The sequence below is a fragment of the Peptoniphilus sp. BV3AC2 genome (assembly GCF_000478945.1).
Taxonomy (GTDB): Bacteria; Bacillota; Clostridia; order Tissierellales; family Peptoniphilaceae; genus Peptoniphilus_B; species Peptoniphilus_B duerdenii.
Map to the genome: position 1 here is coordinate 173,015 of NZ_AWXD01000008.1, position 206,372 is coordinate 379,386.

A 206,372-nucleotide genomic window follows, 5' to 3' on the forward strand; every position below is an offset into this window, starting at 1 on the left:
CTCTCTTTGCAGCTCTTATAACTGTTCCGATTATGGTTTCTCCGTAGCATTGGGTTAAGAGTGTTCCGCCTTCCGGAATAAGTTCTAGAAGACTATCTCCCACCTTTTGCATAGTTGTATACCTTCTGTTGAGAGAGTTAACCGTATCTTCTACGATTAATTCTATCGGATCTTCTCCTTTTTCTATTGCATCTTTTGCAATTTCTAAACATCTTGAAGTTATGATTCCATACCTAGATGCGGTGGTTATTCTCGCGTTGCGAAGTGCGTCTTCTGCTTCTTCTAAGAATTTAATTCTTTCGCTCTTTTCTAAATTTCTAGATTCATATGCTGCAAGTGCCATACCCATACCCACTGCAGTATATGGTCCTGCACTTTGAGTTACGAGATTTTGAATGGCAAGGACCACTTCTTTATAGGTCTTGCAATTTACAAATTTTACTTCTCTTGGATACACTCTTCTGTCCAAGATTCTAACCTGACCATCTTCATACCAGGCTACATTTTCATATCTAAGTAGGAATGGCATTCCCTTATCTTCTCTAATCATATTTCTCCTATTTCGCTTTCTTTCTCATTCTATTTCCAAATATTGCAAGGGCGATTATGGTTGCCGTATATGGTATTGCCATGGTTAGTTGACTTGGTACCACGTTTTGTATTGCAACTCCAAAGGCTTGACATGCTCCAAAGAAGAGGCTTGATATTATACAAAATATCGGATGATTTCTCGCCATTGATGCAGCTGCCATTGCAATGAATCCTCTACCTGCAGTCATGTTTTCTGTAAAAAGTGTAACTTGACCTAGACTTAGTGCAACTCCTCCAAGTCCACAGAGAGCTCCGGAGATTATTACAGTAATCATCTGAGTTCTAAGTGAATTGATACCGAGAGAGTTGGCTGCATTTATGTTTATTCCAACTGATAGGGTTCTAAATCCTCTAACGGTTTTGTAAAGGAAAACATATATTAAAAATGCAGTGAAGTAAGATAGATAATCCAAAATTGTTAAATTTTCAAAAACTCTTCCTACAAAAGGAATATCTTTTATAATTGGTAGATTAATCTTTGTTAGTGAAATTAATTCTGGAGAGGAGAAACTTCCCTTTACTCCCAAAATAATATATAGAAATATTGCAGTAAGTCCACCTACAAGTAGGTTAATAGAAGTACCTATTACCATGTCCGCTGCCTTGTACTTAACTTGTAAAAATGCAACGATTGTGCCGATGATACTTCCTGCAAGCATCCCTGCAAGAATTGAAAGGATGACACTATGGAAGAAGTAATTTACAACTATGGCTACAAATGATGCGATGAGCATCTGACCTTCTAAGGCGATGTTAAATACTCCAACCTTTGAGCAGATTCCAGAGCCTAGTGCTGCAAATAGTACAGGCGTTGCAGATCTTAAGGTTGAGTTGATTATACTTGCCAAATAATTCATATCCATTACTTATCATCTCCTTCCGCTATTTCTTCTACATTTGATTTTATTTTTTTTCTCTTAACGATGTGTTTGTAAGTTATCTTAACTGAAACGAATAATGTTATTGCAGATTGGATAATCGTTGATAGTTGAAGTGGAATATCTGCAGATCTTTGAATAGCTTGACCTCCAACTTGTAGTCCTGATAAAAATATTGAGGATACAAAGATTCCAACTGGATGTAAATTTGCAATAAGCGCCGCCATAAGTCCGGTCCATGCGTAGGAAGTAGAAGTAAACATTCCGCTCATGTATCTATATTTAACTCCAAATATTTCACAGATTCCTGCAAGTGCAGCTATTGCACCCGATAATCCCATGGTTATAAGCATGACCTTTTTTTCGTTTACTCCGCCGTACTTGGCAAAATTCTTGTTAAATCCTGTCATCTTTGATTCGTATCCAAAGGTGGTCTTGTTGGATATAAATATTAAAAATATCATACATAGAACAGCAATTATAAATCCTATGTTGAATGTAGAAGTTTTAAAAAATCTTAAAAATTTAAGTCCATCTCCTATGGCTTCCGTTTGAATTGAAAATCCATCTCCAGAGGTTGCCCTTAGTGGAAATGTTACAAAGTAGGATACCACATTATCAGCGATGTAGTTCATCATTAGCGTACAAATGACGATGGTCACATTAAACTTCATATTTAAAACTGCTGCAATGGTTGCGTATAGGGCTCCTGCGATTAGTCCCACAATTATTGCAAGGACTAATACAAGTTTAGGTGGTCCCGGCACAAGAAGTGCCACAACTAACGCAGAGAATCCTCCCACTATCATCTGTCCTTCCACACCGATATTTATATATCCTGCCCTCCATGCCATCGCCGTTGCAAATGCACAGATTGCGATAGGAGTTGCCCTGGTTAATGTCTGTAAAAAATAATATGAAGAGAAAAATGATTTGTTAAACATCTCTTGATAAACCTGTGCAGGATCTGCACCAGATATTAAAATTACGATGGTTCCTACTAAAAGTCCAAAGAGCACTGCAATTGCAGTCTGCCCAAGGGAAGCTATCATTGCTCTTCTTTTGTAATTAATTTTTTTCAACAATCTTTCCTCCCATCATAAGTAGACCGATCTTTTCAGAGTCTGCTTCTTCTCTCGTAAATTCTCCATTGAATCTGCCGTCATAAATTGTGTAGATTCTATCTGAAAGTTTAAGTATTTCTGTAAGTTCAGAAGAAATAAGTAAAATGGCGTCGCCCTTTTCTCTCTTCTCTAAAAGTTTGTTGTGAATCTCTTCCATGGCTCCTATGTCCACTCCTCTAGTCGGTTCGGCTGCAATTAAAAATTTTGAATTCTGTTCCAGTTCCCTTCCGACGATTAACTTTTGTATGTTTCCTCCTGAAAGTTGTCCTGCCTTTTGATCTAGAGATCCATATCTAATATCATATTTTTTTAGCACCTCTAGGGTGAATTTATCGATTTCTTTGCCCTTTAAGATTCCTTTATTAGAAAGTCTTTCCTTGTTGTGGTGGTGCATAATCGTAGTTTCTCTTAGGTCAGCTTCCTTCGCACAGCCCCAAAGATATCTGTCCTCTGGCACCACTGCAAGTCCGGCATCTCTTATCTCTTCCACAGATCTATTTTGAACTTCTTTTCCTTCGATAGAAATTTTTCCAGAATCTACATTTTGAAGTCCCGTTAAAACTTCTATGATTTCAGATTGACCATTGCCTGATACTCCTGCAATGCCTACGATTTCTCCGCCATAAATCTTCATAGAGAGATCCTTTAAAAGTTCCTCTCCATTGTTGGTTAAATTTACATTTTCTACATTTAAAACCACATGGTCCTTATCGGTATCACAGATGGTATTTTCAGTAAGTTTTTTTCCAACCATTAGGTAAGAAATTTCTTCAATGGAAGTATCTTCTTTGTTAAAGGTAGCTATGTGTTTACCCTTCTTCATGATGAATATTCTATCGGAAACAGCCATAACTTCATTTAGTTTGTGAGTTATAAGTATGATGCTCTTGCCAACTTTTGAAAGCTCTTTTATAGTTATCAAAAGTTCGTCAACTTCTTGTGGAGTTAAAACAGCAGAAGGTTCGTCGAAGATTATTATCTCTGCGTTTTGGTATAGCACCTTTAAGATTTCTATTCTCTGTTGAATCCCAACTGGGCAGTCTTCCACTTTTTGATCTGGATTTATCTTAAGTCCATACTTTTTAGATAGTTCTACTACATCTTCTCTCGCCTTTTGCCTATCAAAAAACATTCCCTTTTTAGGTTCTTCTCCAAAAACTATATTTTCAAAAACTTTAAATGGATTAAATAGCATAAAATGTTGTTGAACCATTCCAATTCCGTGTTTGATTGCATCCCTTGGGCTCTTTATATTTACTTCTTCGCCTCTAATCAAGATTTGACCGCTGTCCTTTGATTCTATTCCATAGAGGATTTTCATAATTGTGGATTTACCGGCGCCATTTTCGCCGACGATGGACAGGATCTCTCCTTCATTTAGATTAAGACTTATATCGTCATTAGCAAGCACATTGTCATATGACTTGCTGATGTTTTTCATTTCAAGTAACATATTTCTCCTTTATAAAAAAATGTTGAAGGCATAGCCTCCAACATTTAAATTTTACTTATAATCTTCTTCTTTTGGCAATGTTTTAAGGTCTAACTCTCCTGATTTAATTTTTTCTGCTGCTTCTTTTAACTTTGCAATATCTTCATCAGTAAGTCTGTCACTTCTTGGGTTTTTACTTTCGTGAGTTACATAAACTGCACCGATAGTTCCTTCTTCAAGTCCCCATTCTTCGTTGTCAGATTTCCAGTTATCACCTTGTTCCATAAATTGTTTTACTAAGTATTTAACAGTTGCGTAAGAGTCTTTGATTTGAGATGAAACGATGTACTTGTTGTCTGGATTTGTTAAGTCGATGTCTTGTCCAGAAGTGTAGAATCCTTTTTCAAGGGCTGCTTCGAATACACCTTTGTCTCCACCAGCTGCTGCTGCGTTTATGAATCTTGCGCCTTGTTCATATTGTTGGATTGCAAATTCTTTTGCCTTTGCAGGTTCATTGAATGATCCTGTGTAGTTGAATACGAATTTTGAATCAGGTTTGATTGATTTTGCACCTTCCATAAATCCGTATCTCCATTTCCAAGATCCAACTCCTTGGTTAACGTGTACTCCACCGAAGAATTGTTCATCAGGTTCTGTTACCATTGCAGCGATCATACCGATTAGGTAAGCACCTTCTTGTTCTCTAAATGAAATACATTTTACATTTTCAGCTTCAACTTCTGAGTCGATAAGAGCATATTTAGCTCCGTCAGGGAATTCTGAAGCGATTTTGTTTATAGCTTCTCCTGATGGCCAACCTCCACCGATGATAAGGTCAACTTTTTCTTCAACTAGAGCTCTTGTGTTTTCTTCAAAAGCTGCTGCGTCAGCACATTCAACTACGATTGGTTCGAATCCTAGTTCTTCAGCTGCATCTTTTAGACCAGCGATCATGTTAAGTACGAATACTTGAGTTCCTGCAGGGTCAGTTACCAAAGCTATCTTCTTCTTAGCTTCTCCTGATTCTGCCTTTCCTGCATTTGCATTTGCCTTTTCATTACCAGTCTTGTTTCCACAAGCTGTAATGGTTGTAGCTAGCATAAGTACAGCTAACAGTAGTGCGATTTTTCTCTTCATAAAATCCTCCATTTTACATTTGTTTTAATATATTTTTCAACAAAACCCTGAATTTCTTTTCAGATCTTTCAGCAGTTTCGTCTACTTCCTCAGTTGTTAGTGGAACATCTAGTATTCCGGCTGCCATATTGCTCATAAGCGAAAGCCCTAGCACCTTCATGCCACAATGGGCAGCTACTATTGCTTCCGTAACGGTGGACATGCCTACCGCATCTCCTCCCAATGCTCTTATGGCTCTTATCTCTGCAGGAGTTTCAAACTGTGGTCCCGGCATGTAGAAGTAAACTCCTTCTTTTATATCTATTTCGGAAATCTTAGCAGCTTCTTTTGCTACTTCAATATATTCTTTGTCGTAGGTATTTGACATATCGAAAAATCTCGGACCAAACTCAGGTATATTTTTTCCTCTTACAGGGCTTGCACCGTTTAATTTTATTTGGTCTTTTATAATCATAATATCTCCTGCAACGAAGCTTTCGTTTACTGCTCCCGCTGCATTGGTAAGGATCACCATCTTACATCCAAGTAGGTGCATAACCCTCATAGGTATCGTAAGTTCTTCGAAGTCATACCCTTCGTAGTAGTGAAATCTCCCGGACATGCACACGACTTTCTTGCCACTTAAATCACCTAGGATAAGTTTGCCTGCGTGGGAATCCACAGTCGCATCAAGGAAGTTAGGTATGTCCTTGTAATCTATTATGATTTTATTTTCTATTTCTTCTGATAAATTTCCAAGACAAGATCCCAAGACAATAGCTATCTCAGGTACGAAATCTATTTTAGAAAGTATGTAGTCTGCACTTTTTTTATAAAACTCAAAGTCTAGCTTGCTATTCAAATTAATCCCCCAAATTTTATTTAAATTTTTTACTAGTATTTCTTTTCAATTTTGGTTCGTAGTAAGTTTTAATACTAGTGTAAAATATGTGTAACACTAATGTAATTATATCATTTAGATTTCACTACTTCAACAGATTACACCAAATCCAATGACATTTTCTTATAGTAAAAAAATAAAAAACCGGAGATAACTCCGGCAATTTAAATAAGTTCGTCGAGGCTTGCTCTAAGTCCTCGCATCATCTTTAAATATTTTTTTATTTCAACTTGCATCTTAGCTACATACTCTTCATCTCTTATGGATTTAATATTTTGTCCCATGTTTTCTATTGAACCAAATATTGCAATCTCAACTTGCTTTAGTCCAACTAGCACATCTCCTATGGCAGTTTGATTTCCAATTTCGTAAAGTCTCATGCCTATTGGAATAAGTCTTGCGATGGTTTTAAGCGCTTGGTGTGGCGTGTCTGTAGCTAGTTTATATCCTCTTTCTATTACTTCGCTTCGGGCTCTTTTTTCTTCTTCTGTAGATTTTTTCATCTTAAATCCCTTGGCAACTTCTGTAAAAGCTTCTGCATCTTTTTGAGGTGCATCCATTAGGATTTCTTTTATCTCCAAGAGTTCGTCCCTGATCTTTATAGCTTCGTCTCTTACTTCTAAATAGTTTTTATTTTCTATAGTTAGATTTACCACCATAAGTAGAAGTGATGCCCCTAGTATGGCATTTACTCCCACCACTGCTCCTCCGCCTGGAGCAGGGCTATTTGAGGATAGATCTTCTATAAAATCTGTAAAATCTCTATTGAGCATTAGAACAGTCCCACTATATTTCCGTCGCTGTCGATGTCCATCTTAAGTGCTGCTGGTACTTTTGCAAGACCTGGCATGGTCATAATATCTCCTGTAAGTGCTACAACAAATCCTGCTCCGTTAGATAGATTTAAATCTCTTACGGTTATTTCAAAATCTTCTGGAGCATTTAGTGCCTTTGGATTGTCTGAGAAGGAGTATTGGGTCTTGGCGATACATACTGGTAGATTAGTAAATCCATGTTCCTTCATGTATTTTAGCTTTCTCTTAGCTTCCGCTGTGAAGTTAACGCCCTTTGCTCTGTAGATTTCCTTTGCAATTTTTTCTATCTTTTCTTCGATTGAAAGTTCAAGAGGGTAGATAGGTTTGAAATCAGATTTGTTATTTTCAATGGTTTCCACAACTACCTTTGCAAGGTCTTTAGTGCCTTCGCTTCCCTTTTCAAATCCTCTACATTCAGTAGCTTCTACTCCCACTTCTCTAACCATTTCTTTTAGAAGTTCGATTTCTTTTTCTGTGTCGTCTTTAAATACATTTATCGCAACTGTTACAGGTACACCGAACTTTTGCATATTTTCTATATGTCTTTTCGCATTTGCAAAGCCTTCTCTTAATGCTTCAAGATTTTCTTCTGAAAGGTGATCTTTTTCAACTCCACCGTGCATCTTAAGCGCTCTTATAGTTACGACTACCACCGTTAAATCTGGTTTAAGCCCTGAAAGTCTCATCTTGATGTCCATGAATTTTTCTGCGCCGAGGTCAGAACCGAATCCAGCTTCTGTAACTACATAGTCTCCGATAGAAAGAGCCATCTTTGTAGCAAGTACTGAGTTACATCCATGGGCGATATTTGCAAATGGTCCGCCGTGGATGATTGCAGGATTATTTTCAAGAGTTTGCACAAGGTTTGGTTTGATTGCGTCCTTTAGGACTACAGCCATGGCACCTTCTGCGCCTAAATCTCTAACGTAGAGAGGTTCTTTGTCCATATTATCTGCAAATACAATATTTCCAAGTCTTTCTTTTAAATCCATTAGAGAATTTGCTAGGCATAGTGCAGCCATAACTTCTGATGCAACTGTGATCATGAAGTGATCTTCTCTCGGATAGCCCATATTTCTTCCGCCTAAGCCCACTACAATATTTCTAAGGGCTCTGTCGTTTATGTCCATTACCCTTCTAACTTTTACTTCTCTCTCGTCAATCCTAAGTTCGTTGCCCTTTTCGATATGGTTGTCGATAAGAGCCATAAGTAAATTGTTTGCAGTGGTAATTGCGTGTAAATCTCCAGTGAAGTGAAGATTTATATCTTCCATTGGAATTACTTGTGCATATCCACCGCCGCAAGCTCCGCCTTTGATTCCAAAAACTGGTCCTAACGATGGTTCACGAAGTGCAGCCACTGTAAATTTGCCGATTCTATTTAGTCCATCTGTAAGTCCTATGGTTACAGTTGACTTTCCTTCTCCTGCTGGGGTTGGAGTAATCGCCGTTACCAATATAAGTTTGGAATTTTCTTTTTCTTTAATCGCCTTCGGGTCTATCTTCGCCTTGTACTTTCCATACGCTTCCACATAATTCATATCTACACCGAGTTTTTTCGCAATTTCTTCTATTGGTAAGATATGTGCTTCCTTCGAAATCTCAAAATCTGTTTTCATTTGCCCCTCCTTACTTAAATTATAGTAGACTTGTAGTATATCTTCAAGAAATGAAAACTTTAAAAGTGCACTATTTATTTAAAATAAATTTTTTATTATTTAATTTTTTGCAAACAAAAACCGGAGTATTGTTTCTCCGGTTATATTATAAATTTTTAATTTCTTCTGGTAATTCTATCTCTTTTAGTTCATTTACCTTTTCGTAGCTTCCGCTTTCTCTTATGGTTTTGGCCTTTCCATTTTCATCTGTGAATTTTAATTCCCATTCAAATGACTTTGGATAGTTGGTCTCTCTATCGAATATGAATTTAGCTTCTATGGATTCTAGTTCCTTGTAGAATGGAGCGTCTTTGTCTTCAAAAATAATATTTTTAATCTCGTCTATATTTTGAGGAGTGGATTTTAAATCTGCCACTATATCCTTATCCGTTTCACTCATTACATAGTACTGTTTAAGTGGTTTTAAAATTGAATCTTCATTTATATTATTTTTTGAAACAAAGGTAGCTTTTCCTTCTCCATCGAAGTTTTCTTTTGTCCATTGACCGTCTTCATTTTTTCGATACCTAAATCCATCTGTGACATACTCTTCAAACTCTAGCTTCTTATCTCCATCTACGCTAGTGCCTGTTGAGTGGTAGGTCATTGGATTTTTTATTATTTCCAAAGTTCCATTAGATGTGTATTCATCGCCATCTTTTTCTGATTTCGAAGTTATCTCTGAGTTTAAGATATAACTATTTAAATCTTTTTCTTCTACAATTTCATTAAACGCTTTTTCTTTGTCAAAATCTTTCGTCTCTTTTTTAGCATCATTTGTCTTGGAACATCCAGTAGTGATGATGGCTAAGATCAAAACTAATAAAAATGATTTTAAACCTATCTTTTTACTCTTCATATTCCACCATTCTTTCTTATATTCAACAACTACCTATTTATATTTTACCCCTTTAATGTTTTTTTCAATGAATCAAGATTTTTCTGAACGCGTTTTTTTATTTATAATTTAATGATGTCTTTCCTATGTCTACTTCTTGTAAATAGTGCCAAAATTGTGAAGAATTCAAGTCTTCCTAGTAACATAAGTCCACTGAAATATATTTTGAAAAAGTCGCTATAAAACGCAAAATTTTTCGTCGGGCCTATTTTTCCAAATCCTGGCCCTACATTTGAAAGTGTAGTTGCAACTGAAGAAAATCCCGTTATTAAATCTACTCCAGAAAGTGTTACGATTCCAGTGGATACTAACGCTATTACAAAATAAGTTCCAAGATAGGCATTTATTCCAAGCACAACTTCGTCAGATAGAACTTTCCCGTCTGTTATAACTGGGATGACCGCCTTTGGATGGGTCGCCTTTTTCATTTCTCTCTTTATTAATTTTAATAGAATAGAGATTCTTGTCACCTTGATTCCGCCGCCTGTTGAACCTGCGCATCCTCCAAATATCATAAGTATTAGCAAGATAAATTTAGAAAAACTTGGCCAAATATCATAGTCTGCATTTGCAAATCCAGATGTGGAGGATATGGATGTTACTTGAAAGGCTGAGTCTCTAAAAGCTAAAAGTAGTGACGGATAACCTTTTGAAAATAAATCTATGGTGATAAGTGTAATGGCACCTAAGGTAATTATAATCCAAAGCTTTAGTTCGTCATTTTGCAAAATTTCTTTATATTTTTTCCTCGTTATAAGTGCGTAAATTGTAAAGTTTGTTGCACTTAAAAACATAAATAGAGAAAGGATGAAGTGCACGGCATTTCCTGGATAGGACATAAAGGAATCGTTATAAGATGAGAATCCTCCTGTTCCAAGCACACCAAAGGTGTGGATCAATGAATCGAAAACTGGCATACCTGCAATCTTTAAGCAAATAAAAAGTGCTGCAGATAAAATAATATATATGATGTAGAGTCTCTTTGATGATTGAGAAATGGTGGACTCGATCTTTCCTGCAACTGGTCCAGGAGATTCCGCCTTAAAAATTTGAAATCCACCGACTCCAAGTTTTGGAAGTAGTCCAACTGTAAATACAAGTATTCCCATACCGCCAATCCAGTGGGTTATAGATCTCCAAAAGATTACAGATCTTGGATATGATTCTATTCCAGATATAACCGTCGCACCTGTGGTAGTAAATCCTGATACAATTTCAAAAAATGAATCGATGTAGGTCATATGTGCAGATATAAAAAGTGGAATTGCTCCTACAAGGGAAACGAGTATCCACGAAGCGGTTACGATTAAAATTCCATCTCTAGGTGAAAGAGACTTCTTCTTTGTATTTAGATTAATTAAAATTAATCCCAAGACCAAAGAAATTGCCATTGGGATTATAAAACCATTATAACTTCCATCTCTATCCACCAAACTAAGTAGAAGAGATGGTGCCATAAATGCCGTCTCTATTATTAAAATATAGCCAAGTATCTTTGAAATAAGTTTATAATTCATCTGCTAATCCTCTATTCATCAAAGAATTGATTGCATCCTTTATCTTTCCTTCGGAAGAAAAAATCTTTTGCATCTTATGTGCAACTTGGTGCATAGCAAATAAAACTATTCTGTCTCCTGATTCCAATACAGTCTTACCATTTGGAACTATCATCTCGTTATTTCTTATAACTGCGATGATAAGCACACCATCAGGAAGGTTCAATTCTTCAAGAGCTTTGCCACAGACCAATTGTCTTTCTTTTATGATAAGTTCAATACATTCCACCTGTCCATTTAGTAGTAGGTGAAGTGAAAGGGAGTTCTTGCCCCTTATTTCTCTCAAAATTTCCGCTGCAGTGATATAAGAAGTATTAAACACTGCATCTATATCGAGTTTATCCAAGACCTTGTCGTAGTTAGTTCTTGAAATCTTAGCAACGGATTTATAAATTCCAGTCTGTTTCGCCACAAGACTCATAAGTAAGTTTGCCTCATCAATACCGGTTGCAGCTACAAATGAATCGTAGGTGTGAACCATTTCTTCTTCTAGGATTGCAATGTCTGTACCGTCTCCGTTTATAACTTCTGCATCAGGAACCATTTCCTTTAACTCAAAACATCTCTCCCTATTTAGTTCAACTATGGTAACATCTATATTTTCATTTAAAAGAAGCATGGCAAGGTATAGACCAGTCTTTCCACCGCCAAGAATCATGGTACTTCTAAGGGATTTTGTCTTCTTAACTCCTGTGTGTTCTTTGTCAAAGATCTCTATATTTTCAGATTTTCCTGCCAAGATTATTACGTCATTTTCTTCAAGCACAGTACGACCATTCGGAATGATTGCGTCTCCACTTCTTGAAATTGCAGAAATCAAAAGATCATTTATATTTTCAATATCCATAATTCTTTTGCCGATGAAGTTTGGATCAGTACCAATATTAAATTCAACTAGGGATACTTTCCCACCTGCAAATTCGCTGGAATAAAGTTGGTATCTCTTCATGAGGTACTTAACTATGGACCTTGCAGTGGCAAAATCTGGATTGATAATTTTATCTATTTCAAGTTCTTTAGAAATAAATCCAAGATGCTTTATATATTCTGGATCTCTTACCCTTGCAATGGCATATTTTGCACCGAGTTTTTTGGAAATTGTACATAGTATTACATTTGCCTCATCATTTGTAGTAGTGGCAAGTACATAGTCAAATTTAGAAATATCAAGTTCTTCGAGCACACCAAAATCAAGCGCATTTGCACAGATGCTAAGTACGTCTAGAGAATTTTGAATATTCTTAATTACAGCTTCATCATTATCAACTACGGTTACTTCATAATTTTCATCTATAAGTGCAGCTGCAAGTCTATAACCGAGTTTTCCAGCACCTACAACTAAAGCTTTCATATTTCCTCCTAAAAGTTTGCGTAATTATTTCAAAATAAAAATTTATATCATTAAATAAAACAGGCTAATCGCCTGTCTAGTAATTTTATTTTAGTCACAATCATTATAACACTACTGTATTCTTAATAAAAGGAAAATACTACTTTCGCCTAAGAATGCTATTTTTTATACCATTTTAAAATTAAATTAAGTAAAAAAATAAAGACTCCCCTATGGAAGTCTCTATAATTTTTAAATAATTTGTTGTTCTTAATTAAATTAAATTATTTAATTTCTGAGTATACTTCGAAGAATCCTTGTGGATGTAGACATGCTGGACATACTTCTGGAGCTTCTTTGCCTTCATGAATATATCCGCAGTTTAGGCAGTGCCATAGAACTACTTCGTCTTTTTTAAATACTTTGTCTTCTTCGATGTTTTTGATAAGAGCTCTGTATCTCTTATCATGAGCTTCTTCTACTTCACCGATTTCTGTGAATGCAACAGCTATTTCGTCGAACCCTTCTTCTTTTGCAATCTTTGCAAATTCTGGATACATTTCTGTATGTTCAAATTCTTCTCCTGCTGCAGCTGCCTTTAAGTTAGAAAGTGTTCCTTTCTTTTCATCTAGATGAACTGGGAAGCTTTGTACAACTTCGATTTCTTCGTCAAAGAAATCCTTTTGTAAGAATCTGTAGAATCTCTTTGCGTGTTGTTCTTCGTTTCTTGCAGTTTCTTCAAAAATATCTCTGATTTGAATATATTTTTCTTTGTCTGCTACCTTTGCGTAATATTTATATCTCATGGTTGCTTGTGATTCACCAGCGAATGACATCATAAGATTTTTAGCTGTTTTTGTTCCTTTTAATGATTTCATAATAACCTCCTAAAAATTTATACCTTTCTCTTTTATTATACCCAAACCCGAAAAATATAACAGGCGTCTAATTGATAATCGTGTTATCTTTTTAAACGCCTGTCTATTTTTTTAATTTTCTTTTTTGAGATTTTTATTTTCTTTTGGTTTTGCAATTGCCTTTCTCATATCTGTATCAGATTCTATATTTTGCATTTTATAGTAATCCATTACACCTAAGTTGCCTTCTTTAAATGCTTCTGCAATTGCTAGTGGTACTTGAGATTCAGCTTCCACAACCTTCGCTCTCATGGCTTCAACTTCCGCTTTCATTTCTTGTTCACGGGCAAGTGCCATTGCGCGTCTTTCGGATGCTTTTGCTTCTGCGATTCTCTTGTCAGCTTCTGCTTGATCTGTTTGAAGTCTAGCACCTATGTTTCTAGCTACGTCTACATCTGCGATGTCAATTGATAATATTTCAAATGCTGTTCCTGAATCTAGACCTTTTTCTAGTACTACTCTTGAAATTGAATCTGGATTTTCAAGAACGTTTTTGTAAGACATAGATGAACCTACTGTGGTTACAATTCCTTCTCCTACCCTTGCAATTATAGTTTCTTCTCCAGCTCCTCCCACAAGTCTTTCTATATTTGCTCTTACGGTTACCTTTGCTTTAACTACCACTTCGATACCGTCTTGGGCAACTGCAGATATGTTTGGAGTTTCAATTACCTTTGGATTTACAGATACTTGTACTGCTTCAAGTACATTTCTACCTGCTAGGTCTATGGCTGCTCCTCTTTCAAATTGTAGTGGAATATTTGCTCTTTCTGATGCTATTAAAGCATCTACTAGAGTGTTTACATTTCCTCCTGCTAAGTAATGAGCTTCTAGATTTTCGATTTTTAAATCAAGTCCTGCTTTGGTTGCCTTTATCATAGGAATTACTATTCTTCTAGGGCTTACTCTTCTAAGCTTCATTCCAATTAGTGTTGAAATTCTTATCTTAACACCTGAAAAATATGCTGTAATCCATAAGCCTACTGGTACGAATGAAAAGAATAATATTAGAAATATTATTACTGCTACTACTATTCCTCCACTTAAGATATTAGAAATTATGTTTCCACCCATTTTTTATCTCCTAACTATTACTTTTGATCCGTCGACTTTTGACACGACGATTTTCTCTCCATGTTCTATCATTCCGTCTTCTGAAATTGCTTCGAGTTTTGCCCCTTCTATAAAGATAAATCCTGTAGGTTTTAAAGGTGTGAGGGTATATCCCACATCGCCCACGCTGACATCGGGTCTATCCACTGATAGGTATCCCTTGGTAGAAGTTAGAGAATCGTTTAAAGAAATCTTTTCTAAAAACTCTGACTTCATTCCTCTCTTTATCATTATATTCGTTGCAAATATTCCTACAATCATAGCTGATGCCGTTGGCACGAGTCCTCTTTCAAAACTTCCCATGGCAAGGATTACTCCCGCTACGGAAAGGATGATTCCCATTATGCCGCAGATTCCAAATCCTGGTATCACTGCTTCAATAAGTATAAGTGCAATTCCCACCATAAATAAAAGGGCAACATATACACTCGACTCTGTGATAATTATATTTCCTACAAAAAATACTATAAATAATAGTATTGAAAGGGTCCCAAAGAATCCAAACCCAGGGCTAAATACTTCTATAATCATGGCTACTAGAGCTATGGTCAAGATAGCTGTGCTTACATACCTATTTGAAATAAAATTAAGCAACTTTATCTCTTGTGGTTCTTGGTAATTTTCTACAGAAGAAATTCCTTCAAGTTCCAGTACATTTTTGAAATCATTTACCGAGCCATCAGATATTCCATAGTCAAGGGCATCGTTTGAACTTATGAGAATCTCTGGATTATGTTTAGAAATATTTTTTCCAATAGGTTTCTTAAGCATATCCAGGGCATCTTTGCTGATTCCCTTCTTTTTTTCAACTCTAGATAGAAATTCGTTTAAATTCTTGGAATTATCTTTTAAATTCTTATTTATATTTCCTATTACTGCATGTTTTTGATTTAAATAAATTTTATCACAGCTTAGAGCTATGATGGCAGATTCTGCCTCAGTGGGCTCTTCACAATAGGCAATAGTATTTGAATTTGAATTTAAAATTAAATTTGCTATATCAAATGCTGCCTTGGTGGAACCGCCTTTTGAAGATATTTTAAATACTACATCCTTTTTATTTTCGGATCCGCATTTCAGCGCGCGTTTCGTATTCATGAGTGTAGCTTCATTTATTTCTCCACTTATATCTATAACCACAGCTTCTTTTGCATGGACAGAGATAAACATCATGAGAATAATTATGATTAAATATTTTAGCTTTTTCATAAGATCTCCTTAGAAAAAAAAGCCTTAGGAAATCCTAGGCTTAATTTAAATACTTAGAAGCAATGGAATTTACTTTTTTCCCATCGGCTTTTCCCTTCACCTTTGGCATAACTTCTTTCATAAGTTCACCAATTTGTTTCTTAGATGTGATGGATAGTTTTTCGATGGCTTCTTTAATTATATCTTCTAATTCTTCATCTGTTAATTGCTTTGGTAGGTACTCGAGAATTATCTTTATTTCTTCTTCTGTTTGAGCGACTAAATCATCTCTACCGCCACGTTTAAACTCGTCAATTGAAGATACTCTTTCTTTATATTGTTTGGAAATTATGTCTATAACTTCTTCGTCGGAAAGATCAACTCTCTTGTCGACTTCAATCTGTTTGATGGCAGCGCGCACCATGGTGATGGTGTCCTTTTTTATCTTGTCATGAGATTTCATTGCAGCTTTTAAGTCCTGCATAAGCTTTTCTTTTATTGACATACTGCACCTTCTTTAGTATCTTTTAAATTTCTTTCTACGCGCTTCTTCAGATTTTTTCTTTCTTCTTACGCTTGGTTTTTCGTAATGTTCTCTCTTTCTAACTTCTTTTAGCACTCCATTAGTAGCACATTGTCTCTTAAATCTTTTAAGGGCGTTATCTAGAGATTCATTTTCTCCAACTCTTATTTCTGACATAGTTTCCCTCCTCTCGTAGAAAAGGTTGCCTTTCGGCTTTTCATCGTTTATTATACATTAAATATATAAAAAACTCAAATAATTTTTTATAGATATGCTTGAGCTGCTGTTATGATTACTAAATCTTCTACTTCTTTTTCAACGCATCCACGGGATAGATCGTTAACTGGCTTATTTAAACCTTGTAAAATAGGTCCTACTGCCTTGAATCCACCGAATCTTTGAGCCATTTTGTATCCAATGTTTCCCGCTTCAAGTGATGGGAATATAAATACATTTGCATGGCCTGCTACTTTTGAATCTGGAGCTTTTTTCTTAGCAGTAACTGGATCGAATGCTGCGTCAAATTGTAATTCTCCGTCAATAACTATGGATGGATCTTTTTCTTTTACCATTTCTGTTGCAATTCTAACCTTGTCAACTTGTTCTGCCTTAGCTGAACCTTTAGTTGAGAATGATAGCATAGCAATCTTAGCGTCGATTCCGAATTGTTTTGCAGTTTTATCAGAAAGCTCTGCAACTTCTGCAAGTCCTTCTGAGTCTATATCTATATTTATTGCGCAATCAGCGAATAGATATTTTTCGTTGTCTCTAAGCATTAAGAATGCTCCGGATACTCTCTTGAATCCTTCCTTGGTCTTTATAATTTGAAGAGCTGGTCTTACAGTATCTCCTGTGGTATGCACTGCTCCACTTACCATTCCATCTGCCTTTTCCATGTAGATCATCATAGTTCCGAAATAGTTTGGATTCTTTAGAGTTTCTCTTGCTTCTTCTTCGTTTAATTTACCTTTTCTTCTTTCAACTAAAGAAGCTACCATTTCATCTGTAATAGATTCTTCTGGGTCTATAAAATTAAAAGCGCTTAGGTCGATTCCTAATTCTTTAGCTGTCTTTTCAACTTCTGCTCTCTTACCAAGTACGATTGGTTCAACAATTCCTTCTTTTGCTAGGCTATTAGCTGATCCTAGTACTCTTTCATCTTCTCCTTCAGGTAGGACAATTTTAGCGCCCTTTCCTTTAAGTTGTGATTTTAATTCATCAATAACTGACATATATACCTCCTTGTTCCAATACTATGTTAGAACTACTGAGGGATTCCGTCAAGTTAAAGTATAAATTTTTTACAATTACAATAGATTTTTGTAAACTTCATTTATTTGATTTTGACGAAAAAAACAGTTAATATAGTACTAGGTGATAAAATGAAAAAATTTACCATTTTAATTGTTTTTTATTTAATTTTTATAAATACATATGCAAGTACATATCGTGATACAGATAGACATTGGGCAAAGGATAGCATCGACTACGTAACCAACGAGAATATAATGGTTGGCTATCCAAACAAGACTTTTGAGCCAGATAAATTCGTAAAACGAAGCGAAGCGGTAATGATTCTTACCAAGCTCACCCAGGCACAAGATGGCGAAGTTCCGATCCATTTCTTGGACGTTTCAGAAAGAGACTGGTTTTATAGAAGCATTAAATCTGCGGTAAACTTAGGATATATTACAGATAGCAATTTCTTCAAACCTCAAGAATTTATGAACAGACGCGACTTCGCAATCATGTTTTCAAAAGCATTTATGAATTCTGGTGAAGTCATCCAATATAGTGACATTGGATTTATGGATGATGAACTTAAAGAAGCATTAAAACTTCTTCCAGGATTTTTCAACGGATACAAGGACAGATCCTTCAGAGGAGAAAGATATATATCCCGTGGCGAAGTTGCAACTCTTTGCAAAAAAGTCTTAAAGGAAGGATACCTAAAGAGAAAGGTAAAACCAATCGAAACCGTTGGAATAATAACAGAAGATGAAAAAAGCAAGAGTTTCATAACAGAAGCTACAGAAAATCAAAGAAAGAAACTAAAATATTTAATAGAAAATTATAACTACCTAAGAAATGAAGACGAAAACATGAAGAGACTTCTTTCAAAGGCAGAAGATATTGCAAATAGAAATGATCTTTCAGAGATGATTGCAATCGAAAAAGAGATAGATAATTACATCCTTAGAAATACTAAGAGAGATGAATTCTATTTAAATGTGGATGTCTATTCCGAAGACGGCAAGCCTATCTACGGAGCGACTCTAACTATAAATCAAAATCCATTCGTAAATAAATCTACACTTAAAAATGGAAAGTACCTTCTAAATGTAAATTACAATGGATACAAAAGCGAAAAGACCTTTGTAGAAATAGATGGCAGAGATAAGAATGTCACCATAATCATGAAGAAAGAGTCAAACGAGATGGCTCGTATCGAAGTCATCGGCAAGTACGCAAGAGTAGAAAGAGATATGGTAAAGATTGGTGAAAGATACACTGTAAAACTTAACCCTCCTGCTGGAGTAGAACTTAAAAAATTCGTTGTAAATGGCGCAGAGAAAAATGTCGATTTTATAAACGATAGCTTCACCGGTGTCGCTACAAAAGATGTGCAGATTTTGGTGGAATGGAATGAGTAGCTACGACTACCTAGAAACAACTCTTGGACTTATGGAAATAATCTGTGAAGATGAATCTTTAATTGGTCTTAAACTCGTTTCAGAGAAAACTCATAGTGATAGTGAAAATAAAATTTCTAAAAAAGTTAAATCACAGATTCTAGAATATTTAGATGGAAGTAGAAAGACTTTTGATATCCCCATTAAATTAAATGGTACAGATTTTCAGAAAAAAGTATATGAAGAGACTTTGAAAATTCCATACGGCAGCACCAAAACCTATGGAGAGATTGCAAACTCAATTGGAAATCCCAAATCCATGAGGGCTGTTGGAATGGCACTTGGTAAGAATCCAATTTGGATCATCATCCCCTGTCACAGAGTCATCGGAAAGAATAAGAAACTCACAGGATTTGCTGGAGGAATCGACAAGAAACTTTCACTTTTAAAACTGGAAAACCCAGAAATTGAAATTAAAGAATAAAAATAAGAGATATTCATTCGCGAATATCTCTTTTTGTTTGGAATTTTAATTTTTGTGTTTCATTTTATTTAAATCTATAACTTCGTCAAACATCTCTTTTATATTCTCGTCGTTCATGTGGGAGATTATGATTATCGTTTTATCTATATCTAGAAGATACTTCATAACAGAAGTCGCTGTTTCCTGGTCTAAGGCTGCCGTTGGCTCGTCAAATATATAGACTGGAGAAGAATTGATCAGTGATCTTGCAATATTAATACGAGATTTCTGTCCTCCAGATAGTCCCAGCTCGTCGCTGATGATGTCATTGAAGTGAAGATTTTCTATAGAAAGATTGTTCTTTAAAGAAGAAATCTTACCTTCATCCACATCTCTATAAAGGGTTATATTGTTTTCGATGGTGTCTTTAAATAGATAACTGTTTTGGTCTATATATTTAATATATTTTAGAGCTTCGCTATCAGAATAATTTGAAAGATCCTTGCCATTTAAGAGTATACTTCCCGCATTTGGTTTTATCTCTCCAGTCATCAGCTTCGCAAGGGTGGACTTTCCAGAACCACTCCTACCCACTATTAAATATTTGCCTCTATCTTTAAAATTTACAGAGAAATCCTTCACCACATCTTCGTGGCCTTCTTTGTACTTGAAGGAAATATTTCTTAGCTCCATATTTCCACTATCTAAATCTTCTAGCGAATTTATATCGACTTTTTCTTTTTCCTTGGCCTTTTCAGTTAATTCATCATGGATAGGTTTAGAACCTTTTAATAAGTTCATGAGGTTTGAAATAGTTAGAATCGGATTTATTAAATAGTTAAATAACTGAATACATGCGATGATTCCTCCTACTTCAATTCTATTTTTATAAACCAGTAGCCCACCTATTGCAAATAGTATGCAGAAGGAGCCTCCTCCCACCAATTCTACTACGTATCTCGATAGATTTTGGAGATCTAAGTTATCAAAATGTGTCTCTTCGAAATTTATATTTTCGTTTCTATGTTTCTTGTCATAGATAGGTACTACATCATTCTTTAAAATTTCAAGTCTGCCCCTTAGTGTATCCGTTACAAAATTTAAATAGCTATTTGATGCGTCATTATACTTTACAGAGCGTTTTTCAAGTTTTTTTCCAAATAAAAATGGTATTCCCATAGGAATTAGTGATGAAGCTATCGCAACTAATAACATAATCCAGTCAATATATACGATTCCCGCCATTGCACATAAAGATAATAGAAAATGCTCTAAAATTTTCCATTTTGCTAAGTAGTAATCGTTGTATACTGTATTTATTTTGGTTGTAAAGTCCGCCAAGTCAACGCTAACTCCACGAGGCTCGCCCATTGCACTGTAAAATATTCTATTCTTTAGATTTATTATCTTTTCTAAGGAATAGGAAATCATCGCTCCTCTTCCTGTATAGGCTGCTATAAATGTAACTATTTGAAGTATTACTGCCCAAATTATGTACATCTTCATTTCATCCAAGTTAAGCTCCGAAATGGCAGTTATAAGTTTACCTAAAACAATTCCAAAACATGCGGTTGATGCAGCATATATAAAAAGCATTATCGCCGAAATAGGCGCAGTTAATTTTTCGGACTTCCTCCACAAAAGACTTTTCATTTTTTCTCCTTTTTTAATTTTTGTCTCTTTAATTTTATCATCTTTTAATTAATTCTTAAAATATTTTTTAAAATTTTTCTGGGTGGAAGTTTAAACTTTTGCAATTAAAAAGTCCTCGGATTTCTCCAAGGACTTAGTATTTTATCTTTCAAACTCGTCGTGATATTTTTTAAACCTTAAAACTTTTTGAATTTCTCCAAGTACTAAAGGAATCAATGACGCAACTATGATTACGATCCATTCATTCATTCCTATGCTGTCAAGCTCAAATAATTCTCTTATGTTTGGTACATACATTACCACAAGCATTAATGCAAATGAGAACACTGTTGCCCATACTAGTTTTCTATTGCTAAATGGTCCTATATGAAGTAGGGTGTACCTAATTGATCTTGATGAATATGATCTTAGAAGTTCTGCAGTTATAAGAGTTGCAAACGCCATCGTTCTTGCATATTCAAGTCCAATTCCCTCTTGTCCATGCCACTTGATACCGATTAGGTATGCTCCAAGGGTGGCAATGGTTATTGCTACAGATTGAACGATAACTGTGATTTTAATTTCTGGATCAAGTATCGGTTCTGCAGGATCTCTCGGTGGCTCTTGCATTATATTTTCTTCGCCTTTTTCAACTCCAAGTGCTAACGCTGGGAAGGCATCTGTTACGAGGTTAAGCCATAATAGTTGGATTGGAAGTAGTGGCACTGGAAGATTCATAAGAATCGCAATTAATACCACAAGCACTTCTCCTATATTACATGATAGTAGGTAGGATACGAATTTCTTAATATTTGAATAGATTACCCTTCCTTCTTCAACTGCATTTACAATGGTTGCAAAGTTGTCGTCAGTTAAGATTACTTCTGCAGTATTTTTTGCAACGTCAGTACCTGTTATTCCCATGGCGATACCGATGTCTGCACGTTTGATTGCTGGTGCGTCGTTTACACCATCTCCTGTCATGGCGGTTATATGTCCGTTTTCTTTTAGAGCGGTTACAATTTGTACTTTATTTTCTGGAGATACTCTCGTAAATACTCTCTTGGTCTTTACAATTTCTCTAATCTCTTCTGGAGTCATGTCATTTAGTTCTGCTCCGACTATTGCTTGAGATTCATCTTCAGCGATTCCAAGATTTTTTGCAATTGCAAGTCCGGTTTCAAAGTAGTCTCCTGTAATCATAACAGGGATTATTCCTGCTTCTTTACATTCTTTTATAGCTGCCTTCGCCTCTGGTCTAGCCGGGTCAATCATACCAGTTAAACCTACGAAGATCAGTTCGTTTTCAATATTTTCAGAACTTGTGTCGCTTGGCACTTCGTCAAAAGTTCTATAAGCATAAGCTAGAACTCTTAGGGCTGACCTTGCAAACTCGTTGTTCTTTTCTAAGACTTCCTTTTTCTTTTCGTCTGTGAAGTCGACGATCTTTCCATTAGATAAAATCTTAGTTGAGTGTCTTATTATTATATCTGGAGCACCTTTTGTGTAGGAATATACGTTGTCTGGATATCTATGGAAGGTAGTCATCATCTTTCTTCCAGAATCAAAAGGTATCTCTTCTATTCTCTTATAGGTTTCGTTTAATTTATCTACGCTTACATCTTGTTTTTCTGCAAAGGTTAAAAGTGCAATTTCAGTTGGATCTCCTGCAATCTCAACATTCTCTCCATTTACTACAAGTCTTGCGTCGTTGGTTAATCCTGCAATATGGGTGAGCACATTTAAGTCTTGGATTTCAGAAACTTTTTCCTTGCCAACTAGAAGTTCTCCAATAGGAGCATATCCAGTTCCAGTTACATCTATTTCAAGACCGTCCACATAGGCTTTGGTTACGGTCATTTCATTTTGTGTAAGAGTTCCAGTCTTATCAGAACAGATTACAGTGGTTGTACCTAGTGTTTCTACCGCAAGAAGTTTCTTAACTATTGCATTCTTCTCTGCCATTCTACCCATACCAAGGGATAGAACTATGGTTACTATCGCTGGAAGTCCTTCTGGCACTGCAGCAACAGCAAGAGCAATTGCAGTCATAAACATTTCTAAAGGTTCATTCTTATAAAGAAGACCTACTGCAAATACAATCGCACATATTGCAATTACTAAAATCCCCAAAGTCTTAGAAAGTCCTGCAAGCTTCTTTTGAAGTGGTGTCGCTTCGTTGTCTACTAGAGCAATAGAAGTAGCTATGTGACCTATTTCAGTATCGTGTCCAGTTGCTATTACAATTCCTCTACCACGACCATAGCTAACAATGGTGCTTGAGTGGGCAATATTTTCTCTGTCACCTATTCCCACATCAGCTTCATCCATGGTCTTGCTATTCTTGTCAACAGGAACAGATTCTCCCGTCAAACTTGATTCGTCTATCTTTAAATTAGAAGCTTCAATAATTCTTAAATCTGCAGGAACAATATCTCCCGTCTCTAAGATTACCAAATCTCCCGGAACTAAGTTAGAAGACTCAACTTCTAGATGTTGTCCGCTCCTTATGACCTTAGCCTTGGGCGAGCTCATCTTTTGAAGAGCCTCGATGGCTTGTTCCGCTCTTCCCTCTTGAAGAAGAGAAAGGATGGCATTAACCACAACGATAGCTATAATTATGACAGCCTCTACCTTGTCTCCAGTAAAAGCAGAAACAATAGATGCAATTATAAGGATAATAATCATCGGATCTAAAAATTGATCCTTCAACTTTTCTATAAAAGGTTTCTTAGCTTCCTCTTTCAGCTCGTTATTTCCGTATTTTGAAAGCGCCTGATCTATATCTTCTTTCTTAAGCCCATTTTTTAAATCGGTTTTAAAATAAGAGACAAGTTCATCTTCTTCTTTGTTATACCAGTTCATATATCCTCCCATTTTTCTTTTCTATAACTTATTTTATTGTAACATTAAGGAAATTTTACTTCAACAAAGGCGATTACAAAAGAAATTTCACAAAACTTTCACATTTGAGTTATCGTTTAGTCAATAGGTTCACTTTAGTAATTAAAACCTTTAAACCTTGCTATTTACACGTTTTTAGTGCCCTTTAGAAAATAATAATTAATATTGAAAAACTAGACTTTTTAAAAATGGCTTAATATCGCCATTTGAAAATTTTTCAATAAGTAAAGTATACTATATGGCTATATGTTACACTTTATATTTATTTATGTTATACTTGAAAATTTAGGTAAGATTAAACACTAATATAGTGCAAATTGAGTCAAATACAGCCATATACGGTTTTAGTATACTTTAATTTTAGCCATTTTCTCCATTGATTTCATTTTTTTATGATGTTATAATTCAATTGCAAACAAAAAGTTTTTTAAATGATTTTAAATAGTTGGCCAACTATTACATCAAATTTTTTAAAACAAAAATAATTTTAAATTTAAAAATTATTCAACAAATTATTTCGTAATAAAACTATTCGAAATTATTTAGGAGGCTTTTATGAAAAATATAAATATCAAAAAATTATTATTCGCAATTATACTTTCAATCTTTATCTTACCTTTAAATATCTATGCAGCAGGAAACGCAAATAAGGATATTAATAAAAAGGCTCAAGCTATTATAAAGACCGCTGATAAAAAGATGTTCTGTGGAAATTCAAAGGATTTCACCAAGAAACTTAATATTTACAGAAAATCTAAAGGAATGCCAGCTATCAAAGAAAGCAAAGAACTAAACGAAATCGCTATGGCTAGATGTGTAGAAGAATTAAATAAATACATCAAAACTGGCGACGCTGACCACAATAGTCCATCTAACATCAACGATACATACGCAGAAAATCTAAGAGTGGGTAAGTACTTCGATGAAAAACCTTATACAAATGTAGATGATTACTGCATCAAAAGATGGAGCAACTCAAAAGAACACAACGAAAATCTTTTAGACAAAGAATACAAAACCATCGGATATGCTTCAGTAAAAATGACAGTTGACGGAGCAACTTACGAAATTTCAATATATATTGCAAACTTTTAATAGGATTATGTAAATCAAATCCACTAATTTTATATAAATTATAAATAAAAAATAAACTGACCTAATAAGTTTAAATAATAAACAAGTAGGTCAGTTTTTTATTGGGTAAATTTATAGATAATATCTGTGCAAGAATACGTAGCGAGAGGCTCTGTTAAAAAATCCCTAATGAGGACGAGATGCGAAGTCTGATTTGTAGAACTCGACTGCCACGCCCCTCGTAAAAAAAAGATTTGAAGAAGAAAGAATGGAGTTAGAGAAGCGTAGGATATTTATTTAAATTTATTATAATAATTTTAATTCATCACTGTTTGACCACACCATGGTTATACCCGTTCGACTTCAGAGCCTGCGGCTCTTCCGCTCAGGGTGACTGTAGTTGGGTGGACTTCTTAGCCTTCGGCTGTGGAACCTAGAAGGTTCCGCTACAAAAACATATCATTACTTAGACTTATATAAAAATAAATTTAGAACCCTCCTTCGATTTATCCCATAGAATCCTTAATCACTATTCTGGTATAGATACAACCTGAACCACTGAAAGTGATTTTTGCTTTCGGCGTTAAGAAATTTTCCACTGTCTGAGCGGAGCGAGTTTGGAAAATTTTAGCCGAATAAAAAAATCACTTCAACAAAAAGCCCAATGCGAGGTGGGTAGAGGGAGCTCGAGGGAGAAGGGAGGAAACTGCGAGTCTCGAAGAGAAAACCGTAGGTTTTTTCGAGAGACGTTAATTCCCTCCCTCTCCCTCGTAAAAAAAGATTTGAAGAAGAAAGAATAGGTTTTAAAGAAGTGTAGGATATTTATTTACATTTATTATAATAATTTTAATTCATCACTGTTTGACCACACCATGGTTATACCCGTTCGACTTCAGAGCCTGCGGCTCTTCCGCTCAGGGTGACTGTAGTTGTGAGGTTTATTTACGTCTTCGGATATGGAAGCAGATTGCTTCCGCTACAAAATTCATCCTTGTTTAACCTCATAAAAAAAAAGGACACCTAAGTGCCCTCTCTTTAAATATTCTTATTTGTCTTTTCTTCTTATTTCCTTCATGCCGCCCATGTATGGTTGTAGTGGTTCTGGGATTCTTACTGAGCCATCTTCTTGTAGCAAGTTTTCTAAGAATGCGATTAACATTCTAGGTGGTGCTACTACTGTGTTGTTTAATGTGTGTGCTAGGTAGTTTCCGTTTTCTCCTCTTAGTCTTATGCCTAGTCTTCTTGCTTGTGCGTCTCCTAGGTTAGAGCATGAGCATACTTCGAAGTATTTTTGTTGTCTTGGTGACCATGCTTCTACGTCTAGTGATTTTACTTTTAGGTCTGCTAGGTCTCCTGAACAGCATTCTAGTGTTCTTACTGGTATTTCTAGGGATCTAAATAGATCTACTGAGTTGTTCCAAAGTCTTTCGTACCACATCATTGAATCTTCTGGTTTACAGATTACTACCATTTCTTGTTTTTCGAATTGGTGTATTCTATATACTCCTCTTTCTTCGATTCCATGTGCTCCTACTTCTTTTCTGAAGCATGGTGAGTATGATGTAAGGGTAAGTGGCATGTCTTCTTCTGGTGTGATGGTGTCTATAAATCTACCGATCATTGAGTGTTCTGATGTTCCTATGAGGTATAGGTCTTCCCCTTCGATTTTGTACATCATGTTTTCCATTTCTGCAAAGGACATTACTCCTGTTACTACTTCTGAACGGATCATAAATGGTGGTATGAAGTAGGTAAATCCTCTATCTATCATGAAGTCTCTCGCATATGCAAGGATTGCTGAGTGTAGTCTTGCTATATCGCCCTTTAGGTAGTAGAATCCTGCTCCTGAGGTCTTTCTAGCTGAGTCTAGATCTATTCCATCGAAGCTTTCCATTATATCTACGTGGTATGGTATTTCAAAGTCTGGTACTACTGGTTCGCCGAATCTTTCTAGTTCCACGTTTTCTGAGTCGTCCTTACCTATTGGAACGTCGTCTGCCATAATTTGTGGAATTACGAGCATGATTTCTCTGATCTTCTTTTCTAGTTCTTTTTCATCTTCTTCTAGATGTTCTAGTTCGTCGTTTATATGTGCAACTTCTCCCTTTACTTTTTCAGCTTCTTCGAATTCTTTCTTAGCCATGTGACCACCGATGGTCTTAGATAGAGCGTTTCTCTTACCACGTAGTTCGTCGCCGCGAGTCTTCTTTGCTCTAAATTCTACATCCATTTCTAATACTTCATCTACTAAAGCAAGTTTTTCATCTTGAAATTTCTTCTTTATATTTTCTTTTACGATTTCAGGATTTTCCCTTACAAATTTGATATCTAACATATTTTCTCCTTAAAATAAAAAAATCCGTCCCAATAAGGGACGGTTATTACCGCGTTGCCACCCTAGTTGACATAAAATGTCCACTTGTAATGCTAAACTCCAAGGTGGATTCACAAGCTTGTTTCTTCTGCTCTCACCAATACGCAGATTCTCTTTGCAAATAGTCCTTGCTACTACTCCTCTTCAACGTCTATATTCATTTTGTAATATTCTACCATGAAAAATTTTTTATTGCAATAGATTAATCTACAAGATCAGATCTTAGATATTTATCTAGTAGGTTAAATGTTGCTTCTACTGCTTTTTCATGTGTTCTTTCATAGGCATGGGAAGATTCGATGCCCGCTCCGAATAGTCCGTGTTTGATGTCGTATCCTGCAGTAAGTGCTCCTGATGCGTCTGATCCATAGTATGGATAGATGTCCACAGCGTATGGGATTTTATTTTCTTCACATAGGTCGATTAGATGGTGTCTTAGTTCGTAGTTGTATGGTCCTGATGAATCCTTCACACAGATTGAAACCACATATTCATCTGTCGTTAGATTTTCTCCGATTGCTCCCATGTCAACTGCCATATATTCCACTACATTTTCAGGAATGTTTGAGTTCATTCCGTGTCCGATTTCTTCGTAGCATGAAAATGCGAAATGGGTTGTCACTTTTGGTTCGATCTTTTCTTCTGTGTATTTTTTAAGTATGGATAGGATGATTCCTGCAGAAGCCTTGTCATCTAGGTGACGACTCTTTATAAATCCACTTTCAGTTACTATGGTCTTAGGGTCGAAGGAAATGAAATCTCCCACTTCGATTCCAAGTTTTCTAGTGTCTTCTTCAGATTTTGTAACTTCGTCTACGCGCACTTCCATATTATTTTGATTTCTTTCAAGAGTTCCTGCGTCACGATAAACGTGTACAGAGCTGTGGTTTAAAAGAATGGTTCCTGTAATCTTTTTGCCGGATCTGGTGTGGATGATGACATTATCATTTTCGATTGAGTTGTAGGTAAATCCGCCGATTAAATCAAACATGATTCTACCTGATGGCAAAATCTTCTTAACCATTGCTCCAAGAGTGTCACAGTGGGCAGTTACTAGTCTTTCCCCACCTTCTTTTTCTCCCTTAAGGGTAACCATCACATTTCCCTTTGGAGTCTTGTGTGGTTCTAAGCCCATGGATTTAAGTTCTGACATAATATAATCCATCACATCTTTTGTAAAGCCTGTTGGTGATGGAATGGATGTAAGTTTCGTAATATATTCTATTGATCTTTGCATTTGTGCCCTCCTAAGACCAGTATACCAAAAAAACTTTTATTTTTCATTCTATGAAAAGATATTTCATTTTCTATTTATAAATTATGATTGTCTCCCTTATATCTGCAATAAAAACTCTCCTTATGCTATAATTAAATTACAATATTAAATTAAATAGGAAAAGGAGGTCCTTATGACTAACGGTAATGACAAGTTCAACACAGATAATCTAGATACTCAAATTTTCAAGGATATGGATAAGGAACTGATTCAAAGTAATTATGAAGAAAGCAGTAATTCTAATACCAACGACAGTTTTGATTCCTATAATGAATTTAATCAAAACAACGATTACAACTCAAGTAACGAATTTAATCAAAACAATGATTTCAATTCCAACGGTGAAAATAATTCAAACTCATATTCCAATCCAAGGGACGATGAAATGAATTACGATTACAGAGAAAATCCTGGATACCAAAATACAGGAGGAAGTACTCCTAAAGGTCAAGGTTTTGTAAATGTGAAGGTGCTTGGAGGAATCGTCGTTGGATTTTTGGCATTGGCAATCATATTTTTTATCTATAACTCAAGACCTTTGACAATCGACTTAGATAAGTACGCAAAGGTGAACTTCTCCGGATACGATGGAGCTGGAGTGGCTGAATATGAATTAGATTTGGACGGACTAAGTAGCGACTACGGTTCAAGGATTCTTAAAAAAGCAAAAAGTTCTAAGAAACTTAAAAGTCAACTTGGCGTTAGCAGACTTGACATTGATTCCAACGAAATTACAGAAGTCTTAGTTAGATCTTGTATCGACGGTACTTTAGATAAGTACGATGGTCTAAAAACTGGCGACACAGTAAATTTAAATTGGATAGTAAAAGATGATATTGCTAAAGATTTATTCAAGGTAAATTTAAAACATTCGGACATTCCATTTAAAGTAGAAGGATTAGAAGAACTTGGAAAACTGGATCCATTTGCAGATGTTGAACTAGAATTTAGTGGAATTTCACCAAATATTGAAGTAAGGGTTAAGAATAATTCTACCAATGAATATATAAATAGACTTCGCTTCGGTTTGGATAAGGATAGAAATATCTCCAACGGAGAAGAAATAAAGGTCTATGTAATGGACGGAGACAGAGAAGCTAGTCCAGATATCTTGGCAGAATATGGTATTCTTTTAGAATCCACAAGCAAAACTTACAAAGTAGATAATCAAGCCACATACATCACAAGTCTAAAAGAAGTGACAGAAGAAGCCAGAGCGGCAATGGAAAAACAAGCAACCGACGGATTTAATGCATATATCTCCAAAAGTTGGGACGACAACTCTAAGCTCACTGAATTCAAGTACGTTGGATCCTATCTTTTAAAGAATAAATTCCCGGAAAGATCTAACAATATAAATACCTATATCATGGTGTTTGAATTTGGTTGCAGCGTAGATTCTGATGGGTATAGAGGATCAACCAAAGGATATCAAACTTTTTCATTTAAAAATTTGATAAAAGAAGACGGTAAAGTAGAAGTAGATCTACAAAGTATGAATACTTCCTACAACTCTTACTCCTTTGAAGTTAAGAATGACGAAGGAAATACTCGTAATTTCTCAACCTATGGATTTGAAACTTTAGAAGATTTATATAAAAATCAAGTTGCAGCAAACCTTGAAAACTTTGAATATGAAGCTTCAGATAGTTTAAAATAAAAAATTTATAAATTTATTTTTAGAAAATAAAAGAGACTTCGGTCTCTTTTTTTTGCATCAAAAAAGACCTTTGCATTGCAAAAGCCTTTTCTAAATTTTTTCTATTTCATTCTATCCATTACTTTTTTTGCGTCCATTGGATTTAGGATTCTATCTATCATAGGTTCACCATCTTTTAAGAATTCAAATTGATCTTCGTAGGTTGTGCTTTCTACTTTGTATAGAACTCCTGTAGGAATTTCATCTCCCCACATCATCGCCTTTTCCATTGCAAGGTCTAGGTTTGTATTGTCGTAGTCTTCCCCAAGCGGTTTAACTCTTTCCTTGTACCATTTAAATGTGTTTACCTTGTTCCAAGTTATACATGGTTGAAGCACGTCCACAAGAGCGTATCCTTTAAATTCTATGGCTTCTTTTATTATTTCTGTAAGTTGTTTTACATCGCCGGAGAATCCTCTAGCTACGAATCCTGCTCCAAGGGTAAGGGCAAGGGCAAGAGGTTTCATCATCTTGCTTCTAGCTCCATCTTGGGCAAAAGTTTGGACTTGACCATGTCCCGTTGTAGGTGATGCCTGACCTTTTGTAAGTCCGTAGACTTGGTTGTTGTGAACGATTTGGGTGATGTTTATATTTCTTCTTATGGCGTGAATCAAATGGTTTCCACCTTCTCCATATCCGTCACCGTCTCCCCCTTCAGCGATTACAACAGCCTTGTGGTTTGCAAGTTTTATAGCAGTTGCAACAGGAAGACTCCTTCCGTGTAGACCTGCAAAGGCATGAAGGTCGATGTACTGTGGCATCTTTCCTGCTTGACCGATACCAGCAGACATGATTACATCGTCCATACCTAGTCCAAGTTCGTCAAGGGCGTTCTTTAGAGCGAGCCTGATGCTTGGGTTACCACAACCAGGACACCATTGAGTTTCTTCAGTTATATTAAATTCAAAATTTTTCATAGCACTTCCTCTAATCTTTCAACTAATTCTTCAAGGTAGAACGGTCTTCCATCGTACTTGGTGATGAGATGATCTGATGCAACTAGCGCTTCTTGGCGGATAAGTCCTTCGAATTGTCCATCTCTATTCATCTCTACGACTATATAATTTTTCGCCATAGTGTGGAATTTTTTAAATTTCTTAAGTGGTAGTGGGAACACATCTCCAAATACAAGCCCCTTTATCTTGTGACCTTTTTCGTTAAGAAGATCGATAGATTCTTTTACAACTCCATAGGTTGAACCCCAACAAACAACCAAGGTGTCGAAATCATCCACTCCGATTTCCCAAGGTTCTTCCTCGTCGGCGATAATTCCTTCGAATTTTCTGTGTCTCTTGTCCACTTGAGCTATTCTATTTGCATCGTCTTCGCTAGTTCTTCCGAACTCATCGTGTTCATCGGAGTCCACCATGACCATATTTCCGTTGGCACGGGTAGGAATAAGTCTTGGACTTACACCAGATTCTGTAATTTCATATCTATTGTAAGTGCCTGGTTCGTAGTCATTGGGATTAGCAAGATATCTATTGATTTCAATCTTACTAAAATCAAAAGGAGCAGTACTTATCTTTGTATCCGCAAGTTCCTTATCAGACATTAAAATCACAGGGATTTGATACTTGTCAGCAAGATTAAAAGCTCTAGCAGTTTGATAAAAAGCATCTTCAGCAGAACGAAGAGCTATAACCTTACGAGGAAACTCTCCATGACCGTTGTGAATTAAAAATCTTAGGTCAGCCTGTTCAGTGTCAGTTGGAAGTCCAGTTGCAGGACCAGGTCTTTGCACATCGATAATAACCACTGGAGTTTCTATGATGCCCGCAAGAGAAAATGCCTCGCTCATAAGAGCCATACCCGCTCCAGATGAACCTGTCATTGCACGGACACCGGCAAATGATGCACCAAGAGCCATATTTAAAGCAGCAACCTCATCTTCACATTGATCCACCACTATTTCAAGTTCGTCAGAAACTGAAGACAAGAATCCCAACACTCCAGAAGATGGAGTCATCGGATAAGCAGCGTAGAACTTGCAACCTGCCGCAGCAGCTCCAAGACCAACCGCTTGATTTCCATTTATTAAAATACTTTCCCTTGCTTCAATCGGATTTACTTCAGTCTTAGTAATACTGTAACCGTAGTCTAGAGCTTTGATATTTCCTTCGATTAAACTTTCTTTAAAAGTTTCTCGAACCACTTCCTCTCCAACCTTAACGTCAATCTTTAGCTTGCCAAGAAGCATACCAAGACCGATGGTAGAAATCATCTTTGGATTGCCAAGTTCCTTAGCCTTCTTAACTAAATCATATTTTTTTGTACCTTCAAAACCTTCGATACCTTCGTCGCAGAAACTAACTCCGCCTTCATTTAATCTATCTAGATGTCTTTCAAGAGTCTCTTCATTTAGAGCAAAGATCACATCTAGACCGCGTCTCGGACTTGAAATTTCTCTATCAGAAAATCTGATTTGAAAGAAATTGTGCCCGCCTCTAACACGAGATCTGTAGTCAGAAGTGGTGTATACATAGTAGCCACTTCTTTGTAGAACCTTGTTAAAAAGGTTTGCCACCGTATCCATACCTTGGCCGGCAGCCCCGCCAATCAATACATTTCTGTCCATATTTTTCCTCCCATTTATTCGAATAGATATTCGTATTCATTTAATACCCGTAATTTATATAAATATACTGTAATAATATAAATTAAATTTTTGTCAAAGTTATATTAATTAATATTTGTTATCGTGCTATAGATAGAGTGTTTAATTTTTTCATGCTATCCGGATAGCATTTAAAATAATCATCCATTTTTAACCACACCAGGGTTATACCCATTCGACTTCGACGGTTACGCCTTGCTACACCGTCTCCGCTCAGGGTGACTGTGTTCCTTTGAGTTTTCCATATAGAGCCCTCCCAACTGTAGTCACCCTGAGCGAACGAAGTGAGTCGAACGGGTATAACCTCTAAAGGTCAAGTTATTGCAAATGAAACCAATAACAATTATCACGCTATACGTCTACACCTAACTTGACGAACGTAGTGAGTCTTAGTAGGTGTGATGCAACCTGTTTCCTAAGAGGCGTAGCCGATTAGTTGAAACAGTCTGCTGATAGCATCTAAATTAATAACCTACAACTAACCCCACCATGGGAGAGATCCTTCGAAGCCCTAGCCGAAATCTTTGATTTCGCAGCAGGTCTTGTGCAAAGAGTTCCAGAGAAGACGAGCACAGCGAAGTCTGATTTGTTGAACTCGACTGCCGACTACAAAGGCTACGCCTTTTCCGCTCAGGATGACAATCCATAGATACATACCTTTAGAAATTCTATAAATCAAAAGAGTTTCCTTGTGCAGAGCCTCTCGGCTGTGGAACCTGGAAGGTTCCGCTACAGGTGTGAATAGTAGGAATGGTTGTTTTACGGCTAACGCCTGAGGGAGAAGAATTTAGTGTCAAGATTTATGGAAGCAGGTTGCTTCCGCTACAAAGTACCCTCCCAACTACAGTCACCCTGAGCGAACGCAGTGAGTCGAACGGGTATAACCTCTGAAGGTCAAGTTATTGCAAATAAAACCAATAATAATTCTCACGCTATACGTCTACACCTAACTTGACGAACGTAGTGAGTCTTAGTAGGTGTGATGCAACCTGTTTCCTAAGAGGCGTAGCCGATTAGTTGAAACAGTCTGCTGATAGCATTTAAATTAATCATCCGTGTTTGTTCTCACCAGGGTTATACCCATTCGACTCCGACGGTTACGCCTTGCTACACCGTCTCCGCTCAGGGTGACTGTCTTCCTTTGGGTTTTCCCTCCAAAGTGCTATAATAAAATTAAATATAAACTTAAGGAGGAGCTATGACTGATATTAATTTAATAGAAAGTATAACCACCGCCTTTGGTCCTTCTGGATTTGAAGACGACGTGTTAGATGTTATAAAAGATAATTTAAAAGATTTTTTTATAGAAACCGATTCTATGAACAACCTCTTTGCAAGGATTAAAAATAATTCTGACAAGCCTTACACAGTTTTACTCGATGCTCACACAGACGAGGTCGGCTTTATGGTGCAAAGTATCTTAGACAACGGAACTCTTATGTTCGTTCCTCTTGGAGGTTGGGTTGCAACAAATATTCCTGCCCACCTAGTTGGAATCAAAAATATTCACGGCGAAATTGTAGAAGGCATCACCGGTTCTACTCCACCGCATTTTATGAGTGAAGAAGAAAGGAAGCGCCCTCTTTCAATCGATTCCATGTTTATCGATATTGGAGCGAAATCGCGAAGAGAAGTTATAGAAGATTTTGGAATAGATGTGGGTGCTCCTGTGGCTCCACTGGTTGATTTTAGACATGACGCCAAGAGAAACCTAATAAGGGGCAAGGCTTTTGACAACAGGCTCGGCTGCTGCTGCATCATCGAAACTCTAAAGAGAATTAAAGATTCTAAAAATTTAAATGTAAATGTAGTGGGAGGTTTTGCCGCCCAAGAAGAAGTGGGCATGCGTGGTGCAAAGATCACAAGCGCAAAGGTTAAACCGGACCTTGCAATTTTATTTGAAGGTTCTCCTGCAGACGACAGATACTTCCCAGAAGGACTTGCGCAAGGCGTTCTCGGCGGTGGCACTCAAATTCGCCACATGGATCAATCCTACATCAGCAGTTTCGAATATATTAAATTTGCAAAAGAAATCGCAAATAAAAATAATATTAAGTACCAATCTGCCGTTCGTCGCGCTGGCAGTACCAACGCTGGAGCAATTCACCTAAGCGGAGAAGGCGTACCTGTGCTAGTTCTAGGTATTCCATCTAGATTCGTACACAGCCATTACAATTTCGCAGACATCTCTGACTTCGAAGCAACAGTTGATCTTGCGGTAAATGTAATTGAAAACCTAGACGAAAAAAGCATCAAAAAGATTTTAAAGAAATAATTTTTAAAATCCAGAATAAATTTAACAAAAACGCAAAAAATCCCTAGTCATAGGGATTTTCTCTTTTTCTATTTATTTTACAAATATTGTGTCAAATTTCTTTTTTTAAAATCTTAACTAGATTCTTTACACTTGCAACATTTCCGCTCACCACGAGCTTACCATCCACCATTACAGATGGAGATGTCATCACTCCGAGTTTTACTATTTCTATTAAATCTTCAACTTTTTCTACCTTTGCATCGAGATTTAATTCATTTACCGCTTCTGTCACATTTTCATAGAGCTTATCGCAATCTTTGCAACCTTCTCCAATCACTTTTATTATCATCTTCCACCTCAATTCTTAAGTTTCATAGGTTTATTTACTATTTCTTTCCAATTTGTATCTATGGTTCTTATGACCTTTGGACCTACCTTTGAAAGAAACACGAGCTCTGAGTTTTCCCTTTCACCATGGGGTTTGTAATCGATTAGTTTTTCCACCACATCCACTTGGAACCATCCTTCTTCTAGGTGAAAAAATCCCTTTATTCTATAACAGTCCGGAAGTACTTTTTCTAAAAATTCATTTAACTCGTCTCTTGTAAGAATTTCTTCTGTTTGCAAGGAAATTGTCTTAGGCTTATTGTCAACTGTGTTTAAAGAATCTTCACTTTCTATTTTATTTAAAGATTTTAGATCTGTACTTAGAAAATCTAGTCCTATATTTCCTTCTTTTCCATATTTTATAAGACAATTTGGATTTATTTCTTTAATCTTTTCATTTATCTTATGAATTTTATCTTCATCTACAAGATCAATCTTATTTACTATTGCCATATGGCAGTGAACGAGTTGGCGATAGACAGTTTCTTCTTCTTCGATTTGATTTATAAAGTTAACAGCATCTATAAGGCATATTGCAGCCTTAAATTCATAGACATCGCCCGCTAGTACCTTCACAGCTTCCAGGATTTCTTCTATATTTGAAGGATCCGCAAGCCCTGAACTTTCAACGAATACATAGTCTAGATCCATCTTTCCCATTTCAGCAAGAGATTCTACAAAAGATAGTTTTAAACATGAACAAAATATGGAGCCTCTGCTGATTTCTGTCATCTTTATGCCATCTCTATCAATTATTTCTCCATCTACATTTATTTTTCCAAACTCATTTTGAATAATTCCTATCTTTTTACCTTTAATATTATCTAAGAGATTTAATAGAAATGTAGTCTTCCCAGATCCTAAAAATCCTGTAAGTACGTATAATTCTTTCTTCTTCATAGTTCCTCCTATTTTATTTATATGAATAGATAACTAAATATATTGAAAATATATCCAACTATTATAATTCCACTTACGCAAATCGCTACGAAAAAAGTGAGAAGTTTTGGTTTTATTGCTCTTCTTAACATAATCAAAGATGGCAAAGAAATTGTGGTCACAGACATCATAAAACTTAAAACCGTTCCAAGTAGCGCTCCCTTTGCAAAGAGGGCTTCAGCCACAGGTATAGTCCCAAAAATATCTGCATACATTGGTGCACCTACAAGGGTCGCAATTATAACGCCAAAGATATTATTCTCACCCAGTATCTTTTCTATAAAATCATTTGGAATCCAGTTGTGGATGATTGCTCCTATTCCGACACCTACTAATACATAGGGATATACCTTTTTAAAAGTGGATACCACTTGATCCTTAGAAAAATTAATTCTATCCTCTATGGTCATTTCCGATTGGGAAACTTCGCCTACATTGGCGTTTAAAATAAATTCTTCAATCTCACGTTCCATCTTAGCGCTTTCTATAATCTTTCCGCCAACTACAGCTATGACAAGCCCGAGCAAAACGTAAACGACAGCTATCTTTGCTCCAAAGATACTCATAAGAAGAATAAGACTTCCAATATCAACCATTGGAGAAGAAATTAAGAATGAAAATGTAACGCCAATAGGAAGACCTGCACTTGTAAATCCAATAAAAAGTGGAATGGATGAGCAAGAACAAAAAGGTGTCACAGTGCCCAGTAGTGCAGCCACAATATTTGCGGAAATTCCTTTGAATTTTCCCATGATCTTCTTACTTCTCTCTGGTGGAAAATAACTCTGTATATATGAAACGATAAAGATTAGCACGCTTAACAATATAAATATCTTTAAAACATCATAGATGAAAAAATGGATTGCCTCACTAAGTCTCATATTTAGATCAAATAGAATTAGTTTTAATACTTTACCTGTTAGATTGTAAAGCCAATTCATTTTAAAAATATTATTTTGTATAAATTCAAATATCATTTTAAGCCCCGGTATTAAATAAATCATCCATGTAATTTTTTAATTCTTCCATAGTTTTTCTATTTAAGGTGTAGTAGTTCCACACACCAGCTTTCTTAGTCTTAACCAGTTTAAAATTATTTAAAATCTTCATATGGTGAGAAAGAGTCGGCTGAGTTATATCAAAAGTTGCAAGAAGTTCGCAGGCACACCTCTCTTTGTCATCTGAAAGTATCTTTATAATTTTAAGACGTGTAGGATCTCCAAGCACTTTTAAAATCGCTGCTACATCTAGTAATTTCATAATATTCCTCCTTATTAAATAGATGTCCGTCAATGTAATTATATTAGATACATTGATGAGTGTCAATGTGTTGAATAAAAATTTTTACTACAGAGATTTTTAATAAAGATAAATCAAGTAGCTGAAGACTTATAAGCAATTTTAAATGCAAAAAAACCTCCTGTTAAACATAAATTTAAACAGGAGGGTTTTTGCTAATATTTAAATATTTATTTTATTTTGCTTTTATTTCATTTTTTGTTTCGCCAGTAGTCAAAACTTCATTTAAATTATCATACGAAATTTCAATCATATTTTTCAAAGCTTCATCTGTATTTGAACCTACATGAGGTGTAACTAAAACTTTAGGATATAAATCTACCAATCTTCTTACTGATTGATCTTCCATTTCATCACCAGATGCAAACTCCTTGAAGAATGTCTTAGTTTCATTTGGAAATACATCCGTGCCAAATCCTGCTAATTTACCAGATTTTATAGCATCATAAATATCCTCATTATTTTGCAATTCACCACGAGCTGTATTTATTAATATTGCTCCATCCTTCATTTTTGAAATGAAATCTTTATTTATAAATTCATCATTTTGTCCTTTAAAATATGGAACGTGCAAACTTACTATATCTGATTTTTTAAGTAATTCATCTAATTCAACATATTTTAAAATATCTTTTGCATTTTCATTTGGGTAAGGATCATTACCTAAAATTTCAGCTCCTAATCCCTTGAATAATTTAGCTTCTGTCAAGCCAATTTTACCCGTACCAATTATACCAACTTTACAATTTCTAATTTCTTTGCTAAACATTTGAGCATCAACTTTGAAATTATAATTTTTTGTTCTATTTGTTGTATACGCTGTATTTCTTAATAACATCATTGCTAATGTTAAAGATAATTCAGCTACTGAATTTGGTGAATAAGCTGGTACTCTAGCAACCATTAAATCCATTTCTTTACATGCTTCTAAATCTATATGGTTAAAACCTACCGTTCTTGTGAAAACATATTTTATGCCATAAGATTTTATTTTTTCAAGATTTTGTCTATCTGCTACACAATTTCCTCTGAGCAAAACAACATCTTGACCTTCTGCTGTTTCAATATTATCATGTGTAAGAAGTTCCTCTACTAATTTTAATTCATAATTATATTTATTTAACTTATGAAAAAAATCAACTTCATTTGGTCTTACACCATATGCTACAATTTTTAATGTCATATTATTTCCCTTTCTTAAGCAAATATTCCTATTTTACCAATCAATTCTACTATAACAATCCATATAGGAGCCATCAAAACTGCTCCCAATGTGGCCATAAGCGACGCATTTGATGCAAATAAAGCTTCTCTGTCAAAATTAATAGCATAAGCAACCGCTACAGTAGCTGGTGGTGTTGCCATCATTATAACTACAGTTCCCAAACCTACTAAATTTATTGGGAATCCTACTAGACTTAAAGCATATAAAATTGCAATATTTATCGCTGGAACTAATGCTAATTTAACGAATGTATAATACCATGTTTTTTTATCTGAAAAAGCTTCTTTAAAACTTACTGCACCTAATGTTGAACCTATTGCCAACCAAGCTAGTGGTGAGGCTAATCCTCCTAGATACTTAAATACTTGGAATAGTTGTGGAAATGTATGGTCTATTCTCAAAAATGCCACCGATTTTTTAATAGTTTCTCCATCTTGTTCTACAGCAACAGCCACTTGTGGTAAATAAGTTTGGAACATCCATACAAACAAACCTAAAAAAGTAGCCACTACTATTGGATTTAAAAACATTTGTTTAAGATTTTCTTTTTTCATGCTCAAACCACTCATTTTTATATATCCATATGAATATAGGAAAATTCTATATCCTATATTAAAAATAGATGCATATAATGTTCCTTGTGGTCCATAAATTGCTGTTACTATTGGAATACCAAAAAATGTAGTCGAGCCGAAAATTGATAAAACTCTTAATGTTGTTTTTTCATCTCCCTTGTATTTTGCGAAAATTGGTAGAGTCAAAAGCATTAAAATCGGATACATTGCTATTCCCCATACTAATAATCCCATTCCATTTCTTAATGTTTCCTCATTTATGTCACTCATAAATGAGTTATAAGCTAAAGCTGGTAATGATAGCGATAATACTATACCTGTTAATACTTTTCCTGTCTTATTGTCAAAAATGCCTCTTTTTCTACAAAAATAACCAATTAAAATAATTACTAAACTCGAAAAAATTGCTGTATTGATTTTTTGCGTTTTTAATGTTGTCATGAACACTTCAAAAAAATTCATGTATCCCTCCTAATAATTAATATTTACATTTCTAGTATACTTTAATTTAAATTTTTTTACAATGACGAATAGCCAAATCAAATGCAGCACCTATGGTAAGAAACCAAAAAGTTCTTCTTTTAATGTTACGAAACAATATCCACTTTTTCTTTTCTTCTCAAATTTTTCATATTGGTTTTTGGCAGCTTTTTTATGTGTGTGAGCTTGTTTTATGTTGCACATGTTATGATAAATTATCAATACAAAAAGACGATAGAGTTTTTAATTTCTATCGTCTAATGCCTTTACTATGATTTTTTTAAATCTTTTTTGACCAATATATTTTTAATATCTTAGAAAATATCATTTGTACAAATGCAACTATCATTAACGCTAAAAAGGCTTCATAACTTACATATGCTACAATTAAAGAAACAATTACAATAACCATTGAAAATAAAGGTATTATATTTGCCCCTGACTTCATCTTTATTAATATCACTCTTTCATCTGTTTCTTTAGTATACATCTTTTCCAATATATCTCTATTTCTATATGCTCTAGCAAGCATTGACATATAGAATACAGATACTAGTTCAAGTCCAATAAAAAATCCTATTACATAATCTGTCACATCTTCTTTTAATGGAAATTTATTTTTTAAATAAAAATTTCCAATAATAACTGCCAGTAAAGCAACTATACATAATAAGACTAAAAAACTAATTCTAAATCCTATCTCTTTTTTATAATTTTCTAATTTGTTCATATTAATCATCCTCCTCTACACTAAATATTTCTTCAATACTCATACCAAAAAACTTAGCAATTTTAAAAGCCAACGGCAGTGACGCTATATATTTTCCAGTTTCTATGGAAGTTATGGTCTGTCTTGTTACTCCAACTTCATTGGCCAAATCTTCTTGAGTTATTTTATGCTGTTTTCTTAATTGAGAAATTGTATTTTTCATTTTTCTCCTCCTATAGCAAGCTCGCTTTGCATTTATAGTATAGCTTGCTTTGCATTTTTTGTCAAGCATGCTTTGCTTTTTTTATAATTTCTTTAATAAAAAAAGACGATAGATTTTAATTTTCTACCGTCCTTAAATGTCCAAGTAATTTTCTATTTATGGTTTTCTTTTAAAAAATCATCAATAGTTTTTCTTGATTCACTTTTTTGCTTTTTCATTACCTTCAGCTGTTCCACCTGTTGCAACTCTAGTTTTTCCTAAATCTAAAATACCATTTCCTGCAAATATATGCCCTGCTCCTTTATATGAATAAATATTTGCCTTAGGGTTTTGTTCTTTTATTTTATTTGCCATGGCAAGGCTATCCCACATCATATCATCCTCGCCTACAATCAGAAATATATTTGCCTTAACATCTTTTGCTGGTATTAGTTTTTCTTGGCTTGTTGAGTCTTTTTCTATTGCGCTGTTATAAGTTTCTTTAAAACTAATAGGACTTTTAATGATGGATGGAACAATAATATTTTTTAAAAATGAGTTAAATGATGATTTTTTAATATCTATATATGGAAGTTCCTTGCCTTTATATGTCCATGATGAACCATAATCTTTAAAATCTAGACCGGCGAAATTATAAGATGAAGGCGCCATCAAAATCAGATTATCTATTTCAGGATATTTGCTAGCTAAATTAAGTGCATATTCTGCACCTTTTGACGCTGCCACAACACTTATCGGCTTATTGTCTTTTATATTTTTATTTATATAACTTATAACATCTTCAAATTGTTCTAAAGGGATTTTTCTAAGAGTTTGTTCTTGGTTTTTCATTCCAAACATAAATAGGGCAAAGGTCTCATATCCCTCTTCAGCCAATCTTTTAGCAGTCTCAAAATTTGGACCTCCATCAGAACCTCCAAAACAAATTACAAGACCCTTATGTAATTTTTCCTTAGGCACAAATCTAAAGCCTTGCATCCTACCCTCATCTACATAAGTTACATCAACTCCATCAATATCTGTAGGATATAGACTTATATTAGTTACATCCTTATAATATTCGGGAAATTTAAAAGCATTGTTATCTTTATACTTATGGTCATTATATATTCTAAGAATAAAAACTAAAACTACTAAAATAATAACTATTGAAAAAATTCTAAAAAATATTTTCTTCATTTTATTCCCTTCCTTTTAAATAGCATACAGATTCTACTAGTATTTAAAAAATCTGCTTGTAGGTATTATATCACCTTTAGTGCGCATTAATTACACTAAACTACAATAAGGCTTTAATAAGTTCCATTATTTTTGGTCTTCATTTATTTTTGCACTAAAAAAAGCACTGGATATAATCCAATGCTTTTGATATTATCTCTTTGAGAATTGTGGTGCTCTTCTTGCTTTTTTAAGACCGTATTTCTTTCTTTCCTTCATTCTTGGATCTCTTGTTAAGAATCCAGCTTTTTTAAGAACAGGTCTTAGTTCAGCATCTACTTCTAGTAGTGCTCTTGCTATTCCGTGTCTTACAGCACCTGCTTGTCCTGTAAATCCACCACCGTGTACTTTAACGATTACGTCAAAGTTGCCTGTAGTTTCTGTTAGCTCTAACGGAGATTTTGCAACTGTAATTAGCGTTTCATAATTAAAGTAGTTTTCTAAATCTCTTCCGTTTACTGTGAATGATCCATTTCCAGGAACAAGTCTTACTTGAGCTACAGAAGATTTTCTTCTTCCAGTTCCTCTATATTGCTTTTCCATGAACTACCTCCAATTAAAATTCGTGAACTTCTGGTTTTTGTGCTTCGTGAGGATGATTTTCCCCTGCATAAACCTTAAGTTTTCTGTACATAGATCTTCCAAGTCTATTTTTTGGAAGCATTCCTTTAACAGCTAGTTCGATTATTCTTTCAGGATGTTTGTTTCTAAGTTCTTTGTAAACAACTTCTTTTCTTCCACCTGGATATCCTGTGTGGTATACATGAAGTTTCTTATCCCATTTGTCTCCTGTTAGACGAACTTTTTCAGCGTTAATTATAATTACAAAGTCACCAGTATCAACGTGTGGTGTGTATGTTGGTTTGTGTTTTCCTCTTAGTATTGTTGCTACTTCTGTTGCAAGTCTACCAAGTACTTTATCTGTGGCATCGATAACATACCACTTTCTTTCAATTTCATTGGCTTTTGCCATAAAACTCTTGTTATTCATGAGTCCTCCTGTGATTTAAAATTTTCCGGGGCTTTTAAAACACTTTGATAATAATATATTAATTACTTCAATTTGTCAAGTATTTCTAAGTATTTTCTCAACTTTCTTTTGATTTTTGTATATTCATGTGAGCTACCCTTGATGCCGCTGCTGCTGCGATTGCCGCTACGATGTCATCGGCGAAGGTTGTGACTTCTCTTCCAGTCTTTTTTCTCTCGTCAAGTTCTTTTATTATTCCTATTTTTTCTTTGTCTAGATACCCAAAGTTTGTAAGTCCTATTGATCCGTATAGGTTTGTGATTCCAAGGGGTAGGATCTCATCTATTCCATACAGTCCTTCGTCTTTTTCTACTATTGATTGAAGTGGTTCGTCGAGCATTTTTTCGCTCGCAAGTTTATCTAGTTGAAATCCTGTTAGGATTACATGGACAACTTCTCTCTTTTCCAAGATTCTTTCTATGGATTCAAGACATATTTCTCTTGTTACATATTCGTTATATGGTTTTTGTAGTTCATAGACTACATCTGCGATTTTATCCAGTTCTATTCCTCTTTCTATGAGCATATTTTTTGCTATAGCTGTGAGTTCTTTCATATCGTATTTATACATCAGTTCCCCCTTGTGGTTCCTTCTGTAGATATCTTCCACATTCCTTCTTTATTTTCTCTTGCTTCTTTTTCTATTTTTCTAAATGTTTCTTCATAGTCATTATTTGGTTTAAAGAAATAGCATCTAGCTAGTCCTTCTTTTAAAAGGATGCCTTCCAAGGTGTTTTCTCTTATCATTTTTTCGTCGACATTCTTTTCTTTTTTAGGATTTACAAGGAATACATATCTCAAGTTTCTTCCGTATTTATCTTCTAATTCTTTGCCTGTTTTTAGATAAACGGTCTTATTTAAGATTAGTTCTTCTGCTCTAATCTTTGCCTCTTCTCCCAGTTCTTCCTTTTCTTCTCCAAATTCTGGTGTGTTGATGCCTATGACTCTTACCTTGTCTGGACCGACATAGAATGTATCTCCATCTACCACCTTTGTCACTTTTACCTTTTCAAATGTTGGAGCAGCTACTGTTTTGTTGTAGTAGTCGACCCCAAAGTATAGCACTAGAATTAGAAATGCTAAGAGCAATCTTCTGAGGAGAGTCTTGTTTTTTATTTTATCATTTTTCATTTATTCTCATCCTATTTCTTTCGATTCTTTTCTTTCTTTTTATAACTGCTCTAGATTTTTTGATGGATAAGAAATAGATAATTCCTGGCACAAATGCAGAAGCTATTATCGCTTCAAGATATTCATAAAATCCAATGAGTTTCAAGCTATAAAGCTCTGGATACATGAACATATCCATAAAAAATCTATAGTAACTATCCCCTGGTCCTACTTCTAAAAATTTTTCTCTAAGACCTAAATATGCTACTCCAATAGACAAAAGAGAAATAAATATTATTAAATTTCCAGTTAGTATATCTTCTATCGGTGCTCTTCTCTTCGTCATGCCTTTACCTAGAAGGAAGTACATATACAGTATCAAAATAACTATTATTATTCTAAATACCATATTTCCATAGATTAAATTTCTAACCTCTTCTGATAAATTTATAAAGTAGCTGAGTGCAAATGTAGCTATTATTACGATTATGTGGAATAATAGCCCTCTTAAGTTATTGTTCATAGTCGTCCTAATCTTTTAATATCTTTTTAAATCCTTCTGTGTAACTTACTTCGCTATTTGTATCGATGAAGTATCCGTCGGCATTTTCTTTTTTAAGCATCTCTATTGCTTCTTCTTTTGTACTTAGAAAAGATGCGGTAGATAAAAAGTCGCATAGTCCTGAGTCTTTATTATTTATAGTTACAGATTTAAATAATGTGTCTGGATATAGTGTGTCTGGGTCTATGATGTGAGAGTATCTTCTTCCATCTAGATCGAAGTATCTTTGATAGTCTCCTGATGTTACCACAGAGGTATCATTTACTGCAAGCACTGCTTGTACAGAATTTTGTTCTCCTTCTTCTGCATCTGGATTTCTAATTCCAACTAAGAATGTGTCCCTACCTTCAACAAGTGGTTTGCCGATTATTCTTACGTTTCCACCTGCAGATATAATTGCAGATTTAACTCCATTTTTCTCTGCGTATTGCGCTACCAGTTCCGTTGCGTATCCCTTTGCAACTGATCCCATTTCCACTTCCATTCCCTTTTCTTTTAGGTAGATGGATTTGTCTTTTTCATTTATAACAATATTTTCCATGTTTAGTAATGGTCTTAGACTTTCTAGTCTTTCTTTAGTTGGAAGTGGTGAGCCGAGTTTAGCTGTTACTTCTTCTTTTGTAGCTCCTCCTTCATAGAGGTCTCTATACTCAGTCCACACGTCCACCACTGGACCTATTGCTACGTTTACTTTGTGAGAAATATTGTTGTAAGAGTCGATGGAAAATTTCATCAAGTTGAATACTTCATCAGGAACTTTTACAGGTTCTATCCCTGCATTGTCATTTACAGTTTTAAAGTTAACCACACCTTCGTAGCTATTATATCTGTCAAATAGCTTGTGAAGTCTAATAAATTCATTCTTTATTAACTCAAGTTCCCTATTACCTTCTTTTTCACTTTGTGCATAGACTGCCACGTCTATAATCGTATCGAAACAATCATAGAATTCAGTTTGATACTTTTCATAAGCTTTTTCATTTGAACAGCCTACTAAACATAGGCTAAATATAATCATTAATATAATTTTCTTCATAATATCACCTTTATAATTGTATCATTATGTTGAATTTTACTCAACAAATAGATATTATGTATATAGAGGTGTTATATGTACAAAATTTACTCAGATGTAGCTGGAGATTTTTTTCGAAAGCGACCTAAGTAGAGCCGAAATTATTCCTATGGAATTTATCATAGACGAAAAAGTCTATACACATACATTAGATTATAGCGAAATGTCTAAGGAAGAATTTTTAAAAAAATTAAAAACTTCCGACATGTCTACCACGATGGTAAATCAATTTAAATTTGAAGAAACATTTAGAAAACCATTGGAAGAAGGTATGGACATTCTATATGTGGCATTTTCATCAGGACTTAGTGGACAATACCTACAGGCACTTAACGCAAAGGATGCCCTTGAAGCTGAGTTTCCAGATAGAAAGATAGAAGTTGTAGATACAAAGAATGCAACCTGGGGAATGGAAATTTTACTCCATAGAGCCATAGAAAACTTAGATAAAGGCATGGACTTAGTAGAAAATGCAAAAGATCTAGCTAAGCTTGTAGATAATGTAGCTACCATATTTATCGTTGAAGATCTTATGCATCTAAAACGTGGCGGTAGACTCTCTGCAACAGAAGCCTTCTTAGGGACTGCAATAAAAATTAAACCAATCCTTAAAATAGACGAAGAAGGAAAATTAAAACCTATCGACAAGGCAAGAGGATTAAAATCGGCTTACAAAAAATTAGTAGATATCTATTTTAATAATAGAGATGAAAAATCTAACAAAATTATTATTTTCCATTGTGCAAATCTTGAAGGTGCAAATGCCCTTAAAGAAGCTTTGGAAAAAAGAGACGAAAACCTTCAAATTGAAATTGGAGAATTAAGTCCTATCATCGCTGTCCATACAGGTATAGGAATGACTGCAATGACATTTGAGGGGGTGAAAGGTTGACAGATAAAAAGAAAACCGTAGTGCTTGGCATAAGCGGCGGTGTGGATTCATCGGTTGCAGCCTATCTATTAAAAGAACAGGGCTACAATGTCATCGGTGTCTTTATGAAAAACTGGGACGAAAATGACGAGGAATGTACTGCCACAGATGACTACCTAGATGTGGTAAAAGTAGCAAACGCACTGGATATTAAGTACTACACTGTTAACTTTGAAAAAGAATATTGGGACACTGTCTTTACATATTTCTTAAACGAATATAAGAAGGGCAGAACTCCAAATCCCGACGTAATGTGCAACCAAAATATAAAATTTAAAGCATTTTTAGATTTTGCTTTAAAACTTGGTGCAGATTATATAGCCATGGGTCATTACGCTAGAGTTAAACACGAGAATGGACATAGCTACCTGCTTCGCGGGGTTGACGAGAACAAAGATCAATCTTATTTTCTATCTCGAGTTAAAGAAGAAGCTCTTAAAAAAACTATCTTCCCTATTGGAGATATAAAAAAGGAAAAAGTTAGAGAGATCGCAGAAGAATTAAATCTTGCAACTGCAAAGAAAAAAGATTCCACCGGAGTATGTTTTATCGGCGAGAGAGATTTCAATAAATTCTTGGACAAATTCTTATTTACAAAACCAGGAAAGATTGTAGATGAGGCTGGAAACGTGCTAGGAGAGCACTCTGGACTGATGCACTACACCATTGGACAGAGAAAAGGAATCGGCATCGGCGGAGTTGGAACTGGAGAACCATTCTTCGTTGCAGATAAAAATTTAGAAAAAAATGAATTAATAGTTGCACAAGGGGTGGATAATCCTATATTATATAGAGATGAGTTCTATGTTGAAGAACCATTTTTTATAAATGGAACACCAGACTATCCACTTAACTGTACAGGAAAGATTAGGTACCGTGCTCCCGATGTGGGCATGGTTGTAACAAAAATAGACGACGAAACACTTAAAGTTAAGCTCGAAAAACCATTAAAAGGTGTAACTCCAGGACAAATAGCTGTGTTTTATTCTGGAGAAATATGCCTAGGTTCTGGTATAATTAAATAAATAGGAGGAATTTTATGATTTTAAAATTACAAAAAAGAGATCAACACGGAAAAAATAAAGTAGACAAACTTAGACAAGAAGGACTTGTTCCAGGAGTTGTTTACTCAAAGGGAGAAGAAGCAGTTTCAGTAACTGTAGTTGAAAAAGATTTAGTAAAGGCTTATGAAGTAAACGGTCTTTCAAACATTTTCAAAGCTGAATTAGACGGAGCACAAAAGGACCTTCTAATCAAAGAAATCCAAAAACATCCATTTAAGAATCAAATTCTACACTTTGACGCATACCTAATCGATATGAATCAAAAGATCAGAGTTACTATTCCAGTAGTTCTAGAAGGAAGAGACAACATCAAGGCTCAACCATCAGTTATCATGCAAATTATTGACAGCGTTGAAATTGAATGTCTACCAGGAGACCTTCCATCAGAAGCAGTTGTAAATGTAGTTGACATGCAAATTGGCGACAACATGACAGTTGCTAATCTAGATATCGCAGGAAATGACAAGATTCACATCCATGTAGATCCAGAAGAAGTTGTAGCAGTTCTATCTGAACCACAAGAAGAAAATCTTGAAGAAACTGACGAAGAAGTATCAGCAGAAGTTCCAACTGTAGCTGAAACTGAAGCAAAAGAAGAAGAATAATAAAATTTATTTAAAGATAGCTAGAATTTCTAGCTATTTTTTATTTAAATCTTTTTTAGAAAACTAAGACATTAAAAAAGCAAGGAGTTGTTTTCCTTGCTTTTATTTCTTTAAATTTAAAGTAAAAAAACTTCGATCTCTCGAAGTTTAATTTTTTATGAATCTTTAAGTGCTGGTCTTACTCTTTCGTAGAGTAGGACTGTTACCACTGCTGTTATAGATCCTTTGATGATGTTAAATGGAATTATACAGTAGACCATCATTGTAAATAAATCTGTTACCTTTGGAATTATTTTACTTCCCATTGCTACTATTGCTTCCATTGGCATAATCTTTGCGTAAAGTGGAAATATAAAGTAGTAGTTTGATATAAATGCAGATGTAGTCATAAGAACTATACCAAGTATAAGTGAAAGTATAGCTCCTTTAAAGGTTCTATATCTTCTATAGAATACAGAAGCTGTAATCGCGTATACAGATGCGATTATAAAGTTTGAAAGCTCTCCTACCATTCCTGTGTCTGTGCCTGTGATTATAATATTTAAAATATTTTTAATCGCTGCAATAATCACTCCATAGATTGGTCCCATGGTAAATGCTCCTAAAAGCACTGGTACATCAGAGATATCTAGCTTCATAAATGCAGGTGCGATAAATGCAAGTGGCATCTTTATATTCATTAGTATAAATGCCATTACAGATAAAACTGCCACCCTTGTGATGTTTCTTGTCTTAATTCCTCTTCTTGTTGTGTTATTCATAATTCCTCCCTTGCTTGGGCATAAAAAATGCCCCACTGCTTCAGGGGCCTCTTCTATCATCCAGACTCTACTGTCGGTACCTGAATCACACAGGTTCAGCTTGCGCTCGCGGACTTTACCGCCGGTCGGGACTTCCACCCTGCCCTGAAGAATAACTATACTAATTTTATATTATCTATTTTAGCTTGTCAATCTTTATTGAGATGTTCTATTATTTTGCCGCAAATCAATTATAATAGCGAAGTGACAATTTTTTTAATTATCCTATATAATATAACGATGAGGTGATACTATGAACTTAGATATTAATGTTATAAATTTTATGTCCGAGATTAAATGTGTGCCGCTGGATTATTTTTTTAAATTCTTTACCCATCTTGGCGATTTCGGATTCTTATATATTTTGATTGGAATTTTATTTTTATTCTTTAAAAAAACTAGAAAGACTGGAGCGACAATCCTTCTTTCTCTAATTTTCTGCGGAATTCTTGGAAATTTAATCTTAAAACCAACCATCGCAAGAATTAGACCCTACGATAGATTAAATCTTCCCTTGAAGATAAAACCACCGACAGATTTTTCTTTTCCATCGGGACATACCTATGGGGCTTTTGCAGTAGCTGGATCCATCCATTTTACAAAAGTTTTTAAGAGTCTTCCATTTTTTTTAGTGGCTGCGATTATCTCGGTATCTCGCATCTATTTCACAGTCCACTATCCTTCCGATGTGTTGGCAGGTGTAGTGATGGGAATGATTCTATCCTATGTTTCAAATAAAATTGTAAATAAATTTTATAAAAGTAATTGAAAATTTAATTTTAGAAATAAATTTTATAAATTTTAGATTCTTACAATTAATTTTTATAAATTTACTTTGTTTAGCGATTTTTAAAGTCGGGTAATTAAATTAAGAGGTGATTAAATGAAGTTAGAATTATTTTATAAAGAATCTTGTCCTTATTGCCAAAAGGTTCTAAGGTTTATGGAAATGAATAAAATCGACGATGTGGAACTAAAAGATATTGTAGCAAATCCAGAGTTTAGAGATACTCTCGTAGAAGTGGGAGGAAAGGGACAGGTTCCTTGTCTATTTATCGACTCTAAACCTATGTACGAATCCATGGATATCATCAAATTTTTAAAAGAAAGATTAAATTAATTAAATAAAAATTAGAGACGAATATTCGTCTCTAATTTATTTTGTAAATTTTAAATTTTACATACGGTTTTGGTTGTCAACCCATTCTTTAGCTTCTTCAACAGATTCTTCAGTAGGGATTTCAACTCCAGTTTCTGGATCTTTACCTTCGCTCTTAGCGTAGATATCAGAAGCTGCTTTGTCTCCATGTTTAATTTCGTTCATTTGTTCAAGGTTAGCTTTAGTTTTACCTACTAAATCTTGACTAAGTGTTTCTTTCTTAACTTCTTTGTTCATATTATACCTCCGTTAATATTATTCTACCCCTTCTGGATATAAATTACCAATTTTGATCTAAAATAAATTAGAAAAGGTGAAAAATGATTAAAAAAATACTTTCTTACGTCAAATCTTTTAAAATATATGCATTCTTAAGTCCAATCTTTGTAACCTTAGAAGTTATCATGGACATACTCATCCCATACACCATGAGTATCATCGTGGATCAAGGGATTATTTTAAAAGATAGGGACGTAATTATAAAAACTGGAATCCTACTAGTAATCTATGTACTTCTATCCTTTGGAGCAGGTATTACATCTGGATACCTTGCAACCAAGGCGAGTGCAGGACTTTCTAAAAATCTTAGAGAAGCACTCTATGAAAAGATACAGTCTTTTTCATTTAGGGATATAGATTCTTTTTCAAAAGGTTCTCTCGTTACAAGACTTACAACAGACGTTCAAAATATTCAAATGTCTTTTCAAATGAGTATTAGAATTGCGATTCGTTCGCCAATTATGCTTGTGTTTGCATTCATAATGGCATTTAAAATTAATAGAAATTTGGCTGGATACTTTTTATTTATCATTCCTCTAATTGGAATATTCGTCTCCTACATCATGATTTCCGTCTATCCAACATTTAGACAGATTTTTAAAGGCGTAGACAGGCTTAACACTTTCGTTTCAGAGAATCTACTTGGAATCAGAGTGGTTAAGAGCTTTGTTCGAGAAGAAGAACAGATAAAAGGATTTACAGAGATTTCAAAATTCCTATACGAAAAATATATTTACATTCAAAAGAGATTTATGTCACTTATGCCATTTATGAATTTTACGATCTACACCATCTGTATTATTATCTCCTGGGTCGGCTCGAAATTCGTGGTGGGAGGTAGCTTAACCACAGGACAACTTATGAGTCTTGTTACCTATTCATTCCAAATCCAAATCTCTCTTATGATCTTTGCAATGGTAATAAGTCAGATAATTCTATCTCGTAACTCTGCAGATAGAATCATAGAAGTGCTAGACAAAGAAGTAAGCCTAGTTTCAGGCGAATCCAAGAAAAAAGTAGAAGACTACACCATAGAATTTAAGGATGTATGTTTTTCCTACGATAACACAAATGCAGATGAAAAAAGTAATAGAGATGATGAAGAAAATAAATATGCCCTCTGCGATATTAATCTAAAGATAAATCCTGGAGAAAATCTGGGCATCATCGGCGGAACTGGATCATCTAAGTCCACCTTGGTGCAACTTATCCCAAGACTTTACGATGTCAGCTGCGGATCAGTTGAAATAGGTGGAGTTGACGTAAAGGATTACGATTTAAGAGAACTTCGCGACTCTATCTCAATGGTACTTCAAAAGAATCAACTCTTCTCCGGAACGGTAAGATCCAATCTAAACTTTGGAGACTTAAATGCAACAGACGAAGAAATGTACGAAGCACTTAATATTTCAGACGCATATACATTCATAATGGAAAAGGGCGGCCTTGACATGAAGGTTGAAAGAGGTGGAGCCAACTTCTCCGGTGGACAAAAACAAAGACTAACCATCGCAAGATCCCTTCTTAAAAAACCTAAAATATTGATCCTTGACGACTCAACCTCTGCACTAGATACAAAGACAGAAAGAAATATTACAGAGAGTCTAAAGGCACACCTTCCAGATATGACTAGAATTATAATTTCTCAAAGGGTCAACACTCTTAAATACTGCGATAGAATCGTCGTAATGAACGAAGGTAGGATCGAAAGCATAGGAACTCACGAAGAGCTTCTTAAAAACTCAAAAATTTATAATGAAATCTCTACCTCTCAAGAAAGAACAGGTGACTTCGATGAAGAAAAATAAAAAATCAATCGATAAAAGTAGCCTAAATGACGGCAAGAGAATATTAAAATACATTTTGAAACACAACGGTTCGAGATTTATCTTAGTATTCTTCTTAATCATAATATCCATAATATCAACGGTATCATTTTCCCTATTCTTAAAGACCATCATCGACAACTATATAACACCGATGATCGGAATGACAAATCCAGACTTTGGACCACTTTTAAAAGTCATAATAAAGATGGGAATAGTCTTTTATGCAGGAGTAATCGCAAACTACATCTACCAAATGATCATGGTATATGTAACAGAAGACACCTGCTACAACCTAAGACAAGAACTCTTCACCCACCTAGAAACACTGCCAATTAAGTACTTCGACAAGAAGAGTCACGGCGACGTCATGTCAGTATTTACAAACGATATACAAGCCGTTGAACAGGCAATAGCCAACATACCTTCAGTATTCTCATCGATTTTAACAGTCATTTCAATATTTATAGTAATGCTTATTGAATCACGGATACTTTCACTGATAGTAGTGCTTTGCATCGTCCTTATGTTTGTAATCATGAAATCAATAGGATCCAAAAGTTCCACATTCTTTATGAAGCAACAGAAAACTCTGGGAGAAGAAAATGGATATATCGAAGAATATATCGACGGCCAAAAAGTAGTAAAAGTATTTTCCTACGAAGACAAAACCGTAGAAGAATTTAAAGAAATAAATAATAGGTTATTCGAGAGCACCATGTACGCCAACAGATACTCACTGTTTTTAATGCCTATAACATTCTTTATCTTCAACTTCCAATATGCAATCATCGCCATCGTTGGAGGCATCTTAGCCATCTCTGAAACAGGAGGAATCACCGTGGGTATGATCGCCACATTCTTACAACTTTCAAGGACATTGGGAGGACCCATGAGAAACCTATCTCAAATGATAAACCAATTCCTATTGGCATTAGCAGGTGCAGGCAGACTCTTCGAACTCCTCGATGAAGTATCTGAAGAAAACAAAGGTCATATAAAACTTGTAAGAGTTGAAAAAGATGGAAATAAATTAAAAGAAACAAAAGAAAAGACAGGTCACTGGGCATGGAAGGACGACAGAAAAGAAGATCCATTCACAGAACTAAAAGGAGAAATCATCTTCGAAGATGTAACCTTTGGCTACGAAGAAAACAAACCAGTACTTAAAAATATATCACTATACGCAAAGCCAGAGCAAAAGATAGCCTTCGTCGGCTCAACAGGAGCAGGCAAGACCACCATCACCAACCTAGTCAATAGATTCTACGATATCTGGGATGGAAAGATAACCTTTGACGGAATCGATATAAAAGAAATCGACAAGAGAGATCTTAGACGCTCACTGGGAATGGTGCTTCAAGACACCCACCTATTTACAGGAAGTATCAAAGATAATTTGAGATTTGGAAATCCAAGCGCCACCGACGAAGAAGTAGTAAGAGGCGCAAAGAGAACCCAAGCCCATCACTTCATAACCCTTCTACCAGAAGGATACGACACAGTCATAAGCGGAACAGACACAGGACTCTCAGAAGGACAAGCCCAACTACTTTCCATAGCAAGAGCAGAAATCATGGGCCCACCAGTATTAATCCTCGACGAAGCAACCTCATCCATAGACACAAGAACAGAAATGCTTGTGCAAGAATCGATGGATAAAGTCATGACAGGACGAACCACATTTGTAATCGCCCATAGACTATCAACAGTAAGAAATAGCGACGCCATCATGGTACTAGAACATGGAGAAATCATAGAAAGAGGTCGCCACGAAGACTTGATGGAAGAAAATGGAGTCTACGCAAATCTATATAAAGGTGGATTGAGTGAAGAATAGTAGATGATAAAATTTAAAGGAAGCACACGCTTCCTTTTTTTGTGTTAAGTTTTGATGATTATTTTGTAGCGGAAGCTACCAGCTTCCATTTATATGAGTGAACGAATCGTATTACTCAGGCGTAGCCGTACGAAAAATTAAGAATAATATTTATTCCCGTAGCGGAAGCATTTTGCTTCCACAGCCGAAGGCTCTGCACGGAAATAAATGATTTATTTAATAAACTTCTGTGGGTCTACCCCTCTACCTGGTCATCCTGAGCGTAGACGGCTTTGTCGTCGAAGTCGAAGGATCTCTACCATGGTGTGGTTATGTATTGGTGATTATTATTTTAATTGCTATATGTATAGCATGATATTATTTTAAATGCTATCCGGATAGCATGAGAGATAAATAAATATTCTATACACAATCTAACCATATACTTTCTTCTTCAAATATTTTTTTACGAGGGAGAGGGAGGGAATTAACGTCTCTCGAAAAAACCTACGGTTTTCTCTTCGAGACTCGCAGTTTCCTCCCTTCTCCCTCGAGCTCCCTCTTCCCACCTCGCATTGGGGAGGTTTTGGTAGTGATTTTCTTATTCGGCTAAAATTTTCCAAACTCGCTTCGCTCAGACAGTGGAAAATTTCTTAACGCCGAAAGCAAAAATCACCTGTGGTGGCTTAGGCTGTGTCTATACCGGGATAATGATTAAGGATTATATGGGCTAAATCGAAGGAGGGTTCTAAATTTATTTTTAGAGAAAACTTATAAAAGATTTATTTTTGTAGCGGAAGCATTTTCCTTCCACAGCCGAGAGGCTATGCACGGAAATCCCTAAGGAATACAGTCACCCTGAGCGAAGACGGTGAAGCAAAGCGGAACCGTCGCAGTCGAACGGGTATAACCATGGTGTGGTTATGTATTGGTGATTATTATTTTAATTGCTCTACGTATAACATGAGATTATTTTAAATGCTATCCGGATAGCATGAGAGGTAATAATTTTTAAATAGATTTATAAAATTATTTTATTTGTTTAGATTAGGTTAAATATAGCTTATACCCATTCGACTCACTTCGTTCGCTCAGGGTGACTGTAGTTGGGAAGGTTCCGCTACAAGTGTTAATAGTAATCATTGTATATTTACGCCTGACGGCTGAGGGAAAATAGTTTAGTGTCGAGGTTGATGGAAGCTGGTAGCTTCCGTTACATTTTAATAATAATATATTTTTTCATTCTATTCCCCTTGGTCTTAATGGTATAATACTTGTGGAGATGATTATGAAATTTAACAGAACTTTTAAACTTATTTTATATTTTTTAATATATTTAGGACTTTCTTTCGCGGTTTTCTATTTCGATTTAAATAGATTTTACCTGGTTATAAATTGCGGGCTTTCCATGTTTGCTTTTGTTTTAAGCGAGGTTGGGCTATCCTTTAAGCGTTCTGCTATTTTAGTGCTATTGGTTACTCTTCCTGCTATTTTTTTCTATCCAAATTGCATCTACATGGCGACGGATTTTATCCATACTAGGACCAGCGAATTCTATTCCATTGACGCTGAGAGGAATGTAAACTATGTTATGGAATTCATTCCATGGCTTAAGATGATGGTGGATGTGCTATTTATAACTCTATCCCTTCTTCTTTCCTACGAAACTTTTGTAAATATTTTGGAAATTATAAAGGTGAAGGGTCATGTTTTCGCAGAGTTTATTATGCTCATTTTCTTCTCCGGGATTTCTGGTGTCGCAGTTTATCTTGGAAGATTCGTAAGGTTTAATTCTTGGGATGTGGTGAGTCCTTCTAATTTACGGCTCATATACTCTACCCTTTCAAATTTAAAGTACAATGACTACCTACTAATCGGTGTGTTTGCTGCTTTTCATCTGGCGATTATCATTCTACTTTCAATTTTTAAGAGACAATCGAATTAAAATTTCATAAAAATAGCCGTACTACTTGTGGTACGGCTCGTTTTTTATTATTTTAAATGCTCTGTAGATCTGTTCTAGAAGATTTATTCTTATTATTTGATGTGGAAATGTCATCTTTGAAAATGAAATCTTCCTATCACTTCTTGCCATGACTTCCTTCGAGATTCCGCAGGATCCTCCTATTACAAATGCAACGTCGGAATTGCCATGGACCATCATGTCTTCTATTTCACTTGCAAATTCTTCCGAAGTTCTCTGTTTGCCTTCTATTTCTAGAGTGAACACGAGATCTCTATCTTTTATCTTGGATAGTATCCCTGCTCCTTCTTTTTCTTTTGCAAGTTCTACTTCGCTTTCGGAGAAATTTTCTTTTATATCTTCGTCTTTTATTTCTATTACTTCTACTTTTGCATAGGGTCCGAGGCGTTTTAAATATTCATCCTGTGCCATTTTCAAATACTTTTCCTTGAGCTTTCCTACGCATATGATTTTTATGTTCAAAGGACTTTTACTCCCATATTTTTTAGTTCTTCTATATTTTTCTTGTGGTTTTCTTCGTCCACATATCCGACTAAATCTTCTAGAAGGACTACATTCTTTCCGTGGCGTTTAAGTTCTAAAACTGTTTCTCTGACACAGAATTCTGATGCGATTCCGCATACGTAGAAGGTATCTGCATCTAGTTCATGAATCTTTGTTCCCTGAGAGTTCTTGGCGTTAAATGCAGAATATTCTTCAACCACATCATCTATTCCCTTTTTAAATGTGTTTTCTTCGTTTGGAACATTTTCTCCGTCTAGTTTTTCAAAAAATACTTTGGATAACTCTGATCCATGGGTATCTCTTACGCAGTGAACTGGCCAGATTCCTCCGTTTTCTTTGAAGGATTTATTTTCTCTACTGTGCCAATCCATTGAGTAGACTGGTTTTATTTTCTTTTCTTTTATATATTTTACAATATTTTCTACGGCTTCTTTTGAATGGTAACAGCCGAGGCTTCCATCGATGAAGTCATTTTGACAATCGACAACTACTAGTACATCCATTGCTATTCCTTTCTATTAAAAAAGGGCTCTTGGCCCTTTTATTAAATAAGTTTCTTTGCTTCTTCTAGTGCTGCATCGAAGTTAACTTCGTGGGTTACTTCTGGCACGATTTCAGTGTAGGTTACTTTTCCTTCTCTGTTTACGATTATGATTCCTCTTGCAAGTAGTCCTAGTTCTTTGATTAGATAACCATATTTCTTTGCGAAGTCGTGGTCTTTGTAATCACTTACTAGTTCAACTTGTTCGATACCTTCTGCTGCACAGAATCTTTGTTGTGCAAATGGAAGGTCCATTGAAATTGTAACGATCTTTATGTCTTTTGAAAGTTCTGTTGCATCTTCGTTGAATGTTCTAGTTTGGATTGCGCAAACTCCTGTGTCGATTGATGGCACTACTGAGATGATTACTACCTTTCCCTTGTCATCGCTTAGATGGTATTCTGATAGATCTCCTTTTACTGCTACGAAATCTGGAGCTACATCTCCAACTTTTACTTGTTCTCCTACTAGGTTCATTTCATTTCCTGCAAATGTTAATTTCATTATATTCCTCCTAAAATTTATTCATATTATTTATATCCAAGTTTAAGTTTTTAAAACAGTTGTGCTATACTTAACATAGAAAATTAATTTGGAGGAAAGATGTTTACACCAGTTATTTTAGGCACAGATGCCAACGCCTATGGGGTTGCCCGCTCTTTTCACAAGGAATATGGCAAGACTTCATACTGCTTTGGCAGAAAGCCACTTTTATATACAAGGGATTCAAAAATTGTAGATGTGCATGTGGATCCAAACTTTGAAGACAACGAAGTATTTCTAAAAACTCTTATAGATTTTGCAAAAGAAAGACCTGGAGATAAACTTCTTTTGATCTCCTGCTCCGACGGTTACACTTCTCTAATCACAAAGAACAGCGAAGTTCTAAAAGAATACTATCTCTTTAACTATGTGGACTCTAGTATGCAAAAGCTTCTCGAAAATAAAGAAGACTTCTATAATATGTGCGAAAAGGAAAATCTTCCTTATCCAAAGACCTACATTATAGATAAGAATATGTATGAAACAGGAGAAATTAGCCTTCCATTTTCATTTCCAATCGCTCTAAAAGCCAACGATTCTATTGAGTTTTTCCATCTTCACTTCGAAGGAAAGAAAAAGGCTTACAAGATTCATTCTGAAGAAGAGTTTAATATTGAACTAAAAAGAATTTACGACGCTGGTTATTCTGGAGATATGATCGCCCAAGAATTTATTGAAGGCGGTCCAGAAAATATGGCGGTGCTAAATGCCTATGTGGATAAGAATGGCAAGGTGAAGATGATGTGTCTTGGAAGATGTCTTCTCGATGCGGTGCTTCCTGAAGAGATCGGTAACTACGACTTTCTATACACAGATTCAGACGAAAATCTCTACGAGACCTATGGAAAATTTTTGGAATCTATTGGATACCACGGTTTTGCAAATTTTGATTTGAAATATGACGACAGAACTAAAACCTACAAGGCTTTTGAAATAAATATTAGACAGGGTAGATCTTCCTACTACATGACTGCAGGTGGATGTAACTTTGTAAAATTCCTTGTAGAAGATTTAGTTTTAAATTTGGATAAGGATCCTTACTACCATAGTGGTTGCGACAAGGTGTGGCTCTATGTAGATCCATGGGTTGCTAAAAAATACGTGGTCGAGGATAAGAGAGTCTTCGCCAGTAGACTTCTTAGAAGAGGTTTTGAATTTACTCAATGGTATGAAAAAGACAGAAATTTAAAGAGATTTCTCGCCTATGTTAGAGCTAGACTTTCAAGTATAAAAACCTATTGGAGGTACAAAAAATGAATAGAAAACAGAAAATTGTAGTGGTGGTTTTCTTTATATTATTTTTCTTTTCAATATATCTTCTCTACCACTTTTTAAGATACATGTAATAAGTCCCCTATTGGGGATTTTTTTATAATTTTTTATCAGTAATGGAATTATCATTTTAAAATTTTGCATGTTTTTTATGCAATATTTTGAAAATGAGGCTCTTTCAAATTGACTTTTTACATATTATAGAATATATTAATATTGAAAATAAGAATTTATAAATTATTATAAGGAGGATTACATGGCTGATTATAGCGCATTTGATATATTAGGACCTATTATGATAGGACCAAGTAGTTCCCATACTGCTGGAGCTTGTAGAATCGGAAAGACCGCCCTTAACATCTGCCCAAAAGGATGGAAGAGCGTAGAATTTATCCTTCACGGTTCATTTGCTCACACATACAAAGGACACGGCACCGATGTGGCGCTTGTGGGAGGTATCCTAGGATATGAAACCTATGACGCAAGACTTAGACATAGTTTTGATGACGCTAAAGAAAAAGGCGTTGACTTCACTTTTAAGACAGCAGATCTAGGTGAAAAATACCATCCAAACACAGTTAAGATCATATTCCACTACGACGATCATGACGAATATGTAATCGGTTCTTCCATAGGCGGAGGAGCAATTGTAATAGTAGATATAAATGGTATAGAAGTTGAATTTAGAGGAGAGTTCCCTACTATTTTATTGAAATACAATGAACAAAAGGGTGTAGTTGCCAACGTTTCAAAATTCTTGGCAGATGCAAACTACAATATTGAATCTATCAACACAAATAAGGATAGAATTACTAACCTAGTTACTCTAACCGTTGAAATTGATAGACCACTTGAAGAAAAGCTAAAAGACGAAATTTTGAACCAAGATAGATTCTTAGAATCTACCTACGTGGAGGTATAAGATGTTAAATACTCAAAAAGAGATCATAGATTATTGCAATAAAAATAACTGCTCCCTTGCGGATTTAGTTCTTCATGAAGAGCTTAAAAATCCACATCAAACAGAAGAAAGTTTAAGAGCTGGTCTACTTGAAGTCTTAGAAGTAATGAAGAATTCTTCTCATGATGCTCTTGAAAAGAGCTACACAACAAGATTTAAGATGATAGACGGATTTTCAAAAACTTTCAACGACTACAGAAAAGAAAAAGAAACTATCTGTGGCGACTTCTTGGTACATGCTATGGCGATGGCATTTTCAACTTCTGAAACCAACGCTGCAATGGGCAAGATTGCCGCAGCTCCTACTGCTGGATCTGCAGGAATTATGCCTGCTGCCATGTCCAGTATGAGAATTAGATATAATCTTGATGACGATACAATGATCCGAGGCTTCCTTGCATCTATAGGTATCGGACAAATAATCGGAAACTATGCTACCTTTGCAGGAGCTGAAGGTGGATGCCAAGCCGAATGTGGTTCTGCATCTGCTATGGCAGCCGCTGCAATAGTTGAGATGTTAGGTGGCAGTGCCGAAATGGCTCTTAACGCTGCAAGCATTACAATAATCAATGTAATGGGTCTTGTTTGCGATCCAATAGCTGGACTAGTTGAATATCCATGTACTTTCAGAAATGCCTCTGGAGTTATGAATTCATTTATCTCTGCCGATATGGCCCTTGCTGGTATTAAATCCATCGTTCCTTTTGAAGAAACCGTACAAGCAATGGGTGAGGTAGGACATATGCTTCATGAATCTCTAAGAGAAACAGGACTTGGAGGTATCGCTGGTACCAAGACCGGTCAAGCAATAAGGCGTGAATTCTTAGGAGACAATGCTTAAGAGAAATTTTTATTTAGGAGAATCGATATGAAAAAGTTAGGACTAATACCTCGTTTGATAATCGCAATCGCCCTAGGTATTGTAATTGGAGCCTACTTACCAGTAGCTAGAAAAGAAATAACAACTATATTAGTTACAATCTCTGGACTATTCGGTAAATTTTTAAGCTTTATTATACCACTTATGATAATTGCATTCGTAACAAAAGGTATAGCAGATCTATCAGAAGGAGCTGGTAAACTACTTCTAGCTTCTGTAATCATCGCTTATCTTTCAACACTAATCGCTGGTACACTTTCTTATACAATGGCTAGAAACCTATTTGGAAACTTTGTAACTCCAGAATTAGCTGAAAAGATTCAAGCAGCAACATCCGAAAGCTTAACACCACTATTTGAAATTCCACTAGGACCAATCATCGACGTAACTGCAGCGCTTGTACTTGCATTTATGATGGGACTTTCAGTTTCTATCCTACGTCAAAAAGGTTCTGGAGATGGCTTCTACAAGCTAATCAACGAATTCAACGAAATTATAGTAATGATTCTTTCAAATGTAATCATTCCACTACTTCCTTTATTCATTTTAGGAAACTTTGCTAACATGGCTTATTCAGGCTCTGTATTTGCAATTTTAAATATTTTCTGGAAGATATTCATTTGTATTATTATTCTACACATTCTTTACATTTCACTTATGTTTATCTGTGCAGGAGCATACACAGGCAGAAACCCATTCTCATCTCTTAAAAAAGCAGTACCTGCTTATTTAACAGCTGTAGGAACTCAATCTTCTGCTGCTACTATCCCAGTAAACGTAGAATGTAACAGAAAAATCGGTGTTACTAAACAAATAAGAGACTTCGTAATTCCACTATGTGCAACAGTGCATCTACCAGGATCAATGATTACACTTACATCTTGTGTATATACACTTCTTACAATGTATGATATGCCACATAGCTACGGACTAATCGTTAAATTCATTGCTATACTAGGTGTTGCAATGGTAGCTGCACCAGGAGCTCCAGGTGGAGCTGTTATGAGTGCTCTTCCATTCTTACCAGTAGTTGGAATCGCTAGTGATTCACCAATGGCTACAATTCTAATTTCACTTTATTTAACTCAAGATAGTTTCGGAACTGCAGCAAACGTAACTGGTGATAACGCAGTATCAATGGCAGTAGAAAAAATCTACTACAAACACATTGTTAAAAAACCTATTCCAAACATAGCTGACGAAGAAGACGAAGCATTAATCTAAAAAATTAATAACGATGGATTGTGGGAAACCATTTAAAGAGTAGATTCAATCTACTCTTTTTATTTTTTTGTTTTTGTGCTAATAGTTATTAAATATTTTGTTATGGAGTTTAGATCTCTTTAATTTTTCAAAAAACAAAAATACATCGATTTTAATTTCTTTGTCGTAAAGAAACAATCATAACAGCTTTTATTTTAAAACTTTATCATAGAAGTATATTGATAAAGTTTATCGTCAAGAGTATAATTAAGTCAAAGAAAAATTGTTATTAATGGATAGGACTTGTACTTATATTTTAAAAAAAAAGAAGGGAGTTTTATGATTAAGGTTTCAGATTTACATAAGTGTTATGGTTCAGGACAAGGAAGGATTGAAGTTCTAAAGGGAATTGATTTAGAATTTGAAGATAAGAAAATAATTTGTGTTCTTGGCCCATCGGGGTCAGGAAAATCAACGTTTCTAAATATTTTAGGTGGCATCGAAAATATTGATGGAGGAGAAGTTGATGTATTGGGCAACAAATTGAGTAAGATGTCAAAAAGAGAATTGGAAAATTATAGAAGAGAGTACTTGGGTTTTATTTTTCAGTTTTATAACTTAATAAGTGACTTAAATGTCTTTGAAAATATAGAGGTTGGAAAATTTTTATCTAAGAATCCAGTGGATATAGAATATTTGATTAATGAACTTGGTCTTACTGATCATAAATATAAATATCCAAATGAAATTTCAGGAGGGCAAGCACAAAGAACATCAATAGCAAGGGCAATTATAAAAAGACCTAGACTTTTAATTTGTGACGAACCTACCGGCGCTCTAGACTATGACAGCGCAAAAGATGTTTTAAGGATAATAGAGAAGCTTAATAGGGATTATGAATCCACTGTAATTATAGCCACACACAACGTTCAAATTGCAAAAATGTGTGATTTGATTTTATCTTTGCATAATGGAAAGATAAAGAGCTTTGAAGTTAATACAAATAAGCTTTCGGCAAAGGAAGTGGTGTGGTAAATGAAAAATCCTATTAACAAGAGAGTTTATAGACAGATAAAATCTAAGCCTTTCAAAGTTATTCCTATTTTTATTTCGTTGGTATTTATAGTGGTGTTTGCATCTTCATTTTTCATATCTCAAGAGTCTATTAAGAATCTTTATTACAGTCAAATTGAAAATGGTAAGGTAGAAGACGGAAACTTCACTACTATTTATGAATTATCAGATGATTTAAAAGAAAAAATAGAAAATCTGTCTATAAAGCTATATGACAATTTTTATTTCGAATCCGATGCTAAAGACAATAAGAGTTTAAGAGTTTTTAAAAACAGAAAATACATAAATAAAGCTCAAATTTATGAAGGTAGGCTTGCACAATCTGAAGATGAGATTGCAATTTCTGCAAACTATGCAAGAGCAAATGATTTAAAGTTAAATGATGGTATTGAAATAGGAGGTAAAAATTTTAAAATTACAGGTCTTTTTTCAGTTCCAGACTATTCATCACTTCTTAAAAATAGAGATGATCTGGTTATGGATATTGGATATTTTGGAGTTTGCCTTTTAAGTGATTCAGGATTTAAAAAATTTTCCAATGAAAAGATAATATACAATTACTCTTATCATACTGATGACAATTTAAACGAAAGAGAAGCAAAGGAAAAACTAAAGGAGATTTCAAAGGTTATAAACAAAGAAAACTTGATGATTGATGGCGTTACAAGGTTTGATAACAAACGTATTACCTTTATCATTGATGATATGGGTGGAGATGTTCCAACTATGACCTTGACATCAATACTACTTTTTATTGCAATTGCGTTTATAAGTGCGGTGCAAATAAAGAGTTTGATAGAAGAGGAAGCTCCGATTATTGGAACTCTACTTGCATCTGGATATAGAAAAAAAGAGCTTTTACTTAATTATATGGCAATGCCACTTTTCGTTGCCCTTATATCATCACTAGTAGGAAATATAATTTCATATACTTATCTGTATAAAAAATATGCAGCCCTTTACTACGCATCCTATGACCTGCCAAAATTCGAAGTGACCTTCACCGCCCGCTCATTTCTCATTACATCTTTTTTACCAATGATAATCTACTTGGTAATAAATTATCTTGTAATTAGCAGGAGCTTACAATTTAGTCCTGTGAATTTTTTAAGAAGAAACTTAAAAAAGACAAAGAAAAATACAAGGCTAAAACTAAAAAATATTTCGTTTTTAAGAAAATTTAAAACAAGGATTATACTTTCCAACAAATTAAATTTCATAGCTCTTTTGTTCGGAGTATTTTTAGCAAACTTAATTTTAGTATTCTCACTTTCTGCAAAGCCTGTGTTTAATATTTATGCTAAAAATATGCAAAATGAGATGAAGTATAATCACATCTATTTTGTAAAGCAAAAGGAAAACAAAGATGTGAATGCGGATGTCGCAACAGTGGTTAAATCAGAATTGGTCGATAGCGATGACAAAGAGATTCAATTCTATGGGGTAGAAAAAAATAGTAAATACAAAAATCTAAAAGTAGAAGGTTTGAAAGATGATGAAGTTATAGTTTCTTCTGGATTTTCAAAAAGATTTAATTTAGAAAAATCAGATACATTTAGGATTAGAGATAGCTACAACAGCAAGATAAAAAATTTAAAAATAAAGGAAATAGACAAAGACAATAGTCTGTTTCAAATATTTACAAGTAGAGAGGCTTTAAACAAAATAATTGAAAAGGACAAAGATTATTTCAATAGTTACATGTCAGATGAAAGGTTGGAAATTTCAAAAGACAATCTAATTACTGAATTAAACAAAAATGAAATGTCAAAATTTATGGACCATTTCCTAGACTCCTTTGGAGTTGTATTTTCAATGTTGATAGTAGTCTCCTTAACATTTTATTTTATACTAACCTCAATGATTTCGTCATTAATAATAGATAAGTCAAAGGTTAATATAACATATCTTAAAATTTTCGGATTTAAAGATAGTGAAATTTCAAAAGTTTATATAAGCACCATATTTTTAATATTAATAGTGTATCAGATAATTTTAATACCTATTTTGGACAAGCTCATAAAGTATATGCTATTTATAGCCATGCAAAAATTTGATGCATATTTTGATATTCCAGTTCCAAAATCAATATTTATATTGGCCTACGTACTTAGCATAGTAACATTTGTACTTGTTCATCTAGTAGAGAAGATTAAAATATCAAGGCTTAATATGGTTAAAGAATTAAAAATAATAAACGGCTAAAAAAATGGACTGACTTCGTAAAGAAGCTCAGTCCACTTTGTTTGGAACAAAAAAACTGTTGGTGTTATGAATAAAAATATCAACCTCAACAGTTTTTAAAATTCTTTTTAATCCATTGAAAAAAGACACCGAATTCGATGTCTTTTGCTAATTTTATTTTTATTCTTTAATTTAAATTTTTTATTTCAAAATTATTTTACTAGTTTTCTTAAAATCTTAATCTCATGTTCATATCCGTCTAGCTCGTTTGGAGTTTCTAGATACATTGGGATCTTTTGAAGCACTGGATGATTTACAATTCTTTCAAAAGTTTCTATTCCTAGTGAGCCTTCACCTATCTTTTCATGGCGATCTTTTCTCGCTCCCAGTGGATTTTTTGAATCATTTAGGTGAATCGCCTGTAATTTTTCTAGACCAAGTACTTTGTCAAATTCTTCAAGCACTCCATCTAAATCATTTACAATATCGTATCCTGCTTCAAATATGTGACATGTGTCGAGACATACATAGATATTATCTCCGTACTTTGATGAAGATATAATACTTTGTAGCTCTTCGAAACTTCTGCCGATTTCTGTTCCCTTGCCTGCCATAGTTTCAAGAAGTACCTTTGTGTTCATCCCGTCCCAAAGCACGCTATCCAAGGCTTCTACTATTAGTCTTGTGCCTTCTTCGACCCCTTGACCTACGTGAGATCCCGGGTGAAGATTGTAGAGATTTCCTGGAAGTAGCTCCATCTTCTTTAGATCATCTTCCAATATTATATGGGCTATCTCCCTGGTCCTTTCCGTCTTCGATGCAAGATTCATGGTGTAAGGCGCATGGGTTAGGATCGGTCCCATATTATTTTCTTTCATGAATTTTTTAAAATCTTCTAAATCTTTTTCGTCGATTGCCTTTGCTCTAGCTCCTCTAGGATTTCTCATAAAATATTGAAAAGTGTCTGCTCCTATGGATTTGGCAGTCTCTCCCATATTTAAAAATCCCTTTGAATATGAAACATGTGGTCCTATTCTAAGCATTTAACCTCCTATACTTCTGTAAAATAGATCACCGGTTCTTCGTAAGGATGGATAAGTGTGATCAAATTTTCCACATTTTCCCTTTCTGAGCTCTCTATTCTAAATTCGATTTTTATTTCTTCAACCTTGGATATTTCTCCAATCCTTCCAATGTATGGAGCTGCACCTTCCTTCGGTCTGAAGTGACCTAAAACTTTGCAGCTTGCGTATACATAGTCGTAATTGTTGTAATTTAAATATCCGTGTTCGTTAAGCTCATTTACAAGCTTAGCTTCAAAATCTTCTGGAATATATACTTCAACTTTTAAATATTTCATAATCTCACTCCATTGCCTTGTTGGAAATCCAGCCTTCATAAGTTTTGCCATTTTCATCCTTCGCCTCTACGAAGCACCAAACTCTTATGTCTGATTCCAACTTGGTATCTTTAATATATAAATCTGTATTTGAATTTAAAACTTGTACTATTTCTGAATCCAAAGAAGGTCCCTTCCTTAGATTAGCCTTTCCAATCTTAACCTTTTGATAGGTATTTAGAAGTGATTTGGCTTCATTGGATAAATCCGCCCTGCTCTTGTCCACTTCTTCCTTTTTTTCCTTTTCATCTGCATCTTTATCCTCTGAACCTTCCAGGTTTAAGCTAATGGGTTCTATATTATCCGTAGCGTTAGCCTGTAATTTCATAAGAATAGTCGTTGCGTTTGCAGAGTCTGGTACCACAGCAAGGAAATCTTCCAAGGTCTTTATCGCTTCTTTGACCTTGCCTTCATCTTCCAAAGCTTCCGCCTTGTCTAAAAATATTCTTTCAAGATCTAGTATTTTGTCTTGAGCTTCCTTGAAATGTTCTTCGTCTTTTTCGCTTACCTTTTTAAATTTTTTCGCAGCTTCAAGATAGTCGCCCTTTAAGATGCTGTCGTTTCCTTCGTCAAAAAGATTCTTGCTCTTTATAAGTTCTTTGACATTTGAAACCTTGGTCTCAACTTCTTCTCTTTTGAACTTTTTATTTATCTTTTCATATTCCTTTAAGGCATCTTCGTACTTGCCTTCTAAGACTAATTCATTTGCCCTCTCTAGGGTCTTTGCATTTTTTTGAAAACCGTAGTACTTGCCACCGACAAATGCAATGGAAACAATTAACACAGCGAGTAGAAGTACTTTAAATGTAGTCTTAAAGATCCTTAAAAATATACTCGGTTTCTTGTAATTTATTCCAACAGGCTCTTCATTTACCCTTTCAAGTTCTACAACTTCTGGGTTCGGTGCCACCTTGGTAAGCTGAGTCTGGGTATATGTTGCGCTTATGTTTTCTCCTTCTAATCCATTTGCAATCTCATCTTCTGTGAGCATAGACATAAGTTTTAGATTTATTAGCGGCTCTGTCAAATTATTTAGGACGAAGTTTTTGTTTCTATTGCAATTTCTGCACTCCTCGTCCTCTTTTGTATTAGTAAAACCACAGACGCATCTCCAACCATTGACGGTATTTTCGCCATAGGTTGTGATTTCTTTACCCAAAATATCTCTGATTTTTTTAAGTTTTTCGCCTGTGATGACAGGAAGTATAAAGCTCTTTTTATTTTCAGATGAGAATTTAGAAATCTTGCCATCGTCAAAGGTTATGCTCTCTACTCTAATCTCCACAGATCTTGCATCATAAAATCTTTCGTCAAGTAGGAAAGGTTTTATGTAGTAGACGATGTTTGGAAGAGCCTTCATCCCTTGAGTTTGAAATAGCCATTCCAAACCGCCGAAGAGATAGTTGTCCCCTGCATCTTTGAATCTTACTTGAAAAACTACACCAACTACCGCATTTTTATATATATTTAAAACATCAATTGCAAGGTACATTTTTTCTCCGTGGAGAAGTTCTGCTCTTACAATCTGAAAATCTTCTTCTGGATCAAGATTAATAGTTGTGGGAAGTGTTTGAAAAATATCCATCAATGCCTCCTTCGTATCTTGTAAATATTATATAATAAATATCGCTATATTTAAAGGTTTGTTTATGTTTCGTAACCTTTAGATGGCATAAAATCCATAAATCCATCTCATAAGATACATATATTTGAGTACATAAATATTAATTTAGTAACAGGATAAATCTCTATAATGATAAAATTTAGATTTTAATATATAATATAATTGGTTTATAAATTAGGAGGTTATATGAAAAGAGAAATTCTGGGCGAAGAAATCGCCTACGATGACAATCAAAAAGACGCTCCTGTAATTTTTTTAATACATGGAAACATGTCCGCCAAGGAATGTTTTTACAATATAGAAAAATATTTGGGAGAAAGAAGAATAATCGCCTTTGACCTACCAGGATTTGGCGATTCAAGTTTTAACTATTTTTACTACAGCATAGATCAACTAGCCTGGGTGTGCTATAGATTTATTAAATCATTTGGAATTAAAAAATTCGACATCCTCGGATGGTCCATGGGCGGAGCAATAATTTACGAACTTTTTAAAACTAGGCTGGAAGAAAATATCGACCACGCCATATTTATATCCGCAATGGGAATAAACGGAGTCAATCGCTTGGACGACAACTACAAAAGTTTCTTAGACACTATGCACTTAACGAATATTCCGACAGAAATCATGAATGGCATCACTGTCTACCAAGAAGAGCTTAGAAAACTATACAGTCTAAAACCAAGCTACGAAAGCTCCTTCACCAGAGAAAGCATGAGACATATGCTAAAGAGGTATGTCTTTAACGAAAAGCACGATCACCACACATTGGAGAGAAGCACCAAGCTCGCCCTCAAACAGAGAGATCCGATGGATATCAACAAAGCCATCATGAGCTACACATATAAAGGCGAAACTGTACCCAAAATAAAGAAATTATTTTTACACGGATCAGAAGATAAGGTGGTAAGGCTAGAAAAGATTGAAGAAACCTATGAATTTTTCAAAGACAGCAGTACCCTTAAAATAATACCAGGCTACGACCACGGCATGGTGGTTACTCACGCGAAAGAGATATCAGAAGAAGTAAACAAATTTTTGGAGAACTAAGATGAAAGCATTAATATTTAACGACAAATTAAAAGAATTGGCAGAATATGGAAAAGATCTGGGCTACGAGACATTCCACGTGACAAACTCGGACATAAAATCTGGCAACTATCCTAATGACGTAGACATCATCTGCGGAGGAATGGAGTTCAAACTTTTAAATAGAGAAAAACTAAAAGAATTTAAAAATCTAAAATATATATTTTTATACTCAGTAGGCATCGACTACATGGATTTGGAATATATAAAGGAAAAAGGCATCATCCTCTGCAACAACCACGGCGCATATAGCGAACCGATAGCAGAATGGATTGTCTACAATATCTTGCAAATAGAAAAACAAAATAAAAAATATCTAGAACAACAAAGAAATCACATTTGGAAAAGGCTCGAAGAAACAGGCACCCTCTATGATAAACACGCATTGTTTTTAGGCACAGGAGCCATCGCAAAAGAAACACTAGTAAGGCTAAAACCATTTGTAAAGACCATCACAGGAGTAAACACCAGCGGAAGAAAAGTGGAAGGCTTCGACGAAATAGTTAAAAACGAAGATTTAGAAAAAGTGCTACCAAAGATGGACTATGTGGTATCATTTCTTCCAACAACAGAAAAAACTTATAAAACAATAGATAGTAAGTTTTTTGCCAATATGAAAAAAGGATCATCATTTATAAATATCAGCCGTGGCACAGTGGTGGATGAAGAAGCACTATTCGATGCCCTTAAATCAAACCATCTAAAAGCAGCAGCACTAGATGTAGTATTTAAAGAACCACTAGATGAAAAATCTAAACTTTGGGATTTAGAAAATATCTACATCACTCCACACACCTCTGACGCATCAGAAGATTTCCTTAGAAGAAGAGCAAGATCAGCAGCGGAAAATCTAAAGAGATTAAAAGAAAAAGAAGAACTAATAAATATAGTTGATTTCGAAAAAGGATATTAGAACTATTAAGCGGCACTCGCCGCTTTTTTTGTTGGGAATTTTGTGCTTTTAGATTTAAAACTTAGGACTTCTTGAAATATTTTCACTTGTAAGGACTTAACCATTAGGGGTTATACCCGTTCGACTACAACGGCAAAGCCGTCTTCGCTCAGGGTGACTGCCTTCATTAGTATTACTTACTCTATATATTATTTTTCAATGCAAAATTAAAAGCCTCTATACAGATAAAGCACAATACAAATTTCGTGAATATAATCTTTAAACTTTGCTATAACCTACCTAAGCAACTTACGTGATTTTCCATGAGGCGTTAAAAAATTTGGGTGTCTGAGCGTAGCGAGTTCCCAAATTTTAGCCGAAATGTGAAAATCACTTCCCTGATAATGCGAGGTGGGCAGAGGGAGCTCGAGGGGGATGGGAGGAAACTGCGAGTCTCGTTCGTAAAACCGCAGGTTTTTCGGCGAGACGTTAATTTCCTCCCGCCCCCTCGTAAAAGAAAAATGGAAGGAGAAAGTATAGGGTTAGAGAAGTGTAAGATATTTATTTTAATTTTTTAAAATTATTTCATTTGCAATGACTTGACCCTTGGAGGTTATACCCGTTCGACTTCGACGGCGATGCCGTCTTCGCTCAGGGTGACTGTAGTTGGGAGATTTTTGAAAAAATATTTGGATAGGTTAAGTTAAATATAGACCAGATTCTTCTATTTCTATTACTTTTTAATTTCATTTAAAGATGACATCTTCCCCATCCAAATAAAAAAATCCCTGGTTTCCCAAGGATTTTAAATAATCTCTAATTATTTTTCTTTTTTCATGTCTATTGAATATAGATTGTCATCCTTTTCGAATTCAACTTTGAATCCTAATCCTTCGAATGCTCCTCTTAGTGGAATATAAGTTCTGTTGTCTTTAATCATTGGTGCTACATCTAGTTCAACTTCTTTTCCATCTACTAGGATAGTTTTATTTCCAATAGTCATTTCAACTTTTTTGCCATCTAATTCTGCTGTTACTTTCTTAGATTCTTTATCCCATTCAACTTTTGCTCCTGCTTTTTCAAGGATTGCTCTAAATGGTACAAAGGTTCTGTTTTCCATAACGAATGGTTCTGCATCTTCAAATACTACAACGTCATCGTTAAGAGTTACTAAGAACATAGGTCCTACATTTGTTCCAAGTGTTCCAAAAAGTTCTTCTTGTGTAAATATCTTTGCATCTTTTGGAAGTTCTACTTTTACTTTGTCATCTTTTACAGTTTTTGAGTTAGATTCAACTGAGATTACTCCTACTTTATCAATTTTAAATTTGAATGATAGGTTTTGTTCCATTGAATCTTCGCCAAATGTAGTTTGGAATTTGAATTTTGCATCTTTTAAATCTTTTTCAGATTTTATTGATTCATTTATTGATTTTGCATCTATCTTAGCTAGTTCAGCTTTTACTTTGTCTGCAGTTACTTCTTTGAAGCCCATCTTGTTTGCCATATCTGCAAGAGTTGGAGCGATTTTATCTTTATTCTTAGCGATATTTTCCATTGCTCCTGCGATGTCTTTTACAGCATCTTCCATGTTAGCTTCATAGGTGTAGGTATTTTTTTCTACCTTCATTTCCTTTGCAGCTTTGAATCCATCTAGTCCATCTTTTACTAGCTTGATCATGTCTGCTTTAAATTCTTCAGATTGTACGTATGCTTGAATTTTTTCTGTTTGTACGTCTTCTTTTGTATTTGTAGTTTCAAGTCCTACGTATTCTTCTTTTACGTCTTTTAATGCTCCTGGTGCAAAATCTTTTGCAAGGTCAAGTATTTGTGATTTCTTAACTATGAATTTGGTTCCGTCCGTGAATACTGTTAAAGCTATTTCATCTGGAATTTCGATTCCCTTAAGAGCATCTTTTCCTTCTGTTTTAGCTAAGTTTTCTTTGAAAGATTTAAGACCGTATTTAAGGTCAACTTTTGCCTTCATGTTGTCATTTACAGATTTGATTTCAATAGGAATTTCTGCGTTTATTTTGTTGCCTTTTTCGTCTTTTCCATCAATCTTAACTGTTATTTTACCTTCTTGTGTGTACTTAGTCCATTTTGTTGTCTTTGAAACTTGGTCTAAGTATGAAAGTGATGCAGGGCTGCATGCACTTAGAATCATTAGCAGTGAAAGTACAACTGCTGTAATTATTTTTTTCATAATTCACCTCTACGTTTATGGTAACAGATATCCTTTATCTATTCAATTTACAATTTGTTTACAATTTAAGCCATTTCTTTTTGATAATTTTCTTTTTCTAATTGATAACTGTATTATCTCTTATTGGTCTTTTATTATCATTTAGAAAGGTATATTATTAAGTTAATGATAATGGGAGGTGGGTTATGGTTATTTCATTTTTTATAGATGGCGAAAATAAAATTTCTTCTGTTCTTAAAAAAGAAGACAGATCCTACATCGAAGAATACATTAATTATTCTAACTTTGTAAATGTTTCAAACAAGGACTACTCAAAGTATGTAATCTATTTTGACAACAATTACTACAAATTAAATTCAAAAGAAGATTTTGTACTTCTATCTGTTAATTATTCCGATTATAAATCTATAAAAACGGAAAGAAAAAACAGAGATTTTATAGCGCTACTAATGATTCTAACCCTATTTTTAGCTGTGCCTAACCCTATTACTTTTTTAATTTCAATTTTAATTTTTATTTTTTTCAATCTGATTTAAATTAAATATCTAAATAAAAAAATGGCCACTTCTGTGACCATTTATTTTTTTAATCCTGTGCCTTTAATGCACTTACCATATCTACTTTTTGAAGTTTTTTGTGGAATACCATCATTATTGATAATGTTACTATTATGGTTATCGCTGCTGATAGGAAGTATGATCTCACTACCAGTTTTGGATCTAGCATAGCATTATATGGCACTACTACTTGCAAAACTCCGTAGTGGAGTATCTTTCCTACCACCATTCCAACGATTATTCCCATCACTGTTAGAGATAGTGTCTCTCTATATATATACTCTGTAACTTCTTTTGGATAGAATCCCAGAACTTTGATGGTTGAGATTTCTCTCATTCTCTCTTCGATATTTATATTCGTAAGGTTGTATAGCACCACCACCGCAAGCATAGATGATGCGACGATTATGATTAGTACTACTAGCATTATTGAATACATAAAGTTATCGAGGATCTTTTCCATGGTAGATACATCCATGGTGGCCAAGGTTACTTTGTAATCCATAAGTTTTGACACTACGCTGTCATTCATCTTCTTATCCGTTAATTTTATTAGTCTTGCGTTGGATTCATATTCTTTTCCGAAGACTTTTTCATAGTAGTCTCTATTCATAAATATGAAGTGACCTATATACATTTCTGATATTTCTGCAACTTGAACCTTGTAGGTCTCACCGTGTTCATCTTTTACTTCGATTAAATCTCCCACTTTTACTTTTAAAAGTTTTGCAATCTTTTCTGAGATGACTGCACCCTTTTCTGGAAGCTCAATATTTTTTCCTGTCCACCTATTTCGTAAGTTTATATAGTCTTCTAAGTGGTCTGTGCTTTCTGGAACGAATAGGGATATGTTTTGATCTATCTCTTTAAATTTCGCTTTGAAATTCTTGATTATAAATGAATCTTCTTCTTTTATTCCTTCGATGCTGTCGATTTTTTGGCTGAAGTCTTCGTATTCTTCCTTGTCGATATTTCTGTCGTAGATTATTCCAAGGTCAAACTTCATAATTTCATTAAACTGTTTGTCCTTTATTCCACTTACAGATCCTTCGATTCCAAATCCAAGGATTAATAATGCGCTACATCCCATTATTCCAAGGATAGTCATTATCATTCTATTTTTATAACGGAATATATTTCTTGCAGTTACCTTTTGCAAGAATGTCATTCTCTTCCAAAGCGGAGTTATTCTTTCGATCAAAATCCTCGTGCCTTCTTTAGGTGGGATTCCACGAAGAAGTGTAGCAGCGTTATTTTTAAGTGATTTTTTAAGAGTTAAGGCTGCAGTAAGTCCTGTTGATAGTAGTCCTGCTACTAGTGCAAGAAGACTTCTCATCGGATAGATCTTTATTAAAAGATTATCCATAAAGATTGTGTCTGTGGAGTAGGCGTTTCCTATGACATTGGTTAAAAATAGTGATCCTAGTAATAGTCCTATGATTCCACCGATAAATGCCGATGTCTCTCCATAGAATAAATATTTCTTTGCTATGTCTATATCGCTAAAGCCCAACGCTTTGTATGTGCCAATATTTATTCTATTTTCTTCTACCATTCTCGTCATGGTTGTCCAGCACACAAGCATTGAAATCATAAAGAAAAATACTGGGAAGATCATCGAAAGCATGTCCACCCTAGCTGCGTAGTCGAGGTAGGTGTTTATTCCTTGGTTTAAATATCTCGGTTCAACTGTGTACTCTGTAGCTCCAAGTATCTTTAGAACATCCTTAGCCTTTTCTATATCTTTTTCTGCCTCTTTTATCTTGTCATCTGCGGTAAGTTTATTTTCTTCGTATTCTTTTTCGCCGGTGGAGAGATCTCTTCTAGCTTTATTTAATTTTGATTTTGCATCTTTTAATTTATTTTCGCCTTTAATCTTTTCTTTGTTGAAGGTTTCTTCTCCTTCTTTGTAGGATTTGATTCCTTCTTCATAAAGAGTTTTGGCTGATTCTATCTTTGCTTTGCCGTCGTTGTATTCTTTTAAGCCTTTTTCGTATTCCGCTTGTCCTTCTTCCAGTTTTCTCTTGGCATCTTCGAGTTTACCTCTGTTGCCTTCTAGCTCCTTCATGCCGTCTTCATACTTTTTAAGACCTTCGTTATACTTGGCTAGATTTTCTAAGTATTCTCTCTCTCCTTCTTGGAAGGTTTCGATTCCTCTCTTAAACTCTTCCATTCCAGCTTCATACTTAACTTTTCCTTCATCTAATTTCTTACGACTGTCATCGAGCTGTGTTCTTGCTTCTTGAAGTTTGGAAATCCCTTCCTTTGCTTGTGCCATCTGAGTCTTAAGTTCTTTTAACTTAGCTTCATCTATATTTCCAATGGTTGGTAAATATTCTTTTAACGTATTTGTTATTAGACCGATTTGTGCCTTATTATTTTCTAGTTTCTTTATATTTTCTTCACCGGATTTTATGACATCGTCTAGGATTTCTTTCTGTTTCTTCGCAGCATCTAGCACTTCTTGTTTCTGTTTCTTCTCTTCTTCTGTAAGGGTTCCTGATGCGATTTGTGATTCCAAGTTTGCAATATCTTTTTCAAGATCATCCCTCTTAGCCTTCGCTTCTTTCACTCCCGCATTAGCATCTGTTATTGCCTTTTCTATATCTTTTGAATCTTCTGTTGCTTTTATGGCTGCGTCCAAAAGTTTATCTATATCGTCTATTCTCTGTGCAGTTCCGTCCAAGGTTAGACCCTTTGTGCCAGTTGCGATTTGAAGATCAGTTAGTCCATCTTGGAACTTCTTTTCACCTTCTGCAAGTTTCCTTTCGTTTTCGTCCAGTTCAGCTTTTCCATCTTGAAGTTTTTTTCCATTTTCTTCTAGCTTTCTTCTGCCTTCTTCGAGTTTTATTTTCCCCTTGTCCAGTTCAACCTTCGTGGTATCAAGTAGTTCTTTAGCTGCTTTTAGCTTAGCTTCTCCTGTTACGAACTCTTCTTTTCCTTTTTCATATTCGTTTTTGCCATCGTCGAGTTCTTTCTTTCCGTCGTCAAGTTTTTCTTTTGCGTCTTTTAGCTTCTTGTCATTTTCATCTATTTCAGCCTTGCCATCGTCAAGTTTCTTCTTGGAGTCTTCGAGTTTCTCTCTACCTTTGGAGATTTCAGTTTCGTATTCCTTGTATCCCTTTTGATAGTCCCTCTCTCCTTTTTCTAGAGCATCTCTTCCTTCGTCTAATTTATTCTTTCCGTCAAGAAGTTTTATCTTTGCATCTTCAATCTTTTCTTCTCCGTCGACAATCTTGCCTTCTATGTCTGCTTTCAAAGAGTCGAGGCGTTCTTCCGGCCTGAATTTCAAATCTATTTCTAAACTGTCTGCAGCAGGTTTTATAATATTTTTATATTTTTTGCTGGCAGTCTTTAGCCCAGATGTGTCCTCTAGGATAATTCTTGCAATGGTCGGGTCGCTATTAAAATTGCTCTTGTCGATAAAACCAAATCCCTTTAGTGTTCCCAGACCTCTCCTTGAGGATCCACGCATAGCATCTTGAGCATATTCCATGTATTCTGTAAAGCCGACGATTTTGAAGCTATACCTCTTTAAAGAATCTTTTTCATCTACTCCTGTGCCAAATTTGTCGATTTCTTTTCTAAAATTGATCGTATCTCCTATTTCATATCCTTCTTTTTCAAGATTTCTATCAAGGACAATCTCATCTTCAGATTCGACATTTCTTCCCTTAGTTAAGAGATGTTTTGAAATATTTATAGGATTTGACAAAACTTTTATCCCAAAATCCGTCCCATCTATTATGAGATCCTCGTCGTAATCTATTTGAATCTTTGAAATATTCTTTTGGCCTTCTATAATGTCCAGGTCCTTCTTCTTAAGACCCATTGGAGAATATACCATGAGATCTTGTAGGTTTGAATCCTTTACAAATTTTTCAAAGGTGTCCCTCATGGTTGGTCCTGTGGTAATAAGGCCTACAAAAACGAAGACACCTAGTCCAACTATAAGTATAATTGATATGAATTTTGAAAATGTCTTTTTAATTTCCCTAAGGGTATCCTTTTTTAGGCCATCGTTTTTCATACTACCACTCTATTTCATCTATATTCTTCGGAGTTTTATTAATCGTCAAACTTCCTAATTTCCCATCTACTATCTCAAGCACCCTGTCGCCTATTGGAGCAATCATGGTATTGTGAGTAATTATAAGTACTGTTGTATCAGTGTTTCTCGCTGTTTCTTGTAATATTTTTAGAACCTGTCTTCCTGTATGATAATCAAGAGCTCCTGTCGGTTCATCGCAGAGTAGCACTTTTGGATTTTTACATATTGCCCTTGCGATTGCAACCCTTTGTTGCTCCCCACCTGAGAGTTGTTGAGGGAAGTTATTCATCCTATCTTCTAGTCCTACGGATTTTAAAACTTCTTTTGCATCAAGAGCATTGTTTACTATTTGAGATGCAAGCTCCACATTTTCAAGAGCAGTTAAATTTGAGATTAGATTGTAATTTTGAAATACAAATCCCATATCTTCCCTACGATAAGTAGTCATTTCTTTTTCATTTAACGTGGACAGATCCCTTTCACCAATCTTAACCGTGCCTTCGTCGCATCTATCCATTCCTCCTAAAATATTTAAGAGGGTGGACTTCCCTGCTCCTGAAGGTCCAATTATAAGAGCGAGCTCACCTTTATTTATGTCGAAGGAAATATCATTGTTTGCAAGGACAATGGTGTTTCCAGCGGTAAATCTCTTGGTCATGTTCCGAACTTCTATAAATGCCATTTTACACCTTCTCATATATACAGTGCCATAGACAGTGAGGTTCACTGGAAGTGTAGCTCACCCTATGTCTAGTATTTTTCTCTATCAATATATAATCTCCAGCGGACATTTCTATTTCTTTATCATTTTCAAAAGTTATTCTTGCCTTGCCTTGGATGAGGAAGACATGCTCATTCATCGGGCTTTCCATAAAGTCTGTAGTCTCGCCTGAGCTTACTATTCTTATGATTTTTATATACCCATTCTCATAAATGGTCTCTTCAAGCTCTACGCCATTTTCTTTTCTATATTCAAAAAAATTCAAATCTCTACCTTCCTCGCTCCAAGTTTTTCCACTTGGCTTTCACTATGGGTTACGAAAATAATACTTCCATCGAAATGATTTTCAAGATATGAAATCATGAGGTCCTCACTCTCTTCGTCCACTTCCCTTATGGCTTCGTCCATTAAAAGTAGATCGCAGGGCACCAAAAGAGCACGAAGAAATGCGATTCGTCTCTTCATTCCACCGGAGAGAGTCTTAACCTTTTGGTTTAGAGTACTTCCTAGTCCGAGTTCCTCAAGTAACTTTTCTAGCTCTCTAGTTTCTTTATCCGTTACGAACTTTAAATTTTCATAGACGGTTCTATTTTCGAATAGTAGATTGTCCTGGAAGATCATCGATATTCTTACGTCGTCATCTAGATTTACTTCTCCATCGTAATCAGAAATCTCTCCGGAGATAATCTTTAAAAGAGTGGTCTTGCCTGCGCCGGATCTTCCGACTATAGCTAGTCTCTCTTTAGAATTTAATTTTAAATTGAAATCTTTTAGAATTATATTTTCACCAAAGGATTTGTTTAAGTTTTTAATCTCTAGCATCAAGACACCTCAATACAATCTTTTCCACAAGGTATGAAATCAGCACTGTAAAAATACTAAAGGTCAAAAGTTCATTTAGATCTAGATATATTTTGGATTCATAGATCCTAGTACCTAGGCCATGCTCTGGATGAGATATTACCTCCGCCGCAACAGAAGCTTTAAAAGCCATGCCGATTGCAACTGAAAGAGCCGCTTTTAAATAGGTCATAAGATGATCCATATAGATATATTTAAAAATTAAATATTTCTTCGCCCTATACATCTTCGCCATGAAGAGATATTCTTCGTCGATGTTTCTAAGTCCTTCCATAATATTTGTAAACACTATTTGAAGGCTTACGATTGAGGCGGTGAAGATATTTAAATATTTGGAACTTACAAAAAAGAGGAAAAAAACAATAAAAGAAACTATTGGTACAGTTTTAAAAATCATGACCAATGTCTTTGATAACTCCATGATAAAAGTGGATTTATAGGATAGATATGTAAGTAAAATTGCGATTATTACTCCTAAAATTATTCCGCATAGAGTAAAAGTTAAAGTATAAAAAATATCTAAATAAAATTCTCTAGTTAAAACATTTACATAAATATTTTGTAAAACAGAGAGTGGAGATACTTTAAATATCTCCACGTCTACAAAATTATACAAAATTTGCCATATTAAAATGACTGTTAGTCCTGTAAATATTCTATCTTTCGTAGTAGAATCCTTCATCAGGCAAAGCTCCTCCTATAGATTTTGGATTTACAGAGAATAAGCTTTCGTAAAACTTAGAAAGATCTTCTTTCATCTTGTCAGAATCTTCGTACATGATCTTACAATTTGGAATTGCTTTAACTGCAACATCTTCAGGGAATATATTCATTTCTCCGATTATCTTAGCAGCATCAGCAGTATTTTTATTTGCAAAATCAACGCTGTCCTTGTAGTGATCAAGGAATTTTTCAAGGCTTAGTTTATCTTCATCACTTTCAAGAGTTTGTAGATATTTGTTTGAAACTACAGTAACTCCAGCGATAAGTTCTCCAGCACCTTCGATCTTTGACCATTCATCTCCAAGAGAAATTCTAGAATCAAGACCTTCAACCTTTCCCTTTGCAACGGTTAAGAATGGTTCTGGAAGTAGAGCCACATGATCAGGATTCTTTGCAAGATCAGCTACAACTTCTGTGTGTTCAGATTTAAAATCAAAAGTTACATCCTTGTCTGGATCGATTCCATTCTTTTCTAAGATAAATCTTAGAACGAATTCAGGAGTCGCACCTTTACCAGATGCTACTATAGTCTTGCCCTTTAAATCTTCGAGAGTCTTAATAGATTCATCCTTAGATGCGATATTTAAGACTGAACCAGTGTTAATAGCTAGAACCTTTAGCATTTGTCCCTTAGATTTATTGTAAAGAATAGATGCAAGGTTTGATGGAATAGCTGCAATATCAAATTCTCCCTTTGATAGACCTGCAACTACTTCTTCCGGCGAATTTAAAATCGTATATTCATATTTGTCGTAACTATTTCCTTCGTCGCTATCTTTAAAAAGTTTTACAAGACCCATTGAAGTAGGTCCTTTGAGGGCTGCCACTTTTATAGTCTTTTGTTCGTGCTTTTCATCTTTGTAAGATGCGTTATTAGAAGCACATCCTGTAAGTAAGAGAATGGCTGCCATAAAAATAAATAGATATTTTTTCATTTTCTTTCCTCCTAAATATATTATAGTTTATTCTTTTGATATTGTCTATTAAGAAGCTACCGTGTATAATACTTTAAACGGAGGAAATTATGCTTATATTAATAGTCGGAAACTCAGGTTCAGGCAAGACCACTCAGAAAAAAATACTGACAAGTGAATACGGATTTAAAAAAATAACCACCTACACCACTAGAAAAAAAAGAGTAGGCGAACTTGAAGGAGTAGACTACTATTTTCTTAGTAGAGAAGAATTTGAAAAGAAGATAAGAGATAATTTCTTCTTTGAACATACCGAGTATTGCGGGAACCTCTATGGCACATCTCTAAAATCCATAGAAGATGCAGCAAGCTCCAAGGACAAGTACGTCCTAATCGTAGAATCAAATGGAGCTTTAGCAATAAAAGAAAAGATAGAAGCAAAAGCAATCTATCTAAAAATCCCAAGAAAAGAAATAGAAAATAGACTTAAAGAGAGAAACGATGACGAAATTTCTATCAAAACTCGCCTAGAAGAAGTTGAAAATTCAGAAAAAATATGTGATTATGTAATAGACGGAACACTTCCAATAGAAGAAGTTACAAAAAAAATATTAGAAATCACGGGAGAATAAAATGAAAATAGGATTTGGATCAGACCACGCAGGCTTTTATCTAAAAGAAAACCTAAAAAAATATTTAGAAGAAAAAGGACACGTTGTAGTGGACTACGGAACACATTCCGATGAGAGGGTCGACTACCCAGACTTTGCAGAAAAAGTTGCCCTAGCAGTAGCATCAAAAGAAGTAGAAAAAGCAGTCTTAGTATGCGGATCAGGGGTGGGTATCTCCATCTCAGCAAATAAAGTACACGGCATAAGAGCATGCTGCTGTTCAGAACCATATTCAGCTAGAATGAGCGTAAGACACAACGACGCAAATATCATCTGCATGGGAGCAAGAATCGTAGGAGAAGACCTAGCTAAGATGATAGTGGATGAATTCTTCGAAGCAGAATTCGAAGGCGGCCGCCACACAGCGAGAGTAGCAAAAATGATGAATCTAGAAAAACATTTATAATATAAAGAGACCAATGGTCTCTTTTTTTTGAAGAAATTTAAAATAAAAATAGACATATAAAATATGCCTACTTTAAACTATTTAAAACTAAAAGATTTAGTCTTAATTTTATTAAATTATAATTTTCCATTCATCTTATTCACTCTAAATAAAATGAATAAGCGCCATATATATTCCTGTTCCAATAAAAATTGAAAGCAAGAAGTTTTTCAAAAATTTAAAGGATAGGATTATTCCTGCAAAGGCAAGTGCTAGTGGCAATACTTCTGCTTTATTTGTAAAGTCGACTCCCCTTATGCAAAACACTACGAGAAGTCCCATTAGTGAATACGGGAGCTTTTCTCCAAGATAGACTATGAATCCTGGAAGCTCTCTATTTCTAAAAATTATTCTAGGGAGAAATCTCGCAATTATTGTTATTATTCCCGCTATAAAAATATAGGTCATTTCAGTCATGTTTTTCCCTCCTATATGCTACATAAAGGACGATTAAGATAATAATCATCGCAGGAAGGATGAAGTTCTTTCCAAAGATTATCATGGATATTATAGATCCCAAAATTCCAAGGACTGCTGGAAAATGGTCCTTATTTTGTTTCCATTGGCTAAGAAATATTACAAGAAATAGTGCAGTTAATATAAAATCGATTCCTTTAATTTCATAATTTATAAAGTTACCGAGGATACCTCCAAGTATTGTTCCAATAAACCAATAAGCTTGCAACAAAATTAAAATAGAAAAATAGAATTCTTCCTTCTTCATGTCACTTGGCGCTTCCGCTCCCATTATGAGCGAATAGGCTTCGTCGCAAAGAGAATAATATGCGTAAGTTTTTTTATTCCCGCTTAAGTTTTTAAATTTTCCAAGGCATGTAAGTGCATAGAAAAAATGTCTTATATTCATCATTGCAACTATTAAGATAAAAGACAAAATATCCATACCTGAGTGCATAGCTTCCACAACGACAAATTGAATTGAACCAGAATATATAATAAGGGATGTCAGTGGTGGCATCCAAAAATCATATCCAAAGGAAGATGTATATATTCCAAAACTAAGTCCAATAAATATAAATGAAATTAAAATTGGAATCGTCATTGGAAAAACTTTTTTTAAATTATTTATCATATCTTCTCCTCCTTTAAGCTAATTAGTAGTTATTATAGCATTTTAAAAATTTTACATCAAACCATCTCTTAAAAAATTTTTGTTGTCAGATAACTTTTTACCATGTTATAATAAAACGACAATTTAAATTTGACATTATTTTAACACACTTAATTTAAATTGTAATTCACTTTAAAGGAGATGTTATATGAAGAAAAAAACAGTTTCGCTAATTTTAGCGTCGTCAATTGTACTTGGTACAATTAATCCAGTGGCTGGTGCTAGTTTTGTTGTTGATAAAAATGAGGTATCAAAAATAGAATTAGCAGCGGTCTCAGAAAAAGCAAAAAATGATATTTCGTCTAAAATTAAAGACTATATCAAAATAAAAGACATCAATGTTTGGAAAGGCACAAAAGATATTAATTGGAAAGATGCAGTAGAAATAACTGGAGATAACCAAGAACTAAAAAAATATTTAGAAAATGCTAAAGTTGAAGATACTTCCAATAGAAATGCAGACAATTTTGGTACTCACAAGGGGGATTTAAAATTAACTTTTGGGGATCAATCCGAACTAGTTATTCAAGGTCAAATTTTAAAAGTTTATTCCCATGCAATATCTGCCGGAGAACAAAATTCCCCAGCGGATGCAATACTTGTTAAATTTAAACTCGGTGAAGGAGTAGAGGCTGATAAAGAGCCTAATAAGGTTATTGGTAATAAAGAAAATCCAGTAGAATTTAGTGCATATAAAATAAAACCAGGATTTGATGTTTCTAAAGATCAACACGATGCTCTTCACCAAACATTATTTAAGCTTGTATCTCCAAGAGCAATAGAAGGTTATGAAAATCCAACTTGGAAATCAGCTAGTCAAAATCCAAATGATTTTGTAGTTTCAAATGAAAATAATGTTTTTATAGCCAGTGCAAAAGTAAAATCTGCTGCACCGGAAGATAAAGATCAAAAACCCGCACCTAATCCTAACCCTGATAAGAAAGATGGGGATAAAAAAGATGAAAATAAGAACCATGCAAATCAGCCGAAAGATAATGGAAGTGTAGATAATTCTAAAAATAATAAGGCTGAAAGTCCAAAAAATAATAACAAAGGATTAAATTATCATCATCTAAATAATCTTTCTAATAAAAATTCAAATCCAAAAGTAGTTAAAAAGGATGAATCTTCAAAGAAAAAGAAAGCTACCTATGTGTTTAATATCAATAAAGATGAATTTGAAATAACAATAAATGGTACTACAATGAAGTCTAAGATGTACACTTCCCCAGTGATTAGAAATGGTAGAACTATGTTACCTCTTAGAAATATCGCAGAAGCTATCGGAGTAGAGGTTAGCTGGGATAGCAAGACAAGAACCGCATCTTTTACAAAGGACGGTTTAACTGCTTCTATCCAAATTGATGGCGATGAAATTATCTATTCAAACGGCAAAAAAGTTAAGATGGATTCAAAACCTATCATAAAAGATAATAGAATTTTAGTTTCTCTTGTAAATGTTGCAAATATTTTTGGCTTAACCAATGGAAATGTAGAAGATGCTAAAGATCAAGATATCGAATGGAACAAGGACAATAACACAGTTACTATTAAACTACAAAAATAAATTAAAAAGCAGACTATTTTTTATAGTCTGCTTATTTTTATTATTTATTTGATGATGCGTCGTAGATGGATTCTACTGATTCTCCTAGAAGTCTATCGAATTCTTCTTCTGTCATATCGTTTTGGAGTCCTTCTGTTAAAGCTCTTGAGAATGATGCTACCATTCTTCTGTTTTCTTTTAATCTTCTATTTGATTCTTCCCTTGAGTATCCGCCTGATAGTGCTACAACTCTAACTACATTTGGAAAATCGTTGAAATCATCATATAGATTTGGAACTTCTGGAAGTGTCATCTTAAACATTACATAGGTTTTTTCGCCAAGTTTTTTTAGTTCTTCTATCATGATTTCATGTAGGAACTTTTCGATTTTTTCTTTTTCTTCTGCATGAATGTCTACTTCTGGTTCGATGATTGGAACGAATCCTGCATTTGCAATCTTCTTTGCGTAATCAAATTGTTGTTTAACTACTGCTTTTATTCCTTCTTCGTTGTAGGAATAAATTACTGATCTCATCTTGGTACCGAAGATATTTCTTTCTTTTGCATTTTCTAGTAGCTCGTCTATGGATTTCATTTCCTTCATTAGCTTAACTCCGTTTTCTTCTTCAGCCAAGCCTTCATCTACTTTTAGAATTGGAACTACATTTTTTTCTTCCCAAAGAAAATCCGGTGTGTACTTGCCATCTATTTTTGAATTCATGGTTATCTTAAATAGGATTGCTGCAAGTATTTTTTCTCCGCTAAATGATGGTGATTTTATAATCCTTGTTCTCATCTTATGAACTAGGTCAAACATTTCTTCTTCTGAACTGTACTTATCTTCACCTATTCCATAAAGTCTAAGTGCCTTTGGTGTTGATCCTCCTGATTGATCAAGCGCTGCTATAAATCCTTTGTTATTTCTTAGTTTATCTAATTGTTTTTGATTCATTTCGTCCTCCTTGTACCATATTCATTATCAGTATATCACATTGGAATTAAAACTACATTTCTAATTTATTCAAATCTAAGTTTATTTGTATTTTTTCATCTTATTAGGCGTTTTAATTTACATAATTTCTCGCCTATGATAGAATGTTTATGACCCCTAATGGGTATATTATTTACGGAGGTGTCTTATAGAAAAAAGTAACTAAAGATATGCTTATTGGACAAATTATTCAAGATCATCCAAATTCAGTAGCAACTTTAATGAGCTTTGGTCTTGGCTGTGTTATGTGCCCAGCTAGCCAAATGGAATCTCTTGAAGAAGCTGCAATGGTACACGGCATGGACGTTAACACTTTGGTTGAAGCTTTGAATGGTGCTATAGAAAAAGCAGAAGCTTAATTGAAAGGCGAAGACTCTATGTCTTCGTCTAATTTTTTTGAGGTGAATATGACTAAATTTGATTATAAAAATATAAGAAATATTGTTTTTAGCGCCATTTTATTAATTGGAGTCCTTTTTTATATTGAGGCGATTAAAACAATACTTTTAAATATTCTCGGAGTAATAACTCCTTTTTTAGTAAGCGGTGCAGTAGCATTCGTCCTTACTATTCCTATGAATTTTATAGAAAAACTATTAAATAAAGTTAAATCTAAAAAGTTTAAAAAATTTATAAGGCCTATTTCTATTATTTTGACTTTGATTTTAACCTTTGGAATTATAACTCTTGTTATAGCTCTTATAGTTCCACAACTTATAAATGCTGTTGTAACTATTGAAAAAAATCTGCCTGCCATTGCACAAAAGGCGATAGACTTTCTAAAATCATATAGTTTCACAGAAGCTTATGGAGAAAAGCTCGATAAATTTGTAAACAATCTAAGCTGGAACCATCTTTTCGACAGGATAAAAGGATTTTTCGACGGATCTAACTCATCTATCGCTAAGTCAGTACTAGGAACTGCATCAGGAATCTTTGGTTCCATTGCCAATGCCTTCTTCTCTTTTATATTTACGATCTATATTTTGGCAGACAAGGAACACCTTTCTTACCAAGCTAAGAAACTTGTAGATGCAATATTTTTAGAAAAGGCTCCTTATGTTAAACACGTGCTTTCAATGACTAAAAATAATTTTTATTACTTCGTAAAGGCACAACTTATAAAGGCATCCATCATGGGTATTGTGACATTTATCATGATGATGATTCTTGGTCTACCATACCCTAGCATGATTGCAGTAATAGCTGCCACCACAGATTTAGTTCCACTTATCGGACCTATTATAGGAGTATTCCTCGGAGTATTATTCATCCTTATCGAATCACCGACACAGGCACTTATTTACGCTATCCTTGGAATTGTGCTTCAACAACTCGAAGGAAATATTCTAGATCCAAAGCTCGTTGGAAATTCTCTCTCCATTCCGCCTATGTGGTCACTCTTTGCAGTGGTTGTCGGTGGATCTTTATATGGTGTGGTGGGCATGTGGTTATTCGTTCCACTTTTTGCAACCCTTTATAAAGTAGTTAGTGAGTGGTCAAACTCTAGACTTAAAACAAATTAGATGAATTATGGAAAATATTATTTTAAAACTCGGCGGATACGATACTCCCCACGAAAATCGTGAAAGAATCTCTACCTATGCTTCCCTAGTCGGAATCTTTTCAAACGTGGTTCTTTCTTTTATCAAAATTGTCATAGGAATTATTTCCGGATCCGTATCTGTTTTAGCTGACGGGGTTAACAATGTATTCGACGTTATGAGTGCAGTGGTTACCATAATCGGAGTGAAACTCTCCAAGAGACCTCCCGACAAGGAACACCCTTACGGTCACGGAAGAATAGAATATTTAGCAGCAATGGTAATTTGCATATTTGTATTTGCAGTTGGAGTTCAATTTTTAATTGCATCTTTTAAAAGACTTAAAGATGGAACCATAGATAGCTATTCAAACCTTGCGTTTATATTGATTCTTCTATCAATCGCAGTAAAGGTATATCTATTTACATTTTATAGACACTTAGGTCACAAAATAAATTCCACTCCCCTTATCGCCACAGGAACTGACGCTCTAGGGGACGTGCTAGTTACTTCAGTAGTAATGGTAAATATTATTTCAAATAAATTCTTTCACTTCCATGTCGATGGAATTGCTGGGATAATCGTATCAATATTTATAATTTACTCAGCATTTTCTCTAATAAGAGATACGGTCTCTGATATTATAGGAGCAAGTCCTGATGAAAATTTAATAAAAGAGTTAAAGAAGAGGATCAATTCATACGATCATGTGGTGGATTCCCACGACTATCGAATCGTATCCTTCGGTCCGGAAGATAAGTTTGCCATAGTGGATGTGGAACTTCCTCACGAGATGGATATCTACACCGCCCATGCAATCATAAGTGAGATCGAAAGAGAAGTCGGGGACGAAATGGGCATAAGACTTATCATACACATCGAACCACAGGGAATGACTGGAGAAAAATATATAAAAGCAGAGGAAAAGATCAGAAGTGTCATGGACAGATTAAATGGATTTGTAGATTTTCATGACCTTATAATCACATCGGAAACTTTGAGCTTCGATGCGGTTATTGATGGCAATCTCCTTAAAAGTACCAAGGAAAGAAAAGAAATGGTAGATAGAATTACCAACGAAATAAAGAAAGAAATCCCAGGATACAAAATCCTAGTTAGAGCAGGAGAAAGGTTTTAGATATGAAGATTATAATCTTTGGAACCAAGTTAATATCAGAACAAGTAGTTAAAAATTTAGAAATATATGACGATGAAGTAACAGTAGTCGGCTATCCCGACAAATTCTACAATGATTTCGACAAAAAATCTGCAGAAATTATCTCTGGAAATCTTTTGGATGACGAGTTTTTATCTTCACTTAAATTAGAAAGCTATGACTACTCTCTTATCTTAGAAGATGATGACTTTTTAAACTTTGTACTTTCAAAAATGTGCAAGAAATATGGAGCAAAAAATATCATCACCAAGGTAAATAGGTACGACGACATAAATTTCATCATAAAAAATAAAGAGTCCTTTGGAATAGATTATATTATAAATGAAGATCTAGAGGCGTCTAAGTACATCGTGAAGATGGTGGAAGAAGATATTGGATTTAAGTCAGATATATTCGCCGGTGGCAAGGTACTTCTCTCAAGCATAAAAGCTCAGTACGCAGAGGATTTTGTAAATAAAAAGCTAGAAGATATAGGATTATTATCAACCGTTAGAGTTGTTGGAATTCTAAGAAATAGCGAGCTTATCATCCCAACTGGACAGACCATAATAGAAAGAGACGACCTAATCTATGTAATGGGTCTTTCGTCAGATATAATTTCTCTAAAAAATACTTATTTTTATTTTGAAGAACATAGACAGAAAAAGGAAATGACTATCATCGGCGACTCAAACTTAACTAGAGCTCTTGTAGAAAATGTAACTGAAATGAATATAAAAATTGTGGAAGAAGACAATGAAAAATTAAGAGATCTTCGCAAGAAATATCCAGAAGCATTTGTAATTAAAAATAATTTTAAAAACGAACTTAAATCTTCACAAGAAGAGTTCAAAACTGCGGATGTACTCATAGCTTCCACAGAAGAAGATGAGCTAAACATAGCCGTAGGACTTCTCGCATCGGGAATTGGAATAAAAGATATAATCTTAAAAGTTTATTCTAGAACTTACAATAAATTTATCGACTCACTTCCTGTAGATGCGGTCATAAATCCAAAGATAATCTTGGTTGGAAAAATTCTTAACCTTATTGGTAAGAACGCAGGGCTAAACATCTACCACATGTTTGGCGACAGAGCCGAAGTTTTAGAAGTGAAATTAAAAGACGATTCACATCTAATCGGCAAGACCATGGCAGAGTTAAATCCACCTAAAAATATTGTAATAGGCGCAATAATAAGAAAAGATAATCTCGCCATCATCCCAATAGGAAAATCCGAAGTTGCAAAGGACGACACATTAGTAATCTTCTTTAAAAAAGAAAATAGAAATGAACTTCTAAGCTTCTTAGGAATATCTAAAAGAAGAATCTTTCCTAATCTATTTGGAGGCAGAAGATGAAGTTAAATAGTGTTTGGGATGAAGTCTTAAAGGATGAGTTTGACAAGCCCTACTTCAAAGAGACCATGTCACTTTTGGAAGAAGAATATAAAAATTATAAAATCTATCCAAAGAAAAGTGATGTGTTCTCAGCATTTCGTCTAACAGATTATGACAAGGTCAAAGTGTTGATACTAGGGCAGGATCCATACCACGGATACAACCAAGCCCACGGACTGGCATTTTCAGTGAAACCAGGAGTTAAAATTCCACCGAGCCTTGTAAATATTTATAAGGAACTAAATTCCGATTTAGGAATAGAAATACCAAGTACAGGATATTTAAAATCATGGGCAGACTCTGGAATCATGCTTCTAAACACAACCTTAACCGTTCGTGAAGGATCACCTATGAGCCACTCAAAAATCGGCTGGGAATTCTTCACAGATAGAGTCATAGAAGCGCTCGATGAAAAGAAAGAACCAATGGCATTTATTCTTTGGGGATCTCACGCAAGATCAAAGAAGAGACTTCTAAAAAATAGGGACCATTTAATCATAGAAGGACCACACCCAAGTCCGCTTTCTGCATACAGAGGATTTTTCGGGTCCAAACCATTTTCAAAAGTAAATGAATATTTTATAGAGCACGGGGAAAATCCCCCTGATTGGAGGATAAAATGTTAAGATCAGAATTTTTAGAATATATTGATACAAAAGTTGGCGAAATACCTACCTGGGTCATACGTCCAAAAGAAAAAAAGGATAAGTACAAAACCATAATCTTTTACCACGGCTGGGGCTCCTGTAGAAATAACCAAGTATTTAGAGCTAGTATCTTCGCATCATATGGATACCAAGTAATCCTACCAGAAGCGAGATACCACGGCGAAAGAGGAAGCCTAGATTACGAAAAAGATGAAGTAAAAAGAGACTATTTTTTAAGAGTCCTTATGCACAATATAGAAGAATCTGTGTCAATTTATAAAGCTGCAATAGAAGAATTTAACGCAGACGAAGAAAATATATATGTAAGTGGACACAGCCTCGGTGCAATCACAGCAGGTTCCATCTATACATTTAACAAAAAGATAAAGGCAGCTCTCCTCTTTAACGGAAGCATGAACTGGCAAAAAATCGTAGAAGATATAAAAAGTTTAGAAGATGAAAAAGATTGGACTCTAGATAGAAGGTACGAGTTCTCCCTTCAAATGGATCCTATGATTCATATAGAAGACATGGAAAATAGACCACTATTTATGATTCACGGAGAAGAAGACGACATAGTAAATCCAGAGTACGATAGAGAATTTTATAAAGTTGCAAAAGAAAGATTTGACGAAGGCAGAATAATTTTCGAAACATTTGAAAAGACCACCCACCAAATCACAACCCATATGCTTGAAAGAGGAATAAATCTCTTAAAAGAAATTGAATAAATTTATAAATCTCCTTATAAGGAGATTTTTTATTTAACATTTTTAAAATCTTCAAAAATAATTAAACTACTTAACAATTAAGTTTTGCTTAATTTCTTTTTAAATGATAAAATATATTAAGAGGTGTTTATGGAAAAGAAATTAAGAGAAATATACAACAAAAAAATTATAAATCAGTGGATAGAGCCTGATGCTCCAAAAGAAGAGACCGATAAAAATTATGAAGATTTAAACTTAGTTATGGATTCTATGTATCGCTTTGTCCTCTCATATTCAAACTATTTTAACCAAAGAAGAGACTATGGTTCAGGACCAGAACTAACTATGGTGGAGGTCCACATACTTACAAATATTTCTGATAACCCTGGTACTACAGTGACATCGATTGCAAAAGATTGGAATAGAACCACATCTGCTATATCCCAAACCATCAGAAAACTTCTAAAACAAAAGCTAATCATTAGAGAGAACTCAGAAGAAAATGGAAAGATATACCACCTATATACTACAGAACTCGGCGAAGAAGTAACTCTAGCCCACAAGAGATACGATAATATAGATATTTTAAAGACAAATAAAAAACTACTTAAAACTCTAACTGTTGATGATCTAATATCTTTCGATAAGGTATGTAGTCACTACAACGATCTTTTGACAAGTACAAAAGAAAAATAATTATATAATAAAATTTTATTAAAAGTTAAGATAATGTTTTCTTCTATTTGTGTTAAATTAGTGATATAATAAATTTATAGATTTTAACAGTAAAAAGGAGGAACTATGCAAAAGAAAAGTTTTTTTAATAGTTTAATATTCAAACTATTACTAGGTATTATCATAGGTATATTCGTAGGCAATATTTCAAACGAATCTTTTATTGCAATAATTGACGCAATCAAAAGAATCCTAGGCGACGTTATAGGATATGTAGTACCACTAATTGTCTTAGGGTTCATCACCCCGGCAATCGTTAGCCTTAAAGAATCTGCAGGTAAGATTCTTTCAACTTCATTACTTATATGCTATATTTCATCAGTTGGAGCAGCAACTCTAAGCTTTATAGCAGGAAGAATTATTATTCCACATCTAAATATCGCATCTCAAGTTGGTGCAGGTAACGAAATCCCTGAAGCAATCTTCAAGCTTTCAATCTCACCAATCATGCCAGTTATGACAGCACTTATCACATCTGTACTAATTGGTCTTGCAGTACTTGGAACAGGAAGCAGCACTTGGGAAAGTCTTCTAAAAGAATTCAACAATGTAATTCTTTGGATCGTTGACAAGGTTGTTATCAGAATACTTCCACTATATATCGGAGTTACATTTGCAGAATTAAGTTACCAAGGAACTATCATTAACGAACTTCCAGTATTCTTAAAAGTTATACTAATCGTAATCGTTGGTCACTTCATCTGGATGACTCTACTATACTCAATAGCAGGAATCATAAGTAAAGCAAACCCAAGAGAAGTTTATAGACACTATGCACCAGCATACGTTACAGCTCTTGGAACAATGAGCTCTGCAGCAACACTATCAGTTGCTCTTAAATGTGCAAGCAAATCAAAAGTTCTAGATCCAAAGATCAGAGACTTTGTAATTCCACTATGTTCAAACACTCACCTTTGCGGATCAGTACTAACAGAAGTATTCTTCGTTATGACAGTATCTCAAATCTTAACCGGACAACTACCTGAAACTTCAAGTATGATTACATTTATACTTCTACTTGGAATCTTTGCAATAGCAGCACCAGGAGTACCAGGAGGAACAGTAGTTGCATCTCTAGGACTTATCATTTCAGTTCTAGGATTCAACGATACAGGAACAGCACTTATGCTTTCAATCTTTGCACTTCAAGACTCATTTGGAACTGCATGTAACGTAACAGGTGACGGAGCGATCGCTCTTATGGTAACAGGAATCTTTAAAAAAGTTCCAGGCCATGGAAACAATCCAGTTTACGTACCAGAAGAAAATGCAGAAGCAAAATAAAATAATAAAAATAAAGAGGCGTAAAGCCTCTTTTTTTGTTGTAAAAACACCAGCATTTGGTTGGCTTGAATATTTAATTCAATTTATTTAAAGACTTATCTAGTCTTTTAAAAACCGCATTTATTCATAATAAATTACATAGCTTGATAATACTACTAGCTCTTACAAGAAATCATTTCTAACTTAAAACTAGTAAAGCAAAAACTTTTCTGTTAAACTATACACATGGAAAAAATTTTTAAAAATAAAAAAAACGCAATAATACTTTCATTATTTGCAATGCTTCTTTGGGGGTCTGCCATACCCCTTATAAAGACGACCTACAAGGTCATGCAAGTACCTAGTGACGATTTTGGTTTGAAAATTTTGATAGCAGGTGTAAGATTTTTCATGGCAGGAATCTTAGCCCTTTTTTATCATCAATTTTTCAAGGCTAAGGATGGAAAACATTCAAAATTTAACGTTAAATTTGTTGTAGTCCTATCCCTATTTCAAACTACTTTTCAATACTTTTTCTACTATATAGGACTCTCCAACACCAACGGAGTAAAAACTTCAATAATCCAAGCCTTTGGATCTTTTTTAATTGTCATCATGGCAGCAGCCTTTATACCTGGAGAAAGACTAAACCTAAACAAGGTGCTAGCAGTAATCATAGGAACTGCTGGAATTTTAGTCACAAACCTAAATAGCGATGCCGGTGGAGGGATAAGTCTAAAAGGAGAGGGTTTCATAATAATAGCCACCTTCTTCAATGCACTTGCAACTATACTTGTTAGACTGAAAGGAAGAGATCAAGATCCATTCCTATTGACAGGAAGCCAATTCGCCCTCGGCGGCTTAGTTCTTATTTTGGGAGGCATCTTCTTAAAAAAAACTGCCTTCTATCTAAGCCCCTTAGTCTGTATCATGATCGCCTATGGTTCTTTCATATCAGCCACAGCTTTTTCTATTTGGACCATAGTACTTCAGTATCATAGCGCTGGAGAATTTGGAATATATAAATTATTCATTCCAATATTCGGAACAATTCTTTCGATAATATTCTTGAAAGAAAAGTTTACATTTTTACTTTTCATAGGTTTGGCTTTAGTTATAATCGGAACTCTCGTTCTTAATATGAAAAATTTAAAAAAGTGTAGTAATAAGTAAATAAAAAAATAATTTTATTTAGTATTTTAAAATAAAAATCCCTGGAGACTAATCCCGGGATTTTTTACTTACGAATTGTCAAAACAAATTAAACACCTATGGAAAGAAAGCAAAAAGTTCTTCTTTAGGTGGTTTACTTCCCACCAGATATTATAGAGTCAAAAAAATAAAATATGATTTAAATCAGGAATAATTACTGGTATCATACTCCAATTTTCATGTTATAAATAATTCTTTATCTCAAAATTTAAAGAACCCTATGATTTAACCAGAGGGTTCAAATTGTTTAATATTTCTTAATTTATATGTCTCTAAATATTGACTCTTAAATTAATAAAAAACTTATCATTCAATATATAATTGTGAGGCATATATTCATGCTAGTTAAATATTAAGAAAGTAATTTTCTAATTAAAAATACTATATTTTATATTATTGTGATTTAAACTAAACTCCAAGATGTAAAAGTACGAAATAGTACAAAACACTTACAATAAGAAAAGTAAAAATCATTGGTGCTGTTTTTCTTAACATTGCTCCCAAGCCAACTCCATAATATTCTGCACACGCTGGTAAACAAACGTGTATAGGTGTCAATTGCATTGCTGCATAGCTAGTACACATTAATAATATGAAAAGAGGTGTAAAACTTTGACCTGGAGCAATGGCTTCAATAGCTATAGGAATACCAAGTATAATCATCGCTTGTGATCCACTTATCATAGTTCCAAAAAGGAATAGTAAAAACATTATAACTTCCCCTGGTATAGGTAAGTGTTCAAATAAAACTGGTAATCTTTGTATTACATTTGCCGCCGTTAGTATTTCTTTAAATATCATTATTAATAACATATTTAGCATCAAGTTCGTTTCAAATGCTTCTATTGATATGGTTTTTATAGATGATAGTTTAAATCTATTAAAAATCGTATAGGCAATTAAAATTATAAGAACGGATAACCATACTTCTACATTAAAAGCTATTATAAGTACAACAATAGCTATAACAGTCCAAAGAGAAGTAAATAGTAACTTCCAATTATTTGCTGCATTGGAATCTATTGAATGTGAAACCTCCTTAGGAATTTTGCGTAAATATATAAATCTTCCTATTAGCAATAATGATAATGCCATAGGTAACATTAATAATACAAAATTTCCTACAGATACCCTACCCTCTGTTAAATTTATTGCAACCAAAATTGATGTGTAAGTAGGGAAAAACAGCTCTGAAATGTGTCTGAAAAAACTTGTTACGGCTGCTTGCTCTGAAACTTCCAAATATCCATCAGTGTTTGGTTTTACAAAATCTGCACAAATAAATACGGTTGCAACTGAGGGCATCATTCCTAAAATCATTGGCGCAACTGAGGTGCTTATTCTTCTATTTTTAAAAATATTATCTATAGAATCTTTAGCGTTTTGCAAATCTCCTTTTTTCTGAAGCATTTTTTGCAAAAATGTTATTAAATATAAAACCAATAACAATTGAATTGTACCCCAACTTGTAGCACCTGTAAAAACAGATCTTAAAGTTAAATCAACTGGTATTTTAAAAAGCAAAACTGTAGATAGAGTCGCAACAATTATTGCTAAATGAAGAGGTTTGTTAAATCTTAAAACTACTACAATACTAGCAAAAACTACTGCTAGTTTTAGCAAATCCATCATTTTATTTATTCAATCCTTCTATAATTTCTGCAAATTCATCAGCATCTGGCATATCACATAGATTCTTAGCATAATGTGCCTTTAAAATATTTCCTTCATTATCTAAGATAAAGTATGCTGTTAGTTGAAGTTCATTTCCTTCATATTTCCCATGTTCAAGTCCAAGTTTTTTGGCTTCAAGTAGTTTTCCAGCAATTCTTGTATCTGCCAATTCTAATTTTGATTTAGCAGCTTTAATGTCAAACTCTTTGTATAATTTTTGTTCAGGATCAAGTAAAATTTCAAATGGCAAATCTTTTGCGCCCTTATCTTCTTTAAGAGTATCTCTTTCAGATTGAAGAGCAACTAGTAATTTAACATTTAAATCTTCTAGTTTTTTAATGTTTTCCTTAAAATCGACCATTTGAAGTTGACAAAGAGTACATCCAAAATATCTTAAAAATACTAATAAAGTCTTATCTTGACCTTCTTTTAAGAAATTATAAAAATCTACTTCATCTTTATTAAAAGTATCAAATTTAAAATCTAATATTTTTTCTCCTTCTATTAATTTTGGCATAATTTTCTCCTTTTATATTTATTTTAAAAAATAACTCGATTTTAGAAACCGAGTTATTTTATAATTAATTTCCAACTTTTCTAAAAAATATCTTATTTTACAAAAACATATTTTTTCATTCTATCAAAAGCTTCTTTTACTCTTGATAGTGGTAGTGCTAAGTTTAATCTTATATGGTGAGGACCGTGGAACATTCTTCCATCTTGCCATGCAACTCCAACGTCCCAACCTGCTTTTTCTATTTCTTCTATTGTTACATTATTCTTCTTGCAATAGTCTGTGCAGTCTATGAATAACATATAAGTTCCTTGAGGTTTGCTGTATTTTACTCCATCGAAGTTTTCATCAATGAATTTCGTTGCATAATCAAGGTTCCCTCTTATAGTTTCAATCATTTCTTGAGTCCATTGATCTCCTATTTCTGAATATGCTCCTATAAGTCCATACATTGATAGTACGTTCATACTGTTGTAATGGCCTAAAGATGATTCTTTTAGAATTCTATCTCTTAGCCAGTCGTTATAAATAACGTGGTAACTTCCTATTAAACCTGCTAGGTTAAAAGTTTTTGATGGTGCATAAAGAGCTATAGTTCTTTGTTTGGCATCTTCTGATACTGATTGTGTAGCTACATGAGGGTTTTCTCCTACTATAATATCTGACCAAATTTCATCTGATATTACATATACATCATGTTTTTTGTAGATTTCCATAGCTTTTTCTACTTCTTCTCTTTCCCATACTCTTCCTGTAGGATTGTGTGGTGTACAGAATATTGCAGCATGGATTTTATTATCTACAATCTTCTTTTCCATATCCTCATAGTCCATTCTGTAGATGTTGTTTTCATCTAAAACTAGTGGTGAATGGATTATATTGTATCCGTTATTTTTCAAACATCCTGTAAATCCTATATATGTTGGAGAATGCAAAAGTACATTGTCGCCCTTTGAACAAATTATGTTCATGGCACTTATAACTCCACCTAGTACTCCATTTTCATATCCTATATATTCTTCTTTAATATCGTCTACATGTTTATATTTTTTATGCCAATTAATGATTGCTTCATAGTATTCTTTTCTTGGTGCAAAATATCCATATAGAGGATGTTTTGCTCTTTCTATGATAGCTTCAGGAATACTTGGTGCAGTTTCAAAGTTCATATCTGCAACCCACATAGGGATTATGTCAAAACCTTCCTTTGGTTTATCTGGTGCAAATCCCGGTCTTGATCCTAATGCTTCTACTGCAATAGCATCTTTACCTACTCTGTCAATTATTTTTTCAAAATCAAATTTCATTTTTTCCTCCTTAATTAAAAACAACTTTTATTCTATTTCTTCAAAACTTGGTTCAACTGTTGTATGTTTATATCTTATGTTAGAATAGAGAATCGCACCTATGAAAACAAACACATTACCTATTAATAAATTCTTTGATAATTGAGATGCATTTAAAAATACGTTAAATAATGATGCTGCAGTAGCAAATATTACTAATATTATTAAAACAGGTTTTGATACTTTAAACTTAGAATTTGCCCATCCTTTTGGTGCAACTTCAGGCAATCTATACATAAAGAAGCATATTGCTGATGCTGCCAATTGTCCAGAAACTAAACATAAGTTACCTAAAATTCTAACACTCAAACCAGAAGTTATACATATAACTCCTATACCAAAGAAAATACTTAAAATGATTACTGGAGTCTTATACTTAGGGTGAAGATAAGCTAACTTCTTAGGTAACCATCCATCGTCACACGCTTGCATGATTGGTTTAGAACACCAGCCAAGTTGTGCATTTAGTGTAGATATCAATGCAAACATAGCTCCACATACCATAAAGAATATGTATAGAGGTTTGCTTAATACAACTGCCGCTACTTTAGCAAGGTTTTCTCCTGCAACTTCATCTACTGGTAGTACACCAGCTGCAACAAATGAAATAACACCATATAAAACAGCTACCAGCAATGTAGAAGCAATTATTGCTAATGGTATATCTCTTGTAGGATTCTTAGATTCTGCTGATAAGTTTGCTACAACGGAACCTCCTCCTGTTGCAAATGTAAGTAATCCACCAGCTTGTAATAATCCTGCTACTCCATTTCTCAATACTTGTCCATCAAAGTATCCTGGTTGAATTTTAGAAATACCCATAGCAGCAAAAAGTCCAAGAGCAACACACATCATTAAAACAATTAAATTTTGAAACTTTGCCATTTTATCTATTCCCATAATGTTAAGCACATAGAAAAATGTTAAGCATATTAAAGCAATAATTTTAACATGTTGCAATCCAAATAAAGTTGCGAAATAATCTGCAAAGGATAACGCATACATAGCTATGGAAACATTTGAAAATATGTACAATATCGTATATGCACCAGCAAGCTTTTTACCAGCTAACATCGCTACCATTGTATAGTTTCCACCACGAACACGTACGGCACTACAAATGATAACATAAGGTATTGAATACCCAATAACTAAAATTGCTGAAATTAAGAATGCAAAAGGAACTCCTCTTCCAGTGATTGCAATAGCAGCTCCCATAAGAGTCATAATTCCTGCGCCAATAATTTGACCTACAGCTGTACTCATCAAATCTTTAAAGCCTAATACTTGCTTTAATTGTTGTGTTGATGTACCCTGTTTTTTAACACCTTCATTACTCATATAAATTCCTCCCTCGGTATTATTGAATAAACATTCTTAATAGTACAATGTAATTTAAATTAAATTTTTAAATTATTTATACTTTTTATTGTTTATCCTCTAAACTAATTATACTATAAAGTATTTTACTGTCAATAGTTTTTTTGAAAACATTTTACTTTGATTACAAATTAGTTAATTTAATGTTAGAATTAAGGCTTTTAAAATTTATCCAACATATGATAATTGTTTTCAATTTTAGCCATATCTCTTATATCACTTAGATATAGTAATTCTTTTTTATAGTTTTCTATTTAATTTGAAATCTACTATGCTAAAATAACATTAAGGAGGATTTTATGAAAAAGTTTTTATTTTTTATTTCTGTTTTTGTTATCATCTTTGTACCTAAAAATATTTTCGCTTTTGCGGATGTTAATTCCCACTGGGCGAAACCTTTTGTGTCCTGGGCTTCTAAAAATGAACTTATCAAAGGTTATCCAAACGGAACTTTTAAGCCTGATGCAAATATAACTAACGCAGAATTCTACACAATCGTAAACCACTTTGCAAAATATAATACTTTTGACCACATTCACTTCAAAGATGTGAAGAAGTCCGATTGGTTTTATTCCGAAGTTTGTCGTGGTGTGAAGGCTGGTTACATAAAAGATTCAAACCTCATAATTTCTCCAAATAAATTTATAACTAGAGATGAGGCTTCTAGAATTATTGCTAGCATTTATTCTGGATATTCTCAAAACAAGCTGTGTTTTATTGATAGTATAAGTATTGTGAATAAATCTGAGGTTTCATTCCTCGTTGATAGAAAAATAATTTCTGGATATCCCGATGGAAGTTTCAAACCTCTAGGTCTTATTACTCGTGGAGAAGCAGCTGCAATGTTTTATAATGCGGATAAAAATCTAGGCGAAGCTACCAAGGATTTTATCTACATTACTATCATGGCGAAGCTTGATAACAGAGAAGACAGCGTTGTAAATACTATTAAAGTGCAAAAAAATAAAAAGTTTGAGGATACTACAAACTTTAATTTGAGTGATGGATATACTTTTGATGGATATTACTTGGACAAGGAAAGGACTAAAAAGGCTGATTTAAATAAAGGTTTCGATGAGGACACCACACTCTATGCGAAATTCAAAGGAAATTTTGTAAAATTATCTTTCTATACTATCGATAAGAATAAGAGAAAACTTGTGGCTAAGTTTGAGATTCCAAAGGGAAAGAGTATAGATTTAAATTCTATTCCTACTTTACCTATGGGTTATGCCGGCTGGTTCACCGATAGAAAGGGTGAGGACTACGCAAATTTTGAAGATGGTTTTGAAAAGAATCAAGATTTCTATGGGATTTCAAATTCTAATTCTAGTTCTAACTCCAATTTAGAGTTCACTGCCGCCTTTGTATTTCTGGATGAGTTTGGAAATTCTAGAAGAGTTGAAATACCTTCAAATTCAAACGGATACTTGGACCTTGTAAATATTCCTAATTTGCCAGATGGATTCAAGTGGTCACTGGCTTCCGATAGGTATATCGAGGCAAATCCTCTAGATAAGATCGATAGAAATATTGTTTTTTATGGCTTTAAGGTTGATTAGATTTATTATTGTTTAGAGATCCGTAAAGAGATCCCTCGACTCGAAACCTTCGGTTTCTCCCTCGGGATGACTGGTGAGGGGGAGGTTTTAAGGTTGAATAATTTTATTTTGAAATAGTGCAGTTGGATAGACTTGACCTTCAGAAGTTATACCCGTTCGACTTCAGAGCCTTCGGCTCTTTCGCTCAGGGTGACTGTAGTTGGGAAAGTATTCTCTATAAATGTTCCAGAGGAAGACAGTCACCCTGAGCGAGGAAATTTATTTCCGAGTCGAATGGGTCTAACCCTGGTGAGGTCAAGTTTGGATGATTATTTTAATTTAGATGCTATCCGGATAGCATGAGATATAATAATTATTAATTAGTAATTTTAAAATTATTTTATTTGCACAGACTTAATTAAATAGAGGTCAGATCCTTCGAAGCCCTAGCCGAAATCTTTGATTTCGTTGCAGGTCTTGTGCAAAGAGTTCCAAAAAAAACGAACGAAGTGAAGTTTGATTTGCAGAACTCGACTGCCTCTCAGGATAACTGTAGTTGGGAGGATTTTGTAGCCTTCGGCTGTGGAACCTAGAAGGTTCCGCTACAGAGATAAAATGGAATCTATATTTTTTCACGGCTACGCCTGAGGAAAGATAACGTAGTGTATAGGTTGATGGAAGCAAGATGCTTCCGCTACGTGGTGAATCGTAGTTGGGAGTGAGTTCGCTACATAAAGATCAGTTTTATCAAAAAATCCCCTAAATCTAGGGGATTTTTATATTTTAAATTTTATTCTGAAACTAGTATTCCTTTTTCTTCGTCTCTTTTTTGTAGAAGATAGATGGTGTTTTCGAATTCTTTTTTCTTCGCCATTTCTTTTAGGGTTTCGATCTTTCCTGAAGTATTTCTATTTATTATAAGTCCGTACTTTAATCCGTCGTTTGTCAAGGCGTAGTAGTCTCCATCTGAGTCGCCTATATAGAGCATTGCAGGGCGATTATATCTTCCTTTTAAAATTTCAAGATATTCCCCTTTGCCTTTGCCCATGGTCAACAGTTTTTCTTCGTCACCTTCCTCTTGTAGCACTCCGTTTCTTTCTACAAGTTCAAGACCCACTACTTTGTCGAATAGTCCTTTGGAGCATCTATTCATAAATTCATCCACTACGATTCTTGATGAGGCTGTGCATACATATGCTTTGGCACCCTTAGATTTGATATCTTGTACAAGTGCTTCTATTTCTTCAAACTTGCCAACCCCAACATCGATGTAGGAATGTAGTTTGTACTTACCTTCGAAGTTGAATTCCAATCTTTGAAAAGAAATTGATCTCGTGTAGTCATACATTTCTCCCACCATATCTCTTAGTTCTTCTTCTGTGAAGTTTTTAAATAGGTAGAGTATTCTAAATCCAACAGTCTTTTTTTTGTCGTAGTAGCTAAGTTCCAAGTATAGGTAGCACATGAGTTCTATAAATTCTACGTAGTGTGGGTTTTCTTCAAACTCATCATCTGCTACTAATTCTTCGAAATATGTGGCTGCTAAATCTGCTGCAAATTTAGCTTCATCCACTATTCTTTCATCATCTGGCAAATCTTTAAATAGAACTTCTCTAAATTCTTCTGGTGTCATTTTGTATTTTAAACTCACTAGTTGGTAGAAGAATAGATTTTCTTCTGTATCGTGCATGACATAGGAATTGTCGCAATCGGTAACTATGTAGTCCCCTTCTTTTATTGAATCTAAGAGTTCGTTTAAAACTTTGTAATTGTGCTTACTAAATCTATTTCTATACTTCTCTAACATCGATCCTCCAAATAAAAAAGGCTCACTGAGTGAACCTTTATTAATTTATTCCTAGTACCTTGTATCCGGCTTTTTCTACTGCTTCTTTAAGGGCTTCATCGTTTAGGTTTTCACCTTCAACGGTAGCTTGCTTTCTAAATAGGGAAATCTTAACGTCCAAGTTTGAATCCAGTGCTTCTAGAGCTTCTTTTACATGGGCGCTACAGTTTTCACATTTCATTCCTTCAATCTTTATAATCTTCTTCATTTATTTCCTCCTCATTACAATCCATATTTAAAATACTTTTTACCATCTTCGATAGATCATTTGAACTGTGAGATGTGTAAAGTTTAATTCCACTTCTCTTATTTTCAAAATCTCTATCCTGCAAGAATTCACTTACAGTCTCAGCAAGAGATTTTGCCGGGTCGACTATGGTCACTTCCTTGCCCATTTCTTCAAGGACTTTTTCTATGGCAGGTCTTGCCAATGGAAAGTGGGTGCATCCTAAAACAAGGGTATCGAATTCAAAATCTCTATACTCTTCTAAATATTCTTTCACCACTTGCACCGCAAGTTCGTCATCTATATGTCCATCTTCTACTGCTCTTACCAAGTTGCTACAACCTTTTGCCCTTACGTCTGCGCTTGGCACCAAGGACTTAATCTCCTCTTGGTAGATTCCATTTTCCACAGTGGATTCGGTTGCGATTATGAGTATTTTGTTATTTTTAGTCGCCTTTACTATTTCAGATATGCCTGATCTAATTATTCCAAAGATTGGAAATCCAAAGATTGCCTTTAGATATCTCTCAGCATTTGCCGTTGCCGTGTTGCAAGCGATGACCACCATATCCACATTCTGTCTATCTATAAAATTAAAAGATGTCTTCGTTAAATTTCTGATTTCACCAGGAGTCTTCTCTCCGTAGGGAAGATTCTTCTGGTCGCAATAGTATATGTACTCTTCATCTGGAAGAACTTTTAAAAGTTCCTTGAGCACACTCACTCCGCCGACTCCGGAGTCAAATATTCCAATTTTAGCCATTGTATCACCTAGTTAAATTATACACTTATAAGCTAAAACTTCCAACTTTTAAATTTATTCCCTTTTTTTCTTTATAAATGTGATGTTATCACAAAAGTTTCATTCGTTAAAATGATAACTATTATTATTTATGTTGTTTAAAATTTTTTCCAGGGTATAATTAAAATACAAAATAATTAACTAGGAGGGATTTTTAATGAAAAAACCTGAATTAAATTTAGATAAAGTGTACAAACTTTTTATAGGCGGAGAATGGGTAGAAGCTGAAGACAAAGAAACCCTTAATAGTTTTTCTCCTGCCGACGGATCTCTTTTAGCTGAGATTTCTGAAGCTACAAGATCCGATGTAGATAAGGCTGTCGATGCAGCATGGAAAGCTTTTGAATCTTATAGACACACAACTCCTAAAGAAAGAGCTAAAATTTTAAATGAGATTGCTGATATTATCGATGCAAATAAAGAACATCTTGCCATGGTAGAAACCATGGACAATGGTAAACCTATTAGAGAAACTTTGAACGTGGACATTCCTCTAGCTGCTGATCATTTTAGATATTTCGCTGGAGTTATCCTTGCTGACGAAGGAACTCTAAATAAATTTGACGCTCACAATATTTCTCTAGTTATAAGAGAACCTATCGGTGTAGTTGGTCAAGTTATTCCTTGGAACTTCCCATTTTTAATGGCTGCTTGGAAACTTGCTCCTGCACTTGCTGCCGGTGATGCAATAGTTATAAAACCATCTTCAACTACTTCTCTTTCACTTCTTGAACTTATGAAGCTTATTGAAAATGTAGTTCCAAAGGGAGTTATAAACCTTATCACTGGATCAGGTTCAAAATCAGGCGAATACCTACTTCAAAACGATAGACTATCCAAACTCGCATTTACAGGTTCTACCGAAATCGGATACGAAGTTGCAAAGGCTGCTGCTGATAAACTTATCCCAGCTACCCTTGAACTAGGAGGAAAATCTGCAAATATTTTCTTTGACGATTGCGATATGGACGTGGCTATGGACGGACTTCTACTAGGAATTTTGTTTAACCAAGGACAAGTTTGCTGCGCAGGATCAAGAGTCTTCGTTCAAGAAGGAATCTATGATGAATTTGTAAAACGCGCAGTTGAAAAATTCAAGAGCGTAAAGGTTGGACTTCCATGGGATCCAGAAACTCAAATGGGTGCACAAATATCTCCAGGACAACAAAATAAAGTTTTGGGATATATTGATGTTGCTGTTAGAGAAGGTGCTAAGATTGCCATCGGTGGCAAGAAACACGCAGACAAAGAGTTAAAGGACGGAGTATTTATAGAACCTACTTTAATTACAGAAGTTACCAACGAAATGACTGTCGCTAGAGAAGAAATCTTCGGACCAGTTGCAGTAGTTATCAAATTCAAAGATGAAGCAGATGTAATCAGAATGGCAAATCAATCTGAATACGGCCTTGGTGGCGGAGTGTTCACTCAAGATATAAACAAAGCTCTAAATGTTGCAAACTCACTTGAAACTGGTAGAGTTTGGATCAACACTTACAATGCCATCCCTGAAGGGGCTCCATTCGGTGGTTACAAAAAATCTGGTATCGGTAGAGAAACTCACAAGATGATACTCGATGCATATTCACAATTCAAAAATATAATAATTAAGACCGATGGAAAACCATCTGGGCTTTATTAATCTCCTATACTCCTATATGAAAAGAGCTTCACTACGAAGCTCTTTTTTTTGTAAAAATAAATCCCCGGTTAACCGGGGAAATTTATCTTATATTCATTGATCTGTAGTAGATGCTTAGCAGTTCATCCACATTTATATCTGTATGGGCGGAGTTTTCTGAGGTTAGTCCGTAGCTTCTAGCCATTTGGAAGTTCACTAAGTCTTCTCCCTTTAGTCCATCTATTTCCTTAAATACTTTTGAATCGAGTCCTTCTAGGTTAACTCCCCTTAGCTTAAAGATGATTTTAATTGCGTCGAGACGATCTAATTTCTTATCCATTTTTAAATCTTTAAATGGGTTATTACTTCTGTAACTAAATTGGTCAAGAAGTTTCACTCCGTCTTCTACTATGTCTGCAAGGTCTTTTACCATTGCAGATTCTAAGACATCTTTATCTTCCATAAATCCAATTTTGTATTCCAAAAGTCTTTCAAGGTCAGATTTATATTTTGATTTTTCAAGATTTATAAATTCTCCTAAATCTGAATATTTATTTAATGTTCTCGCACCTATTGGAGTTAAATCTTCATATCCGTAAACAGGTTTTAATTTGTTGTCCTTTACCATGTATAGAAGTTTGAAACTATTTTCATCGAAATAGATTTTCTTAGCTTCCTCCAAAGATTTTATTCCTTCTTTGTTCTCAAACTTTTCAGTGTATTCTCTGAGACTAAATGTACTTACCTTCTTATTGTCATTGTTAAGTTCTACTGTTACTCCATAGTTTACTACCGGCACTTCATCTTTAAGTTGGCTATAAATTATTCTTGTGCAGTAAGTGTCTGAATAGATGTTTGGATCTTTGTAGTTGAAATCTACAAGCTTCTTTGCATACTTATCTTTAAATTCTGTCGCAATCTTTATAGCTTCTTCTGCTTTTGGAGCTGTTTTTTCTTTTGTATCTCTAATGTCGTTGAAATTGGTCAAGGTTCCATCTTTTGCATCTAGTGAGAAGTAGGCTGATCTATCCTTTCTTCTCGCTTCGAAACTATATTCATACCTGTCCCCTTTGGTGATCCTTTCTCTGTCGATTTTAGAATCCTTAGGAATCAAATCTTGGACGAGTTTTCTAAGATCTTCCTTCTTCATAAGACCTTGGAACTCTTTTACAGATTTCTTTTCTACTTCGGTTAAACCTGCTGAGTCTTTGGCTTCTTCGGCCTTCATGTCGCCTTCTGCGTAGTAGATTCCACCGTCGTTAAAGTCAACTGCTTTTCCACTTACAGCATCTATATACTTCTCGTTTTTAGGCATGTAATTTAACTTTGCAGTATTGTCTTCTCCATATCTGTTTGACATATATGCAAGAATTATAGGATTTATCTTTTCAATCTTTTCTTTTGCTGAATCAAGTCCAATTAGTTTTGCATCTTTACTTACGGTTTTATCTTTTACCAAGTAATATAAACCAGAATCGTAGTAGGCTAGACTCATGTCGGATAAATCTATTTGAATTACAAGGTTTGTACCTATAACCGGCACATCACCTACATACCTTCTAAATGTAACCGCTGCAGTATTTTCGTAGTTATCGTAGTCAACGCTAACCACTTTGTGACTTCCTACAAGATTTTTATCTATCTTTTCTAAGTATTTAAGAGCCGCCTTTTCTATAGCTTCCCTACTGACATGGTCCTTTATCTTATTATCTCTATTGGAATAGTGATTGTAGCTTATTATATTTCCTTCCTTGTCCATTGAGACACTTATTCCGTCATCGCCATCTTCTCTGGACCAATGGAAGCGGTACTTTTCACTTCTTTTGCTATCCTTTGAGCTTTCTATATCAAGTTCAGTATAGTCGTCTGAAATTTCAAAAGTGTCCTTAGCTTTTAGTATGTATTCTTCCTCCGTCTTCGGATTTTTATTTACATTCTTGGAGGTAGTACCACCTTTTGCCATAGTAGAACAGGATGTACCTACTAGCATCGTAAATATAAGTAGCATCGATATTATAAATTTTGTTTTACTCTTCATTTTAGTTTCCTCCTTTACCATATTATACCCAACAATACTTTGCAATAAAACTATGAAGCCACCTTCCTTTGTGATACAATTATGTAGTTAGGAGTGCATATGAAAAAATTATTATCTATTTTTATTATTTCACTTCTTCTTTTTAATGTTTACGCACAGGGAGAAGACAGTGTTGAATTAGCAAAAGAATATAACGAAAGAATAAAACAGGAAGATTATAGAGAGCTCACAAGTTTAGAAAAAGATAGTTACACTGGAGTTTTAAAAGATAAAAATCTGTTGATTCTAGCTGTGGATGGTCTCTATGAAAAGAGAACAGAAGACATGGAATATATTTCATCTCTAAAAAACTCTGCCCTCTATTATGACCAAGCATATCTTACCAGTTCAACCCATATTCAAGACGACAGCGTCCTTACAAATCTATATGGAATGTATCCGAGGGTTAGGTCCTTCGGCAAGGATTATATCTCAGGCAAGGATGTAAAGGGTCTTCAAAATTATTTCAACGATATGGGCTATACCACAAGTTTTTTAAGTACTAAGGGAAAATATTATCTTGATTCAACTAAACTTGGCTTTAAAAACTCCAAGGTCGTTAAGGAAGATAATTTTAAAGATGAACTTATTAAACTTGGAAAGATTGACGGCAAGAATTTTATCTACTCTGTCTATTCAAAGAGAGGTTCCGATAGCAAGACTCTAGATGCATCACTTAAAAATTTAATTGAAAGTTTAAGAGCAAATGGATTTTCCGACTACGAGATTGTAATCGTCGGCACCAATTCCCAAGCTACAAAGGCAGAAAACTATAATTTAAAGGAATTAGATGCTACCAATGTACCGATCATATTTTTATCAAATAAATTGGAATCGAAAAATATAGAAGATACAGTTTCAACCATAGACCTTATGGCTACGATTCTAAACTACTACGGAGTTAGTTCCACCTATCCACAGTACGGCGAATATCTGTACAATAGAAAGTTTCCTATTACGATTATGGATAGTGACAAGCTAAGATATATTACCGACGGAAGTTTTGTAACAGAGGTAAGAGAGAATATTTCTGTTTCAAAGTCCAAAACCACAGACATTAAATCTGATTCACTTCTAAGTACGGATAGTTATAAGGACTTCATATACAAATCATTTATAGATACGGACATGTCTGAAGGTCTGACATCATTAAACCAAAACAAAGTTGTCTATAATAATAGAAACAATGTTCCTTCTATTCCTAAATACAAGGATGGAATGGTCATCATGCACGCAGGAGGATTTATAGCTGGAGTTAACTATTCCAACATGCTCGATGCGGTTAGATACCACTACAATCAAGGCAGAAGATATTTTGAACTAGATATAGAAAGATCCACCGATGGCAACCTAGTGTTGATTCACGACTTCGGCGGATACCAAAGCAAATTCTTCAATGTAACTGAAAATAAATCATTTACTTTAAAAGAATTCTTAGATTTTGAATCTGTCCATGGTTTTGAACAAATGGAGATGGAAAATCTTGTAAACTTCCTAAGAGATCACAAAGACGCCTACGTGGTTACAGATATCAAGGATAAAAACGTGGACACTCTAAAGAAAATAAAGGAAGTTTCACCAGAAACCTTGGATCAGATTATACCTCAAATCTATAATTTCAGCGAATATAACGAGGTAAAATCCCTAGGATATAAAAATATAATTCTAACACTGTACAAAATAAATAGTCCCGATAGAGAAATCATAGACTTTGTAAAGGCAAATAAACTCTACGCGGTTACAATGTCTCGGTCAAGACTCGATTCAAAACTATTTAACGAACTTAAAAAGACCAATGTAAAGATCTTCACCCACACTGTAAATAGTATGGATGAACTTAAAAAATATAAAGAAAAAGGCGTATTCGGATTCTATTCCGACGTGCTTTAAGGAGGAAAAATGTTAAGTGTAAATAATATTTCTGTAATTTTTCCAGATAAAAAACTATTTGACGATGTGAATCTTATCTTCAACGACGGCAATTGCTACGGAGTAATCGGAGCAAACGGCGCTGGTAAATCTACATTCCTTAAGATTTTATCTGGAGAAAAAGAACCAACCACCGGAAATGTTTCCATGGAAAAGAATAAGAGAATGTCAAAGCTTGCCCAAGACCACTATGCTTTCGACGAATACCCTGTAATGGATACGGTAATCATGGGCAATAGAAAACTCTATGACATAATGAAAGAAAAAGATGCAATCTACATGAAGCCGGACTTCTCTGATGAAGACGGCATGAAGGCAGCAGAACTTGAAGCAGAGTTTGCAGAAATGGGCGGATACGAATCAGAATCCGAAGCATCAACCATACTTCAAGGTTTAGGTATAGGCACAGAGCTTCACTACGAAACCATGTCTGATCTAAAAGAAAGTGAAAAGGTAAAAGTACTTCTAGCACAAGCCCTATTCGGAAAACCTGACGTGCTTCTACTTGACGAACCTACAAACGGTTTGGATATCAAGGCTGTCCTTTGGTTAGAAGACTTCCTTGCAGATTTCAACGGAGTAGTAATAATCGTATCCCACGATAGATATTTTCTAAATGAAGTATGTACCCACATGGTGGATATCGACTTTGGAAAGATAACTCTATTCGTTGGAAACTACGATTTCTGGTACGAAAGTTCCCAACTCGCTCTTCAAATGGCAAAGGACCAAAACAAGAAAAAAGAAGAAAAGATCAAGGAACTTCAAGACTTCATCAGAAGATTCTCTGCAAATAAATCTAAATCAAAACAAGCAACCAGTAGAAAGAAACTTCTCGACAAGATCACCCTCGATGATATCAAACCATCTTCAAGAAGGTATCCTTTCATCGGCTTCGAACTATCTCGTGAAGTTGGAAATGAAATCTTAAATATAGAAAATTTAAATATAAAACTCGGTGACAAGGATCTTTTAAAAGATTTTTCCATGAGGGTTAACAAGGACGACAAGATTGCATTTATAGGAAACGAACTCGCTATCTCAAGTCTATTTGAAATAATAGAAGGAAATAGCGATGACTACGAAGGAGAATACAAATGGGGACAAACCATCACCAATAATTATTTTCCTAAGGACAACTCATCCTACTTCGACGGAGTACATCTAAACCTTGTAGACTTTTTAAGACAGTTCTCAGAAGAACAATCTGAAATCTACCTAAGAGGATTTTTAGGAAGGATGCTATTCTCAGGAGACGAAGTTCTAAAAGAAGTAAACGTACTAAGCGGGGGCGAAAGAGTGAGAATGATGTTCTCAAAGATGATGCTAAAACCATCAAACGTACTGATCTTTGACCAACCTACAAACCACTTAGACCTAGAAAGTATAGAAGCAGTGAACAAATCACTAACCGCATTTAAATCAAATATACTATTTACTTCTCACGACCACCAATTCATCTCCACCATCGCAAATAGAATAGTGGAAATCTTTGAAGATGGAACCTATCGTGACGAAGCAATCGGATACGAAGACTATATAGAAAAATATTACAAAAACTAAGATGAGAAGATTAATTTTACCAACAATAGCAGTTATAATAATACTTCTTGGAGCCAATTTTGTAGCTGGAAAATTAGCAAAACATATGCACCAAAATCTCGGTAACCTAGAAGTAATCCAAGCTAAAGACGGAGAAAAGGATGCCTATTCCAAAATTGGAAAAGCAAACGAAAATTTCGATGTCACTGATGAAGTAGACAAGAAACACGGAAACTTAATAAACTTCTATGTTAAAAACAACGGTGAAGGCACCATTTCATTCTCCATAAAAGGATACGATGAAAAGACTCTTCTTCCAGGCAAGGAAGATTTTATCCAAGCGGAAGTAAAGGGTAAAAACTCATTTAACTTCGTAATCTCTCCGGAAGATGACTCACCAGTCTCAGCAGAATATAGAATAGTTCAAAGAAATAAATAATCGCCTAGGCGATTATTTTTGTTTTTTGTATTATTTTTATCGTAAAACTATGGCAGTTTCAATCCTTATTTTTTTAAGGATCTCTTCAAGTTTTTCTGCTCTACCCTTCCAATAGTCACGTTCTTTTTCCAGTCTTCTTCTCTCAAATTGAGAGAGAGGATCTGTATCCATTCCAAGTTCTTCCAGATCTTCAATATACCTAACCAAAAACTTGATTCCAGGTACACCTGGAATTTTTTTAAGTTTCCTAGTATTTACCATACTTCTAATAGCATTATCTGAGCATTGCCATCTTTTTGCTAAATCTGCCACTGTTAAAACTGTTTTTTCTTCCATATCGATTGAGGCTCCCTTTTAATTTTTCAACGTAATGTCTTCCGTTATTTTCTTAATTATAACCATTGTGTATATCATTCCTATACCAAGGAAAATATGTCCAATTCCTGAAACTCCATCCATTGCGGCTTGATTTACCGCTGCTGTTCCTTTTGAAACTACTTCGTAAATTCCAATAAGCATCATGTTAGCAACGGTAAATATAAGCCCAAAGTTATAGATATTAAGAGGTTTCTTTAAATTTGCAAGGCTTTCTTCGTCCAAATTTCTAACTAATAGATAGAAAAGTATAGTTACGACCATTCCAAGTACCAATGTGTGGACGTGGAGTTTGCCTAGATGTGTCCCAGCATTAAATCCGTAGTACTTTGTAAATTCCCTGTAGAACACTCCGCCACATAGTCCCATAACTCCGTAGGTAATTGCCATGTTTAGGAGATTTACACCTTTGAAATCTTTTATGAAATAATTAAATCCACCGACAACTATAAATACATAGGCAATAGTCTTTGGCATCATTAGCGCTCCTAGGGCTGGCACCTTATCTACCCAAAGAACTACCGGCACATAGAATAGAAAACTTAAAAATATTAGTAGGCTCATGTACCTAAGTCCGTCGAAATATTTTTTCTTATAGGACCAGATCATAAGAAGTATACCCATGATTAAGAATGGTATGTTTCTTACTATTCCCATGGTGTAGCTTCCACCACTTCCCCAATTATTTTGTGGAAGAAGTACAAGCACGATTCTTACTGCCGCAAGAAGTAGGATAATCCACTTCTTTTTATTGTCGCTGTCCTTTGTTATTTCTCTATAATAAAAATAATAAAGTACATAGAAGATGGTCATGGTTATTCCCGTCACCATCTTTCCGTAAGATAACGCAAGTGCGTGGGCTTCAAAACCACCAGGACTTAGATGAGAGATGACCCTTGGCAAGAGGTGAAATGCATCTCCTGCTCCCAATAGCACCGCCATAATTCCAAATAATTTTGCATTTTTATTTTTTTCAAGGAGTAACCTTACTCCCATTCCGATTACCAACATCAAGTATGTGAGATCGAATAATGATTCCATTAATCCCATTTTATACCTCCTTTTAACCAATCTATATAGTTTTCAAATTTATCCAAAAACTCTTCGCTGCTCCAGCCTTCGATGTAGTTTCTCTCAATCAAATCGTGAACCGCCGCCTTTACGAGGTGCATAATTTCATTATTTTCAAAGGTTTCTGTATCCATTGAGTTTAACTTTTCACTCTTGTACCTCTGCCATTTATTTTCCAAATTGCAAGTCCAGTATAGAAATCTATTTCTATAGATAGAATAGTTTTCTTCTTCAAATAGTATTACGCTTAAATCTCTTGCATAGATATCCAAGGATTTAAAGAGGTCATAATCATTCTCTTTTAAAATCTTTTTGAAAAGATGATGTATGTCCACAGTCTCCATATCCAAAATCATAAAGTAGGCGTCTTCCAAATCTTCAAAATATTGGTAGAAGCTTCCTCTTGCAATATTTAAATCCTCTACAACCTCCTTGACACTGGCTTCAAAAATACTCTTCTTTGCAAATGTCTTCTTTAGAGATTCTACAATTCTATCTTTTTTATCTTCACTTAAATTATAAAAAGTTTCGCTTGGCATAATTACTCCTCGTACTTCATCTTACAAATATAACTTACTCCTGCTGCAAATAACGCAGCACCTAGACCTGTGTAGAATGTAAAGAAAAATAACATCGGCAGATGAAATTCCTTTCTTATAAATATTCCACTACTCATCATAACCGCCATGATGATGTAGCTCTTTCTATCCATAAAACTTATTATCTTTCTATCTTTTTCTTCCAAACCATCTATTCTTTTAAAATTTTTATTTACTAATTTTCTAAATACTTCGAAATAAAACGATATAAATACGATTAAAATAATCGGAATGAAGTAGACTATCTCTGTTTCAATTTTAAAGTAGGACTCGATTCCAACTTTCATCACCATACTTCCAGCAAATATCCAGACTATTCCCGCGATTAAAAGAAGTTCTTTTCTACTTACATCTTTTATATATTTCATATTCTCCTCCCAAATGACACTCTGTCACTTGAATATTATTATAAGTGACATCGTGTCATTTTTCAATATAAAAAATTATTTTTTTAAAATTTTTCACAAAAAAACAGCCAAGATATTTCTTGACTGCAAAATTTAATTTAAATAATTATTTTTTATTTTTATTTTCGAGAAGAGTTACCTTTCTCTTTAGACTAGCGTTGTCCTTTGTAAATTTTTCAACGGATGCTTCCGCCTTTTTAACTGAAGTTTCCATTTCTTTTTTAGATTCCATCATTTGTTTTAGACCAGCTTTTAGTTCAGCTATTTCTTTTTCTAATTTGTCGTCGTTCTTCTTTGTAATTTCAGCTTTAAGAGTTTTATTTTCAGCCTTTAGAGATTTTAGTTCTTCTTTTAGAAGTTCGATTTCCTTCTTAAGCTTTACATTGTCCTTATTTTGTTCAACTTCTGAAAGTTTTGTAGATACTGCTTCAACCCTTGCGGTCAAACTTTCTATCTTGGAATTTGTAACTATTGGGAAATTCTTAATTTGATATTCCATAAGACTTTCCAAAGTTTCTCTATTTATGTCGAAGTAAGTTTTGATTTCTGTGGTGATGTGTTTAAATTCATCTGAGTTAATCATCTTTTGATATTCAAAATTTAGAGATTTTTTGTAAAACTCATAGAATTCTTCCATAGTCTTTGGATTTTCATCCTGATCCATGCTTTCAAGATATCTATCTGTAAGTGCTTTTGCACTGTTTGCAGCGTGTTCTAAGAAGTAGATTTGTAGCTTAGTTACACTCTTTACAAGATCATACACATGCTTGTAACTTTTTTCTGCATCCTTTAAATAGGTCTTTGTAAAGTCTGGCATCGGCATATCCATCACTTGTTTCATGAACCTTGCCTCGATTTCTTCAAAGTTTTTCATTAGAAAATCTTTGTTTGGAATTGCAAAGTTTAGATTCTTGTATAGATCCTTTTGAATCTTTACGTATGGCTTTACATATTCAAATATTCCAAGAGTGTTAAAGATGTCTCTGTAGCCCTTTGGCATAGCGTCTAAAAATATACGCTTGTAGAAATTAAAACTTACATCCAATGTGCTGTCGAAGATTTCCTTTGCCTTATCTCCGGAATCTTTAACTGATCCTCTACATAATTTTTTATAAAGAGTATACATTTGATCTGCTGCCTTGGAAGCTTCTTCCATGTAGTATTTAACATCTACATTTCCCATCTTCATGTCCTTATTCATAAGTTTCATGAAACTATCTATCTGTTTGTCATAAAAATCTTTTTGCATTTTAAAAAGTTCTTCGTAATAATTAATCATTTTCTTCCCCCTAATATTTCCATTATATTATTAGCGCTTTAGTATGTCAACTCATTTAGTATACTTTAATTATACCCATTAATAAATTTTTATATAAAAAATGAGCCTCTTACGGCTCATCATTTTATCCTTTTATAAAATACATAATTAGTACCAAGATTCCAAGAACTATTCTATATATTCCGAATACTTTGAAATCGTGTCTCTTTACATATTCTAAAAATTTCTTTATAACTATTAGTGCTACTACGAAGCTTACCACTGCTCCTACTAGGATTATAAGCCATTGGTTAAGACTTAAAACATTTCCAAGTTTTAATATTTTAAGTACCGTCGCTCCAAGCATTGTAGGTATAGCTAGGTAGAATGAAAATTCTGCCGCCACAACTCTGCTACATCCAAGTAGAATTGCTCCGATTATAGTCGCTGCACTTCGAGATGTGCCTGGTACCATTGCAAGGCATTGGAAGAGTCCTATTAAGATTAGAGTCTTTACAGGGATTTGATAGATTGATTCGTAGCTACTGTCCCTATCTTTTCCTTCTATAAGTAGTATTACTATTCCATAAAATACAAGGGCTATTGCTACTGTGACCTTGTTGAATAGATACTTGTCGATTAGATCGTCAAATAAAAATCCTAGCACCGCCGCAGGTAGAAATCCTATTATGATTCTCACCCAAAGATTTATGGTCTTAACATCGTAGTTTCTTAGTCTTTCTTTAAATGTAAAATTTCTTGCAGCTTCTCCGTGTTTATTTACAAGTTTGTCCTTATCCAGTGGATTTAGATTTTTAAAGTAGACCCATACCACTGCGAGGATTGCTCCAAGCTGTATGATTACGTTGAAGGCATTTTGAAATTCCTTTGGAGAAAGTTTTATATATTCTCCCGCTAGGACTAGGTGTCCCGTTGAGCTGATTGGCAAAAATTCCGTAAAGCCTTCGATTATTCCCAATATTATCGCGTATATAAATTCCATTAGTTTCCTCTTTCCATGTCAAAAAACTTGGTGTATTCTCCTCTGAATACGAGCTTGACCGTTCCTGTCGGTCCATTTCTATGTTTAGAGATTATTACTTCTCCAACATTTGGTTCTTCGGATTGCTCCTTGTTGTAATATTCATCCCTATATAGGAACATTACCACGTCTGCGTCCTGCTCGATGGCTCCAGATTCTCTAAGGTCTGAAAGGATCGGTCTATGGTCAGATCTCATTTCCGGCGCACGAGAAAGTTGTGAAAGTGCAACTATTGGTACTTCCAAATCCTTTGCAAGTCCCTTTAGCGCTCTTGATATCTTGGAAATTTCCTGTTGTCTCGATTCATTGCTGCCGCCTACTTCCATAAGTTGTAGGTAGTCGATTACCACTAGGTCCAGACCTCTTTCCATCTTGAGTCTTCTGCACTTCGCCTTTATTTCAACTGGAGTTATACCAGGAGTATCGTCTATCTCTATATCAAGTGCAGAGATAACCGGCATAGCTGAGATTACTCTAGTCCATTCGTCATCATTTAGTTTACCGCTTATTATCTTTGTAAGATCTATATGGGTATAGGATGAGATAATTCTCTGTGTTAGTTGGTGTTTACTCATTTCAAGAGAAAAAACCGCCACCTTTGCCTTGCCCTTATCTGCTGCATTTGTCGCCATATTTACCATTAGGGCAGTCTTACCCATGGATGGTCTCGCAGCTAGAAGTACTAGATCCGATTTTTGAAGTCCAGAAAGTTTTCTATCTAGATCTAAAAATCCAGTGGTCACTCCTGTTAGTGAGTCCGGATTGTTCGCCCTTTTTTCCATCTCTTTGAAAGATTCTACAAGGACTTCCTTTAAATGTACTAGACCTTTTTTATTTGAAGCTTCATTGATTTTGAATATGGAGTCTTCTGCACTTTCCATGACTTGTATAGCTGTAGCTTCTTTTGAATATCCCATTGCAAGGATTGCGTCTGCTGCATCTATAAGTTTTCTTAAGGTGCTTTTTTCTTTGATGATGTCGCAGTAGTACTTGGTGTTTGATACTGCAGCAACGGAGCTTGTAACATTTGCAAGGTATTCTATTCCACCTGCAGCTTCAAGATTTCCTTGTCTCTTTAGCTCTTCTGAAACTGTGATCATGTCACTCGGTTCATTTCTTGCATCTAAGGCAAGAATTGCCTCATAGATCATCCTATGAGGCTCAATATAAAAATCTTTGGTTTCTAAACTTTCTGTCACCACATTTATCGCTTCTTTTGATAGAAACATGGCACCCACTACAGAAACTTCCGCCTCTTCTGAGTAGGGAGGGATTTTTAAATCCATACTATCACCTTATACCTTCGACTACAACTTTTAAGTTTGCTGAAATTTCTTGGAATAGTTTAACTTCTACTGTGTGGATTCCTTCTGTCTTTATATTTTCTGGTAGAACTATCTTTCTCTTGTCCATATTTTCGCCAAATGATTTCTTCATTTCATCTGCAATATTTTGAGAAGTTATAGCTCCAAATAATCTTCCGTTATCTCCAGCTTTTACCTTTAGAATTAGCTTTTCAGATTCAAGTCTCTTCTTAAGCACCTTGGCGTTTTCTCTATTTTGATTTTCTTCTGCCTTTAGTCTTTTTTGTTCTTCCTTCCACATAGATAGATTTTCTTCAGTAGCTTCTATGGCTATCTTCTTTGGTAATAAAAAGTTCCTTGCATATCCGTCTTTTGCATCGGTAAGGGTTCCAGCTTTTCCTAAATTTTTATCATCTTTTAAAAGAATTATTTTCATTTTTCCACCTCATCTAAATATTTTCCAACTGCATCTACAAGTATACTTTCTGCTTCGTCTATATTATCCGTATCTATTTGTGCTCCAGCCATGTTTAGATGGCCACCTCCGCCCACTTTTTCAAGGACAAGTTGTACAGAGAAATCTCCTCTTGATCTTCCTGATATGTGGACTTTTCCATTTTTGTGGGTGAGCACAAAACTTGCTTCGATTCCATTTATTCCTAGGAGTTCGTCCGCCGCTTGGGCAGCTATTAAAACTGAGTTTTCAGAATCCCTATCCAGCCTTGATATGGCGATATTCTTGTGAATAATCCTTGTTCCATGGACAACTTCTGCCTTTGAAACCAATGTATCAAGATCATTTTTAAATAGAGATTGTACTCTGAACATATCCGCTCCCGCTCTCTTTAAGATTGAGGCTGCTTCAAATGTCCTAACTCCTGTTTGGAATGTAAAGTTTTTAGTATCTACAACTATCCCACTCATTATCGCATCCGCTTCAAAGTGTGATAGATTTAAGCTGTCACTCATATATGCTAGGATTTCTGTTACAAGCTCACAGGTTGAAGATGAATATGGTTCTATATATGTTAGAACCGGCGCTTCAACGAATTCCTTAGATCTTCTATGGTGATCTATGACTACTATTTGATCTGTCATCTCTGTAAGTTCTGGTAGTTCTGTCATAGATGGCCTGTGATTATCCACCATTATTAGAAGTGAGTGACGATTTATTTTAGCTAGAGCTGTATCGTGATTAATAATGTGTTTAGCAAGCTCTGGCGCTTCTTCTTTAAGTCTGGTTAAGAGATTTTCGATAGAAGGATTAGATTCTGATAGGACTATGAATCCATTCTTATTTCTATTGGTAACTGCACGAAGTACTCCGATTGCTGCACCGATTGCATCCATGTCCGGATTGGCATGACCCATTATAAATATGTCGTCTGTCGCATCGATAAGCTGTCTTAGAGCAATACCTATTACCCTCGCCTTTACCTTGTTTCTCTTTTCAACCGCCTTTGAACGACCTCCGAAAAATTCGTAGGAATCATCCACCTTTACTACAGCTTGATCTCCACCACGACCTAGAGAAATATCTAGAGCAGTTTCAGCTTCGTTATAGGCTTCTTTTAGATTTCTAACTGGACTTGAAACTCCTATTGAAAGAGTAACAGGGATGGAATTTCCCCTCTTGAGTTCACGAAGATCATCTAGTAGATCGAATTTTCTATCAAGAATTTGAGTAAATCCAAAGTGTGAAACTACAACCACATAGGTTTCGTCATCCACCTTTGCAATGAGTCCGTCTAGCTCATCGAAGTAGTTTCTAATAATCGAGTCTATCTCTGCAAGAAGTATAGGTCTTTCGTTTTGCAAAGTAGCATCCATAACTTCGTCATAGTTATCTATCTCAACCTTTAGAACCATAGGATTTGTATCCTTAATGATCTTTTCAAGCTCTGCAGTGGCGGAATTGTCCACCATAAAGAATACCTTGATGGATTTTCTATCGTTTTCTTGAGATTTAACTTCCGATGAATTTGTAAAGATCATGTAGTCAGTGTCTTTAAACTTCATCTCAAAGTTTACAAATTCACTCTCTGAATCCACAAAAATCTCAGGCATAAGATTTTTTATATCCTCTCCCATCACCTCTTCTTCAAAAAGATTTCTATAAAGGGAGTTATACCAAAGTATGGTTCCATTTTCATCAGTAATTACCAGTGGGAAAGGCATGTTAAAGATAGCCTTTTTGGTAATAGAGTCAAAATCTTGGGATATAGCTTCTATATATTTTTTCGATGCATCATTCTTATCCTTTATCTTTGCGTATGCTACAAAGAGAATATAGAGAAATACTAAAAATAATATTCCTCCGACAATTGGCTTAAAGTAGAAAGAAACACCGATTGCTACTAAAGAAAATAATATTACAAGTTTAAAATCATCTAGATTAAAATATTTATCATTCATTTAAAATTCGGTAGCCTCCTAACATTTACCAATGAGTCTATAAATCCTATAGCAACTGCTATAATCTGAGTCCAACCAAATAATGCCATGGATAGCACTACAAATCCTTGTATAAATCCACCCATCTTAATTTTATTCATATAGAACTTAATCACACTTATTCCTTGGATAAACATAGAAAAAATTAAAATCGCCTTTAGGTTAAAATTTAGGGTGTCCATATCTTTTAAAATATATTCCAAAATTAATATCACAACAACCATTATCTGTGTATATGACCAAGGCATTCTAAACCATATAAATGGAGGAGTAAATTGTACTGCCCTTCCATTGGTGATGATTGTCCTAGCAGACTTTGTATAGGTGATGTAGGATAGCATCATTGCGATGATAACCATTATAGAAGGCATAAGTCTTACACTACTTCTAAAATTAAGTATGAGGTTTGCCCTCATAGCATTGAACTGTGCACTATTAAGTCCAGCATTTCGAAGAATCTCTTCTGCGTTTTGTATATAATTATTTATACTCTCTTCAGATAGAAGAGTATCGCCAGTTATGCCCATCGCATACATGATTATAATTCCAGCCACAAATGTAATCGCACCTCCTGCGATGATTGCGTAGTGACTAGGGACTCTCATTGTCATCATGTAGTGAAGAACAAGTATAAGCGGTGCACAAATAGTGAGTAGAAATACTCCCATCATAGGACTTAGAAGTCCGACTCCAACACATACCATAAGGAAAAATAACATAGATTTTATGATCGAATCTTCGTAAGCGAAAGTCAAAAATCTATGAGGTATAAAAAATATTGTTGGAGGAAATATTACTGAAAGTATACCTAGACTAAGTCCTTGTAAAAAAAGTATTAAAGTTTTGTTTGTCTTATTCATAATAATCTCCAAGTATAATTTTATCATAAAACAGATAATAATTAAATTTACAAATTATACCAAGTAAGATAGCAATTAAAAAACGCCTTGGAAATCCAAAGCGTAAATGATTATTCGTAGGTAAATCCATAACCTTCTACTTCCGTTACATTGGAAACATACATAAATGCTTCTTTGTCAGTCTTTCTTATAAATTCTTTTAATTTAACGTAGTCCTTCTTATCAACCACAGTTACGATTATAGTTCTAGCATCTCCTTTGTATCCACCTTTCGCATCATAAAGAGTAGAGCCTCTGTAAAGGTCCACAAGGATGAACTGGTTGATCTCTTCAATCTTATTCGTAATAATGGTTATGTGGTACTTGGTGTCAAAACCTGCAATCATCTTGTCTATAACTGTACTATTTATAATTGCTCCAAGAAGGGCGTACATACCAAGCTTAGGTCCATATAGAAGAGTAGCAAGTAGTGTAACCACGCCATCACTCATAATAAGACCTTGACCAAAGGAAAATCTCGTATATGTCTCCACAATCTTAGCCACAATATCAGTACCACCAGTGCTTGCACCTTGGTTAACAACGATACCGATACCTATAGCCTGGATAAAAATTCCGAAAATTAAATTAATAAAAATATCTCCCTCAACCAATGATTGGTTAAGTGGAACCACAAGCTCTAATAACCATAGGAAAACCCCAAGAGATATGGAGGCGTAAACGGTATAAAAACCAAAATCCGCACCTATAAAAATAAATCCGATTACCACCAATATAGTATTAAGGGCGGTCAATATGTATGGTACTGGTATGAATGGAAATAAGTGGTTAATTTCTATTGAAAGACCAGAAGTTCCACCAACTGCCAAAGAGTTTGGAACCAAGAAAAAATGTAATCCTACCGCAACAAGAATTACACCTATGTTTACAAATAAAAATCTTTTAATATTAAAACTTGATTTCAAGTCAAATCACCTCACATCAATTATAGCAAATTAAATAATTCCCTACAATGATTAAGTTTTTAAGAGTTTTGTTTGAAAAATAGTAAGACTCGTGATAAAATATCTATGACCTTATTGAGAGGCAGAAGAGTGAATGGGCACGTTGACACTGCCAGCAACCTTTAAAAGGTGCTAAATCCTACGGGTGACCGAAAGATAAGGAGCCTTAAGCTTCCTTTTTGGGGCTTTTTTTAATTAGTAAGGTTAATATTAATATAGAGGTGAAGTATGAGTAAAAAATGGCTTTTTACATCAGAATCAGTAACAGAAGGACATCCTGACAAAGTATGCGACCAAATCTCAGATGCAATCCTAGACGCAATCCTTTCAGAAGATAAAAACGCAAGAGTTGCCTGCGAAACCATGGCATCCACAGGAATGGTCATCATAACAGGAGAAATATCTACAGAAACATATGTAGATTTTACACAAATCGTAAGAGATACCCTAAAAGAAATCGGGTACGACAGAGCAAAGTACGGATTCGATTCAGAAACTTGCGCAGTGCTATCAGCAATCAAAGAACAATCCCCAGACATCGCAATGGGAGTAGACAGATCAGAAGATCAAGATGACCTAGACAGACTAGGAGCAGGAGACCAAGGACTAATGTTTGGATTTGCCTGCGACGAAACAGAAGAGCTAATGCCACTACCAATATCACTAGCTCACAAACTATCCAAGAAACTTGCAGAAGTAAGACATGACGGAACACTAGAATACCTAAGACCAGATGGTAAGACACAAGTGAGCGTAGAGTACGAAGACAACGTACCAAAGAGAATCCACAACATAGTAATCTCTACACAACACTCACCAGAAGTAGACCTAGAAACCATAAGACTAGACATGATAGAAAAGGTAATAAAACCAGTAGTGGACGAAAAACTAATCACAGAAGACACAGAAATCTTCGTAAACCCAACAGGAAGATTCGTAATCGGTGGACCAATGGGAGACGCAGGACTAACAGGAAGAAAAATAATCGTAGATACCTATGGCGGATACGCAAGACACGGCGGCGGAGCATTCTCAGGAAAAGATCCAACAAAAGTAGATAGATCCGCATGTTACTACGCAAGATACATCGCGAAAAACGTAGTAGCCTCAGGACTAGCAAAGAAATGTGAAATTGGACTAAGCTACGCAATAGGAGTAGCAAAACCAACATCAATCATGATAGACACATTTGGCACAGGAGTCTTCGATGACAATAAACTAGAAGAAATAATACTAAAACACTTCGACCCAAGACCAGCAGCCATCATAAAAGAACTAGATCTACTCCGTCCAATCTACAAACAAACCGCAAGCTACGGTCACTTCGGAAGAGAAGAACTAGGCCTACCATGGGAAAATACAGATAAAGCCGAAGAATTGAAAAAATATTTAAAATAATTAAATTTATTGAAAAATTAAGGTTGTCCTAGGACAGCCTTTTTTTGTAGGAAAATTCACGAATAACGATATAAAATTGGAGTTTTAGCTAGAGCTTCAAAGCTCTATTTAGATAACCCTAAGGAAGACAGTCACCCTGAGAGGCAGTCGAGTTCTGCAAATCAGCATTCACAATGTTCGGCTTCTTTGGAACTCTTTGCACGAGACCTGCTACGAAATCAAAGATTTCGGCTAGGGCTTCGACGCTACAATGACCTTCCCAACTACAGTCACCCTGAGCGAAAGAGCCGCAGGCTCTGAAGTCGAACGGGTATAAGCTATATTTAACCAAGTCAATGCAAGTTAAAAATTTCAAAGATTATAATATATGTAAATAAATATCCAATATATAACCTAACCCTATTCTTTCTTCTTCAACTTTTCTTTTACGAGGGAGCGGGAGGAAATTAACGTCTCGCCGACAAAACCTACGGTTTTGCGAACGAGACTCGCAGTTTCCTCCCATCTCCCTCGAGCTCCCTCTGCCCACCTCGCATTATCAGGGAAGTGATTTTCACATTTCGGCTAAAATTTGGGAACTCGCTACGCTCAGACACCCAAATTTTTTAACGCCTCATGGAAAATCACGTAAGTTGATTAGGATTGGTTGGAGCAAAGTTTAAAGATTATACTTACTGGAATTTAAATGGTGTTAATCTATAGAGAAACTTTTAATTTTGCATGGATAAGTAAAAACAGGCAAAGCCGTAAATAACAATTATATCAATGCAATCCCAGAAGCAGAGTCTGTATCTTCCGCTACTAAGTATATATTGATTTTTAATTTACCACACCTGACGACGGTATTTGTCTCAAAAACAAAAATGAAGTCTTCTCCCTCAATGTAATATATCGCAATATAACCACCTGTCCTTTTCTCTGTTCCACAGGCATACACTCCGTTTTCATCTCGAAGTATTATCTCACCTCTTCCCATTTCAAAATTATTAATCTAAAACATAAAAAAAGGAGGCCTCCCTCCTTTTCTCATAATCATATTTAATTCGAATCTATTTATCCACTTGGACTTTATTTTTCATTCTGTTGTATTCAACATTGTAAAAATCTTTTAGTCTTTCTGCAACTTCAGGATCAGTTGTAGGTTTGAACTCTCCTTTGTACAAGGTTAAGTTTTGTTTTATAACAGTCACATCTTGGGTGAAATCTGTAAGGAATTGGTTGTACTCATCGCCTTCATATCCCAATTGCCTAAATAAATAGTTCATCAAAAATGCAGGTTCCATAGTAGGACCTTCACCGACAAAACTATTTCCAGTCAATTCCTTTGCTTTGCTGTTCGCCCAAATTACATATGGAGTTGCATATATGTTGTAAAGTCCATCTGGAGTTGCCATGTCGCAGTTGATGTTAAACATTTTAAAGATGGAGTTCGCTTCTCCCATGGAAGGACTGTGATCCCCCCAGAATACAAGGACGATAGGTCTATCAGATTTTTCAAAATTATCTACTAACATCTTTAATTTGTAATTAGTATCGTGGATTAAGTTTAGATAATTATTGAAGTAATTGTAATTTCCTACATCGTAACTGTCGTTCCACTTAAGTCCAGGATTGTCAGGACAAACCTCTCTATTATAAGGTCCATGACCTTGGTAGCTGACATTTAAAGATATATAAGGCTGACCAGCTGCATCATCATGATCCTTTATAATGTATGGAAAATAATCCCTGTCGAATAGAATTTCATCGGAAACTTCCTTGTAGGTGTTTTCCATATCGTGGAATTCATCGAATCCCAAGTGTTTGTATGCGTTAACTCTATTATAAAAAGTACCGACATTTGGATGAGTTCCAATAGCTTTGTAGCCTTGGCTCTTTAGATACCAAATATAGGAATTCTTGTTCACATTGTAAATAGGATTGTTTCTGTTTCCAGTTGCCACATTTGTTTCAGTGATAAAAGTACCACCACCAAAAGTATTAACCATAAGAGAACCAGTTATGCTCTCACTTTGCAACTTGTGGAAATAATCGTAAGGATCGTAGTTGAACTGTAAAGCGTCGTTTCTATACATGTAAAAATCCTTAAAAGATTCCAATTGAAGAAGAATTATATCCACCTTTTTGTCGTCTGGAATATTTTTGTATTCGTACTTAGACAAGAGTTCCTCAGCACGCTTTTTATCATATCCCTTGTATTTATAATTTTTGCTCGTCTTAATCGAATGTAAAAACGGATATACGATTCCCTTTGCCTCGTAACTTTCGAGATAAACCCACATATTTAGCCCAGAAGATTCCTTGCCTATATCAAAATAGAGTTTGTCATCAAAAGCCAAAGTGTTTATGAAAACCACAAGACACATGGTATAGATTGCAAAACCAATCCATCTAAAATTCCAGTGCAGATTTCTGCATAGAAAAATCAAAACAATTAGTAAAATAACCACAATTCCAATAGCAATAAGACTTAGTCTATCAGGAGCAACATTGTAAGATTTAGACATAGACATAGCTTCTCTGACAAGTTTAAGGTCCGATAACATCAGTGGCTCTGATCTGTAGATAACCTTTTTCTCATGGGTATAAGCCATTGCAACCATAAGTATAGAAGTAATCCCAAACCCGATAGGCACGGACTTAACCACAAGACTTATAATCACAAGAATTAAGTACACCGGTACAAAATTCATAGCTAACACCCTCATATCTTTAAAATATGAGAAGAAAATATTTTCTGAATAGCCATATGACGCTATAAAAAGGCAGACTAAAGTAAGAATAGCCGCCGGTATAATTTGTAGTATATATGTGTTTCGAATCATTTTTTTCATAAAATCCTCCGTAAAACCAATATATAGAATTATACTACTTTAGATTTACATTTTCAAAGATATTATGAATATTCTCACTTATATTTAAACAGTCTTTACAAATGCATCGTAGCGGAAGCAACCTGCTTCCATTAAACTTGATACTACATTATTATTAATCAGCCGTCAGGCGTATAACAACCATTCCTATTATTCATTCCCGTAGCGGAACCTTCCAGGTTTCACAGCCGAAGGTTATAATAAACTTTTCAAATAATTAACACTTATCGAGAGACAGTCCTCCCATTTGGTCATCCTGAGCGAAAAAGGCGTTAGCCTTTAAAGTCGAAGGATCTCTGTATAGATTATCCTCCCAACTACAGTCACCCTGAGCGAACGAAGTGAGTAGGAAGTCGAGTTCTGCAAATCATTTTCACACTGCTTTTACCTATTTCCAATAAAAAAGGACACATCTCTGTGTCCTTAAATACATATTAACTTCTATTTCTATCTATTAATATTTTACAAGTCTTGTTATTGTTGCAACTCTTGTGTTTGCATCCCAAAGAATATCTGTACCGTCTTTTAGTCCTAGTGCTCTTGCGATGTTAGCTACCGGTAGCATTGTTCTTCCATTTCTAAGAACAGGATTTGCATCTGAGTAGTAGGTGCTTCCGTTTACGATAATCTTGTTAGATTCAACTGGAATTTGTACCTTGAATTCTTTGTCAGTTAGAGTAACTGTTCTAGTTGCTCTGTCCCAATCAACTTTAAATCCTAGTGCTTCTGCGATATATCTTAGAGGAAGCATAGTTCTTCCGTCTCTTATAAATGGAGCTACGTCCATGTTAACGTCAGCTTCAACTCCGTTGATGTTTTTGATAAGCTTTGTAGATCCTATAACAACTGTAGATTTTACAGGAATTACGCCGTGATCAGCTTTTTCAGATTTCTTTTCAGGAGCAACTTGACCCTTTCCATATGCATAGAAAGTAAGATCAGAAGTTGATGAAACTCTTGAGTTTAGTCCGATTGAGAAGTATCCGTTTACATCTGCATTTCCACTTCCTAGATATACTCCATTTCTATATACATAGATTGGAAGGTATGAAACGCCAACTTTACCTGAAACGATGGTTCCGTTTCCTGATAGTGATAATGCTGATGGATAGATAACTCTATCGTATCCGTATGGGTATCCATATTCGTAGCAAGTTGTGTATAGCCATGAATTGTTAGTTACATTGCCAAGTGTAATAGTTCCTTTTTCATAATCTTTCATTGTAGCTACTACAACCATATTTTTTGCCCAAGCTGTATTTGGATTGTAATATCTATAGTTGTACTTGCCATAGTATGGATAGTTATATCCGTATGCATATCCAGATTCTGATCCATATACAGTGTAGCTTGTATAAGGATTTCCATTTAAATGGTATTCTGAATTTGCAACTGCATAAGTTGAGTCTACTATATTTCCTTTTGCATCTACTAAGAAGAAGTATCTTGAGAAAGTACTATTGTATCCAGTGTAAGATCCTGTAGTAGTAGTTACTTTGTAAGAATCATATGGATAGTCTTTCCAATAGTATCCGTAGTAACCACAGTAGTAGTTTTTACTTTCACTAGTCATGTTGAAAGAATAGTAACCTCTTGAGTCAGTAGTTGTAGTTCTAGAACCTACTGAAACTGTTGCACCTTCAACTGCTTTGCGATCTTGGTCAGTTACTGTACCAGCTATTGCATCATAGTATACTGTTGCTGAAACTGTAAGTTCTTTTTTTGCTGGAACTGGAGCTTCTTTTTCATAGATAGCGTATATTGTAGTAGCCTCTGTTATTTGTTTTTCCGCATTAAATGCTTTAGTACCTTGTTCGTCTTCAAAGAATCCTTTGAATTTATAGCCCTCAACTGCTGTATCATTAGGTAATGTTACAGTCTTTCCTGATTCAACTTGTTGTTTTGCAAAAGTTTTTTCTGTGCCTTCAATACCTTTTACAACATAAGTTACATCGTACTTTGTTGTTTGATCCCCAGATTTTGGTGCATTTGGATCTGTTTCATCACCACTTGCCATAACATTAAATGGCAATACTGTTAGTATCATAAAAAAGCTTAGAATAAGAGCTAAGACCTTTTTACTATTTTTAGTTTTCATAATATTCCTCCTTTTGTCTCGTTTTACCTATACCCAGTTTATCAAATAATACTTATCAATTCATCAATTAATCAAAAATTTAACTAAATTGTAATATTGTAACCAATTAATAAATTACTAAATGTCCTACATAAAATAAAAAGTGGGTATAAAATATAAAAAGGAGGTAAAGTATGATAATTACAACTACAAATTCAATAGAAGGAAGAGAAATCTCAGAATACATAGGCATCGTCTATGGTGAAGTCATCTCCGGAGTTAATTTTTTAAAAGATTTAGGAGCAGGACTTAGAGATATATTCGGTGGCAGAAGCGCCGGCTACGAAGAAGAACTTATCCATGCCCGCACAGAAGCCATAGAAGAGATGAAAGCAAGAGCACAAAACGTAGGAGCCGATGCAATAGTAGGGTGCAAGATGGACTACGAAGTACTTGGACAAGCTGGTTCAATGCTTATGGTCACCATCTCCGGAACAGCAGTAAAATTAAAATAATTAAATCCTCGAAAGAGGATTTTTTATTTTTTTGTTTTCAACAAATGATTAAACTACTGAAATCAATTAATTCTAAAGCATCCAAAATATCTAAAACAAAACATCCCTCCGAACTATCCCATAGAATCCTTAATCAATACCTTCTACAGATATAACCTCTACCACAACAAGTGATTTTTGCTTCCGGCGTTAAGAAATTTTCCACTGTCTGAGCGTAGCGAGTTTGGAAAATTTTAGCCGGATAAGAAAATCACTACCAAAACCTCCCCAATGCGAGGTGGGTAGAGGGAGCTCGAGGGAGAAGGGAGGAAACTGCGAGTCTCGAAGAGAAAACCGTAGGTTTTTTCGAGAGACGTTAATTTCCTCCCTCTCCCTCGTAAAAAAAGATTTGAAGAAGAAAGAATATGGTTAGGTAATGTATTGGATATTTATTTAAATTTATTATAATTTTTGAAATTATTTCATTTGCAAAGACTTAACCCTCGGAGGTTATACCCATTCGACTCCAGAGCCTTCGGCTCTTCCGCTCAGGGTGACTGCAGTTGAGAAGTTCATTGTAGCGTCGAAGCCCTAGCCGAAATCTTTGATTTCGTTGCAGGTCTTATGCAAAGAGTTCCAAAGAAGGAACTTCGTGGTCTGATTTGCAGAACTCGACTGCCCCTCAGGATGACCAGTTGGGCGTGATGACGCTCTATAAGGGTGACTGCAATTGTTAAGATTGTTTTAGCCTTCGGCTGTGGAACCTAGAAGGTTCCGCTACGGGGATTACATAAATGCATGGATTCTTCCACGCCTAATGGCTGAGTAAAAAGAATTTAGTACCAAGTCTGATGGAAGCAGATTGCTTCCGCTACGAAATTATTAATAAGTGGTGGTTTTTCTCACGGCTTCGCCTGAGGGAATAGAATTTAGTATAAAAATTGATGGAAACCAGTTTCTTAAACAATAAAAAAAGCACATTACTTTGTGCTTTCTATCGGTTCTACTCTTCCTTCTCTTATAGCTGATATTAACTCCATTAGCATTTCTTTTTCTTGGTATCCTGGCGCTATCCCCAGTAGCTTGCCTTCTTCGTTAAAGAATACGGATGTTGGAAATCCATCTATCTTAAACATGGCTGACAGTTCAAAATTTCTATCAAAATATGGCTTTAAATTTATTTCTTTATCTTTTAAAAATTTTTCCACCACTTCTGGATCTTCTCCCACAGATATTGGTACGAATTCAATATCGTCTTCTGATTCCATGATGCTTTCAAGATCTGGTAGCTCTCTTATGCAGTAGCTGCACTTGGTATTGAAGAAATTTAGTGCTGTGATTTTGCCTTTGAAATCTTCTATCCCGTACTCTTTTCCTTCTGAGTCTGTAAATTTTATCTTTGTTAAATCGAATGTCTTTTCGTCTTCGCTACTTTGTTCTTTATTATTCTTTTCTTCTACTTCAGCTATCTTATTTTTAGTCTCTTCGTCTTTTATTGCGTTTATATTTTCTGTTTGACATCCCACTAATAAAATAGATGCCAATAGAAACATGATTATCTTCTTCATTTCTCTCCCGTTTTAAAATTTATTTAATCTTTAAATTATAGTTTACCATACTTTTCCATTTTCTCGCCATTTTTAGAGAAATTATTGACAAAATTTTTTACTAAATATATACTAACATAGGACAGGAGGGACTATGAGCGATAAAAATGTAAAGATTGCACAGTCTACCGCCGCTATTATTATCTTTTCTCTTTTAGGAAAGATTTTGGGATTCGCTAGAGAATCCTTGCAAGCGGCTAAGTTTGGTGCCACTTATGAAGCCAGCGCTTTTGTGCTTGCCCAAGGTGCCACCGGTATGATTTCAACACTTATTACCACTGCAATTGCAACCACCTTTATCCCAGTTATTCAGCGTGCTGAAAATGAAATGGGACCAAAGTACAAGGTTAGATATACAAACAATTTAATATTTATTTCGATTTTAATTACATTTATTTTGACGATTCTATCCATATTTTTAAGTCCATACATTGCAATGCTTACCGCATCCAGAGCAAAACCTGAGACTTATCAGTTGGTAGTTAAACTTGTAGAAGTTGGGATGCCTGTCATCATTTTCTCAGCAGTAGTTGGGATTTTCACAGGTTTCTTGCAATACGGCGGCAGATTCGCTGCTGCTTCAGCTATTGCCATCCCGATGAACATCGTCTACATCGTGTACCTTTCATTCTTCTCAGAAAGTTTCGGTATAGTTGGACTTACAGTTGCATCTGTTCTTGCAGTTGTGGCGCAGATTTTTATCCTGCTACCGGATTCGTTTAGACTTGGATATAGACCGAAATTCGTGCTTGATTTTAAGGATCACTATGTAAAGGAAGCTTTGATTTTAGCGATGCCTGTACTAATCAGTGCATCTGTAAATGATATAAATGTCATCGTCAACAGAAATATCGCCTCTGGTCTAAACGACCAAGCGGCTGCAATTCTAAACGTTGCAAACAAAATGAATCTATTGATACTAGGAATATTTATAACAGCGATAACAGCGATAATATTTCCGATGATGACGAAGGCATTTTCAAAAGGGGACACTCTTCAAGGAAAAAGAGTTATGTCTACATCCATTAAGAGTGTGCTATATTTAACTGTTCCAGCTTCAATTGGACTTTTGATCTTGGCAAGACCTCTTATCGAGATTGCATTTGTACACGGCAAATTCACCTACGAAAATGGACTGGAAGCCACATCTACCCTTAGATGTTACACACTTTCACTGATTTCAATGTCACTTTCAAATGTTTTAAATAGAGTATTTTATTCACTAGAAGATACGAAGACTCCATTTGTAATCGGTGCCGTTAACGTCGCTATAAACGTGGCGCTAAACATCTTGGTTGCTCACAAATTCGGAGTACAAGGACTGGCTGCATCAGTAAGTATAGCAACTACCATCGCAGTTACAGTTTCATATATAAAGCTTCACAAAAAAATAGGATCTCTCGGAGGCCGTGGATATCTAAGAGCCATCATAAAGACATTGCTCTCATCTCTAGCAATGGGATTTGTAGCATATGTATACTTCCCACTTGAAATGATACTAATATCTAAGGTTTCAAATGGATCTGTACTACTTCTATCAAAACTATTAGTTTTAATGGTAGTCGTATGCCTAGCACTGGCAGTATACCTATCATGTATGTACCTACTTGGAGTTAGAGAAATCAAAGGACTCGCAGAGTTTGCAATAGATAAGGTGGAAAGTTTCAAAGAAAAAAGAAGAAATAAATAGATAAAATTTAAAATTTAAAATTAAGAATTTAATTTGGGTTGTCCTAGGGCAGCCCTTTTTTTTATTTGGGCTGATTGAAAAGTTATTTTAAAAATTTATTGACTCTTGTATGGTCATCCTGCGGAAGAAACAGAAGATTTCAAGTCAAGGAATCTAATCCTGGTGGTATTATTTATTGATGATTATTTAAATTTGTAGCGGAAGCAACCTGCTTCCATTTACAGAAAAAACTAACGGAAGACAGTCACCCTGAGCGAAGGGTGGAGATACCGCCACCCGTAGTCGAATGGGTATAACCATGGTGGGGCTATGTTTGGATGATTCTACTTGCAAAGGATAGGTTAAATATAGGTCAGATCCTTCGACTACAAAGGCTACGCCTTTTCCGCTCAGGATGACTTTATAGAAGGATAGAAATCACAACATTTTTTATAATCAATCCATTTTTTCTGTGCAGAGCCTTCGGCTGTGGAAGCAGATTGCTTCCGCTGCTAAGTTTTCATAGAAACAGCATTTGTTGCACGGCTTCGCCTGATTTTTGTTTTTCATATGCAAAATTAAAAGTTTCTCTACAGATTTAACACCATTTAAATTCCAGTAAATATAATCTTTAAACTTTGCTACGACCTACCCTATGCAACTTCTGTGATTTTCCATGAGGCGTTAAAAAATTTGGGTGTCTGAGCGAAGCGAGTTCCTAAATTTTAGCCGAAATGTGAAAATCACTTCCCTGATAATGCGAGGTGGGCAGAGGGAGCTCGAGGGAGATGGGAGGAAACTGCGAGTCTCGTCCGTAAAACCGTAGGTTTTTCGGTGCCTCCCGCTCCCTCGTAAAAGAAAGTTGAAGAAGAAAGAATAGGTTTAGGCTATGTATTGGATATTTATTTAAATTTATTATAATTTTTGAAATTATTTCATTTGCAAAGACTTAACCCTCGGAGGTTATACCCATTCGACTCCAGAGCCTTCGGCTCTTCCGCTCAGGGTGACTGTTTTCCTTGTTATTACTTATATACAAATAATATAATTCTTCTTTACAAAAAATAAAAAAAGAGGCTTTTGCCTCTTTCCATTTTAGTTTTCGATTAATTTTTGACCGTTTATTTTAATTCCAGGTCCCATTGTAGATGCTACTGTTACTGATTTTAGGTAACGTCCCTTTGCTGATGCTGGTTTTGCTTTGATTATAGCTTGTGTTACTGCTTGGAAGTTATCTTGTAGCTTTTCTGTTCCAAATGATACTTTTCCGATTGGTACGTTTATTATTGCTTGTTTGTCTACTCTGTACTCAATCTTACCTGCTTTGGTATCTTGTACTGCTTTTTCTACTTCGAATGTTACTGTTCCTGATTTTGGGTTAGGCATTAATCCTTTTGGTCCTAGGACACGTCCGATCTTTCCTACTACTCCCATCATGTCAGGGGTTGCTATTACTACGTCGAATTCAAACCAGTTTTCTTTTTGGATTTTTTCTACGTATTCTTCTCCACCTGCGTAGTCAGCTCCTGCGTTTAGTGCTTCTTCTACTTTTGGTCCTTTTGCTAGTACTAGTACTCTTATTGTCTTACCTGTTCCGTGTGGTAGTACTACTGTTCCTCTTACTTGTTGATCTGCTTGTCTTGGGTCTACTCCCAGTCTTACTGATAGTTCAACTGTTTCATCAAATTTTGCTTTTCCGGTTTTTTGCACTAATTCTAATGCTTCTTTTGCATCGTATAGATTGTGTTTATCGTAAAGCTTTATACTTTCTAAATAATTTTTCCTTTTTTTGCCATTTTTACCTCCTGTGGTTCTTGCGAATTTAGATTCTCCCACTAATCAATAACTTCTACACCCATGCTTCTTGCAGTTCCTGCGATCATTGACATTGCAGCTTCTACAGATGCAGCGTTTAAGTCTTCCATCTTTAGTTTTGCGATTTCTTCTACTTGTGCTTTTTTAATTTTACCAACTTTTTTCTTGTTTGGTTCTCCTGAACCTGAGTTTAGGTTGATTGCTTTTTTAATTAGCACTGCTGCTGGTGGTGTCTTAGTTATAAAGCTAAAGGTTCTATCTTGATATACTGTTAATACTACAGGAATAATCATTCCAGCTTGGTCTTGGGTTTTTGCGTTAAATTGCTTTGTAAACTCCATTATGTTTACTCCGTGAGGACCAAGTGCTGTACCAACTGGTGGTGCTGGTGTTGCCTTTCCTGCAGGGATTTGTAATTTTACTAATGCTATGACTTTCTTTGCCATTTTTTACCTCCTGTGGTTTTGCGGGGTTACCCTCCCACTTATTTTTTTAAATCTTTACTATTTGATTGAAACTTAGTTCAACTTTGGTATCTCTTCCAAACATTGAGATGACTACGTCTACTTTTCCTTTTTCGTAGCTCATGGCGTCTATTACGCCTACAAAGTCTTCGAATGGACCGTCTTTTACTTTTACGCTTTCGCCTACTTCGAATCCTCCGAAGAATTCTTTCTTATCTGCTACTCCTAGGGCTAAGACTTCTTCGTCTGATAGTGGAACTGGTTTAGATCCAGGTCCTACAAATCCTGTTACTCCTCTAGTGTTTCTCACTAGGTACCAGGTTTCGTCATTCATTATCATCTTCACTAGGACATATGATGGAAATAGCTTTCTTTCTTTTGATTTTGCTACTCCATCTTTTTCTTCTACATACTCTTCCATTGGAACTTGTATGTCAAGTATTACATCTTCCATGTGTCTGTTTTGGACCATGGCTTCCATGTTTGCTTTTACTTTGTTTTCATGTCCGGAATATGTGTGGATTACATACCATTTTGCAGTATTCTCTCTTAAAACATCATCTGACATCTTATCTACCTACAATCAGCTTTATTATGAAATATACTATTTCATCGTATGCTGATAGAACGAGAGCTGATAAAATACTTACTACTATTACTACTGTGGAGTATTTTATTACTTGTTCTTTTGTAGGCCACACAACTTTTTTGAATTCAGATTTTACTCCACGTAGATACTTGTTGGTATCTTTCGTTTCGTTTGTTTTTACAACTGGTTGTGCCATCATATCACTCCTTATTTCGTTTCTTTGTGAGCAGTATGTTTTTTACAAAACTTGCAGTATTTACTACGCTCTAGTCTTTCAGTATTTGTTTTTTTGTTCTTATAAGTTACATAGTTTCTTTGTTTACATTCAGTGCATTCAAGAACAATACGGTCAGCCATTAAAACACCTCCTAAAATGGTTTATAAAAAGGCTTAATTTACTATTAAGCCTTTAGTTTCTGGTCAAACCTTCAGTTGACCCTATTATTTTACTATAAATCTGTCTATTTTACAAGCAATTTTATAGTTTTTGTGCGTTTTTGTCGATTTTAATGTTTTTTTACTTCCATGTCATGTTCATGGCATTCGCTACAACCACATGAGCAGCCACAATCGCAGGTTCCTTTGTTCTTCTTTACATGTCTTATTGCGAAGTACACTGCTACTAGTACGATTGCTATTATTATAAAATCTATTGGTCTCATTTTCTTTCCTTCTTTTTATTTTATTTAACTGAATAGTTAGGTTCTAAGCTTCCTTTTCTATATTTGTTCGGTCTAAATAGTAGGTACATGTATACTACAAGGATTACACATGCTATAGCTGTTTCTATGTTAAATCCTGTCTTTAGTACTAGTACTGAGCCTATTTGATATACCATAAATGCTATTGAGTATGAGAAGCATAATTGATATATAAGCGCAAATCTAAACCATTTTGAAGATCCCATTTCTTCTTTTATTGCTCCTAGTGCTCCGAAGCATGGTAGAGTCAATTGGTTAAATAGTATGAATGAGAACATGGATACTGTATTGAAGTTTGTAAGAATTACATCTTTTAATGAATCTGCATCTGCATCTGCTCCTATTCCTGATACTACTCCGTAGGTACCTACTACGACTTCTTTTGCTGCTAGTCCGAAGAATGTAGCTACTGTTGCCATCCAATCTCCGAATCCTAGTGGTGCAAATAGGAATTTTATTTTGTTTCCTACGAATGATAGGATAGATTCTTGTGCGTCTTCGTTAAAGTCTATAAATTGTCCGCTAGTTGTGAAGCTTGATAGTGCCCAGATGACTAGTGAGCAAAGTAGGATTAGTGTTCCCGCTTTTATTATGAATGCTTTACATCTGTGTAGAGTTGCTTTTCCAACGTTTGATAAACTTGGTGCGTGATATTCTGGAAGTTCCATTACGAATGGTGCTGGATCTCCTTGGAATCGACTGGTCTTCTTTAGGATTACCCCAGAGATGATTACCGCTAGGATTCCTGCGAAGTACCAAAGTGGTGCATACCACCAAACTCCACCTAAAATTGCTCCGAACATTGCTATGATTTCTGTCTTGGCTCCGCAAGGCATAAATGATGCAACGGTGATGGTCATCTTTCTATCGTTTTCGTTTTCGATGGTTCTTGTACCCATGATACCTGGGATTGAGCATCCGGTACCGATAAGGATAGGTATAAAACTCTTTCCTGATAGACCGAATTTTCTAAATATTCTGTCTAGGATAAATGCAATTCTTGCCATGTATCCTACGTCTTCAAGGATGGATACAAGTAAGAATATTGTTGCGATTACTGGTAAGTAACCTAGTACAGCTCCAACACCGCCTACGATTCCGTTAGCTAGTAGAGATGATACCATTGGTGAAGCTCCGTGAGTTGATAGGAATTCATCTAAGAATCCTGGTATAGTTTCTCCTAGAACTTTATCTGCCCACCAATCGTTAACTGGTCCGCCGACAAATTTAACTGCAACTAGATAGATAAGTGTCATTACGACTACAAATATAGGAATTGCTAAAAATCTATTGGTTACTATTTTATCTATCTTGTCAGATTTAGTCATGCCAGTTCTGGTCTTTTTAACCGTATCTCTTGTAACTTGTGCTACATAGTTATATCTTTCGTCGGTAATGATACCTTCGCCGTCATCGCCCATTTCTTTTTCAGCTCTTGCGATGATTTCATCAACTTTTTTTCCTTCTTCAGCAGAAATCTTAATTTCTTTTCTGATCTTTTCGTCGTTTTCAAAAAGTTTTATAGCAATCCATCTTTTAGATTTGTGTTCTTTAATAGATGCTACAGCTTCTTCGATTTCTGTTAAATATTTTTCTACATCTTCGCCAAAAGTTTTCATTTCTTCAGTCTTTTGACCTTTAAATGATTTAGCAACTTCTACAAGATGATCTATATTTTCCCCTTTAAGGGCAGAGATTTCTACAACTTTACAGCCGAGTCTCTTTTCGATTTGTGCTACATCAATATAGTCTTTATTCTTTCTAACCACGTCCATCATGTTAAGTGCGATTACTAGTGGAATACCAAGCTCACTAAGTTGTGTTGCAAGGTACAAGTTTCTTTCTATATTGGTTCCGTCTACTACGTCAATAATTACATCTACTTTTTCATTGATTAAGTAATCTCTAGATACCACTTCTTCAAGTGTATATGGAGAAAGTGAGTAGATGCCTGGTAAGTCTGTGATAGCAACATCCTTTTCCTTTTTGTAAAGTCCTGTCTTCTTTTCAACAGTTACCCCTGGCCAGTTACCTACATATTGGTTTGAGCCTGTAAGAGCATTGAAAAGAGTGGACTTTCCACTGTTAGGATTACCTGCCAAAGCAATTGTGATATTCATATTTTTTCTCTTTCCTCTAATCTCTTTTAAATTACATTTCTTCTACTTCTATAAGGTCAGCGTCTTCCTTTCTGATACTGAGCTCATAGTTTCTAAGGTTGATCTGAACAGGATCACCTAGTGGTGCAACTTTACGAACGAATAATTCTGCACCTTTCGTAATACCCATGTCCATAATTCTTCTCTTAAGCGGTCCCTTTCCACCGATTCTTAATACTCTGTAGTGGGATCCTACCTTCGCTTCTCTAAGCGTCATAAATTACCTCCTATCTAACAATGATCTTTCTAGCAATATCTTTTCCGATACCAATTCTGGTACCCTTAACTCGAATTATAAGATTTCCTTCAGTTTCTGAAATTACAGTAATCTTGGCACCTTCAACGAAACCTAAGTTTGTTAAGTGCCTGTCTTCCTTTTCTCTTTCAGAATCTTTCTGTCTGATTCTTACAATTTCAAATTCTTCTCCAATTGGTGCTTGGATCAAATTCATTTTCATCACCCTAAAATCTAAATTTATTATCAATAATTTTATGTAATTGATAATATCAATCATTATTTAAAGCTTATCACAAAGATGTCCTATTTTCTAGTGATATTGAAAATTTTTATTGATAATTCAGATATTTATTTAAAAATATTTTTGTGTAAAATTTGTTATAATTTTAGTTTTAATTAAAGAAATTTTTTTGTATGGAAAAATTGGAAATGTTAAAAATATAAAAATATAATTGTAAAGAAATTTTTTAAGTTCATGCTATACGTTCTACACCTAACTTGACGAACGTAGTGAGTCTTAGTAGGTGTGATGCAACCTGTTTCCCAAGAGGCGTAGCCGATTGGCTGAAACAGTCTGCTGATAGCATTTGTTTTTTTATTTATTTTTGATGCTATCCGGATAGCATTAGTTTTTATTTTTATTGGGTTTATTTGCAAAGACCCTACAATCCCTCGACTTCGCTTGTAGTGACTGTAGTTGGGAGGTATACTCTTTAAATTCCAGAGGAAAACAGTCACCCTGAGCGGAGGGCGGAGGTACCGACACCCGTAGTCGAATGGGTATAACCTTGGTGGGGTTAAGTCTTGTTGACGATAGTTGGGATGATATTTTTAATATTTTTTGGAGTAGATGGGTTAAATATAGGTCAGATCCTTCGACTTCAAAGGCTTTCGCCTTTTCCGCTCAGGATGACCAAGTGGGATGGTGTCCTCTATTGCAAGTTGACGACAGTTAGAAGGTATACTCTTTAAATTCCAGAGGTAGACAGTCACCCTGAGCGGAGGGTGGAGGTACCGACACCCGTAGTCGAATGGGTATAACCTTGGTGGGGTTAAGTCTTGTTGACGATAGTTGGGATGATATTTTTAATATTTTTTGGAGTAGATGGGTTAAATATAGGTCAGATTCTTCGAAGCCCTAGCCGAAATCTTTGATTTCGTAGCAGGTCTCGTGCAAAGAGTTCCAAAGAAGCCGAATGAAATGAAGGCTGATTTGTTGAACTCGACTGCCTCTCAGGATGACCAAGCGGAGGGATAGACCTCACAAAATTTGTGTGAATAAATATATTTTCTTTTAACAGAGCCTCTCGGCTGTGGAAGCAAGATGCTTCCGCTACAAAATTTTATAACTAAATCATTTAAATTCTCCATAAAAAAATACATGCTATCCGGATAGCATGTATAATTTTTATTTATATGGGTTTTGCAAATATCATCTTGCCTGCTGAGGTTTGTAGTACTGATGTGACTTCTACTCGGATTACTTTTCCTATAAAATCCTTTCCTTGTTCTACTACTATCATGGTGCCGTCGTCTAAGTAACCCAAGCCTTGGTTCATTTCTTTGCCGGCTTTTACTATTAGTACGTCCAAGCTTTCTCCTTGGAGGTACACTGGTCTTAGTGCGTTGGCGAGATCGTTTATATTTAGCACTTGTATATTTTGTAATGCTGCAACTTTGTTTAGGTTGTAGTCATTGGTTATTAGTTTTCCCTTTACGTCTGCTGCTAGTTTTAATAGTTTCATGTCCACTTCTTTTATGTCTTCGTATTTTAAGTCTGAGATTAAGACTTCTATTTTTTTGTCGTCTTGAAGTGATTTTACTATGTCTAGTCCTCTTCTTCCTCTATTTCTCTTTAATGAGTCGGAAGAGTCTGCGATAAATTGCAATTCTTCTAGCACAAATTCTGGTATTATTAGCGGTCCTTCTAGGAATCCTGCTGCTACTATTTCTTTTATTCTTCCGTCTATGATGACAGATGTGTCTACTACTTTGGCAACTCCTTTTATCTTTGGAATCTTTATGGTTTCAAGTTTTTTTGTGCCGCCTCTTATTTCTTTAAATTTTTCTTGGAGTTCATCTAAGTTTTGTGATGATATTCTAAGTCCAAGATATCCAAACATGGCATACACGAGGATTGATATCACTACTCCTAGGTATGGTATAGGAATCAGTGATAATGGCTGGGTTACAAAAAACGCTAGGAGAAGTCCAAGTAATAGTCCTATAAATTCTGTGATTAGTTCTTGTGGGCTCTTCTCTTTTAATTTTTTTTCTAGATAGTTTTGGAATCTTTCAAAGGCGTTTAATGTAGTTTGGGATGATAATAAAAATATAAATGCAAATAAAATAACGATGGCAATCCTAGAGATTGCGCTTCCTACTCCGCCAAATGGAAGTTTTATTTCTAACGCTTTAAGTACTGTTAGGACCAATAGTCCAAACCCAGCTCCTACAAATGTCCATAGTATGGTAAAGATCTTCCTGAATATACTTTTGTCCTTTTTAATAATACTACCCCCTTATCCGAGTATGGCTCCGTCTATTATTTCTTCTGCTTCTTCTGCAGTCTTTTCGTAAATGAGTGCCATTTCGGAAACTATGATCTTCTTTGCATTGTTTAGTAGTTTTCTTTCTCCTGTTGATAGATTCTTTTCGTTATCCATCCTAACTAGGCATCTTACTACTTTTGCTATTTCAACAATGTCTCCTGTTTTTATCTTCTCTGTGCTAAATCTGAATCTTCTATTCCAATTGCTAGGCATGTCGAGTTTCTTGTCTGACTGTAATGTTTCTAAGACTTCTTTCATTTCTTCTTTGCCATAGATGGGTCTTACTCCTATTTCTTCTGCTTGTTCTACTGGAACCATGACCTTCATCTCTTGTATAGGCATCTTAAGTATGTAATAATTTCTTATTTCGCCTAAGATTTCTTTTTTTTCAATGTCTACTATTACTCCTGCTCCATGCATCGGATATACTACTTTGTCACCAATACTGTACATATTCTACCTCCCTTTTATAGTATAACATTAAAAAATTTTTTTGTAAATTTAATATATTATCATACTTTGATACTATATTCAAGTTTATTGTATAATTTCCGCCCTTGTTTTATGTTTAATTTCGATGTACTATAATTTTAGGAGGTAGACATGAATTTAGAATTAGAAAGAAAATCAATTTGGCAACAAATAGACGAAGCCGAACTTAAAGAAATTACTGAATATGGTGAAAGATATAAAAATTTCTTAGACCATTGTAAGACTGAAAGAGAATGTGTTACTTTTATTCAAAATAAAGCTATCGAGCACGGTTATGTTTCTCTTGAAGAAGCTATAAAATCTCCTATTAAAGCTGGAGACAAAATCTACATCAACTATAAAAATAAAGCCATCGCTCTTTTCTTAATTGGAAAGGATTGTATGACCAAGGGTATGAACATAGTTGGTTCTCACATCGACGTACCTAGACTTGATATTAAACCTACTCCTTTATACGAAGATTCTGAACTTGCTCTTATGAAGACTCATTACTATGGCGGAGTTAAGAAATACCAATGGCCTACTATACAACTTGCTATGCATGGATTCGTTAAGACTAAGGATGGCAAAGAAATAAATATCGTTATCGGCGAAGATGATAATGATCCTGTATTCTACATTACAGATCTTCTTCCTCACCTTGGAAAAGATCAAGCTAAGGGTACTCTTGGCGATGGAATCCCTGCTGAAACTCTAAATGTAGTTGTTGGTCATTCAAGCTACGGAATTTCTGAAAAAGAAAATCCTATTAAGAAGAATATTTTAAAATTAATTCACGATAAATATGGAATCGTTGAAGAAGATTTCATCTCTAGTGAAATCGAAATGGTTCCACAAGCTAAGGCGAGAGACATTGGTTTCGACAGAGCAATGATTGCTGCCCATGGTCATGATGACAGAGTTTGCTCTTATGCAAACCTTGAAGCTATACTTAAACTTAACGAAGTTGAAACTACTGCAGTTTCTCTATTCGTTGATAAGGAAGAAATCGGCTCTTACGGTAATGCTTCTATGTCTTCTGCTTTCTTTGAAAATGCAGTTGCAGAAATCCTAGCTTCTAGAGGAGATTACTCAGATATCTTAACTAGAAGAGCTATGCAAAATTCTAAGATTCTATCTGCAGACGTAAGTGCAGCTGTGGATCCTGATTACAAAGATGTAAATGATCCTTACAATGCTGCTCTAGTTGGATATGGTATCGGCGTTACTAAGTATACAGGCGCTAGAGGTAAAGGCGGATGTAACGATGCAAACCCAGAATTCATAGCTGAAGTTAGAAAGAAATTCGACGACAACGGAGTTATTTGGCAAACCTGCGAACTTGGCAAGGCTGATCAAGGTGGTGGAGGAACCATCGCTGCTGAACTTGCAAAACATGGTTGCGAAGTACTAGACTGTGGAACTGCTATGCTTTCAATGCATGCTCCTATCGAACTAGTTTCAAAGGCTGACTGCTACATGACTGCAAAGGCATACCACGCATTCTTTAAATAGAATAATATTTAAATAATTTACTTCAGATGAAACCCAGGAGACTGGGTTTTATTTTTTTGTATCTATGAATTTGATGTTAGTTTACAAAAATAAAAAATGGAGGTCTCCCTCCATCTTATCTATTTATTTTCTTTTGTGATCTGTTCCTATCGCCATTAGGTAGTAGGTATTTCCGTTAAAATTAAACTTTCCTATCTCTTCCATGCCCGCTTTCTTGGTGTGAGCAGCGTAGGATCTCGGATTCACCGTGTTTATAAATGTCGCCATAATAGGAAATCTATCCATACTTTCAAGGGATTTGAAAAATACTTCTTCAAACACTCCCTTTCCTCTTGCAGATTCATTGACACAAACGGGTCCATATTGGTAGGAATTTTCTACGCTTAAACTTTCCCCTTTGAATTTATAATCAGGCAATATTTCGATCATATATTCGAAAAGTGGCCACTGAGACCAATACTTCCATGGTGCTGCAAAGGCAAAGGACAAGAGTTTTTCTCCTTCCTCTGCGATTACTACTCCATTTTCTTTTTCGATTAAATCCTTTAGTTGTTCTCTAGTTATATTTGTAGTTACAAAACCATTGGTCTTATCCACCACATTGTCTGCATGATTTTCTTTTAAAAGCTTCAGTATTCTTTCTATATCACTTACTTTTGCAAATCTTACTTCCATAATCTCTCCTTAGTAATCATAGACTGTATCATTTTTATAAACTTCTGTCCAGCTAGGTTGTTTCAATGGATTCTTAGCATCAGGAGTGTATAGTGAATCATATATTTTATTTTGGAAATCTTCGTCAGTCATTCTCTCGTCGGATAGGAATTCGTAGTAGGCATACACTGGACCTGTTCCCATTATGAGCTTGTCTCCTATTTGATATACAACAAACATCTCTTGCGCCATTCCTGAGCCGACTTCCAAATATTTATTTGGTTCGATGCCCACAGTATTTTCTACAGTAACCATAAGGTCTGCTATAGTTGCCATATTTCTATCTGACTGTTCTTCTATCTCTGCAAAATATTTCGCCTTCTCATCAACGAATTTTATAAATATATTTTCCATTTCTCCGCCTATATAGAATAGTCTTTCTTGATCTTTTGCGTCCACTGTTTCGTTCTTAAGTTCAGATATGCTGACCTTTCTTAAAAAATCCACCATATCTATAAAATTATTCATATTCTTTTCGTTAGCTTCAGAAAGTAATTCTCTGGATTTTAGATTTTCCCTCATGTAGTTCATTGCCCAGATCATTCTGTCATAGAGATGTACTCGCGGTTCCACATAGGATTTAGGCATTTCCTTTTCTTCTCCGCCGCCACCCATCTCTGCTCCAGCTTGCTTGCCATAGAGAATTGTATCATGTTTTAGCTGTGCCCAAGATCCGAGTTGTGCATTTAAGTCTTTAAACGTCCATGCTTTTGACTTCATAAATTCTGGAATACTTCCTGGTATTTCTTCTTCGTAGGATTTTAGCATCCAAAGCCATGAACGGTAGATGTTCTTTCTTCCTTCAGTTTCGTCGTCGAGCACTTTCGCCATTTCCTTGGTTTCTTGGTACCTGTTTTCAAATTCATCCCATTTTTTATTCTGTTCATTAGATAGTACCATTTCTTCTGCAACTTTATTTCCCATGACACCCATGATGTCTAAACCAGAATATATCGGTCTTTTAGAAGGTCTGTTTGTATCTAGTAAGTTTTGTGCCCACACATTGTCAAGTACAGCCCTTTGTGGCATAAATCTAAATGAAGTGTCTTCGTAGTACTGAATCTTTGGTTTTGGAAGCTGATCCAAAGTCTTGTGAACCTTTTTTAAATTCTTTTCGTTTGCAAGTTCATCTACATCTGTATTTTTATCAAAATGACTGAAGTAGACTTGACCCATTAGGTATGGATCCACATCTTCAGAATTTTCTACAAGGAAGTTGACAGAGTCATTGACATCTTCCCATTTTTTGAAAGATTCTTCATCGCCTACAAGATTTTTAGCCATCATAAGTCCTTGGATAATATTTTCGTCGATTGGTTTTCCCTCATCGTCGTAGAAAATCATCGCTTCTTGTGAGAATAGCATGGCGCCGCGGAAATATTTTTTAAGTTCTTCTGAACGGGTGTAGTGTCCACGAGGTTTAAATTGTGAATAGTCCACCGCTTTTGCCACCAAGTTGGAATCCGCCTTTGACATGGCTTCAATATTTTTATATTCTTTTTCCACCAAATCTTTTACTTCTTGAGGAAGCTCTCCAGAGAACTCTTCTCCAAATAATTTTTCAGCTAACACAAAGTAAGCTGCGTTCTTCTTAGCAAGTTCCTTAACCACAGGATCCTTTGCGTTGTTGTAATCTTCAAGTGATTTTATCGCCATAGTCCTACTAACTTCAATTAGTCTTGGCATAAATTTCTCTACTTCCAATTCACGAAGCAGTGCATCGTAGGAAACATGGAATAGATGAAGCAAGCTGTCTGCAGTTACAAAGTTCGGTAAAAATCCATACTCATTGCCTTCGTAAATCTCAAAAGGTTGCTCATAGGCTCTGCTACCATCTACAAAAAACTTATTTTCAACTAGGGCTTTTGTTTGCTCGTCGTTAAATGTAAAGTAATCATTTATGTAGTCGTTAATATTAGAGATATTTGAAAGATCTTCAGCTACACTATATTCCGGCACAGCCGCCTCGACACTCGTCTCTTCAAACTTAGGGAATATTACTTCCCTCTTTAAATCTGCAATTGGATTTGTAAATGGAACTTTTTCTTTTGCATCATTTCCATCTGCGCCCTTTGGACCACATGATACCAGCATAATCGCCGCAAGTCCAATGGCAAAACATTTCTTCAAATTGTTTTTCATTTTAAAATTATCTCCTCTCCATTAATTTTTAAATCGAAACTTATATCTTTGTAAATAATCTTTCCATCATCTGAAAACTTAGGCTTTTTTTCTAAGGGTTCGCTAACATAATCCCTAGTCAGATGAAAATCCTTGTAGTGGTACGCCGCTATGAAGTAGGTGTTATCCTTTATTTCTATGGAAACTACTTCATCTCTCCCGTCCTTGTCAATGTCATATAGAATAAAATCATCCATGGGAAGTGCAAGCCGTGATGCACGAAACTTCGGCTTTAGCTTTCCATCTACAATATTGTAGAGAAAAACTCTCTTCGCCATGACCTGGTGGTGTGGAGATTTCTTATAAACTCCAAGGGCAAGCTCCTCCTCTTTATCGCCTTCCACATCTCCTGCTTCAAACTTCCAAATATTTAGAGGATTCTTGCCTTTAAAATCCTTTAGATACACTTCTCCATTACTTTCAATTTCTATGCGATTTGAATAGGAAGAAAATATCTTTCTATATAAGACTACCTTTGCCACTCCTGACTTGGTCTTTATATTTTTCTCTTCAGTTTTAATATGTATTTTAGAAATTCCAAATATAATTAGCAGAATAAATAAAGCTATAAGGATAAATCTCTTTTTCAAATCCATCTCCCCTCATTATTATTTTACTATATTATTAAATAAAAGTACCATATAATTTAAATAAACTAATAAATTGTAAACAAAAAAACACAGATTGCTCTGTGTCTTTATAAATTTTTATTTAGTTTTCTTTTGTGAAAATAACTTAGCCGTAAAAGTTTCGTTGTCAAACTCCACCTTATATCCTAGCGCCTGCGCAATATTTCTAAGTGGGATATATGTAGTAGAAGTCTCTCCATGAATCTTAGCGGCAATATTCATATCCACAATCTTTCCATTTACCCACATCGCCTTTTTATCAATAGGCACCAATATGTGGGACTTACCATATTCAATTCCAATCATTCTCGAATGTTCATACCAGGTCACCTTCGCGCCGATTCTCTCGGTGAAATCGCGAAGCGCAACCGAAGTGCTACCATCGATAGCCATAGGTTTGTGCTTTAAAACCTTGGTGACATCTACATTGTCTATAATCAAATTTAAATGTTTGGAAAATTCTTTTAAATTACCAGACTCCGCCTTCATCTTTTGAAATTTTGCATCGGCTGAATCTATTTCTTTTCTATCAATGGCACCAAAAACCGTCATCGGCAACATCAATAGCAAAAGTATCATCGATAATATTCTATTTCTTTTCATTAATACCTCCGTTTAGAATAGATTACCAATTCATCCTCCATATGTCAAATTTTTGCGATTTTTCTTTATATTTGAAGCTTTTATTGATACAATTATCATATACAGAAAGGAGCAGGCATGAACGTAAATTTAAATGAACTAAAAAATATATTTAAGGAACTAGTAAGCATTTACAGTCCCTCAAAGAATGAAAAAGATGTAGCAGAATACATTATAAATTATTTAAAAGACATGGATCTTCCAGTGTACCTGGATAATTCCTACGACGCTTACGGCGGCAACACCCCTGTAATATTTACTAAGCTTGAAGGAGCACTGGACTCATCATACACTTTAAGCGCTCACATGGATGTAGTTGAACCGAATAAGGGCGTGGTAATAATAGAAGACGATGGCAAAATCAAAACCGATGGCACCACAACTTTGGGAGGAGATGACAAAGCGGGAGTAGCAATCATCCTCTACACCCTTAAATTCCTAAAAGAATCAAATCTAAAATTCCCAACGGTCTACGCAATATTTACACCGGCAGAAGAAATCGGAATGCTCGGTGCAAAAAATATAAATTGGCAAGAAGTCTATAAAAATATCAATCCATCAAAGGATATGATCGTACTAGACAACGGAGGTCCATCTAAATTCGTAGCCCACCAAGCGCCAACATGCAATCTATTTACCTTAGAAGTTAGAGGCAAAAAGGCTCACGCAGGCATCGAACCAGAAAAGGGAATCTCATCTATCCAAATTATTTCAGAAATAATTTCAAAGATGAATATTCTTAGAATAGATGAAACCACCACAGCAAATATATCTAAACTCCACTCAGAATTTCCAACCAATGTAGTCCCAGACTACGCAGTGGCAGAAGGAGAAGTTAGAGCACACAGTTACGAAAGATTAGATGAAGTCCTAGACGATTACAGAAAAATCTGTGAAGAAATCTGTGACAAGTACGGCGCAGGATATAATTTCAAAACAAACAATGTATATCCGATGCTCACATCAAAAGACGAACTAAATTTAGCAAACAGATTTATAAAAGCATATAAAAATATAGGAATTGATGCAAAACTACAAGTAATCGGCGGAGGAAGCGACGCCAACTTCTTCTCAGAAGAAGGATTCAACTCCATCATAATTGGAGTCGGCATGGAAAAAGTCCACACCACCGAAGAATACTTGGTAGTAGGCGAGATGAAAAACTCACTAAAAGTACTGCTAGAATTCTTCTTAAATTGCAATTAAAAAACAGGGTCAACCCTGTTTTTTTGTTTACCTTTTTGAAAATAGAAATAAAGGAGCAATAATATAGGCAAGTGGCATAACAAAGTTAGGCGGTAAAATAGAATCCTTTGTCTTATTAGAGATAATATCTCCCGCTTTTGGAAAAGCAAAGATTGCAACCACAAAATAAATAGTTGGGATAAGTGCCACTCCACTGAAAGGATATATATCGAAAACCTCTGTCATAAGTAGGTAGTATCCAAAGAAAAATAAAATACCTACAACAAAATAGGTTAAAATTTCTAAAACACCCTGTCTTTTCATAGTACCTCCATTAATTTATATCGAAATAAAAAATATCTTCAAACTTTTTATCAAGGGCAATACAGAGAATAAGTGCAAGTCTAGAAGTCGGGCAAAATTCTCCCGTTTCAATAGAGCTGATAGTATTTCGTGAAACACCGACCATGTCAGCCAAATTCTTTTGAGTCAGTTTCTTCTCAGATCTAATTTCCTTTAGTCTATTTTTAAGTTCTAGCTTATCTTCCATAGATTCCTGCCCATTCAACTAAAAAAACCACATAGAGAATACCTCCGCCTATGATAAAAGAAATATAACCAAACTTCTCCAAATTATTCATACTCTTTCTATCTTTTAAAAACTTATAAAACCTATTGCCCAGTAGAATAGAAATAAACATAATCTTAGCCAAATCATAATCGAGACCCTTAAGCTTGGAAAGAATGAAGATTATAATAAAAGTCACACTGGAAAAAATAATTCCAAAAGAATTTGATTTTAAATCAATATAATTCTCTCTCTCATCTCCGAGAACATTTTCAACCTTAAATTTTTCTAAAATATCTTTTTTATCCATAACTCCTCCTGCCAAGTTTACTTGGTATAATTATTTTATCTCTGCCAAGTACACTTGTCAAGAATAGAAATAAAAAAATGGAGTCTCCCCCATTTTATTTTCCGATTAAATTTCTAATTACAAATTTATTTTCTAAAGAAATCCATGATTTTTTGAATTAGACTTCTATTTTCTATTTTTTCTTTTGGAATAGAATCTTCAATTTCTTTTTTGTTGATAGTTTTGTTTAAGCTACATCTTTCTAAACTAGACAAACTTTCTTTTTCTAAGGTACTTCTACTTATTGCATTTCTTATAAGCACTTCCTGAGCATTTATTCCCTTCACATTTGGAACTTTTGCGTAGCTTCCGTCCTTTTGAAGTTTTCTCATTTTCACATCGTCAGAAAACATGATGTCCATAAATTCTAAAATTCTATTTTTAATCTCGTCATCATAGATTGGTACTGCTACTTCCATCCTATTTCTAATATTTCTCGTCATGAAATCTGCCGAAGATATATAGATCTTTCCGGCATCTCCTCTTCCAAATTGATATACTCTGTGATGTTCTAGAGATCTTCCCACCACTTGATAAATATCTATATTTTCCGTTCGATCCTCAATTCCTGGAAGGATACATGTAATCCCTCTTACCATCATGTCGATCTTTACGCCTCTATTCGAAGCCTCAGAGAGTTTGTCGATTATTTTTCTATCGGATATGGAATTCATCTTGAGCCTTATGTATCCATCTCCAGTATCTTCTTGTTTCTCAATTTGTTCGTCAATTAAGAATTTTAATCCCTTTTGCATAGATTTTGGGCTGACAAGTAGGTGCTTGTATTCCCCATCTAAGTTTCCAATCATAATATTATCGAAGAGATCTTTGGCCTCTATTCCTATTTCTATGTTAGATGTTAAGTAAGAAAAGTCGGTGTATAGTTTTGCTGTTTTTTCATTGTAATTTCCCGTTGCAACCTGAGTTATAAAAGATGCTTTTCCATCTTCAATCCTGGTTATAAGTAGTACCTTTGAATGGCATTTATAATTTTCAAACCCATATACTATTTTACAACCAGCTTCTTCCAGCCTAGATGACCAGATGATATTGTTATCTTCATCGAATCTTGCTCTTAGTTCCATAAGAACGAAGACTTCTTTGCCATTTTCAGCAGCTTTTATAAGTGCCTGAGCTATTTTTGAGTCTTTGGCGATTCTATAGAGGGTAATCTTAATAGATATTACCGCCTCATCATCTGCAGCTTCGTTAAGTAGGTCGATGATTGGGTCCATGGATTCATAGGGATATGATAGAAGTATGTCCTTTTCTTGTACCTGGTCAATAACTTTTCTTCTTGGGTCAATCATATATGAAGCTTGTGGCGAAAACTTCTCATCCATAAATTTTTCTTTTAAATCTTCTGGCATTTCTTCTACGAGGCTGAATATAAATCCAGCTATAATAGGAGATTTTGTCACAAAGATATTATCTTCTTCTAGATGAAGTTTTTCCATTAGAATCTCTCTTAGTTTTGGAGTTAGTTCTCCATCCACTTCAAGCCTTACTGGTTTAAGTCTCTTCCTCTTATTGAGCATGGTCTTCATATGAGTTTTAAAATCTTTGTCCACATCATAATCGTCATCATTATAAGAAATATCTGCATTTCTAGTTATGCTCATTATATATTTTTCTTCACAGATATAATTTTCAAAGACCTTATCTCCAAACTCTTTGATGACATCCTCTATAAGCACCATGGTCTTGTCAGATATCTTTATATATCTATTTATCTTATCTGGTACAAATATCAGTCCCAGGTAGAATTTATCTTTTTTGCTTTCTTTTTTTTCATCAATCTTTTTTGATTTAAGTGAAAATACCACATTTAGAGAAAGATTTGGAAGCCTTGGAAAAGGTCTCGTCCCATCTACTACTTGAAAATTTAGAATTGGTTCAATGTTGTTGTCAAAATAATATTCCAAAAATTCTCTTTCCTTAGGTCCAAGCTGGGAAACTTTTTCTAGAAAGATTTCTTCGCTTTTAAGATCATTTACAATTCTTTCATAGGTGAGATCTTTCTTTATATAGAGATCTTTGCAGACTTCCATTATCTTTTTAAGTTGCTCGCTTGGACTAAGACCGGACTTGTTATCCACCGCTATCTTCTTTAAATGGCTAAGGTCAGTTAGAGTTCCCACCCTCACCATGAAAAATTCTTCCAAATTCGAATCGAAAATAGAATAGAACTTAAGCCTTTCAAAAAGTTTTACATCTTTGTCGTTCGCCTCTTCTAATACTCTTTCATTAAATTTTAACCATGATAATTCTCTATTCTGTGTAAAAGAAGTATCCATATTATTCCTCTCTTATTATTCTCTCGTAAACGTAGCCTTCTCTGACTCCAGTTCGGCTGACATTTATCCTATCTACGGAAAAATAACTTGCAATCCTATTTAAGATTATCATTCCAGGCAGCAATGTGTGAATTCTATCCGCCTTTACAGAAATTATAATATCTAGAGTGTTTCTACTGTTCATCTCCAAAATATCGTCCAGCATATCCTTTAATTTGTCCCTTTTCATAAAGGCATTTGAAGAATTTAAATTATAAAACTCATTGTATAGATCTAGGGTAGCCCTTGCAGAACCACCATCTGCACAGAGAGTGTCATAACCTTTCTTCTTAATCTTTGAATCTTCAAGTTTATCTTTCACATCTTTATCTATAGCTTTTCTTTCAGAATCTTTAACGATTAGATCACCTACGAAATCTTCAAAAGCAGAAAGTGACCCTATCTTAAGACTGGTGGACTCGATGATTTCTTTATCCTTAAATACGACTATTTCAGAAGATCCGCCTCCTATATCAGTTAGTATTCCACTTGAAACATCTATGGATTTCGAAGCGCCGACGAAGGTCAGCCTAGATTCATCATCTTCAGATAAAATTTCGATATCAAAACCAACTTCTTTTTTTACCTTCTTTAATATTTCATCCCTGTTGGAAGAATCTCTAATAGTAGCAGTCGCAAAGGGAAACACAGCGTCAATATCATCAAAATTATCTACAATGTATTTAAATTTTTCTAGAACTGAAATCAGTCTCTTAATCCCTTTTTTTCTGAGTTTCCCATTGGAAAAATAGTTGCGAAGAGATGCCTGCTCCTTCTCACTAAAAAGGCTTATTGCTTCTTTTCCGACAACCTTAAAAACTGACATTCTAATCGTGTTTGATCCGATATCTATAACTGAATAAATCATAAGTCCATCTCCTTAAAAATTATATATAAATAAAGTATAGCCTCTTTAAAGTATTTGTAAAATTTGTGTATAGAAATTACAAATATTTTTTGCTAAAAACACCAAAAGCAGACAATTTATACAATGCCTGCTTCTTTTATTATTTTATATTGTGTTTTGCCATTTTTTCACGAAATATGTCCGTGATTATCTTTTGTAGTTCATCTCTTTCTTTTTCTGGAAGTTCGCCAGGCATCTTCGCCACTTCAAAGAGCTTTGGATAGTCTCTTGCAATTCTTTCGATGGTCTTGGTGGTGGCGTGTTTTCTTACAAAGAACGGAATCTTCTTTATCCATCCTTCTGGTAGTAGTGCCAGAATCTTGTCTTTTGCTTCTTTATCTGTGATTTCTGCGGTGGAAAGTCCATTTTTTATTTGAGTTTGTTCTCTTTCTGTAAAGTCTTCTATCTTCATATTTTCTCCTTAGATTTTCATATTATCTTAGTCCTTAGATAATCGAAGGGCTAGGTTTTTTAATATCTTTAAATAAATAATAGCCCTGCTAATTATTTTTAGCAAGGCTATCTGTACTTGATTTTTATTTCTGTTATTTGTTTGATTCCATAGGGTTTATAATTATATCTTTTCCTTCAAGGATTAAATTCATATTTTTCATTGAACACATGCTTCCGCACATGGTGCAGGTGCCTTCTTCTTCTGGTGTTGATGATGCTCTGTATTCTCTGCATTTTTCTGGATCTATTGCAAGTTCAAACATACCTTCCCAGTCGAGTTTCTGTCTTCTCTTACTCATTTCAAGGTCGATTTCTCTTGCAGATTTAAGTTTTGCGATATCTCCTGCGTGCGCTGCAATCTTAGCTGCGATTATTCCTTCTTTTACGTCGTTTACATCTGGTAGTCTTAAGTGTTCTGCCGGTGTTACATAGCATAAGAAGTCTGCTCCGTAGCTTGCTGCTATTGCTCCTCCTATGGCACTGGTGATGTGGTCATATCCAGGTGCGATGTCTGTAACTAGTGGTCCTAATACATAGAATGGTGCATTGTGGCAGAGTTTCTTTTCGAGTCTCATATTCATTTCTATATCGTCTATTGGCACGTGTCCCGGTCCTTCGATGATGACTTGTACATCTTTTTCCCAAGCTCTCTTGGTAAGTTCACCTAGAGTTATAAGCTCTGCAATCTGTGAAGGGTCTGTCGCATCATGGATTCCGCCTGGTCTTAGAGAATCTCCAAGGGATAGTGTAACGTCGTATTCTCTCAAGATTTCCAAAAGTTCATCGTAGTATTCGTAGAATGGATTTTCTCTGTCGTTCATCTTCATCCAACCAAATAGAAGTGATCCACCACGGGATACTATTTCGTTAACTCTTCTATTTCTCATGAAAATTTCTGAGTTTGCTCTGTTTATTCCACAGTGAATAGTCACGAAGTCTACTCCGTTTTCTGCATGGTTTCTAACTACATCTAAGAATTCTTCTGCCTTTATAAAACTAAGTCCCTTATCCAAGAATCCAACCGCATCATACATAGGAACTGTTCCCACCATTGCAGTAGATTTTTCGATAAGTCTCTTTCTAAATTCTTGAGTCTTTCCGTAATTGGATAGGTCCATTATGGATTCCGCACCCATCTTAAGCGCCATATCCACCTTTTGCATTTCAAGGTCAAGGTCGTTTAGATCCTTAGAAATCCCAAGATTAACATTGATCTTAGTCTTAAGTCCAGTGCCTATTCCTTCTGGAGAGATAGATTTGTGATTTCTATTTCTAGGAATGACAATTTCACCTTTTGCAATCTTCTCTAAAAGAAATTCTTCGCTGACATTTTCTTTCTTCGCAACGATCTTCATCTCTTCAGTTACAAAACCATGTTTTGCAGCTTCCATCTGTGTCTTATACTTCATAAATTAAAAAAACCTCCTAAAAAATTTATAGGAGAATAACATGCCTCATCCCACGCAGGCATTATCCTGCAGGTAAAAATGGTCGAAGTCTAACTTCCTCTCAGCACATAGCTCCCATAGATTATTAATTTACAATTATTATTATAAATATAAAAAAGAGATTTGGCAAAATAATATTTCCAAACCTCTTTTAAAACTAATTAAATTTAATCATCATTATAAATAGTAAATATTTCTTCGATAGTTACACCAAAGACCTTTGCTATGTTCCACGCCAGTACTAGAGAAGGATTGTACCTACCATTTTCCAAATTTCCTATGGTCTCTCTTCTCACTCCGACCGCGTTCGCCAAATCTTCCTGGCTCATGTTATTCCTTGCTCTAAATTCTTTGATTCTATTACTTATCATTTAAGATACCTTGCGTTTCCTTCCACTCTGCTACTACAATTGATATTGTAAATACAAATACTCCTAAACTAAAAGCAATTCCAAATGCAAATTGAATATAATTTTCATTCTTCAAAAGCCCCAGAATGGTTAAAAGCAGAACCATAGAAAATATTTGGACAAAGAATGCTAGAGTGGCTGAATTTTTTACATACTCTTTAAAGGATTCATCTGGAATAATCCAAAAATATCTTAAATAATAGAGAAAACCCAAAAATCCATACCAGCCTTTTTCTTCCGTTACTGTACCGAGAAGAGCAACCATTGAAACCAATGATAAAAACCCTAGAAAATTTATTTTTCTTTTCATAAAAATACTCCTTTGTGATATATTTCTATCTTTATGTTATAAATATACCACATAAATAATTATCTTTCAATATTTTTTTAGATTTTTAAGAATTTTTATAATAGAAAAAAAGAGATTTGCAAAATAATATTTCCAAACCTCTTTTTTATTTTATCTATTCAAATAATCTTCGTTTGCTTTTATAAGCTTTCTGTAATATTCGTCGTAACTTGGGCTGAATTTTCGAATAAGTGGGATAGCAACTTCATAATAATTATTGTCCGCCATGTACTTAGTTAGTTTATCCTGAAGTTTTTTAACCTCGCTATTTTTGTATTCGTCGCTATTCTTATATTTTTCGTACTCATCTAGGAACTCTCTATTTTCTTCGATCCATTCTTTGGAATTACTTACCGCATCTATTTTAGATTTATTTATCTCTTCCAAAGTTTCCATATCAAATCCAGTGGATATTTTATCCAAGTATTCTTTTTCTTCATCTGTAAGATTAAACTCTGGCAAAGAGTCCAAGTACTCTACGAATTTTTCAAAAGCATCTCTTCCATCTTCCTCTAAAGGCTCATTTAAAAATGGTCTGTATGCGGAGAAAAACATCTGTCCATAGTAACCCGGAAACACATTTACAAGTTTTTTATAAATGGTGTCTGTCATTTCCAAATTCTTTACCTTCTCATCAATTGTGCTTTTATCTGCGCCTTTGACAATCATTTCAAGAATTTCCTTTTTCTTTTCCTCAACGCTAAGCTCATACTGCTTGGTTCTAAGCACAGAAGAAAGAGTCCCGTCACCGAAAATAATCTCCCTTATCTCTTTTAGATTTAACCCAAGCTTTGTGAAGAGAGCCACCTTTTCTAAAATCTCCACATCCTTCTCGCTGTAATCCCTATAACCATTTTCAAGACGAACTGGATCTATGATCCCTTTTTCTTCGTAGTATTCAATCGCCTTCCTAGTAAGCCCCGTCTTGTTTTGAACTTCATTTCTAAGCATAATTCCCTCCTTTATTAGAGAGTAACACCGCCCCCAAGGTGCAGGTCAAGTGATATTTTAAATAATCTTAGGATTTCCTAAGAGCCGAATTTTTCATTGATTATATAAGACTTCCACCCTTATTCGATTCTGTTCCATTCTTTTTCTTCGAGCTTTGCAAATCTTTCTTCGTTTCCCTTTGCGATTTTGCCGGTAAATGGTACTTCGTAGGAAACCTTCTTGCCTACATGGACCAAGGTTATGATTGCCTTTTTATTCTTTTTTACTACTTCAAAGGAGCTGATTTCATTCCATGGCATGATTAGAAAATTCTTTTTCATGTTGTTGCTGATTTCCACTTCATAGATTCCTCTGTGACTGAAATTTAAAATGAAGCTTCTGCTTGAATCCATTGTATAGTATAGACCTCCTATTGCAAGCCACTTAAAGAGATCCGTCTTTGTATCATTGTGTTTAAATACCACTAGGTAATTTTCTTTATCGTCAAATGTTTCAAGTACCTTGTCAGTTATTTCTTCTGATGTATTAAATAATAGTCCCATTTTAACCTCCTATTTAAATATGAAGACTTCCGTCATATCTTTTCCCAAAACTTTGCAGATTTTGTACGCAGTTTCCAGTGTCGGGCTGATGGTATTACTTTCGTATGCCATGATGGATCTCCTCTTAAGTCCCACCGCTTCCGCCAATTTGTGTTGGGAAAGTCCCTTTTCTTTTCGAAACTGTGCAATTTTATTTTCAATTACTACTTCCACTAAATCACCTTACTTCTTAAGCAATTTGTTTTGAAATTTTCATAATGTTTATCGCTTAATTTATTTCTAGAAATTATTTTGGTTACATTTTTAGTACATATGTTACATTTATAGTACCAAGTTTTTGTTTTGTCGTCAAATATTTTTTTGAACCAAAGAATTTTTGTAAATTTTCTCCAAGGATTTTTTGCCAAGAATTTTTAGATAAAACAAAAAAAGACTCCTGGGATTATCCCAAGAGTCTATGTTTTCTTTCTTAAATTTTCCGCATTTATTCTACTATTTTATCTCCCATAGGATGGTTACCGTATCGGCAACGTCAATATCATCTGGCTCTATGTCGATATCATAAGAAGATTCCATTTTGTATGATCCAATCTCAAACATATCCACTGGAGATGTCCTGATATCTATTTCTCCCCAAGAATAGTCGATGCTTTGCACTTCTCCCAATTTTACTCCTGCTGCTGTTGCTAATATCTCAGCTTTTTCTCTGGAATTTTCCACCGCGCGTTTGATGACTTCTTTCTTCACTGCTTCCTTGTCCTTTACTGTGTAGCCTATTTAAAATTCGACCTTCACTGAACATACTGATAGTTCATAGAGAACACGCCCTAGCTGTTTGTTGTCGTTTGGAAACTCGATCTGTGTTCTGTGGTGGAATTTGTATCCAACGAATCTTTGTTGGTAATCATTGTTGTGGTCTCTATAACTTTCGTATTTGGACTGAATAGAAAAATCTTTGGTCTTTAGATCTTCGCCAGGGAGCCCAGACTTTTCTATCGCCTCTCTTAGGATCTTGGTCTTTTCTGCAGACTGTTTCACAGTTTCTTCGTAGTCTTTGTAGGCTCCTTCAAATGTTATTTTTAGGCTGGTAGTGTCCGGTTTTACAGACACACTGCCCCTTCCAGTTACTCTAATTGTTCTCATAGTTCCTCCTATATTAATTCAAAAAGTTGAATGGAAATATCAAAAATTCACTAAAAGTTCGGTACGAATCATCTCTTGGCAAGCGATAAGTCGTATAGGAATATAGCACTGCTCTATATGAAGCTCTCGAGTCGAATGGATTTGGTATTAAAAGTAGCAGGGATAATAAAATTATCTTCTTTTTACTTAATTTTCCTCTCTTTATTATTATCCCTTTCCTATCGACTATTCGATTATTAATCAACCCTTGCCCATTATGGACATGATTCTTTCAAACATGGTTTGTGAGCAGGTGTCTTTGTCAATCAAACTATCCCAATCGAGAAGAAGTACCGCCACCATAAAAATAATTAAAATTTAAAATTTTTTTCATAATATCACTCACATTTCCACTTAACTATATTATAGTACAGAAATAAACTTTCTACATCTTTATTGGAAATGGTTTTGGATGGTAAGATAAAAAATGAAAAAGAGGAATTGATAAAAGTAGCTGTAAAAATGAAAAAATAATGTGTAAGATGTTGATGTTTAAGTTGTTCTCGAGGAGAAAATTTGCTTTAAATTGTTGTTCCAGGAGATATTCTTTTCCTGAGTAGCATTAAAAAACTTACTTAGCGTATTTATTTAAACTAAGTAAGTTTTTTCGTTTCAATCTCAAAACTAAAAGAGTTCGGATTTATAACCAATCCCTCGTGGATTCGAAGGCTGGTTCCTTTTGCTGACCGGTGAGCAGCTCCACCACTTTGCTTCCAACATTGACCATTTTGTCGAATTGCTCTATGTTAAAATCAGTCATTGTAGTCGAGCCCTTTGGACCATATCCGCCTGGTGAACTTGACAGTGCGAAATTGGAACGATGGAGAAAGTCATTTCCATCCAGTTGTTTTTCTCTCCAAACGTAAAATCCGGTTGCCTTTTCTAAAATTGACGGTGCCTTATAGCCGTCCGCATCATCCCCGCCATCTATGGCAAGTTGATGCAGTCTGAATTCAATCTCCTTTATATATGGATTATTAAGTCTCACAGAGAGCAGGAAATGATATTTGTATGAGTAATGTGGCGGATTGTATGACTTTTTCTCTCCATTTATCTCCTTTTTAATTTCCTTCTTGTTCTCCTCAACGGTTAGCATAGCGTCTACTACCTCATCAAGCGAAAAGACATCTGCATCTTCTTTCTTCGTTCCGCTTTCGATTAACACGAATTTTCCTTCGTCATGATTGATTAAAAGCAGGTCCTTTCCGTCTAGTTGAACGCTATCGTCCGCTTGGAATGCAGCGACTTCTTCCCTCGTCGATTCGCGCCATGCGATGTGGTCGCGTATCTCTTTTTCAGTATGAACCTTGTCTTTGTGATCAAAGAATGGGGAAAGCTTCTTTTGGCAGTTACCACAGACGAAGTCATCGTTCTCAAGCTTTAGCCTAGAGAGAAGCCCTGCCTTTTCACCGCATATTGCACATATTTTTTTACTGAAAAGTCCCATATCTGCTACCTCCTTAAAACATTTCTATTTTTGAAGATCCATCTTAGACAAAATAAAGGCGACTAAGATAATTGCCTACTGTCTATTTCGCGATTTTGTACTCTATAGAGTTCAGCATGTCGCTTACGCCATCTTTGTCGATGAGCCCGACAACAGTAATGTATACGGGAGTCCCGTCCACAACGCCGTAATATTCGTTTGCATCAGCTCCATTTCTTGTCAAATCGAATTTGACATAATCCACCTCTCCAAGTTTCACGCTCGTCTTGTTGTCAAATGTGCCTACAACACCTGCTGCCTTTTCCTCACTTGCCTTTGCGTCAAGATCGGCATTAAGTTGATCCATGGTGTAATTCGTCGTTCCTTCCTTATATCCCTTGAGAGTAAATCCCACCAAAGAATTGAGCGTTCCATCCGGAGCAACTGCGTCAATTTGTATATACTCGGTGTTGTTATCATCCTGCTTGTCCTTTGGGAAAATCATGATCTGCTCATAACCTTCCTGTGGCTTTGCCACATAGCCATCTGTAGGGGTTACGCTGATTACCTTGTTCGTGGATTGAACAGCAGTGCTCTTTTCCTTGCTTCTGCAGGCTGACATACCCATGGATAATATCAAGCACATAGCAATGGTCAATAATATCTTCTTTTTCATTTTCATTGTTTTACCTCCTTAAATTTTTATATTTGTATTAACTTTTCAGCAGGATCTATATTTTGACTTCGTTGTGGATACTGAGGCTACCCACTGAAATTCGGCTGATAGGCATCCGACTGCCTTTGTAAGCTCTTGAGCAAAGCCAAACTGATTGTCCTGTATTAATCAACCCTTGCCCATTATGGACATAATTCTATTAAACATCATATATGAACAGAATTCCTTGTTAACTAAACTATTCCAATCGAGAATCTCTTCTCCATCTTTTACTTCCTCTGGTAGAATCAAACTGCCGTCCTTTAGACTGATTGAAGGTGAGAACTCGAAAGCGTCGTCTCTGTACCTGATGGTAATCTTGCCATTTGGAGCGATGTCACTTATGTTTTGCATGACAAATGTGATGCCACTGCTAGAAATGTCGTCTAGGTATAGATTTTCAACCTCTTTTAATTTTCCATCCTCAGAAAGTTCCAGTTCTTTTAAAGAAACTGAAGCGTTTTTGTACTTAGGAATTACTAGGTAACATTCCTCTCCATTTAAGTAAGGTTTGTCGCCGACTTCGCCATCTTTCATCGAAATAAGCATGTTTGGATCTTCATAATTAGTAAAAATACTTGTCCAAACACATAGCTTTGCAAGAGGTTCTTTCAAGGTATTCTCATCGTAACAAGAGCCGAGATAGATAACAAATGCTTTGCACTTTTCGTCTTTTGGATCTACGCCGAGTCTTCTTGCCATTCTTAAATATTCATCGGAAATCTCACTTTTATCGAATCTATCTATCTTTAGTTTTAGAAGCCCTGGCAGCTGTCCCATGTCCACGTCTAAAGATTGAGTAAAGGCAAGTGTAGGTGTGCCCACTTCGTCTATAAAAATTTGACGATTTTTGTAATCGTAATTATCCCATAGATCGTTTAGAATCTTTCCGGTGTGGTTGGAAGGATTATAGACGTAGGAAGAATCAGTTACATCTCTATAGTAGAGTTTCGTATCCAAGGATTGTTCCTCACTCACACTATTTTCAATCATCCCGAGGATCTCTTCCTTCTCTACGCCCATGCTCTTCATAAGCTCTTCGTCATTTATAAACTTACCATCAGAAAGAGAGAAGTTAAACACTTTGTAAATTGGAACCTCGTCCTCCCAAATATTTGAAACTTCAACCATGACGCTTAGTAAATGCTCATCTTGATAAACGGAAAAATAGGAGTAAATTCCACTATCGTTATCTACTATATCCTTTTTATTGGTAGTATATAGATCCTTTATATATTTTACCAAGCCATCAATCTCATCGTTTGCCGCTTTGGCGTCCTTAGAATCCAAAAGAATCCTAGGCACGTGGATGCCAAAATCATCCCTCTTTGCAAAATCTATGTATTTTTTATCGACGAAGTCCTTCCAAATCTCTCTGTCCTCAACGTAGGAAGACATTGAACCGATCACCGCTCCGTCAACTGGCTTTAAATTTTCTGTCACATTTGAATCCTGCTTGCCAGAGCTCTTTTCATCGGAATCTTTGGAATTCTCCACAGAATTTGCATTTGCATCTTTATTTTCTACCTTCGACGAACTGTTACCATTTTTGCAACCAGCAAGGAGAACCATCGCAACCATAAAAATAATTAAAAATTTAAAATTTCTTTTCATAATATCCCTCACATTTCCACTTTACTGTATTATAGTATAGAATTAAAATCTATGCTTATAATTTGTTGAATCTTATGTAAATAAAAACGGTCTAGATAACTAAACCGTTTTTACTTTTCTTATCTAGTCTTAAAGGGTGAATATTTTATTTTACTACGATTGATCTGTAGATGGTTACCATCTTAGACTTGCTATTCCAGATGATGTCCTTGCCATCTTGTAGATCAAGAGCCTTATAAATATTATTTATCATATACGAATGATTTGTTGGTTACGTATTTCCATTCTTCATCTATTTTGTTACTATCTCTTACGAAATCGTGACCGTTTGTTGCTTCATATATTTTGTAGTATGCCCAGTGATTTTCTACTAAATCTTTGAAAGATTTAATTTCAAACTTGTGGTTTCTTACGAATTCACCATCAGCTACTCTATCAAACATTCTGTTTACGATAGATACAGCTTCAGCTCTAGTGATAGGAGCATCTGGTTTGAATGTTCCATCAGGATAGCCTGAGATCAATCCTTCAGCCTTAACCTTAGCGATAGCATCCTTAGCCCAATGATTCATTGGAACATCTGAGAATGTTTCATCTGCAGCTTTTGGATTCTTGATATATTTAGAAGCAATTACTGCAAATTCTGCTCTAGTTATACTCTTATTAGGTTTGAATGTTCCCTCAGGATATCCCTTGATGATGTCTTTCTTAGAAAGCTTCATAACGCTGTCGCAGAACCAATCATATGCAAGAACATCAGAGAACTTAGGTGAATAATTTGCAGGAGCACTACTTTCAGTTAATCTTGCAAATATAGCAGATACTTCCGCTCTAGTGATCTTGCCATCAGGTCTTACAGTTCCATCCGGGTATCCAGAAATATAAGCGTCATGTCTTTCTAATGGTTTTGGTTCTTCTTTCTTTGTTTCAGATGAACCGAACCAAATTGGCCACCATGGATTGTAATAAGGTGTTGGTTGAGGTTCTGGTTGAGGTTCAGGATTTGGCTCAGATGTTTCACCCTTTTCCCAAACTGCTGTAAACATTACACTATTATCGCCTGGGTCTAAGATGTCTTTGCTAAATGGTTTTGTTGGATCAAACTCTACATTTGTGCCTAGTTTTACCCATTTTACAAATTTATAGCCTTCTTTTGTTGGTATTATTACACCTGCAATTACTTCTCCATCTTTAGCAATTTTCTTTTGAGTAACTGGCTTTCCACCATTTCCATTAAATATTGCTAAATATTCTTCTGTTTGAGGTGCTTTATAGGTGTTTGTTACTGTTAGTTTGTCTTGGCTATATGTTGCCTCGTAGTTTTCTGGTAGATTTGGTTCTTCTACGAAGTACGTGTATTCATAACCATTAGCGTCATGCTTAGCTAGATTTGACCACTTGTATGTGAAGGTTGGAGCAGTGCCTGTAATTGTTGCTGTTGCATTTACTGTTTCTTCCTCGCTTCCTTCTTTTGCTGATATTCTCTTTAGAGTTAAGTCTACTGCTATGTGGTCTTCTTCAGGTCCGTTTACCCATTCCTTTGTTGCTGTTACTTCTGTTACTGAGTTTGTATCTGTTTTACTTGTATTTGTTACTGTTACTGTTATATCATTGTCAGTAGTTGTTAAAGTGACTTCTTGTTCTGGGTTGTAGGTTGGTGTGTAACCCTTGCTGTCAGTTTCTTCTACCTTGTATTTTCCAAAGTATAGATCTGTTAATTCTTCTGTTGCACCTGGGGCTAAGTCGAAAGTTTTTTCATATCCATAAGGTCCTGTTACTTTGAATGAAAACTTAAGTGGTTCAGCTGCAGATCTTAAGACCATAACGCCTTCGCCGGTTTTTAGTAGTTCTTTCTTTATTGTTAGTTTTCCAAGTCCATCGTTAGGTGTTTTTACTGTGTTGGTAATTGATTTTGATTTATCATCAAATTCGCCTAACTTCCAGTTTTGGTTTTCTACAGAGTCTTCTTTGAATGTTTCTTTTACATAGAAAGTATATTCTTGACCTGCTTGGTTTGTTTTTTCTAACTTCTCCCAAGTTGCAGTCATGTTTGTTCCATCTACTATTTTTACAGCTGTTTCTGGAACTTTTTCATCTGTTTCTCCAACTTTTCTCCAAAGTTCAAAGTTCATTGTTGGTCTGGTTACTTTTTCGTCCCCTGCCCAAACTTTTGTAGCTGTGAATGAACCGTCTTTTGGTACTTTGTAAGTGTTTGTAACTGTAAACCCTTCTTCTGCTGTTCCTTCAATTTTTCCTGCAGTGTATAGGTCTTTAAGTTCATCTTTAACTTTTTCTTCTACTGTATATTCATATGGTTTTCCATTTCCATCATATACTGCTTGACCTTTGAAGGTGTATACAAATTCATGGTCATTTGTTTTTGTTACAGTTGCTGTTGCTGTTTGAACTTCATTGTTTCTCTTAAGTGTTACAGTAATATCTTCAGCTGTTCTAGCTGGTCCATTTTCCCATGTCTTTGTTAGGGTAATGTCTCTATTTTCGTTTTCAGCTTTTACAGTGTTTGTTACTGTAACTGTTGCTTCTTTATCTTTAGCTGTTAGTGTAACTTTTCCACCTGCTGGATTATAAGTTGCCTCGTATTCGTCCCCTGCTTTTTCAGTTACTGTATACTCACCGAAGTATAGGTTTTCTAATACTACGTCTTTTGTTGTAGATAATTCTACTTCTTTACTGTATCCATAAGGTCCTGTTACTGTTGCTTTAAATGTCAAGGCTTTTGGTGCTACTTTTGACATTAAGCTTAGGCTTGCTGCAGCTGGTCTTGTATTTACAAAATTCTTCTTTATTGTTAGTTTTCCAGTTCTTTCAGCTTTTGGAAGAATCGTGTTTGTAACTTTGTTTGTTTCTTCTGTTTTCTTGAAGTTTTCAGGTGTAAAGTCGTTTCCGTCTTTGTCCACTTCTTTTACTCTATAGACATAAGTTTTTCCGTCTTTATCTGTTTTGTCTAATCCTTCCCATTTTGCTGTTAGGTCTGTTGCATCTTTTGCAATTTTCTTAAGGTCAGCACCTTCTACTGCAACTGGAGCTTGGCCTGCAATGTTTCTATACAGTTTAAACCATACATCTGTTTTTTCTGGACTTGGATAGTCTTTTCCTGCACCTGTCATATCCCAAACTTTTGTAGCTGTGAATTCGCCATCTTTTGGAGCATTATAAGTGTTGGTTACTGTTAGTTTGTCTTGGCTATATGTTGCCTTGTAGTTTGCTGGAACGTTTAGTTCTTTTGCATAGTATTCAAATTCACGACCGCTTGGATCGTATTTTGCTAATGGGGTTCCATCTTCTTTTGTTTTAAATTCTTGTGATGAATCTTGTCCTTCTGTTGTTGTGAATTTGTTTACTTTTTCATCTATTGCAGTTCCCTTAGCATCTTGACCTTTTCTCCAAAGTTCAATTTCTGTTGCTGGTTTTGTGCCACCGACCCATACTTTATTTACTGTTATTGTAACGTTTGTTGGGTCTGTAGTTGTTCCACCTTTGTTTGTGTTGGTTACGATTATTGTTTTTTCTGCTTCGCCAGCTTTTAGGGTTGCTTTTCCGTTTTTTGGATTATAACTTGGTTCGAATCCATGGGTTTCTGTTTCTGTTTCTTTTACTGTGTATTCTCCATAGTATAGGTTCTTTAGTTCTTTTTCTTCGCCAGCTGCTAATTTAAATGTTTCTTTGTAGTTGTATGGCCCTGTTACTTCAAAGCTAAACTTAATTGGTTCGCTTGCTGCTCTTAGAGCTTTCATTTGAGTAGCTTCAGCTTCGTTTTTAAGAACTTTCTTTATTGTTAGTTTTCCAACTGGATTCTTTTCTGGATCTGGATTTTCACCTGGTTTTGCAACTTCTTTTAGCTTATTGGTTATTGTGTTTTTGCCTTCTTCAGTTACCATTTTGCCAGTGATCCAGTTAGCGTTTTTAGCGTCAGTTGTGTCTTTGAATGTTTCTTCTACTGAATAGGTATATTCATTTCCGCTAGCATCAAATGCATCAAGATTTTTCCATCCTGCAGTTCGTTTTTCTTTTGTAATTTCTGCTGGCTTTACACCATTATCTTTAACTTCTGCTTCAGTTCCGCCCTTAACTTTTCTGTAAAGGGTGAAGTTCATTGTTGGGTAGTCTGCGTCTTTTAGTGTAAGACCGGTCGGAACTTCCCATTTCTTTTCAGCTGTGAAGTCTATTTTTTTATCTGGATCAAAAACATTAGTAAAGCTTACTTCTTGTCCTTTGTCTCCGCCAGCTAAAACGTCGTAAAGGGTTACTTTTACTTTTTTACCTTGCTCTTTGTCTTTAGGTGTGTATGGGTTAGCAGATTCTGTATCTTCTTTAACAACATAGGTTGTAAACCTCATTTTATCTTTAGTTTGAGATTTGTCTTTACCTGCATTTAAATTAAATACTACTACCTCCCCTTCTTTAGTAGAGTTCTCATCACCTTGTTTTGCAAAAGTTATTTTAAATTCTTTATCTCCGCTAGGTGTAACTGTTTGGCCTGTTTTATTTTCTATTAATTTTTCTAGTGTTACTTTTGCTTTTGCTCCACTTTGTTCTGCATTTTCAAAAACAATAATTTGTTTTTCTGTTAAGTCACTTATTTTACCTGTACTTACTTCTTTACCTACTCCATCGGTAGCAGTTACAGCTGTAGTAGACTCTACATTGTTCTTTGTAGCCTTGAACTTGCTATAGTAATCAGCTACATCAAACTCTTTAAAATTCTTTGTTTCCCCACCATCATTTTTTTAACTCGTATGCTTTACCTATTTTGCTTTCATATATAGTATATGTGCTCGCCTTCTTTATACGCTCAAGAAGTCTTGTTTGTCCAGGTCTAAGCTTTATTGATGGATAATTTTCACTTTTATCACTTGATTTAACAATGAATTCAAACTCTCTTTGGGCATTATCGACTGCAGCTCCGCCTTCATTGTTTTTTATTACTTTTTTAACTGTAATTATAGTTGGTGTAACAGGATTTGGTAAACTTGCTGGAAGTAATGTTTGAATTTTGCCATTTACATCTATATACTCAACACTAATACTCTTCAATAAATCTACAGTGCCTGGTGCATTGCCATTTGCATCCAATATATCATTATTTAAATCGATCACATACTCAATATACTCATACTTAAGAGTTGAATCATCAGTATCATATACTGTCGAAACAGAGTGCATATACCACTTTTTCTTTCCATCTGTATCTGTAATTATCTTAGCTCCTGGTGAGTGTTTAAGCTCGTTATCAGGAACATCACTTGGAATTTCGAATCCTTTATTGAATTCTGTATGCACTTTTGCATCATTAACTGTCTTCAATATATTATTTGCTATCTTTTTAAATTCTGGCTCTAGATCTGCTACATTTGTTACTTCTATAAAACTGTCTTTTGAAGCTGCTCTTCTGAGAACATCACTACCATCTGCATCTGTTTGTAGGCCTATAGAATAAACATGGATGCCAGCGTTTTTAGCAAAACCCGCTTCTGCTACAGCTGAGTTACCATGGTTGTAGAAAAGATTATAACTCCAAAGACTTCCTTGTTGGTATAAATAATACATGTAAGAACCATTTCCGGTTTTATTATAGTCATTATAAGTAAAGTCTGATTCTGCTACATTTGCATTAGTTGCATATCCACTAGCTCTTAATTCGTTGCCCAAAAAGCCACGATCGTAAGCAACATCATTTACATAATCTGTTGCATAGGTATCTGGATCTTGTATTTCATAACTATATGTTGGTACACCATCTGACATAACTAGCATGTATTTGTTGTTTGCCTTAGATGCTTCTAGCATTTGTCTAGCTTTGTATATACCGCCTTGTGTGAAAGTACCCCCCTTTGCATTCATGTTATTAATAGCTGCGTGCAAGGTAGTTATATTATCTGTAAAGTCTGTTTCAGTTCCTACTTCACCTGCAAAAGGAACTATGGCTACACGCATGTTTTGTGAGCCGTCTTGCAATACTGTATTAACAAAGCTATGAGCAGCAGCTATAGCGGAAGTCATACGGTTTCCCTTCATAGAACCAGATGTATCCATAACAAGGACTATGTCTGTTGTCCTGGCAGTATCTCTTGCTGCAATAAGCGCTTTAACATGCCACCTGTTGGCGTAAGTCTCATCCTCTTCTATGATTGGCGTATATAGCTTAACTGATCCCGGATCTTTCAAATCCGTATCTAAGTCTTGGGTAATTTGGTCTTTCACCCATTGTGGTGGTTCCGTCCCTTGTCCTTGAGCCTGTACTGGCGTAGGACTAAAGACTACTGCCCCTAGTAGCATTATAATTGCTAAAAATAGGGATATAAATCTCTTTGTTCTTTTCATGATTATCCTCCTTATCTTGTATGGAAATGTTTTCACTTTCTGTCTTTATCTTACAAAATTATTTTCTTTTCCACATCACCCGAAAGGATGATATTTTGTGAAATTTTATAATTTTTTTTGTAAATTTTTTATGTTTTTTTGCAAACTTTTAAAATTTTTTGCGTTTTTTAAATTATTCTATTCTTCTACTTTTTTCTTTTGCACATCACCCGAAAGGATGATATTTGAAAAATAAATACAAAAGCACCCCAAATTCGGAGTGCCTTTGTCCTTCCAAGTTTTCCAGGAGAATAAATTATGAAAGTGATCAGTTATCTCTATTTTTTTACCAAATAGTCCCACAATTATCTTCTTTTCATTTCTTAATCAGTTTAATTTACCTTCTTCTTGTCAAAAGTCTCGTTTAGCCTCTTTTTATTTTCTTCGACTTCGTCTAGGATTCCCTTTTCTTTTGCTTTTTTAAGGTATTTGTCCTTGGTTAGATCGAGCCTGTTGCCTTTTAGTTCACTTGAGTTTTCGCCTTCGATATAACATTCTGCAAGTCCTTTTAGATTTTTTACAAATTTGTCTTCGCAAATTAGGTTACTTATTTCGTGCTTGGTTTCTACTTCGTAGTGGTGTCTTTCATCTGAGTTTCTGTACCTTGCATAGATTGTGAAGTAGAATACGAATCCTGATATTAGTAGTATCCAGAAGAACTGTCTTGAGTCTTGGAATTTTGTATCGTCAAACATGCTCATTTGCGCCACTAGATTCAAGACAAATGCTACTAGTCCTCCGAAGATTTCTACTAATACTGATACGAAAAATAGTTTCGTGAAGTTTATTGGTACGCTACCCATGGTTTCCTTGGTCCTTGCGTTTACCGCCACGTAATGAAGGAGGTTTTTGCCATTTTTCTTTTCCATATAGCTGTAGAGCCACACTGGTAGGTAGGCTGCCTTCCAGGAATCTCCCTTGACCTTATAGTCTTCGTCCTCCCATCTTACGCCTCTGTCATATTCTTCCACAGTCTCCTTTGCCGCAAGTCTTGCCACGTCGGAGCTTTGTGCAAAGACTGCTTCTCTTAGAAAGTCGATATTGCTATCTCTCTTCTCTGAAGTGTAGCCTTTCATGTAGTTGGCGTTGAACTTCACTGAGTTTTCTGTGTCAAAAGGCATGATTGCGTTTATGATGTTGGTAGTTTTTTCCTTGGCTGTGTAGTCCAGTTTGTCGGTTGAAGATTCTATGGATAGATCATCTATAAATATATCGAAGTCTCTTTCGATTTCGTAGCAATCTGCGTCGTACTCTGTATGTTTGTCGTCCCCTATGCCGACTTCGTAACTATTAGTTTTTATTTGACCTTCGCCCCATAGGTGCATGTGGGCATTTACATCCACAAGCATGTACGGAAGGTAGACTCCGCAGATGTTCTCTGTGGTAAACTCCCTTGTAAATTTTGGATGGGCGAAAAATCTTCTCTGTTTGACGAATTTTTCTATCTCTTCCCTTGCGTCGCTCCTTGTTACGCTAAATGGAAGGATTACATCTGGCACTGCTCCATTAGGTACTATATTGTTGATGGAAAGTGTGTTGCGGCACCAGTGGCATCTTGCTTGGGTGGTGGTGTTAGTGTCAATTACTACTTCTGCGCCACAGCTTTCACATTTAACTGTCACCATACTTTCCGCCGCTTCGTCTATGTCTGCTGCTCCACTTCCCATGGTGGTTCCTTCTAATGTACTTATGTCTTGATCTTCTGGTGCTAGTTCTGGCTCGAATTCAGTTCTACAGAAATTACATCTGAGCTTGCCGGTCTTGGTGTTGGTCTCTATGTCTGTTGAGCCACACTTAGGACACTTGATCTGACCATCCTTTAAGCCGCTTGACATATCTATTATTTTTATATCGTCCTTCATAAGATCACCTATAGTCCTAGTATTTCCCTCTTCATCTTGTCAAATTCTTCTTGGGTTATGACTTCTGCATCGAGAAGTTTCTTCATCTTAATTAGTTTTTCTGTTGGATCTTCTGGTGGTTGGTTTTGGTTTTGTTGTTGAGGTTGACCTTGTTCATAGTAGCCTTGTTTTTGTGCTTGGTTTTGATTTATCTGACCGCCACCGAAATTAGGTTGGTAGGAGTTTCCTACATTTGGTTGTTGAACCCCGCCCATCATATTTCCTGCAGCATTCATGCCCATTCCCATAAATGCCATGTTTGCACCTCCACCATTTTCTCCTGCGGCCTCTATACCTCTTGCCACTGATTGTTGCATAAATGAATTGCCACGGGAGCCTGAAAGTGCATCGGCTCTCTTGACATCCTTCATCATCTCCTTGGTGTCTTCGTCATATTCGATGGCTAGGATGGCTGTCTTCACGATTTCTAGACCACGGGTGGATCTCCATTCGTAACCGTCTTCAACTGCAGCTGATAGTGATTTTGCAAATCCAATTTGATCCCCTTGGATCTTGCTCATCCTATTGCCTCTGGTTGGGTCATTGGTATAGTTTGAAAATGCTGCTGATAGACTGCCAACTACTTCGTTAAATAGTTGTTCTGAAGCTTCGTTATCCATATCGCCTAAATCAAATGCTGGTGCTCCAGAACTTAGATATTTAACTGGGACAAAATTTTTTAAAAATGAGATTGGATCTACAATCTTTACCGTATATGTTCCTCTTATAACTGCTCCTACTTGGGTGCCGAAGAAGGCATCATCCCAATAGATTTCACTTTGAGTGCCGAATCTATTGTTTGGTATTTCTTTTAGATTTACATAGAAGAGAAGTTGGTTTGTGGCTGGTATGCCTCCAAACTTAAATTTTTCCCAGGATGTTTTGACTAAGGAGTCCATCAGTCCGTCCCCTGAAAATATGGATTTTGAATTTGGATCGTCTGAACTGTAAATATATCCACCTATCTCTGTAATTATTCCGGTGATTGCTCCGTCTTGGATGGTTACGAGGGCGGTTCCTTCTGGAACGATGATCTTGGTTCCATTGGTAATTACATTTTCATTTCCTTTGTAATTTGCACCTCTACCGTTGTTTGTTCCCATTGGTACTCCTGGAAATACTGCCGCCGTTTCCGGTACTCCTTCCATCGGTCCGTAAAAATCTTTCCATTGATCTGCGAGAGTTCCTCCTAGTGAACCTCTAAATGCTTGTATAAATCCCATTTTTTACCTCCTATTTCATTTAATTCTAATAAATTCTTTCAAATGTGTCCTTGACCACATCATATTTAAGGACCAGGGTCCCATTTTTGTTTATGAAGTAGTGTCCCACTAACTCTGCCAGTTCTTCGTCAAATGGATTATCTTTTCTCAGGGTGACCCAAAAACCAATCTCCTTACTGCCACGATATTCTACTTCGTAATCACTTGCTTCTGCTACATATGCGTCCTTGTCAAAGACTTTCTTTTCTCTAAGTTTCTTTATAAGTTCATCTCCTGCATCATCCACTGTGAGTAGTCCAACTGGCACAGGCTTTTCATCTATGTAGACCGCTCTTTTCTTGGCATCCCAATTGACATTCATATCGAAGAGTTCTGAGATGGCTCTAAGTGGAATGTAGGTTCTGTTGTTTTTTATAAATGCCGGTGCATCTATTGGAACTGGACCAGCTTTTATCCCATCTGAGAACCCAGCCTTGTCGTCTCCTATGGCTAGACGAATACTTGTGTGATCTTTTTCAATGGTCACAGTTAAGTCTTCTCTATGATATTCAACCTTTGCGCCGAGACCTTCTGCAATAACGCGGACCGGTACAAAGGTTCTGTTTTCGAATATAAGTGGCGGTTGATCTGATTTTACAAATTTTCCATTTACATAGATTTTTACATCGTTTTGTGCTTTAAATCCCGTCATAAAAACTGCCGCTAGAATTAGTATTGCGATTTTAAATTTCTTCTTTCTCTTTGGCATAGCATCCTCCTTATCACTTGTATGGAAATAGATTTCTCACTTTCTACCTTTATCTTACAAAATTATTTTTCTTTCCACATCACCCGAAAGGATGACTTTTATAAAGTTTTTAGTTTTTATTTTACAGTGGAGTCAATAGATTATAGATAATATATTTGATATAATTAAAAAAAGATTTTATTTATTTTATTAATTTAATAGTTTAATAAATTTTATTTCGTAGAATATTTTTGAAGGGAGGTTACTATGTATCGCAAAGAAATCATAAGTTATATCGTTTCTATTTGTTTGGTCTTAATCGCTTGTTTGCTACACGCTTTGGATTTTTATCACTATATAGATTTCCCTATACATACCATTGTGCTTATTCTCTATACATTTGTAATTTTTATATGGATGCATAATATGATGAATAGAGTAATTAGAAGTTCTACACTCACTGGATTTAGAATTATCGGCATACTTCTTATATGTTATCTCACGGTGAGGACGGTGAAGTACGAAATTTTGATCGGGAATGAAGACGCAGTAAGACTTATAAGAAATTTCTACTTTGTCTTTCCACTTGTTTTAACTCATCTAGTGTTCCTCACTTCTCTTCACGTAGGTAAATCAGAGAGAGAAAATATAAGCAAGCATTGGAACCTTCTTTGGATACCTACTTGTGTAGCTGCCCTTTTAATCTTGACCAACGACTACCACGAGCTCGTCTTCTCCGTTGACCCAAATGTGAGAGGTCTAAATATGTACGGTCCAGTATTTTATTTTGTAATTATCTACATAGGACTTCTTTCTCTATGCACTTTAGTATTTACAATGCTTCCTTCATTTAAAAATAGAAATTTAGCTTCTGTAAATCTGCCTATCTTTATACTTATCATCTGGGGCTTATATACTTTCCTATACATGATTGGTTGGAAAAATTTCGAATACTTTAAAATTATTTTTAAAAGTGCAGAATTCAATATCTTGATGGTGGTGCTTTTTATTGAGTCCTTGGTATTTATGAGGCTTCTGCCTTCCAACAGAGGATACGAATCATTCTTACAGCTTTCTTCTCTAAATATTGGGATTATGGACTTAAATGGCAAAATGATCTTCAGCCCAAAAATGTATAGAGATATCGAGCCATCTCTCATTGAAGATGCACTATCAAATCCAATCTTTATCGATGAAGATACCATGTTTGAAAGTGCAAAGATCAAGGGTGGTAAATCTTTTTGGTTTGTAGATTTTACAGATTTCAACAATCTTAAGAGAAAGCTAATCAGTATCAGCGAAGATATGCTAAGCGAAAACGAACTTCTAAAGGCAAATAACATCTTGCAGAAAAATATGGTTAAGCTGGAAGAACAAAGAGAGATTAGAAATCATATTCAAATGAAGCTAAAACCTCAGTTCGATCAGCTAAAATACATACTTATGAATCTTCCAGAAGATGAGGATTTGTTTGAGATAAAACTAAAACACGCATGTTTTCTCGATGTATATATAAAGAGGTACGCCAACTTATTTTTGATTACTAAAAATAAAAATACTTTGGATCTATCTGAGCTTAGGCTTGCATTTTGTGAATCCCTAGACTATCTGAAGCTAAGCGATGTAAATACCTATATAGATTGGGAACTTAGTGGAAAGTTTGATGCCAAGTACTGTCTTAATCTCTATGAAATTTTTCAATATGCTTTAGAATTTTATATGCCTGGTATCGACTCTCTTTATATAAATCTTTATATGGATGAGAATGCTCCAGTGTTAAGTATAAAAATTAAAGGAGCAGAGCCTAAATCTTTTTTAGATAAGTACAAATATACTTACACAAAAGATAATATCTTGATTGTAGAAGATATGGCAGATGATGAAATAAATCTATGTATATCTCTTGGAAGGAGGCAGTTATGACTCTTATAAATCTAAGCATCTACAACCTTGCTCTTCTATTTATCTTTAACACTGCCATCTTAGTTGCAAGTGTAAAGATTGTTGTCGATACAGCAAATAGCAAATTGCACGCCCAGTATTTTGCACATAGTATATTCATCTTCTCATTGAGTTTTTTCTCTATGCAAATTTTGGCAGAGATTGGAACCGGCAGACTCTACATAGCAAAACCTATGGTGGACCTTCCCGTTTACTTATTTATAATCTATGATTTGTTCCTCTGTATCCTTGAAATTATCTTTGCCATAAGTTTTATAAAAACTAAGAATAGTGTCATAGGTAAGAACTCCATCAAGGAAAGTATGGACAATCTCCCTGACGGCATCTGTTTTTCAAAACTAGATGGAACACCTATTTTGGTAAATAGAGTAATGCAGGATATTAGCTACGCAGTATTCGGAAACATGCTTGTAAATGACATCGTCTGTGCAGAAGATATAAAAAATAACAATATAAAAAAGGATGCTCGTATCTTGCAAAAGGATCCTCTAGTTATAGAAGCTTTGGGAGATATTTGGCAAATACAGATTGTCCTTCACGAAAATGTGAGGGAAACCTTGGCATATAAAATCACCCTTGAGTGGGGTCTGTACCAAGAGATTGAAGAAAAGAATAGACAGATCGAAAAGATTAACAGAAGTCTCAAAGAATATCAAAAAAATGTGGGAGAATACACTAGACAAAAGGAAATCCTGCAGGCGAAAGTCAAGATTCATGACAAAATTGGTCAATCACTAATCTATTTTAAAAGATACTTGGATATGGATAAAAAGACGAAGGAAGATCGAGATAAGCTCATAAACTTATGGATGGAAAGTCTTGTTATGCTAAACGAAAAAGAAAATTTCTTAAGTGAAAATGATGATTCTTCGAAGAATGAAGCAAAATTTGAAAAACTAATCTCCACTGCAAAAGATATCGGAGTTATAGTCCACTTAGACGGTGAAATTCCAAGGGACGAGGGCGATCTAAATCTCTTGGTCGATATAGTTCACGAGGCACTTAACAATGCTATTCGTCACGGTCAAGCTAAAAATATATGGATTACATTGCGAGAAGGAGATTTAAATATCCATTGCAAGATAAGAAACGACGGCATCCCATCTAAAGAACCTATAAAAGAAAAGGGCGGTCTCAAAAACATCCATCAAAGGATAAAAAGTTTTGGTGGCAAGATGAATATAGAACTTAATCCACAATTCACCTTGGACCTATCTTGGCCAAAAGGAGGAAACTATGACCTATAAAATAATGATAGTTGACGATCAGTTCGTCTCCAGAGAAATGTTTAAACTATATATAAACCAATGCCCAGACTACGAAGTTGTCTACTGCGTCGACACCGCCATGTTTGCAGATACCTATGTACTAAATACTAAACTGGACCTGGTAATCATGGACATACTGATGCAGGACGGTTCAAATGGCCTCGATGCTGCAGAAAAGATAAAGAAATTAAAACCAGAACTAAAAATCATAGCCGTTACAAGTATGCCAGAAGTTTCCTGGATGGATAGGGCAAAAGAGATTGGCATCGAAAGTTTCTGGTACAAAGAAGTATCTGAGGAGACAATCTTAGAAATAATCGAAAGGACACTAAATGGAGAATCCATCTATCCAATTAAAACTCCAGAGGTGAAACTGGGCATGACTAAATCCACCGACCTAACTCCGAGGGAAATACAAGTGTTAAGGCTCCTTACCACAGGAGTGGGTAACGACGAAATCGCCGATAGCTTAGGAATCTCACTAAACACAGTTAAGACCCATATCCAACATCTCTTGGACAAGACAGGATTTGCAAGTAGGACACAACTTGCAATTCAAGCGCGGGTCACTGGATTTGTAATAGAAGACGATTAAAATTTAAACCAAAAAGGGCTCTCACGAGCCCTAATTTTTTTAAATTTTCCATCAAAAAAGGACCATTGGTCCCTTTAAATGATTTCTATTTATTTTTAAAACATGGTTAAGATATATCCGTCGACAGCTGCAACGATGGTATACATTATTATCGCCCTTACAAATGAATCGATATGAGTTTTTGGATCTTGGTAGAGTGATTTGTCCGGAATTTTGGTAAATCTTATACGTTTTGTATTTCTCCACCAGATGAGATCTATTACGACTAAATCAAATATATTTAGCACCTGTCCCATTATAAATAGAGATTTGAAATTTTGGATAAAATCTCTTTGGCGGATAAATATTCCAAATATTATAAAAATTACCAAGAATACTACTAAATTCGCCACAAAGTTTCTAGTTTTACTCGTTTCTTTGAATCTTCCCTTATATTCTTCTATCTCTTGTACTTTTTTCTTAACTTCATCTGGATAGGTGGAGTAGTTTTTTAAATTCTTATGGTCGGTGCCCGTTCCCAAAAAACATAGGGTAAAAAATATGGCACACATGACCAAGGTTTCGATTAAAAGCATGTTCCCTCCTCAATTTATATTAATTATATATCAGTTTTGCAAATTTTATTTCTAAATTTTGCGACTGTTTCTTGTAATTTATATCCATTATAAAATTTATATTTGTACTTACAAAAGTTTATGTCTTATACAATCGATTAAAAAGCAGTTCATCTCCGGTTCTAAACTAAGTTTTAATTTCGGTTTCTCGTTGGAGTTTTGTACTCTAAGTATCATCTCTTCAAAGTCTTTCTTTTCCTGTTTAAGTTCTGCGATGGTTGTATTCTTTTCTTCTTCACTGTCGTATTCATCCTCCGCAGCTTCTTCAATGGTCATGTCCAAGTAGGAAATATTCTTTTCAACAAGTTTTAAGAACAAATCCTTCTTGCCCTTTATCCACAGTGTGTAGAAGTAATGATCCCAGTCGAGAGTGTAGTACTCCTCTATATTTTCTTTTTCCCAGGATTCTAGGAATTTATCATAATCCCCAAGCACATAGTAGAGGTCGAAGATTTCATAGTCATTTATTTCATCGGTGCTAAGATGGTAGTTTTCATCCATTCCAATCTTAACTTGGTCTAGATAAACTCTCGCTCTATCGATATTTCCAAGGTAGGCTTTGCAGTATGCTAGAGATAGTAATAGCCTCATTCTACTTGGATATTTTTTAAGAATCTCTCGAAAAATTGCTGAAGCAAGAATATAATTTCCTTCCTCGTAGAGGCAGACCGCAAAATTAAAAGTGTGCTCATAATCATTATCCATTTCCCTAGCAATTTTAAAATAATTTGTACTTAGATGGAGATTTTCCTTCGAATGGTCGTATTGATATTCGCTAAAATAGTAGATTCCAAGAGCCTTAGCCGTTTCCGCATAGGGAGAAATCAAATCATATGCCAACTTTAAATATTTCAATCTCTTCTCTCCGTAGTAGTAAAAGGCAAGGTCTGTGTAGATTCTTGATTTTTCATCATCGGAAAGAAGTGCAGAGTTTTCTCGGAGAAAATTCTCTAGCATTTCCACTGATCCATCATCTTTTCTAAGCTCCATCTTTGCCGAAGCAAGATTTAGTATAACATCCAAATCAAGCGGTCTCTCTTCTTTCTTTTTAAGAAGATAATTTTCCATCTTTTCAAAATATTCTACGGAATGGTCATAATCATCGAGAAAAGGCTCGTCATACCTGTCTTCATATTGAGTTTTTAAACTTCGCCAATACGCCTTTACATCCTTTAACATTTATTTTCCTTTTATATATCAAAATTCTATCGCGGTTTAATATTTAAAACTTATCACTTGCTTTTTAGCATCTACTTCCGCTTCAACCCCAAAAGGTATGATACACCTAGGAGTGGCGTGACCTACATTAATATTGTAGAGAATTGGCAGTTTCTCATTAGTTATTTCTCCTAGCAAAATTTCTTTGTACTCGTCGTAGTATACTTCGTCTTGTGGTTTTCCTATGAGCACTCCTGATAATACATCGAATATTCCATAATTCTTTAGAGCACGAATCATTTTTCTATAGAGTTCTGGGCTGGATTTCGTTTCGCTAGTTTCAAGGAGCAGTATTTTGCCCCTCCATTCATCTAGGCTTGGAAATAGTTTATATTTTTCGCACATTTCTACCGTGTCACCAAACCTATCATTTACAAAAATATTATAGATTGACTCTATGCATCCGCCTAGAATTTTACCTTTGAATGTAGAGTTGCCCCTTAGCAGTTCAAAACCAGAGTTTGGGAAACTCTCCATGCTTTGACCAAGTGCATCCTTGCTGAAGTCTTCCCTTTCTTTATACCAAAGATCGCTAGGTCTTATCTCTTCAATCCTACCCGTTTTTATTAACTCCTCAAAATATTTCTTCGTATATGGAAGCATCTCCTTAGAAAGTTCGCATACATCTGGGAGAAACGCCTGACCATAAAAAGTTTTTATTCCTACCTTATTTAGCATAAAATGGTTCATCGTCGTATCAGAAAATCCGAGAAACACTTTTTGTTTCGCCACATTTTTAAGTTCGTCATTGTCAAATAGGTATGGAAGAAGTTTATATGTATCCACCCCACCAATTGCACATAGAATCATGTCTATGGAATCATCTTCAAATGCCTGCAACAGATCCTTTGCCCTGCACTCCGGATGATCTTTTATAAATTCCATTCCTTTAAGAGCGTTCGGTAGAAATTCAACTTCTATGCCATAGTCGTTTATTCTCTTAACCCCTAAATCCACCTCATGTTTTACAAAATCTTCTCCCAAAACACCGGAGGAGAGACTTACTATTCCTATTTTTTTAATCATTTTCATCACCTAAAATTAATTTATTATTTCAATTATAAACTAAAAAGAGAGCCTGTTAAATAACAAGCCCTCAAAATGTTTTTTACATATTAGTAAGTCCGCCGTCTGATACCAAGATTTGTCCAGTGATGTTTGACGCTTGGTCAGATGCAAGGAAGAGTAGATTCGAAGCGATCTCTTCAGCAGTTGCAACCATCTTGTCAAGCTTAGGACCTCTCATGACAACTTCCATTCCCTTTTCGTCAACATTTGAGAAGTTTTCCATGATTTCAGTTGCGATACCACCAGGAGCTACCGCGTTACAACGAATCTTGTCGTTTGCATACATAGCAGCAGTGTTTCTCACAAGACCGTGGATTGCGCTCTTAGACATAGTGTAAGCCACACCAGCCTTGCCGCCTCTTATTCCCGCGATTGAAGTAGTAGCAACGATTGCGCCGCCATCCTTCATAAGAGGGATTGCACCTTTGAAAAGTCTAAAAGTCCCCTTCACATTGATATCGAAAATTCTATTTAAATTTTCTTCAGTGCAGTGGGTAATAGGTTCAAAATTGTCCATCACGCCCGCATTTGCAATAAGCACATCAAGCTTATCATTTTCATTCTTAACATTTTCAAATAGACTTTCCACGTCTTCTTTTTTAGAAACGTCGCAAGTAACAGGCACTATTTCGCCCTTGCCGCCTAGCATGTCAATTTCGTTAGCAAGAGAAAGAAGTCTTTCTTCCCTTCTAGCAATGGCATATACCTTTGCACCTTCCTTTGCCGCCATGATGCTCGCAGCTCTGCCAACACCTGAAGAAGCACCGGTAATAATAACAACTTTATTTTCAAATCTCATAATGATCCTCCCTTTAAATAATTTATTTTATATTAATACTATACCCTATTTTGAAAATAATTATCTTTAGAGTTGGTTTTGTTATTTTGCGAGTATTTTTGTAGCGGAATCAATCTGCTTCCATTTTAAAAACACTTAAGGAAAACAGTCACCCTGAGAGGCAGTCGAGTTCTGCAAATCAGCCTTCGCAATGCTCGGCTTCTTTGGAACTCTTTGCACAAGACCTGCTACGAAATCGGAGATTTCGGCTAGGGCTTCGAATGTGTATAACCCTGGTTAGGTCAAATACTGATGATTGTCCGTAGCGGAAGCAATCTGCTTCCATGCCGTTAGGCTCTGTGAAAAAAGAATTTGTTTATTGCCATGAATTTTGTGAGGTCAATCCCTCCACTTGGTCATCCTGAGCGGAAAAGGTGCTAGCCTTTGGAGTCGAAGGATCTCAAACAATATCTACTAAATATAATTTTATTCTTTTTCTCATGCTCTACGTAGAGCATCTACGTTATTTTTAAATTAAATGCTATCCGGATAGCATCAGAATAATTATTATTTCATTTGCCTATACTTGACCCTAGGAAGTTAGACCCATTCGACTTCAGAGCCTGCGGCTCTTCCGCTCAGGGTGACCGTAGTTGGGAGGCTAATTTTTTTAAAAAACTTAAGCAATACACTCATCCCGAGTGAACGCAGTGAATCAAAAATTTATTCCCAAAAAACTTTAGGAAGACAGTCACCCTGAGAGGCAGTCGAGTTCTGCAAATCAGCCTTCGCAATGCTCGGCTTCTTTGGAACTCTTTGCACAAGACCTGCTACGAAATCGGAGATTTCGGCTAGGGCTTCGAATGTGTATAACCCTGGTTAGGTCAAATACTGATGATTGTCCGTAGCGGAAGCAATCTGCTTCCATGCCGTTAGGCTCTGTAAAAAAAGAATTTGTTTATTGCCATGAATTTTGTGAGGTCAATCCCTCCACTTGGTCATCCTGAGCGGAAAAGGCGCTAGCCTTTGGAGTCGAAGGATCTGACCCATATTTAACCTACTTAAGACAGAAATCATATAAGCATTAATAAATATCTTTTACATTACCAAACCTCATTCTTTCTCCTTCCAATTTTCTTTTACGAGGGATAGGGAGGGAATTAACGTCTCTCGAAAAAACCTACGGTTTTCTCTTCGAGACTCGCAGTTTCCTCCCTTCTCCCTCGAGCTCCCTCTTCCCACCTCGCATTGGGGAGGTTTTGGTAGTGATTTTCTTATTCGGCTAAAATTTTCCAAACTCGCTTCTCAGACAGTGGAAAATTTCTTAACGCCGAAAGCAAAAATCACTTGTAGTGCCTTAGGTTGTGTCTATATCAGGATAGTGCGTAAGGATTCTATGGAATAGGTCGAATGGAGGTTTTGGTTATGAAATTTATATAATCTCAATGAATTGTTTAACTTTGTAGCGGAAGCATCTTGCTTCCACAGCCGAAGGCTCTGCACGGAAATGCCCCAGGAAGACAGTCACCCTGAGAGGCAGTCGAGTTCTGCAAATCAGCCTTCGCAATGCTCGGCTTCTTTGGAACTCTTTGCACAAGACCTGCTGCGAAATCGAAGATTTCGGCTAGGGCTTCGAACGGGTATAACCCTGGTGAGGTCAAACATTGATGATTATTCTCTTATGCTCTACGTAGAGCATCTACATTATTTTTAATTTAAATGCTATCCGGATAGCATCAGAATAATTATTATTTCACTTTCAAAGACTTGGTTAAATATAGGTCAGATCCTTCGACTTCGACGGCAAGCCGTCTTCGCTCAGGATGACTGTAGTTGGGATAGACCTTCATAGTGGAATCTGCTCTTTATAATCAACAAAAAAACAGTAAACCTACTAGGTCCACTGTTTTTAAATCCCTATTAATTCTATAAATCCTTGATATTCATCTTGTCGATTTCTGATTTTCTCTTTAATTTTTGTCTCACCGCAGCATAAATTGCAAGGAGAATTATCGTCGGGATATTGCTCGTTATAAATGCGGAAAGCACCATTGCTATACGCTGAGTTGTACTTATATCTACCGATGGCTCTACGATATTTAAAACAATAATTATTGAATATATAAGTGTTAGCCCCGGAAGTATCAGTCCTATCCATCTACTTTTCATCTTAGAAAAATAAATTTGTAAGTAGACTACTAGAGCTCCTAACAACAAATAAATTATAAAAAATATAAGTGTAAATTTCATTTTAATCCTCTTCTTTCATCTTCTTGTACTCGGATACTAATATCTTCGCCGTTTCAAAATCAATCTTGTCATTTACAGCAAGCCTTTTTATAAGCGAGATATATGGCTCGTTTGCGTTGTCTTCGCTAATTCTAATCTTCTGTATAAGCCTATCGAGTCTTAACCTCACCGTCGGATATGTTACTTCGTACTGTTTTGCAATCTCTTTTAATGAGCCAGACGCCATTATAAAATTTTTGATAAAGGATAGATCCTCGTCGTCTAAATTTGCCATCCATTCTGGAATTATTTCAATCGCCATTTCATCACCTACTTTAATTATATTAAATATAACCTTTAATTTTATTAAAGTCAATCTTAAATTTTATTTTTAATATTAAAAAAGAGAGGTCGCCCTCTCCTAGATTTTTCTATTAATATTAGACTTTTATTTTTATTCTTTTACTTTCCAATATCCATTCTTGGCACTACCTACATACCCCATTATTTTTTCATCTGTAAGAACTTTTAAATCCCTTTCAATAGTCCTTTCAGATTTTATCAATATCATGACTTATATTTTCTTTGTTTCACATCTTGACTTTTAATAGTTAGTCTTTCTGTCTCTTTTACTATACCTTAAGTACATTAATTGTCTTGTAAAATCTTTTAAAATCTATCAAAAGGAGTGCTTGATATAGATGGCGAACTTATACTCGCCTTTAACGATGGAAGTAAACTAAGCTTCGATTTTAAATCTAATGTGGACATTACTAAAATTTCTAAGTGCATAGCTCAATTTGTCCTATAAGCAAAAAATAATTGATGCCCGAAGAAATTTGAGCCTTTATTATAGTACGAAAAAAAATTATTGGAAAAAGATCTAGACAATGACAATTAATTAGTCAGTGCACTAGATCTTTTTTTATCCTTTATTAAAGACTTAAATTCTTTAACTCTCCTAAAACTTTAAGCTAAAATCATCTTTTTTAATTATTTCGTAATAGATGGATGAAATTATGAGGTTAACTAACCAACCTAAGGGAACTGCGTACCAGACCATCTCTACTCCTATTTTATGGGCAAGGGTCATAGATAAAGATACCCTTACAAAAAGATTTATGAGATTTGCTAGGGTGAAGACTCTTACATCTCCCATTCCCCTTAAAGATCCATCAACACAGTGCTTGCTTCCTACTAGGATAAAGAAAAAAGCGATGAATTTTAGATAGGCATTGGCTGTGTTTATGGCAAGAGCTGAAGAGTTTTCATTCATAAAAAAAGTCGTTATGGCAGGATAATTTATTCTTAGTATTATTAAAACTAAGAGGCAATAACAAATGGTTAATCTTAAGGATGCTCTTAGTCCTTTGCCTATCCTTTCTAGTTTTCTCGCTCCAACATTTTGAGAAGTGTAAGAAGAAACTGCGTTGCCAAGGCTTGTTATCGGAACTATAATTAGGCTTTCAACCCTCATTGCTGCAGAAAAGCCTGCCAATATTTCTACACCGAAAGAATTTACAACTGATTGAACGAGAAGCTGACCGATAGTAACGGTTGATTGTTGTAAAATTGATGGAAGGGCAAGATTTGTGACAAGTTTAAGCTCCTTAAGGTCAAAAACCCTGTCAATTTCCACATCAAATTTCCTCAAGTGCCTTATAAAAATTGCAAAAGAAAAAATAGCTGACAAACCTTGGGCTAGGAGAGTGGCGTAAGCTGCTCCCTTAATACCGTATCCTAAGTCTTTAACCATGTAAATATCCAAAATCACATTCAATACTGATGAAAATATCAAAAAGTATAGGGGGATTTTTGATTCTCCAAGAGCCTGATAGAGGGCTGATATAATATTATACATAAACAAAAATGGCAAGCCATAAAAATAAATGTCTAAATAAAGAATCGACATATCCATAATATCTGCAGGAGTATTTAAGATAGCCATTAATTTTTCAGAAAATATTAGTCCAAATATCGAAAGAGCTAAGGATAGGAATAAAAATCCTATCATGGATGTATAAATAGAACTTTTCATTCTTTTATAATCTCTTGACCCAAAATATCTTGCTATAAGAACTGAAGCTCCTGCCCCACCTCCTACTGCTATACAAATAAAAATGGTAGTTAGGGCAAAGCTTGCTCCAATAGAAGCAAGTGCTGCTTCGCCAACGTATTTACCAACGACAGCAGAATCTACTAAAGTATAGACCTGTTGGAAAAGTGAACCGATAATCATAGGCAGGGCGAATTTAATAATCGCCTTACTAGGCTTTTCATCAGTAAGATAATGATTCATATAAACTTCCTTTCTTGTTAAGAATAGCTTAATTATAGCATACTGCACTAAATTTTATTCATCACATATAGCAAGTTAAATATTAAAAAAGAGAGGTCGCCCTCTCAATATTTTCATACTAATTCTAATCAATAAAATAATTTTACTCACCCAAATATTTTACATATACTTGGCATGGATTCCATTCATCCCATAATTTCTTGAAGCATTCCAATTCTTTGTAGCCCACCGCAACGTAGAAACTATTGGTGATGTCATACTCTTCATAATGGCCTTTCTCTACGGTTTTTACCTGTGAATAGGTGTAGCCGAGTTTCTTCGCCATAGTTTCGTATTCTTCGTTTAACATCCTTCCAATGCCCATTCGATGATATTCTTTCCTTATTCCCATGACAAATATCTCGGCGCAGTCCCTACTCGTTTCGTTTAGTACGATGAAACCTACCGCCTCATCGTCTACAAAGGAAGCGATGAACGGTTTCGACTCGGATTCATTTATATAGTCTTCTGTGCTCTCTGGCAGACCAAACCATTCTGGTAGGTCTGTCAGGATTTCTCTTGCTATTTTTTCTTTTTCTTTTTTATCTAAAATCTCTTTTATTTTTATATTCATTGCAATTCCCTACTTTCTAAAATCATCTGATTCTTTCACATCTACCAACGCCAGCAGAAGCGTCATTATAAATAGCATAAGTGCAAAGATTCCATAAACAGGAACTGCTTGTATGATTTCAAGTTTTATAAGTCCGCCGATGCAGTAGGCGTATATACTAAACCAAAATATAATGCTCGTCCAATCCTTTTTATTTCCAAAGGTTAGATTTTTTCTCTGTGCTAGAATTTCTCTTATAAGTCTTATTAAAACGAATATCCATATGCCAAGAAATGCTAAGACCGAGAACCATTCATAGGTTATTTTGTTTAAATATAGCGATATAAAGCTACAAATTCCTACGAAAGCTACTCCTCCTATTCCAATGAGCATTGATCTCATTAGATTTAATTTTTCATCGATACCTTTTTCCCAACTCTTTAATGTCATATACACGATTGACGGAACTTCAAACATGTATCCGAGAAAGTTTACCCAGATTACGCTCATAAACATGTGATGATTGATATCTAGATTAATTGGACGACCATCCCACACCCAGAATCCTCCATCGAGTCTGATGGCAACCACATCGAGAAGAAGATCCATGCTAACTATGAGCCATCCACTTAGTAGCGCTGTCATAATCTTTGTTAGAGAAAACTTCTTCGCTATTCGAAGTGCGCACACGGTTATTCCGCCCCACATAAGTCCGCCGAAAAATGGAAATTGGTATGGTACAAAGCCGATGCTTATGTAGAAAGCGTTGCTGTAATGGTAGATGTCTGTAAGCCTAACCGCCAGTAGTTCTAAAGAGAACCCAGCAATTGCCCCCGAAATCAAAAGTCCCAGCTCTCTATAATTTTTATTTTTTAAAATATCTATAAGTAATATAGCAACTATAAAATAACATATGATTTCAAAACTATTTATCCAGTTCATACAACTCTCCATAAATTTATTTTCTAATTGAAGCTTAAGTACCATCTAACGCAATATCTAAAACAATATTATCAATAATTCTTTTTTCTCTCAAGGTCAAAAAAAGCGAAAGATTTCTCTCTCGCACATTTGTTAATATTTTCGTCTATTCATTTCCATCTGTCAATTTAACAGATCTTAAATTAAGTTCTACTTTTAATTTTTTAAAGAATTCGCTCATATTATAATTCTTTTGAAAACACAAATTAGTTTCTACCATCAACTTATCGTCCGTATCCTCGTCAATCGAAAACCTGTGATCAAAGAGTTCCGTCGGCACTTCGCTACACATGAGATCTCTACAAATAATCCCAAACGGCAAATTATTATAATTATTGAGCCGATTGATTTTAAATTTCTATTATACTACAATAAAATCAATCTTTATGTTGTTTCAATATCCTATTAGAAACTTTTACAATTTTCTTTTTAAGGAGGACATATTATGAATAAATTATGTTGCAAGAGAATCTATGAAACTCCAGCAGAAACTGACGGGTTTCGTATTCTTGTAGACAGACTTTGGCCGCGAGGAATAAAAAAAGAAAAAGCTGATATCAATTTATGGGCAAAAGAAATCGCTCCATCGAACGAACTTCGAAAGTGGTTTTCTCATGATCCTGAAAAATATGATGAGTTTAAAGAACTTTACACAAAGGAACTAAATAGCAATCCACAGTCGCAAAAGTTTAAGGATCTGTGCCTGCAAAAGATAAAGGATTTAAATGTGACATTGCTCTATGCCGCAAAAGACGAAAAATATAACAATGCCGTTGTTTTAAAAGATTGGTTGGATGAATAGAAATTATAAAAAATCAGCAGTATTCTCGACTGCTGATTTTTGCTTATTTTTTCAAAATTATCCTAAAAATTTATAGTTGCCATAAAACATGACAAAGGCTGCCACAAGTATAAATATATGCCAGATGGCATGATTGTAGGGGATTTTCTTTATTGAATAAAAAACAGCTCCTATGGTATAGAAAAGTCCGCCAAGCAACAAAAATATAATATAGCTCATGCCAATATACTTATAAATCTGATATATAAGAAGAATAGATATCCATCCCATTGCCATGTATATGGTCATAGAAGCCTTGCTTATTTTATCTTCTTTACCTGTAGTAAATGCAATTATGTTCATCACTATGCCCGATAGTGCCAAAATCCAGATTAAAACAAATATAACTATGGCAAAAGTAGATCTTAAACCAATTAGGATAATTGGAGTATAGGAACCTGCAATCGTAAGATAAATCACCCCATGATCGATTGCCCTAAAGACCGTCCTTGCTAGTGGATTTTTCATAGAGTGGTAGAGACTTGATGATAAAAACATGATGGCTATGGCTATAAAATAGATTAACCACGCCAAAAATCCAATCATATCTTTGCCCCGATAGGCTTCAAGGACTACCGGTAGGAAAAATATAAGGCTTAGGATAAATCCTAAGATGTGGGTAGCTATATTTAAAGCTTCCTCAGACTTGCTATATTTAATAATTCTCATCTTTATCCCCACCTCCAATATTTTTAATATTCTTTAAATCATTTTATTCCAAAGTAAGAAGAAGCGCCATCTTAAACTTCTTTGTAGCCTTTACAGAATGGCGACCACCCTTCGCAAAGTGGAAATTTTCGCCTGCACAGACTACATGGTCCTTTCCCTCATAGCTTATGACAGCTTCGCCGTCCAAAGCGAAGATGATTGCCTCTCCGGGAGCGGCATGTTCCGAAAGCCCTGTGCCTTCATCAAATGCCATCACGACGAATTTCATCTTGTCATTATGCACCACATCCATGTTGACGATCTTGCCTTCTCCATAAGGAACAAGATCTTTTAATTTAAAAACTTCTCCTGCTTTAATTTTTTCGTTCATAATACTCTCCTTTCTTACAGATATTTCTGTATACACACTGCCTTCTGCAGTTCTCATCCCCATAGGGGTGTTCGTCAGCGTTAAGATACTTTCTCCAACTTGCAATTTTTGCAAGAAATTATCTTTTCCATAAACCTCCAAGCTTCCCTCTGCAACGATTATTAGCTTGTGGTAAGGATAAATCTCCGCGCTTATGTCCGTATTCTTAGCCAGTGAAAAATACGTAATGGAGCTTTCTCCACCATAGATTTCTTTTGAAATGGTACATCCTGGAACCGACGGATTATCCTTTCCTATGGAAAAGACTTCACCTATTTTTTCTTTCATTTAATCACATCCTTTTTTCAGTAATAGTGATTTTACTTTTAATCTTTCCACGATTCACACAAATTTTAATTTAATTATTATTTCGAAATACGCCATCTTCTGTAACAGTTATAGAAAACCTGTGATCAAATGGTTCTGTCGGCACTTCGCCACACATGCGCTCTCTGCAAATAATAGCAGCCGGCACATTCTTATACTCATTGAAAAGAGTGTCGTAAAACCCACCGCCATGACCGAGACGATTGCCCTTATGATCTGCAGTAAGACAAGGAATTACAGCAAACTCAACCTCATCCATAGGAATAAGCTCCGAAGACTTATCCGGCTCATAGAGTCCGTAGTATCCGCGTTTTAATTCATCAAGGGAAAATATTCTTCTCGCTTCCATAACTGCTTTTCCAACACAGAGCGGAACCGCAAGCCGCTTGCCGTCTGCAAGCACCTGGTTAAGAAAAGGTCTAGTGTTGATCTCATGCTCCACACCTACAAAACAAAAGACAGTCTTCGCATCTTTATATTCAGGAAGTCCTAAGAGTAACCGAGTAATCTCTCTGTCCGCATCAATTTTGTAACTCTCCGGAAGTGCAAGGGACTTAGATAGCATCTTTTTTCTCAAATCTTTTTTATTTTTTGTATGTTACTTTTTTCTTCAAACTTCATATCAAAATCCCTTTCAAGAATCATAGCAAACTAAGGCATCTATTTTTGCTCAAAACAGAATCAAAGCATAAATTCTACTAATTGATTTTATATTTCAATTATACTACAATAAAAACAAAAGCTACGTTGTAATAACAACTAAATTAGCATTTTATAAATGATTCTCATAGAATGAGAATATAAAAAGGCTTCTAGGTTTGTGAGCCTAAAAGCCTGTGGAAATAATTGCTTAATTTATATATATGAGCTCTCTACTTTTCTTTATTCTTTATAAGTTTGTCACAGAGAGGTAGTAGCTCTTCTAATCTATCGACGATTCTTTTTTGTTCTGCTAGTAGTGGGAGAGGAATAGTTTGATTGCTTATTATTTCTTTGCTAATTACTCCTTGTTTTTGGTGTAGTCATGGGTTACTCCGTCCCGTTCAATTTTTATTTTTTCTCATTATTTTTAGTGTTTCTTTAAATTCTTTTGTCTTATTTGTTCTAATTTTTCATAATCTCCCCCCTATGCTTCTTAAAGTAATTATATCACTTCCATCCTATCTTTTTGTTGGAATAACAGGGGAATCCACGCTTTTAATTTAACTATTTTATTATTTCCAAAGTTTATATTGGCACATCTTCTCCCGGATATGTGTTTTATAATACTCTTTTAATTTTATTCTTGATGTTTCTAAATCTTCATTACGAAGCATTTTTATGCATACTTACTAATTATAATTACAACAGTTTCCCCATTTATTAATGTGAAATCTCTCCTAAATTATTCTGTTAGACTTAAGATCATTTTAAAATCAAACACTTATCATCTAATACAAAGGTCACAAAACACCAACTAAAAAAAGGACACCGGAGTGCCCTTTTTAAATAGATAGTGGATTATTTTGATGTTTCTCTTTTAATTATTACTTCTTTTGTAGTTCCATCCCAAATGATGTCTTTGCCATCTACTAGTCCTAGTGCTCTTGCAATATTTGCAATTGGAAGCATTGTTCTATTGCTCTTAAGAATTGGTTTTACATCACTTTCGAATACTGTACCATTTACAATTATTTGATTTGTATCCACTGGTATTTTAACTACTGTGTCTTTATCTGTTAAGATTACTGTTCTAGTTGGATCATCCCATTCTACCTTAAATCCTAGTGCTTCTGCTACGAATCTAATAGGGAGCATGGTTCTATTGTTTGATATAAATGGTTCTACGTCCATTGCCACTTCTTTTTGAACACCATCTACTGTAACTACAAGTTTTTTTGAACCGATAACTAGTTTGGTAACCATCTTTACTTCTACTGGAACTTTTGTTTCGCTAATTGGCTTAGATGGCTTAGTCTTCTCAGACCCACCATAGGCAAAAAAGAACGGATAGCTAGGCATATATCTTCTATGAGAATCATCGTCAGCGCTTGGCCTATCATGACTTTCTCCACCAGGAATAGCCGGATCTTCTTTTAGACTAACAAATACTAGGGTTCCATTTTCAAAATAAGTATTATCTGCCAATTTAGCATAGACAATAGGCTTAATGATTTTTGCGCCTGCTGGTAGCTTATTTATTTTTATTTCATAGCCACCATCTACAGTCTTAACCTCATAATCAGCACTAGGTACTTCTTGTTTTTTATACTTTGGAGTAGGGGTGCTAGTGGCATCTACTCTTGTAGGTTGAGGTATGGACTTAAAGTCTTCTTCTTTAACATAGTTTAGTTTAAAGAAAAATTTATCATTTTCTCCAATTTTACCTGCACCTTGTAAACTACTTTTAATTTTAATTGTATTGTCTTTCAATGCAGTATATTTTTTTCCATTATGAGGATTTACTTGGTCTTTTGTTCCTAAAACTTCATAGTTTACTAGGGCTTTCTTAGTAAAATCTCTAAATATACCTGATTTTTTACCATTTACTTTTTTATATGGAATTTTTTCCATTTCCTCTAATTCGGCTTGATTTATTTCTTTTTTTACTAATAAATCCTTTGCCCTTTTAATGGCTTTTTTAATATCGTCCTTTACATTTTCATCTTGATATTCAATAGCAGGATTATCAACTACGTCTTCATTGAAAGACTTCATATAGGTATCTAATACTTCTTTAGCCTTCTTTAGTCTTTCGGAATCCACCTTGTTTTTACCGGCTTCAGTGTTTTTTTCTTCTGCTTCTTTTACTATTTTATCAATAGCAGCCTTGTCTTGTGCCTGATCAATTTGTTTCTTAGCTTCTTCTTTTTCTGTGTCACTTAAGTCAGCTAATGAATCAATTTCGGATTTTGCATTTTCTTTTGCTTGGAGTATAGCTTTTTTTGCTTCTTCGCGTTTTGGATCTTCTGATTTTACAACTGTGTTTATAATTTTATCGTCCACGTAATTAACTTTAAAAGTATATGTTACACCGTCTAATTCATATTCAAAAGTCTCACCTTCTTCAACGATTGAATCATTACATGACTCTTTTGCAGTATAATTAAATTCTTTTTGGTCAATATAATAAGTTGGCAATTCTTTAAACTCAGCAGTTTGTGCACCATTCGAAACTATTCTATAATCTTCCTTTTGCTCACCATTTGCATAGAGATGAACCTTTACAACTGGTTTTTGTTTTGGAAGCTTTAATTCACCTTCAGCTTTCCATTCGACAGTAAATTGCTTTGTTGTATAATATTTTTTAATAGGATCTTGTCCGCCTTGTCCTTCAACCAATTTTAATTTTGGTAATTCAGCATTTTTAACTTTAGTTCCTACAAATGCATCTCTACCAACAACCTCAAGCTTCGGTGCAATTAGAGTGATCTCCTTGTTGTTGTTATTGTCGTTTGCCAAGCCATACCAGCTAATAGCCTTAAGTTCAGGTAAATAAACCTCGCCCTCAATCATGTTGTTTTTTAAAGCACCTACATCAATAAGCTCGAGCTTTGGTGCATCAATACCAGTAATTTTGTTACCTTCAAACGCAAAGCTATCTACCTTCCATACATTAGGTAGAGAAATTTTACCAGAGATTTTATTGCCCTGAAATGCACTTGAACCAATATATTGCAAGCTGCTTGGAAATTTAACATCAGTCAGCCCTTTATTTTCAAAGCTGCCATCCATAATAGCTTCAACACCTTCAGGGATTATGATTTTTTCCGGTTTGTTATAATTCTTATTAAGCCAACTTCCCCTATCTAGACTCAAGGTTTTAAGTCTAACTGTTTCACCATAATTATAATATTGATAAGTCCCGTTAGCTTTCTTTACAAGACGAACCAAATCATATTCTTTATAAACAATAGAATAATCGCCGTCACCATACGAATATTCTGTTAAAGTGTAGTATCCGTCTTTATCTAGTTGTGGACCTCCATATGCCAATACATTTGCGCTTAGTATCACATTGAAAAAAATAAGCGCTGCGACAAGAGTCGCAAAAAAATTCTTTTTATTCATCATGCCTCCTCGAGCAAAATTTTTGTGAAAACACAAATACGCTCAGAAATAATTTTACAACCTATCATTCAATACAATTTATATATTTTTAGTGTAATTTATAAAAAGCCTTAGAGTTTTATCTAAAGCTTACTTCATATGTTTTATAGCTATCCTTTGATCGGGCGCCTTTGCCAAATGTATAGGGCTTGTTTGGAAGAAAAGTTTATTCGATGTTGGATTCGTTGCGTTAAAGGTTGTGTCGATGTAGTAGGTTTCATCACCGATTTTTACGTAGTTCCATCTGTGTTTCATTATCTCGCTGCTTATACAACCGACTTTTAAGCCAATTGCTTCTCCTAAAATAAGAAAAAGCTGAGCAAATGCAGCACAGGTGCCTTTTTGGGTAATAGCTGCGGCAAGGGCGGATCTGGATCTGTGTTCTTTGTCATAAGTTATATTCTCTGTAATATATTTGTTTAGAAATTCAATCTTTTCTAAATCAGTTAAGCCTTCTGCTTGCTTTTTTATCTTTTCTTCTAGATCCATCAGATCTTTAAAATATCTTTTTTCTGCGAAGAATTGAACCAATAGTTCGCATTCGTAGTAATCGGATTTAGGTTTTATGTCTTCGAGTCTTACTACTAGGAGATTGTTTAATGTTGCACTACTTGGGATTAAAAACTCTTTGTCTACCCCATGTCTTCCTTTAGTTTGTTCTAAAAAGATTTTTAATTCTTCATTGATGTTTATAGTAATCGGTTTATATGCTTCGTTATCGCCCGCTTCATAGAAAACATCTTTGGCAACTTGTCCGAGCTCTTCTTTTGTGGTCAAAGTTTTCATTATCTTTTGCTCCTAAGTAAGTCTTCTTTATTATTAGATAAAATTTCTATAATTATTATCGTCTTATATTTTTATTTTAAAGTTTGATTATATTTCTTTTAAAAATTTTAAAGCCAAGTACAATTTTCCAAGATCATGGTTTGCGCTATGGAGTTCCTCAACTTCATAAGAACTCTCATTTAATACATCTCCTGCTTCAAGGAAGTTATACAGTTCAAATCCGTAAAAATCACAAGCCGCTTGAACTCCTGCAAGTTCCATTTCTACTGCTATGCATCCTTCCGACTTTCTCTTTGAAACGAGTCCGCGAGTCTCACGAAGCATCACGTCTGTGGTCCAGACTTTTCCCTTAGTATATGGAGCTCTTTCTCTGATAAAAAATTCTTCAACTTTTTCATGGTTTTTAATATCCAGATAATCTGAAGGAGGTGCATAATAATAAGATGCTCCCTCACCTCTATAAGCCTCTGTTGGTATAATGTACTTTCCAAAAGTCTTTTCCTTGTCAAGACTGCCACATGAGCCAAACATAATAAATTTATTTGCGCCTGTAATCCAATTGACTTCTACACAACCTCCTGAAGCAAGGGCTGAACCCATCATGCTAAGATAGAAGGCAAATTCTTGACCTTCAAAGCTACTTTTATATATTGGCATTGACCCATTTACAGATTCTATATTGCCAATTTTTTCGCACTCAAAATTATCGAGTAAATATTCTAGTATGCTTTTCGAAAATATTACCAAGCATTTTTCTGCAATATTTTTCTTTTCTCCGTAAAAGTCTTTTAGACTTATAACTGGCTCTGTGTCTTTATCGAAACTTTCTATTATCATAATTAACTATTAATTTCTAATACCTTTCGTTTTTTCTATTTTTTATTGCATCTTGTACATTTTGGCGAAATTTTTATTCGCAAAAATAATCTATTAAGATACTTTTTTCGCAATCAGTACACCAATCGGCGCAAGTCCTCCATGCACCAATTTCATTTCAACTACTGAAAATCCATATTCCTCAACAAAATCTTCAAATTGTTTTTTATTCCATTCTTGGTACATTTTAAATCCTGAAATGGACATCAAACTCTTTAAAATTTTTCTTTGTTTTCCCTCTTTCCATAGAAAAGTAGGAGCAAACAAAGTCCCGTTAGGTTTTAAAACTCTATGTATTTCTTTCATTGCAAGGTCTGGATTTGGCATGATATGAAGTGCATTAGCGATTAGCACACTATCAAACTTTTCATCCGCAAAAGATAGCGATGTTGCATCAGCTACTTCAAATGTGAGGTTTTCATATTCCCCATGCTTTTTCGCTTCCAGAATCATTTGTTCGGAAAAGTCTGTCCCTATCCAAGTTTTAGTATGTTGCGCGAGACTAAAGGAAAGTTGCCCCGATCCACAGGCAAGTTCAAGCACATCCATATCTTTATCCAAATGAGGACTTATGTATTCGCAAACTCTATCATAAGCTCCTTTATCTTTTTTCATAAATGGAGCATATAGCTTTGCAAATTTATCCCAGAATTTTTTATTGCTTTTATCATTCACTTTCAACACTCCTTTTAAATAAATTACTGTATTAAGCTTTAAATATTATTGGTAGGTTAAAGCGTCCCAAAACTTTACCCTTTACCACTACATCTAAATAATTTAAGATAAATTTTGTATAAAAAATGGCATTTCACAAATTTGGGCAGATTTAAAACTTTTGTAAAAGTCATTAGCATCTTTATTTGTAGCTCTTATTAATCTAAACTCATCAATATTATTTTTAACACAATCTTTAGCCATTTCATCAAAAAGTTTTTTTGCTATACCTTTATTTCTACTCTCCGGTAGTACATAAACCCAGTCAACATAACATATTCTATATCCATCTTGGAAACAAGAATAAAAATGATATTCTATTCTTCCGACCACATTATTTTCGCACATAGCAAGTATTGAATTGCTTCTTTTTGTTAGTTCGTCATCCAATCTATCTAAAAGTTCTTCTTTGTTAATGTCAGATGAACACATAAGCTCCGGTTCCAATTTAGTAGCCAATGATAAATAATCATAATACTTATTAAAATTATCTTTGTTTAGTTTTTCAAAAGTATATTCCATAATTTACCTCTTTTTTGATATTCTTGCGATTCTCTCACGATTATTTTCTATTACTCTTGATAATATTATACCAAATATAATTATGGTATTAGTTAAACTCATTTTAAAATTATAAGATGCCCTATAATAGTAAGTCATATTTAGAAATAACCCCCATATCTTACTTATTTTAAAATTAGTTTTCTAGCTTTTCCATTCAAGTATTTAACCAGTTTTAATTCAAGTAATTATCCGCAGTCCATTTAAGCAATTGTCCTGTTTTAATTCAAGTGTTCGGTCGCTTACTCTATGTTTATTTAGGATATAATTCTTAATGAACAGGTTCTTGCCATGGGTAGTGGTTTTTTTACAATCAAAAGAAACAACTTAATCCGCTTTAATATAAGCGGCTTGTCTGGTACTGTTATTAAAATAATTTACTATAGTATTTTTGATTTTTATTGATTAACTTGAACTTAAAAAATGAGGACTTATGCTACTAGGCATAAATCCTCTAATCTAAATTTTCCTGCTCAAAGACTTTAATATTTCTTTCTATCAATTATTTAATTTCCATGATTCTGCCTTAGCTTTTGGAAATTAATCTTCGTTGATGTCAATGAGAATTGGACAACACCTTCTAAAATGTATATTAGGATGAAATAATAAATATTGCGCTAGTAAATTTTACACAATATTGTGGACTTGACTTATTTTTTATTATTGCATATAATGATAATGATAATTAAAACCATTTTAAAGGAGAAAGAAAATGACAAAATTAAACACATATCTTGCAAATCTTGCAGTAATAAACATTAAATTCCATAATCTACATTGGAATGTAGTAGGCTCTCAATTTGTATCTGTACATGAGTATCTTGAATCTGAATATGATAAGGCTGGCGAAAGACTTGATGAAGTTGCTGAAATCATCAGAATGTCTGGGGAATTTCCAGTTGCTAATTTAAAAGAATATTTAGAAATTTCTACAATCAAAGAGATTGAAACTTCTAAAGAAATATCTATTAAAGAAACATTAGAAATAGTCCTATCTGACATAAAACTTCAAAAAGAATTGGCCCTACAGATTAGAAAAGAAGCAAATGAAACTGATGATTTCCCTGTAGCTAATGCTATGGAAGAGCATATTGAGGACTACAACAAACAAATTTGGTTTATTAATTCAAGTCTTAAATAGGCAAAATTAACTTTTGTAAAACTATGAATTACTATCATTTTTCAATTATAAAATAGCCCGCCTGGCTTATTAAGGACTCCCTCTACGGAGTAATAGGCAAGGCGAGAGGGCAAGACCCAGTGTGAGACGGGTCTATAGGTATTTTTGTGTATCAACCTAAATCCTAATAAAAGGATAAGGGTTGATACATTTTTTTATGTAGAATATTTGTATTGGTGTGTATAAATTTGAAAAACAGAAAAATAAAGGCAGCCCGAACTGCCGATTTATCTTTCTACACCTTTATTATGGCCTTTCTTACTTGACTTAGTTTTGTCGTCTGTTTTAAAGCTTTATTTGTCCTAATGTGTTTTTTTATCCTTATCTTGACTTTTACCTGTTTTTTGATTTTAGGAGCTTAGAACACAAAATACGGACATTTTTATGTTCCTTTCCGCTAATTTCAATACTTAGTCTAAAATTTTAATAAAATCCCCTTATTTTAAGGTTCCTAAAACTTTTGTCTTGTCAACAAGGTGGACAATTAGCATAAAATTTATCTTATAAAGTAGAAAAAGGACACCTAAGTGCCCTTTTTAAATAGAAATGGATTATTTTGCAATATTTCTTTTAATTATTACTTCTTTTGTAGTTCCGTCCCAGATGATGTCTTTGCCATCTACTAGTCCTAATGCTCTTGCAACGTTTGCGATTGGAAGCATTGTTCTATTGCTCTTAAGAATTGGTTTTACATCACTTTCAAATACTTTACCATTTACGATTATTTGATTTGTATCCACTGGTATTTTAACTACTGTGTCTTTATCTGTTAAGATTACTGTTCTAGTTGGATCATCCCATTCTACCTTAAATCCTAATGCTTCTGCTACAAATCTAATAGGTAGCATGGTTCTATTGTTTGAAATAAATGGCTCTACATCCATTTTCACTTCTTTTTGAACACCATCTACTGTAACTACAAGAGTCTTTGAACCGATAACAAGTTTAGAATCCATCTTTATTTCTACTGGAACTTTTGTTTCGGTAGCTAGCTTGCTTTCAGGTTTTGTTGGTGTGAAAAATTGTAGTGACCAGAATGGGTTGTAATTATAAGTTGGTTCCCATGGATTTTGGTCTCTTCCAGTTTCAGGAACTTTATTGTTATTTTCTTTTTCTGCTTCTGTAATTATGTCAATTACATTTGCTTTTGAAGTAGCACCATCTATTTTCTTAAGAATATCAGCTTTTTCTTCTTCAGTTAAGTTATCAAGTGCAGCAACTTTAGATTTTGCTTCTTTTTTAGCATCTGCTAATTTTTTAACTTCTATTGCTTTTCTTTCATCATCAGCTGCCGCTTCTTCTTTTCTAGTCTTATCAAGGTCAGCAGCTTCTTTATTTATTTTTTCAATTTGAGCTGGATCTTGGGCTTTTTTAATCTTTTCTATAAAGTCTTTCTTTTCTTCTGGCAACAATTTTTGCAGTTGATTTATTTTATTTTCGCCATCTTCTATTGCCTTTTCAAGTTTTTCCTTGTCAGCTTGTATTAACTTTACAGGATTAATTGTCACAATCCAGGCATATTTTCCTGCTATATTGCTATAAAAATCATCCTTTACTCCTATTGTGTTTTTATTTTGAGCCTTGTACTTGTACGTGTTTTCTCCTACTTTTTCTATGAAATCTGCTTCCAAGTTATAGCTCTTGCCGCTGCAGTCTTTTAAAACTAGAGTAAAGGGATTTTTTTCTGGGGTGAGCTCTATTCTTTGATCGTTTGTGGCCCTGGCATAGGTATAGCCTCTGATTCTATTTTTCAAGGGTGAGAAGTCACAAATTCTATTATTTGCAAAGGAAAAGTTTGCAAAGACTTTGTTTCCTTCAAGGGCCGAAACATCTTTTATGTTGTTGTTTTCCAATCTCAGATATGTGATACCCGGCAAATTTTTCAAAGTGCTTATGTCTTCTATTTCATTGTCGTATAGGCTCAAATTCTCTAACTTGCCTAGATTTTTCAAGGGACTCAAATCTTGAATCTTGTTTTTGCCAAGATTAATAAGCTTCAAATTTTTCAGATTTTGCAAGGAAGTCATGTCTTTAATCTCGTTGCTTATAAAACTTATGGATTGCAGACTGGATAGATTTTCTAAAGCACTGATATCTTCTATATAATTTGAGTCCATGTTTATAGTCTTCAAGTTTTTTAGAGTCTTGATAGGACTTAGATCTCTTATTGAGTTTTCAAAAAGAGTCAAGCTCTCTAGGTTTGTTGCCTTTTCAAGTCCTTTTAAGCTCACCAAGTACATGTTTTTTGTGATGCTTAGATTAGTAAATAGAGACATTTCGTCTTCGAAGATTTCATTTTCTGCTTGGGGCTTTTTGTAAGTTTTAGAAAGCGTAGCAGAAATTTCTCCTCCGTATCCGTCCTTAGACTCAAAGTCTTTTTCTCCAGATTTTAATATTTTCAAAAGGGCTTCTTTGAGGACAGATATATTTTTTAGCGTGTCGTCTATTTCAAAATCTACCCTTGTTCTTTGGCTTGGTGGAGTCGGCGTTTCTTCCTCATTGTCTCCGCCTTCATTTGGGTTTGGCTTTTCGTCTTCATGCTCGGGAAGAGCAGATGCATCTATATTTATTATCCATGTTGGAGTTCCTGTATCATTAGCTTTTCCTATGTTTAGTACAGTATCTTCTGGCTTTTGTATGAATTTGTAGATGCCATTTTCGCCTTTTTCTATTATGTTTTGATAATCTCCGTTTAAGCTAGATCCGAGTCTTGCCTCTTCCAGATTATAGCTTCTGCCTTCTTTGTCAATTAAGTTTAGGCTAAAGGCATTTTCTTTTAGCTTGATGTCGATATTTTGCTTGCCAAAGGCGAATTTATATTGTGAGAAGCTCAAGTCTTTTATAGGCGAAAAGTCTTTTATTTTATTTTCATTGATATATAAAGTCTTTAATCCTGCTAAGTTTTTTAGTGGGGCTATGTCTTCTATTTCATTAGAATTAACTTTTAAAATCGTCAAATTTTTAAAGTCTTTTAAGAAATCCAAACTTTTTATTTTGTTTGCTTGCAAGGCTAGCTCTGTGAGATTAGTCATTTTTTCTAGACCTTTAGTGTCTTTTAGATCTTTTCTCCTATAAGTGAATTTCTTGAACATTTTCATTTCAAAGTCATATAGATCTTCGCTATCTTTATCCTTTTCATAGTTGGGATTATCTAAAACTATATCAGGTTTTAACGGGCCTCTACCCCTTCTTGTGGAATGATTCTTGTTTTTTAAAAGGTCTAAAATAAATTCTTTTAAATCCTCATCTCCAAATTCAACAACCTCTTTATTTACTTCTATATCTTTTTCTACTTGGAAATTAAAGCTATCAGATTTTACTGGTTTTAAATTATCTGCCGAAATACTCAGATAAGCTTCATAAGCTTCGCCCACTTGGCTTTTTGCTTTTAGTCCTTCTTTGGGCTTTATTTTGATTTCTAAGCTGGAACCCTTTATGAGATTGACATCTGCAAACTCGCCTTCAACTATGTCAAAAGATGCCTTGTCTTTGCCTTCCAGGCTGATGTTTAGCTTGCTTATATCTGTGTTACCTATGTTTTTTATTTCCACCTTAAGTGGCTTTATTTCTTCAAGCTTATAATTTTCTTTTGCTTTTTCAAACTTGTCTAAGACAGATACTTGCACCGCTGGCATGTCTATTTCTTTTGTCAAAGCACCTAGAGTGAAGTTTTTGTCTATGTTGTAATATGATTCGCTTTCTGGTCCATTATAAAGGAAGGACACATCTTGATTACTTTGGTAGTCGTAACAAGAAATAGTCTTTGCGTTGCTTCTGAATTTTAGGGCAAACTTGTCCTTAGATAGACTTATGTCGTCATTTACTTTTATGGTATAAAATCCAGCGTGACTCAAGTTTCCACTTGCTATTTTTTTCCAATTTGAATTCTCTTTTATGATGAGCTTTTTAACTTCTCCTCCCTGATAGTTGAAAGTTCTCTCTTTAGTTTTAAAATTGTCACTATCTTCTGTCATATATATCTCATACCATACTGGAGTATTAGAGCTATTATAAAACCTCACATCGGTTAGCTTTTCAGGCTCTTTGGTCTGTCTTTTGTAGATGTTTATCGCTCCGTTGGCATTGGTTCCATTTCCAATTTCAGTTCTGTTGCCCTTGTAGTCAGAGTAGGTATAGATGTGGGTAGACTTATCTTTAGCATCTTCTATTCTTGGAAAGATGAATAGGGGATCTCTTTTCCCTTTAGTAAAGGAGTCATAGGATATCCACATAAATCCATCTTCCTTTTCTCCGATTTTTTTCTTACCCCAAGAATTTTTTACTAAAAAAAGCTCCCGTAGCTTCTTCATTTTTCTTGTTGATGATTTTCATTTCATCATCCCAACCCACTATTGTGACTTGGTGGTTGACTATAGCCCTTTTGCCTAAATTTCCAAAATCTTGTATTTTAACTCTGTGATACTTGTCGTTAGGGTTGGTCTTTTCATATCCATAAGCATCAATAAAACCGTCATCATTATAGTAGCCACTCGCAACAGAGCCGTATTCCATGACACATTTTTTTATATTATCCACGTTGCAATCTAGCTCTATCATGTCTGGCACATAAAATTCGTGCAATTGTTTGTCGGCATCACCCATGAGATTTACTGCCCTATTGTCAAAAGTTCGGCTACCTGCTCTTGGATTGTTCTCTACGATTTCGTATTCTTTAGCATTTTTTTCTTGGACAGGTCCTGCCAGTCTTGAAAAATATCTCATTGCAATTAGATTGTTGCCTCCCGTTTCCAAGTCCACATCCTTAGATGCATTGTATGCCATGTGTCCTTCAGAAAAATCAAATTCTCCCTTGCCTTCTTTTAGCAAAAGAGTTTCAATAGTAGAAAGAGATGAGAAGGCCCAACAAACTCCAGCCATGTACTGATTTTTTACAGGGCTTATAATATTTCTTTCTCTCGAATCATATTTTTGGGGAAACCCTGCTTCCCTTAATTGATCTAAAGACCTTCTCTTTCTAATTCTAAGATTACTTTCTTCCCTTACATTTATGTATTTTTCTGGGATATATCCGTAAATAAATTCGTCCTTGTGATTGATGTAGTATGTGTATTCTGGGTTTAAGACTGGTTCAGTTATATTTTCGTTTAGATTATAGATTTCGTCTTGGTTTTCATCTCGAAAATACATACTCTCTGCATAAGTACCACTTCCCAGAGAAGATATACTTATAATTAACGCTATCAAGAGCGCAAACATTCTTTTAAAATTTCTTTTCATTTATTCCTCCTTTTTTTAATCCTTGGTTAATTATATCGTTAATTGATAAACATTGTCAATTGTATTAAATTTGTCGGAAATTTTTAATTTCCAAGTCCTTTTCACCTTACTTATCAATAATCTAATTCATAAAACCTGAACGAAGTTAAAGCTAATGCTTTTTTATATATAATAAAAGGTTATCAATTTTTTTCCATAACAATATCTATTAGAGAGTTACTCCCCCAACAGATATTATAGAGTCTTTATTTGCCCTAATATGTTTTTTTCATCCTTATCTTGACTCTTTACTTGTTCTTTTGATTTTAAGAGTTTAGAAGACCAGATACTAATATTTTTGTCATTTTCTTAGCTATCAATATTTGTTTTTAATCGTCCAAATGTTTTAACAAAATCTCTTTGTTTTATTTCTATAAAGCTTTTGTCTTATGTACTAGGTTAAGCAATTTACATGCAATTTATTTAGTTTTAAATATTCTAAATGTAAGCAAAAAAAGAGTAGAATAATTCCACTTCTCTTTTACTTAATTTTTCTTGTCTACAATTTGCCAGACAGCGTCTGTTAAATTGCATCTCCTGTCGTCAGGTCAAGTTTCATAGGATTTTTGGTCTTTCTAACATTTGTCATTAGTGAAATTCTAAAGTTCTCGTACTCGTCTTCTTCTCTTATGTAAGAGATGTCTTTTATTTCAAATACTATTCAATCGTAAACACTAATATTTATAATTTCTCCTACAATTTTTTATTATATTAGCCAATATCCCATCATTAATTTTCCGAAATCAAAAAAGCACCTATCATTTTTTAAAATAGGTGCCAAAATTTATTTTTTAACTTTTAACTTCTTAATAACCAATAATCCAATTACAACCGTTAACCAATAACAAACCTCACATAGAAATAATATTAATAATATTTCTTTTGTATGAGTCTTATTTATATCATATTTCAAAAAATAAAAATCGCACAAAATAAAAAGCCCAAATATGTTATACAGAAAGGCTTTTAAAAACATATTTTTCTTCTCTGCCAGACTTCTTATCTTGCTCTTTATGCTCTCGATATTAATCACAATAATACATCCACGTATTTTCTAGCCTCATCTTCAATTTTAAATAGTCTACTGTGCTGAAGATGAGAATTTAAGTCCTAAGGCTTGAGCCACAATTAAGGATAGGGTAGCTGCTATAGCTATTTTTATAGTTGTGCTAAGTAGTGTTTTGTTCATAATGATTCCTAATTGTAAAACTTATTTTTATATCTTTATATATTTTTTTTAGTCTTTGATTTACTGATCGTGGGTATTTCATATAATACTCAAATCTTAGCCTAATCAAAATATTTAAAGCATTAGTGTTTTTATAATAAGCTTGCGACCATATCGCCGTGCCTTTTTTCATCCTCCCTAACGCTATCGATTTCTGGAAACTTTTTTGCTACTGGAGCATAATTTTCAGAAGCTTTATACTCCCCCTTTACAATTTTTGGATACAATCTTTTTTTACCGATTAGCTTATAAAGGATAGGCATAAAGAAAGCCAAGGTTTTCTTTGGTTTTAAATTTCTCCTTGTAAGTTTATGAAAAACCGCAGCATGATGACCCTCCTCTGCTGCAAGCTTTCTAAAAGTAGCCGCATCATTTTTATCCTTAACTACATCAGCGAGGGCTTTGTACATCAAAACAACATCTAATTCTCCTTGTTGAGATTTTAATAATATTTTCATATCTTCTTTACTTATGGTCATATTCTCGCCCCTAGTTTTTTATTTTCATTTTATATTGTTAAAAATTTTGATTTATTTTCGCTCTATTTATTATATGAATTTTTAGATAAAATGACAATAAAAAACCCGACTTAAAACACTTTATAACGTATGTCGGGTAATTTTACTAGTTACTGTTTTTTATTAAATGGGCAACTGATTATACATGACTTGAGTGGTCAGTGTGGATAAAATTTTAATTCTTAAAAAAGCTCGCATGTGGAAATATATATTCTCAATTATTTCTAAATTCTACTAGCTTTTATATTAAGAGTATATAAAATTATAATTTCTTACACTTTTTGCATCAACACTACACTCTCCACATACTCATCATTGTCCATACTAAATTTCTTACTATCTTTAAGCTCTAACAAACAAAGTATTCTTATCTAGAATAATTAAGCCCCAAATAGGTTTACAATATATTTTCCCGATTGTCTAAGTTTAATGAATCATATCTTTGTAAAATTCATCTACGATTATAAGAGTATTTCCTTATAAAAACTGTCTAAAAAATATTTGTAATCCAGCCATTTCCCTATGCCGTTCAATAGTCCTTTAATAAATTTTCTAGCCATTCTATATTAGAAATCGATGAATTATCTACCGCTTCATCAGCAATATTTGTATGTGGACACGCAGAACATAATGGATTGTCTCCATTATTCCGTCTGCTATATACACCATTATTTTTAATTTCTTTTTCTATTTTCCCATTAACAATTTCAAAATGCAAAGAAGTTTCATCTGCATAGCCAGTATCTGGAATAAAACGCTCTGTAAAAGCAAAGTATTTTACCGTATTTCCTTCAAGAAACTTGTCGAAATAGTCTTTGCGGATAAAGACAGTTCCACCGATAGGGTCTCTATAATATGAATTCTTATTGTTGTTACATATTATCACTTTTTCTTTATCTTGAGTTTCCCATGATAAATCCGAAAAATTCAATTTGAGATTAAAAAATCTAATAATATTCGATGGTGGTAATACTAATGAAGTCTCCTCAAAAACTTCAGATTGATTATTAATATTTTTTACATTCTTGCAAAGCCAAGGTTTTGATTCATTATCAGGATATGAATTCAAATTGCCAATATATTCTTCTAATTCAATGGTCAGATAGCGAGCATTACCATCATCGTATATTGTTTCATTTTCCGAAGAGCAACACCACAAATCATATGTATCTTTCCATCTTGTTTCATATTTATCTTCCTCATGTAAAGATACTCTACCAGCCAACATTACCCATTTTTGATGTTTTAATTCAACTGTTTCAAGAAGATGCAACACATTTCTTCTAGTTAATTCAACATTTCCTACCCAACAAACATCACGCTGCACAGGCATCTCTAAGGAATTTATTGCATAATCTCCCAGTCTCTCTATAAAATCTTGATATGTTGGAATTGGTGCTGTAATAATAACATCTTCTCCATATTCCAAAGGATCATACACCTCATATCCGATACTATTCTGAATATTATTATATGTTGCAAACTGATTTGTATAATAGTTACACATCAAGCTCCCATAATATAATCCTGTTGCAATATCTACCCCCTTCATATAGACAGAATGATGAAAATCTCCTTCACGAATATTCATAGATTTTCTATCTGCTGAGATATTGTAATATTCGAAAACATATCTAAAAACTTTTTCAAAGCTTTCCATAAAAGAATTCATATCCAATGTTTTAATCTCTGCTATAGACTCTATCTCTGGCATAATTCTATTTTCGAATGCTAACCAACCGCTGCATTTCCCACCACATACACAGGAGTATTTATTATAGAGATAATTATTTATACTACTAATTTCATTCTTGTCATTTGCAAGAAATTTCGTATACATATTAATATGATCTTTTCCCCAATATCTAAATGGTAGAAAATCTTTATTCATAATATCCACATAAAATAATATGTCACTTAAATAATCTGAAACAACTGCATCTTCATTATATTTAAATAAATTCTTCCTATTCCAATTTATATAAGAATAAGGCTTGCCAAAGTAAGCCGAAATTCTACGGAGACTTTTTGCGTTTAGATTATCCTGTTCTGCAATAATCTTCTTGTAGAAATCTATAATTTTACTGTTGTCCTTTCTCATTTGACTCAGAACATATATAACAGCCTCTTGTATATAAAAATCAAAAATTCTATTATATTCAAGAATAACCCTATCGACATAACACTCATTCTTAGAAACCACCTCATATAACAATTTCATTGCTAAACATCTAACATCCTTATTAGGTGCTGCACAGCAGAGTAATGAAAAATAAAATGCTTCGTCTTCTCTTTTGTCAGTTCTGTCATTTAATGTTGTAAAATACAAAACATTTTTCAGTCTATTCTTTATACCATTTTGGAAATGATATCCAGACAATATGTTTGATAGCTCACATAACCTTTCACGGCTTTCACAATAATAATCAAATAAGTAGTTGCTACAGTTAAATGGTTTGTCAGTATATCCTCCCATCGACTGCAACAAATCACTATGGTCAATAGGTTTAAACATCTCCTGAAAGACTTTAATATCATCACGTTTAAAATGAACTTTAACCAATGTATTAAAATCCAAGTGTTCAATTAGCTCTGTATCTTTTATTAAGTCCTTTATCTTCTTATAATCTGGAGATATATTATCGAATATTGCTATAATAAAAGCTTCTTCAAGATTGTACAAAGATCCTACTTTTGATTTTATAATACTAATCTGTTCCTCGTAATTTTTTCCACTAATATCTTCAAATAAGGAACGAGCAATCAAAAAATCTGTCAAAGAATCAATAATAAAATGATAATACTTTTCATCATCACTTTCATAAGCATCCATAAAACCCATCTGTATCATGGATGAAAGAAAATTTTCCCCAGTTTTAATTACCGACAGTAAACTAGTCTCATCAATACGCTTTTTCGCATTTCTATACATCCATTGAGCAACTCTTTTTGTATCTTTCCAAACATCTATACCTTGACAAGTCAAACTGTCCTTAAATACCTTACCTATAGTTTTTTTTATATATTGCTCCAAAATAAAAGTAATAGACGCAATTCCATTTTCAGTTTTAGCGACAAGTTTTTGTGACGATAGAACATCACATAACATACTTAACAATAACGCATTATTCGAATACAAAATATCTTCGTACATATAAACATCCGACACAGATAGCCTTAGTATTTCACTTAATGCTGATTCAAAAGATACACCTGGAAACTTGTACTCATATTCTGATATTTCTTGATACTTTTTAAGAATCACATTATCCATTGAATTTGTTCTGTATGATATTATGATTCGTATTCTTGGATATTTCTTAAGCTCCGTTAAAATATCTATTAAATTATTCTGTCCTTCCTCTGATATTTCATTTATTGCATCAAAAACAAAAACAAATCCTTCATCACTTGCTTTTATTATTTCTTCAACATTAATATTGTTTGTATTCTTTTCAAACTTTCCATATATGCATAAATGCTCAATATTATTCTGCTCCAATTGTTCTTCGAAACATTTTATAAAATAGCTCTTGCCAATACCCCCTTCTCCTGAAATTAAGCAAAAACTATGAAGACTCATATATGTTTCTATTTCATATAGGCTTAATCCGTGCCAAGATCCTTTCAAATTCCGTACATCTGAGATTTTTTTTGCAATTTCTTCTATGAAAGCTGACTTTTCAGAAAAAAATGCATCATACGTTGCCAACACTTTTTCTAACGATGATATTTCATGTTCTGCTTCCTTATCTATTTGATATCTTCTAATTTTCGGAAGTTCTCCCATAAGATAATCCATAAACTCTGGATTTTCCCATTCCATGACATAAGCAGGATTACTAATTGCATTCATTCTATCTTTTTGATTTTTATTCAATACTCTGTAATTCATAAGAACCTCCTTACTCAAAAATAATCTATATTTTATTTCATAAGCTGAACATACCTTAAGCTGCTATATTATCCACGTTTCATATTTCTCCCAAAATATCTAAGTGCCTCCATAATTAACTATTCCCTTCTAGGTTATACATTTATACTGCTTTGAATCCTCTAATTTTTGATTATTGCGGTTTTTTCCAGCATAAAGACAGTACATTCTCTCCACCTTTGAATATATTATTATTTCATATCAGGATATCATCTTAAAATGCTTCAACGCGGCCAAAATAGCTTCTTCCTTTTCAATTGGACACTGTGGCACTTTTTGATTTCCATTTTTTGATATATTATAGTGTTTCCTAACTTCTAAACCATATTTTCTCTTCACTTGTGCAATATAAAGTGTCGATACCTTAAAATCATACTTCTCGAGCACATAATTCTGAATTTGTTCATAAGTAGCTTTACTTTCAGCACTTGTCAAGTCCATATCATCCATAGGAAGTTCTATACTGATATGATTCTTTGAGTCCAGTTTGGAAAGCAACACGATTGTCTCCACATGCGTTGTCTTTTGCTTGGGAACATAATTTTTTATCCTCGTTATTCTTGTAGGAACACAATTTATTAATGTCATTGTCTTTGGCATTTTTTCTATTATCTTTAAAGTTATTAGAATCTTGACTATCTTTAACCCCTGTTTTGAAATAGAATGTTAAGTCATAA

The 206,372-nt window shown here is 34.9% G+C and carries 186 protein-coding genes, 4 pseudogenes and 3 riboswitches (1 of these 193 cut by a window edge); of the genes and pseudogenes, 49 read left to right on the forward strand and 141 right to left on the reverse strand.

The window, feature by feature from the left end; all coding sequences use genetic code 11:
• From HMPREF1252_RS02660 to pta, 17 genes are all read right to left on the reverse strand, one after another.
• A protein-coding gene (locus tag HMPREF1252_RS02660) for an S-methyl-5-thioribose-1-phosphate isomerase (RefSeq protein ID WP_023059398.1) crosses the window boundary here: on the reverse strand, positions 1–550 show its 5' portion. 503 nt of this gene lie to the left of the window's left edge; 550 of the gene's 1,053 nt are visible here — the first part of the coding sequence; the start codon lies at positions 548–550; its stop codon lies beyond the left edge, outside the window.
• 7 nt (positions 551–557) lie between these two features.
• The gene (locus HMPREF1252_RS02665) at positions 558–1,454 is read right to left on the reverse strand and encodes an ABC transporter permease (RefSeq protein ID WP_008901613.1); all 897 of its coding nucleotides are present in this window, start codon (positions 1,452–1,454) and stop codon (positions 558–560) included.
• On the reverse strand, positions 1,454–2,551 hold the full coding sequence (locus tag HMPREF1252_RS02670) for an ABC transporter permease (protein ID WP_023059307.1): 1,098 nt from the start codon (positions 2,549–2,551) through the stop codon (positions 1,454–1,456). The genes HMPREF1252_RS02665 and HMPREF1252_RS02670 overlap by 1 nt, the downstream gene beginning before the upstream one ends.
• On the reverse strand, positions 2,538–4,046 hold the full coding sequence (locus tag HMPREF1252_RS02675) for an ABC transporter ATP-binding protein (RefSeq protein ID WP_023059361.1): 1,509 nt from the start codon (positions 4,044–4,046) through the stop codon (positions 2,538–2,540). The genes HMPREF1252_RS02670 and HMPREF1252_RS02675 overlap by 14 nt, the downstream gene beginning before the upstream one ends.
• Positions 4,047–4,097: 51 nt before the next feature.
• Complete coding sequence (locus HMPREF1252_RS02680) at positions 4,098–5,162, reverse strand: BMP family ABC transporter substrate-binding protein (protein ID WP_023059238.1); 1,065 nt, start codon at positions 5,160–5,162, stop codon at positions 4,098–4,100.
• 13 nt (positions 5,163–5,175) lie between these two features.
• Entirely contained in the window at positions 5,176–6,003 is an 828-nt protein-coding gene (locus HMPREF1252_RS02685) for a purine-nucleoside phosphorylase (RefSeq protein ID WP_023059265.1), read from the reverse strand.
• Positions 6,004–6,206: 203 nt separating this feature from the next.
• Positions 6,207–6,815 (reverse strand): cyclodeaminase/cyclohydrolase family protein, encoded by a 609-nt coding sequence (locus HMPREF1252_RS02690; RefSeq protein ID WP_023059139.1) that lies wholly within the window; start codon positions 6,813–6,815, stop codon positions 6,207–6,209.
• Positions 6,815–8,476 carry a formate--tetrahydrofolate ligase gene (locus HMPREF1252_RS02695; protein ID WP_023059323.1) on the reverse strand — a complete coding sequence of 554 codons (1,662 nt, stop codon included), beginning with the start codon at positions 8,474–8,476 and terminating at the stop codon, positions 6,815–6,817. Before HMPREF1252_RS02695 ends, HMPREF1252_RS02690 begins: the two co-directional genes overlap by 1 nt.
• Before the next feature lie 145 nt (positions 8,477–8,621).
• Positions 8,622–9,374: a DUF6612 family protein gene (locus tag HMPREF1252_RS02700; protein ID WP_023059269.1), complete on the reverse strand. Its 753-nt coding sequence runs from the start codon at positions 9,372–9,374 to the stop codon at positions 8,622–8,624.
• Positions 9,375–9,475: 101 nt separating this feature from the next.
• Positions 9,476–10,930 (reverse strand): TrkH family potassium uptake protein, encoded by a 1,455-nt coding sequence (locus HMPREF1252_RS02705; RefSeq protein ID WP_023059198.1) that lies wholly within the window; start codon positions 10,928–10,930, stop codon positions 9,476–9,478.
• Complete coding sequence (gene trkA, locus HMPREF1252_RS02710) at positions 10,920–12,320, reverse strand: Trk system potassium transporter TrkA (RefSeq protein WP_023059192.1); 1,401 nt, start codon at positions 12,318–12,320, stop codon at positions 10,920–10,922. Before trkA ends, HMPREF1252_RS02705 begins: the two co-directional genes overlap by 11 nt.
• Positions 12,321–12,583: 263 nt before the next feature.
• Positions 12,584–13,177 (reverse strand): rubrerythrin, encoded by a 594-nt coding sequence (rbr, locus tag HMPREF1252_RS02715; protein WP_008901603.1) that lies wholly within the window; start codon positions 13,175–13,177, stop codon positions 12,584–12,586.
• Positions 13,178–13,288: 111 nt separating this feature from the next.
• On the reverse strand, positions 13,289–14,290 hold the full coding sequence (floA, locus tag HMPREF1252_RS02720; protein ID WP_023059373.1) for a flotillin-like protein FloA: 1,002 nt from the start codon (positions 14,288–14,290) through the stop codon (positions 13,289–13,291).
• Positions 14,291–14,293: 3 nt separating this feature from the next.
• Entirely contained in the window at positions 14,294–15,538 is a 1,245-nt protein-coding gene (locus tag HMPREF1252_RS02725) for a nodulation protein NfeD (RefSeq protein WP_023059324.1), read from the reverse strand.
• Between the two features lie 40 nt (positions 15,539–15,578).
• Positions 15,579–16,022 (reverse strand): GatB/YqeY domain-containing protein, encoded by a 444-nt coding sequence (locus tag HMPREF1252_RS02730; RefSeq protein WP_023059347.1) that lies wholly within the window; start codon positions 16,020–16,022, stop codon positions 15,579–15,581.
• A 12-nt stretch (positions 16,023–16,034) separates the two neighbouring features.
• On the reverse strand, positions 16,035–16,217 hold the full coding sequence (gene rpsU, locus HMPREF1252_RS02735; RefSeq protein ID WP_008901599.1) for a 30S ribosomal protein S21: 183 nt from the start codon (positions 16,215–16,217) through the stop codon (positions 16,035–16,037).
• A gap of 86 nt (positions 16,218–16,303) precedes the next feature.
• Positions 16,304–17,272, reverse strand: a complete 969-nt coding sequence (gene pta / locus HMPREF1252_RS02740) for a phosphate acetyltransferase (protein WP_023059340.1) — start codon at positions 17,270–17,272, stop codon at positions 16,304–16,306.
• A 150-nt stretch (positions 17,273–17,422) separates the two neighbouring features.
• Here pta and HMPREF1252_RS02745 point away from each other — a divergent pair, with 150 nt between their 5' ends.
• Together HMPREF1252_RS02745 and HMPREF1252_RS02750 are read left to right on the forward strand one after the other, a co-directional pair.
• The gene (locus HMPREF1252_RS02745) at positions 17,423–18,694 is read left to right on the forward strand and encodes an S-layer homology domain-containing protein (protein ID WP_023059228.1); all 1,272 of its coding nucleotides are present in this window, start codon (positions 17,423–17,425) and stop codon (positions 18,692–18,694) included.
• Positions 18,687–19,157 carry a methylated-DNA--[protein]-cysteine S-methyltransferase gene (locus HMPREF1252_RS02750; protein WP_023059173.1) on the forward strand — a complete coding sequence of 157 codons (471 nt, stop codon included), beginning with the start codon at positions 18,687–18,689 and terminating at the stop codon, positions 19,155–19,157. Before HMPREF1252_RS02745 ends, HMPREF1252_RS02750 begins: the two co-directional genes overlap by 8 nt.
• Before the next feature lie 45 nt (positions 19,158–19,202).
• Here HMPREF1252_RS02750 and HMPREF1252_RS02755 read toward each other — a convergent pair whose 3' ends face one another.
• Positions 19,203–20,789 carry an ABC transporter ATP-binding protein gene (locus HMPREF1252_RS02755; RefSeq protein ID WP_023059412.1) on the reverse strand — a complete coding sequence of 529 codons (1,587 nt, stop codon included), beginning with the start codon at positions 20,787–20,789 and terminating at the stop codon, positions 19,203–19,205.
• 141 nt (positions 20,790–20,930) lie between these two features.
• Positions 20,931–23,633 carry a calcium-translocating P-type ATPase, PMCA-type gene (locus tag HMPREF1252_RS02760; RefSeq protein WP_023059294.1) on the reverse strand — a complete coding sequence of 901 codons (2,703 nt, stop codon included), beginning with the start codon at positions 23,631–23,633 and terminating at the stop codon, positions 20,931–20,933.
• Positions 23,634–24,227: 594 nt separating this feature from the next.
• Here HMPREF1252_RS02760 and HMPREF1252_RS02765 point away from each other — a divergent pair.
• The gene (locus tag HMPREF1252_RS02765) at positions 24,228–24,767 is read left to right on the forward strand and encodes a CAP domain-containing protein (protein ID WP_023059219.1); all 540 of its coding nucleotides are present in this window, start codon (positions 24,228–24,230) and stop codon (positions 24,765–24,767) included.
• Between the two features lie 1,024 nt (positions 24,768–25,791).
• Here the strand turns inward: HMPREF1252_RS02765 and serS are convergent.
• Positions 25,792–27,081, reverse strand: coding sequence for a serine--tRNA ligase (serS, locus tag HMPREF1252_RS02770; RefSeq protein WP_023059235.1), 1,290 nt, complete (start codon positions 27,079–27,081; stop codon positions 25,792–25,794).
• A 241-nt stretch (positions 27,082–27,322) separates the two neighbouring features.
• Entirely contained in the window at positions 27,323–28,357 is a 1,035-nt protein-coding gene (locus HMPREF1252_RS02775) for a M42 family metallopeptidase (protein ID WP_023059152.1), read from the reverse strand.
• 172 nt (positions 28,358–28,529) lie between these two features.
• Between HMPREF1252_RS02775 and HMPREF1252_RS09205 the strand changes: the two genes are divergently transcribed.
• Positions 28,530–30,056 carry a hypothetical protein gene (locus HMPREF1252_RS09205; protein ID WP_023059395.1) on the forward strand — a complete coding sequence of 509 codons (1,527 nt, stop codon included), beginning with the start codon at positions 28,530–28,532 and terminating at the stop codon, positions 30,054–30,056.
• Positions 30,057–30,157: 101 nt separating this feature from the next.
• Here HMPREF1252_RS09205 and HMPREF1252_RS02785 read toward each other — a convergent pair whose 3' ends face one another.
• Together HMPREF1252_RS02785 and HMPREF1252_RS02790 are read right to left on the reverse strand one after the other, a co-directional pair.
• Positions 30,158–31,012, reverse strand: coding sequence for a thiamine pyrophosphate-dependent enzyme (locus HMPREF1252_RS02785; RefSeq protein WP_023059318.1), 855 nt, complete (start codon positions 31,010–31,012; stop codon positions 30,158–30,160).
• Positions 31,009–32,673, reverse strand: coding sequence for a 2-oxoacid:acceptor oxidoreductase subunit alpha (locus HMPREF1252_RS02790; protein ID WP_023059246.1), 1,665 nt, complete (start codon positions 32,671–32,673; stop codon positions 31,009–31,011). Before HMPREF1252_RS02790 ends, HMPREF1252_RS02785 begins: the two co-directional genes overlap by 4 nt.
• A gap of 1,237 nt (positions 32,674–33,910) precedes the next feature.
• On the opposite strand from HMPREF1252_RS02790, the gene HMPREF1252_RS02795 reads away from it, so the two are divergent.
• On the forward strand, positions 33,911–34,987 hold the full coding sequence (locus HMPREF1252_RS02795; RefSeq protein WP_023059163.1) for a M42 family metallopeptidase: 1,077 nt from the start codon (positions 33,911–33,913) through the stop codon (positions 34,985–34,987).
• Positions 34,988–35,078: 91 nt separating this feature from the next.
• Here HMPREF1252_RS02795 and HMPREF1252_RS02800 read toward each other — a convergent pair whose 3' ends face one another.
• The 15 genes from HMPREF1252_RS02800 to HMPREF1252_RS02870 all read right to left on the reverse strand — a co-directional run bounded on the left by HMPREF1252_RS02800 (position 35,079) and on the right by HMPREF1252_RS02870 (position 45,762).
• Complete coding sequence (locus HMPREF1252_RS02800) at positions 35,079–35,318, reverse strand: thioredoxin family protein (RefSeq protein WP_023059197.1); 240 nt, start codon at positions 35,316–35,318, stop codon at positions 35,079–35,081.
• Between the two features lie 8 nt (positions 35,319–35,326).
• Positions 35,327–36,256 (reverse strand): GTP-binding protein, encoded by a 930-nt coding sequence (locus tag HMPREF1252_RS02805; RefSeq protein ID WP_023059302.1) that lies wholly within the window; start codon positions 36,254–36,256, stop codon positions 35,327–35,329.
• Positions 36,257–36,273: 17 nt separating this feature from the next.
• Positions 36,274–37,272: a permease gene (locus HMPREF1252_RS02810; protein ID WP_023059363.1), complete on the reverse strand. Its 999-nt coding sequence runs from the start codon at positions 37,270–37,272 to the stop codon at positions 36,274–36,276.
• Between the two features lies 1 nt (position 37,273).
• Complete coding sequence (locus HMPREF1252_RS02815) at positions 37,274–37,555, reverse strand: helix-turn-helix transcriptional regulator (protein WP_023059277.1); 282 nt, start codon at positions 37,553–37,555, stop codon at positions 37,274–37,276.
• Positions 37,556–37,769: 214 nt separating this feature from the next.
• On the reverse strand, positions 37,770–38,777 hold the full coding sequence (locus HMPREF1252_RS02820; RefSeq protein WP_023059218.1) for a 2-hydroxyacid dehydrogenase: 1,008 nt from the start codon (positions 38,775–38,777) through the stop codon (positions 37,770–37,772).
• A 14-nt stretch (positions 38,778–38,791) separates the two neighbouring features.
• Entirely contained in the window at positions 38,792–39,856 is a 1,065-nt protein-coding gene (locus HMPREF1252_RS02825; RefSeq protein ID WP_023059165.1) for an AEC family transporter, read from the reverse strand.
• A gap of 298 nt (positions 39,857–40,154) precedes the next feature.
• Positions 40,155–40,613, reverse strand: a complete 459-nt coding sequence (locus tag HMPREF1252_RS02830) for a hypothetical protein (protein ID WP_155804224.1) — start codon at positions 40,611–40,613, stop codon at positions 40,155–40,157.
• Positions 40,606–40,806: a helix-turn-helix transcriptional regulator gene (locus HMPREF1252_RS02835; protein ID WP_023059164.1), complete on the reverse strand. Its 201-nt coding sequence runs from the start codon at positions 40,804–40,806 to the stop codon at positions 40,606–40,608. Before HMPREF1252_RS02835 ends, HMPREF1252_RS02830 begins: the two co-directional genes overlap by 8 nt.
• 198 nt (positions 40,807–41,004) lie before the next feature.
• Positions 41,005–41,985: an acyl-CoA thioester hydrolase/BAAT C-terminal domain-containing protein gene (locus HMPREF1252_RS02840; RefSeq protein WP_023059413.1), complete on the reverse strand. Its 981-nt coding sequence runs from the start codon at positions 41,983–41,985 to the stop codon at positions 41,005–41,007.
• Positions 41,986–42,177: 192 nt separating this feature from the next.
• The gene (gene rpsI / locus HMPREF1252_RS02845) at positions 42,178–42,567 is read right to left on the reverse strand and encodes a 30S ribosomal protein S9 (protein ID WP_008901582.1); all 390 of its coding nucleotides are present in this window, start codon (positions 42,565–42,567) and stop codon (positions 42,178–42,180) included.
• Positions 42,568–42,580: 13 nt separating this feature from the next.
• Positions 42,581–43,015: a 50S ribosomal protein L13 gene (gene rplM, locus HMPREF1252_RS02850; protein WP_023059272.1), complete on the reverse strand. Its 435-nt coding sequence runs from the start codon at positions 43,013–43,015 to the stop codon at positions 42,581–42,583.
• Positions 43,016–43,112: 97 nt separating this feature from the next.
• Entirely contained in the window at positions 43,113–43,625 is a 513-nt protein-coding gene (locus tag HMPREF1252_RS02855) for a phosphatidylglycerophosphatase A (protein ID WP_023059285.1), read from the reverse strand.
• The gene (locus HMPREF1252_RS02860) at positions 43,625–44,185 is read right to left on the reverse strand and encodes a thermonuclease family protein (protein WP_023059392.1); all 561 of its coding nucleotides are present in this window, start codon (positions 44,183–44,185) and stop codon (positions 43,625–43,627) included. The genes HMPREF1252_RS02855 and HMPREF1252_RS02860 overlap by 1 nt, the downstream gene beginning before the upstream one ends.
• A complete protein-coding gene (locus HMPREF1252_RS02865) occupies positions 44,175–44,687 on the reverse strand; it encodes a hypothetical protein (protein WP_023059158.1) in 513 nt (170 codons plus the stop codon). The genes HMPREF1252_RS02860 and HMPREF1252_RS02865 overlap by 11 nt, the downstream gene beginning before the upstream one ends.
• A gap of 7 nt (positions 44,688–44,694) precedes the next feature.
• Positions 44,695–45,762, reverse strand: coding sequence for an FAD:protein FMN transferase (locus HMPREF1252_RS02870; protein WP_023059232.1), 1,068 nt, complete (start codon positions 45,760–45,762; stop codon positions 44,695–44,697).
• A gap of 148 nt (positions 45,763–45,910) precedes the next feature.
• Here HMPREF1252_RS02870 and HMPREF1252_RS02875 point away from each other — a divergent pair, with 148 nt between their 5' ends.
• The 3 genes from HMPREF1252_RS02875 to HMPREF1252_RS02885 are packed head-to-tail and all read left to right on the forward strand — an operon-like array spanning position 45,911 to position 48,401.
• Positions 45,911–46,693 carry a DegV family protein gene (locus tag HMPREF1252_RS02875; RefSeq protein WP_023059306.1) on the forward strand — a complete coding sequence of 261 codons (783 nt, stop codon included), beginning with the start codon at positions 45,911–45,913 and terminating at the stop codon, positions 46,691–46,693.
• Complete coding sequence (gene mnmA, locus HMPREF1252_RS02880) at positions 46,690–47,757, forward strand: tRNA 2-thiouridine(34) synthase MnmA (RefSeq protein WP_023059278.1); 1,068 nt, start codon at positions 46,690–46,692, stop codon at positions 47,755–47,757. The genes HMPREF1252_RS02875 and mnmA overlap by 4 nt, the downstream gene beginning before the upstream one ends.
• Before the next feature lie 14 nt (positions 47,758–47,771).
• Positions 47,772–48,401 carry a 50S ribosomal protein L25 gene (locus tag HMPREF1252_RS02885; RefSeq protein WP_023059375.1) on the forward strand — a complete coding sequence of 210 codons (630 nt, stop codon included), beginning with the start codon at positions 47,772–47,774 and terminating at the stop codon, positions 48,399–48,401.
• 155 nt (positions 48,402–48,556) lie between these two features.
• On the opposite strand, the gene HMPREF1252_RS02890 is transcribed toward HMPREF1252_RS02885, so the two are convergent.
• Positions 48,557–49,162 (reverse strand): ECF transporter S component, encoded by a 606-nt coding sequence (locus HMPREF1252_RS02890; RefSeq protein ID WP_023059143.1) that lies wholly within the window; start codon positions 49,160–49,162, stop codon positions 48,557–48,559.
• A gap of 44 nt (positions 49,163–49,206) precedes the next feature.
• Positions 49,207–49,318, reverse strand: a riboswitch (FMN riboswitch).
• Positions 49,319–49,454: 136 nt separating this feature from the next.
• Between HMPREF1252_RS02890 and HMPREF1252_RS02895 the strand changes: the two genes are divergently transcribed.
• On the forward strand, positions 49,455–49,970 hold the full coding sequence (locus HMPREF1252_RS02895; RefSeq protein ID WP_023059263.1) for a phosphatase PAP2 family protein: 516 nt from the start codon (positions 49,455–49,457) through the stop codon (positions 49,968–49,970).
• 114 nt (positions 49,971–50,084) lie between these two features.
• Positions 50,085–50,321: a glutathione S-transferase N-terminal domain-containing protein gene (locus HMPREF1252_RS02900; protein WP_008901571.1), complete on the forward strand. Its 237-nt coding sequence runs from the start codon at positions 50,085–50,087 to the stop codon at positions 50,319–50,321.
• A 57-nt stretch (positions 50,322–50,378) separates the two neighbouring features.
• On the opposite strand, the gene HMPREF1252_RS02905 is transcribed toward HMPREF1252_RS02900, so the two are convergent.
• On the reverse strand, positions 50,379–50,597 hold the full coding sequence (locus HMPREF1252_RS02905; RefSeq protein ID WP_008901570.1) for a DUF3787 domain-containing protein: 219 nt from the start codon (positions 50,595–50,597) through the stop codon (positions 50,379–50,381).
• 83 nt (positions 50,598–50,680) lie between these two features.
• On the opposite strand from HMPREF1252_RS02905, the gene HMPREF1252_RS02910 reads away from it, so the two are divergent.
• The 3 genes from HMPREF1252_RS02910 to HMPREF1252_RS02920 all read left to right on the forward strand — a co-directional run bounded on the left by HMPREF1252_RS02910 (position 50,681) and on the right by HMPREF1252_RS02920 (position 56,229).
• Positions 50,681–52,447 (forward strand): ABC transporter ATP-binding protein, encoded by a 1,767-nt coding sequence (locus HMPREF1252_RS02910; protein ID WP_023059249.1) that lies wholly within the window; start codon positions 50,681–50,683, stop codon positions 52,445–52,447.
• Entirely contained in the window at positions 52,434–54,305 is a 1,872-nt protein-coding gene (locus HMPREF1252_RS02915) for an ABC transporter ATP-binding protein (RefSeq protein WP_023059370.1), read from the forward strand. Before HMPREF1252_RS02910 ends, HMPREF1252_RS02915 begins: the two co-directional genes overlap by 14 nt.
• A 1,267-nt stretch (positions 54,306–55,572) precedes the next feature.
• Positions 55,573–56,229, forward strand: a complete 657-nt coding sequence (locus HMPREF1252_RS02920) for a DUF1361 domain-containing protein (protein WP_023059333.1) — start codon at positions 55,573–55,575, stop codon at positions 56,227–56,229.
• A 21-nt stretch (positions 56,230–56,250) separates the two neighbouring features.
• On the opposite strand, the gene rlmH is transcribed toward HMPREF1252_RS02920, so the two are convergent.
• Genes rlmH through tpx form a run of 3 tightly spaced genes read right to left on the reverse strand, consistent with a single transcriptional unit; the run spans position 56,251 to position 57,817 of the window.
• Entirely contained in the window at positions 56,251–56,730 is a 480-nt protein-coding gene (rlmH, locus tag HMPREF1252_RS02925; RefSeq protein ID WP_023059266.1) for a 23S rRNA (pseudouridine(1915)-N(3))-methyltransferase RlmH, read from the reverse strand.
• Positions 56,727–57,275 carry an isochorismatase family protein gene (locus HMPREF1252_RS02930; protein WP_023059184.1) on the reverse strand — a complete coding sequence of 183 codons (549 nt, stop codon included), beginning with the start codon at positions 57,273–57,275 and terminating at the stop codon, positions 56,727–56,729. The genes rlmH and HMPREF1252_RS02930 overlap by 4 nt, the downstream gene beginning before the upstream one ends.
• 41 nt (positions 57,276–57,316) lie before the next feature.
• The gene (gene tpx / locus HMPREF1252_RS02935; RefSeq protein WP_008901563.1) at positions 57,317–57,817 is read right to left on the reverse strand and encodes a thiol peroxidase; all 501 of its coding nucleotides are present in this window, start codon (positions 57,815–57,817) and stop codon (positions 57,317–57,319) included.
• Between the two features lie 99 nt (positions 57,818–57,916).
• Between tpx and HMPREF1252_RS02940 the strand changes: the two genes are divergently transcribed.
• The 6 genes from HMPREF1252_RS02940 to HMPREF1252_RS02965 all read left to right on the forward strand — a co-directional run bounded on the left by HMPREF1252_RS02940 (position 57,917) and on the right by HMPREF1252_RS02965 (position 65,451).
• A complete protein-coding gene (locus tag HMPREF1252_RS02940) occupies positions 57,917–59,113 on the forward strand; it encodes an ATP-grasp domain protein (protein ID WP_023059248.1) in 1,197 nt (398 codons plus the stop codon).
• A gap of 271 nt (positions 59,114–59,384) precedes the next feature.
• Positions 59,385–60,050, forward strand: a complete 666-nt coding sequence (gene sdaAB, locus HMPREF1252_RS02945; RefSeq protein WP_023059354.1) for an L-serine ammonia-lyase, iron-sulfur-dependent subunit beta — start codon at positions 59,385–59,387, stop codon at positions 60,048–60,050.
• 1 nt (position 60,051) lies between these two features.
• Complete coding sequence (sdaAA, locus tag HMPREF1252_RS02950; protein WP_008901560.1) at positions 60,052–60,930, forward strand: L-serine ammonia-lyase, iron-sulfur-dependent, subunit alpha; 879 nt, start codon at positions 60,052–60,054, stop codon at positions 60,928–60,930.
• 27 nt (positions 60,931–60,957) lie between these two features.
• A complete protein-coding gene (locus tag HMPREF1252_RS02955; protein WP_023059156.1) occupies positions 60,958–62,193 on the forward strand; it encodes a dicarboxylate/amino acid:cation symporter in 1,236 nt (411 codons plus the stop codon).
• A 318-nt stretch (positions 62,194–62,511) separates the two neighbouring features.
• Complete coding sequence (locus tag HMPREF1252_RS02960; RefSeq protein ID WP_023059313.1) at positions 62,512–63,207, forward strand: ABC transporter ATP-binding protein; 696 nt, start codon at positions 62,512–62,514, stop codon at positions 63,205–63,207.
• A complete protein-coding gene (locus tag HMPREF1252_RS02965) occupies positions 63,208–65,451 on the forward strand; it encodes an FtsX-like permease family protein (protein ID WP_023059359.1) in 2,244 nt (747 codons plus the stop codon).
• A gap of 191 nt (positions 65,452–65,642) precedes the next feature.
• Here HMPREF1252_RS02965 and HMPREF1252_RS02970 read toward each other — a convergent pair whose 3' ends face one another.
• Genes HMPREF1252_RS02970 through HMPREF1252_RS02980 form a run of 3 tightly spaced genes read right to left on the reverse strand, consistent with a single transcriptional unit; the run spans position 65,643 to position 68,414 of the window.
• The gene (locus HMPREF1252_RS02970; protein WP_023059196.1) at positions 65,643–66,473 is read right to left on the reverse strand and encodes a deoxyribonuclease IV; all 831 of its coding nucleotides are present in this window, start codon (positions 66,471–66,473) and stop codon (positions 65,643–65,645) included.
• Positions 66,474–66,481: 8 nt separating this feature from the next.
• Complete coding sequence (locus HMPREF1252_RS02975) at positions 66,482–66,847, reverse strand: hypothetical protein (RefSeq protein ID WP_238318181.1); 366 nt, start codon at positions 66,845–66,847, stop codon at positions 66,482–66,484.
• Positions 66,795–68,414 carry an SH3 domain protein gene (locus tag HMPREF1252_RS02980; RefSeq protein ID WP_023059286.1) on the reverse strand — a complete coding sequence of 540 codons (1,620 nt, stop codon included), beginning with the start codon at positions 68,412–68,414 and terminating at the stop codon, positions 66,795–66,797. The genes HMPREF1252_RS02975 and HMPREF1252_RS02980 overlap by 53 nt, the downstream gene beginning before the upstream one ends.
• A 225-nt stretch (positions 68,415–68,639) precedes the next feature.
• On the opposite strand from HMPREF1252_RS02980, the gene HMPREF1252_RS02985 reads away from it, so the two are divergent.
• Positions 68,640–69,503 carry an alpha/beta fold hydrolase gene (locus tag HMPREF1252_RS02985; RefSeq protein ID WP_023059157.1) on the forward strand — a complete coding sequence of 288 codons (864 nt, stop codon included), beginning with the start codon at positions 68,640–68,642 and terminating at the stop codon, positions 69,501–69,503.
• Between the two features lies 1 nt (position 69,504).
• Positions 69,505–70,455, forward strand: coding sequence for a phosphoglycerate dehydrogenase (locus tag HMPREF1252_RS02990; protein WP_023059368.1), 951 nt, complete (start codon positions 69,505–69,507; stop codon positions 70,453–70,455).
• 799 nt (positions 70,456–71,254) lie between these two features.
• Here HMPREF1252_RS02990 and HMPREF1252_RS09210 read toward each other — a convergent pair.
• Positions 71,255–72,640 carry a copper amine oxidase N-terminal domain-containing protein gene (locus HMPREF1252_RS09210; RefSeq protein WP_023059279.1) on the reverse strand — a complete coding sequence of 462 codons (1,386 nt, stop codon included), beginning with the start codon at positions 72,638–72,640 and terminating at the stop codon, positions 71,255–71,257.
• Positions 72,641–72,825: 185 nt separating this feature from the next.
• On the opposite strand from HMPREF1252_RS09210, the gene HMPREF1252_RS03000 reads away from it, so the two are divergent.
• Positions 72,826–73,176: a hypothetical protein gene (locus tag HMPREF1252_RS03000; protein ID WP_023059201.1), complete on the forward strand. Its 351-nt coding sequence runs from the start codon at positions 72,826–72,828 to the stop codon at positions 73,174–73,176.
• 49 nt (positions 73,177–73,225) lie between these two features.
• Here HMPREF1252_RS03000 and HMPREF1252_RS03005 read toward each other — a convergent pair whose 3' ends face one another.
• Genes HMPREF1252_RS03005 through HMPREF1252_RS03030 form a run of 6 tightly spaced genes read right to left on the reverse strand, consistent with a single transcriptional unit; the run spans position 73,226 to position 80,488 of the window.
• A complete protein-coding gene (locus HMPREF1252_RS03005) occupies positions 73,226–77,227 on the reverse strand; it encodes an ABC transporter permease (protein WP_023059287.1) in 4,002 nt (1,333 codons plus the stop codon).
• A gap of 1 nt (position 77,228) precedes the next feature.
• Positions 77,229–77,930 (reverse strand): ABC transporter ATP-binding protein, encoded by a 702-nt coding sequence (locus HMPREF1252_RS03010; RefSeq protein WP_023059216.1) that lies wholly within the window; start codon positions 77,928–77,930, stop codon positions 77,229–77,231.
• A gap of 1 nt (position 77,931) precedes the next feature.
• Positions 77,932–78,234, reverse strand: a complete 303-nt coding sequence (locus tag HMPREF1252_RS03015) for a cupin domain-containing protein (protein WP_023059159.1) — start codon at positions 78,232–78,234, stop codon at positions 77,932–77,934.
• A complete protein-coding gene (locus HMPREF1252_RS03020) occupies positions 78,231–78,791 on the reverse strand; it encodes an ATP-binding cassette domain-containing protein (RefSeq protein WP_023059364.1) in 561 nt (186 codons plus the stop codon). Before HMPREF1252_RS03020 ends, HMPREF1252_RS03015 begins: the two co-directional genes overlap by 4 nt.
• Positions 78,778–79,512: an ABC transporter permease subunit gene (locus tag HMPREF1252_RS03025; protein WP_023059417.1), complete on the reverse strand. Its 735-nt coding sequence runs from the start codon at positions 79,510–79,512 to the stop codon at positions 78,778–78,780. The genes HMPREF1252_RS03020 and HMPREF1252_RS03025 overlap by 14 nt, the downstream gene beginning before the upstream one ends.
• Positions 79,487–80,488, reverse strand: coding sequence for an ABC transporter substrate-binding protein (locus tag HMPREF1252_RS03030; protein WP_023059342.1), 1,002 nt, complete (start codon positions 80,486–80,488; stop codon positions 79,487–79,489). Before HMPREF1252_RS03030 ends, HMPREF1252_RS03025 begins: the two co-directional genes overlap by 26 nt.
• A gap of 89 nt (positions 80,489–80,577) precedes the next feature.
• On the opposite strand from HMPREF1252_RS03030, the gene HMPREF1252_RS03035 reads away from it, so the two are divergent.
• Entirely contained in the window at positions 80,578–81,099 is a 522-nt protein-coding gene (locus HMPREF1252_RS03035) for a guanylate kinase (protein WP_023059247.1), read from the forward strand.
• Position 81,100: 1 nt separating this feature from the next.
• Positions 81,101–81,544 carry a ribose 5-phosphate isomerase B gene (rpiB, locus tag HMPREF1252_RS03040; protein WP_023059303.1) on the forward strand — a complete coding sequence of 148 codons (444 nt, stop codon included), beginning with the start codon at positions 81,101–81,103 and terminating at the stop codon, positions 81,542–81,544.
• 144 nt (positions 81,545–81,688) lie between these two features.
• Here the strand turns inward: rpiB and HMPREF1252_RS03045 are convergent, their stop codons facing one another.
• Together HMPREF1252_RS03045 and HMPREF1252_RS03050 are read right to left on the reverse strand one after the other, a co-directional pair.
• The gene (locus HMPREF1252_RS03045; protein ID WP_023059356.1) at positions 81,689–82,000 is read right to left on the reverse strand and encodes a branched-chain amino acid transporter permease; all 312 of its coding nucleotides are present in this window, start codon (positions 81,998–82,000) and stop codon (positions 81,689–81,691) included.
• Positions 81,993–82,673: an AzlC family ABC transporter permease gene (locus tag HMPREF1252_RS03050; RefSeq protein WP_023059151.1), complete on the reverse strand. Its 681-nt coding sequence runs from the start codon at positions 82,671–82,673 to the stop codon at positions 81,993–81,995. The genes HMPREF1252_RS03045 and HMPREF1252_RS03050 overlap by 8 nt, the downstream gene beginning before the upstream one ends.
• A gap of 187 nt (positions 82,674–82,860) precedes the next feature.
• Between HMPREF1252_RS03050 and HMPREF1252_RS03055 the strand changes: the two genes are divergently transcribed.
• Positions 82,861–84,279 (forward strand): copper amine oxidase N-terminal domain-containing protein, encoded by a 1,419-nt coding sequence (locus HMPREF1252_RS03055; protein WP_023059237.1) that lies wholly within the window; start codon positions 82,861–82,863, stop codon positions 84,277–84,279.
• Positions 84,280–84,319: 40 nt separating this feature from the next.
• Here the strand turns inward: HMPREF1252_RS03055 and HMPREF1252_RS03060 are convergent, their stop codons facing one another.
• On the reverse strand, positions 84,320–85,210 hold the full coding sequence (locus HMPREF1252_RS03060) for a fructose bisphosphate aldolase (protein ID WP_008901540.1): 891 nt from the start codon (positions 85,208–85,210) through the stop codon (positions 84,320–84,322).
• A 209-nt stretch (positions 85,211–85,419) separates the two neighbouring features.
• On the opposite strand from HMPREF1252_RS03060, the gene HMPREF1252_RS03065 reads away from it, so the two are divergent.
• From HMPREF1252_RS03065 to HMPREF1252_RS03105, 9 genes are all read left to right on the forward strand, one after another.
• Positions 85,420–85,608, forward strand: coding sequence for a DUF1858 domain-containing protein (locus HMPREF1252_RS03065; RefSeq protein ID WP_023059177.1), 189 nt, complete (start codon positions 85,420–85,422; stop codon positions 85,606–85,608).
• Positions 85,609–85,656: 48 nt separating this feature from the next.
• Positions 85,657–86,775: an AI-2E family transporter gene (locus tag HMPREF1252_RS03070; protein WP_023059256.1), complete on the forward strand. Its 1,119-nt coding sequence runs from the start codon at positions 85,657–85,659 to the stop codon at positions 86,773–86,775.
• A gap of 7 nt (positions 86,776–86,782) precedes the next feature.
• A complete protein-coding gene (locus tag HMPREF1252_RS03075; RefSeq protein WP_023059325.1) occupies positions 86,783–87,931 on the forward strand; it encodes a cation diffusion facilitator family transporter in 1,149 nt (382 codons plus the stop codon).
• 2 nt (positions 87,932–87,933) lie between these two features.
• A complete protein-coding gene (locus HMPREF1252_RS03080; protein WP_023059242.1) occupies positions 87,934–89,310 on the forward strand; it encodes an NAD-binding protein in 1,377 nt (458 codons plus the stop codon).
• Positions 89,307–89,975 (forward strand): uracil-DNA glycosylase, encoded by a 669-nt coding sequence (ung, locus tag HMPREF1252_RS03085; RefSeq protein ID WP_023059166.1) that lies wholly within the window; start codon positions 89,307–89,309, stop codon positions 89,973–89,975. Before HMPREF1252_RS03080 ends, ung begins: the two co-directional genes overlap by 4 nt.
• Complete coding sequence (locus tag HMPREF1252_RS03090) at positions 89,969–90,727, forward strand: S9 family peptidase (protein WP_023059383.1); 759 nt, start codon at positions 89,969–89,971, stop codon at positions 90,725–90,727. The genes ung and HMPREF1252_RS03090 overlap by 7 nt, the downstream gene beginning before the upstream one ends.
• 129 nt (positions 90,728–90,856) lie before the next feature.
• Positions 90,857–91,402 carry a MarR family winged helix-turn-helix transcriptional regulator gene (locus tag HMPREF1252_RS03095; RefSeq protein WP_023059295.1) on the forward strand — a complete coding sequence of 182 codons (546 nt, stop codon included), beginning with the start codon at positions 90,857–90,859 and terminating at the stop codon, positions 91,400–91,402.
• 105 nt (positions 91,403–91,507) lie between these two features.
• The gene (locus HMPREF1252_RS03100) at positions 91,508–92,725 is read left to right on the forward strand and encodes a dicarboxylate/amino acid:cation symporter (protein ID WP_008901532.1); all 1,218 of its coding nucleotides are present in this window, start codon (positions 91,508–91,510) and stop codon (positions 92,723–92,725) included.
• 225 nt (positions 92,726–92,950) lie between these two features.
• Positions 92,951–93,877, forward strand: coding sequence for a DMT family transporter (locus tag HMPREF1252_RS03105; RefSeq protein WP_023059138.1), 927 nt, complete (start codon positions 92,951–92,953; stop codon positions 93,875–93,877).
• 447 nt (positions 93,878–94,324) lie between these two features.
• Here HMPREF1252_RS03105 and HMPREF1252_RS03110 read toward each other — a convergent pair whose 3' ends face one another.
• The 4 genes from HMPREF1252_RS03110 to HMPREF1252_RS03125 form a co-directional block, all read right to left on the reverse strand.
• The gene (locus HMPREF1252_RS03110; RefSeq protein ID WP_023059332.1) at positions 94,325–95,548 is read right to left on the reverse strand and encodes a DUF401 family protein; all 1,224 of its coding nucleotides are present in this window, start codon (positions 95,546–95,548) and stop codon (positions 94,325–94,327) included.
• A gap of 1 nt (position 95,549) precedes the next feature.
• Positions 95,550–96,107, reverse strand: coding sequence for a peroxiredoxin-like family protein (locus tag HMPREF1252_RS03115; protein WP_023059162.1), 558 nt, complete (start codon positions 96,105–96,107; stop codon positions 95,550–95,552).
• Positions 96,108–96,199: 92 nt separating this feature from the next.
• Positions 96,200–97,411 carry a MalY/PatB family protein gene (locus tag HMPREF1252_RS03120; RefSeq protein ID WP_023059389.1) on the reverse strand — a complete coding sequence of 404 codons (1,212 nt, stop codon included), beginning with the start codon at positions 97,409–97,411 and terminating at the stop codon, positions 96,200–96,202.
• A gap of 27 nt (positions 97,412–97,438) precedes the next feature.
• Positions 97,439–98,791 (reverse strand): APC family permease, encoded by a 1,353-nt coding sequence (locus tag HMPREF1252_RS03125; protein ID WP_023059331.1) that lies wholly within the window; start codon positions 98,789–98,791, stop codon positions 97,439–97,441.
• A 338-nt stretch (positions 98,792–99,129) separates the two neighbouring features.
• On the opposite strand from HMPREF1252_RS03125, the gene HMPREF1252_RS03130 reads away from it, so the two are divergent.
• Positions 99,130–100,392, forward strand: coding sequence for an S-layer homology domain-containing protein (locus tag HMPREF1252_RS03130; protein ID WP_023059224.1), 1,263 nt, complete (start codon positions 99,130–99,132; stop codon positions 100,390–100,392).
• A 769-nt stretch (positions 100,393–101,161) separates the two neighbouring features.
• Here HMPREF1252_RS03130 and HMPREF1252_RS03135 read toward each other — a convergent pair.
• The 3 genes from HMPREF1252_RS03135 to murI are packed head-to-tail and all read right to left on the reverse strand — an operon-like array spanning position 101,162 to position 103,206.
• Positions 101,162–102,178, reverse strand: coding sequence for a haloacid dehalogenase-like hydrolase (locus tag HMPREF1252_RS03135; RefSeq protein ID WP_023059379.1), 1,017 nt, complete (start codon positions 102,176–102,178; stop codon positions 101,162–101,164).
• Positions 102,179–102,218: 40 nt separating this feature from the next.
• Positions 102,219–102,425, reverse strand: a complete 207-nt coding sequence (locus HMPREF1252_RS03140; RefSeq protein ID WP_008901517.1) for a heavy-metal-associated domain-containing protein — start codon at positions 102,423–102,425, stop codon at positions 102,219–102,221.
• Positions 102,403–103,206 carry a glutamate racemase gene (gene murI, locus HMPREF1252_RS03145; protein WP_023059203.1) on the reverse strand — a complete coding sequence of 268 codons (804 nt, stop codon included), beginning with the start codon at positions 103,204–103,206 and terminating at the stop codon, positions 102,403–102,405. The genes HMPREF1252_RS03140 and murI overlap by 23 nt, the downstream gene beginning before the upstream one ends.
• 196 nt (positions 103,207–103,402) lie before the next feature.
• On the opposite strand from murI, the gene HMPREF1252_RS03150 reads away from it, so the two are divergent.
• Positions 103,403–104,887: an aldehyde dehydrogenase family protein gene (locus tag HMPREF1252_RS03150; RefSeq protein ID WP_023059183.1), complete on the forward strand. Its 1,485-nt coding sequence runs from the start codon at positions 103,403–103,405 to the stop codon at positions 104,885–104,887.
• 82 nt (positions 104,888–104,969) lie between these two features.
• Here HMPREF1252_RS03150 and HMPREF1252_RS03155 read toward each other — a convergent pair whose 3' ends face one another.
• On the reverse strand, positions 104,970–106,904 hold the full coding sequence (locus tag HMPREF1252_RS03155) for a YcdB/YcdC domain-containing protein (RefSeq protein WP_023059282.1): 1,935 nt from the start codon (positions 106,902–106,904) through the stop codon (positions 104,970–104,972).
• A 99-nt stretch (positions 106,905–107,003) separates the two neighbouring features.
• Between HMPREF1252_RS03155 and HMPREF1252_RS03160 the strand changes: the two genes are divergently transcribed.
• From HMPREF1252_RS03160 to HMPREF1252_RS03170, 3 genes are read left to right on the forward strand one after another with little or no spacing between them, the layout of a single operon-like run.
• Positions 107,004–108,833: a hypothetical protein gene (locus tag HMPREF1252_RS03160; protein ID WP_023059367.1), complete on the forward strand. Its 1,830-nt coding sequence runs from the start codon at positions 107,004–107,006 to the stop codon at positions 108,831–108,833.
• A 9-nt stretch (positions 108,834–108,842) separates the two neighbouring features.
• The gene (locus tag HMPREF1252_RS03165; RefSeq protein ID WP_023059289.1) at positions 108,843–110,435 is read left to right on the forward strand and encodes an ABC-F family ATP-binding cassette domain-containing protein; all 1,593 of its coding nucleotides are present in this window, start codon (positions 108,843–108,845) and stop codon (positions 110,433–110,435) included.
• 1 nt (position 110,436) lies between these two features.
• A complete protein-coding gene (locus HMPREF1252_RS03170) occupies positions 110,437–110,853 on the forward strand; it encodes a hypothetical protein (RefSeq protein ID WP_008901511.1) in 417 nt (138 codons plus the stop codon).
• A gap of 36 nt (positions 110,854–110,889) precedes the next feature.
• On the opposite strand, the gene HMPREF1252_RS03175 is transcribed toward HMPREF1252_RS03170, so the two are convergent.
• The 11 genes from HMPREF1252_RS03175 to HMPREF1252_RS03225 all read right to left on the reverse strand — a co-directional run bounded on the left by HMPREF1252_RS03175 (position 110,890) and on the right by HMPREF1252_RS03225 (position 121,188).
• Positions 110,890–111,189 carry a hypothetical protein gene (locus tag HMPREF1252_RS03175; protein WP_023059204.1) on the reverse strand — a complete coding sequence of 100 codons (300 nt, stop codon included), beginning with the start codon at positions 111,187–111,189 and terminating at the stop codon, positions 110,890–110,892.
• Between the two features lie 18 nt (positions 111,190–111,207).
• Complete coding sequence (locus HMPREF1252_RS03180; RefSeq protein WP_023059414.1) at positions 111,208–112,278, reverse strand: DUF2871 domain-containing protein; 1,071 nt, start codon at positions 112,276–112,278, stop codon at positions 111,208–111,210.
• Complete coding sequence (locus HMPREF1252_RS03185) at positions 112,269–112,838, reverse strand: TetR/AcrR family transcriptional regulator (RefSeq protein WP_023059215.1); 570 nt, start codon at positions 112,836–112,838, stop codon at positions 112,269–112,271. The genes HMPREF1252_RS03180 and HMPREF1252_RS03185 overlap by 10 nt, the downstream gene beginning before the upstream one ends.
• A 2-nt stretch (positions 112,839–112,840) precedes the next feature.
• Complete coding sequence (locus HMPREF1252_RS03190) at positions 112,841–113,266, reverse strand: hypothetical protein (RefSeq protein ID WP_023059230.1); 426 nt, start codon at positions 113,264–113,266, stop codon at positions 112,841–112,843.
• A 145-nt stretch (positions 113,267–113,411) separates the two neighbouring features.
• On the reverse strand, positions 113,412–114,584 hold the full coding sequence (locus tag HMPREF1252_RS03195) for a hypothetical protein (protein WP_023059155.1): 1,173 nt from the start codon (positions 114,582–114,584) through the stop codon (positions 113,412–113,414).
• 124 nt (positions 114,585–114,708) lie between these two features.
• Positions 114,709–115,566, reverse strand: a complete 858-nt coding sequence (locus tag HMPREF1252_RS03200; protein ID WP_008901505.1) for an undecaprenyl-diphosphate phosphatase — start codon at positions 115,564–115,566, stop codon at positions 114,709–114,711.
• Positions 115,566–116,891, reverse strand: coding sequence for a replicative DNA helicase (gene dnaB / locus HMPREF1252_RS03205; protein WP_023059223.1), 1,326 nt, complete (start codon positions 116,889–116,891; stop codon positions 115,566–115,568). The genes HMPREF1252_RS03200 and dnaB overlap by 1 nt, the downstream gene beginning before the upstream one ends.
• 4 nt (positions 116,892–116,895) lie before the next feature.
• On the reverse strand, positions 116,896–117,345 hold the full coding sequence (gene rplI / locus HMPREF1252_RS03210) for a 50S ribosomal protein L9 (protein ID WP_023059144.1): 450 nt from the start codon (positions 117,343–117,345) through the stop codon (positions 116,896–116,898).
• The gene (locus HMPREF1252_RS03215; protein WP_023059172.1) at positions 117,342–119,324 is read right to left on the reverse strand and encodes a DHH family phosphoesterase; all 1,983 of its coding nucleotides are present in this window, start codon (positions 119,322–119,324) and stop codon (positions 117,342–117,344) included. Before HMPREF1252_RS03215 ends, rplI begins: the two co-directional genes overlap by 4 nt.
• Positions 119,321–120,223 (reverse strand): DUF2232 domain-containing protein, encoded by a 903-nt coding sequence (locus HMPREF1252_RS03220; protein ID WP_023059304.1) that lies wholly within the window; start codon positions 120,221–120,223, stop codon positions 119,321–119,323. Before HMPREF1252_RS03220 ends, HMPREF1252_RS03215 begins: the two co-directional genes overlap by 4 nt.
• A gap of 110 nt (positions 120,224–120,333) precedes the next feature.
• A complete protein-coding gene (locus HMPREF1252_RS03225; RefSeq protein WP_008901500.1) occupies positions 120,334–121,188 on the reverse strand; it encodes a YitT family protein in 855 nt (284 codons plus the stop codon).
• A gap of 108 nt (positions 121,189–121,296) precedes the next feature.
• Positions 121,297–121,390: riboswitch (SAM riboswitch) on the forward strand.
• 65 nt (positions 121,391–121,455) lie between these two features.
• On the opposite strand from HMPREF1252_RS03225, the gene metK reads away from it, so the two are divergent.
• Positions 121,456–122,625 carry a methionine adenosyltransferase gene (gene metK / locus HMPREF1252_RS03230; RefSeq protein ID WP_023059335.1) on the forward strand — a complete coding sequence of 390 codons (1,170 nt, stop codon included), beginning with the start codon at positions 121,456–121,458 and terminating at the stop codon, positions 122,623–122,625.
• Positions 122,626–123,674: 1,049 nt separating this feature from the next.
• Here the strand turns inward: metK and HMPREF1252_RS03235 are convergent.
• Complete coding sequence (locus HMPREF1252_RS03235; protein ID WP_023059268.1) at positions 123,675–125,459, reverse strand: LTA synthase family protein; 1,785 nt, start codon at positions 125,457–125,459, stop codon at positions 123,675–123,677.
• A 493-nt stretch (positions 125,460–125,952) separates the two neighbouring features.
• The gene (locus HMPREF1252_RS09215) at positions 125,953–127,596 is read right to left on the reverse strand and encodes a stalk domain-containing protein (protein WP_023059241.1); all 1,644 of its coding nucleotides are present in this window, start codon (positions 127,594–127,596) and stop codon (positions 125,953–125,955) included.
• Positions 127,597–127,769: 173 nt separating this feature from the next.
• On the opposite strand from HMPREF1252_RS09215, the gene HMPREF1252_RS03245 reads away from it, so the two are divergent.
• A complete protein-coding gene (locus HMPREF1252_RS03245; protein ID WP_023059296.1) occupies positions 127,770–128,090 on the forward strand; it encodes a YbjQ family protein in 321 nt (106 codons plus the stop codon).
• 959 nt (positions 128,091–129,049) lie between these two features.
• Here the strand turns inward: HMPREF1252_RS03245 and HMPREF1252_RS03250 are convergent.
• Positions 129,050–129,637, reverse strand: a complete 588-nt coding sequence (locus HMPREF1252_RS03250) for a thioredoxin family protein (RefSeq protein ID WP_023059336.1) — start codon at positions 129,635–129,637, stop codon at positions 129,050–129,052.
• A gap of 133 nt (positions 129,638–129,770) precedes the next feature.
• On the opposite strand from HMPREF1252_RS03250, the gene murJ reads away from it, so the two are divergent.
• Entirely contained in the window at positions 129,771–131,366 is a 1,596-nt protein-coding gene (murJ, locus tag HMPREF1252_RS03255; RefSeq protein ID WP_023059259.1) for a murein biosynthesis integral membrane protein MurJ, read from the forward strand.
• A gap of 1,074 nt (positions 131,367–132,440) precedes the next feature.
• On the opposite strand, the gene rplA is transcribed toward murJ, so the two are convergent.
• From rplA to HMPREF1252_RS03310, 11 genes are all read right to left on the reverse strand, one after another.
• A complete protein-coding gene (rplA, locus tag HMPREF1252_RS03260; RefSeq protein WP_023059147.1) occupies positions 132,441–133,181 on the reverse strand; it encodes a 50S ribosomal protein L1 in 741 nt (246 codons plus the stop codon).
• Positions 133,181–133,606 carry a 50S ribosomal protein L11 gene (gene rplK, locus HMPREF1252_RS03265; protein ID WP_008901488.1) on the reverse strand — a complete coding sequence of 142 codons (426 nt, stop codon included), beginning with the start codon at positions 133,604–133,606 and terminating at the stop codon, positions 133,181–133,183. Before rplK ends, rplA begins: the two co-directional genes overlap by 1 nt.
• Positions 133,607–133,652: 46 nt before the next feature.
• Positions 133,653–134,192, reverse strand: coding sequence for a transcription termination/antitermination protein NusG (nusG, locus tag HMPREF1252_RS03270; protein WP_008901487.1), 540 nt, complete (start codon positions 134,190–134,192; stop codon positions 133,653–133,655).
• Between the two features lies 1 nt (position 134,193).
• Entirely contained in the window at positions 134,194–134,412 is a 219-nt protein-coding gene (secE, locus tag HMPREF1252_RS03275; protein ID WP_036746780.1) for a preprotein translocase subunit SecE, read from the reverse strand.
• An 8-nt stretch (positions 134,413–134,420) separates the two neighbouring features.
• Entirely contained in the window at positions 134,421–134,570 is a 150-nt protein-coding gene (rpmG, locus tag HMPREF1252_RS03280) for a 50S ribosomal protein L33 (RefSeq protein ID WP_008901485.1), read from the reverse strand.
• Positions 134,571–134,719: 149 nt separating this feature from the next.
• Positions 134,720–134,875, reverse strand: coding sequence for a FeoB-associated Cys-rich membrane protein (locus HMPREF1252_RS09495; protein ID WP_008901484.1), 156 nt, complete (start codon positions 134,873–134,875; stop codon positions 134,720–134,722).
• A 20-nt stretch (positions 134,876–134,895) separates the two neighbouring features.
• Positions 134,896–137,034 (reverse strand): ferrous iron transport protein B, encoded by a 2,139-nt coding sequence (gene feoB, locus HMPREF1252_RS03285; protein WP_023059316.1) that lies wholly within the window; start codon positions 137,032–137,034, stop codon positions 134,896–134,898.
• Between the two features lie 31 nt (positions 137,035–137,065).
• Positions 137,066–137,290, reverse strand: coding sequence for a FeoA family protein (locus HMPREF1252_RS03290; protein ID WP_008901482.1), 225 nt, complete (start codon positions 137,288–137,290; stop codon positions 137,066–137,068).
• Positions 137,291–137,300: 10 nt separating this feature from the next.
• Positions 137,301–137,525, reverse strand: a complete 225-nt coding sequence (locus HMPREF1252_RS03295) for a FeoA family protein (protein ID WP_023059178.1) — start codon at positions 137,523–137,525, stop codon at positions 137,301–137,303.
• Positions 137,526–138,723: 1,198 nt separating this feature from the next.
• Positions 138,724–139,746: a PIN/TRAM domain-containing protein gene (locus HMPREF1252_RS03305; RefSeq protein WP_023059391.1), complete on the reverse strand. Its 1,023-nt coding sequence runs from the start codon at positions 139,744–139,746 to the stop codon at positions 138,724–138,726.
• Positions 139,747–139,833: 87 nt separating this feature from the next.
• Positions 139,834–140,316 carry a CarD family transcriptional regulator gene (locus tag HMPREF1252_RS03310; protein WP_023059243.1) on the reverse strand — a complete coding sequence of 161 codons (483 nt, stop codon included), beginning with the start codon at positions 140,314–140,316 and terminating at the stop codon, positions 139,834–139,836.
• Positions 140,317–140,466: 150 nt separating this feature from the next.
• On the opposite strand from HMPREF1252_RS03310, the gene HMPREF1252_RS03315 reads away from it, so the two are divergent.
• The gene (locus HMPREF1252_RS03315; protein WP_023059319.1) at positions 140,467–141,849 is read left to right on the forward strand and encodes an aminopeptidase; all 1,383 of its coding nucleotides are present in this window, start codon (positions 140,467–140,469) and stop codon (positions 141,847–141,849) included.
• A 123-nt stretch (positions 141,850–141,972) separates the two neighbouring features.
• On the opposite strand, the gene HMPREF1252_RS03320 is transcribed toward HMPREF1252_RS03315, so the two are convergent.
• The 4 genes from HMPREF1252_RS03320 to HMPREF1252_RS03335 all read right to left on the reverse strand — a co-directional run bounded on the left by HMPREF1252_RS03320 (position 141,973) and on the right by HMPREF1252_RS03335 (position 145,976).
• The gene (locus HMPREF1252_RS03320; RefSeq protein WP_023059327.1) at positions 141,973–142,524 is read right to left on the reverse strand and encodes a GNAT family N-acetyltransferase; all 552 of its coding nucleotides are present in this window, start codon (positions 142,522–142,524) and stop codon (positions 141,973–141,975) included.
• Positions 142,525–142,533: 9 nt separating this feature from the next.
• Complete coding sequence (locus HMPREF1252_RS03325) at positions 142,534–144,705, reverse strand: DUF3160 domain-containing protein (RefSeq protein WP_023059255.1); 2,172 nt, start codon at positions 144,703–144,705, stop codon at positions 142,534–142,536.
• Complete coding sequence (locus HMPREF1252_RS03330) at positions 144,702–145,334, reverse strand: hypothetical protein (RefSeq protein ID WP_155804232.1); 633 nt, start codon at positions 145,332–145,334, stop codon at positions 144,702–144,704. Before HMPREF1252_RS03330 ends, HMPREF1252_RS03325 begins: the two co-directional genes overlap by 4 nt.
• A 117-nt stretch (positions 145,335–145,451) precedes the next feature.
• Complete coding sequence (locus HMPREF1252_RS03335) at positions 145,452–145,976, reverse strand: copper amine oxidase N-terminal domain-containing protein (RefSeq protein WP_023059366.1); 525 nt, start codon at positions 145,974–145,976, stop codon at positions 145,452–145,454.
• Between the two features lie 117 nt (positions 145,977–146,093).
• Here HMPREF1252_RS03335 and HMPREF1252_RS03340 point away from each other — a divergent pair, with 117 nt between their 5' ends.
• Entirely contained in the window at positions 146,094–147,221 is a 1,128-nt protein-coding gene (locus HMPREF1252_RS03340) for a M20/M25/M40 family metallo-hydrolase (RefSeq protein WP_023059345.1), read from the forward strand.
• A gap of 27 nt (positions 147,222–147,248) precedes the next feature.
• Here the strand turns inward: HMPREF1252_RS03340 and HMPREF1252_RS03345 are convergent, their stop codons facing one another.
• The 21 genes and pseudogenes from HMPREF1252_RS03345 to HMPREF1252_RS09225 all read right to left on the reverse strand — a co-directional run bounded on the left by HMPREF1252_RS03345 (position 147,249) and on the right by HMPREF1252_RS09225 (position 170,703).
• Positions 147,249–147,524, reverse strand: coding sequence for a hypothetical protein (locus HMPREF1252_RS03345; RefSeq protein WP_023059142.1), 276 nt, complete (start codon positions 147,522–147,524; stop codon positions 147,249–147,251).
• Between the two features lie 10 nt (positions 147,525–147,534).
• On the reverse strand, positions 147,535–147,750 hold the full coding sequence (locus HMPREF1252_RS03350) for a helix-turn-helix transcriptional regulator (RefSeq protein ID WP_008901469.1): 216 nt from the start codon (positions 147,748–147,750) through the stop codon (positions 147,535–147,537).
• Complete coding sequence (locus tag HMPREF1252_RS03355; RefSeq protein ID WP_023059408.1) at positions 147,740–148,078, reverse strand: DUF6442 family protein; 339 nt, start codon at positions 148,076–148,078, stop codon at positions 147,740–147,742. The genes HMPREF1252_RS03350 and HMPREF1252_RS03355 overlap by 11 nt, the downstream gene beginning before the upstream one ends.
• A 125-nt stretch (positions 148,079–148,203) precedes the next feature.
• Positions 148,204–150,414 carry an RNA degradosome polyphosphate kinase gene (locus HMPREF1252_RS03360; RefSeq protein ID WP_023059415.1) on the reverse strand — a complete coding sequence of 737 codons (2,211 nt, stop codon included), beginning with the start codon at positions 150,412–150,414 and terminating at the stop codon, positions 148,204–148,206.
• Position 150,415: 1 nt separating this feature from the next.
• Positions 150,416–151,321, reverse strand: a complete 906-nt coding sequence (locus tag HMPREF1252_RS03365; protein WP_023059180.1) for a Ppx/GppA phosphatase — start codon at positions 151,319–151,321, stop codon at positions 150,416–150,418.
• A gap of 139 nt (positions 151,322–151,460) precedes the next feature.
• Positions 151,461–151,772: a hypothetical protein gene (locus HMPREF1252_RS03370; protein ID WP_023059133.1), complete on the reverse strand. Its 312-nt coding sequence runs from the start codon at positions 151,770–151,772 to the stop codon at positions 151,461–151,463.
• Positions 151,773–151,905: 133 nt separating this feature from the next.
• Positions 151,906–153,222 carry a phosphomethylpyrimidine synthase ThiC gene (thiC, locus tag HMPREF1252_RS03375; protein WP_023059200.1) on the reverse strand — a complete coding sequence of 439 codons (1,317 nt, stop codon included), beginning with the start codon at positions 153,220–153,222 and terminating at the stop codon, positions 151,906–151,908.
• 29 nt (positions 153,223–153,251) lie between these two features.
• A riboswitch (TPP riboswitch) is annotated at positions 153,252–153,350 on the reverse strand.
• A 78-nt stretch (positions 153,351–153,428) separates the two neighbouring features.
• A complete protein-coding gene (locus tag HMPREF1252_RS03380; protein WP_023059386.1) occupies positions 153,429–153,632 on the reverse strand; it encodes a helix-turn-helix transcriptional regulator in 204 nt (67 codons plus the stop codon).
• On the reverse strand, positions 153,622–153,981 hold the full coding sequence (locus tag HMPREF1252_RS03385; RefSeq protein ID WP_023059404.1) for a DUF3796 domain-containing protein: 360 nt from the start codon (positions 153,979–153,981) through the stop codon (positions 153,622–153,624). Before HMPREF1252_RS03385 ends, HMPREF1252_RS03380 begins: the two co-directional genes overlap by 11 nt.
• A gap of 150 nt (positions 153,982–154,131) precedes the next feature.
• Positions 154,132–154,971: a MerR family transcriptional regulator gene (locus HMPREF1252_RS03390; protein WP_023059341.1), complete on the reverse strand. Its 840-nt coding sequence runs from the start codon at positions 154,969–154,971 to the stop codon at positions 154,132–154,134.
• Between the two features lie 119 nt (positions 154,972–155,090).
• On the reverse strand, positions 155,091–155,513 hold the full coding sequence (locus HMPREF1252_RS03395; RefSeq protein WP_023059146.1) for a hypothetical protein: 423 nt from the start codon (positions 155,511–155,513) through the stop codon (positions 155,091–155,093).
• A gap of 9 nt (positions 155,514–155,522) precedes the next feature.
• A complete protein-coding gene (locus HMPREF1252_RS03400; protein WP_008901459.1) occupies positions 155,523–155,726 on the reverse strand; it encodes a helix-turn-helix transcriptional regulator in 204 nt (67 codons plus the stop codon).
• Between the two features lie 279 nt (positions 155,727–156,005).
• Positions 156,006–156,656 (reverse strand): annotated as a pseudogene (locus tag HMPREF1252_RS03410) (SIMPL domain-containing protein).
• A gap of 679 nt (positions 156,657–157,335) precedes the next feature.
• Entirely contained in the window at positions 157,336–158,142 is an 807-nt protein-coding gene (locus tag HMPREF1252_RS03415; protein ID WP_023059261.1) for a DUF4428 domain-containing protein, read from the reverse strand.
• A gap of 82 nt (positions 158,143–158,224) precedes the next feature.
• Positions 158,225–158,803 (reverse strand): hypothetical protein, encoded by a 579-nt coding sequence (locus tag HMPREF1252_RS03420; protein WP_023059160.1) that lies wholly within the window; start codon positions 158,801–158,803, stop codon positions 158,225–158,227.
• A 162-nt stretch (positions 158,804–158,965) separates the two neighbouring features.
• Complete coding sequence (locus HMPREF1252_RS03425; RefSeq protein ID WP_023059222.1) at positions 158,966–160,450, reverse strand: hypothetical protein; 1,485 nt, start codon at positions 160,448–160,450, stop codon at positions 158,966–158,968.
• Between the two features lie 242 nt (positions 160,451–160,692).
• Positions 160,693–164,808: an S-layer homology domain-containing protein gene (locus HMPREF1252_RS09220; protein ID WP_023059290.1), complete on the reverse strand. Its 4,116-nt coding sequence runs from the start codon at positions 164,806–164,808 to the stop codon at positions 160,693–160,695.
• A gap of 382 nt (positions 164,809–165,190) precedes the next feature.
• The gene (locus tag HMPREF1252_RS03435; RefSeq protein ID WP_023059376.1) at positions 165,191–166,792 is read right to left on the reverse strand and encodes a VWA domain-containing protein; all 1,602 of its coding nucleotides are present in this window, start codon (positions 166,790–166,792) and stop codon (positions 165,191–165,193) included.
• 371 nt (positions 166,793–167,163) lie between these two features.
• Positions 167,164–168,693: a TFIIB-type zinc ribbon-containing protein gene (locus HMPREF1252_RS03440; protein ID WP_023059343.1), complete on the reverse strand. Its 1,530-nt coding sequence runs from the start codon at positions 168,691–168,693 to the stop codon at positions 167,164–167,166.
• 8 nt (positions 168,694–168,701) lie between these two features.
• Positions 168,702–169,955, reverse strand: a complete 1,254-nt coding sequence (locus tag HMPREF1252_RS03445) for an SPFH domain-containing protein (RefSeq protein ID WP_023059236.1) — start codon at positions 169,953–169,955, stop codon at positions 168,702–168,704.
• Positions 169,956–169,980: 25 nt separating this feature from the next.
• On the reverse strand, positions 169,981–170,703 hold the full coding sequence (locus HMPREF1252_RS09225) for a copper amine oxidase N-terminal domain-containing protein (protein WP_023059374.1): 723 nt from the start codon (positions 170,701–170,703) through the stop codon (positions 169,981–169,983).
• A 405-nt stretch (positions 170,704–171,108) separates the two neighbouring features.
• Between HMPREF1252_RS09225 and HMPREF1252_RS03455 the strand changes: the two genes are divergently transcribed.
• The 3 genes from HMPREF1252_RS03455 to HMPREF1252_RS03465 are packed head-to-tail and all read left to right on the forward strand — an operon-like array spanning position 171,109 to position 174,507.
• Entirely contained in the window at positions 171,109–172,605 is a 1,497-nt protein-coding gene (locus tag HMPREF1252_RS03455) for a hypothetical protein (protein ID WP_238318182.1), read from the forward strand.
• Positions 172,602–173,891, forward strand: a complete 1,290-nt coding sequence (locus tag HMPREF1252_RS03460; protein WP_023059260.1) for a sensor histidine kinase — start codon at positions 172,602–172,604, stop codon at positions 173,889–173,891. The genes HMPREF1252_RS03455 and HMPREF1252_RS03460 overlap by 4 nt, the downstream gene beginning before the upstream one ends.
• The gene (locus HMPREF1252_RS03465) at positions 173,881–174,507 is read left to right on the forward strand and encodes a response regulator transcription factor (RefSeq protein ID WP_023059208.1); all 627 of its coding nucleotides are present in this window, start codon (positions 173,881–173,883) and stop codon (positions 174,505–174,507) included. The genes HMPREF1252_RS03460 and HMPREF1252_RS03465 overlap by 11 nt, the downstream gene beginning before the upstream one ends.
• 95 nt (positions 174,508–174,602) lie before the next feature.
• On the opposite strand, the gene HMPREF1252_RS03470 is transcribed toward HMPREF1252_RS03465, so the two are convergent.
• The 10 genes from HMPREF1252_RS03470 to HMPREF1252_RS03520 all read right to left on the reverse strand — a co-directional run bounded on the left by HMPREF1252_RS03470 (position 174,603) and on the right by HMPREF1252_RS03520 (position 184,578).
• On the reverse strand, positions 174,603–175,082 hold the full coding sequence (locus HMPREF1252_RS03470) for a hypothetical protein (protein WP_023059410.1): 480 nt from the start codon (positions 175,080–175,082) through the stop codon (positions 174,603–174,605).
• A gap of 108 nt (positions 175,083–175,190) precedes the next feature.
• A complete protein-coding gene (locus HMPREF1252_RS03475; RefSeq protein ID WP_023059174.1) occupies positions 175,191–176,300 on the reverse strand; it encodes a lipopolysaccharide assembly protein LapB in 1,110 nt (369 codons plus the stop codon).
• Positions 176,301–176,336: 36 nt separating this feature from the next.
• Positions 176,337–177,365: a S66 peptidase family protein gene (locus HMPREF1252_RS03480; protein ID WP_023059252.1), complete on the reverse strand. Its 1,029-nt coding sequence runs from the start codon at positions 177,363–177,365 to the stop codon at positions 176,337–176,339.
• A gap of 82 nt (positions 177,366–177,447) precedes the next feature.
• Positions 177,448–178,206: an SDR family oxidoreductase gene (locus tag HMPREF1252_RS03485; protein WP_023059326.1), complete on the reverse strand. Its 759-nt coding sequence runs from the start codon at positions 178,204–178,206 to the stop codon at positions 177,448–177,450.
• Between the two features lie 1,905 nt (positions 178,207–180,111).
• Positions 180,112–180,435, reverse strand: a complete 324-nt coding sequence (locus HMPREF1252_RS03495; RefSeq protein ID WP_023059381.1) for a hypothetical protein — start codon at positions 180,433–180,435, stop codon at positions 180,112–180,114.
• Position 180,436: 1 nt separating this feature from the next.
• The gene (locus HMPREF1252_RS03500; RefSeq protein WP_023059416.1) at positions 180,437–180,736 is read right to left on the reverse strand and encodes a DUF2089 family protein; all 300 of its coding nucleotides are present in this window, start codon (positions 180,734–180,736) and stop codon (positions 180,437–180,439) included.
• A 639-nt stretch (positions 180,737–181,375) separates the two neighbouring features.
• Entirely contained in the window at positions 181,376–182,761 is a 1,386-nt protein-coding gene (locus HMPREF1252_RS03505) for an MATE family efflux transporter (protein WP_155804234.1), read from the reverse strand.
• 94 nt (positions 182,762–182,855) lie between these two features.
• Entirely contained in the window at positions 182,856–183,326 is a 471-nt protein-coding gene (locus HMPREF1252_RS03510) for a GNAT family N-acetyltransferase (RefSeq protein WP_023059206.1), read from the reverse strand.
• Positions 183,327–183,335: 9 nt separating this feature from the next.
• Entirely contained in the window at positions 183,336–184,247 is a 912-nt protein-coding gene (locus HMPREF1252_RS03515; protein ID WP_023059385.1) for a carotenoid biosynthesis protein, read from the reverse strand.
• 145 nt (positions 184,248–184,392) lie between these two features.
• Positions 184,393–184,578 carry a hypothetical protein gene (locus tag HMPREF1252_RS03520; RefSeq protein WP_036746790.1) on the reverse strand — a complete coding sequence of 62 codons (186 nt, stop codon included), beginning with the start codon at positions 184,576–184,578 and terminating at the stop codon, positions 184,393–184,395.
• A gap of 153 nt (positions 184,579–184,731) precedes the next feature.
• Here HMPREF1252_RS03520 and HMPREF1252_RS03525 point away from each other — a divergent pair, with 153 nt between their 5' ends.
• The gene (locus HMPREF1252_RS03525) at positions 184,732–185,088 is read left to right on the forward strand and encodes a DUF488 domain-containing protein (protein WP_023059399.1); all 357 of its coding nucleotides are present in this window, start codon (positions 184,732–184,734) and stop codon (positions 185,086–185,088) included.
• Positions 185,089–185,145: 57 nt separating this feature from the next.
• On the opposite strand, the gene HMPREF1252_RS03530 is transcribed toward HMPREF1252_RS03525, so the two are convergent.
• From HMPREF1252_RS03530 to HMPREF1252_RS03565, 9 genes are all read right to left on the reverse strand, one after another.
• Positions 185,146–185,796 (reverse strand): hemolysin III family protein, encoded by a 651-nt coding sequence (locus tag HMPREF1252_RS03530; protein ID WP_023059141.1) that lies wholly within the window; start codon positions 185,794–185,796, stop codon positions 185,146–185,148.
• Between the two features lie 43 nt (positions 185,797–185,839).
• Positions 185,840–186,493, reverse strand: a complete 654-nt coding sequence (locus tag HMPREF1252_RS03535; protein ID WP_023059229.1) for a cupin domain-containing protein — start codon at positions 186,491–186,493, stop codon at positions 185,840–185,842.
• Between the two features lie 70 nt (positions 186,494–186,563).
• A complete protein-coding gene (locus HMPREF1252_RS03540) occupies positions 186,564–187,109 on the reverse strand; it encodes a 5-formyltetrahydrofolate cyclo-ligase (protein ID WP_023059317.1) in 546 nt (181 codons plus the stop codon).
• Positions 187,110–187,404: 295 nt separating this feature from the next.
• Positions 187,405–187,533: a restriction endonuclease subunit S gene (locus HMPREF1252_RS09505; protein WP_081695914.1), complete on the reverse strand. Its 129-nt coding sequence runs from the start codon at positions 187,531–187,533 to the stop codon at positions 187,405–187,407.
• 499 nt (positions 187,534–188,032) lie between these two features.
• A complete protein-coding gene (locus HMPREF1252_RS09230) occupies positions 188,033–190,582 on the reverse strand; it encodes a stalk domain-containing protein (RefSeq protein WP_023059161.1) in 2,550 nt (849 codons plus the stop codon).
• Between the two features lie 129 nt (positions 190,583–190,711).
• Positions 190,712–191,407, reverse strand: a complete 696-nt coding sequence (locus HMPREF1252_RS03550) for a transglutaminase domain-containing protein (RefSeq protein ID WP_023059315.1) — start codon at positions 191,405–191,407, stop codon at positions 190,712–190,714.
• A gap of 87 nt (positions 191,408–191,494) precedes the next feature.
• Complete coding sequence (locus HMPREF1252_RS03555; RefSeq protein ID WP_023059262.1) at positions 191,495–192,244, reverse strand: nucleoside phosphorylase; 750 nt, start codon at positions 192,242–192,244, stop codon at positions 191,495–191,497.
• Between the two features lie 93 nt (positions 192,245–192,337).
• Positions 192,338–192,958, reverse strand: a complete 621-nt coding sequence (locus HMPREF1252_RS03560) for a class I SAM-dependent methyltransferase (RefSeq protein WP_023059264.1) — start codon at positions 192,956–192,958, stop codon at positions 192,338–192,340.
• 102 nt (positions 192,959–193,060) lie between these two features.
• Positions 193,061–193,519 carry a GNAT family N-acetyltransferase gene (locus HMPREF1252_RS03565; protein WP_023059403.1) on the reverse strand — a complete coding sequence of 153 codons (459 nt, stop codon included), beginning with the start codon at positions 193,517–193,519 and terminating at the stop codon, positions 193,061–193,063.
• Positions 193,520–194,270: 751 nt separating this feature from the next.
• On the opposite strand from HMPREF1252_RS03565, the gene HMPREF1252_RS03570 reads away from it, so the two are divergent.
• Positions 194,271–194,699, forward strand: coding sequence for a DNA starvation/stationary phase protection protein (locus tag HMPREF1252_RS03570; protein ID WP_023059244.1), 429 nt, complete (start codon positions 194,271–194,273; stop codon positions 194,697–194,699).
• 266 nt (positions 194,700–194,965) lie between these two features.
• On the opposite strand, the pseudogene HMPREF1252_RS10065 reads toward HMPREF1252_RS03570, so the two are convergent.
• The 8 genes and pseudogenes from HMPREF1252_RS10065 to HMPREF1252_RS09785 all read right to left on the reverse strand — a co-directional run.
• A pseudogene (locus tag HMPREF1252_RS10065) lies at positions 194,966–195,208 on the reverse strand (DNA-binding protein); the annotation flags it as partial.
• Positions 195,209–195,289: 81 nt separating this feature from the next.
• On the reverse strand, positions 195,290–199,048 hold the full coding sequence (locus HMPREF1252_RS03575) for a stalk domain-containing protein (RefSeq protein WP_036746791.1): 3,759 nt from the start codon (positions 199,046–199,048) through the stop codon (positions 195,290–195,292).
• Entirely contained in the window at positions 199,002–199,976 is a 975-nt protein-coding gene (locus HMPREF1252_RS03580) for a C1 family peptidase (protein WP_023059357.1), read from the reverse strand. Before HMPREF1252_RS03580 ends, HMPREF1252_RS03575 begins: the two co-directional genes overlap by 47 nt.
• 565 nt (positions 199,977–200,541) lie before the next feature.
• Positions 200,542–200,718: pseudogene (locus tag HMPREF1252_RS09880) on the reverse strand (nucleotidyl transferase AbiEii/AbiGii toxin family protein); the annotation flags it as partial.
• A gap of 617 nt (positions 200,719–201,335) precedes the next feature.
• Positions 201,336–201,722, reverse strand: coding sequence for a ferritin family protein (locus HMPREF1252_RS03590; protein ID WP_023059380.1), 387 nt, complete (start codon positions 201,720–201,722; stop codon positions 201,336–201,338).
• 568 nt (positions 201,723–202,290) lie between these two features.
• Positions 202,291–205,656: an NACHT domain-containing NTPase gene (locus HMPREF1252_RS03595; RefSeq protein WP_023059329.1), complete on the reverse strand. Its 3,366-nt coding sequence runs from the start codon at positions 205,654–205,656 to the stop codon at positions 202,291–202,293.
• Between the two features lie 240 nt (positions 205,657–205,896).
• Positions 205,897–206,145 (reverse strand): 23S rRNA methyltransferase, encoded by a 249-nt coding sequence (locus HMPREF1252_RS09705; protein ID WP_155804236.1) that lies wholly within the window; start codon positions 206,143–206,145, stop codon positions 205,897–205,899.
• Positions 206,138–206,372 (reverse strand): annotated as a pseudogene (locus tag HMPREF1252_RS09785) (recombinase family protein); the annotation flags it as partial. The gene HMPREF1252_RS09705 and the pseudogene HMPREF1252_RS09785, both read right to left, overlap by 8 nt.

Excerpts from the sequence above, each read along its gene's own strand:
- HMPREF1252_RS02665 (WP_008901613.1), bottom strand. The coding sequence starts at position 1,454 with ATGGATATGAATTATTTGGCAAGTATAATCAACTCAACCTTAAGATCT.
- HMPREF1252_RS02675 (WP_023059361.1), bottom strand. The coding sequence starts at position 4,046 with ATGTTACTTGAAATGAAAAACATCAGCAAGTCATATGACAATGTGCTT.
- HMPREF1252_RS02680 (WP_023059238.1), bottom strand. The coding sequence starts at position 5,162 with ATGAAGAGAAAAATCGCACTACTGTTAGCTGTACTTATGCTAGCTACA.
- HMPREF1252_RS02690 (WP_023059139.1), bottom strand. The coding sequence starts at position 6,815 with ATGCTCAATAGAGATTTTACAGATTTTATAGAAGATCTATCCTCAAAT.
- HMPREF1252_RS02695 (WP_023059323.1), bottom strand. The coding sequence starts at position 8,476 with ATGAAAACAGATTTTGAGATTTCGAAGGAAGCACATATCTTACCAATA.
- HMPREF1252_RS02700 (WP_023059269.1), bottom strand. The coding sequence starts at position 9,374 with ATGAAGAGTAAAAAGATAGGTTTAAAATCATTTTTATTAGTTTTGATC.
- HMPREF1252_RS02705 (WP_023059198.1), bottom strand. The coding sequence starts at position 10,930 with ATGAATTATAAACTTATTTCAAAGATACTTGGCTATATTTTAATAATA.
- trkA (WP_023059192.1), bottom strand. The coding sequence starts at position 12,320 with ATGAAAGCTTTAGTTGTAGGTGCTGGAAAACTCGGTTATAGACTTGCA.
- rbr (WP_008901603.1), bottom strand. The coding sequence starts at position 13,177 with ATGAAATCATTAAAAGGAACAAAAACAGCTAAAAATCTTATGATGTCA.
- floA (WP_023059373.1), bottom strand. The coding sequence starts at position 14,290 with ATGGGTGGAAACATAATTTCTAATATCTTAAGTGGAGGAATAGTAGTA.
- HMPREF1252_RS02725 (WP_023059324.1), bottom strand. The coding sequence starts at position 15,538 with ATGAAAAAGCTAAAATATTTAATCATAATTATTCTCATGATGTTTATC.
- HMPREF1252_RS02730 (WP_023059347.1), bottom strand. The coding sequence starts at position 16,022 with ATGTCAATAAAAGAAAAGCTTATGCAGGACTTAAAAGCTGCAATGAAA.
- rpsU (WP_008901599.1), bottom strand. The coding sequence starts at position 16,217 with ATGTCAGAAATAAGAGTTGGAGAAAATGAATCTCTAGATAACGCCCTT.
- pta (WP_023059340.1), bottom strand. The coding sequence starts at position 17,272 with ATGTCAGTTATTGATGAATTAAAATCACAACTTAAAGGAAAGGGCGCT.
- HMPREF1252_RS02745 (WP_023059228.1), top strand. The coding sequence starts at position 17,423 with ATGAAAAAATTTACCATTTTAATTGTTTTTTATTTAATTTTTATAAAT.
- HMPREF1252_RS02750 (WP_023059173.1), top strand. The coding sequence starts at position 18,687 with ATGAGTAGCTACGACTACCTAGAAACAACTCTTGGACTTATGGAAATA.
- HMPREF1252_RS02755 (WP_023059412.1), bottom strand. The coding sequence starts at position 20,789 with ATGAAAAGTCTTTTGTGGAGGAAGTCCGAAAAATTAACTGCGCCTATT.
- HMPREF1252_RS02760 (WP_023059294.1), bottom strand. The coding sequence starts at position 23,633 with ATGAACTGGTATAACAAAGAAGAAGATGAACTTGTCTCTTATTTTAAA.
- HMPREF1252_RS02765 (WP_023059219.1), top strand. The coding sequence starts at position 24,228 with ATGAAAAATATAAATATCAAAAAATTATTATTCGCAATTATACTTTCA.
- serS (WP_023059235.1), bottom strand. The coding sequence starts at position 27,081 with ATGTTAGATATCAAATTTGTAAGGGAAAATCCTGAAATCGTAAAAGAA.
- HMPREF1252_RS02775 (WP_023059152.1), bottom strand. The coding sequence starts at position 28,357 with ATGCAAAGATCAATAGAATATATTACGAAACTTACATCCATTCCATCA.
- HMPREF1252_RS09205 (WP_023059395.1), top strand. The coding sequence starts at position 28,530 with ATGACTAACGGTAATGACAAGTTCAACACAGATAATCTAGATACTCAA.
- HMPREF1252_RS02785 (WP_023059318.1), bottom strand. The coding sequence starts at position 31,012 with ATGAAAAATTTTGAATTTAATATAACTGAAGAAACTCAATGGTGTCCT.
- HMPREF1252_RS02790 (WP_023059246.1), bottom strand. The coding sequence starts at position 32,673 with ATGGACAGAAATGTATTGATTGGCGGGGCTGCCGGCCAAGGTATGGAT.
- HMPREF1252_RS02795 (WP_023059163.1), top strand. The coding sequence starts at position 33,911 with ATGACTGATATTAATTTAATAGAAAGTATAACCACCGCCTTTGGTCCT.
- HMPREF1252_RS02800 (WP_023059197.1), bottom strand. The coding sequence starts at position 35,318 with ATGATAATAAAAGTGATTGGAGAAGGTTGCAAAGATTGCGATAAGCTC.
- HMPREF1252_RS02805 (WP_023059302.1), bottom strand. The coding sequence starts at position 36,256 with ATGAAGAAGAAAGAATTATACGTACTTACAGGATTTTTAGGATCTGGG.
- HMPREF1252_RS02810 (WP_023059363.1), bottom strand. The coding sequence starts at position 37,272 with ATGATATTTGAATTTATACAAAATAATATTTTTAAAATGAATTGGCTT.
- HMPREF1252_RS02815 (WP_023059277.1), bottom strand. The coding sequence starts at position 37,555 with ATGAAATTACTAGATGTAGCAGCGATTTTAAAAGTGCTTGGAGATCCT.
- HMPREF1252_RS02820 (WP_023059218.1), bottom strand. The coding sequence starts at position 38,777 with ATGACATTAAAAATTGTAGCATATGGTGTAAGACCAAATGAAGTTGAT.
- HMPREF1252_RS02825 (WP_023059165.1), bottom strand. The coding sequence starts at position 39,856 with ATGAATTTTTTTGAAGTGTTCATGACAACATTAAAAACGCAAAAAATC.
- HMPREF1252_RS02830 (WP_155804224.1), bottom strand. The coding sequence starts at position 40,613 with ATGATTAATATGAACAAATTAGAAAATTATAAAAAAGAGATAGGATTT.
- HMPREF1252_RS02835 (WP_023059164.1), bottom strand. The coding sequence starts at position 40,806 with ATGAAAAATACAATTTCTCAATTAAGAAAACAGCATAAAATAACTCAA.
- HMPREF1252_RS02840 (WP_023059413.1), bottom strand. The coding sequence starts at position 41,985 with ATGAAGAAAATATTTTTTAGAATTTTTTCAATAGTTATTATTTTAGTA.
- rpsI (WP_008901582.1), bottom strand. The coding sequence starts at position 42,567 with ATGGAAAAGCAATATAGAGGAACTGGAAGAAGAAAATCTTCTGTAGCT.
- rplM (WP_023059272.1), bottom strand. The coding sequence starts at position 43,015 with ATGAATAACAAGAGTTTTATGGCAAAAGCCAATGAAATTGAAAGAAAG.
- HMPREF1252_RS02855 (WP_023059285.1), bottom strand. The coding sequence starts at position 43,625 with ATGTATAAATACGATATGAAAGAACTCACAGCTATAGCAAAAAATATG.
- HMPREF1252_RS02860 (WP_023059392.1), bottom strand. The coding sequence starts at position 44,185 with ATGAAAAATGATAAAATAAAAAACAAGACTCTCCTCAGAAGATTGCTC.
- HMPREF1252_RS02865 (WP_023059158.1), bottom strand. The coding sequence starts at position 44,687 with ATGAACAATAACTTAAGAGGGCTATTATTCCACATAATCGTAATAATA.
- HMPREF1252_RS02870 (WP_023059232.1), bottom strand. The coding sequence starts at position 45,762 with ATGAAGAAAATTATATTAATGATTATATTTAGCCTATGTTTAGTAGGC.
- HMPREF1252_RS02875 (WP_023059306.1), top strand. The coding sequence starts at position 45,911 with ATGGAATTTATCATAGACGAAAAAGTCTATACACATACATTAGATTAT.
- HMPREF1252_RS02885 (WP_023059375.1), top strand. The coding sequence starts at position 47,772 with ATGATTTTAAAATTACAAAAAAGAGATCAACACGGAAAAAATAAAGTA.
- HMPREF1252_RS02890 (WP_023059143.1), bottom strand. The coding sequence starts at position 49,162 with ATGAATAACACAACAAGAAGAGGAATTAAGACAAGAAACATCACAAGG.
- HMPREF1252_RS02895 (WP_023059263.1), top strand. The coding sequence starts at position 49,455 with ATGAACTTAGATATTAATGTTATAAATTTTATGTCCGAGATTAAATGT.
- HMPREF1252_RS02900 (WP_008901571.1), top strand. The coding sequence starts at position 50,085 with ATGAAGTTAGAATTATTTTATAAAGAATCTTGTCCTTATTGCCAAAAG.
- HMPREF1252_RS02905 (WP_008901570.1), bottom strand. The coding sequence starts at position 50,597 with ATGAACAAAGAAGTTAAGAAAGAAACACTTAGTCAAGATTTAGTAGGT.
- HMPREF1252_RS02910 (WP_023059249.1), top strand. The coding sequence starts at position 50,681 with ATGATTAAAAAAATACTTTCTTACGTCAAATCTTTTAAAATATATGCA.
- HMPREF1252_RS02915 (WP_023059370.1), top strand. The coding sequence starts at position 52,434 with ATGAAGAAAAATAAAAAATCAATCGATAAAAGTAGCCTAAATGACGGC.
- HMPREF1252_RS02920 (WP_023059333.1), top strand. The coding sequence starts at position 55,573 with ATGAAATTTAACAGAACTTTTAAACTTATTTTATATTTTTTAATATAT.
- HMPREF1252_RS02930 (WP_023059184.1), bottom strand. The coding sequence starts at position 57,275 with ATGGATGTACTAGTAGTTGTCGATTGTCAAAATGACTTCATCGATGGA.
- tpx (WP_008901563.1), bottom strand. The coding sequence starts at position 57,817 with ATGAAATTAACATTTGCAGGAAATGAAATGAACCTAGTAGGAGAACAA.
- HMPREF1252_RS02940 (WP_023059248.1), top strand. The coding sequence starts at position 57,917 with ATGTTTACACCAGTTATTTTAGGCACAGATGCCAACGCCTATGGGGTT.
- sdaAB (WP_023059354.1), top strand. The coding sequence starts at position 59,385 with ATGGCTGATTATAGCGCATTTGATATATTAGGACCTATTATGATAGGA.
- sdaAA (WP_008901560.1), top strand. The coding sequence starts at position 60,052 with ATGTTAAATACTCAAAAAGAGATCATAGATTATTGCAATAAAAATAAC.
- HMPREF1252_RS02955 (WP_023059156.1), top strand. The coding sequence starts at position 60,958 with ATGAAAAAGTTAGGACTAATACCTCGTTTGATAATCGCAATCGCCCTA.
- HMPREF1252_RS02960 (WP_023059313.1), top strand. The coding sequence starts at position 62,512 with ATGATTAAGGTTTCAGATTTACATAAGTGTTATGGTTCAGGACAAGGA.
- HMPREF1252_RS02965 (WP_023059359.1), top strand. The coding sequence starts at position 63,208 with ATGAAAAATCCTATTAACAAGAGAGTTTATAGACAGATAAAATCTAAG.
- HMPREF1252_RS02970 (WP_023059196.1), bottom strand. The coding sequence starts at position 66,473 with ATGCTTAGAATAGGACCACATGTTTCATATTCAAAGGGATTTTTAAAT.
- HMPREF1252_RS02975 (WP_238318181.1), bottom strand. The coding sequence starts at position 66,847 with ATGAAAATGGCAAAACTTATGAAGGCTGGATTTCCAACAAGGCAATGG.
- HMPREF1252_RS02980 (WP_023059286.1), bottom strand. The coding sequence starts at position 68,414 with ATGGATATTTTTCAAACACTTCCCACAACTATTAATCTTGATCCAGAA.
- HMPREF1252_RS02985 (WP_023059157.1), top strand. The coding sequence starts at position 68,640 with ATGAAAAGAGAAATTCTGGGCGAAGAAATCGCCTACGATGACAATCAA.
- HMPREF1252_RS02990 (WP_023059368.1), top strand. The coding sequence starts at position 69,505 with ATGAAAGCATTAATATTTAACGACAAATTAAAAGAATTGGCAGAATAT.
- HMPREF1252_RS09210 (WP_023059279.1), bottom strand. The coding sequence starts at position 72,640 with ATGAAAAAAATAATTACAGCAGTTGTACTTTCACTGCTAATGATTCTA.
- HMPREF1252_RS03000 (WP_023059201.1), top strand. The coding sequence starts at position 72,826 with ATGGTTATTTCATTTTTTATAGATGGCGAAAATAAAATTTCTTCTGTT.
- HMPREF1252_RS03005 (WP_023059287.1), bottom strand. The coding sequence starts at position 77,227 with ATGAAAAACGATGGCCTAAAAAAGGATACCCTTAGGGAAATTAAAAAG.
- HMPREF1252_RS03010 (WP_023059216.1), bottom strand. The coding sequence starts at position 77,930 with ATGGCATTTATAGAAGTTCGGAACATGACCAAGAGATTTACCGCTGGA.
- HMPREF1252_RS03020 (WP_023059364.1), bottom strand. The coding sequence starts at position 78,791 with ATGCTAGAGATTAAAAACTTAAACAAATCCTTTGGTGAAAATATAATT.
- HMPREF1252_RS03025 (WP_023059417.1), bottom strand. The coding sequence starts at position 79,512 with ATGAAGGATTCTACTACGAAAGATAGAATATTTACAGGACTAACAGTC.
- HMPREF1252_RS03030 (WP_023059342.1), bottom strand. The coding sequence starts at position 80,488 with ATGAAAAAATATCTATTTATTTTTATGGCAGCCATTCTCTTACTTACA.
- HMPREF1252_RS03035 (WP_023059247.1), top strand. The coding sequence starts at position 80,578 with ATGCTTATATTAATAGTCGGAAACTCAGGTTCAGGCAAGACCACTCAG.
- rpiB (WP_023059303.1), top strand. The coding sequence starts at position 81,101 with ATGAAAATAGGATTTGGATCAGACCACGCAGGCTTTTATCTAAAAGAA.
- HMPREF1252_RS03045 (WP_023059356.1), bottom strand. The coding sequence starts at position 82,000 with ATGACTGAAATGACCTATATTTTTATAGCGGGAATAATAACAATAATT.
- HMPREF1252_RS03050 (WP_023059151.1), bottom strand. The coding sequence starts at position 82,673 with ATGATAAATAATTTAAAAAAAGTTTTTCCAATGACGATTCCAATTTTA.
- HMPREF1252_RS03055 (WP_023059237.1), top strand. The coding sequence starts at position 82,861 with ATGAAGAAAAAAACAGTTTCGCTAATTTTAGCGTCGTCAATTGTACTT.
- HMPREF1252_RS03060 (WP_008901540.1), bottom strand. The coding sequence starts at position 85,210 with ATGAATCAAAAACAATTAGATAAACTAAGAAATAACAAAGGATTTATA.
- HMPREF1252_RS03065 (WP_023059177.1), top strand. The coding sequence starts at position 85,420 with ATGCTTATTGGACAAATTATTCAAGATCATCCAAATTCAGTAGCAACT.
- HMPREF1252_RS03070 (WP_023059256.1), top strand. The coding sequence starts at position 85,657 with ATGACTAAATTTGATTATAAAAATATAAGAAATATTGTTTTTAGCGCC.
- HMPREF1252_RS03075 (WP_023059325.1), top strand. The coding sequence starts at position 86,783 with ATGGAAAATATTATTTTAAAACTCGGCGGATACGATACTCCCCACGAA.
- HMPREF1252_RS03080 (WP_023059242.1), top strand. The coding sequence starts at position 87,934 with ATGAAGATTATAATCTTTGGAACCAAGTTAATATCAGAACAAGTAGTT.
- ung (WP_023059166.1), top strand. The coding sequence starts at position 89,307 with ATGAAGTTAAATAGTGTTTGGGATGAAGTCTTAAAGGATGAGTTTGAC.
- HMPREF1252_RS03090 (WP_023059383.1), top strand. The coding sequence starts at position 89,969 with ATGTTAAGATCAGAATTTTTAGAATATATTGATACAAAAGTTGGCGAA.
- HMPREF1252_RS03095 (WP_023059295.1), top strand. The coding sequence starts at position 90,857 with ATGGAAAAGAAATTAAGAGAAATATACAACAAAAAAATTATAAATCAG.
- HMPREF1252_RS03100 (WP_008901532.1), top strand. The coding sequence starts at position 91,508 with ATGCAAAAGAAAAGTTTTTTTAATAGTTTAATATTCAAACTATTACTA.
- HMPREF1252_RS03105 (WP_023059138.1), top strand. The coding sequence starts at position 92,951 with ATGGAAAAAATTTTTAAAAATAAAAAAAACGCAATAATACTTTCATTA.
- HMPREF1252_RS03110 (WP_023059332.1), bottom strand. The coding sequence starts at position 95,548 with ATGATGGATTTGCTAAAACTAGCAGTAGTTTTTGCTAGTATTGTAGTA.
- HMPREF1252_RS03115 (WP_023059162.1), bottom strand. The coding sequence starts at position 96,107 with ATGCCAAAATTAATAGAAGGAGAAAAAATATTAGATTTTAAATTTGAT.
- HMPREF1252_RS03120 (WP_023059389.1), bottom strand. The coding sequence starts at position 97,411 with ATGAAATTTGATTTTGAAAAAATAATTGACAGAGTAGGTAAAGATGCT.
- HMPREF1252_RS03125 (WP_023059331.1), bottom strand. The coding sequence starts at position 98,791 with ATGAGTAATGAAGGTGTTAAAAAACAGGGTACATCAACACAACAATTA.
- HMPREF1252_RS03130 (WP_023059224.1), top strand. The coding sequence starts at position 99,130 with ATGAAAAAGTTTTTATTTTTTATTTCTGTTTTTGTTATCATCTTTGTA.
- HMPREF1252_RS03135 (WP_023059379.1), bottom strand. The coding sequence starts at position 102,178 with ATGTTAGAGAAGTATAGAAATAGATTTAGTAAGCACAATTACAAAGTT.
- HMPREF1252_RS03140 (WP_008901517.1), bottom strand. The coding sequence starts at position 102,425 with ATGAAGAAGATTATAAAGATTGAAGGAATGAAATGTGAAAACTGTAGC.
- murI (WP_023059203.1), bottom strand. The coding sequence starts at position 103,206 with ATGGCTAAAATTGGAATATTTGACTCCGGAGTCGGCGGAGTGAGTGTG.
- HMPREF1252_RS03150 (WP_023059183.1), top strand. The coding sequence starts at position 103,403 with ATGAAAAAACCTGAATTAAATTTAGATAAAGTGTACAAACTTTTTATA.
- HMPREF1252_RS03155 (WP_023059282.1), bottom strand. The coding sequence starts at position 106,904 with ATGAAGAGTAAAACAAAATTTATAATATCGATGCTACTTATATTTACG.
- HMPREF1252_RS03160 (WP_023059367.1), top strand. The coding sequence starts at position 107,004 with ATGAAAAAATTATTATCTATTTTTATTATTTCACTTCTTCTTTTTAAT.
- HMPREF1252_RS03165 (WP_023059289.1), top strand. The coding sequence starts at position 108,843 with ATGTTAAGTGTAAATAATATTTCTGTAATTTTTCCAGATAAAAAACTA.
- HMPREF1252_RS03170 (WP_008901511.1), top strand. The coding sequence starts at position 110,437 with ATGAGAAGATTAATTTTACCAACAATAGCAGTTATAATAATACTTCTT.
- HMPREF1252_RS03175 (WP_023059204.1), bottom strand. The coding sequence starts at position 111,189 with ATGGAAGAAAAAACAGTTTTAACAGTGGCAGATTTAGCAAAAAGATGG.
- HMPREF1252_RS03180 (WP_023059414.1), bottom strand. The coding sequence starts at position 112,278 with ATGGGATTAATGGAATCATTATTCGATCTCACATACTTGATGTTGGTA.
- HMPREF1252_RS03185 (WP_023059215.1), bottom strand. The coding sequence starts at position 112,838 with ATGCCAAGCGAAACTTTTTATAATTTAAGTGAAGATAAAAAAGATAGA.
- HMPREF1252_RS03190 (WP_023059230.1), bottom strand. The coding sequence starts at position 113,266 with ATGAAATATATAAAAGATGTAAGTAGAAAAGAACTTCTTTTAATCGCG.
- HMPREF1252_RS03195 (WP_023059155.1), bottom strand. The coding sequence starts at position 114,584 with ATGATTAATTATTACGAAGAACTTTTTAAAATGCAAAAAGATTTTTAT.
- HMPREF1252_RS03200 (WP_008901505.1), bottom strand. The coding sequence starts at position 115,566 with ATGGAATTTATATACGCGATAATATTGGGAATAATCGAAGGCTTTACG.
- dnaB (WP_023059223.1), bottom strand. The coding sequence starts at position 116,891 with ATGGATTTAAAAATCCCTCCCTACTCAGAAGAGGCGGAAGTTTCTGTA.
- rplI (WP_023059144.1), bottom strand. The coding sequence starts at position 117,345 with ATGAAAATAATTCTTTTAAAAGATGATAAAAATTTAGGAAAAGCTGGA.
- HMPREF1252_RS03215 (WP_023059172.1), bottom strand. The coding sequence starts at position 119,324 with ATGAATGATAAATATTTTAATCTAGATGATTTTAAACTTGTAATATTA.
- HMPREF1252_RS03220 (WP_023059304.1), bottom strand. The coding sequence starts at position 120,223 with ATGAATAAGACAAACAAAACTTTAATACTTTTTTTACAAGGACTTAGT.
- metK (WP_023059335.1), top strand. The coding sequence starts at position 121,456 with ATGAGTAAAAAATGGCTTTTTACATCAGAATCAGTAACAGAAGGACAT.
- HMPREF1252_RS03235 (WP_023059268.1), bottom strand. The coding sequence starts at position 125,459 with ATGAAAAAAATGATTCGAAACACATATATACTACAAATTATACCGGCG.
- HMPREF1252_RS09215 (WP_023059241.1), bottom strand. The coding sequence starts at position 127,596 with ATGAAAACTAAAAATAGTAAAAAGGTCTTAGCTCTTATTCTAAGCTTT.
- HMPREF1252_RS03245 (WP_023059296.1), top strand. The coding sequence starts at position 127,770 with ATGATAATTACAACTACAAATTCAATAGAAGGAAGAGAAATCTCAGAA.
- HMPREF1252_RS03250 (WP_023059336.1), bottom strand. The coding sequence starts at position 129,637 with ATGAAGAAGATAATCATGTTTCTATTGGCATCTATTTTATTAGTGGGA.
- murJ (WP_023059259.1), top strand. The coding sequence starts at position 129,771 with ATGAGCGATAAAAATGTAAAGATTGCACAGTCTACCGCCGCTATTATT.
- rplK (WP_008901488.1), bottom strand. The coding sequence starts at position 133,606 with ATGGCAAAGAAAGTCATAGCATTAGTAAAATTACAAATCCCTGCAGGA.
- nusG (WP_008901487.1), bottom strand. The coding sequence starts at position 134,192 with ATGTCAGATGATGTTTTAAGAGAGAATACTGCAAAATGGTATGTAATC.
- secE (WP_036746780.1), bottom strand. The coding sequence starts at position 134,412 with ATGATGGCACAACCAGTTGTAAAAACAAACGAAACGAAAGATACCAAC.
- rpmG (WP_008901485.1), bottom strand. The coding sequence starts at position 134,570 with ATGGCTGACCGTATTGTTCTTGAATGCACTGAATGTAAACAAAGAAAC.
- HMPREF1252_RS09495 (WP_008901484.1), bottom strand. The coding sequence starts at position 134,875 with ATGAGACCAATAGATTTTATAATAATAGCAATCGTACTAGTAGCAGTG.
- feoB (WP_023059316.1), bottom strand. The coding sequence starts at position 137,034 with ATGAATATCACAATTGCTTTGGCAGGTAATCCTAACAGTGGAAAGTCC.
- HMPREF1252_RS03290 (WP_008901482.1), bottom strand. The coding sequence starts at position 137,290 with ATGACGCTTAGAGAAGCGAAGGTAGGATCCCACTACAGAGTATTAAGA.
- HMPREF1252_RS03295 (WP_023059178.1), bottom strand. The coding sequence starts at position 137,525 with ATGAATTTGATCCAAGCACCAATTGGAGAAGAATTTGAAATTGTAAGA.
- HMPREF1252_RS03310 (WP_023059243.1), bottom strand. The coding sequence starts at position 140,316 with ATGTACAGTATTGGTGACAAAGTAGTATATCCGATGCATGGAGCAGGA.
- HMPREF1252_RS03315 (WP_023059319.1), top strand. The coding sequence starts at position 140,467 with ATGAATTTAGAATTAGAAAGAAAATCAATTTGGCAACAAATAGACGAA.
- HMPREF1252_RS03320 (WP_023059327.1), bottom strand. The coding sequence starts at position 142,524 with ATGGAAGTAAGATTTGCAAAAGTAAGTGATATAGAAAGAATACTGAAG.
- HMPREF1252_RS03325 (WP_023059255.1), bottom strand. The coding sequence starts at position 144,705 with ATGAAAAACAATTTGAAGAAATGTTTTGCCATTGGACTTGCGGCGATT.
- HMPREF1252_RS03335 (WP_023059366.1), bottom strand. The coding sequence starts at position 145,976 with ATGAAAAGAAATAGAATATTATCGATGATACTTTTGCTATTGATGTTG.
- HMPREF1252_RS03340 (WP_023059345.1), top strand. The coding sequence starts at position 146,094 with ATGAACGTAAATTTAAATGAACTAAAAAATATATTTAAGGAACTAGTA.
- HMPREF1252_RS03345 (WP_023059142.1), bottom strand. The coding sequence starts at position 147,524 with ATGAAAAGACAGGGTGTTTTAGAAATTTTAACCTATTTTGTTGTAGGT.
- HMPREF1252_RS03350 (WP_008901469.1), bottom strand. The coding sequence starts at position 147,750 with ATGGAAGATAAGCTAGAACTTAAAAATAGACTAAAGGAAATTAGATCT.
- HMPREF1252_RS03355 (WP_023059408.1), bottom strand. The coding sequence starts at position 148,078 with ATGGATAAAAAAGATATTTTAGAAAAATTTAAGGTTGAAAATGTTCTC.
- HMPREF1252_RS03360 (WP_023059415.1), bottom strand. The coding sequence starts at position 150,414 with ATGGATACTTCTTTTACACAGAATAGAGAATTATCATGGTTAAAATTT.
- HMPREF1252_RS03365 (WP_023059180.1), bottom strand. The coding sequence starts at position 151,321 with ATGATTTATTCAGTTATAGATATCGGATCAAACACGATTAGAATGTCA.
- HMPREF1252_RS03370 (WP_023059133.1), bottom strand. The coding sequence starts at position 151,772 with ATGAAGATAGAAGACTTTACAGAAAGAGAACAAACTCAAATAAAAAAT.
- thiC (WP_023059200.1), bottom strand. The coding sequence starts at position 153,222 with ATGAAGTATAAGACACAGATGGAAGCTGCAAAACATGGTTTTGTAACT.
- HMPREF1252_RS03380 (WP_023059386.1), bottom strand. The coding sequence starts at position 153,632 with ATGATAAGTAATAGAATCAAAGAATTTAGAGCAAGGAATAACATGAGC.
- HMPREF1252_RS03385 (WP_023059404.1), bottom strand. The coding sequence starts at position 153,981 with ATGAAAAGAAAAATAAATTTTCTAGGGTTTTTATCATTGGTTTCAATG.
- HMPREF1252_RS03390 (WP_023059341.1), bottom strand. The coding sequence starts at position 154,971 with ATGCTTAGAAATGAAGTTCAAAACAAGACGGGGCTTACTAGGAAGGCG.
- HMPREF1252_RS03395 (WP_023059146.1), bottom strand. The coding sequence starts at position 155,513 with ATGGGACTATTATTTAATACATCAGAAGAAATAACTGACAAGGTACTT.
- HMPREF1252_RS03415 (WP_023059261.1), bottom strand. The coding sequence starts at position 158,142 with ATGGGACTTTTCAGTAAAAAAATATGTGCAATATGCGGTGAAAAGGCA.
- HMPREF1252_RS03420 (WP_023059160.1), bottom strand. The coding sequence starts at position 158,803 with ATGAAAATGAAAAAGAAGATATTATTGACCATTGCTATGTGCTTGATA.
- HMPREF1252_RS03425 (WP_023059222.1), bottom strand. The coding sequence starts at position 160,450 with ATGAAAAGAAATTTTAAATTTTTAATTATTTTTATGGTTGCGATGGTT.
- HMPREF1252_RS09220 (WP_023059290.1), bottom strand. The coding sequence starts at position 164,808 with ATGAGGTTTACAACCTATGTTGTTAAAGAAGATACAGAATCTGCTAAC.
- HMPREF1252_RS03435 (WP_023059376.1), bottom strand. The coding sequence starts at position 166,792 with ATGAAAAGAACAAAGAGATTTATATCCCTATTTTTAGCAATTATAATG.
- HMPREF1252_RS03440 (WP_023059343.1), bottom strand. The coding sequence starts at position 168,693 with ATGAAGGACGATATAAAAATAATAGATATGTCAAGCGGCTTAAAGGAT.
- HMPREF1252_RS03445 (WP_023059236.1), bottom strand. The coding sequence starts at position 169,955 with ATGGGATTTATACAAGCATTTAGAGGTTCACTAGGAGGAACTCTCGCA.
- HMPREF1252_RS09225 (WP_023059374.1), bottom strand. The coding sequence starts at position 170,703 with ATGCCAAAGAGAAAGAAGAAATTTAAAATCGCAATACTAATTCTAGCG.
- HMPREF1252_RS03455 (WP_238318182.1), top strand. The coding sequence starts at position 171,109 with ATGATGAATAGAGTAATTAGAAGTTCTACACTCACTGGATTTAGAATT.
- HMPREF1252_RS03460 (WP_023059260.1), top strand. The coding sequence starts at position 172,602 with ATGACTCTTATAAATCTAAGCATCTACAACCTTGCTCTTCTATTTATC.
- HMPREF1252_RS03465 (WP_023059208.1), top strand. The coding sequence starts at position 173,881 with ATGACCTATAAAATAATGATAGTTGACGATCAGTTCGTCTCCAGAGAA.
- HMPREF1252_RS03470 (WP_023059410.1), bottom strand. The coding sequence starts at position 175,082 with ATGCTTTTAATCGAAACCTTGGTCATGTGTGCCATATTTTTTACCCTA.
- HMPREF1252_RS03475 (WP_023059174.1), bottom strand. The coding sequence starts at position 176,300 with ATGTTAAAGGATGTAAAGGCGTATTGGCGAAGTTTAAAAACTCAATAT.
- HMPREF1252_RS03480 (WP_023059252.1), bottom strand. The coding sequence starts at position 177,365 with ATGATTAAAAAAATAGGAATAGTAAGTCTCTCCTCCGGTGTTTTGGGA.
- HMPREF1252_RS03485 (WP_023059326.1), bottom strand. The coding sequence starts at position 178,206 with ATGAGATTTGAAAATAAAGTTGTTATTATTACCGGTGCTTCTTCAGGT.
- HMPREF1252_RS03495 (WP_023059381.1), bottom strand. The coding sequence starts at position 180,435 with ATGAAATTTACACTTATATTTTTTATAATTTATTTGTTGTTAGGAGCT.
- HMPREF1252_RS03500 (WP_023059416.1), bottom strand. The coding sequence starts at position 180,736 with ATGGCGATTGAAATAATTCCAGAATGGATGGCAAATTTAGACGACGAG.
- HMPREF1252_RS03510 (WP_023059206.1), bottom strand. The coding sequence starts at position 183,326 with ATGAATATAAAAATAAAAGAGATTTTAGATAAAAAAGAAAAAGAAAAA.
- HMPREF1252_RS03515 (WP_023059385.1), bottom strand. The coding sequence starts at position 184,247 with ATGAACTGGATAAATAGTTTTGAAATCATATGTTATTTTATAGTTGCT.
- HMPREF1252_RS03520 (WP_036746790.1), bottom strand. The coding sequence starts at position 184,578 with ATGTGTAGCGAAGTGCCGACGGAACTCTTTGATCACAGGTTTTCGATT.
- HMPREF1252_RS03525 (WP_023059399.1), top strand. The coding sequence starts at position 184,732 with ATGAATAAATTATGTTGCAAGAGAATCTATGAAACTCCAGCAGAAACT.
- HMPREF1252_RS03530 (WP_023059141.1), bottom strand. The coding sequence starts at position 185,796 with ATGAGAATTATTAAATATAGCAAGTCTGAGGAAGCTTTAAATATAGCT.
- HMPREF1252_RS03535 (WP_023059229.1), bottom strand. The coding sequence starts at position 186,493 with ATGAAAGAAAAAATAGGTGAAGTCTTTTCCATAGGAAAGGATAATCCG.
- HMPREF1252_RS09230 (WP_023059161.1), bottom strand. The coding sequence starts at position 190,582 with ATGAATAAAAAGAATTTTTTTGCGACTCTTGTCGCAGCGCTTATTTTT.
- HMPREF1252_RS03550 (WP_023059315.1), bottom strand. The coding sequence starts at position 191,407 with ATGAAAACTTTGACCACAAAAGAAGAGCTCGGACAAGTTGCCAAAGAT.
- HMPREF1252_RS03555 (WP_023059262.1), bottom strand. The coding sequence starts at position 192,244 with ATGATAATAGAAAGTTTCGATAAAGACACAGAGCCAGTTATAAGTCTA.
- HMPREF1252_RS03565 (WP_023059403.1), bottom strand. The coding sequence starts at position 193,519 with ATGGAATATACTTTTGAAAAACTAAACAAAGATAATTTTAATAAGTAT.
- HMPREF1252_RS03570 (WP_023059244.1), top strand. The coding sequence starts at position 194,271 with ATGACAAAATTAAACACATATCTTGCAAATCTTGCAGTAATAAACATT.
- HMPREF1252_RS03575 (WP_036746791.1), bottom strand. The coding sequence starts at position 199,048 with ATGAAGAAGCTACGGGAGCTTTTTTTAGTAAAAAATTCTTGGGGTAAG.
- HMPREF1252_RS03580 (WP_023059357.1), bottom strand. The coding sequence starts at position 199,976 with ATGAAAAGAAATTTTAAAAGAATGTTTGCGCTCTTGATAGCGTTAATT.
- HMPREF1252_RS03590 (WP_023059380.1), bottom strand. The coding sequence starts at position 201,722 with ATGACCATAAGTAAAGAAGATATGAAAATATTATTAAAATCTCAACAA.
- HMPREF1252_RS03595 (WP_023059329.1), bottom strand. The coding sequence starts at position 205,656 with ATGAATTACAGAGTATTGAATAAAAATCAAAAAGATAGAATGAATGCA.
- HMPREF1252_RS09705 (WP_155804236.1), bottom strand. The coding sequence starts at position 206,145 with ATGGATGATATGGACTTGACAAGTGCTGAAAGTAAAGCTACTTATGAA.